The organism is Streptomyces sp. NPDC127129, assembly GCF_042671585.1.
In the GTDB taxonomy this organism is placed as follows: domain Bacteria; phylum Actinomycetota; class Actinomycetes; order Streptomycetales; family Streptomycetaceae; genus Streptomyces.
Genome location: NZ_JBHXTV010000008.1, coordinates 1 through 225908 on the forward strand (window position 1 = coordinate 1; position 225908 = coordinate 225908).

The 225908-nt window shown below is 72.0% G+C and carries 204 protein-coding genes, 4 tRNA genes and 3 pseudogenes (1 of these 211 running past the window's edge); 118 read left to right on the forward strand and 93 right to left on the reverse strand.

Annotation, left to right across the window (positions count from 1 at the left end; genetic code table 11):
• The 9 genes and pseudogenes from ACFVGW_RS16710 to ACFVGW_RS16750 form a co-directional block, all read left to right on the forward strand.
• Positions 1-256: pseudogene (locus ACFVGW_RS16710) on the forward strand (ABC transporter substrate-binding protein); the annotation flags it as partial.
• An 85-nt stretch (positions 257-341) separates the two neighbouring features.
• The gene (locus ACFVGW_RS16715) at positions 342-1421 is read left to right on the forward strand and encodes a nitronate monooxygenase (protein ID WP_385852491.1); all 1080 of its coding nucleotides are present in this window, start codon (positions 342-344) and stop codon (positions 1419-1421) included.
• Positions 1418-2161, forward strand: coding sequence for a 16S rRNA (uracil(1498)-N(3))-methyltransferase (locus tag ACFVGW_RS16720; RefSeq protein WP_385852492.1), 744 nt, complete (start codon positions 1418-1420; stop codon positions 2159-2161). Before ACFVGW_RS16715 ends, ACFVGW_RS16720 begins: the two co-directional genes overlap by 4 nt.
• A 113-nt stretch (positions 2162-2274) precedes the next feature.
• Positions 2275-3642 (forward strand): tetratricopeptide repeat protein, encoded by a 1368-nt coding sequence (locus ACFVGW_RS16725; RefSeq protein WP_385852493.1) that lies wholly within the window; start codon positions 2275-2277, stop codon positions 3640-3642.
• Entirely contained in the window at positions 3639-4724 is a 1086-nt protein-coding gene (locus tag ACFVGW_RS16730; protein WP_385852494.1) for a tetratricopeptide repeat protein, read from the forward strand. The genes ACFVGW_RS16725 and ACFVGW_RS16730 overlap by 4 nt, the downstream gene beginning before the upstream one ends.
• Positions 4724-5812 (forward strand): tetratricopeptide repeat protein, encoded by a 1089-nt coding sequence (locus tag ACFVGW_RS16735; RefSeq protein WP_385852495.1) that lies wholly within the window; start codon positions 4724-4726, stop codon positions 5810-5812. The genes ACFVGW_RS16730 and ACFVGW_RS16735 overlap by 1 nt, the downstream gene beginning before the upstream one ends.
• A gap of 55 nt (positions 5813-5867) precedes the next feature.
• Positions 5868-6227, forward strand: a complete 360-nt coding sequence (locus ACFVGW_RS16740; protein WP_352187950.1) for a histidine triad nucleotide-binding protein — start codon at positions 5868-5870, stop codon at positions 6225-6227.
• A 3-nt stretch (positions 6228-6230) separates the two neighbouring features.
• Positions 6231-7133, forward strand: a complete 903-nt coding sequence (locus tag ACFVGW_RS16745) for a ribonuclease Z (protein ID WP_385852496.1) — start codon at positions 6231-6233, stop codon at positions 7131-7133.
• Positions 7134-7137: 4 nt separating this feature from the next.
• Complete coding sequence (locus tag ACFVGW_RS16750) at positions 7138-8136, forward strand: adenosine deaminase (RefSeq protein WP_385852497.1); 999 nt, start codon at positions 7138-7140, stop codon at positions 8134-8136.
• 76 nt (positions 8137-8212) lie between these two features.
• Here the strand turns inward: ACFVGW_RS16750 and ACFVGW_RS16755 are convergent, their stop codons facing one another.
• Positions 8213-9553 carry an MFS transporter gene (locus tag ACFVGW_RS16755; RefSeq protein ID WP_385852498.1) on the reverse strand — a complete coding sequence of 447 codons (1341 nt, stop codon included), beginning with the start codon at positions 9551-9553 and terminating at the stop codon, positions 8213-8215.
• Positions 9554-9811: 258 nt separating this feature from the next.
• On the opposite strand from ACFVGW_RS16755, the gene ACFVGW_RS16760 reads away from it, so the two are divergent.
• From ACFVGW_RS16760 to era, 11 genes are all read left to right on the forward strand, one after another.
• Positions 9812-10927, forward strand: coding sequence for a PfkB family carbohydrate kinase (locus ACFVGW_RS16760; protein ID WP_352187908.1), 1116 nt, complete (start codon positions 9812-9814; stop codon positions 10925-10927).
• Between the two features lie 106 nt (positions 10928-11033).
• Positions 11034-12056 (forward strand): PhoH family protein, encoded by a 1023-nt coding sequence (locus ACFVGW_RS16765; RefSeq protein WP_352187909.1) that lies wholly within the window; start codon positions 11034-11036, stop codon positions 12054-12056.
• Between the two features lie 28 nt (positions 12057-12084).
• Positions 12085-12582, forward strand: a complete 498-nt coding sequence (gene ybeY, locus ACFVGW_RS16770) for an rRNA maturation RNase YbeY (protein WP_352187910.1) — start codon at positions 12085-12087, stop codon at positions 12580-12582.
• A gap of 7 nt (positions 12583-12589) precedes the next feature.
• A complete protein-coding gene (locus ACFVGW_RS16775; RefSeq protein WP_352187911.1) occupies positions 12590-13897 on the forward strand; it encodes a hemolysin family protein in 1308 nt (435 codons plus the stop codon).
• Positions 13887-14240: an MmcQ/YjbR family DNA-binding protein gene (locus ACFVGW_RS16780; RefSeq protein WP_383225624.1), complete on the forward strand. Its 354-nt coding sequence runs from the start codon at positions 13887-13889 to the stop codon at positions 14238-14240. The genes ACFVGW_RS16775 and ACFVGW_RS16780 overlap by 11 nt, the downstream gene beginning before the upstream one ends.
• 226 nt (positions 14241-14466) lie before the next feature.
• Positions 14467-15192: a hypothetical protein gene (locus ACFVGW_RS16785; RefSeq protein WP_385852499.1), complete on the forward strand. Its 726-nt coding sequence runs from the start codon at positions 14467-14469 to the stop codon at positions 15190-15192.
• Between the two features lie 27 nt (positions 15193-15219).
• Positions 15220-15582: a cytidine deaminase gene (locus ACFVGW_RS16790; protein WP_352187914.1), complete on the forward strand. Its 363-nt coding sequence runs from the start codon at positions 15220-15222 to the stop codon at positions 15580-15582.
• Between the two features lie 228 nt (positions 15583-15810).
• Positions 15811-16284 carry a hypothetical protein gene (locus tag ACFVGW_RS16795; RefSeq protein ID WP_385852500.1) on the forward strand — a complete coding sequence of 158 codons (474 nt, stop codon included), beginning with the start codon at positions 15811-15813 and terminating at the stop codon, positions 16282-16284.
• Between the two features lie 195 nt (positions 16285-16479).
• Positions 16480-17811 carry a beta-xylosidase gene (locus ACFVGW_RS16800; RefSeq protein WP_383225618.1) on the forward strand — a complete coding sequence of 444 codons (1332 nt, stop codon included), beginning with the start codon at positions 16480-16482 and terminating at the stop codon, positions 17809-17811.
• A 149-nt stretch (positions 17812-17960) separates the two neighbouring features.
• Entirely contained in the window at positions 17961-18908 is a 948-nt protein-coding gene (locus ACFVGW_RS16805) for a WxL protein peptidoglycan domain-containing protein (protein WP_385852501.1), read from the forward strand.
• Between the two features lie 29 nt (positions 18909-18937).
• Positions 18938-19888 (forward strand): GTPase Era, encoded by a 951-nt coding sequence (gene era, locus ACFVGW_RS16810; protein ID WP_385852502.1) that lies wholly within the window; start codon positions 18938-18940, stop codon positions 19886-19888.
• A gap of 69 nt (positions 19889-19957) precedes the next feature.
• On the opposite strand, the gene ACFVGW_RS16815 is transcribed toward era, so the two are convergent.
• On the reverse strand, positions 19958-20221 hold the full coding sequence (locus ACFVGW_RS16815) for a protealysin inhibitor emfourin (protein ID WP_383291185.1): 264 nt from the start codon (positions 20219-20221) through the stop codon (positions 19958-19960).
• 12 nt (positions 20222-20233) lie between these two features.
• Positions 20234-21310, reverse strand: a complete 1077-nt coding sequence (locus tag ACFVGW_RS16820; protein ID WP_385852503.1) for a M4 family metallopeptidase — start codon at positions 21308-21310, stop codon at positions 20234-20236.
• Positions 21311-21602: 292 nt separating this feature from the next.
• Between ACFVGW_RS16820 and leuA the strand changes: the two genes are divergently transcribed.
• Positions 21603-23360 (forward strand): 2-isopropylmalate synthase, encoded by a 1758-nt coding sequence (leuA, locus tag ACFVGW_RS16825; protein ID WP_385852504.1) that lies wholly within the window; start codon positions 21603-21605, stop codon positions 23358-23360.
• Between the two features lie 226 nt (positions 23361-23586).
• Entirely contained in the window at positions 23587-24339 is a 753-nt protein-coding gene (locus tag ACFVGW_RS16830) for a TerB family tellurite resistance protein (RefSeq protein ID WP_385852505.1), read from the forward strand.
• Between the two features lie 40 nt (positions 24340-24379).
• On the opposite strand, the gene ACFVGW_RS16835 is transcribed toward ACFVGW_RS16830, so the two are convergent.
• Together ACFVGW_RS16835 and ACFVGW_RS16840 are read right to left on the reverse strand one after the other, a co-directional pair.
• A complete protein-coding gene (locus ACFVGW_RS16835) occupies positions 24380-25849 on the reverse strand; it encodes an FAD-binding oxidoreductase (protein WP_385852506.1) in 1470 nt (489 codons plus the stop codon).
• A gap of 175 nt (positions 25850-26024) precedes the next feature.
• Positions 26025-27833: a LuxR C-terminal-related transcriptional regulator gene (locus ACFVGW_RS16840; RefSeq protein ID WP_385852507.1), complete on the reverse strand. Its 1809-nt coding sequence runs from the start codon at positions 27831-27833 to the stop codon at positions 26025-26027.
• Positions 27834-28046: 213 nt separating this feature from the next.
• On the opposite strand from ACFVGW_RS16840, the gene ACFVGW_RS16845 reads away from it, so the two are divergent.
• The 3 genes from ACFVGW_RS16845 to ACFVGW_RS16855 all read left to right on the forward strand — a co-directional run bounded on the left by ACFVGW_RS16845 (position 28047) and on the right by ACFVGW_RS16855 (position 32113).
• On the forward strand, positions 28047-30203 hold the full coding sequence (locus ACFVGW_RS16845; protein ID WP_385852508.1) for an MMPL family transporter: 2157 nt from the start codon (positions 28047-28049) through the stop codon (positions 30201-30203).
• A gap of 63 nt (positions 30204-30266) precedes the next feature.
• Entirely contained in the window at positions 30267-31460 is a 1194-nt protein-coding gene (locus tag ACFVGW_RS16850) for a sensor histidine kinase (RefSeq protein WP_385852509.1), read from the forward strand.
• Positions 31457-32113, forward strand: coding sequence for a response regulator (locus ACFVGW_RS16855; protein ID WP_383225598.1), 657 nt, complete (start codon positions 31457-31459; stop codon positions 32111-32113). The genes ACFVGW_RS16850 and ACFVGW_RS16855 overlap by 4 nt, the downstream gene beginning before the upstream one ends.
• A gap of 97 nt (positions 32114-32210) precedes the next feature.
• On the opposite strand, the gene ACFVGW_RS16860 is transcribed toward ACFVGW_RS16855, so the two are convergent.
• A complete protein-coding gene (locus ACFVGW_RS16860) occupies positions 32211-33584 on the reverse strand; it encodes an FAD-dependent oxidoreductase (protein WP_385852510.1) in 1374 nt (457 codons plus the stop codon).
• A gap of 367 nt (positions 33585-33951) precedes the next feature.
• Here ACFVGW_RS16860 and ACFVGW_RS16865 point away from each other — a divergent pair, with 367 nt between their 5' ends.
• The 5 genes from ACFVGW_RS16865 (at position 33952) to ACFVGW_RS16885 (ending at position 37544) form a co-directional block, all read left to right on the forward strand.
• The gene (locus ACFVGW_RS16865) at positions 33952-34617 is read left to right on the forward strand and encodes a DUF4097 family beta strand repeat-containing protein (protein ID WP_385852691.1); all 666 of its coding nucleotides are present in this window, start codon (positions 33952-33954) and stop codon (positions 34615-34617) included.
• A gap of 433 nt (positions 34618-35050) precedes the next feature.
• On the forward strand, positions 35051-35266 hold the full coding sequence (locus ACFVGW_RS16870; RefSeq protein WP_383225595.1) for a hypothetical protein: 216 nt from the start codon (positions 35051-35053) through the stop codon (positions 35264-35266).
• Positions 35267-35315: 49 nt separating this feature from the next.
• Positions 35316-36065 (forward strand): DNA repair protein RecO, encoded by a 750-nt coding sequence (recO, locus tag ACFVGW_RS16875; protein WP_352187931.1) that lies wholly within the window; start codon positions 35316-35318, stop codon positions 36063-36065.
• 19 nt (positions 36066-36084) lie between these two features.
• Complete coding sequence (locus ACFVGW_RS16880) at positions 36085-36909, forward strand: isoprenyl transferase (protein ID WP_383225714.1); 825 nt, start codon at positions 36085-36087, stop codon at positions 36907-36909.
• Positions 36910-36998: 89 nt separating this feature from the next.
• Entirely contained in the window at positions 36999-37544 is a 546-nt protein-coding gene (locus tag ACFVGW_RS16885) for a YcxB family protein (RefSeq protein ID WP_385852511.1), read from the forward strand.
• A gap of 184 nt (positions 37545-37728) precedes the next feature.
• Here ACFVGW_RS16885 and ACFVGW_RS16890 read toward each other — a convergent pair whose 3' ends face one another.
• The 4 genes from ACFVGW_RS16890 to ACFVGW_RS16905 are packed head-to-tail and all read right to left on the reverse strand — an operon-like array spanning position 37729 to position 40888.
• Positions 37729-38139 carry a Fur family transcriptional regulator gene (locus ACFVGW_RS16890; protein WP_383225591.1) on the reverse strand — a complete coding sequence of 137 codons (411 nt, stop codon included), beginning with the start codon at positions 38137-38139 and terminating at the stop codon, positions 37729-37731.
• Between the two features lie 46 nt (positions 38140-38185).
• On the reverse strand, positions 38186-39097 hold the full coding sequence (locus ACFVGW_RS16895) for a metal ABC transporter permease (RefSeq protein ID WP_352187934.1): 912 nt from the start codon (positions 39095-39097) through the stop codon (positions 38186-38188).
• 16 nt (positions 39098-39113) lie between these two features.
• A complete protein-coding gene (locus ACFVGW_RS16900; protein WP_385852512.1) occupies positions 39114-39884 on the reverse strand; it encodes a metal ABC transporter ATP-binding protein in 771 nt (256 codons plus the stop codon).
• A 23-nt stretch (positions 39885-39907) separates the two neighbouring features.
• A complete protein-coding gene (locus ACFVGW_RS16905) occupies positions 39908-40888 on the reverse strand; it encodes a metal ABC transporter substrate-binding protein (RefSeq protein ID WP_383573507.1) in 981 nt (326 codons plus the stop codon).
• A 175-nt stretch (positions 40889-41063) separates the two neighbouring features.
• Here ACFVGW_RS16905 and ACFVGW_RS16910 point away from each other — a divergent pair, with 175 nt between their 5' ends.
• Entirely contained in the window at positions 41064-42446 is a 1383-nt protein-coding gene (locus ACFVGW_RS16910; RefSeq protein ID WP_352187938.1) for a glycine--tRNA ligase, read from the forward strand.
• Positions 42447-42533: 87 nt separating this feature from the next.
• Here the strand turns inward: ACFVGW_RS16910 and ACFVGW_RS16915 are convergent, their stop codons facing one another.
• Both ACFVGW_RS16915 and ACFVGW_RS16920 read right to left on the reverse strand, forming a co-directional pair.
• Positions 42534-43118 (reverse strand): TetR family transcriptional regulator, encoded by a 585-nt coding sequence (locus ACFVGW_RS16915; RefSeq protein ID WP_385852513.1) that lies wholly within the window; start codon positions 43116-43118, stop codon positions 42534-42536.
• A 32-nt stretch (positions 43119-43150) separates the two neighbouring features.
• Positions 43151-44185 carry an aldo/keto reductase gene (locus ACFVGW_RS16920; RefSeq protein ID WP_385852514.1) on the reverse strand — a complete coding sequence of 345 codons (1035 nt, stop codon included), beginning with the start codon at positions 44183-44185 and terminating at the stop codon, positions 43151-43153.
• 253 nt (positions 44186-44438) lie between these two features.
• On the opposite strand from ACFVGW_RS16920, the gene ACFVGW_RS16925 reads away from it, so the two are divergent.
• On the forward strand, positions 44439-44651 hold the full coding sequence (locus ACFVGW_RS16925; protein WP_385852515.1) for a DUF6243 family protein: 213 nt from the start codon (positions 44439-44441) through the stop codon (positions 44649-44651).
• 108 nt (positions 44652-44759) lie between these two features.
• Here ACFVGW_RS16925 and ACFVGW_RS16930 read toward each other — a convergent pair whose 3' ends face one another.
• Positions 44760-46205 carry an MFS transporter gene (locus ACFVGW_RS16930; RefSeq protein WP_385852516.1) on the reverse strand — a complete coding sequence of 482 codons (1446 nt, stop codon included), beginning with the start codon at positions 46203-46205 and terminating at the stop codon, positions 44760-44762.
• 101 nt (positions 46206-46306) lie between these two features.
• On the opposite strand from ACFVGW_RS16930, the gene ACFVGW_RS16935 reads away from it, so the two are divergent.
• Positions 46307-47293, forward strand: a complete 987-nt coding sequence (locus ACFVGW_RS16935; RefSeq protein ID WP_385852517.1) for a helix-turn-helix transcriptional regulator — start codon at positions 46307-46309, stop codon at positions 47291-47293.
• On the opposite strand, the gene ACFVGW_RS16940 is transcribed toward ACFVGW_RS16935, so the two are convergent.
• Entirely contained in the window at positions 47257-48705 is a 1449-nt protein-coding gene (locus ACFVGW_RS16940) for an MFS transporter (protein WP_385852518.1), read from the reverse strand. The two genes, ACFVGW_RS16935 and ACFVGW_RS16940, sit on opposite strands and share 37 nt — an antisense overlap.
• Before the next feature lie 52 nt (positions 48706-48757).
• Between ACFVGW_RS16940 and dusB the strand changes: the two genes are divergently transcribed.
• From dusB to ACFVGW_RS16955, 3 genes are all read left to right on the forward strand, one after another.
• Positions 48758-49894, forward strand: a complete 1137-nt coding sequence (gene dusB / locus ACFVGW_RS16945) for a tRNA dihydrouridine synthase DusB (RefSeq protein ID WP_385852519.1) — start codon at positions 48758-48760, stop codon at positions 49892-49894.
• Between the two features lie 376 nt (positions 49895-50270).
• Positions 50271-52982 (forward strand): pyruvate, phosphate dikinase, encoded by a 2712-nt coding sequence (ppdK, locus tag ACFVGW_RS16950; RefSeq protein WP_385852520.1) that lies wholly within the window; start codon positions 50271-50273, stop codon positions 52980-52982.
• 574 nt (positions 52983-53556) lie between these two features.
• Positions 53557-54603 (forward strand): ArsR/SmtB family transcription factor, encoded by a 1047-nt coding sequence (locus ACFVGW_RS16955; protein WP_383291216.1) that lies wholly within the window; start codon positions 53557-53559, stop codon positions 54601-54603.
• Here the strand turns inward: ACFVGW_RS16955 and ACFVGW_RS16960 are convergent.
• Positions 54573-55733: an alkaline phosphatase PhoX gene (locus ACFVGW_RS16960; RefSeq protein ID WP_383225559.1), complete on the reverse strand. Its 1161-nt coding sequence runs from the start codon at positions 55731-55733 to the stop codon at positions 54573-54575. The genes ACFVGW_RS16955 and ACFVGW_RS16960 overlap by 31 nt on opposite strands.
• 309 nt (positions 55734-56042) lie before the next feature.
• On the opposite strand from ACFVGW_RS16960, the gene ACFVGW_RS16965 reads away from it, so the two are divergent.
• Complete coding sequence (locus ACFVGW_RS16965; protein ID WP_383225556.1) at positions 56043-56453, forward strand: VOC family protein; 411 nt, start codon at positions 56043-56045, stop codon at positions 56451-56453.
• Positions 56454-56477: 24 nt separating this feature from the next.
• Here the strand turns inward: ACFVGW_RS16965 and ACFVGW_RS16970 are convergent, their stop codons facing one another.
• The 4 genes from ACFVGW_RS16970 to ACFVGW_RS16985 form a co-directional block, all read right to left on the reverse strand.
• On the reverse strand, positions 56478-57446 hold the full coding sequence (locus tag ACFVGW_RS16970) for an oxidoreductase (RefSeq protein ID WP_385852521.1): 969 nt from the start codon (positions 57444-57446) through the stop codon (positions 56478-56480).
• 82 nt (positions 57447-57528) lie between these two features.
• On the reverse strand, positions 57529-57861 hold the full coding sequence (gene nirD / locus ACFVGW_RS16975) for a nitrite reductase small subunit NirD (protein WP_352190811.1): 333 nt from the start codon (positions 57859-57861) through the stop codon (positions 57529-57531).
• A 6-nt stretch (positions 57862-57867) separates the two neighbouring features.
• Positions 57868-60393 (reverse strand): nitrite reductase large subunit NirB, encoded by a 2526-nt coding sequence (gene nirB / locus ACFVGW_RS16980; RefSeq protein ID WP_385852522.1) that lies wholly within the window; start codon positions 60391-60393, stop codon positions 57868-57870.
• Position 60394: 1 nt separating this feature from the next.
• Positions 60395-61657, reverse strand: coding sequence for an NAD(P)/FAD-dependent oxidoreductase (locus ACFVGW_RS16985; RefSeq protein WP_385852523.1), 1263 nt, complete (start codon positions 61655-61657; stop codon positions 60395-60397).
• Positions 61658-61869: 212 nt separating this feature from the next.
• On the opposite strand from ACFVGW_RS16985, the gene ACFVGW_RS16990 reads away from it, so the two are divergent.
• The 3 genes from ACFVGW_RS16990 to ACFVGW_RS17000 are packed head-to-tail and all read left to right on the forward strand — an operon-like array spanning position 61870 to position 64394.
• The gene (locus tag ACFVGW_RS16990) at positions 61870-63369 is read left to right on the forward strand and encodes a ferric reductase-like transmembrane domain-containing protein (RefSeq protein ID WP_385852524.1); all 1500 of its coding nucleotides are present in this window, start codon (positions 61870-61872) and stop codon (positions 63367-63369) included.
• A complete protein-coding gene (locus ACFVGW_RS16995) occupies positions 63362-63577 on the forward strand; it encodes a hypothetical protein (protein WP_383225543.1) in 216 nt (71 codons plus the stop codon). The genes ACFVGW_RS16990 and ACFVGW_RS16995 overlap by 8 nt, the downstream gene beginning before the upstream one ends.
• Positions 63578-63614: 37 nt before the next feature.
• The gene (locus ACFVGW_RS17000; RefSeq protein ID WP_352190806.1) at positions 63615-64394 is read left to right on the forward strand and encodes a TSUP family transporter; all 780 of its coding nucleotides are present in this window, start codon (positions 63615-63617) and stop codon (positions 64392-64394) included.
• A gap of 12 nt (positions 64395-64406) precedes the next feature.
• Here ACFVGW_RS17000 and ACFVGW_RS17005 read toward each other — a convergent pair whose 3' ends face one another.
• The 5 genes from ACFVGW_RS17005 to ACFVGW_RS17025 all read right to left on the reverse strand — a co-directional run bounded on the left by ACFVGW_RS17005 (position 64407) and on the right by ACFVGW_RS17025 (position 68958).
• Positions 64407-65024, reverse strand: coding sequence for a class F sortase (locus tag ACFVGW_RS17005; RefSeq protein ID WP_383225540.1), 618 nt, complete (start codon positions 65022-65024; stop codon positions 64407-64409).
• A 121-nt stretch (positions 65025-65145) separates the two neighbouring features.
• The gene (locus ACFVGW_RS17010; RefSeq protein WP_383225538.1) at positions 65146-65649 is read right to left on the reverse strand and encodes a hypothetical protein; all 504 of its coding nucleotides are present in this window, start codon (positions 65647-65649) and stop codon (positions 65146-65148) included.
• Between the two features lie 335 nt (positions 65650-65984).
• Entirely contained in the window at positions 65985-66383 is a 399-nt protein-coding gene (locus ACFVGW_RS17015) for a hypothetical protein (protein ID WP_383225536.1), read from the reverse strand.
• Positions 66380-68086, reverse strand: a complete 1707-nt coding sequence (locus ACFVGW_RS17020) for a right-handed parallel beta-helix repeat-containing protein (RefSeq protein ID WP_385852525.1) — start codon at positions 68084-68086, stop codon at positions 66380-66382. The genes ACFVGW_RS17015 and ACFVGW_RS17020 overlap by 4 nt, the downstream gene beginning before the upstream one ends.
• A gap of 113 nt (positions 68087-68199) precedes the next feature.
• A complete protein-coding gene (locus tag ACFVGW_RS17025; protein ID WP_385852526.1) occupies positions 68200-68958 on the reverse strand; it encodes an aminotransferase class IV in 759 nt (252 codons plus the stop codon).
• 78 nt (positions 68959-69036) lie between these two features.
• On the opposite strand from ACFVGW_RS17025, the gene ACFVGW_RS17030 reads away from it, so the two are divergent.
• From ACFVGW_RS17030 to ACFVGW_RS17050, 5 genes are read left to right on the forward strand one after another with little or no spacing between them, the layout of a single operon-like run.
• Positions 69037-69633, forward strand: a complete 597-nt coding sequence (locus ACFVGW_RS17030; RefSeq protein WP_385852527.1) for an NADPH-dependent FMN reductase — start codon at positions 69037-69039, stop codon at positions 69631-69633.
• Between the two features lie 15 nt (positions 69634-69648).
• Positions 69649-71382 carry an ABC transporter ATP-binding protein gene (locus ACFVGW_RS17035; protein ID WP_385852528.1) on the forward strand — a complete coding sequence of 578 codons (1734 nt, stop codon included), beginning with the start codon at positions 69649-69651 and terminating at the stop codon, positions 71380-71382.
• Positions 71379-73226: an ABC transporter ATP-binding protein gene (locus tag ACFVGW_RS17040; RefSeq protein WP_385852529.1), complete on the forward strand. Its 1848-nt coding sequence runs from the start codon at positions 71379-71381 to the stop codon at positions 73224-73226. The genes ACFVGW_RS17035 and ACFVGW_RS17040 overlap by 4 nt, the downstream gene beginning before the upstream one ends.
• 13 nt (positions 73227-73239) lie before the next feature.
• Positions 73240-73572 carry a divalent-cation tolerance protein CutA gene (gene cutA / locus ACFVGW_RS17045; protein ID WP_383173426.1) on the forward strand — a complete coding sequence of 111 codons (333 nt, stop codon included), beginning with the start codon at positions 73240-73242 and terminating at the stop codon, positions 73570-73572.
• Complete coding sequence (locus ACFVGW_RS17050) at positions 73569-73964, forward strand: gamma-glutamylcyclotransferase family protein (protein ID WP_385852692.1); 396 nt, start codon at positions 73569-73571, stop codon at positions 73962-73964. Before cutA ends, ACFVGW_RS17050 begins: the two co-directional genes overlap by 4 nt.
• Here the strand turns inward: ACFVGW_RS17050 and ACFVGW_RS17055 are convergent.
• From ACFVGW_RS17055 to ACFVGW_RS17065, 3 genes are all read right to left on the reverse strand, one after another.
• Complete coding sequence (locus ACFVGW_RS17055) at positions 73918-76017, reverse strand: molybdopterin oxidoreductase family protein (protein ID WP_385852530.1); 2100 nt, start codon at positions 76015-76017, stop codon at positions 73918-73920. The genes ACFVGW_RS17050 and ACFVGW_RS17055 overlap by 47 nt on opposite strands.
• Positions 76018-76113: 96 nt before the next feature.
• Positions 76114-76857 (reverse strand): vancomycin high temperature exclusion protein, encoded by a 744-nt coding sequence (locus tag ACFVGW_RS17060; protein ID WP_385852531.1) that lies wholly within the window; start codon positions 76855-76857, stop codon positions 76114-76116.
• A 31-nt stretch (positions 76858-76888) separates the two neighbouring features.
• Complete coding sequence (locus ACFVGW_RS17065) at positions 76889-77617, reverse strand: aquaporin (protein ID WP_385852532.1); 729 nt, start codon at positions 77615-77617, stop codon at positions 76889-76891.
• A 66-nt stretch (positions 77618-77683) separates the two neighbouring features.
• Between ACFVGW_RS17065 and ACFVGW_RS17070 the strand changes: the two genes are divergently transcribed.
• From ACFVGW_RS17070 to ACFVGW_RS17100, 7 genes are all read left to right on the forward strand, one after another.
• Entirely contained in the window at positions 77684-78382 is a 699-nt protein-coding gene (locus ACFVGW_RS17070) for a hypothetical protein (RefSeq protein WP_385852533.1), read from the forward strand.
• Between the two features lie 89 nt (positions 78383-78471).
• Positions 78472-79377 carry a sirohydrochlorin chelatase gene (locus ACFVGW_RS17075; protein WP_385852534.1) on the forward strand — a complete coding sequence of 302 codons (906 nt, stop codon included), beginning with the start codon at positions 78472-78474 and terminating at the stop codon, positions 79375-79377.
• 123 nt (positions 79378-79500) lie between these two features.
• Positions 79501-79767: a WD40 repeat domain-containing protein gene (locus ACFVGW_RS17080; RefSeq protein ID WP_385852535.1), complete on the forward strand. Its 267-nt coding sequence runs from the start codon at positions 79501-79503 to the stop codon at positions 79765-79767.
• 59 nt (positions 79768-79826) lie between these two features.
• A complete protein-coding gene (locus ACFVGW_RS17085) occupies positions 79827-81140 on the forward strand; it encodes a deoxyguanosinetriphosphate triphosphohydrolase (RefSeq protein WP_385852536.1) in 1314 nt (437 codons plus the stop codon).
• A gap of 131 nt (positions 81141-81271) precedes the next feature.
• Positions 81272-82531 carry an NAD(P)/FAD-dependent oxidoreductase gene (locus tag ACFVGW_RS17090; protein ID WP_385852537.1) on the forward strand — a complete coding sequence of 420 codons (1260 nt, stop codon included), beginning with the start codon at positions 81272-81274 and terminating at the stop codon, positions 82529-82531.
• Between the two features lie 67 nt (positions 82532-82598).
• Positions 82599-84527 (forward strand): DNA primase, encoded by a 1929-nt coding sequence (gene dnaG / locus ACFVGW_RS17095; RefSeq protein ID WP_385852538.1) that lies wholly within the window; start codon positions 82599-82601, stop codon positions 84525-84527.
• Positions 84528-84636: 109 nt separating this feature from the next.
• Positions 84637-85752, forward strand: a complete 1116-nt coding sequence (locus tag ACFVGW_RS17100) for an RNA polymerase sigma factor (protein WP_352190816.1) — start codon at positions 84637-84639, stop codon at positions 85750-85752.
• Positions 85753-85761: 9 nt separating this feature from the next.
• Here ACFVGW_RS17100 and ACFVGW_RS17105 read toward each other — a convergent pair whose 3' ends face one another.
• From ACFVGW_RS17105 to ACFVGW_RS17120, 4 genes are all read right to left on the reverse strand, one after another.
• A complete protein-coding gene (locus ACFVGW_RS17105) occupies positions 85762-87690 on the reverse strand; it encodes an ABC transporter ATP-binding protein (RefSeq protein WP_385852539.1) in 1929 nt (642 codons plus the stop codon).
• Entirely contained in the window at positions 87690-89423 is a 1734-nt protein-coding gene (locus ACFVGW_RS17110; protein ID WP_385852540.1) for an ABC transporter ATP-binding protein, read from the reverse strand. Before ACFVGW_RS17110 ends, ACFVGW_RS17105 begins: the two co-directional genes overlap by 1 nt.
• 90 nt (positions 89424-89513) lie before the next feature.
• Positions 89514-90953 (reverse strand): FGGY family carbohydrate kinase, encoded by a 1440-nt coding sequence (locus ACFVGW_RS17115; RefSeq protein WP_383225503.1) that lies wholly within the window; start codon positions 90951-90953, stop codon positions 89514-89516.
• Positions 90954-91079: 126 nt separating this feature from the next.
• Entirely contained in the window at positions 91080-91382 is a 303-nt protein-coding gene (locus ACFVGW_RS17120; protein ID WP_352190786.1) for a YtxH domain-containing protein, read from the reverse strand.
• 169 nt (positions 91383-91551) lie between these two features.
• On the opposite strand from ACFVGW_RS17120, the gene ACFVGW_RS17125 reads away from it, so the two are divergent.
• From ACFVGW_RS17125 to ACFVGW_RS17145, 5 genes are all read left to right on the forward strand, one after another.
• Positions 91552-91624, forward strand: a tRNA-Asn gene (locus tag ACFVGW_RS17125).
• A gap of 5 nt (positions 91625-91629) precedes the next feature.
• A tRNA-Asn gene (locus ACFVGW_RS17130) sits at positions 91630-91702 on the forward strand.
• 176 nt (positions 91703-91878) lie between these two features.
• Positions 91879-91955, forward strand: a tRNA-Ile gene (locus ACFVGW_RS17135).
• A 297-nt stretch (positions 91956-92252) separates the two neighbouring features.
• Complete coding sequence (locus tag ACFVGW_RS17140) at positions 92253-93443, forward strand: NAD(P)/FAD-dependent oxidoreductase (protein WP_385852541.1); 1191 nt, start codon at positions 92253-92255, stop codon at positions 93441-93443.
• Between the two features lie 24 nt (positions 93444-93467).
• Positions 93468-94406: a sigma-70 family RNA polymerase sigma factor gene (locus tag ACFVGW_RS17145; protein WP_385852542.1), complete on the forward strand. Its 939-nt coding sequence runs from the start codon at positions 93468-93470 to the stop codon at positions 94404-94406.
• Between the two features lie 109 nt (positions 94407-94515).
• Here ACFVGW_RS17145 and ACFVGW_RS17150 read toward each other — a convergent pair whose 3' ends face one another.
• Positions 94516-95178, reverse strand: a complete 663-nt coding sequence (locus ACFVGW_RS17150) for a DNA-binding response regulator (protein WP_385852543.1) — start codon at positions 95176-95178, stop codon at positions 94516-94518.
• Between the two features lie 332 nt (positions 95179-95510).
• Between ACFVGW_RS17150 and ACFVGW_RS17155 the strand changes: the two genes are divergently transcribed.
• From ACFVGW_RS17155 to ACFVGW_RS17225, 15 genes are all read left to right on the forward strand, one after another.
• A complete protein-coding gene (locus tag ACFVGW_RS17155; RefSeq protein WP_352190777.1) occupies positions 95511-95834 on the forward strand; it encodes a hypothetical protein in 324 nt (107 codons plus the stop codon).
• Between the two features lie 84 nt (positions 95835-95918).
• Positions 95919-96191, forward strand: a complete 273-nt coding sequence (locus tag ACFVGW_RS17160) for a hypothetical protein (RefSeq protein ID WP_361434901.1) — start codon at positions 95919-95921, stop codon at positions 96189-96191.
• The gene (locus ACFVGW_RS17165) at positions 96178-97020 is read left to right on the forward strand and encodes an ABC transporter ATP-binding protein (protein ID WP_385852544.1); all 843 of its coding nucleotides are present in this window, start codon (positions 96178-96180) and stop codon (positions 97018-97020) included. Before ACFVGW_RS17160 ends, ACFVGW_RS17165 begins: the two co-directional genes overlap by 14 nt.
• Positions 97017-98582: a hypothetical protein gene (locus ACFVGW_RS17170; protein ID WP_385852545.1), complete on the forward strand. Its 1566-nt coding sequence runs from the start codon at positions 97017-97019 to the stop codon at positions 98580-98582. Before ACFVGW_RS17165 ends, ACFVGW_RS17170 begins: the two co-directional genes overlap by 4 nt.
• Positions 98579-99061, forward strand: a complete 483-nt coding sequence (locus tag ACFVGW_RS17175; RefSeq protein ID WP_383225483.1) for a hypothetical protein — start codon at positions 98579-98581, stop codon at positions 99059-99061. The genes ACFVGW_RS17170 and ACFVGW_RS17175 overlap by 4 nt, the downstream gene beginning before the upstream one ends.
• Before the next feature lie 441 nt (positions 99062-99502).
• Complete coding sequence (locus tag ACFVGW_RS17180) at positions 99503-99916, forward strand: hypothetical protein (protein ID WP_385852546.1); 414 nt, start codon at positions 99503-99505, stop codon at positions 99914-99916.
• Positions 99913-100923 carry a phosphate ABC transporter permease subunit PstC gene (gene pstC, locus ACFVGW_RS17185; protein ID WP_385852547.1) on the forward strand — a complete coding sequence of 337 codons (1011 nt, stop codon included), beginning with the start codon at positions 99913-99915 and terminating at the stop codon, positions 100921-100923. Before ACFVGW_RS17180 ends, pstC begins: the two co-directional genes overlap by 4 nt.
• Positions 100920-102245: a phosphate ABC transporter permease PstA gene (gene pstA / locus ACFVGW_RS17190; protein ID WP_385852548.1), complete on the forward strand. Its 1326-nt coding sequence runs from the start codon at positions 100920-100922 to the stop codon at positions 102243-102245. The genes pstC and pstA overlap by 4 nt, the downstream gene beginning before the upstream one ends.
• A gap of 135 nt (positions 102246-102380) precedes the next feature.
• Positions 102381-104111: a phosphate ABC transporter substrate-binding protein PstS gene (pstS, locus tag ACFVGW_RS17195; RefSeq protein WP_385852549.1), complete on the forward strand. Its 1731-nt coding sequence runs from the start codon at positions 102381-102383 to the stop codon at positions 104109-104111.
• Entirely contained in the window at positions 104108-106693 is a 2586-nt protein-coding gene (locus ACFVGW_RS17200; protein ID WP_385852550.1) for a hypothetical protein, read from the forward strand. The genes pstS and ACFVGW_RS17200 overlap by 4 nt, the downstream gene beginning before the upstream one ends.
• Before the next feature lie 95 nt (positions 106694-106788).
• On the forward strand, positions 106789-107784 hold the full coding sequence (locus ACFVGW_RS17205; protein ID WP_385852551.1) for a substrate-binding domain-containing protein: 996 nt from the start codon (positions 106789-106791) through the stop codon (positions 107782-107784).
• Positions 107785-107797: 13 nt separating this feature from the next.
• Positions 107798-109372 (forward strand): Ig-like domain repeat protein, encoded by a 1575-nt coding sequence (locus ACFVGW_RS17210; RefSeq protein ID WP_385852552.1) that lies wholly within the window; start codon positions 107798-107800, stop codon positions 109370-109372.
• A 76-nt stretch (positions 109373-109448) separates the two neighbouring features.
• Entirely contained in the window at positions 109449-111440 is a 1992-nt protein-coding gene (locus ACFVGW_RS17215) for a WxL protein peptidoglycan domain-containing protein (RefSeq protein ID WP_385852553.1), read from the forward strand.
• Between the two features lie 17 nt (positions 111441-111457).
• On the forward strand, positions 111458-112387 hold the full coding sequence (locus ACFVGW_RS17220; protein WP_385852554.1) for a sortase: 930 nt from the start codon (positions 111458-111460) through the stop codon (positions 112385-112387).
• Positions 112388-112395: 8 nt separating this feature from the next.
• Positions 112396-113172 (forward strand): phosphate ABC transporter ATP-binding protein, encoded by a 777-nt coding sequence (locus tag ACFVGW_RS17225; protein ID WP_383228674.1) that lies wholly within the window; start codon positions 112396-112398, stop codon positions 113170-113172.
• A gap of 95 nt (positions 113173-113267) precedes the next feature.
• On the opposite strand, the gene ACFVGW_RS17230 is transcribed toward ACFVGW_RS17225, so the two are convergent.
• Positions 113268-113684, reverse strand: coding sequence for an organic hydroperoxide resistance protein (locus tag ACFVGW_RS17230; protein WP_352190772.1), 417 nt, complete (start codon positions 113682-113684; stop codon positions 113268-113270).
• A gap of 106 nt (positions 113685-113790) precedes the next feature.
• Here ACFVGW_RS17230 and ACFVGW_RS17235 point away from each other — a divergent pair, with 106 nt between their 5' ends.
• The gene (locus ACFVGW_RS17235; RefSeq protein ID WP_385852555.1) at positions 113791-114273 is read left to right on the forward strand and encodes a MarR family winged helix-turn-helix transcriptional regulator; all 483 of its coding nucleotides are present in this window, start codon (positions 113791-113793) and stop codon (positions 114271-114273) included.
• Between the two features lie 45 nt (positions 114274-114318).
• Here ACFVGW_RS17235 and ACFVGW_RS17240 read toward each other — a convergent pair whose 3' ends face one another.
• The 3 genes from ACFVGW_RS17240 to ACFVGW_RS17250 all read right to left on the reverse strand — a co-directional run bounded on the left by ACFVGW_RS17240 (position 114319) and on the right by ACFVGW_RS17250 (position 117268).
• Positions 114319-115722, reverse strand: coding sequence for an MFS transporter (locus ACFVGW_RS17240; protein ID WP_385852693.1), 1404 nt, complete (start codon positions 115720-115722; stop codon positions 114319-114321).
• Between the two features lie 155 nt (positions 115723-115877).
• Positions 115878-116483, reverse strand: coding sequence for an NAD(P)H oxidoreductase (locus tag ACFVGW_RS17245; protein ID WP_385852556.1), 606 nt, complete (start codon positions 116481-116483; stop codon positions 115878-115880).
• A 29-nt stretch (positions 116484-116512) separates the two neighbouring features.
• The gene (locus ACFVGW_RS17250; protein ID WP_385852557.1) at positions 116513-117268 is read right to left on the reverse strand and encodes an SDR family oxidoreductase; all 756 of its coding nucleotides are present in this window, start codon (positions 117266-117268) and stop codon (positions 116513-116515) included.
• A 172-nt stretch (positions 117269-117440) separates the two neighbouring features.
• Here ACFVGW_RS17250 and ACFVGW_RS17255 point away from each other — a divergent pair, with 172 nt between their 5' ends.
• The 4 genes from ACFVGW_RS17255 to ACFVGW_RS17270 all read left to right on the forward strand — a co-directional run bounded on the left by ACFVGW_RS17255 (position 117441) and on the right by ACFVGW_RS17270 (position 126263).
• Positions 117441-120677 carry a BTAD domain-containing putative transcriptional regulator gene (locus tag ACFVGW_RS17255; RefSeq protein WP_385852558.1) on the forward strand — a complete coding sequence of 1079 codons (3237 nt, stop codon included), beginning with the start codon at positions 117441-117443 and terminating at the stop codon, positions 120675-120677.
• A 90-nt stretch (positions 120678-120767) separates the two neighbouring features.
• Positions 120768-121214 carry a GNAT family N-acetyltransferase gene (locus ACFVGW_RS17260; RefSeq protein WP_385852559.1) on the forward strand — a complete coding sequence of 149 codons (447 nt, stop codon included), beginning with the start codon at positions 120768-120770 and terminating at the stop codon, positions 121212-121214.
• Positions 121211-122470 carry an MFS transporter gene (locus ACFVGW_RS17265; RefSeq protein ID WP_385852560.1) on the forward strand — a complete coding sequence of 420 codons (1260 nt, stop codon included), beginning with the start codon at positions 121211-121213 and terminating at the stop codon, positions 122468-122470. Before ACFVGW_RS17260 ends, ACFVGW_RS17265 begins: the two co-directional genes overlap by 4 nt.
• Before the next feature lie 124 nt (positions 122471-122594).
• Entirely contained in the window at positions 122595-126263 is a 3669-nt protein-coding gene (locus ACFVGW_RS17270) for a S8 family serine peptidase (RefSeq protein WP_385852561.1), read from the forward strand.
• Positions 126264-126335: 72 nt separating this feature from the next.
• On the opposite strand, the gene ACFVGW_RS17275 is transcribed toward ACFVGW_RS17270, so the two are convergent.
• The 6 genes from ACFVGW_RS17275 to ACFVGW_RS17300 all read right to left on the reverse strand — a co-directional run bounded on the left by ACFVGW_RS17275 (position 126336) and on the right by ACFVGW_RS17300 (position 134024).
• Complete coding sequence (locus ACFVGW_RS17275; protein WP_385852562.1) at positions 126336-127694, reverse strand: carboxyl transferase domain-containing protein; 1359 nt, start codon at positions 127692-127694, stop codon at positions 126336-126338.
• Positions 127687-129165, reverse strand: coding sequence for an acyl-CoA synthetase (locus ACFVGW_RS17280; protein ID WP_385852563.1), 1479 nt, complete (start codon positions 129163-129165; stop codon positions 127687-127689). Before ACFVGW_RS17280 ends, ACFVGW_RS17275 begins: the two co-directional genes overlap by 8 nt.
• Positions 129166-129214: 49 nt before the next feature.
• Positions 129215-130402, reverse strand: a complete 1188-nt coding sequence (locus ACFVGW_RS17285; RefSeq protein WP_383228688.1) for a nitrate/nitrite transporter — start codon at positions 130400-130402, stop codon at positions 129215-129217.
• Positions 130403-130533: 131 nt separating this feature from the next.
• The gene (locus ACFVGW_RS17290) at positions 130534-132087 is read right to left on the reverse strand and encodes a GAF domain-containing protein (RefSeq protein WP_385852564.1); all 1554 of its coding nucleotides are present in this window, start codon (positions 132085-132087) and stop codon (positions 130534-130536) included.
• 36 nt (positions 132088-132123) lie between these two features.
• Positions 132124-133167 (reverse strand): rod shape-determining protein, encoded by a 1044-nt coding sequence (locus ACFVGW_RS17295; protein ID WP_385852565.1) that lies wholly within the window; start codon positions 133165-133167, stop codon positions 132124-132126.
• Between the two features lie 305 nt (positions 133168-133472).
• Positions 133473-134024 (reverse strand): hypothetical protein, encoded by a 552-nt coding sequence (locus ACFVGW_RS17300; RefSeq protein ID WP_385852566.1) that lies wholly within the window; start codon positions 134022-134024, stop codon positions 133473-133475.
• A 122-nt stretch (positions 134025-134146) separates the two neighbouring features.
• Between ACFVGW_RS17300 and ACFVGW_RS17305 the strand changes: the two genes are divergently transcribed.
• The gene (locus tag ACFVGW_RS17305; RefSeq protein ID WP_385852567.1) at positions 134147-135010 is read left to right on the forward strand and encodes a hypothetical protein; all 864 of its coding nucleotides are present in this window, start codon (positions 134147-134149) and stop codon (positions 135008-135010) included.
• Positions 135011-135025: 15 nt separating this feature from the next.
• Here the strand turns inward: ACFVGW_RS17305 and ACFVGW_RS17310 are convergent, their stop codons facing one another.
• Entirely contained in the window at positions 135026-135460 is a 435-nt protein-coding gene (locus ACFVGW_RS17310; protein ID WP_352189302.1) for a MarR family transcriptional regulator, read from the reverse strand.
• Between the two features lie 97 nt (positions 135461-135557).
• Here ACFVGW_RS17310 and ACFVGW_RS17315 point away from each other — a divergent pair, with 97 nt between their 5' ends.
• The 3 genes from ACFVGW_RS17315 (at position 135558) to ACFVGW_RS17325 (ending at position 137968) form a co-directional block, all read left to right on the forward strand.
• Positions 135558-136577, forward strand: a complete 1020-nt coding sequence (locus ACFVGW_RS17315; protein WP_385852568.1) for an NADP-dependent oxidoreductase — start codon at positions 135558-135560, stop codon at positions 136575-136577.
• A 63-nt stretch (positions 136578-136640) separates the two neighbouring features.
• Positions 136641-137063 carry an organic hydroperoxide resistance protein gene (locus tag ACFVGW_RS17320; RefSeq protein ID WP_352189301.1) on the forward strand — a complete coding sequence of 141 codons (423 nt, stop codon included), beginning with the start codon at positions 136641-136643 and terminating at the stop codon, positions 137061-137063.
• A 95-nt stretch (positions 137064-137158) separates the two neighbouring features.
• Complete coding sequence (locus tag ACFVGW_RS17325; RefSeq protein WP_385852569.1) at positions 137159-137968, forward strand: EI24 domain-containing protein; 810 nt, start codon at positions 137159-137161, stop codon at positions 137966-137968.
• Between the two features lie 161 nt (positions 137969-138129).
• Here the strand turns inward: ACFVGW_RS17325 and ACFVGW_RS17330 are convergent, their stop codons facing one another.
• From ACFVGW_RS17330 to ACFVGW_RS17340, 3 genes are all read right to left on the reverse strand, one after another.
• Complete coding sequence (locus ACFVGW_RS17330; protein ID WP_385852570.1) at positions 138130-138843, reverse strand: carbon-nitrogen hydrolase family protein; 714 nt, start codon at positions 138841-138843, stop codon at positions 138130-138132.
• Positions 138844-138895: 52 nt separating this feature from the next.
• Positions 138896-140170 carry a pyroglutamyl peptidase gene (locus ACFVGW_RS17335; RefSeq protein WP_385852694.1) on the reverse strand — a complete coding sequence of 425 codons (1275 nt, stop codon included), beginning with the start codon at positions 140168-140170 and terminating at the stop codon, positions 138896-138898.
• 104 nt (positions 140171-140274) lie between these two features.
• Positions 140275-140844 (reverse strand): TetR/AcrR family transcriptional regulator, encoded by a 570-nt coding sequence (locus tag ACFVGW_RS17340; protein ID WP_352189357.1) that lies wholly within the window; start codon positions 140842-140844, stop codon positions 140275-140277.
• A gap of 158 nt (positions 140845-141002) precedes the next feature.
• Here ACFVGW_RS17340 and ACFVGW_RS17345 point away from each other — a divergent pair, with 158 nt between their 5' ends.
• Complete coding sequence (locus ACFVGW_RS17345; RefSeq protein ID WP_385852571.1) at positions 141003-143447, forward strand: glycoside hydrolase family 3 protein; 2445 nt, start codon at positions 141003-141005, stop codon at positions 143445-143447.
• Positions 143448-143520: 73 nt separating this feature from the next.
• On the opposite strand, the gene ACFVGW_RS17350 is transcribed toward ACFVGW_RS17345, so the two are convergent.
• Positions 143521-144465, reverse strand: a complete 945-nt coding sequence (locus ACFVGW_RS17350; protein WP_385852572.1) for an aldose epimerase family protein — start codon at positions 144463-144465, stop codon at positions 143521-143523.
• An 11-nt stretch (positions 144466-144476) separates the two neighbouring features.
• On the reverse strand, positions 144477-145367 hold the full coding sequence (locus ACFVGW_RS17355; RefSeq protein ID WP_385852573.1) for an SGNH/GDSL hydrolase family protein: 891 nt from the start codon (positions 145365-145367) through the stop codon (positions 144477-144479).
• A 270-nt stretch (positions 145368-145637) separates the two neighbouring features.
• Between ACFVGW_RS17355 and ACFVGW_RS17360 the strand changes: the two genes are divergently transcribed.
• Positions 145638-146132, forward strand: a complete 495-nt coding sequence (locus tag ACFVGW_RS17360; protein WP_352189294.1) for a DUF3145 domain-containing protein — start codon at positions 145638-145640, stop codon at positions 146130-146132.
• 177 nt (positions 146133-146309) lie between these two features.
• Here the strand turns inward: ACFVGW_RS17360 and fabF are convergent, their stop codons facing one another.
• The 5 genes from fabF to fasR form a co-directional block, all read right to left on the reverse strand.
• On the reverse strand, positions 146310-147572 hold the full coding sequence (fabF, locus tag ACFVGW_RS17365) for a beta-ketoacyl-ACP synthase II (RefSeq protein WP_383292203.1): 1263 nt from the start codon (positions 147570-147572) through the stop codon (positions 146310-146312).
• Between the two features lie 79 nt (positions 147573-147651).
• Positions 147652-147900, reverse strand: coding sequence for an acyl carrier protein (locus ACFVGW_RS17370; protein ID WP_352189292.1), 249 nt, complete (start codon positions 147898-147900; stop codon positions 147652-147654).
• A 57-nt stretch (positions 147901-147957) separates the two neighbouring features.
• Positions 147958-149028 carry a ketoacyl-ACP synthase III gene (locus ACFVGW_RS17375; RefSeq protein ID WP_385852574.1) on the reverse strand — a complete coding sequence of 357 codons (1071 nt, stop codon included), beginning with the start codon at positions 149026-149028 and terminating at the stop codon, positions 147958-147960.
• A gap of 17 nt (positions 149029-149045) precedes the next feature.
• Entirely contained in the window at positions 149046-149963 is a 918-nt protein-coding gene (locus ACFVGW_RS17380) for an ACP S-malonyltransferase (protein ID WP_352189290.1), read from the reverse strand.
• 89 nt (positions 149964-150052) lie between these two features.
• Positions 150053-151222, reverse strand: a complete 1170-nt coding sequence (fasR, locus tag ACFVGW_RS17385; protein WP_383228686.1) for a fatty acid biosynthesis transcriptional regulator FasR — start codon at positions 151220-151222, stop codon at positions 150053-150055.
• Between the two features lie 120 nt (positions 151223-151342).
• On the opposite strand from fasR, the gene ACFVGW_RS17390 reads away from it, so the two are divergent.
• Positions 151343-152002, forward strand: coding sequence for a pirin family protein (locus tag ACFVGW_RS17390; protein WP_385852695.1), 660 nt, complete (start codon positions 151343-151345; stop codon positions 152000-152002).
• A gap of 21 nt (positions 152003-152023) precedes the next feature.
• Here ACFVGW_RS17390 and ACFVGW_RS17395 read toward each other — a convergent pair whose 3' ends face one another.
• The gene (locus ACFVGW_RS17395) at positions 152024-153211 is read right to left on the reverse strand and encodes an Ig-like domain-containing protein (RefSeq protein WP_385852575.1); all 1188 of its coding nucleotides are present in this window, start codon (positions 153209-153211) and stop codon (positions 152024-152026) included.
• 190 nt (positions 153212-153401) lie between these two features.
• Here ACFVGW_RS17395 and ACFVGW_RS17400 point away from each other — a divergent pair, with 190 nt between their 5' ends.
• From ACFVGW_RS17400 to ACFVGW_RS17420, 5 genes are all read left to right on the forward strand, one after another.
• On the forward strand, positions 153402-154574 hold the full coding sequence (locus tag ACFVGW_RS17400) for a lipid II:glycine glycyltransferase FemX (protein WP_383228650.1): 1173 nt from the start codon (positions 153402-153404) through the stop codon (positions 154572-154574).
• Positions 154571-156361 (forward strand): murein biosynthesis integral membrane protein MurJ, encoded by a 1791-nt coding sequence (gene murJ, locus ACFVGW_RS17405; protein ID WP_385852576.1) that lies wholly within the window; start codon positions 154571-154573, stop codon positions 156359-156361. Before ACFVGW_RS17400 ends, murJ begins: the two co-directional genes overlap by 4 nt.
• A gap of 64 nt (positions 156362-156425) precedes the next feature.
• Entirely contained in the window at positions 156426-157109 is a 684-nt protein-coding gene (locus ACFVGW_RS17410) for a response regulator transcription factor (RefSeq protein WP_352189285.1), read from the forward strand.
• Positions 157106-158554 (forward strand): ATP-binding protein, encoded by a 1449-nt coding sequence (locus ACFVGW_RS17415; RefSeq protein WP_385852577.1) that lies wholly within the window; start codon positions 157106-157108, stop codon positions 158552-158554. Before ACFVGW_RS17410 ends, ACFVGW_RS17415 begins: the two co-directional genes overlap by 4 nt.
• Positions 158551-159285: a hypothetical protein gene (locus ACFVGW_RS17420; RefSeq protein ID WP_385852578.1), complete on the forward strand. Its 735-nt coding sequence runs from the start codon at positions 158551-158553 to the stop codon at positions 159283-159285. The genes ACFVGW_RS17415 and ACFVGW_RS17420 overlap by 4 nt, the downstream gene beginning before the upstream one ends.
• Before the next feature lie 262 nt (positions 159286-159547).
• Here the strand turns inward: ACFVGW_RS17420 and ACFVGW_RS17425 are convergent, their stop codons facing one another.
• Positions 159548-160369, reverse strand: a complete 822-nt coding sequence (locus ACFVGW_RS17425; RefSeq protein WP_385852579.1) for a serine hydrolase domain-containing protein — start codon at positions 160367-160369, stop codon at positions 159548-159550.
• Between the two features lie 52 nt (positions 160370-160421).
• Between ACFVGW_RS17425 and ACFVGW_RS17430 the strand changes: the two genes are divergently transcribed.
• Together ACFVGW_RS17430 and ACFVGW_RS17435 are read left to right on the forward strand one after the other, a co-directional pair.
• Complete coding sequence (locus ACFVGW_RS17430) at positions 160422-160817, forward strand: MerR family transcriptional regulator (RefSeq protein WP_352189281.1); 396 nt, start codon at positions 160422-160424, stop codon at positions 160815-160817.
• Positions 160814-161830 carry an aldo/keto reductase gene (locus ACFVGW_RS17435; RefSeq protein WP_385852580.1) on the forward strand — a complete coding sequence of 339 codons (1017 nt, stop codon included), beginning with the start codon at positions 160814-160816 and terminating at the stop codon, positions 161828-161830. The genes ACFVGW_RS17430 and ACFVGW_RS17435 overlap by 4 nt, the downstream gene beginning before the upstream one ends.
• Positions 161831-161985: 155 nt before the next feature.
• On the opposite strand, the gene ACFVGW_RS17440 is transcribed toward ACFVGW_RS17435, so the two are convergent.
• The 7 genes from ACFVGW_RS17440 to ACFVGW_RS17470 form a co-directional block, all read right to left on the reverse strand.
• Positions 161986-163182 (reverse strand): acyltransferase, encoded by a 1197-nt coding sequence (locus tag ACFVGW_RS17440; RefSeq protein WP_385852581.1) that lies wholly within the window; start codon positions 163180-163182, stop codon positions 161986-161988.
• Complete coding sequence (locus tag ACFVGW_RS17445) at positions 163179-164189, reverse strand: alpha/beta hydrolase (RefSeq protein WP_385852582.1); 1011 nt, start codon at positions 164187-164189, stop codon at positions 163179-163181. Before ACFVGW_RS17445 ends, ACFVGW_RS17440 begins: the two co-directional genes overlap by 4 nt.
• 208 nt (positions 164190-164397) lie before the next feature.
• Positions 164398-165087 carry a response regulator gene (locus tag ACFVGW_RS17450; protein WP_385852583.1) on the reverse strand — a complete coding sequence of 230 codons (690 nt, stop codon included), beginning with the start codon at positions 165085-165087 and terminating at the stop codon, positions 164398-164400.
• Positions 165084-166379, reverse strand: coding sequence for a sensor histidine kinase (locus ACFVGW_RS17455; protein ID WP_385852584.1), 1296 nt, complete (start codon positions 166377-166379; stop codon positions 165084-165086). The genes ACFVGW_RS17450 and ACFVGW_RS17455 overlap by 4 nt, the downstream gene beginning before the upstream one ends.
• A 159-nt stretch (positions 166380-166538) precedes the next feature.
• Positions 166539-167543: a DUF4429 domain-containing protein gene (locus tag ACFVGW_RS17460; RefSeq protein WP_385852585.1), complete on the reverse strand. Its 1005-nt coding sequence runs from the start codon at positions 167541-167543 to the stop codon at positions 166539-166541.
• A gap of 74 nt (positions 167544-167617) precedes the next feature.
• Complete coding sequence (locus ACFVGW_RS17465; RefSeq protein WP_385852586.1) at positions 167618-168829, reverse strand: alpha/beta hydrolase; 1212 nt, start codon at positions 168827-168829, stop codon at positions 167618-167620.
• Between the two features lie 363 nt (positions 168830-169192).
• Entirely contained in the window at positions 169193-169822 is a 630-nt protein-coding gene (locus ACFVGW_RS17470) for a TetR/AcrR family transcriptional regulator (RefSeq protein ID WP_383228639.1), read from the reverse strand.
• Positions 169823-170077: 255 nt separating this feature from the next.
• Between ACFVGW_RS17470 and ACFVGW_RS17475 the strand changes: the two genes are divergently transcribed.
• Both ACFVGW_RS17475 and ACFVGW_RS17480 read left to right on the forward strand, forming a co-directional pair.
• A complete protein-coding gene (locus ACFVGW_RS17475) occupies positions 170078-171571 on the forward strand; it encodes an MFS transporter (protein WP_383228684.1) in 1494 nt (497 codons plus the stop codon).
• Positions 171572-171749: 178 nt separating this feature from the next.
• Complete coding sequence (locus ACFVGW_RS17480; protein ID WP_385852696.1) at positions 171750-172241, forward strand: peptidase inhibitor family I36 protein; 492 nt, start codon at positions 171750-171752, stop codon at positions 172239-172241.
• Here the strand turns inward: ACFVGW_RS17480 and ACFVGW_RS17485 are convergent.
• The gene (locus tag ACFVGW_RS17485) at positions 172238-173053 is read right to left on the reverse strand and encodes a potassium channel family protein (RefSeq protein WP_385852587.1); all 816 of its coding nucleotides are present in this window, start codon (positions 173051-173053) and stop codon (positions 172238-172240) included. The genes ACFVGW_RS17480 and ACFVGW_RS17485 overlap by 4 nt on opposite strands.
• 65 nt (positions 173054-173118) lie before the next feature.
• Entirely contained in the window at positions 173119-175851 is a 2733-nt protein-coding gene (gene aceE / locus ACFVGW_RS17490) for a pyruvate dehydrogenase (acetyl-transferring), homodimeric type (protein ID WP_385852588.1), read from the reverse strand.
• A gap of 408 nt (positions 175852-176259) precedes the next feature.
• Between aceE and ACFVGW_RS17495 the strand changes: the two genes are divergently transcribed.
• The 6 genes from ACFVGW_RS17495 to ACFVGW_RS17520 all read left to right on the forward strand — a co-directional run bounded on the left by ACFVGW_RS17495 (position 176260) and on the right by ACFVGW_RS17520 (position 180638).
• Positions 176260-176682, forward strand: a complete 423-nt coding sequence (locus ACFVGW_RS17495) for a DUF3052 domain-containing protein (protein WP_352192242.1) — start codon at positions 176260-176262, stop codon at positions 176680-176682.
• A 130-nt stretch (positions 176683-176812) separates the two neighbouring features.
• Positions 176813-177271: a peroxiredoxin gene (locus ACFVGW_RS17500; RefSeq protein ID WP_260226461.1), complete on the forward strand. Its 459-nt coding sequence runs from the start codon at positions 176813-176815 to the stop codon at positions 177269-177271.
• Positions 177272-177384: 113 nt separating this feature from the next.
• Positions 177385-177960, forward strand: a complete 576-nt coding sequence (locus ACFVGW_RS17505; RefSeq protein WP_015033386.1) for a TerD family protein — start codon at positions 177385-177387, stop codon at positions 177958-177960.
• A 95-nt stretch (positions 177961-178055) separates the two neighbouring features.
• Positions 178056-178631 carry a TerD family protein gene (locus ACFVGW_RS17510; RefSeq protein WP_352192240.1) on the forward strand — a complete coding sequence of 192 codons (576 nt, stop codon included), beginning with the start codon at positions 178056-178058 and terminating at the stop codon, positions 178629-178631.
• 29 nt (positions 178632-178660) lie between these two features.
• Positions 178661-179806, forward strand: a complete 1146-nt coding sequence (locus tag ACFVGW_RS17515) for a DUF475 domain-containing protein (RefSeq protein ID WP_383227241.1) — start codon at positions 178661-178663, stop codon at positions 179804-179806.
• 94 nt (positions 179807-179900) lie between these two features.
• Entirely contained in the window at positions 179901-180638 is a 738-nt protein-coding gene (locus ACFVGW_RS17520; RefSeq protein WP_352192238.1) for a Tellurium resistance, read from the forward strand.
• A 9-nt stretch (positions 180639-180647) separates the two neighbouring features.
• On the opposite strand, the gene ACFVGW_RS17525 is transcribed toward ACFVGW_RS17520, so the two are convergent.
• A complete protein-coding gene (locus tag ACFVGW_RS17525; RefSeq protein WP_385852589.1) occupies positions 180648-181532 on the reverse strand; it encodes a TerD family protein in 885 nt (294 codons plus the stop codon).
• Positions 181533-181733: 201 nt separating this feature from the next.
• Here ACFVGW_RS17525 and ACFVGW_RS17530 point away from each other — a divergent pair, with 201 nt between their 5' ends.
• From ACFVGW_RS17530 to ACFVGW_RS17550, 5 genes are all read left to right on the forward strand, one after another.
• The gene (locus tag ACFVGW_RS17530; protein ID WP_383227246.1) at positions 181734-182918 is read left to right on the forward strand and encodes an HpcH/HpaI aldolase/citrate lyase family protein; all 1185 of its coding nucleotides are present in this window, start codon (positions 181734-181736) and stop codon (positions 182916-182918) included.
• Positions 182919-182927: 9 nt separating this feature from the next.
• Positions 182928-185783: a phosphoribosyltransferase gene (locus ACFVGW_RS17535; RefSeq protein ID WP_385852590.1), complete on the forward strand. Its 2856-nt coding sequence runs from the start codon at positions 182928-182930 to the stop codon at positions 185781-185783.
• A 20-nt stretch (positions 185784-185803) separates the two neighbouring features.
• A complete protein-coding gene (locus tag ACFVGW_RS17540; protein WP_385852697.1) occupies positions 185804-186667 on the forward strand; it encodes an HAD family hydrolase in 864 nt (287 codons plus the stop codon).
• A gap of 488 nt (positions 186668-187155) precedes the next feature.
• Positions 187156-188292: a sensor histidine kinase gene (locus ACFVGW_RS17545; protein ID WP_385852698.1), complete on the forward strand. Its 1137-nt coding sequence runs from the start codon at positions 187156-187158 to the stop codon at positions 188290-188292.
• Positions 188283-188930, forward strand: coding sequence for a response regulator (locus ACFVGW_RS17550; RefSeq protein WP_385852591.1), 648 nt, complete (start codon positions 188283-188285; stop codon positions 188928-188930). The genes ACFVGW_RS17545 and ACFVGW_RS17550 overlap by 10 nt, the downstream gene beginning before the upstream one ends.
• A gap of 42 nt (positions 188931-188972) precedes the next feature.
• Here the strand turns inward: ACFVGW_RS17550 and ACFVGW_RS17555 are convergent, their stop codons facing one another.
• The 3 genes from ACFVGW_RS17555 to ACFVGW_RS17565 all read right to left on the reverse strand — a co-directional run bounded on the left by ACFVGW_RS17555 (position 188973) and on the right by ACFVGW_RS17565 (position 191374).
• Positions 188973-189194, reverse strand: coding sequence for a zinc ribbon domain-containing protein (locus ACFVGW_RS17555; protein ID WP_383292555.1), 222 nt, complete (start codon positions 189192-189194; stop codon positions 188973-188975).
• 9 nt (positions 189195-189203) lie between these two features.
• The gene (locus ACFVGW_RS17560; RefSeq protein ID WP_385852592.1) at positions 189204-190619 is read right to left on the reverse strand and encodes a hypothetical protein; all 1416 of its coding nucleotides are present in this window, start codon (positions 190617-190619) and stop codon (positions 189204-189206) included.
• A gap of 77 nt (positions 190620-190696) precedes the next feature.
• Entirely contained in the window at positions 190697-191374 is a 678-nt protein-coding gene (locus ACFVGW_RS17565; protein ID WP_383227254.1) for a DUF4097 family beta strand repeat-containing protein, read from the reverse strand.
• Between the two features lie 245 nt (positions 191375-191619).
• Between ACFVGW_RS17565 and ACFVGW_RS17570 the strand changes: the two genes are divergently transcribed.
• Positions 191620-191694 (forward strand) — tRNA-Val (locus ACFVGW_RS17570).
• A gap of 100 nt (positions 191695-191794) precedes the next feature.
• On the opposite strand, the gene ACFVGW_RS17575 is transcribed toward ACFVGW_RS17570, so the two are convergent.
• A complete protein-coding gene (locus ACFVGW_RS17575; RefSeq protein WP_385852593.1) occupies positions 191795-192613 on the reverse strand; it encodes a tyrosine-type recombinase/integrase in 819 nt (272 codons plus the stop codon).
• A gap of 19 nt (positions 192614-192632) precedes the next feature.
• Between ACFVGW_RS17575 and ACFVGW_RS17580 the strand changes: the two are divergent.
• The 3 genes and pseudogenes from ACFVGW_RS17580 to ACFVGW_RS17590 form a co-directional block, all read left to right on the forward strand.
• A pseudogene (locus tag ACFVGW_RS17580) lies at positions 192633-192983 on the forward strand (UTRA domain-containing protein); the annotation flags it as partial.
• 204 nt (positions 192984-193187) lie between these two features.
• Positions 193188-193652, forward strand: coding sequence for a hypothetical protein (locus ACFVGW_RS17585; protein WP_385852594.1), 465 nt, complete (start codon positions 193188-193190; stop codon positions 193650-193652).
• Positions 193653-193867: 215 nt separating this feature from the next.
• The gene (locus tag ACFVGW_RS17590) at positions 193868-194212 is read left to right on the forward strand and encodes a hypothetical protein (RefSeq protein ID WP_385852595.1); all 345 of its coding nucleotides are present in this window, start codon (positions 193868-193870) and stop codon (positions 194210-194212) included.
• Between the two features lie 246 nt (positions 194213-194458).
• Here ACFVGW_RS17590 and ACFVGW_RS17595 read toward each other — a convergent pair whose 3' ends face one another.
• The 6 genes from ACFVGW_RS17595 to ACFVGW_RS17620 form a co-directional block, all read right to left on the reverse strand.
• Positions 194459-195166 carry a tyrosine-type recombinase/integrase gene (locus ACFVGW_RS17595; protein WP_385852596.1) on the reverse strand — a complete coding sequence of 236 codons (708 nt, stop codon included), beginning with the start codon at positions 195164-195166 and terminating at the stop codon, positions 194459-194461.
• 236 nt (positions 195167-195402) lie between these two features.
• Complete coding sequence (locus tag ACFVGW_RS17600) at positions 195403-195591, reverse strand: hypothetical protein (protein ID WP_385852597.1); 189 nt, start codon at positions 195589-195591, stop codon at positions 195403-195405.
• Positions 195592-195609: 18 nt separating this feature from the next.
• Complete coding sequence (locus ACFVGW_RS17605) at positions 195610-196305, reverse strand: hypothetical protein (protein WP_385852598.1); 696 nt, start codon at positions 196303-196305, stop codon at positions 195610-195612.
• A 731-nt stretch (positions 196306-197036) separates the two neighbouring features.
• Positions 197037-197663 carry an XRE family transcriptional regulator gene (locus tag ACFVGW_RS17610; protein ID WP_385852599.1) on the reverse strand — a complete coding sequence of 209 codons (627 nt, stop codon included), beginning with the start codon at positions 197661-197663 and terminating at the stop codon, positions 197037-197039.
• Positions 197639-198193, reverse strand: a complete 555-nt coding sequence (locus ACFVGW_RS17615; protein ID WP_385852600.1) for a DUF6233 domain-containing protein — start codon at positions 198191-198193, stop codon at positions 197639-197641. The genes ACFVGW_RS17610 and ACFVGW_RS17615 overlap by 25 nt, the downstream gene beginning before the upstream one ends.
• A 530-nt stretch (positions 198194-198723) precedes the next feature.
• On the reverse strand, positions 198724-199341 hold the full coding sequence (locus tag ACFVGW_RS17620; protein ID WP_385852601.1) for a hypothetical protein: 618 nt from the start codon (positions 199339-199341) through the stop codon (positions 198724-198726).
• 225 nt (positions 199342-199566) lie between these two features.
• On the opposite strand from ACFVGW_RS17620, the pseudogene ACFVGW_RS17625 reads away from it, so the two are divergent.
• Positions 199567-199746: pseudogene (locus ACFVGW_RS17625) on the forward strand (winged helix-turn-helix transcriptional regulator); the annotation flags it as partial.
• Positions 199747-200181: 435 nt separating this feature from the next.
• On the opposite strand, the gene ACFVGW_RS17630 reads toward ACFVGW_RS17625, so the two are convergent.
• A complete protein-coding gene (locus ACFVGW_RS17630) occupies positions 200182-200586 on the reverse strand; it encodes a peptidase inhibitor family I36 protein (RefSeq protein WP_385852602.1) in 405 nt (134 codons plus the stop codon).
• 112 nt (positions 200587-200698) lie between these two features.
• Complete coding sequence (locus ACFVGW_RS17635; protein WP_385852603.1) at positions 200699-201133, reverse strand: peptidase inhibitor family I36 protein; 435 nt, start codon at positions 201131-201133, stop codon at positions 200699-200701.
• 168 nt (positions 201134-201301) lie between these two features.
• Between ACFVGW_RS17635 and ACFVGW_RS17640 the strand changes: the two genes are divergently transcribed.
• The gene (locus ACFVGW_RS17640; RefSeq protein ID WP_385852604.1) at positions 201302-202192 is read left to right on the forward strand and encodes a helix-turn-helix domain-containing protein; all 891 of its coding nucleotides are present in this window, start codon (positions 201302-201304) and stop codon (positions 202190-202192) included.
• A 417-nt stretch (positions 202193-202609) separates the two neighbouring features.
• On the opposite strand, the gene ACFVGW_RS17645 is transcribed toward ACFVGW_RS17640, so the two are convergent.
• The 3 genes from ACFVGW_RS17645 to ACFVGW_RS17655 form a co-directional block, all read right to left on the reverse strand.
• Entirely contained in the window at positions 202610-203056 is a 447-nt protein-coding gene (locus tag ACFVGW_RS17645; RefSeq protein ID WP_385852605.1) for an STAS domain-containing protein, read from the reverse strand.
• A 1660-nt stretch (positions 203057-204716) separates the two neighbouring features.
• Positions 204717-206201 carry an APC family permease gene (locus ACFVGW_RS17650; protein WP_385852606.1) on the reverse strand — a complete coding sequence of 495 codons (1485 nt, stop codon included), beginning with the start codon at positions 206199-206201 and terminating at the stop codon, positions 204717-204719.
• 479 nt (positions 206202-206680) lie between these two features.
• Positions 206681-207382, reverse strand: a complete 702-nt coding sequence (locus ACFVGW_RS17655; RefSeq protein WP_385852607.1) for a hypothetical protein — start codon at positions 207380-207382, stop codon at positions 206681-206683.
• 132 nt (positions 207383-207514) lie between these two features.
• Here ACFVGW_RS17655 and ACFVGW_RS17660 point away from each other — a divergent pair, with 132 nt between their 5' ends.
• Positions 207515-207775, forward strand: coding sequence for a hypothetical protein (locus tag ACFVGW_RS17660; protein WP_383227263.1), 261 nt, complete (start codon positions 207515-207517; stop codon positions 207773-207775).
• A gap of 188 nt (positions 207776-207963) precedes the next feature.
• Here ACFVGW_RS17660 and ACFVGW_RS17665 read toward each other — a convergent pair whose 3' ends face one another.
• Positions 207964-208239, reverse strand: coding sequence for a hypothetical protein (locus ACFVGW_RS17665; RefSeq protein ID WP_385852608.1), 276 nt, complete (start codon positions 208237-208239; stop codon positions 207964-207966).
• Positions 208240-208589: 350 nt separating this feature from the next.
• Here ACFVGW_RS17665 and ACFVGW_RS17670 point away from each other — a divergent pair, with 350 nt between their 5' ends.
• From ACFVGW_RS17670 to ACFVGW_RS17680, 3 genes are all read left to right on the forward strand, one after another.
• Entirely contained in the window at positions 208590-209678 is a 1089-nt protein-coding gene (locus ACFVGW_RS17670) for a serine hydrolase domain-containing protein (protein WP_385852609.1), read from the forward strand.
• Positions 209679-209835: 157 nt separating this feature from the next.
• Positions 209836-210663: a universal stress protein gene (locus ACFVGW_RS17675; RefSeq protein WP_385852610.1), complete on the forward strand. Its 828-nt coding sequence runs from the start codon at positions 209836-209838 to the stop codon at positions 210661-210663.
• 178 nt (positions 210664-210841) lie between these two features.
• On the forward strand, positions 210842-211375 hold the full coding sequence (locus ACFVGW_RS17680) for a DUF4231 domain-containing protein (RefSeq protein ID WP_385852611.1): 534 nt from the start codon (positions 210842-210844) through the stop codon (positions 211373-211375).
• 93 nt (positions 211376-211468) lie between these two features.
• Here the strand turns inward: ACFVGW_RS17680 and ACFVGW_RS17685 are convergent, their stop codons facing one another.
• Positions 211469-212227, reverse strand: coding sequence for a GntR family transcriptional regulator (locus tag ACFVGW_RS17685; protein ID WP_385852612.1), 759 nt, complete (start codon positions 212225-212227; stop codon positions 211469-211471).
• A gap of 191 nt (positions 212228-212418) precedes the next feature.
• Here ACFVGW_RS17685 and ACFVGW_RS17690 point away from each other — a divergent pair, with 191 nt between their 5' ends.
• Both ACFVGW_RS17690 and ACFVGW_RS17695 read left to right on the forward strand, forming a co-directional pair.
• A complete protein-coding gene (locus ACFVGW_RS17690) occupies positions 212419-212643 on the forward strand; it encodes a hypothetical protein (protein ID WP_383227273.1) in 225 nt (74 codons plus the stop codon).
• A gap of 43 nt (positions 212644-212686) precedes the next feature.
• Complete coding sequence (locus ACFVGW_RS17695) at positions 212687-212935, forward strand: DUF2277 domain-containing protein (protein WP_383227274.1); 249 nt, start codon at positions 212687-212689, stop codon at positions 212933-212935.
• Here ACFVGW_RS17695 and ACFVGW_RS17700 read toward each other — a convergent pair.
• The 4 genes from ACFVGW_RS17700 to ACFVGW_RS17715 all read right to left on the reverse strand — a co-directional run bounded on the left by ACFVGW_RS17700 (position 212895) and on the right by ACFVGW_RS17715 (position 216837).
• A complete protein-coding gene (locus ACFVGW_RS17700; protein ID WP_383227429.1) occupies positions 212895-213506 on the reverse strand; it encodes a DedA family protein in 612 nt (203 codons plus the stop codon). The two genes, ACFVGW_RS17695 and ACFVGW_RS17700, sit on opposite strands and share 41 nt — an antisense overlap.
• Before the next feature lie 180 nt (positions 213507-213686).
• Complete coding sequence (locus ACFVGW_RS17705) at positions 213687-214163, reverse strand: DoxX family protein (protein ID WP_385852699.1); 477 nt, start codon at positions 214161-214163, stop codon at positions 213687-213689.
• Between the two features lie 193 nt (positions 214164-214356).
• Entirely contained in the window at positions 214357-216087 is a 1731-nt protein-coding gene (locus ACFVGW_RS17710) for an alkaline phosphatase D family protein (protein ID WP_385852613.1), read from the reverse strand.
• An 87-nt stretch (positions 216088-216174) separates the two neighbouring features.
• On the reverse strand, positions 216175-216837 hold the full coding sequence (locus tag ACFVGW_RS17715; RefSeq protein ID WP_385852614.1) for an HNH endonuclease family protein: 663 nt from the start codon (positions 216835-216837) through the stop codon (positions 216175-216177).
• A gap of 255 nt (positions 216838-217092) precedes the next feature.
• On the opposite strand from ACFVGW_RS17715, the gene ACFVGW_RS17720 reads away from it, so the two are divergent.
• On the forward strand, positions 217093-217851 hold the full coding sequence (locus ACFVGW_RS17720; RefSeq protein WP_385852615.1) for an ABC transporter permease: 759 nt from the start codon (positions 217093-217095) through the stop codon (positions 217849-217851).
• Here the strand turns inward: ACFVGW_RS17720 and ACFVGW_RS17725 are convergent.
• Positions 217832-218482 (reverse strand): HAD-IA family hydrolase, encoded by a 651-nt coding sequence (locus tag ACFVGW_RS17725; protein WP_385852616.1) that lies wholly within the window; start codon positions 218480-218482, stop codon positions 217832-217834. The genes ACFVGW_RS17720 and ACFVGW_RS17725 overlap by 20 nt on opposite strands.
• A gap of 214 nt (positions 218483-218696) precedes the next feature.
• The gene (locus ACFVGW_RS17730; RefSeq protein WP_385852617.1) at positions 218697-219401 is read right to left on the reverse strand and encodes a peptidoglycan-binding protein; all 705 of its coding nucleotides are present in this window, start codon (positions 219399-219401) and stop codon (positions 218697-218699) included.
• A gap of 603 nt (positions 219402-220004) precedes the next feature.
• Between ACFVGW_RS17730 and ACFVGW_RS17735 the strand changes: the two genes are divergently transcribed.
• Positions 220005-222059: a DHA2 family efflux MFS transporter permease subunit gene (locus tag ACFVGW_RS17735; RefSeq protein WP_385852618.1), complete on the forward strand. Its 2055-nt coding sequence runs from the start codon at positions 220005-220007 to the stop codon at positions 222057-222059.
• Between the two features lie 3 nt (positions 222060-222062).
• On the opposite strand, the gene ACFVGW_RS17740 is transcribed toward ACFVGW_RS17735, so the two are convergent.
• The 5 genes from ACFVGW_RS17740 to ACFVGW_RS17760 all read right to left on the reverse strand — a co-directional run.
• Positions 222063-222560 (reverse strand): GNAT family N-acetyltransferase, encoded by a 498-nt coding sequence (locus ACFVGW_RS17740; protein WP_383292524.1) that lies wholly within the window; start codon positions 222558-222560, stop codon positions 222063-222065.
• Entirely contained in the window at positions 222557-222874 is a 318-nt protein-coding gene (locus tag ACFVGW_RS17745; RefSeq protein ID WP_352188220.1) for an antibiotic biosynthesis monooxygenase, read from the reverse strand. The genes ACFVGW_RS17740 and ACFVGW_RS17745 overlap by 4 nt, the downstream gene beginning before the upstream one ends.
• Positions 222875-222948: 74 nt before the next feature.
• Positions 222949-223617, reverse strand: coding sequence for an O-methyltransferase (locus ACFVGW_RS17750; protein ID WP_385852619.1), 669 nt, complete (start codon positions 223615-223617; stop codon positions 222949-222951).
• Entirely contained in the window at positions 223614-224675 is a 1062-nt protein-coding gene (locus ACFVGW_RS17755; RefSeq protein WP_385852620.1) for a DUF2330 domain-containing protein, read from the reverse strand. The genes ACFVGW_RS17750 and ACFVGW_RS17755 overlap by 4 nt, the downstream gene beginning before the upstream one ends.
• Positions 224676-224860: 185 nt before the next feature.
• Positions 224861-225908 carry the 3' portion of a cytochrome P450 gene (locus ACFVGW_RS17760; protein ID WP_385852621.1) on the reverse strand. The gene runs 200 nt beyond the window's last position, so only the last 1048 of its 1248 coding nucleotides appear in the window; the start codon falls outside the window, past its right edge; its stop codon occupies positions 224861-224863.

Here is a 225908-nt window from a genome sequence, read left to right on the forward strand (position 1 = left end):
CAACAAGGACGCCCCGCATCCGGCGGCCGCCCGGCTGTGGCAGGAGTACCTCTACAGCGCCGAGGGCCAGAACCTCTGGCTCAAGGGACACGCCCGCCCGGTGCTGCTGCCCGTCATGACCGAGGACGGCACCGCCGACAAGGACGCCGTCACCAAGCTCCCGCAGGTCCAGGGCACCCCCGCCTTCCCGGCCTCCGCCGAGCTCGACCGGGCCAAGGCCACCCTCGCCGAGAAGTGGGACAAGGCCCTCTCCTGATGTCCACCACCACCCCCCGCGCGGCCCCCGGGCCCCCCCCGCGGGGGGGCGCGGCCCCCCCCCTTCCGTATGACACGATGCCTGCATGTCCACCGCGCTGATCGATCTCTCCCGATACCCGATCGTGCAGGCCCCCATGGCGGGTGGCGCGTCCTGCCCGGAGCTCGTCGGAGCCGTGTGTGCCGCGGGCGGGCTCGGGTTCCTCGCCGGGGGGTACAAGACCGCCGGCGGGCTGTACCAGGAGATCAAGCAGGTGCGCGGGCTGACCGGCGGGCCCTTCGGCGTCAACCTCTTCATGCCGCCCGGCGGGCAGCCCGCCGACCCGGCCGCCGTCGAGGTGTACCGGCACCAGCTCGCCGGGGAGGCCACCTGGTACGAGACGGCCCTCGGCGACCCGGACAACGGGCGCGACGACGCCTACGACGCCAAGCTCGCGATCCTGCTCGAAGACCCGGTCCCCGTCGTCTCGTTCACCTTCGGCTGCCCCGAACGGGACACCTTCGACGCCTTCGCCCGCGCGGGTACGTACACGATCGTCACCGTCATCTCCGCCGACGAGGCCCAGGCGGCCCAGCGGGCCGGCGCCGACGCCGTCTGCGTGCAGGGCGTGGAGGCCGGCGGACACCAGGGCACGCACCGCGACGACCCGGACGCCGCGCTCGCCGGGACCGGGCTCCTCACGCTCGTCACCCAGGTCCGGGAGGCCGTGCAGCTGCCGATCGTCGCGGCCGGCGGGATCATGCGCGGCGCGCAGATCGCCGCGGTCCTCGCCGCCGGTGCCGACGCCGCCCAGCTCGGCACCGCGTTCCTCGTGTGCCCCGAGTCGGGCGCGCACACGCTGCACAAGCAGGCCCTGACCAACCCCCTCTTCGTCCGCACCGAGCTCACCCGGGCCTTCTCCGGCCGCCCGGCGCGCGGGCTCGTCAACCGCTTCATGCGCGAGCACGGGCCGTACGCCCCCGCCGCCTATCCCGAGGTCCACCACCTCACCGCCCCCCTCCGCAAGGCCGCCGCCACCGCGGGCGACGCGCAGGGCATGGCCCTGTGGGCCGGCCAGGGGCACCGGCTGGCCCGCGAACTCCCCGCCGGCCGGCTCGTCGAGGTGCTGGCCGCCGAACTCGACACCGCACTCACCGCGCAGGCCCACAGGAGCAACGCCTCATGACCGCACCCGTCTTCGTCGTCGAGGCCGTTCCCGGCAACGGCCCCTTCCTCCTGGACGGCCCCGAGGGCCGTCACGCCGTTTCGGTGAAGCGGCTGCGCGCGGGGGAGGACGTCGTCCTCACCGACGGGCGGGGCGCCTGGGCCGACTGTGTGGTGCTCGGCGCCGAGGGCAAGGACCAGCTGACCGTCCAGGTCTCCGCCAGATACGAGGAGGCCGCGCCCGCGCCCCGTATCGCCGTCGTCCAGGCGCTGCCCAAGGGCGACCGCGGCGAACTGGCCGTCGAGATCATGACGGAGACCGGGGTCGACGCGATCGTGCCGTGGGCCGCGTCCCGCTGCATCACGCAGTGGAAGGGCGACCGCGGGCTCAAGGCCCTCGCCAAGTGGCGGGCCACCGCGCGCGAGGCCGGCAAGCAGTCCCGCCGCACGCGCTTCCCCGAGGTCGCCGACGCGATGACCACCAAGCAGGTCGCCGCGCTTCTCGCCGGCGCCGGCCTCGCCGCCGTGCTGCACGAGGACCGTGACCACCCGAGCGGCGCGCTCGCCGACGCCGAACTTCCCGCCGAGGGCGAGATCGTGCTCGTCGTCGGACCCGAAGGGGGCGTGTCCCCGGAGGAGTTGGCGGTCTTCGAGGCGGCGGGCGCGAAGCCGTACCGGCTCGGCCACAGCGTCCTGCGTACCTCTACGGCCGGTACGGCGGCCACGGCACTGCTCCTCGGCCGCACGGGCCGCTGGAGCTAGGGCCGGCCGGTGGCCCGATGCGCCCACGGTATGCGCGGAACCCGGTGGTGCGGCGAAGGGGATTCCGGGAACCCGGTGGGCGCGCAAGGCGGGCCGGTTCATAGGGTGACCGCATGTCCGACGAGTCTCCTCTGATCCGTAGTCTGCGCGCCGCGGTCGCCGCCGCGCCCGAAGACGTGCCCCTGCGGCTGCACTTCGCCGAACTGCTCCTCGCCGAGGGGCGCGGCGACGAGGCCGTCACCGAGGCCGCCGTAGCGCTCCAGCGCGCGCCGGGTGACGAGGCGGCGCGTGCGCTGATGCTCCGCGCGATGGGACACCCCGCCGTACCCGACGCGGCCCCGGCGACCCCACCGGCCCCAGTGGCTCCGGCAGCCACCGAGGCCCCGGCAGCCACCGTCGACCCGGCGGCCCCCGCCGCCCCCGCGGCCGACGACGCGCCCGCCCGGTCCTCCTCCTTCGACTGGAACGCCGCCGAGCAGGAGGTCGGGGACCTCGTCGGGCCCCGGTTCGTCGAGAGCGGCAACGACGGCACCCCCGACGGCGACCTGGAGCAGCCGCTCACCTCCGACGGCGGCGGAGACCCCGGGGACGCCTCGGCCTGGGACATCGACGCCCCCGGCTCCGTACGCCTCGCCGACGTCGGCGGCATGCAGGAGGTCAAGGACCGCCTGGAGGCCGCCTTCCTCGCCCCCATGCGCAACCCCGAACTCCGCAAGCTGTACGGCAAGTCCCTGCGCGGCGGCCTGCTCCTGTACGGCCCGCCCGGCTGCGGCAAGACCTTCATCGCCCGCGCCGTCGCCGGCGAACTCGGCGCGAGCTTCATGTCGATCTCGCTCTCCGACATCCTCGACATGTACATCGGCACGTCCGAGAAGAACGTCCACGACATCTTCGAGACCGCCCGCGCCCAGGCCCCGTGCGTCGTCTTCCTCGACGAGCTGGACGCCCTCGGCGCCAAGCGCTCCCGTACGCACCACAGCGGACTGCGCAACGTCGTCAACCAGCTGCTCACCGAGCTCGACGGAGTCGACGGGGCCGAGAACGAGGGCGTGTTCGTCCTCGCCGCCACCAACGTCCCCTGGGACGTGGACCTCGCGCTGCGCCGCCCCGGCCGCCTCGACCGGACCCTGCTCGTGCTGCCGCCCGACGCTCCGGCCCGCGAGGCGATCCTCCGCTACCACCTGCGCGAGCGCCCCATCGAGTCGGTCGACCTCGGCAAGCTCGTCAAGATCACCGAGGATTTCTCGGGAGCCGACCTCGCCCATCTCTGCGAGACCGCCGCCGAGTCGGCCCTCCTCGACTCCGCCCGCACGGGCACCGTCCGCATGATCAACATGAAGGACCTGCTGGGCGCGGCGAAGCAGCTGAAGCCGTCGAGCGAGTCCTGGTTCGCCTCCGCCCGCAACGTGGCGATGTTCGCCAACGACGGCGGGATGTACGACGACCTCGTCACCTATCTGAAGAAGAAGCGGAAGCTGTGAGCGTGAAGCACCCGCAGTTCGAACAGGCCGAGCTGCTGTACGACATGGGCCGGTACGGCGAGAGCCGGGAACGGGTCGCCCGATGCATCGCCGAGGCACCCGACGACCACCACGCGCTGGTGCTGCTCGCCCGCTGCCTCATCGCCGAGGAGCGGTACGCCGAGGGCCAGGCCGCCGCCGACGCGGCGCTGACCCACGCCCCCGACTTCGCCTTCGGGCACTACATCCGCGGTGTCGCGCTGCGGCGGCAGGGGCGGTCCCACGACGCCGAGGAGGCGATGCGGGAGACCATCCGTCTCGACCCGGACTACTGGGCGCCGCGTGCCGTGCGTGCCGAACTCATGCCCTTCGTGCGCGACCGGTTCCCGGGCGGCGACGCGGCGGCGGTCGCCGAGGGGCTCGCGGAGGCCCAGGAGGCCGTCAGGCTGGGGCCGGACGAGACCCGCGCGTGGGAGGCGCTGTACAAGCTCGCCCTTTTCAACCGGCGCCCCGACCTCGCCGACGAGGCCGTCCGGCAGCTCCTGCGGATCGACCCCACCAACACCCTCGCCGTGACGATGGCCACCGAGGACGAGGCCGCCAAGCCCGGCACCTCCGCCGCCCAGGCTGCCGACCTGTACGCCGGCGGCCTCGCCGCCGCCCCCGACTCCAACTGGCTGCGCAGGGACCTCGACAAGGCCGTCTACCGGATGCTGCGGGGGACGCGCTGGCTCGCGCTGCTCTGCCTGGCCCTGGCGGGTGTCACCCTCGACATCTTCCCGACCGACGGCGAGGAGCCGAAGGAACTCCCCATCGACCTCGGCACCCGGCTCTGGGCGCTCGCGCTGATGGCGGCGGTGTGGGGCTTCGGCGCCCTGCGCCGCTACCGGCGGATGCGCACCGGCGCCCAGCTGACCGTACGCGCGCTCGTGCGGAGGCTGTTCTGGCCGCGGGTCGTCCTCGCGCAGGCCACCCTCGCGACCCTCTGCGCCCTGGTGATGCTCCTCGTGCCGTGGACCGACCGCACGATCCCGCAGATCCTGTTCTGGGTGGGACTCGTACCGAACCTGCTCAGCATCACCCATGACCGGGACAAGGTCTGATGGACCCCACCCTGGACAGGGCCGACGCCCTCTTCGACGTGGGGCGGTACGAGCAGGCCGCCGCCCTCGCCGCCCAGCATCTGGCCACCGACCCGCAGGACGCCGCCGCGCTGGTCCTGCTGGCCCGCTGCCGGCACCGGATGGGCCGCGAAGAGGAGGCCTTCGATGCGGTCGAGGCGGCCCTGCTCGCCGAACCGGACTCGCTGCCGGCCTGGCTGATGCGTACCCACGTCCTGCTCGCGCTGAAGGAGTACGAGGAGGCGGAGCTGTCCGCCCGGTACGCCGTCGAACTCGCGCCGCAGTACTGGGGCAGCCACTACGCCCTCGGCACCGTCCTCGACCGTTCCGTCCGCGTCGAGCGCCGGCGCGAGGCGTACGAAGCGGCCCGGACCGCCGTCTCGCTCGGCCCCGAGGAGAGCGACGCCCACTTCCTCGTCGGCCTCACCGCCCAGCGCACCGGCAACCACCGAGTCGCCCGGCAGGCCTACGAGACGGCGCTGCGCCTCGATCCGCAGAGCAGCGAGGCCCACAACAACCTCTCCCTGCTGCATCTGCGCCGCCGCTGGTTCCGGCCGGGGGCGTGGACCAAGGCCGCCGAGGGCTTCGTCGAGTCGGCGGCGCTGGACATGAACGACCGCCAGGCCCGCTACAACCTGGAGACCATGGCCTGGGGCACCGCCGCGGGAGCCCGCTGGGTCGCCCTGGCCGGCTTCCTCGCCGCCGGCCTCGGCTCCGCGCCGCTCCGCAGCGGCGGCTCGGGCGGCGACGCCCTGGTCCCGTACCTGATCGGCGCGGTCGTCCTCGTCGGCGGCTGGGCGGGCTGGGCGGTGTGGATCACCCGGCGCGTACCGCCGAGGCTGCGCCGCCCGCTGCTCCTCGTGGCACGCAACTGCCGGCCCGTGCTCGCCATGGTGACCGCCGTCGCACTGCTCGGGCTCCACTCGGCCGTGTCGCTGGCCATGGTGACGGTGGACGCGTCCGTCGTCGGGGCGCTCGGCTATCCGCTCTTCTGGATCGTGATCATCACCTACTGGGTCAGCCGCTCCGCCCTGCAGCGCCGCGCCCCCGGACCCGAGCGCGGTCGGTGACACGGCCGATACGATGCCGGAGTATCTGATCTTCCGAGGCGAGGAGGCCCGGGCCATGGCCGGAGAGCCGCAGAGCGACTGCCTGTTCTGCAAGATCGCGGACGGGGAGGTTCCGGCGACGATCGTGCGTGAGACGGAGACCACCCTCGCCTTCCGGGACATCAACCCCCAGGCGCCCACGCACGTGCTCGTCATCCCGCGCGTCCACTACCCCGACGCCGCCAGCCTCGCCGCCGCCGCGCCGACCATCGCCGCGGACGTGCTGCGCGAGGCCGGCGAGATCGCCGCGCAGGAGAAGGTCGACGGCACCGGCTTCCGCATCGTCTTCAACACCGGGGCCGGCGCGGGCCAGACCGTCTTCCACGCCCACGCGCACGTCCTCGGCGGCCGCGGTCTCAACTGGCCCCCCGGATAAGACGTGTCCGTACGTGAACTCGTCGTGCTCGGGACAGCCAGCCAGGTCCCGACCCGGCACCGCAACCACAACGGCTACCTGCTGCGCTGGGACGGCCAGGGCATCCTGTTCGATCCCGGCGAGGGCACCCAGCGCCAGATGCTGCGGGCCGGGGTCGCCGCGCACGACATCGACCGGATCTGCGTCACGCACTTCCACGGCGACCACTCGCTCGGCCTGGCCGGGGTGATCCAGCGGATCAACCTCGACCAGGTCCCGCACCCCGTCACCGCGCACTACCCGGCGAGCGGGCAGCGGTTCTTCGAGCGGCTGCGGTACGCGACGGCCTACCGCGAGACGGTGAAGCTGACGGAGGCCCCGGTGGACGCCGACGGGCCCCTCGCGGTGACCGACTCGTACACCCTCGAGGCGTACCTGCTCTCGCACCCGGTGGAGTCGTACGGCTACCGGATCACCGAGCCCGACGGGCGCCGCATCCTGCCCGAGCGGCTCGCCGCGCACGGCATCAAGGGCCCGGATGTCGGCCGGATCCAGCGCGAGGGCGTCCTGGACGGCGTGACGCTGGACGAGGTCAGCGAGGTCCGGCGCGGGCAGCGGTTCGCGTTCGTCATGGACACCCGGCTCTGCGACGGCGTGCACGCGCTCGCCGAGGGCGCCGACATGCTCGTCATCGAGTCGACCTTCCTCGACGAGGACGTCCGCCTCGCCACCGACCACGGCCATCTGACGGCCGGACAGGCCGCCGCCGTCGCCCGCGACGCGGGGGTGCGGCACCTCGTCCTGACCCACTTCTCGCAGCGGTACGGCGACCCCGCCGAGTTCGAACGGCAGGCGCGGGCGGCCGGGTTCGAAGGCGAGCTGAGCATTGCCCAGGACCTCATGAGGGTCCCCCTACCGAAAAGATAGATCCATGCCCCTCCCCAAGGCCGAACTCCACCTCCACATCGAAGGCACCCTCGAACCCGAGCTGGCGTTCGCGCTCGCCGCGCGCAACGGCGTCACCCTGCCGTACGCGGACACCGAGGAGCTGCGCAAGGCGTACCTCTTCAGCGATCTGCAGTCGTTCCTCGACCTGTACTACGGGCTGATGGCCGTGCTCCACAGGGCCGAGGACTTCACCGAGCTGGCCGACGCGTATCTGGCGCGGGCCGCGGCGCAGGGGGTGCGGCACGCCGAGATCTTCTTCGACCCGCAGGCGCACACGGCGCGCGGGATCCCGATCGGCACCGTGATCGAGGGCCTGGCCCGCGCGCTCGACGGGGCGGAGGAGCGGCACGGTGTCTCGACGCGGCTGATCATGTGCTTCCTGCGCGACGAGTCCGCCGAGTCGGCGCTGGCGACGCTGGAGGCCGCGCGGCCGTATCTGCACCGGATCACGGGAGTCGGCCTGGACTCGGCGGAGGTGGGGCACCCGCCGTCGAAGTTCCGCGAGGTGTTCGCCGCGGCGGAGGCGCTCGGTCTGCGCAAGGTCGCGCACGCGGGCGAGGAGGGCCCGCCGGCGTACATCCGCGAGGCGCTGGACGTCCTCGGCGTGGAGCGGATCGACCACGGGCTGCGCTGCATGGAGGACCCGGAGCTGGTGTCACGCCTCGTGCGGGAGCGGGTCCCGCTCACGCTCTGCCCGCTGTCGAACGTACGCCTGAGGGCGATCGACGTCCTGGAGGACCACCCGCTGGCCTCGATGCTGGACGCGGGTCTGATGGCGACGGTCAACTCGGACGACCCTGCGTACTTCGGCGGCTACGTGGGCGACACGTTCGACGCGGTGCGCGGTGCGCTGGGCCTCGACCGGGAGCAGCTGCGGACGCTGGCCCGCAACTCCTTCGAGGCGTCGTTCCTGGACGACGACGAGGACCGCAGGGCGCGGTACGTGGCCGAGGTCGAGGCGTACGACTTCGACGCGGAGTGAGGCGTACGGAGCCGAGGACAGGGACGGGCCGGCCGGGCGCCGGGCCCCCGCCCGGCCGTTGTCTTCAGGACGGTCCCTAGCCCCGGTCGCTCGGGCGGGCCAGGCGGAAGGACCGGCGGTCGGCGCGGCGGCGGGAAGGGACCGGGATCTCGGTGACCTCCTGCTCGGGGGCGCCCATCTGCGGCACCAGGCCCGTCGCGGCGGTCGTCGTGCCCGCGAGCACCGCCGCCGGGGCGCCGCCGCGACGGCGCACGGAGCCGGGGACCAGCGGCCGGCCGGAGGTGTGCAGCGCGACCGCCGTCATCGGGACCGCGACCAGCAGGAGCAGGACGCACAGGACCAGGCCCATGCCCGGGTATCCGGCCTGCTCGGACAGGACGCTGCCTGCGACCGGCCCACAGGCCACGCCCAGGGAGGACGCCGAGCCCACCAGCACGGCCCAGCGGCCGCGCGGGTCCAGGGACGCGGCGAGACCGAGCAGGTACGACAGGACGACCGGGTAGAAGACGTTCCAGAGGATCTCGCCGGTCGCGAAGGCGGCCAGGTTCTCCGCGCGTGAGCTGATCAGTACGCACCCGGCGATGATCGCCGTGCCCGCCCCGACCGGCGCGGCCCGGCCGATCCGCGAGCCGAGCGCCCCCGCGGCCGTCACGCCCGCGAGCCCGGCCCCCAGGGCCACCGCGAAGACGGCGCCGACGGTGACCTCGCTCAGCCCGGCCTGGGTGAGTCCGATCCGGCCGCTCACGCCCCAGAGTGCGTTCTGCGCCATGGACCAGCACAGGATCGCCCCGGCGAGGACGAGACCGGAGCGCCGGTGGGGGAGCGGGGAGCCCCCGCCCCGGACCGGCTCCGCGGCGGCCGGGCGTCCGCCCCCACCCGCCAGGCCGCCCGCCAAGCCGCGCGTCAGGGGCCAGACCAGCGCCGCCGCCACGGCGATGGACGCGAACGGCAGCGCGTGGCCGCCGCCGAGGTGGGGGAGCGACAGGTAGAGCGCGCCGGCCGTCGCCGAGACCGAGAGCAGGCCGAGCGTCGAGGCCCGGTGCGGGTCCCGCTGAGACGCGATGCCCGCCGCGGCCACCGCCAGCGTCGTACCGGAACCGAAGCCGCCGAGCACCGCGCCGCCGACCACCTGCGGAACGCTCGTGGTCAGCGCCGCCGAGCCGTAGCCGGCGACCATGGCGAGCAGGCCGATGCGGGCCGCCCGGCGCGGGCCGAGCCGCTCCACGCGCGCGGCCAGCGTGAACCCGGCCGAGGCGGAGGAGAGGAGCAGCACCGAGCCGACCAGGCCCGCCTGGGCCGGGGTGAGGCCGAGCCCGGCGGAGAGTCTGCCGACGACGGTCGGGAGCAGGTACGGAGCGAGATAACCGGCCGTGAACAGGGCGACAAGGGGCCCCAGGGCACGCGGGCGCGACGACATGGGTGTTCCAGGGAACGGGAGGTATGGGAGGGGCGCCCGGTGTTGCACGGGATCGCGGGACATATCTATCAAGCGGGCGGGGGCCCGCAGAAGCCCGAAAGGGAAGGAAACCCGGCATTCGGCATGTGATCTGAGTCACTATGGGTTTGGGCCCTGATTCCCCGGGTAACCGCAGCCGTTTTTCATCTCGCCGCACCCGCCACTCAGGCCCCATCGGGCACACTTGACCTGATCCGCACCACGTTCGGGGAGCCTGCCGTGACCACAGCAAGGGGAGACCAGCAACGCGACGCGGGAGTCGACCCGTTGGTGCGTCTGCGCGAGCCCACCGACCCCGCCTGCGACGTCTTCCTCACCGGCACGGTCTTCCTCGACATCATCTTCACCGGCCTCGACTGCGCCCCCGTGCGCGGCACCGAGTCCTGGGCCAGGGGCATGGGTTCCAGCCCCGGCGGCGTCGCCAACATGGCCACCGCGCTCGCCCGCCTCGGCCTGCGCACCTCGCTCGCCGCCGCGTTCGGGGACGACCACTACGGCGAGTACTGCTGGGACGCCCTGGAGCAGGGCGAGGGCATCGACCTCTCGCTCTCCCGCACCGTGCCCGGCTGGCACTCCCCGGTCACCGTCTCCATGGCGTACGAGGGCGAGCGCACGATGGTCTCCCACGGCCACGAGGCCCCGCCCCTGGACGGCGCCCTGCCCGCCTACCCGCCGCACGCCCGGGCCGCCGTCGCCTCGCTCGCGCCGGGCCGCGGGGAGGAGTGGGTCGCCCAGGCCGCGCGGGGCGGCGCACGGGTCTTCGCCGACGTCGGCTGGGACGACACCGGCCGCTGGGACCTGAACGGTCTGACCGACCTGGAGCACTGCGAGGCGTTCCTGCCCAACGCCCAGGAGGCCATGCGCTACACCCGCACCGACTGCCCGAGGGCCGCCGCCCGCGCGCTCGCCGACAAGGTCCGCTACGCCGTGGTCACCCTCGGCGCGGAGGGCGCGTACGCCGTCGACGGCGCCACCGGCGAGACCGCGGAGGTGCCGGCCATCGAGGTGGCAGCCCTGGACCCGACCGGCGCCGGCGATGTGTTCGTGGCCGGTTTCGTCACCGGCACCCTCGCGGACTGGCCCCTCGCCGACCGGCTGGCCTTCGCCGGACTGATCGCCGCGCTCTCGGTCCAGGAGTTCGGCGGCTCGCTCTCCGCGCCCGGCTGGGGCGAGGTCGCCACCTGGTGGGAGCACGTCCAGGAGCACGTCTGCCAGGACCCGGAGGCCCTGCGAGACCGGTACGCCTTCCTGGAGCGGCTCCTCCCGGCCGCGACCCGGCCCTGGCCCCTGCGCCGCGCGGTCCCGACGATCGGGTTCAGAGCGGCCCCGTCGTAAAAGCCTTCGGCCGTGTCAGTGACAAGTCGTAGGCTTGGTATCCCAGAGGTTGTCGAGCAGCGAGAACCCTGCAACGGGAGGTATGTGCAGGCCACAGTGCCGGCCCATGACTCAGACACCCACAGCCCCCAAGGGCGCGCCGGGCGAGGCCCGCGCCCACTTCACCGTCCCCGCCAAGCATCCGATGGTGACCGTTCTCGGCTCCGGTGACGCACTCCTGCGCGTGATCGAGAAGGCGTTCCCGAAGACCGACATCCATGTCCGGGGCAACCAGGTCAGCGCGGTGGGCGAGGCGACGGAAGTCGCTCTCATCCAGAGACTGTTCGACGAGATGATGCTGGTGCTCCGCACCGGACAGCCGATGACGGAGGACGCAGTGGAACGCTCGATCGCCATGCTCAGGGCGAGCGAGAACGGCAAGGCGGAGGACGGCCAGGAGACCCCGGCCGAGGTGCTCACGCAGAACATCCTCTCCAGCCGCGGTCGCACCATCCGCCCCAAGACCCTCAACCAGAAGCGGTACGTCGACGCGATCGACAAGCACACGATCGTCTTCGGCATCGGCCCCGCGGGCACCGGCAAGACGTACCTGGCCATGGCCAAGGCGGTCCAGGCCCTGCAGTCCAAGCAGGTCACCCGGATCATCCTGACCCGGCCGGCCGTCGAGGCGGGCGAGCGGCTCGGCTTCCTGCCCGGCACGCTCTACGAGAAGATCGACCCGTACCTGCGCCCGCTCTACGACGCCCTGCACGACATGCTCGACCCGGACTCGATCCCGAAGCTGATGGCCTCGGGCACGATCGAGGTCGCGCCGCTGGCGTACATGCGAGGACGGACGCTCAACGACGCGTTCATCATCCTCGACGAGGCGCAGAACACGAGCCCCGAGCAGATGAAGATGTTCCTCACCCGCCTCGGCTTCGATTCCAAGATCGTCATCACCGGTGACATCACCCAGGTCGACCTGCCCGGCAGCACGAAGAGCGGTCTGCGCCAGGTCCGCGACATCCTGGACGGTGTCCCCGACGTCCACTTCTCGGCGCTCACCTCCCAGGATGTCGTCCGGCACAAGCTCGTCGGCCGTATCGTCGACGCGTACGAGCAGTACGACAGCCGAAACGGCCTGTGACATCCCGAAGCTGGAGCAGACGAGCACCATGTCGATCGACGTCAACAACGAGTCCGGAACCGAGGTCGACGAGCAGGCGATCCTCGACATCGCCCGCTACGCCCTCGCGCGGATGCGCATCCACCCGCTCTCCGAACTCTCGGTGATCGTCGTGGACGCCGAGGCGATGGAGCAGCTCCACATCCAGTGGATGGACCTCCCTGGCCCGACGGACGTCATGTCCTTCCCGATGGACGAGCTGCGCCCGCCCACGAAGGACGACGAGGAGCCCCCGCAGGGCCTCCTCGGCGACATCGTGCTCTGCCCCGAGGTCGCCACCCAGCAGGGCAAGGACGCGCCGACGCAGCACTCCATGGACGAGGAGCTCCAGCTCCTCACCGTCCACGGAGTGCTGCACCTGCTGGGCTACGACCACGAGGAGCCGGACGAGAAGGCCGAGATGTTCGGCCTCCAGGCGGCGATCGTCGACGGCTGGCGCGCGGAGAAGGGCCTGACCGGCCCCTCCCCGGCGCCCACCGTCTCCTGAGCCCCCGATGGACGCATCGCTCATCCTCGGTGCCGTCGGCCTGGTCATCGTCGCCTGGCTGGCCGCCTGCGCCGAGGCCGGCATCGCCAGGGTCTCCAGTTTCCGCGCCGCCGAGGCCGTACGGTCGGGGCGGCGCGGCGCCGAGAAGCTGGCGCAGGTCGCCGCCGACCCGACCCGCTATCTCAACGTGGCGCTGCTCGTCCGCGTCGCCTGCGAGATGGCGGCCGGGGTCCTCGTCACGTACGCCTGCCTGGAGGAGTTCTCCGAGACCTGGCAGGCCCTGCTCGTCGCCATCGTGGTGATGGTGCTCGTCTCGTACGTCGCCGTCGGCGTCTCTCCGCGCACCATCGGCCGGCAGCACCCGCTGAACACGGCGACCGCCTCCGCGTACGTCCTGCTGCCGCTGGCCCGCGTCATGGGCCCGATCCCGCAGCTGCTCATCCTCGTCGGCAACGCGCTCACCCCCGGCAAGGGCTTCCGCAAGGGACCCTTCGCCTCCGAGGCCGAGCTGCGGGCGATGGTCGACCTGGCCGAGCAGGAGTCGCTGATCGAGGACGACGAACGCCGGATGGTGCACTCCGTCTTCGAGCTCGGCGACACGCTCGTACGGGAGGTCATGGTGCCGCGCACCGACCTCATCTGCATCGAGCGGTACAAGACGGTCCGTCAGGCGCTGACGCTCGCGCTGCGGTCCGGCTTCTCGCGGATCCCCGTCACGGGTGAGAACGAGGACGACATCGTCGGCATCGTGTATCTGAAGGACCTGGTCCGCAAGACGCACATCAACCGGGACGCCGAGGCGGACCTCGTGTCCACGGCGATGCGGGCGGCCGCCTTCGTGCCGGACACCAAGAACGCGGGCGACCTGCTCCGCGAGATGCAGCAGGAGCGCAACCACGTCGCCGTCGTCATCGACGAGTACGGCGGCACGGCCGGGATCGTGACGATCGAGGACATCCTGGAGGAGATCGTCGGGGAGATCACCGACGAGTACGACCGGGAGCTTCCGCCGGTCCAGGAGCTGGGCGACGACCGCTTCCGGGTCACCGCCCGTCTCGACATCGGCGACCTCGGCGAGCTGTACGGCTTCGGCCCGGACGAGTACGACGACGAGGACGTGGAGACGGTCGGCGGACTCCTGGCCAAGGCGCTCGGCCGGGTGCCGATCTCGGGCGCCAAGGCGGTCGTGGAGCTGCCCGACGGGCGCTCCCTGCGGCTGACCGCCGAGTCCCCGGCGGGCCGGCGGAACAAGATCGTGACGGTGCTCGTGGAGCCCGTGCCCGCCGCATCCGAAGGGACCGGGGATGACGCCTGACCAGCTGCGCGCGTTCTGCCTGGAGTTCAACGACGCGACGGAGGAGTTCCCCTTCGGGCCGGACACCTCCGTCTTCAAGGTCGCCGGGAAGATGTTCGCGCTGTCCTGGCTGGACGGCAGACCTCTGCGTGTCAACCTCAAGTGCGAGCCCGAGGAGGCCGTGCGGCTCCGCGAGGAGTACCCGGCGGTCGCCCCCGGCTACCACATGAACAAGCGCCACTGGAACACGGTGACCGTCGGCGAGCTCCCGGACCGCATGGTCCGGGAGCTCGTCGAGGACTCCTACGACCTGGTGGTCGCGGGCCTCCCGAAGGCGGTCCGGCTCCGCCTCGACCGGCCGTAGCGCAGGTCGCGCGGCGCCCTGCCCGCCCGGAGGGGCGCCGCGGGGCGCCGTACCCGATCGCGTTCCGGCCAGGCTCGTTCGGGGCCGGGGATGGATGCCCCGGGGATGGATGCCCCGGGCACAGGAATGTCACAGCGGCCGGATATTCTCCTGGCGATCCGGCCGTCCCCCTCCCTCCGGTGCCGGTTAGTCACATCACTCGCACCTGCAAGGGGTTCTCTCCATCATGCGTACTCGCATCCGCCACGGCTTCGCCGCCGCCCTCACCGTCTCCGCGCTCTCCCTCGTCGCCGCGTGCGGTGGCGGCGACACCAAGGACGACGCCAAGAAGGACGCCGACAAGCCGGCCGCCACCACGTCCGCGGCTCCCACCTCCGCGGCTCCCGCCACGCCGCTGACGGCCGCCCAGATGAAGGCCGGCATCCTCGAGGTGAAGGACCTGCCGTCCGGCTGGAAGACCACCAAGCACGAGTCGACCTCGTCGGTCTACAAGGTGGACAAGCCCGCCTGCCAGCCGCTCGCCCCCATGCTGGGCGGCGACATCGCCGGCGCCACCAAGGGCGCCACCGGCGACTTCGCCGTGGGCAACAACGACTCCGAGATCACCGAGGAGATCGTGACCTTCGACGGCACCGGCGCCGCGGACTACATCAAGAAGCTCGGCGGCGCGCTGGACGCCTGCCCCGACTTCACCACCGAGGCCGACGGCACGAAGATGAAGGTCGCGGTCAAGAAGATCACCGCCCCGCAGGGGGTGGAGGAGGCGCTCGCCTTCCAGCTGTCGCTGGAGGTCGCGCCCGGGATGAAGATCGAGCCGAACCTCATCGTCGTCCGCCAGGGCACCGGTGTGATGCGGTTCCTGCACCTCGCCGACGCCGCCACCGCCAAGAAGGACTTCGACGGCCTCGCCAAGCTCGCCACCGACAAGTTCGTGAAGGGCGCGCAGAGCTGATCCCGGGCCCCGACCTATCCTCGGGGCATGACGAATCAGCCTGACCACGGCGCCCTCGGCGCCGAGGACCTCAAGATCATCACGCTGGCGCGCAGCGCCCGCGCCCGCAACGGTGTGCCCGAGGGCGCGGCGGTACGGGACGAGACCGGTCGCACGTACGTGGCCGGGACCGTGGCCCTGGAGTCGCTCAAGCTGAGCGCGCTGCAGACCGCGGTCGCGATGGCCGTGGCCAGTGGCGCCCAGTCCCTGGAGGCCGCGGCCGTCGTCTCGACCGCCGACGCGGCGTCGGACGAGGACCGTGCGGCGGTACGCGACCTCGGTGGTCCGGACACCCCCGTCCTGCTCGCCGGGCCCGACGGGCAGCTGCGCGTCGCGGTCACGGCGGGCTGAGGTCCAGGCGGGCCGAGGTCCAGCGGGCTGAGGTCCAGGCGGACAGGAAAGGGGGCTCGGCAGCATGCCGGGCCCCCTTTGCGCGTTTGTGAAAAATCAACGAAACGTCTCTTGTCTTCCCCGGTCCGGTGCGCGTCAATGACAGCGGTCCGTCCGACGGACCGTCAGATCTACGCCTCACGCAGCGTCCGCACCCCTGCGTGCTTCATCGGGAAGGGGTGCGACCTCATGAGAGGCAGCAACTTAGGAATCGGTGCCGTCCTCGCGGGCGCGCTCGCCGTGACCGGACTCGCCTTCGCCCCGGCGGCCGCCGCCGTGACGCCGGGGAGCGCCACGGCGACGTACGACTGCGGGTTCTGGGGCGGAGGGCTCGCCACCCTCCAGGCCACCCAGAGCGGTACGGCCGCGACGATCACCCTCACCTCGGCCGTCAAGACGCCGGTCGCGGTCGGCGCCGACACCATCAAGGCCCAGCTGACGATGGCCAAGGGAGGTGGCGGCACCCGCGTGTTCAGCGGCACCAGGAACCCGGCCCTGGCGGCGAACCAGTCCGTCACCATCGGTCCGCTCAGCGGGACCGTGGCAGCCGGTGACAGTCTCAACTCGTACTTCGCCGGCACCGCGCTCACCATGACGATCTTCGGCGTGACCGTGAACTGTGACGCGGTCACCTCGCAGTCGCCCGGGCCGTTCGTCTTCTGACGGGCCCTGTCGCACCACTCGCCGGCGTCGCCTCGGGCGGCGCCGGTACCTGTGTTGCGCACGCGTCTGACCAGGCAAAACGTCGATCTTGACAGCATCTGATGGGCCATCAGTCGGTGCATTTCGATTCCATTGACTTCTCCTCACGCGCGGCCGTCAATGGCGCCCTCTCATCCCTCAGGAGGGGGCACACACATGGCTTTGAGAAACCCGCCCCGAAGACGGCGCTGGACCGCCGCCCTCGGGGCCACCGCCCTCGTGTTCGGCGTCGCCGGCGCACTGGCGTCACCGGCCGGAGCGCTGCCCGCGTCCCAGGCGGTGGACTTCACGACCCGCTGCGTCCCGCCGCCGATCGCCGGCATCCCGCCCATCGAAGGCACCACGACGGCGGAGATCACGGTCGACAAGCCCACGCCCAAGGTCGGCGACACCGTCACGGTCACCTACACCGTCACCAAGCCGGCCGCGTCGAACCCCGTCGACCTGGCCCTTCCGGCCGACATCATGACCCCGAGCGGCAAGGTCGTCCTCGGCGGCGCCCAGTCCGGCGCGGTCACCGTCACCGGGCCCAAGAAGAACCCGCCGGTCCCCGGCAAGGGCGCCTTCCCGGCGTTCTCGATGACCGGTACGTTCACGGTCACCGCGCCCGGCTCGATCAGCCTGTCGCCCGGCGACTACAACATCCACACCAGCTACATCATGGAGCTGGACACCCCCTGTACCGTCCTGAACCCGCCCGCCCCCGTCTCCGAGACGGTCGTCGCGAGCGCGCAGCCGGGAGCCAACGAGCGCAACATCGCGCTCGACGCGGCCTCCGGCGCACCGGGCGCCCGGACCACCGTGACCGGCGCCAAGTTCACGCCGCTCGCCGAGGTCACCGTCGTCGGCCGGTCCGGCGCGGCGGAGACCGCCGACAGGATGACCGTCACGACCGACAGCGCGGGCGGGTTCGTCGCCCGCCTGAAGGTCAACGACAAGGCGACCACCGGGATCGTGGCGTACGAGGGTGCGGCCTGGGACCCGGAGAAGGGTGCCGGACCCGCCGCGTACACCGTCATCGACGACACCCCGCAGCCGCCGAACAGCCAGAAGCTCACGGCGTCCGTCGCGGCGGGGCAGCTGTCGATGACCCAGGCCGGTGACGCCGTCCAGCTGTCGTCCGTCGACTTCGGTCAGGGCGGCGCGGCCACCGGCGATCTGAAGACGGTGACGGTCAAGGACTTCCGCGGCGGCCCCGCGGGCTGGTCCCTGACCGGCAAGGTCACCGACTTCACCGGACCCGGCGGCTCCATCGGCGCCGGAGCCCTCAGCTGGACCCCGGCCTGCACCACCAAGGCCGGCAGCCCGAGCACCTGCGTACCCGGCTCGGCGGGAACGGTCGGCAGCGGCGGGGCGACCCTCGCCTCGACCCCGAACGGCACGCTCACCGGCGGTGAGTTCACCGTCGACGCCAAGGTCTCCCTCGACGTCCCGGCGTTCACCGCGCCCGGCTCGTACGCGGGCGTCCTGACGCTCACGCTCAGCTGATCCTCGGCACACACACGGCGGGCCGGGCGCGCACCCGGTCGGCCCGCTCCGAACCCCCGCTCCGAACCCCCGCTCCGAACCTCGCCCCCAGAACCCTGCTCCGGAGCCTGCTCCGGAACCCCGCTCCGAACCCCGGGAGGGTCCGCACCGTGCGCACCAGGCTGTACGTCCTCCTCGTCGCGGCGGCGCTCGTGCTGCTAGGCGCCCCGTCCGCCCGAGCCGCCGACAACGGGGAGTGGGCCGTCTACCCGGCCGCCTCCCAGCTCGGCAGCCGGCCGTACTTCTACCTCTCCGCGGACCCCGGTACGACCGTCACCGACGAGGTCACCGTCACCAACAAGACCGGCACCCCCCTCACCTTCCGGCTCTACGGCGCCGACGCCTACAACACCGAACGCGACGGCGGCTTCGCCATCCGCACCAGCCGGGAGAAGCAGACCGGCGCCGGTGCCTGGATCGCACCCGCCCGCACCCGCGTCACCGTCCCGGCCCGCTCCTCCGTCACCGTGCCGTACACCCTGACCGTCCCCGAGGACGCGGAGCCCGGAGACCACCCCGGCGCCGTCGTCGCCCTCGACGAGCGCGTGGAGTCCGGCGGGAAGGGCTCGGTCGCGGTCGGCGTCCAGCGGGCCGTCGGAGCCAGGGTCTACCTCCGGGTCAACGGCCCCACGGTCCCCGCGCTCGCGGTCGAGGACGTCACCCTCGACCAGGACCGGCCGCTCGTCCCCGGCGCCGGAAAGAGCACCGCCCTCATCTCGTACACGCTCCACAACCGCGGCAACGTCACCCTCAACCCCCGGGTCGCCCTGCGCGCCGAGGGCGTCTTCGGCCGCACCCTGCTCGCCCGCGACCTGGCGAAGATCCCCTCGGAGCTGCTGCCCCGCCAGAAGATCCGGCTGACCGAGCGGTGGACGGGGTCGCCGCAGTTCGACTGGGGCGAGGTGACGCTCACGGCCACCGCGAAGGACGTACGGGAGACCGGGCGCGCCACCTTCCTCGCGCTGCCCTGGCTCGCCGCGGCCACCGTGCTCGCCGGGGGAGCGGCGGCGCTGATCGGGCTGCGGGTCCGGCGCCGCAGGGGCTCCGGCGGGCACTGAGTACGTGACGACGTCCCGCATCGGGGAGAATGGCCCCCATGAGCGCTCGTAACCAAGAATCCGAAGCCGTCCACCGGGCCGGCTTCGCCTGCTTCGTCGGCCGCCCCAACGCGGGCAAGTCCACCCTCACGAACGCTCTGGTCGGCCAGAAGGTGGCGATCACCTCCAACCGGCCGCAGACCACCCGGCACACCGTGCGCGGCATCGTGCACCGCCCGGACGCGCAGCTGATCCTCGTGGACACGCCCGGCCTCCACAAGCCGCGCACGCTCCTCGGCGAGCGCCTGAACGACGTCGTGCGCACGACGTGGGCCGAGGTCGACGTGATCGGCTTCTGCCTGCCCGCCGACCAGAAGCTCGGCCCCGGCGACCGTTTCATCGCCAAGGAACTCGCGGGGATCAAGAAGACCCCGAAGGTCGCGATCATCACCAAGACCGACCTGGTCGACTCCAAGACGCTCGCCGAGCAGCTCATCGCCGTCGACCAGCTCGCCAAGGAGCTGGGCTTCGAGTGGCAGGAGATCGTTCCGGTCTCGGCCGTCGGCGACAAGCAGGTCCAGCTCGTCGCGGACCTGCTGATCCCGCTCCTGCCGGAGTCCCCGCCGCTCTACCCCGAGGGCGACCTCACGGACGAACCGGAGATGGTGATGGTCGCGGAGCTGATCCGTGAGGCCGCGCTCGAAGGCGTCCGGGACGAGCTGCCGCACTCGATCGCGGTCGTGGTCGAGGAGATGATCCCGCGCGAGGACCGCCCGGCGGACAAGCCGCTGCTCGACATCCACGCGAACGTCTACATCGAGCGCCCCAGCCAGAAGGGGATCATCATCGGCCCGAAGGGCAGCCGCCTGAAGGAGGTCGGGATGAAGTCCCGCAAGCACATCGAGGCGCTGCTCGGGACCCCGGTCTTCCTCGACCTCCACGTGAAGGTCGCGAAGGACTGGCAGCGCGACCCCAAGCAGCTCCGCAAGCTCGGCTTCTGAAGCCTCCGCGCGCCTGTGGGACAGCCGTAGCCGCCGTCGCGGCCGCCCCGACCGCAGCGGCCGTCGCGGTCAGGCGCCTTCCTTCAGGACCTTCGTGATCAGGGCACGCTGCGACTCCGTCAGGCGCGGGTCGCAGCAGCGGACCGTCTCGTCGTCGACCGTGATCTCGTACGAGAAGCCGTCCGGCACGCCCCGGACGTCGCCGTTCCCCTCCCGGAGAACGGCGACGGCCAGCGTGTGCCACTCCCCGGCGTCCTGCCGGCCGGAGGTGTCCACCTCGGCCGACCGCTCGATGCCCGCGAAGCCGCCGGTGCGCCGCACTCGAATACGCATGCCCCTGGTCTATCAGTCCGTCGGCACGCCCACAGCTCCCCAGGCCTTCAGGACGGCCTGGATCTCCTCCCCGTCCCCGTACCGCGCCCGCGCCGCCGCCACCGTCGCCGCCGCGAACTCGGAGAACCGCGTCTCGGGGGTGAGCGTCCCGCCGGTCATCACGTCGTACCAGATCTGCCCCGCCCGCTCCCAGGCGTTGCCGCCCAGCTCGGTGGCGACGAGGTAGAAGGCGTGGTTCGGGATGCCCGAGTTGATGTGCACCCCGCCGTTGTCGCGGCTCGTGCGGACGTAGTCGTCCATGTGGCCCGGCTGGGGGTCCTTGCCGAGGACGTCGTCGTCGTACGCCGTGCCGGGGGCCTTCATCGAGCGCAGCGCCGCCCCCTCCACGTTCGGGTGGAACAGGCCCTCGCCGATGAGCCAGTCCGCGTCCTGTGCGCTCCGGCCGAGCGTGTACTGCTTCACGAGTGAGCCGAAGACGTCCGAGACGGACTCGTTGAGCGCGCCCGACTGGCTGAAGTACTCCAGGTTCGCCGTGTACTGGGTGAAGCCGTGCGCCAGCTCGTGACCGATCACGTCCACGGGCAGCGTGAAGTCGAGGAAGATCTCGTCGTCGCCGTCGCCGAACACCATCTGCTCGCCGTTCCAGAAGGCGTTGCCGTAGTTCCGGTCGTAGTGGACGGTCGCCAGGAGCGGCAGCCCCGCGCCGTCGACGGAGTCCCGGCCGAAGCCCTTCAGGAAGAGGTCGAAGGTGGCGCCGAGCCCGGCGTACGCGCGGTTGACCGTGGCGTCGCCGGTGGCCTCCTGGCCCTCCTCGCGCACCACGGCACCCGGCAGCTCCGTGCCGTTCCGCGCGTCGTACACCGTGCGGCGGGGGCGGGCGGACTCCGCCGGTTCCGCGGGCCCCGCGGACCGGGTCACGGCCGGCTGGGAGAGGACGCGGCTGGTCCGGTTCATCGCGTCGGCGACCAGCGTGCGCCGGGCGACCGCCGCGACGGCCGGGTTGTCGGAGGCTGCCAGGTGCTCCAGGAGGTGCGGCGGCACGATCGTGCAGAAGACCGGGTGGACGGGGACGTACGCGTGGGAGGTCATGCCAGCAATGTGGCACTGGGTCACGTCACTGTCACTAGAGGCGACCATGATCCGCGAAATGGAGTGATTCGTCACCCTTTCGTATTGTCGGCCCGGCCGTCCCGCATACTGAACAGGACGTCCGCGCTCCGCGGACCTGAGCTAGGCTGCGGCACATCATGCGTTTCGGGCTGCTTCTCCTTAGCTGCCGCGGCGAGGGCCTGTAGTCGTAGGCCGACCCCCTCCCCGCGGGACCTGGTGTTGCGTTCGACAGTCGGCCGTCCCCCCGGAAGGACCCGAGGAGCCCTACGCAATGTCTCAGCCCGTTGGCCGTCCGACGCCCATCACCAACGCCACCCGGACGCAGAAGCCGTCCGGCATGCCGATCCACAAGTACGGCCGGTACGAAGCCGTCCACATCCCCGATCGCACCTGGCCCGAGCAGCGCATCACCAAGGCTCCCCGCTGGCTGTCGACCGACCTGCGCGACGGCAACCAGGCGCTGATCGACCCGATGAGCCCCGCCCGCAAGCGCGAGATGTTCGACCTGCTGGTGCGCATGGGCTACAAGGAGATCGAGGTCGGCTTCCCGTCCTCCGGCGAGACCGACTTCAACTTCGTACGCTCCATCATCGAAGAGGGCGCGATCCCGGACGACGTCACCATCTCCGTCCTGACCCAGGCCCGTGAGGACCTGATCGAGCGGACCGTGGAGTCCCTGGTCGGCGCCAAGCGCGCCACCGTCCACCTGTACAACGCCACCGCGCCCACCTTCCGCCGGGTCGTCTTCCGCGGCTCGAAGGAGGACATCAAGCAGATCGCCGTCGACGGCACGCGGCTGGTCATGGAGTACGCCGACAAGCTGCTGGGCGACGACACGGTCTTCGGCTACCAGTACAGCCCGGAGATCTTCACCGACACCGAGCTGGACTTCGCCCTGGAGGTCTGCGAGGCGGTCTGTGACGTCTGGCAGCCCGAGGAGGGCCGCGAGATCATCCTGAACCTGCCCGCCACCGTGGAGCGTTCGACGCCCTCCACGCACGCGGACCGGTTCGAGTGGATGTCCCGGAACCTGACCCGCCGCGCGTACGTCTGCCTGTCCGTCCACCCGCACAACGACCGCGGTACGGCCGTGGCGGCGGCGGAGCTGGCCGTCATGGCCGGCGCCGACCGCATCGAGGGCTGCCTGTTCGGGCAGGGCGAGCGCACCGGCAACGTCGACCTGGTCACCCTGGGCATGAACCTGTTCAGCCAGGGCGTCGACCCGGAGATCGACTTCTCGCAGATCGACGAGATCCGCCGCACCAGCGAGTACTGCAACCAGATGGAGGTCCACCCGCGCCACCCCTACGCGGGCGACCTGGTCTACACCGCCTTCTCCGGCTCCCACCAGGACGCCATCAAGAAGGGCTTCGACGCCATGGAGGCCGACGCGGCCGCCCAGGGCAAGACCGTGGACGACATCGAGTGGGCGGTCCCGTACCTGCCCATCGACCCGAAGGACGTCGGCCGCTCCTACGAGGCCGTCATCCGGGTCAACTCGCAGTCCGGCAAGGGCGGTATCGCGTACGTCCTGAAGAACGACCACAAGCTGGACCTGCCGCGCCGGATGCAGATCGAGTTCTCGAAGATCATCCAGCAGATGACGGACTCCGAGGGCGGCGAGGTCACGCCGGCCGCCATCTGGTCGGTCTTCCAGGACGAGTACCTGCCGAACCCGGACAACGCCTGGGGCCGTATCCAGCTGCGCTCCGGCCAGACCACCTCGGACACGGACGGCACCGACACGCTGACCGTGGAGGCCGTCGTCGACGGCGTCGACACCGTCCTGACCGGCTCCGGCAACGGTCCGATCTCCGCCTTCTTCGCCGCGCTGCAGTCGATCGGCGTGGACGCCCGTCTGCTGGACTACCAGGAGCACACGATGAGCGAGGGCGCCTCCGCGCAGGCCGCCTCGTACATCGAGTGCGCCATCGACGGCAAGGTCCTGTGGGGCATCGGCATCGACGCCAACACCACCCGCGCCTCGCTGAAGGCCGTCATCTCGGCGGTCAACCGCTCCGCCCGCTGATCCGCCCGCCCGGGCCGGGGTGCCTCCCCGGGCCGGAACGCCTCCCCGGGCCGGGGTGGTCCGTCACCCTTTCCGGTTGACACGGCGAAGTACCCGAAAGGGGCCCGTCCACACGGACGGGCCCCTTTCGGGCTGGAGCGGCGGCTCCGAGCCCCTCTCGCGGCGGTGTCGTGTCTCGGCCAAGTCGATGGCGATCTGTCGACGAGGTGCTGACGCCACATCATGGATGTGGTTAACATCACTCCCCACGTCGGCAAAGTCGCCGGGTCGTCAAGGGAGGTGCGGCGTGCGGTCTGCCCGAGAGTCACGCGGACGAAAAGTGATCCTCTGCGGCGTTCGTACCTCCTGGAACACCGTCGGAGACGGCGAGTTCTTCTGCGAGGAATGCGGCGGCGACCGCAACTACCGCAGGCGGACGGGACGCCGCCGGTTCGCCGTCCTGGGCGTCCCCCTGCTGCCCCGCGGCCTCGCCGGGCCCGTCGTCGAATGCACCGCGTGCCACACCCACTTCGGCACCGAGGCGCTCGACCACCCGACGACGAGCCGGTTCGCCGCGATGCTGCGGGACGGCGTGCACACGGTCGCCCTCGCCGTCCTCGCCGCGGGCGGCACCTCGTCCCGTACGGCCGTGGACACCGCGGTCACGGCGGTCCGCGCGGCCGGCTTCGACGAGTGCACCGGAGTCCAGCTCACCGACCTCGTCGAGGCGCTCGCCGCCGACACCGGCCGGTTCCTGCCCGACGCGGGCGGCGGCGGCGCGGCCCTGGCCATCGAGCTGCACGAGGCCCTGGAGCCGCTCGCCCCGCATCTGGCGGCCTCCGGGCGCGAATCGATCCTGCTCCAGGGAGCCAGGATCGCGCTCGCGGACGGGGCGTACAGCCCCGCGGAGCGGGACGTGCTCCACACCGTCGGGAACGCGCTCGCGCTCTGCTCCGACGACACCGCCCGGCTGCTCGCCACGGCGAGGACGCTGCTGTAGGACGGCTCTTCTGGCGGCTCACGGCTCACGGCTCGCGGGCTCACGGCTCGATGTTGTGGTTGAGCCGGAAGAGGTTGCCGGGGTCGTAGCGGCGTTTGACCGCACGCAAGCGGTCGTAGTTCTGCCGGTAGTTGGCGCGCACCCGGCCCTGGTCGTCGGCGTCCATGAAGTTGATGTATCCGGCCTCCTCGGTGTGCGGCCGCAGGTCCCGGTCGTACGCCCGCGTCCAGGCGATGTTCGCCTCGTTGTCCGCCGGGTCCGTGTGCGTCGTGCCGATCGCGGCCGAGAACGAGGCGTCGCGGTGGGCGAACGCGGTGTCCTCGGGGCCGACGCGGTGGCACGCGCCGTCGATCGGGAAGATGGCCGTGTCGCTCTCCATCGACGGCAGCGTCCGGCCGTAACGCATGTGGACGTCGATGGCGCCGTCGCTGAGATCGCGGCTGAAGTTGCCCTTCCAGTAGTGGTAGAGCCCCGGCGGCAGATCCTCGTCGAAGAGCGTGTTGACCGCCGGGTACGGCATCCGCTCCACGAACCTGCCCACGACCGGGCCCAGCTCGTCGAGGAGGCCGAGGACCTTCTCGTCCTCCGTGGCGGGGCCGCTGTAGCAGGTCAGCAGACCGCAGAGCGGTCGGCCGTGCCAGCGCTCGGGCACGAACGGCAGGTCCGGACCGAGGATGACGACGAAGATCGCGTTGAGCTCCTCCGGTGCCTCGGTGATCATGTCCCGCCAGCGCCGGGCCACATCCCCGTCGAGCGGGTGGAGGTCGATTCCGCCGAGGACGTCCGAGACGGGGTGCAGGCGGTGGACGAGCGAGGTGACGACCCCGAAGTTGCCTCCGCCGCCGCGCAGCGCCCAGAAGAGTTCGGGGTGCCGTTCGGCGTCGCAGGTGACGAGGGTGCCCTCGGCCGTCACCACGTCGGCCTCGACGAGGTTGTCGCAGCTCAGCCCGTAGCGGCGGGCCAGGTTGCCCATCCCGCCGCCGAGGGTCAGACCGCCGACGCCGGTCGTGGAGACGACGCCGCCGGTGGTGGCCAGGCCGAAGGCGTGCGTGGCGTGGTCGAAGTCGCCCCAGGTGCAGCCGCCTTCGGCCCGGGCGGTACGGCCCACGGGGTCGACGCGGACCGAGCGCATCCGGGACAGGTCGACGACGAGCCCGTCGTCGACCGTGCCGTGACCGGCGACGGCGTGGCCGCCGCCGCGGACCGCGAGCGGCAGCGCGTGGTCCCGGGCGAAGTGGATGCCGGCGATCACGTCGCCCGCGTCCGCGGCGCGGACGACGACGGCCGGGTGGCGGTCGTGGAGGGCGTTGTAGACCCGGCGGGCCTCGTCGTAGGCGGGGTCGCCGGGGACGACGACGTCGCCGCGGACGGAGGCACGGAGGGTGCCGAGGGCCGAGGCGGGTGGTGGGTCGGGGGATGAGGCGGGCGGTGGGTCGGGGGATGAGGCGGGAGGCCTTTCCGGGGGCGGGTCGGGGGGCTCCGCGGTCAGGGTGGTGCCGGTGGTGTCCATGCCCCCGTTCTAGGCCGGGGGCGAGGGCGCGGGCATCGCTCGAACCACCCATGTCGGGCGTGGGCCGGTCGTGGGCGAAACGGCCCATGGGGGCGGGACGGGAGCCCTTGCCCCGGCCGTCCCGCCCTGGCCGTCCCGCCCTGGCCGTCCCGCCCTGGCCGTCCCGGGCGATCGGCTACGCGGGTGCGCCGGCCATGCCGTGGGCGTAGGCGTAGGCCGTGGCGGCGGTACGGGAGGTCACGTCCAGCTTGGCGAAGATGTTGTTCAGATGGCGGGCCACCGTGTGTTCGCTGATCACCAGCGCCCGGGCGACATCCCGGTTCGTGCCGCCCTCCGCGACCAGCCGGAGCACCTCCGCCTCGCGGGCGGTCAGGCCGCCCGGGAGCGGGCGGCGCCGCCTCGCCGTCAGCAGGGCCGCCGCGCGGCGGGCGTCGGGCAGTGCGCCGAGCCGCTCGAAGGCGGCCCGGGCTGCCATGAGCTCCAGCCGCGCCGCCTCCTCGTCACCCGCCGCCCGGTCGGCCGCGGCGAGCAGCATCCGTACCTGCGCGGCCTCGTACGGGACGCGCAGCTCCAGCCAGCAGGCCAGCGCACGGCGCAGCGGACGCACGGCGGCCGGCTCGTGGCGGGCAAGATCGAGTGCGCCCCGGGCGGTGTCGGCGACGGCGCCCAGGAGCGGCGCCTCGCCGGGCAGCGCCTCCAGTTCGGCGACCGCCTCCGCGGCGTCGTCCAGGTCCCCCACGGCCAGCGCCACCTCCGTCCGCGCCGCGAGGAGCCGTGCCCGGCCGAGGAGGTCGTGGGCCTGGTCGCCCCGGCAGGCCAGGGCCAGTTTCAGGCCCGTCACGGCGGCGTCGGCCTTGCCCTGCGCGAGCCGGAGCAGCGCGAGACCCGGCTGCGGGATGCGGCCGAGCTCGTGGGCGTGCGCGTACGCGGTGGCGGCGTCGTCCAGGCGGCCCTGGCGCCGCCGGATCTCGCCCGCCGCGTAGTACGCCTCCGCGGCGACGTCGAGGCTGTCCACCGGTACCTCGTGGCAGACCCGCGCCGCCTCGGCCTCGGCGAGCTCCCAGGCCCCGCGGAGATCGAGCACCTCGACATGGTGGATCCGGCACAGCCCGCGGAACGGGTTGTCCGTGACGGCGTCGGGGGTGGGGGCAGGGGCGGATACGGGGTAGGGGGAGTCGGCTGCGGCTTCGGGCGGGCCGCCCGGAGCCCCGGGCGCCGGCCCGGGCGGTGCGGGGCGGCTCTCCGTGTCCGGCACGCGGACGTGCTGTGACCAGGGGACCTCGCACCAGGCCATCGCCGCGTCCGTCCACTCCACCGCGCGGCCGAGGTCCGCCGCCTCCATGCACTGGGTCAGCGCCAGACAGAAGAGCCAGCCGGTGAACATCCCGCTCAGCTCGCCCGCCGTCACCGCGCACATCGCGTCGTCGAGGAGCGCGAGTCCCTCCGCCCGGTGGCCGTTCGCGAGGAGGACCGCCGCGTGCGCCTGACGGCCCAGGGCGATCAGGTCCGGACTGCCGGAGTCGAGGGCGAGGCGTTCCATGCGCCGCGCCGCGGCCAGCGCCGCCTCCGGATCGCGGTGCTCCTGGGCCTCCTCGGAGTCCGTCCAGGCGATGAGGCACTGCTCGGGGCAGTCCGGGTCGCCCTCCAGGTGGTGCCGGGACCGGTGCAGCCACCCGGCCGCCGCCGCGGGCCGGCCGAGGCAGCGGTACTCGAAGTGCAGCCACCAGGCCACCTGGCCCGCCCCGCGGTGGTCGCCCGCCGCCACGTACCCCGCGTGGGCGCGCAGCCGCGCGGTGACCGACTCGTCCACGTGCCCCGTCCACCAGGAGGCGTCGGCGAGGAGGTCCAGGTCGGCGGCGTCCAGGGCGGCGGTCGGATGCCGGTCGGCGTCGCGCAGCAGGACGTACGCCTCGGCCCACGCGTCCCGGGCCGCCGCGTCCCGCGCCCGCGCGACGGCGGAGGTCTCGTCGACGGGGACGGCCATCGCCGCTCACATCCCTTCCCGGCCGTGCCGGCCCTTCCAGAATATGAGCGCGCGGCGCGCACGGCCTCCCGTACTCCCCGCGGAGTAACCGGGCCTCCGTACCGCCCCCGGCAGTAGCCCTCAACTCGGCCTTCAGCGCGAGGAATCCGCGGCGGGACGACGGGAGTCTGGGATCGACCCAGACGACCGCACCGACCGGAGGGAGCCCCCGCCATGGAGGGCCGTAAGAGGACCGTCGGCTGGGGGGTGCTGGCCCTGTGGGTGATCCTGATCGCCCTCGCCGCACCCCTCGCCGGAAAGCTCGGCGACGTACAGCGCGACCGCGCCGTCGACTATCTGCCCGCGAGCGCCGACTCGACCCAGGTCGCGAAGATCACCGAGCAGCTGCCGGGCGGAGACTCCACCGACCTCGTGCTCGTCTACCACCGCGACGGCGGGCTGAGCGCCGCCGACAAGGCCACCGCCGCCCGGGAGGTGGAGCGGGTGGCGGCGGAGCACCCGCTCACGTCGCCCCCGGTGCCCGTCCCCTCCGAGGACGGCAGCACCCTCCTGTACGCCGTGTCCAGCACCGAGCCCGGTGCGGACGAAGCGGCCAGGGACGCCTTCGTGCTCGACGTCCGCGAGACGGTGAGCGGCGAGGTCGGCGGCCCCGGCGCGCTCGCCACCGACGCGAGCGAGGTCTACAACTCCCTCGACGGACCCCTCCTCTACACGACTGTCGCCGTCGTCGCGATCCTCCTGATCGTCATCTACCGCAGCCCCTTCCTCTGGCTCGTCCCCCTGGTCGTCGCGGGTGTCGCCGACTACCTCTCGATGGCCGTCACGTACGCACTCCACCAGGGCTTCGACATCAGCGTCTCCGGCCAGAGCACCGGGGTGATGACGATCCTCGTCTTCGGCGCGGGCACCGACTACGCCCTCCTTCTCGTCTCCCGCTACCGCGAGGAGCTGCGCCGTACCGAGCGGCCGTACGACGCCATGGTCACCGCCCTGCGCGGCTGCGGGCCCGCCGTCCTCGCCTCGTCCGGCACCGTCGCGCTGGGGATGCTCTGCCTGCTCGCCGCCGACATGAACAGCAGCCGGGGCATGGGCCCCACGGCCGCCGTCGGGGTGCTCTGCGCGCTCGTCGCGATGACGACGCTGCTTCCCGCGCTGCTCGTCGTTCTCGGCCGGCGGGTGTTCTGGCCCCTGATCCCGGCGTACGGGAGCGCGCCGAAGGCGGCCCGCCGTTCCCTCTTCGCGGCGATGGGCTCCTCGGCGGGCCGCCGTCCCCTGGCCGTCCTGGTCGCGGGCGCCGCCGCCCTGGCGGCGCTCGCGCTCGGTGTGCTGAACCTGCCGGGCGCCCTCAAGCAGGAGGACTCCTTCACCTCCACCCCGGAGGCGGTCGCCGCGATGAAGACGCTCGCCGCCGCGTACCCGGAGATGGGCACCCAGCCCATCACGGTCGTCGCCCCGACCGACGCCGTCCCCGGGGCGCTGCGGACCGTCCTCGCGACGGACGGCGTCGCGAAGGCGGAGCAGGGCCGTAGCGGCGGCGGCTGGACGGAGATCTCCGTCGTCGCCTCCGACCCGCCGCAGTCGGCGGCCGAGACCGCGACCATCAGGGAGCTGCGGACCGCGCTCGGTGACGGCGTGTACGTCGGCGGGCCCAGCGCCGAACAGCTCGACATGACCGACACCAACGCCGGCGACCGGAACATCGTCGTGCCGCTCGTCATCGTCGTCGTCCTGCTCGTCCTGATCGTGCTGCTGCGCAGCCTCGTCGCACCGCTGATCCTGGTCGCGGCAGTCGTCGCGGTCTGGGGCGCGGCCCTCGGCATCGGCGGACTCGTCTTCGAGTCCCTCTTCGGCTTCGGGGGGACCGACCCGGGCCTGGCGCTGCTCTCCTTCGTCTTCCTCGTCGCCCTCGGCGTCGACTACGGCATCTTCCTGATGCACCGGATGCGCGAGGAGTGCCTGAACGGTTCCGAGCCGGGTGCGGCGGCCCTGACGGCCCTGCGCACGACGGGCGGCGTGATCGCGTCGGCGGGACTCGTCCTCGCCGCCACCTTCGGGGTCCTCGTCAACATGCCCATGGTGCAACTGGCGGAGCTGGGCTTCGTGATCGCGGTCGGCGTCCTGCTCGACACCTTCCTGGTCCGCACGTACCTCGTCACGAGCGCGAGCGTGCTGCTCGGCCGGAGGGTCTGGTGGCCGGGGCCGCTGGCCAAGAGGCCCGCGCCGAACGGCGGTTCGCCGAAGGCCGGCACGTCGGCTAGCGGTTCGCCGGCCGACGGCTCGTCAGCCGACGGTTCTTCGAGCGGCGGTTCGTCGGCCGGCGGTTCGTCAACAGGTGATTCAGGGACCGAGCGGGCTCCCGTACGGGTGTGATCGGGGGCGGGTGGGGGGCTTCCCGGACTGTCAGGAGCCCCCGCCCGCAGGGAGGATGACGTCATGGACTTCGCAGCGGCCTTCACCCGTGACCCGCAGGCGGCGCCGTACCCGGTGAGGTGCGACGCGGCTGCCGCGGCGGTCTTCGCCGCCCTCGCGGCGGTGATCGCGCTCACCGTCGAGGACGGCCGTCGGCCGGACCTGCTCGGCTGGGCGCTGCTGCTCGCCGCGCACGTCCCGCTGGCGTGGCGGCGCAAGGCGCCCATGCCGGTGCTGCTCGCCGTGGTGGCCTGCGTCGCTCCCTACCACGCGCTGGACTACATGCATCTGGCGCCGATACCGACCTCGATGACCGCGCTGTACACGGTCGCGGCCACCGGGAGTCCGAGGCGGACCCTGTTCGTGGGTCTGTCGATCACCTCCATCACCCTCAGCATCCAGATCTTCGTCAACCCGCACGAGGTGGTGGAGCTGCTGCGGGTCTCCGGCTGGGCGATGGCGACGCTGGTCTTCGGGGCGAGCATCCGGCTCTACCGGCAGCTGGTGGCGGGCGTGGTCGACCGGGCCGAGCGCGAGGCGGAGCGGAAGGTCGCCGAGGAGCGGCTGCGCATAGCCAGGGACCTCCACGATCTCCTGGCGCACTCGATCACCCTGATCGGCGTGCAGACGTCGGTCGCCGCGCACGTCCTGGTCGCCGACCCGGACCGGCTCGACCGGGAGGCGCTCGCCCGGGCGCTCGACGGCATAGCCGAGACGTGCCGGGAGGCCCGCTCGGAGGTGCGGACGACGCTGGACGTGCTGCGGGCCGCGCCGGAGGGCCCGCTGCCCGATCTCGCGTCCCTGCCCGATCTCGTACGGTCCTCGGGTGCGGACCTGACGCTCCGGACGGGGGAGGCGAAGGTTCCGGCTGCGGTGGGGGCTGCGGCCTACCGGATCGTGCAGGAGTCGCTGACCAACGCCGTCCGGCACGGGGGTGCGGACGGAGGTGTCCGGGTCGATGTCGCCCTGGCGGACCAGGTGTTGACGGTACGGGTGACGGACGGCGGCTCGTCTCCGGGCGGCTCGGGCGGCTCGGGCGGCTCGGGTGGCTCTGGGGGCGTCGGCGGCTCCGGCGGCGGCTCCGGGTACGGGATCGTCGGGATGCGCGAGCGGGCGCGGAGTGTGGGAGGGACACTGAGCGCGGGCCCGCGGGCCGGCGGGGGCTTCGAGGTCACGGCGGCGCTGCCGCTCGTGGCGAGGGAGGGGGTGACGGCGTGATCCGGGTACTGCTCGCGGACGATCAGACGCTCGTCCGGGCGTCGTTCGCGATGCTCGTCGACTCGGCGCCCGACATGGAGGTCGTGGGCCAGGCGGCCAACGGCAAGGAGGCGGTGGAGCTGGCCCGTTCGGCGCGGGCGGACCTGGTGGTCATGGACGTCCGGATGCCCGAGCTCGACGGGATCGGGGCGACGCGGCTGATCGCCGCCGACGAGGACCTGGCAGGGGTGAAGGTCCTGGTCCTGACGACGTACGACACGGACGAGCACATCCTGGAGGCGTTGCGGGCGGGCGCCTCGGGCTTCGTGGTCAAGGACATCCGCCCGGCCGAGCTCCTCGCGGCCATCCGCACGGTGGCGGCGGGGGAGTCCCTGCTCTCCCCGGGACCGACGGCGCGGCTGATAGCCAGGGTCCTCGCCACCCCGGACACACCGGTGACGGGAGGACCGGAAGAGCTGTCGGACCGGGAACGCCAGGTGCTCGCGCTGGTGGCGAGAGGTCTCAACAACACGGAGATCGCGGAGGCGCTGGGGCTCTCGCCCCTCACCGCGAAGACCCATGTCAGCCGGATCATGGGCAAGCTCGGGGCGCGGGACCGGGCGCAACTGGTCATCGCCGCCTACGAGTCGGGCCTGGTGGCACCGAGTCGCTGACGCGGGCCGGGCCCCCACCGGTCAGGTACCGGTGGGGGCCCGGGAGGTCGGGGCGAGACATCGCGCGGTCGCAGGGCGGTGCCTGCGGGCGGTGGCGTCAGCCGAGTTCGACGCCGCTCGCGCGGAGCATGTCCTCGCGCTCGACGATCTTCACCCGCTCGCGGCCCTGCGGCTCGCCCAGCGCCTTCTCGGCGGCGTCGAGGGCGTACCAGCCCTCCCACGTCGTGTACGTGATGCCCTTGGTCTCCAGGAAGGCGACGACCGCGTCCTTCTCGGGGGTCTCGGGGGTGAGGAGACGGCCGTTGGCGAAGTCGTCGAGCAGGTTCGCGACGGTCTCGTTGGCGTCGCCCTTGGTGTGACCGATGAGGCCGACCGGGCCGCGGCGGATCCAGCCGGTCACGTACGTCGACGCCAGGTGGGCGCCGCCCTCCTCGATCACACGGCCGCCCTCGTCCGGAACGGTGCCGGAGGCGGTGTCCCAGGGGAGCTTGGGCAGTTCGTCGGAGAGGTAGCCGACGGCGCGGTAGACGGACTGGACGTCCCAGTCCGTGGTGTGGCCGGTGCCCTTGACGTTGCCCGTGCCGTCCAGCTCGGTGCGTTCGGTCCGGAGGCCGACGACCCTGCCGTCCTCGCCGAGGATCTCGACCGGCGACTCGAAGAAGTGGAGGAAGAGCTTGTGCGGGCGGTCGCCGATGTCGCGGATCGCCCAGTTCTCCAGGGTCTTGGCGACCATGTCGGTCTGCTTGTTCTTGCGCCGCTCGGCGATCGAGCCCTCGTCGTAGTCGATGTCCTCGGGGTTGACGATGACCTCGATGGTGGGGGAGTGGTCCAGCTCGCGCAGCTCCATCGGGCTGAACTTCGCCTGCGCCGGGCCACGGCGGCCGAAGACGTGGATCTCCACGGCCTTGTTGGCCTTCAGGCCGTCGTAGACGTTCGGCGGGATCTCGGTCGGCAGCAGCTCGTCCGCGGTCTTGGCGAGGATGCGGGCGATGTCGAGCGCCACGTTGCCCACGCCGAGGACGGCGACCTTCTCGGCCTCCAGCTCCCAGGTCCGCGGGACGTCCGGGTGGCCGTCGTACCAGGAGGCGAAGTCGGCGGCGCCGAAGGAGCCGTCCAGCTCCACGCCGGGGATCTTCAGCTCACGGTCGGCCATGGCGCCGGTCGAGAAGACGACGGCGTCGTAGAAGGCGCGCAGGTCGTCCAGGTGTACGTCGGTGCCGTAGTCGACGTTGCCGAAGAGGCGGACCTGCGGCTTGTCGAGGACCTGGTGCAGAGCCGTGATGATGCCCTTGATGCGCGGGTGGTCCGGCGCGACGCCGTACCGGATGAGGCCGAAGGGGGCCGGCATCCGCTCGAAGATGTCGATCGACACGCCCGGCTCGGCGGCGGCCTCGGACTTCAGCAGCGCATCGGCGGCGTAGATTCCGGCGGGGCCGGCGCCGACGATCGCGACCCGGAGAGGGCGGGGCATGTCAGGTTCCCTTCGCAAAACGACGTGACGACGATGGCTGTCGTCACTTAGGTCACCCTAAATAACGCCTGAAGCGCACCGGTACCCGCCCCCGGCCTATGAGCCCATAAGGTGAACTTATGACTCCTCAAAGGAGGGGCTGGACGTCGCCGCAGGGATGGGTGTCGTGGTGCACGCTGAGCGTTCACCGTCATTCATTGCAACGGCCTGATGGTCTGACGTTGCGTTACGTTACGAAGCGTTGCAACGAAAAAGCCTTAGTGGCCTGCAGTGATGGTGATTCTGCGCAGCAAGTGTGTTGCCTGTTCTTCGAACGCAACGTAGCTTTTCCTTCATCGGAAACAGCAACGGATCACAGGAGAGCATGATGCAGAAGTTCGACACCACCGCGCCGATCGCCGCCGTTGTGAACGTCCCCGCCGGACGCCTTCGGTTCGTCGCCGCCGACCGCGCCGACGCCACCGTCGAGGTCCGCCCCGCCGACCCCTCCAAGAGCCGTGATGTGAAGGCGGCGGAGCGGATGGTCGTCTCCTACGGCGACGGTGTCCTGCGGATCGAGGCCCCCGCGGCGGAGAGCCGGATCCTGGGTGACGCCGGATCCGTCGAGGTGACGGTCCAGCTGCCCGCCGGCTCCCGCGTCGAGGGCAAGGCCGGCGCCTGCGAACTCCACGGCGTCGGACGGCTCGGCGACGTCGCCTTCGAAGGGGCTTACCGCCGGATCAGGATCGACGAGGCCGCGAGCCTCCGCCTCGCCGCGGTCGACGGCGACGTCGAGGTCGGCCGGCTGGGCGGCTCCGCGGAGATCAGCACCGCACGGGGCGACATCCGGATCGCCGAGGCCGTGCGCGGCACGGTCGTGCTCCGTACCCAGTCCGGCGACATCTCGGTCGTCGCGGCCGCCGGCGTCTCGGCCGCCCTGGACGCCGGTACCGACCACGGCCGCGTCGACAACGCCCTCAAGAACGACGGAACCGTCGCACTCGACATCCGTGCCACCACCTCCCGCGGCGACATCACCGCCCGCAGCCTCTGACGCGCGGCGGCGGGTGGGGCAGGATCCTCCGCGGCGCACCCCGGCAGCACGTCGGGGTGCGCCGTTCCGTGCGTGGTGTGTCACCGCTGGGGCGTTTGCGATTCGCCCGTTCGAAAAGGGTGCCGGTTTGCAGGGCGTCCTCGAATGGGCGCGTCCCGTCCGGGTGAGGCTTGTGCATTCTCTGTTCGAGCCTCGCCTTGGCCATGGCTTAACTCCCCGGCTCCGCCGGGCAGTTCCAGGACCTGCGCATCTGCCGATTCTACGGATTTCGCACCACCTCGGGTGCGGTAAACGCGAAATGGATTCGGAAAGGGATGCGTTGGTGAAGGAACAGTTCACGCGGTCGACATCGGGGCCGTCGAAGAACGAGCGAGACGGTGGCGGATTTGCGCGAGGAACCCCGCCGTACTGCCGGGGGAAGAAAGGGGCCGTCATGAAACTGCCCATCGGGTCGTACGCCGTCGAGATCCGCACCGGTCGTGTGGGCACGGTCATGGGGCACGAGGGCCCGTACATCCAGCTGCGGCCGCTCGGCGGCGGGCGCGAGTGGGACGCGGAGCCGGAGGACGTCCGCGAGGCCACCTCCGCCGAGCGCCTCCGGGCCGCCACCGCGCACGCGAACGCCCGCAGCCGGGGCGAGGTGCCGTGAGGGCGGGAGCGGCCACGGGGCACTTCCCCCGTACGGGAGAATGGGCCGCATGAGTCTGTTCCGCGACGACGGCATCGTGCTGCGCACCCAGAAGCTGGGGGAAGCGGACCGCATCATCACGCTCCTCACGCGCGGTCACGGACGGGTACGCGCCGTGGCGCGCGGAGTGCGACGGACCAAGTCGAAGTTCGGCGCCAGGCTCGAACCCTTCTCCCACGTCGACGTGCAGTTCTTCGCCCGCGGGAGCGATCTCGTGGGGCGCGGGCTCCCGCTCTGCACCCAGAGCGAGACCATCGCCGCCTACGGCGGCGGGATCGTCACCGACTACGCCCGCTACACCGCGGGGACGGCGATGCTGGAGACGGCCGAGCGGTTCACGGACAACGAGGGCGAGCCGGCCGTGCAGCAGTACCTGCTGCTCGTCGGCGGGCTGCGCACCCTCGCCCGGGGTGAACACGCACCCCATCTGATCCTCGACGCCTTCCTGCTCCGCTCCCTCGCCGTCAACGGCTACGCGCCGAGCTTCGAGGACTGCGCGAAGTGCGGGCTGCACGGGCCCAACCGGTTCTTCTCGGTCGCGGCGGGCGGCGTCATATGCGGCGACTGCCGGGTGCCCGGCAGCGTCGTACCCTCTCCGGAGGCCATCGGCCTGCTCAGCGCGCTGCTCACCGGCGACTGGGCGACTGCGGACGCGTGCGAGCCGCGTCACGTCAGGGAGGGGAGCGGGCTGGTGTCCGCCTATCTGCACTGGCACCTGGAGCGCGGCCTGCGCTCCCTGCGGTATGTAGAGAAGAGCTAGGAGATCCATCGCCATGGCCATCGCACGACGCGGAATCCTCGGACGGCAGCGCCGGGAGTACAAGGTCCCCGAGCCGCACCCCTCCGGTGCCCGTCCGCCGAAGCTCCCCGCCGAGCTGGTGCCCAACCACGTGGCCTGTGTGATGGACGGCAACGGCCGCTGGGCCCAGGAGCGCGGCCTGCCGCGCACCGAGGGCCACAAGGTCGGCGAGGGCGTGGTCCTCGACGTGCTCAAGGGCTGCCTGGAGATGGGCGTCAAGAACCTCTCCCTCTACGCCTTCTCCACGGAGAACTGGAAGCGCTCCCCCGAGGAGGTCCGCTTCCTCATGAACTTCAACCGGGACGTCATCCGCCGCCGCCGTGACGAGATGGACGAGCTCGGCATCCGCATCCGCTGGGTCGGCCGGATGCCGAAGATGTGGAAGTCGGTCGTCCAGGAGCTCCAGGTGGCCCAGGAGCAGACCGTCGGCAACGACGCGATGACGCTCTACTTCTGTGTGAACTACGGCGGCCGCGCCGAGGTCGCCGACGCCGCGAAGAAGATCGCGGAGGATGTGGCGGCGGGCAGGCTGGACCCGGGGAAGGTCAACGAGAAGACCTTCCAGAAGTACCTGTACTACCCGGACATGCCGGACGTCGACCTGTTCCTGCGCCCCAGCGGCGAGCAGCGCACCTCGAACTACCTGATCTGGCAGAGCAGCTACGCGGAGATGGTCTTCCAGGACGTTTTGTGGCCGGACTTCGACCGCCGTGACCTGTGGCGCGCCTGCGTGGAGTACGCCTCCCGCGACCGCCGTTTCGGTGGCGTGGACCCGGCGGACATGGCCGTCCTCGACAAGGGCTGAGCCGGAGGCCTCGGCGCGAGCCCGGGCGGGGCGCGCCCTCCCCGCCCCGCTACGATCACGGCTCTTGTCGCCGGAGGCCGGGAGGGGCCGTGACCGAAGAGCAGTACGAGACGACGCCGGAGACCGTGGAGCTGGCCTACCTGCCCGTGGTGTCGGACGCGACGGAGGCTCTCCGCACCCGCATGCGTGCCACGCCGGCGGGACGGCTGCAGAACGCCATGCTGCTGAGCGCCGCGGGGCTGCTGGCCCTGGTCCTCGTCGGCAGCGTCATCGGCCCGAAGGGGCCGACCCTGAGCGGGACGGGGCTCTGGGCGTTCGGACTGGTGCTGATCGCCTTCCTCTATCTGATGGTTCCCGCCCTCCAGGGGCGGCAGGTGCACCGGATGATCGGCCCGCAGGGGGAGTTCCGGGCTTTCGTCGACGGCGCCGGGATACGCGTGGTGTCGCTGCACAGCGAGACGACGTACCGGTGGACGATGCTCACCCGGTATGCCGAGACACGCGACCTGTTCGTCGCGCTGACCCCCGACAGGTACGGCATCGGCATGGTCGTCCTGCCCAAGCGCGGGGCGGCCGACCCGGGTGAGGTCGACCGGCTGCGGGCTGCGCTCGACCGGTACAGCACGCGGGTCTGACCCGGCGGACGCCTCCCGGACGCAGGCGGAATCCCGGACGCAAGGGGAATCCCGGATGCAAGGGGAATCCCGCACGCAAGGGGAATCGCCAGCGGAATCGCCAGCGGAAAAGGGCCCGCACCGGATCGCTCCGGTGCGGGCCCTTCCGTACCGCCTGAAGGCCTGCGTGGCCCTGCCCGAAGGGCTACTTGGCCGCGCACTCCGCGCAGGTGCCGAAGATCTCGACGGTGTGCGCCACGTTCACGAATCCGTGCTCGGACGCGATCGTCTCCGCCCACTGCTCCACCGCCGGGCCCTCCACCTCGACCGCCTTGCCGCAGATGCGGCAGACGAGATGGTGGTGGTGGTCGCCGGTCGAACAGCGGCGGTAGACCGTCTCGCCCTCGCTGGTGCGCAGCGCGTCGACCTCGCCGGCGTCCGCGAGGGTCTGGAGCGTGCGGTACACCGTCGTGAGGCCCACGGAGTCGCCGCGGTGCTTGAGCATGTCGTGCAGTTCCTGAGCGCTGCGGAACTCGTCCACCTCGTCGAGCGCCGCCGCCACCGCGGCCCGCTGCTTGGTCGAGCGGCCGCGTACGGGGGGTCCTGCCGTCGCCACGGGGGCCTCCTAGTGATGTCGTCGCCCCCGCCATTCTGCCAGGCTGCTAGAGCGTGGCGTCCTCCGTCGGCCGCCGCGTTCCCGGAACAGCCATGTCGCATTCCGCCGAGGACGGCGACGAGGACGAGGCCGCGGCCTCGGCGGCCCGGGCGCGGCGTCTGGCCAGGGGCGCCGAGAGCGCCGTCAGGACGATGAAGACGCCGATCGCGAGCAGCACGATGAGCGAGCCCGGGGGCAGGTCCTGGTAGTACGTGGTCACGGTGCCCGTCAGCGTGACGCCGGTGCCGATGACGATCGCGAGGACGAAGGTCGCGCGGAACGAACGGGACAGCTGCTGCGCCGCCGCCACCGGAACCACCATAAGCGCGCTGACGAGCAGCAGGCCGACGACCCGCATCGCGACCGTGACGGTCACGGCCGCCGTGATCGCGACGAGCAGGTTCAGGGCGCGCACCGGCAGGCCGGTGACGCGGGCGAACTCCTCGTCCTGGCTGACCGCGAAGAGCTGGCGGCGCAGCCCGACGGTGACCAGGACGACGAAGGCGGCGAGGACGGCGATCGCGGTGACGTCCTCGGACGACACCGTGGACAGGGAGCCGAAGAGGTACGAGAGCAGGTTGGCGTTGGAGCCGCCGCCGACCTGGATCAGCATGACGCCGCCCGCCATACCGCCGTAGAAGAGCAGGGCGAGCGCGAGGTCGCCGCGGGTGCGCCCGTACGTCCGGATCAGCTCCATCAGCACGGCGCCGACGACGGCGACCAGGGTGGCCATCCACACCGGGCTGCTGTTCAGCAGGAAGCCGAGGCCGACACCGGTCATGGCGACATGGCCGATGCCGTCGCCCATCAGCGCCTGGCGGCGCTGCACGAGGAAGATGCCGACGGCGGGCGCGGTGATGCCGACGAGGACGGCCGCGAGGAGCGCCCGCTGCATGAAGGCGGGTTCGAGGAATTCCATGATCAGGTCAGCTTCCTCAGGTCAGCAGACCCGTACGGAGCGGCTCACCGGCCGCGTGCGGATGGACGTGGTCGTGGCCGGGCAGGGCGTGCTGGCCCACGGCCTGCGGCGGCGGGCCGTCGTGGACGACACAGCCGTCGCGGAGGACCACGGCCCGGTCGATCAGCGGCTCCAGGGGGCCGAGCTCGTGCAGCACGAGCAGCACGCTGGTGCCGCCCGCGACCTGTTCGCGCAGGGTGGCGGCGAGGATCTCCTGGCTGGCGAGGTCGACTCCGGCCATCGGCTCGTCCATGATCAGCAGCTCGGGCTGCGAGGCGAGCGCGCGGGCGATCAGGACGCGCTGGTGCTGGCCGCCGGAGAGGGCGCTCACCGAGTCCTTGGCGCGGTCGGCGAGGCCGACGAGTTCGATGGCCCGGTCGACGGCGGCCCGGTCGGCCTTGGTCAGTCGGCCGAACGTACGGCGGGAGAGCCGGCCGGAGGAGACGACCTCGCGGATCGTGGCGGGGACGCCGGAGGCGGCGGTGGTGCGCTGAGGGACGTAACCGACGCGGGCCCACGCGCGGAACCGCTTCTGCTCGGTGCCGAAGAGGGAGATCGCGCCGCCGGTCAGCGGCACCTGGCCGATGATCGCGCGGACGGCGGTGGACTTGCCGGAGCCGTTGGCGCCGAGCAGCGCGATGACCTCACCGGGGTGCACGGCGAGGTCGACGCCGCGCAGGACGGGGCGCGCGCCGAGGGTCGCCGTGGCTCCGCGGACGGATATGACGGGCGTGACGGGCGCGCTCACGGGTGCCTCCTGCTGTGCGTGGGTCACTTCGCGCCGAGGGCCTTCTTCAGCGCGGCGAGGTTGGACTGCATAACCTCGATGTAGTCATCGCCCTGGGACTTGTCCGTGATTCCCTCCAGCGGGTCCAGGACGGCGGTGGTGAGGCCGGTGTCCTTGGCGAGGGTCTTCGCGGTCTTGTCGCTGGCGAGCGTCTCGAAGAAGACGGTGGAGACCTTCTCCTTGCTCGCGATGGTCTGGAGCTCCTGCATCCGGGCGGGGCTCGGCTCGGACTCGGGGTCGATGCCGGTGATGCCCTCCTGGTCCAGGCCGTAGCGCTCGGCGAGGTAGCCGAACGCGGAGTGCGTGGTGATGAAGGTCTTGGTGGTTGTGTTCTTCAGGCCGGTCTCGAACGCCGTGTCCAGGTCACCGAGCTTCTTCACCAGGGCGTCGGTGTTCTTCCGGTAGTCGGCGGCGTGGTCCGGGTCGGCCTTCGCCAGGGAGGCGCCGACACCCTTGGCGACCTCGGCGTACTTCACCGGGTCGAGCCAGATGTGCGGGTCGGCACCGGCCTCCGACTCGTGGCCGTGGTCGTGCCCCTCCTCCTCGTGGCCGTGCTCCTCGGCGCCGTGGTCGTGGCCGCCCGTGCCGTGCGCTTCGAGCTTCGTGAGGCCGGCCGCGTCGACGGTGTGCTCCACACCCGCCTGCTTGATCGCCTCGTCGACGGCGGGCTGGACGCCCTTGAGGTAGAGGATGTAGTCGGCCTCGCCGAGCTCGCCGATCTGCCTCGGCTTGAGCTCCAGGTCGTGCGGCTCGACGCCCGGCGCGGTCAGCGTCTCGACGGAGACGTGCGCGCCGCCGATCTGCTCGGCCAGGTACTGCATGGGATAGAACGACGCCACCACGCTGAGCCTGCCGTTCGCCTTGTCGGCGGCGTCGGACGTCCCCGAGCAGGCGGAGAGGGTGACGAGACCGAGCGCGACGGCTCCGGCGACGGCGGTGGTGGGTATCAGACGGCGTACGTTCATGACACTCATTTTCAACAAAACTGGAAACGGTTGTCAATTGCCCTTCTTGTGTTCCCGGCCACGCCCTTGCCGACCGGTCCGCGTGCGCGGGGAAGCCGGACCGATTTGATACGGGGGGTGCGGGCGCCGGTAACCTGAAGCATTCGCACTTCGTCGTCGTAATGAAGAGAGCACCGTGGCCGCCGACAAGATCGACACCATCGTCAGCCTGAGCAAGCGCCGTGGCTTCGTCTACCCGTGCAGCGAGATCTACGGCGGCCAGCGTGCCGCCTGGGACTACGGACCGCTGGGTGTCGAACTCAAGGAGAACATCAAGCGCCAGTGGTGGCGTTACATGGTCACCGCGCGCGAGGACGTCGTCGGCATCGACTCGTCGGTGATCCTGGCCACCGAGGTCTGGGAGGCCTCCGGTCACGTCGCCACCTTCACCGACCCGCTGACCGAGTGCACCTCCTGCCACAAGCGCTACCGCGCCGACCACCTGGAGGAGGCGTACGAGGAGAAGCACGGCCGTCTCCCCGAGAACGGCCTCACCGACCTGAACTGCCCCAACTGCGGCAACAAGGGCACCTTCACCGAGCCCAAGCAGTTCTCGGGTCTGCTCTCCACGCACCTCGGCCCGACGCAGGACTCCGGCTCCGTCGCGTACCTCCGTCCCGAGACCGCGCAGGGCATCTTCACCAACTTCGGCCAGGTCCAGCAGACCTCGCGCAAGAAGCCCCCGTTCGGCATCGCGCAGATGGGCAAGTCCTTCCGGAACGAGATCACTCCGGGCAACTTCATCTTCCGCACCCGCGAGTTCGAGCAGATGGAGATGGAGTTCTTCGTCAAGCCGGGCGAGGACGAGCAGTGGCACGAGTACTGGATGGAGCAGCGCTGGAACTGGTACACGGGCCTGGGTCTCCGTGAGGAGAACATGCGCTGGTTCGAGCACCCGAAGGAGAAGCTCTCCCACTACTCGAAGCGCACCGCCGACATCGAGTACCGCTTCCAGTTCGGCGGCAGCGAGTGGGGCGAGCTCGAGGGTGTCGCCAACCGCACCGACTACGACCTGAAGGCGCACTCCAAGGCGTCCGGGAACGACCTGTTCTACTTCGACCAGGAGACCCAGGAGCGCTGGACCCCGTACGTCATCGAGCCCGCCGCGGGCGTCGGCCGCACCATGCTGGCCTTCCTGCTCGACGCGTACAACGAGGACGAGGCCCCGAACGCCAAGGGCGTCATGGAGAAGCGCACCGTGATGCGCCTCGACCCGCGCATCGCGCCGGTCAAGGTCGCCGTCCTGCCGCTCTCCCGCAACCCGCAGCTGTCGCCGAAGGCCAAGGGCCTCGCCGCCGACCTGCGGCAGAACTGGAACATCGAGTTCGACGACGCCGGCGCCATCGGCCGCCGCTACCGCCGCCAGGACGAGATCGGTACGCCGTTCTGCGTCACCGTCGACTTCGACACCCTGGACGACAACGCGGTGACCGTGCGCGAGCGCGACACCATGAAGCAGGAGCGCGTCTCCCTCGACCAGATCCAGGGCTACCTGGGCAGCCGCCTGATCGGCTGCTGACCAGCCTGATCGCCTGCGCCGAAGCCCCCGGTTCCATCGGAACCGGGGGCTTCGGCGTATCGAGCGGAATGCCTGCCGAGGGACGGCCTAGGGGCGCAGGCCGCGCAGCAGGAGGTCCACCACCGCGTCGAACTCCGCCTGGATCGTGGGGCGTTGCCACTCAGGGGCGTAGGCCGGATCGTGGAACCGGGCTGTGGCCGCGAAGAGGGCGCGCGCCGTGCTGTCCGCGTCGGGGGCGGTGAACTCGGCGCCCCGGACGCCCTCCTCGACGATCTCGCGCACCTGGCCGACCAGGACGCCCAGGTGGTCCTCGACCACTCCGCTGTTCTCGTCGAGCAGGACCTCGTACGTGGCGAACAGCTCCGGGTCGTCGCCCGCCTTGTGGCGCTTGGCGTCGAAGAGCTCGGCGAACCAGGCGCGGAGCTTCTCCGGGGCGGGCCGGCCCGCGGAGCCGGTCAGCTCGGCCAGCACGGCTTCCGTACGGGAGAGCCAGCGTGCCGTCACCGCCTCCCGCAGCGCCGCCTTCGTGCGGAAGTGGCGGTAGACGCTGCCGTGGCTGACGCCGAGGACCCGGGCCACGTCCACCACCGTCGCCTTGGCCGGGCCGTACCGCCGCAGCACCTCCTCGGTCGCTTCGAGGATGCGCTCTGCGGTCAGGGTCTCGGTGGGCATGGGATGACAGTACCTGTCAGCCGAACCGCAGGTCAGTGCTCGCTGTCCAGGTGGGCCATCTGGGCCGCCGGGTAGCGCTCGCCGGCCGCCGCGCCCGCGGGGACGGCCCGCTCGATCGCGTCCAGGTCGGCGGCGTCCAGGGTGACCTCCAGCGAGCCGAGGGCCTCCGTGAGCCGGTCCCGGCGACGGGCGCCGACCAGCGGGACGATGTCGGCGCCGTGCAGGGCGCCCTGCGCCAGGACCCAGGCGATGGCGGTCTGCGCGACCGTGACGCCCTTGGCCTCGGCGATGGCCCGCAGCTGCTCCACCAGGTCCAGGTTCCGGTGGAGGTTGTCGCCCTGGAACCGGGGGGACATCCCGCGGAAGTCGCCCGGGGTGAGCTCGCGGTCACGGGTGAAGTGGCCGCTGATCAGACCGCGCGACAGCACGCCGTACGCCGTGATGCCGATGCCCAGCTCGCGCGCGGTCGGCAGGATCTTCTCCTCGATGCCCCGGGAGATCAGGGAGTACTCGATCTGGAGGTCGGCGATCGGGGCGACGGCCGCCGCCCGGCGCAGGGTGTCCGCGCCGACCTCGGAGAGCCCGATGTGGCGGACGTGTCCGGCCTCGACCAGCTCGGCGATCGCACCGACGGTCTCCTCGATCGGCACGTCGGGGTCGACGCGGGCGATCCGGTAGATGTCGATGTGGTCGGTGCCCAGGCGTTGCAGGGAGTACGCCGCGAAGTTCTTCACCGCGGCGGGCCGGCCGTCATAGCCGGTGAAGCCGCCCTCGACGGTGCGCAGGGCGCCGAACTTCACGCTGGTCAGGGCCTTCTCGCGGGCGGCCGCCGGAGCCGTGCGCAGGGCCTCGTTGATCAGCAGTTCGTTGTGCCCCATTCCGTAGAAGTCGCCGGTGTCGAGGAGCGTGATCCCGGCGTCGAGCGCGGCGTGGATCGTCGCGATCGACTCGGCGCGGTCGCTCGCGCCGTACAGCGCGGACATGCCCATGCAGCCGAGGCCGAGGGCGGAGACCTCGGGGCCGGTGGCGCCGAGGCGGCGGGTCGGGAGGGTGCGGGTGGAGGTCATGGGGGTCTCCTCGGGAGGGACGCGGAACGCCGGAGGGTGACGCATGACAACTATGGCATGACGACTGACAGATTTCAATGTTTGTCATTCGTGCGGATGGTGCGGCGGAAAATCGGGTGCCTGGGGTGTGCGGGGCGGGTAGCGTCCCCACCATGTATGCGTTCTTCCAGATCTACGAGTGAGAGCGCGGCGGGTCTCGACGCCCGCCCCGCCGGACGATCCCCTCACCACTTCTCACCATTGGGAGAACCCCATGGCCAAGGGCCGCAACAACCTCCTCGGCGTCGGCGGACAGCGCAAGAAGCTGTCCCGAGGCGACCAGCAGGGCGCCGTGCAGAACAGCAGCGCCGACCGCAAGGCCGCCGTCGACCAGAAGCAGGAGCTGCTGAGGAAGATGCGCGAGCGTGCGCTGGGCGCTGAAGGCGCCGACACCGCCGCCGCGGACACCACGGGCGGCCAGGAGTAGCCGCAGTCGCCAGGAGGTCGTGGGCCCGGGTCACGGAAGGTGACCCGGGCCCACGTGCGTGCCGCCCGGTGTGCGGCTCGCCCATGTGCGTGCCCGCCGGTGGGCGGGCTAGCTCACGGTGCGCGGCAGGCGCAGGCTCATCAGGGCGGTGAGGAGCACCGCCGCCACCTGGATCAGGAGCGTCACCGTCAGCGCCGTCCCCATCGAGCCCGACGCCGACAGCGACAGGAACAGGGAACCGAGCGTCGCCACGCCCAGGGCCAGGGCGGACTGCTGGGTGGTGACCATGACGCCGCTGCCCACGCCCGCCCGGTCCGCCGGCACCTCGGAGAGGACGACCCGGAACAGGACCGGGAGCTGGAGGCCCTGGCCGAGCCCCGCGACGGCCATGCCCGGCAGGAGACTCCAGGCCGAGAGGCCGGGCCAGGAGCCCCAGGCCGCCAGGGCGAGCAGTCCGATGCCGAGGGCCTGGACGAGGGCACCCGCCGTGACGATCCGGGTGCCCCAGCGCCGTACCAGCCGGGGGCCAGCCAGCGAGGCGCCGAAGAAGGCCACCGCCATCGGGACCAGTGCGAGGCCCGAGACCACCGCGCTCATCCGCAGGCCCTGCTGGAGCGCCACCGCGATCACGAACATGAAGCCGCCGAAACCGATCGAGAACGGCAGCACCAGGGCGAGCCCCCGGCGCAGGGAGACCAGGCCGAGCAGGCTCGGCGGTACCAGCGGCGTACGGCCCCGCCGGTCGGCCCGCAGCTCCACCCACCAGAACGCCCCCGCGGCGAACGGGAAGATCGCGAGTGCGACCCAGGTCCACAGCGGCCACCCCGCCGCCCGCCCCTCCGTGAGAGGGGCGAGAAGCGTGAGCAGCGCCAGGCCGAGGAGGAGCGTGCCCGGGACGTCGACCGGTGCCGGGCGCTCCGAGCGGGTCTCCGGGACGGTCCGCACGGCGAGCAGCAGTCCGGCCACCGCCACCGGCACGTTGACCAGGAAGATCGCCCGCCAGCCGCTGCCCGCGACGTCGGCCGCGACCAGTACCCCGCCCAGGATCTGACCGGCCACCATCGCGAGCCCGGCGGTGGCTCCGTACAGGCTCAGCGCCTTCGCGCGCCGCGCCCCCGTCGTCGAGGAGTGAATGGTCGCGAGGACCTGCGGCAGCATCAGCGCGGCCGAGGCACCCTGTGCCACCCGCGCCCCGACGAGCGTCCAGGCGTCCGGGGCCAGGCCGCAGGCGAGCGAGGTCACGCCGAAGGCGGCCATTCCGGCGAGGAAGAGCCGACGGCGGCCGAAGAGGTCGCCGAGGCGCCCGCCGAGGACGAGCAGCACGGCGTAGCTGAGTCCGTAGCCGGCCACGACCAGCTCCAGCATCGCCGGACCGGCCGCCAGATCGTGGTCGATGGTGGGGAGGGCGACGTTGACGATGAAGAAGTCGATCAGCGGCAGCGCGGCGCCCAGGAGCACGGTGAAGAGTCCGAGCGGGCCGAGAACGGGGGCCCCGTGACCGACGTCGGCGCCGGTCCCGCGGGCGGGGGTGGTGGTGAAGGCTGGAGTACGCACGCTGTCGACGATCCGCCCCGACTCAGCCTGGTACCAGAGTGTCTTTATCCTGGTACTAGCACTACCTGGCAACGGGCTGAGCGCCCCGGCACCCTGGGAGCATGACGACCATGGCTGTGGAGACCACGCGCACGCGAGGCCCGGAGGACGGTGCCGTGCGAGGCCCCGAGGCCGACAGCACGCGAGGCACGGAGGCCGGCACCGTGCGAGGCGCGGAGGCCGGGACGCGGACCGACGTCCGGCGGCACGAACTCGCCGCCTTCCTGCGCAGCCGCCGCGAGCGGATCACCCCCGAACAGGTCGGCCTGCCCCGCGGCCGGCGCCGCCGCACACCCGGACTGCGCCGCGAGGAGGTCGCGCACCTCTCCGCCGTCGGCGTCACCTGGTACACGTGGTTGGAACAGGCCCGGGACATCCATGTCTCGCCTCAGGTCCTCGACGCCCTCGCCCGGGCACTCCAGCTCGACGCGACCGAGCGCACCCACCTCTTCGCCCTCGGCGGCGAGACCGACCCGCACCCCGAGTCGCCCTGCCCGACCGTCACGCCCGCCCTGCGCGCGATGCTCGACCAGCTGGAGCCGCTGCCCGCCTGCATCCAGAACAGCCGGTACGACATCCTCGCCTACAACCGCACGTACGGCAGGCTGCTCTGCGACCTCGACGAGCTGCCGCGCGAGGACCGCAACTGCATCTGGCTGGCCTTCACCAACGAGGAGTGGCGGGCCGCCGTCGCCGAACTGCCGGACGTCACGCGCGCGATGGCGGGCAAGTTCCGGGCCTCCATGGCCGAGCACCTCGCCGAGCCCGCCTGGAAGGCGCTGCTGCAACGGCTGGAGACCGCCTCGCCGGAGTTCCGGGAGATCTGGGCGCGCCACGAGGTGGTGGCCCAGGGCGGCCGCACCAAGATCATCCGTAACGCCCATGTCGGGACCCTGCACCTGGAGCACACCAACGTCTGGCTCGGTCCGACCTCCGGACCGCGCCTGGTGACGTACGTACCGGTCGACCAGGAGTCCCGCGCGGGGCTCGACCGGCTCCTCGCCCTCGCGGTTCAGGAGGCGCCGGTGGTCGCACCCGCGGGCGCCTGAGCCTCCTCCGCCTCCAGCCGCCGCGCGGTCCGCTCCGCCGTCCCCATCGCCCACTTCCCGCTGGTCAGCGCGCCGACCAGGAGCACGCAGAGACCGCATCCGGTCATGATCCAGTAGCCGCCCCTGCTCGCCGCGACGAAGTCGTCCGTACGGGAGAGCGTGCCGACCCCGGCGGCCAGAACCGCGCCCACGACGGCGACGCCGAGCGTCTGGCCGATCTGCCGGCTGGTGGAGGCGACGGCCGACGCCACTCCCGCCTGGGAGAGGGGCATGCCCGAGACGGCGGTGTTGGTGATCGGCGCGTTCACCATGCCGAAGCCGATTCCGAAGACCACGTACCCGGCGAAGAGCATCGGATCGTGCGTCTCGGCCTCGAAGGCGGCGAAGGGCAGGCAGCCCGCCGCCATCGCCGTCCCCGCGAGCAGCAGGGGCAGACGCGGTCCGCGCGCCCCGACGAGCCGCCCGGAGAGCGGGGCGAAGACCAGGGTCATGGACGCCATGGGCAGCATGTACAGGCCCGCGTCCAGGGCGGAGAGCCCGCGGACGTTCTGGAGGTAGAGCGTGTTCAGGAAGAGGAACCCGCCGAGGGCGGCGAAGGCGCAGACGGCGATGACCGTGGCGCCGCTGAACGGGGCGCTCCGGAAGAACCGCAGGTCGATCAGGGGCTCCCGGCGCCGGGGCTCGTAGAGCAGCAGTCCGGCGAGCGAGGCCAGCGCGACACCGGCGAAGGGGAGGCTGCTCTCGATGATCGCGTACGTCAGCGAGCCGAGGAAGGCGGCGACCAGCACCTGGCCGACCGGGTCGGGACGGCGGGGCCGGGGCGCCCTGGACTCGGGGACGTAGCGCAGGGTCAGCAGCAGCGCGGCGAGGCCGACCGGCAGGTTCACCCAGAACACGGCCCGCCAGCCCACCGAGTCGACGAGCAGCCCCCCGACCACCGGTCCCGCCGCCATGGAGACGCCGACCACCCCGCCCCACAGCCCGATGGCCCGGGCGCGCGCCGCCGGTTCGGTGAAGGTGTTGGTGATGATGGACATGGCGACCGGGTTGAGGATCGAGCCGCCGACCGCCTGGATCATCCGGAACACCACCAGGGTCTCCAGGCTGGGGGCGAGCGAGCAGAGGAGGGAGCCGAGGGTGAAGAAGACGAGTCCGGTCACGAAGACCTTGCGGCGGCCGATCCGGTCGGCGGTCGAGCCGGCGAACATCAGCAGCGAGGCCAGGACCAGCGTGTAGGCGTCGATGGTCCACTGCAGCCCCGCGACGGAGGCGTGCAGGTCACGCTGCATGGCGGGGAGCGCGACGTTCAGCACGGTGTTGTCCAGGCTGACGATCAGCAGGCTCATGCAGCAGATCGCCAGGATGACCCGTTTCCGGTCCCGGAGGGGCGGCGCGGATGTGAGCTCGGGCATGTGCGGATCGTACGGCTGCCTAAGGACTGCCGCAGTGCGCGACAATGGCTGAATGACCGCGTTCTCCCCCCTCTCCATCGGGCCGCACATCGTGCAGCCGCCGGTGGTGCTCGCGCCGATGGCCGGCATCACCAACGCCCCTTTCCGCACCCTCTGCCGCGAGTACAGCGGCGGCAAGGGCCTGTTCGTGAGCGAGATGATCACGACGCGGGCGCTGGTGGAGCGCAATGAGAAGACCATGCAGCTCATCCGGTTCGACGCGAGCGAGCAGCCGCGGTCGATCCAGCTCTACGGCGTCGACCCCGTGACGGTCGGCAAGGCCGTACGGATGATCGCGGACGAGGACCTGGCCGACCACATCGACCTGAACTTCGGCTGCCCGGTCCCCAAGGTGACCCGCAAGGGCGGCGGTTCGGCCCTCCCGTACAAGCGGCCGCTGCTGCGCGCGATCCTGAACGAGGCCGTCTCCAACGCGGGGGACCTGCCGGTCACGATGAAGATGCGCAAGGGCATCGACGACGACCACATCACCTATCTGGACGCGGGCCGGATCGCGGTCGAGGAGGGCGTGACGGCGATCGCCCTGCACGGGCGGACGGCGGCGCAGCACTACGGCGGTACGGCGGACTGGGACGCCATCGCGCGGCTCAAGGAGCACGTACCGGAGATCCCGGTGCTCGGCAACGGCGACATCTGGTCGGCGGACGACGCGCTGCGGATGATGCGTGAGACCGGCTGCGACGGCGTGGTCGTGGGGCGCGGCTGCCTGGGGCGGCCGTGGCTCTTCGCCGACCTGGTGGCGGGCTTCGAGGGCACCGGCGCCTACGCGCAGCCGGGGCTGCGCGAGGTCGCGGACGCGATGGTGCGGCACGCGCGGCTGCTCGGCGAGTGGCTCGGGGACGAGTCGCGCGGTGTCATCGACTTCCGCAAGCACGTGGCCTGGTACCTGAAGGGCTTCTCGGTCGGTTCCGAGATGCGCAAGAAGCTGGCGATCACCTCGTCCCTGGACGAGCTGAGCGCTCAGTTGAGCGAGCTGGATCTGGACCAGTCATGGCCGACGGGCGCGGACGGCCCGCGCGGCCGAACGTCGGGCAACAACCGCGTGGTGCTGCCTGACGGCTGGTTGAAGGACCCTTACGACTGCGTGGGTGTCAGCGAGGAGGCCGAGCTGGACACGTCCGGGGGGTGATCCCGGCGGTCCGGATCGTGGAAAATCGGGCCGAAGTTCGGCGTGATCCTCGCCACCCTTGATAGGGGTGCTGCTCAGATGAGCAGATTACGAGGCGTTGTACTTATGGAGGGGTGGCACTGGGTGCCACCCCTCTTGCGTTCAAGACTTGAACGCAGATGCTCAAGAAGCCGCTCATGTGAGCGGGTAACCTCGAGTTTGAGTCAAGGGGGCTTCGGAGCCTGAAAGCGGAAGCTACTCGTCAGTTACTTTCGATGCGCTGGCGGACGGGTGGTTAAGACCATGTGACCGGTAGGCATACCTCCACAGGAGCCTTCGATCTGGGTATGTTCCTCGCCGTCAGGGCAGCCACCGAGTCCTCGAGGAGTCGAGACACGTGTCGGAAAACAAAGATCAGAAGTTCGTGTACGACTTCACCGAGGGCAACAGGGACCTGAAGGACCTGCTCGGTGGCAAGGGTGCGAACCTCGCCGAGATGACCAACCTCGGCCTCCCGGTTCCCCCCGGCTTCACGATCACCACCGAGGCGTGCAAGGTCTACCTCGACAGCGGCTCCGAGCCGGTCGAGCTCCGTGACGAGGTCACCGCCCACCTGGACGCTCTCGAGCAGAAGATGGGCAAGAAGCTCGGCCAGGCCGACGACCCGCTGCTCGTCTCGGTACGCTCCGGCGCCAAGTTCTCCATGCCCGGCATGATGGACACGGTCCTGAACATCGGCCTCTCCGACGCGTCCGTCGAGGGCCTGACCGCGCAGTCCGGCGACGCGCGCTTCGCCTGGGACTCGTACCGCCGTCTCATCCAGATGTTCGGCAAGACCGTTCTCGGCGTCGACGGCGAGCTCTTCGAGGAGGCCCTCGACGAGGCCAAGGCCGCCAAGAAGATCACCGTCGACACCGACCTCGACGCGGCCGACCTCAAGAAGATCGTCAACCACTTCAAGAAGATCGTGAAGGCCGAGGCCGGCCGCGACTTCCCGCAGGACCCGCGCGAGCAGATGGACCTCGCCATCGAGGCCGTCTTCAACTCCTGGAACACCGACCGCGCCAAGCTCTACCGTCGCCAGGAGCGCATTCCCGGCGACCTCGGCACCGCGGTCAACATCTGCTCCATGGTCTTCGGCAACCTCGGCCCGGACTCCGGCACCGGCGTCGCCTTCACCCGCGACCCCGCCTCCGGTCACCAGGGCGTCTACGGCGACTACCTGCAGAACGCACAGGGCGAGGACGTCGTCGCCGGCATCCGCAACACCGTGCCGCTGGCCGAGCTGGAGTCGATCGACAAGGCGTCGTACGACCAGCTGATGCAGATCATGGAGACCCTGGAGACGCACTACAAGGATCTCTGCGACATCGAGTTCACGATCGAGCGCGGCCAGCTGTGGATGCTGCAGACCCGCGTCGGCAAGCGCACCGCCGGTGCCGCCTTCCGTATCGCGACCCAGCTCGTCGACCAGGGCCTGATCGACGAGGCCGAGGCGCTCCAGCGCGTCAACGGCGCCCAGCTCGCGCAGCTGATGTTCCCGAAGTTCGACGAGAACGCCAAGGTCGAGCAGATCGGCCGCGGTATCGCCGCCTCCCCGGGCGCGGCCGTCGGCAAGGCCGTCTTCGACTCGTACACGGCCGTCAAGTGGTCCCGCTCCGGCGAGAAGGTCATCCTCATCCGCCGTGAGACCAACCCGGACGACCTGGACGGCATGATCGCCGCCGAGGGCATCCTGACCTCGCGCGGCGGCAAGACCTCGCACGCGGCCGTCGTCGCCCGCGGCATGGGCAAGACCTGTGTCTGCGGCGCCGAGGAGCTCGAGGTCGACACCAAGCGCCGCCGGATGACCACCTCCTCCGGTGTGGTCGTCGAGGAGGGCGACGTCGTCTCCATCGACGGCTCCACCGGCAAGGTCTACCTCGGTGAGGTACCCGTCGTACCGTCCCCGGTCGTCGAGTACTTCGAGGGCCGGATGCACGCCGGCGCCGACGACGCCGACGAGCTGGTCGCCGCCGTCCACCGGATCATGGCCTACGCCGACCGCGTCCGCCGGCTGCGTGTCCGCGCCAACGCCGACAACGCCGAGGACGCCTCGCGCGCCCGCCGCTTCGGCGCCCAGGGCATCGGCCTCTGCCGCACGGAGCACATGTTCCTCGGCGAGCGCCGCGAGATGGTCGAGAAGCTGATCCTCGCCGACACCGACGAGGAGCGGACCGAGGCCCTGGAGGCCCTGCTCCCGCTGCAGAAGAAGGACTTCGTCGAGCTCTTCGAGGCCATGGACGGGCTGCCCGTCACGGTCCGGCTGCTCGACCCGCCGCTCCACGAGTTCCTGCCCGACATCACCGAGCTGTCGGTCCGCGTCGCCCTCGCCGAGGCCCGCAAGGAGCCGCACGAGAACGAGCTGCGCCTGCTCCAGGCCGTGCACCGGCTGCACGAGCAGAACCCGATGCTGGGTCTGCGCGGTGTCCGGCTCGGCCTGGTCATCCCCGGCCTGTTCACCATGCAGGTCCGGGCGATCGCCGAGGCCGCGGCCCAGCGCATCGAGGCCAAGGGCGACCCGCGTGCCGAGATCATGATCCCGCTCGTCGGCACCGTCCAGGAGCTGGAGATCGTCCGCGACGAGGCCGAGCAGGTCATCGCCGAGGTCCAGGCCAAGACCGGTGTGGAGCTGAAGCTCGCGCTCGGCACCATGATCGAGCTGCCGCGCGCCGCCGTGACCGCCGGTCAGATCGCCGAGGCCGCCGAGTTCTTCTCCTTCGGCACCAACGACCTCACCCAGACGGTCTGGGGCTTCTCCCGGGACGATGTGGAGGCCAGCTTCTTCACCGCGTACCTGGAGAAGGGCATCTTCGGTGTCTCGCCGTTCGAGACCATCGACAAGGACGGCGTGGGCGCCCTGGTTCGCAGCGCTGTCGAGTCCGGCCGCGCCACCCGCCCCGACATCAAGCTCGGCGTCTGCGGCGAGCACGGCGGCGACCCGGAGTCGGTGCACTTCTTCCACGAGGTCGGGCTCGACTACGTCTCCTGCTCGCCGTTCCGGATCCCGGTGGCGCGCCTGGAGGCCGGCCGCGCCGCGGCGGAGTCGAAGGGCTCCGACAGCCGCTGAGCCCCCGGGCTCGGCCCTGCTGGACTGCCGCTGACCGGACGTTCAGTAGCAAAGGTCACCGGAGTCGCCGCTCGTCCCCGACCCTCAACCGATGGGCGGCGGCTCCGGGTCGCAAGAGAGATGGGGCGGACACCTTGTGCGGAGGTGTCCGCCCCGTCGTATTTCGTCCACCCCGGAGCGGCCCCGGGATGTTCGCCGGATGTGAGTTTGTGTTCAATCGAGGCCGATTGAATTATTGGCCGTTGAACTTTCGGTATTGAACTTTCCACGATTGGTCCCGCAAAGAACGGGACGGGCGCGACCCCCGGATCCCCACCCGGTGGCCGCGCCCATTACCCATGCCGGGCAGGTGAGCCGCAACCCTCGCCGACCGCCGCCGGACGCGCAAAGCCCCCCACGGTCTTCGCCACGCCACCTCGGTCCTGAAGGTTTCCTGCCCGACCCCCACAGCTTTTCCGTTTGCCCCCGGTCGCCGCGATGCTTTTCAAGTGTGGCTGAAACACCCTGGTAACGTGCTGTGATGATGTGCATACTCATCGACGGGGGCGGTTGCGAGTGCACAGGTGGGGGTTCAATGCTGCGGATTCATTTCACCGCGAGCGATGTGGCGGGGGTGCGGATGGCGTCCCGTCCGGACGTTCTGTGGGAAACGATTCTCAGCTTTCATCGGCTTAGGGACCGGCGCGGGCCGGTCGTCTACGGAGAATGGCGTTCCGACACGCGTCCACGGCTCAACGGGGAGACGCGACTGCTCGCCGCCCTCGTTCCGAGTCGCGGTTACTTCCCCGACTTCCTGACGCCTCCCGAGGGCCTCCACGGCCTCGACGAGGGCCTTCAGGCGCTCCGCGAGACCCCCGTGGAGCGGCTCGGGTCCGAGCTGGCGCTCCTCGGCGCGGACCGGGCCGGCGGCCGTACGGTGCCGCACTCGCTGCGGGCCCTCGCCGAAGGAGGTGGAGAACCGTTCAGCCGGCTCATCGGGACCCTGCGCAGCTACCACCGCGCGGCGATCGAGCCGTACTGGCCGCACATCCGCGCCCGGGTCGAGGCCGACCGCGCGCTGCGCGGCCGGGCGCTGCTCGACGGGGGCGCGGAGGAGCTCCTCGCCTCGCTGCCGCCGATGTTCCGCTGGCGCTCGCCCGTCCTGGAGGCCGACTATCCCGTCGCGCGCGACCTCCACCTCGACGGCAGGGGCCTGCTGCTCCAGCCCTCGTACTTCTGCCGCGGCACCCCGGTCGTCCTGCGCGACCCGACGCTGCCGCCGGTGCTCGTCTACCCGACGACGCACTGCGAGGCGCCCACCGTCCACGAGCCGGGCGGCTCCTCGCTCGCCAAGCTGGTCGGCAACACGCGCTCGGCGGTCCTGCACGCGATCGGCGACGGGGGCACCACCAGTGAACTCGCCCGCAGGGCAGGGGTGTCGCTCGCCTCGGCCAGTCAGCACGCGGGCGTCCTGCGCGAGGCGGGCCTGGTCGCCACCCTGCGGCACGGCAACGCGGTCCTGCACACCCTGACGCCGCTGGGCGCCGCCCTGCTGGGCGGCGCCCGGAGAAGGGTGGCGGGGGCCGTGTCGGCGGCCCCCGCCGAGCGCCTCTACGCCCGGAACGGGCCGGTCACCTCGTAGGTGATGCCGCCGGAGGAGCTGCCGGAGGTACCGCGCTGGCTGGAGAAGTAGAACCGGCTGCCGTCGGGGGAGAAGGCGGGCCCGGTGATCTCGGAGGCGGACTGGCCGCTGATCCGCAGGAACGGCGCGACGACGTCGTCCGGCGTGATGATGCAGATCTCCATGTTGCCGCCGTCCTCGGCGATGAACAGGTCGCCGGAGGAGGAGCCGGTGACGTTGTCGACGCCCGTCAGAGGAGCGCCGCCACCGGACACCAGCGAGTCGTCGTAGGCGAGTTCGTAGGTGTTGGTGGTGAGGTTGAGCTGCCAGAGACGGTTGTCGCCCTTGGTGGTGAACCAGACGGTGTCGTTGGCGTAGTGGCAGCCCTCACCGCCGTTGAACTTCTTCGAGCCGGAGACCTGGCTGCGCGTCACGGTCGGAGAGCCGTCCGGGTCCGGGACGTTCTGCCAGGTGAAGGAGCCGGAGGTGGCGGTGCCGGCCACCAGCACCTGGAGCGTCCCGGAGGAGAGGTTGCCCCAGGTGGTGGGTATGAACCGGTAGAAGCAGCCGCTCGTCTCGTCCTCGGTCAGGTAGACGACCTTGCGGACGGGGTCGGCGGCGGCGGCCTCGTGCTTGAAGCGGCCCATCGCGGCGCGGCGGACCGCCGCGTTCACGCCGTACGGGTCGGTCTCGTAGACGTATCCGAGGCTCACCTCCTCGCAGGAGAGCCAGGTGTTCCACGGGGTCTTGCCGCCCGCGCAGTTGGTGCGGGTGTTGGAGAGGATGCGGTAGGCGCCCGTGACGGCGCCGTTGGAGCCGAACTTCACCGCGCTCGCGCCGCCGCCGGGGTTGATCTCCGAGTTGGAGACATAGATCCAGCCGCTTCCGTCGGCGAAGCAGGCGCCGCCGTCGGGGGCGTTGTGCCAGGTGTACGAGGTGCCGGGGACGGTCTGTCCCGACCGGGCGATGACCCGGCTGCTGAATCCGCTCGGCAGCAGGATGCCGTTGGCGTCGGCCGGGCCGAGGGCCCCGTAGGGGCCTGCGCCGGGCTGGGCGGGGGCCGCGTAGGCCGCCCCGCGCATCAGGGTGCCGCCGAAGGCGGCCGCCGACGTGCCGATGACCGCACCGCGCAGGAAACTGCGTCGCTCCACGTCTCACTCCAGAGGGGGTGGTGTGTGAACCCGCCGCACCGGTCGGCGGCGGGGTCGCGCGCTTTCGGAACCTAGGAGTACGGAGTTGGTACCGAGTTGACGGTGCAGCAACAACCGATGAAGGGGAAGCGTCGGTCGGAATGTCAGTGGGGTTCACCGGCGCACGCAGGCGCACGGCGACCCGACGCCGGCGCGATCCGAGGAAAACTTCCCGCGCGCCGATGAGTTTCCGCCGGGCCGGCCGTCTTAACTCTCGAAAGCGCACCTGAGGCACCCGAGACACCCGAGACAGATGAGAGAGCGGACACCATGAACCAGATGATCTTCGTCAACCTGCCGGTCAAGGACCTCGAGGCCTCGAAGGCCTTCTGGGGCAAGCTCGGCTACTCCTTCAACCCGCAGTTCAGCGACGACACCGCCGCCTGCATGATCATCAGCGACACGATCTTCGCGATGCTGCTGACCGAGCCCAAGTTCAAGGAGTTCACCGCGCCCGGCAAGGAGATCGCCGACGCGACCAGGACGAGCGAGGTGCTCCTCGCGCTGAGCGCAGAGAGCCGCGAGAAGGTCGACGAGCTGGCGGACGGTGCCCTCGCCGCCGGCGGATCCGCGGCGAAGGACCCCATGGACTACGGCACGATGTACGGCCGCTCCTTCACGGACCCCGACGGCCACCACTGGGAGGTCATGTGGATGGACCCGGCCGCCATCGAGGGCTGATCACCGGGCGGGCGTCCCCGCCGGTCACCCCTTCAGGCCGTCGTACGTCACGCCGGTGAGCTGCTCCGAGGCAACCCAGAGCCGCTCGCCGGCGATGTCGTCGAGGGTCCACCGCGCCCGCCACGAAGCGCCGGGCGCACCCCGCACCATCAGGAAGGAAGGGCCGGTGAACGAGTCGGCCGCCACCCCGTCCGCCGTCGCCGCGTAGAGCGTCGGCAGCGCCCCGGCCTCGGCCGGCTGGGCGAGGATCCGGTTGCCGAGCTCGATGATCCGCTCGGCGCCGGTACGGCCCTCCATCCGCGCCCCGGCCGTCTGGAGGTTGGTCGCCGCGTATCCGGGGTGGGCGGCCGCCGCCACGATCCCCGAGCCCGCCGCCCGCAGGCGCCGGGCCAGCTCGTGGACGAAGAGCAGATTGGCCGTCTTCGAGCGACCGTAGGCGATCCAGCGGCGGTACTTCCGCTCGCTGTTGAGATCGCCCATGTCCAGCCGGGATATCGCGTGCATGCCGCTGGAGACGGTGACGACACGGGCCGCGGGCGCGTCGAGCAGCCGGGGCAGCAGCAGGCCGGTGAGCGCGAAGTGCCCCAGGTGGTTGACGCCGAACTGCGTCTCGAAGCCGTCCGCGGTCCGGGCGTACGGCAGTGCCATCACCCCCGCGTTGTTGACGAGCAGATCGAGCCGCTCGTACGGGAGCGAGGCCGTGAACTCCCGTACGGACGAGAGGTCGGCGAGGTCCAGCGGACGGAACTCCACCTCCGCGCCCGGCACTTCGTTCCGCACCCGCTCGACGGCCGCCGTGCCCCGCTTCTCGCTGCGGCAGGCGAGCACCACCCGGGCGCCCCTGCGGGCCAGTTCGCGGGCGGTGACCAGACCGATGCCGCTGTTGGAGCCGGTGACCACGGCGGTGCGGCCCCGCTGGTCCGGGATGTCGCGGGCGCTCCAGGCGCGGGTGCCGGTGCGGGTGGTGCCGGTGCTGCGGCCGGGCGTGTCCATGCGGACCCCCTCGTTCTTACTCCGGAGTAGGGACCGCACAGCCTACGTCCGACCGCCTCAGGCAGAAACGCCGCCGTCCGACTCACACCGTACGGACCGGGAAGACCGCCACCGAAACCCCTTCGTCGTCCAGGCACCTGCCCGTCTCCAGGTCGAAGCGCTGCTTCAGGAGCGGCGAGGCCACGAAGGTCCGGCCGCCCGCCGAGCCGAGGAGCCCCCGGGACAGCACCTGCGCGCCCGTGAACGGGTCGCGGTTCTCGATCGCGTACGGCCGCCCCGTGCGGTCCAGGAAGAGCGCCGCCTGCCGGCCGTCGGGGAGGAGTGCGGCCACGCCCCGCCCGGGGATCAGCCGGGATGTCTCGCAGACCGTCGTCCAGGCGTCGGCCTCGACGTCGTGGGAGAGTTCGAGGTTCATCGGGCTTCAGACCCCTTCCAGAGTTCCGATGGTGAGGACGGTCAGGTCCGGCTTGATCTGGTCGCGCTCCGGGACGAACCGCACCGACGGGTCCGGCGCGTCCGGCGCGTTCACGAAGGAGACGAAGCGGCGCAGCCGCTCCGGGTCGTCCAGGGTCGCGGCCCACTCGTCCTGGTAGTCGTCGACATGGGCCGCCATCAGCGCCTCCAGTTCGTCGCAGAGCCCCAGCGAGTCGTGGACGACCACGTCCCGCAGATGGCCGAGCCCGCCCTCGAGCCGCTCCAGCCACACCGAGGTGCGCTCCAGCCGGTCGGCGGTACGGATGTAGAACATGAGGAACCGGTCGATCAGCCGCACCAGTTCGGCATCCGACAGGTCCTGCGCCAGGAGGTCCGCGTGGCGCGGGGTCGCGCCGCCGTTGCCGCCGACGTACAGGTTCCAGCCGTTCGCCGTCGCGATGACGCCGAAGTCCTTCGACTGCGCCTCCGCGCACTCCCGCGCGCAGCCGGACACCGCCGACTTGAGCTTGTGCGGCGAGCGCAGACCCCGGTAGCGCAGCTCCAGCTGGATCGCCATCTTCACCGAGTCCTGGACGCCGTAGCGGCACCAGGTCTGCCCCACACAGGACTTCACCGTGCGCAGCGACTTGCCGTACGCGTGCCCCGACTCGAAGCCCGCGTCGACCAGCCGGGTCCAGATCGCCGGCAGCTGGTCCACCCTGGCGCCGAACAGGTCGATCCGCTGGCCTCCCGTGATCTTGGTGTACAGCCCGAAGTCGCGGGCCACCTCCCCGATCACGATGAGCTTCTCCGGGGTGATCTCGCCACCCGGGATGCGCGGCACCACCGAGTACGAGCCGTTGCGCTGCAGGTTGGCGAGGAAGTGGTCGTTGGTGTCCTGGAGGGAGGCCTGCTCGCCGTCGAGGATGTAGCCGCCCGCCCCGATCGTCGGCGCGAGGCTCGCCAGGATGGAGCCGACCGTCGGCTTGCAGACCTCGCAGCCCTCGCCGCCCCGCGCCTCCGGCCGGCCGTGCGAGTCGAGCAGCTCGGCGAAGGAGGTCAGGCGCAGCGTGCGGGTGATCTCGTACAGCTCACTGCGGGTGTACGCGAAGCAGCCGCACAGCCCCTTGTCCGCGGGCTCCGGCAGCAGTTGGCCGATGAGCTTCACGCAACTGCCGCAGCCCGTCCCCGCCTTGGTGCACTTCTTCACCTCCGGCAGCGTCGCGCACTGGCTGATCGCGTGCTTGGTGACGTTGTGGCACGAGCAGATGACCGCGTCGTCGGGGAGCGCGGACGGCCCCAGCGCGACCGGAGCGCCCGCGCCCGCCGGGAGGACCAGCTGCTCGGGCGAGACGGGCGGCACCGAGCCGGTGAGCGGCCGCAGCATCCCGTACGAGTCGGCGTCGCCGACCAGGACACCGCCGAGCAGCACGCCCTCCCGGTCGATCACGAGCTTCTTGTAGACCCCGGAGCGGGAGTCGGAGTACACGACGTCGAGGCAGCCCTCGGCCGTGCCGTGCGCGTCACCGAAGGAGGCCACGTCCACACCGAGCAGCTTCAGCTTCGTCGACATGTCGGCGCCCGTGAAGGAGCGCTCCTCGGCCTCGTCGGCGATCGTCGCCGCCGCCGTCAGCGCCATCTCGTAGCCGGGCGCCACCAGGCCGTACACCCGGCCGTCCGAGGCGAGCGCGCACTCGCCGATCGCGTAGACGGACGGGTCGGACGTCCGGCACCGGTCGTCCACCGCGATGCCGCCGCGCTCTCCCACCGTCAGGCCGCAGTCGCGCGCCAGCTGGTCCCGGGGCCGTACACCCGCCGAGAAGACCACCATGTCCGTGGCCACCTCGGAGCCGTCCGAGAGGCGCATCCCGGTGACCGCGCCGTCCTCGGTCACGACCTCCTGCGTGCCCGTGCCGGTGTGGACCGTGAGACCCATCTGTTCGATCGTCCGCAGCAGCGCCGCGCCACCGCCGTCGTCGACCTGCACCGGCATCAGCCGGGGCGCGAACTCCACGACGTGCGTGTCGAGTCCGAGACCCTTGAGCGCTCCCGCCGCCTCCAGGCCGAGCAGACCGCCGCCGACGACCGCGCCGGTCGTCGCCGTCTTCGCGTACTCCTCGATCGCGAGCAGGTCCTCGATCGTCCGGTACACGAAACAGCCGCGCGCGTCCTTGCCCGGGACGGGCGGCACGAAGGGGTACGAGCCGGTGGCCAGCACGAGCGTGTCGTACGCGAAGACCTGTCCGGAGCGGGCCGTGACCGTACGGGCCGCGCGGTCGATCGTCTCGGCCGGGTCCCCGACGTACAGCTCGATGCCGTACTTCGCCATGAAGCCGTCCTCGACCATCGACAGATCGTCGGGGGTCCGGCCGCTGAAGTACGAGGTCAGCTGGACGCGGTCGTAGGCCGGGCGCGGCTCCTCGCAGAGGACGACGACCCGCGCGCGCTCGGTGACGCCCCGGTCCGCGAGCGCCTCCAGGAACCGCTGGCCGACCATGCCGTGGCCGACCAGGACGAGAGTGGGGGTGTGCATCTCAGGAGCCTCCGTCATGGGTGAGCAGATGAAGCAGGGGAGCGTCGGGCAGGGCCTCGTCGCCCTCCCACGCCCGGGCGAGCGTTCCGACCGCGGCGAGATCGCCGAGCAGCACGCCGCCGACGAGCCGGTCACCGCGGACGACGACCTTGCGGTAGGCGCGCCGGGTGGCGTCGGTCAGCTGGACGACGTCGTCCCCCGGCAGCGGTGTGGCCTCGCCGAAGGCGGCCAGGTCGAGGGCCTCGGGCCCGCCCAGCGTGAGCCGGGTCAGGGCGCGGGTGCCGGTGTAGGCGGGGCGGGGCGCGACGGGCCCGGCCGGGAGGGAGCCCGCGCCGGCCGCATCGGCCGGGACGTCCGCATCGGCCGGGACGGCCGTCTCCGACCCGAGGACGTCCGCGAGCGCGTCCGCCTGTTCCAGCGCCGGGCCCGCCAGGCCGTACACGCGGCCGGCGTGCTCGGCGCAGTCGCCGATGGCGTGGATGTACGGGTCGGAGGTCCGCAGCTCGTCGTCGACGACGACACCCGTACGCACGTCGAGCCCCGCCTCCCGGGCGAGGCCGGTCCGCGGCCGCACCCCGCACGCGAGGACCACGACCTGGGCGTCGAGCACGAAACCGTCGGCGAGTTCGACCGCCGTGACCGCTCCGTCCCGCTGTCGCAGCCCGCTGACCCGGCACTCGGTGTGCACCTCGACTCCGAGGGACTCCACGTGCGCCCGCAGCAACTCCGATGCCGACGCGTCGAGCTGACGTTCCATCAACCGCTCGCCCTGCTGGGTCAGCACGACCTCCGCGCCGAGCGCGGCCAGCGCGCGGGCCGCGGAGACCCCGAGCAACCCGCCGCCGATGACGACCGCGCGGACCCCGGGGCGGACGACGCCCCGCAGCTCCAGGCAGTCGTCGAGCGTACGGAAGGGGTGGACGCCGGACGGCAGCAGCGCGCCGCGCAGTCCGCGCAGCGGCGGAAGCACCGGGTTGGAGCCGGTGGCCAGGACCAGCCGGTCGTAGCCGACCTCCGTCCCGTCCTCGCACTCCACGGTCCGGGCGGCCCGGTCGATCCGCACCGCCCGCACCCCGCGCCGCACCGGCTCCAGAGGGGCGGGCAGCGCGATCACCTCCGGCGCGTACCGCCCGGCGAGGACGTCCGCGAGCAGCACCCGGTTGTAGGGCGCGTGCGGCTCTTCGCCGAGGAGGGTGACGGGCAGACGCTGGGCGAGCCTGGCGCCCGCCGTCCCGCCCCCGACCACCACGATCCGTGTACTCATGCACCGAAGCGTGCGGGGCGGGTGTTACCCGTCGGCATCCCGGCTGTTTCCCGCACGGAACGCTGATCTCAGCTCCCGGGGGATCGCACTGTGAGGCGCGCGGGTGTGAGGCTTAACCGGTGGTCAGGGCGTCCTCAAGAGGGCCTTAAGGATCGCGGGGGAGGGGCTGACCTGGGGTTCTCGTATACCGCCGGACCCTAGTGTGCGGTGCTGTGACCACCGAGGTTCAGGAACCGACCCATCCGGCGCTCGCCGCCTATCTGGAGCAGCGCGAGGGGCGCGTGCGGCCCGCGCCCACCTCCCGGCGCGTCCCGCCCGCGCCTCGTGACCCCGCGCCCCGGCGCGTCCCACCCGTGCGCCGTACCTCCGCACCCCGTACCCCCGCACCCCGACCCCCCGCGCCGCTGCGCGTCTCCCCCGACCGGCTGCGCGACGGCCTCGTCGGCGGGGCCGGGGGCGTGGCCCTCGTCTGGGGCGTCCAGGCGCAGCCCTCCGCGCGGCTCGACGCCTTCTTCGCCGGTGGCGCCCACCTCACCGGGCTGCTCGCCGGATACGGCGTGCTCGTCATGCTCTTCCTGATGGCCCGCGTCCCCGCCGTCGAGCACGGCGTCGGGGCCGACCGGCTCGCCCGGTGGCACGCCTTCGGCGGCCGGTACGTCCTCGGCCTCGTGGGCGCCCACGCGCTCCTCGCGCTCTGCGGGTACGCCGTGCACACCCGTACCGATCTCGTCACCGCCGCCGGAGGACTGCTCTCCTACCCCGCGCTCGCCGCCGCCACCGCCGGTACCGCGCTCTTCGCCGCCGTCGGGGTGACCTCCGCCCGGGCCGCCCGGCGACGCCTGCGACACGAGACCTGGCGGGCGGTCCATCTGCTCAGCCACCTCGCCGCCGCCCTCGGCTTCGTGCACCAGCTCGCCGGACCCGACCTCACCGGGAGCGTGCTCGCGCTCTGGGGCTGGTCGATGGCGCACGCGACGGTCGCCGTCGTCCTCGTCTGGTACCGGATCGTCGTCCCCGTCCGGCAGGCCCTGCGCCACACCCTCCGCGTGACCGAGGTCCGCGACGAGAGCCCGGACGTCGTCTCCGTGACCATCCGTGGCACCGGCCTGGAGCGGCTGTGCGCCGAGCCCGGCCAGTTCTTCCGCTGGCGGTTCCTGTCCCGGCGGCTCTGGCGCACCGCGCTCCCGTTCTCCCTCTCCGCGCCGGTCCGGGACGACACCCTGCGGATCACGGTCAAGGCCCTCGGCGACCACACCCGCCGGATCCGCCGTCTGCGCCCCGGCACCCGCGTGCTCGCCACCGGCCCGTTCGGCGCGCTCACCGCCCACCGCCGCACACGCCGGAAGGTGCTGCTGCTCGCCGGGGGCGTGGGCATCACCCCGATGCGGGCGCTCTTCGAGACCCTGCCCGGCGGGCCGGGCGACGTGACGCTGCTCTACCGGGCCTCCGACGCCGAGGGGCTCGTCCTGCGCGAGGAGCTGGAAGGCATCGCCCGCGGACGAGCGGCCGCCCTGCACTACCTCCTCGGCCCCTCCGACGGCTCCTTCGACCCCCTCGCCCCGCAGGCCCTGCGCAACCTCGTGCCCGACCTCGCCGCCCACGACGTCTACCTCTGCGGCCCGCCCGCGATGGCCCGGGCCGCCACCGCCTCCCTCGTCCGGGCCGGGGTACCCGCCCGCCGCATCCACTCCGAGGACTTCAGCCATGACTGAGCACCGCGCCAAGCACCGCATGCGTCACCGCGCCCGGCGCGTCCACGCCGCCGACCGGGCCAGACGGCAGGTCGCCGCCGGCCTCCTCGCCGCCGGTGCCCTCGCCGCCACCTTCCTCACGGTCGCCGTCGAACCGGCCGCGCCGCCCGCGCCCGACCGGTCGCCGGCGGGCACAACCTCAGACGTAGCTCAACTCTCCGGGGATTGATGGACTGCACACCCATCTCCTCCCTAGGCTCGCGGGCATGCCTGACATATCCCTGACCACCCTCGTCCTGCTCTGCCTCGCCGCGCTCGTGGCCGGCTGGATCGACGCCGTGGTCGGCGGGGGAGGGCTCCTGCTGCTGCCCGCCCTGCTGCTCGGGCTTCCGCACGCCTCGCCCGGGCAGGTCCTCGGCACCAACAAGGCCGTCGCCATCGTCGGCACGACCGGGGCCGCCGTCGCCTTCGTACGCAAAGCCCCGGTCCAGGTGAAGACGGCGGTACGGATCGGTCTGGCGGCCCTCGCGGGGTCGATGGCAGGAGCCTTCTTCGCGGCCGGGATCAGCAGCGACGTGCTGCGCCCCCTCGTCATGGTCGTGCTCGTGGGCGTGGCCGCGTTCGTGATGCTGCGGCCGTCCTTCGGGACGCAGACGGAGGCCAAGGGACCTGTCGGCCGGGCCCGGGTCGTGACCGCGATCGTGCTCGTCGGCGGCGGCATCGGTTTCTACGACGGACTGTTCGGGCCGGGGACCGGCACCTTCCTGGTCCTCGCGCTCACCGCCGTACTCCATCTCGACATGGTGACCGCCTCCGCCACCGCCAAGATCGTCAACGTCTGCACCAACGCGGGCGCGCTCGCGATGTTCGCCTACCAGGGCACCGTGCTCTGGCAGCTGGCGGCGGTCATGGCCGCCTTCAACCTGGCCGGCGGGATGATCGGAGCGCGGATGGCGCTGAGCAAGGGCGCCGCGTTCGTCCGCCGGGTGCTCCTCGTCGTCGTCTTCTCGCTGGTCGCGAAGCTCGCCTTCGACCAGTGGTCCTGAGCCCGACCGCGTTCAGCGCACGCCGATGAGGTGGCCGAAGGCGACCACGTTGCCCTGGTAGCCGTTCTTCTCGGTGAAGCCACCGCCGCAGGTGATCACGCGCAGCTCGGCCCGGTCGGCCCGGCCGTAGACCTTCGCGTCGGGGAACGCCTTGTTCGGGTACACCTCGACGGCGTCGATCGTGAAGACGGCGGTCCGCCCGTCCTGGCGGTCCACCTCGATCCGGTTGCCCTTCTTGAGCGCGCCGAGGGCGTAGAAGACGGCGGGGCCCCGCTTGTTGTCGACATGGCCGGCGACGATCGCGGTGCCCTCGGCGCCGGGGGTCGTACCGCCCTCGTACCAGCCGGCCAGGTTGCCGTTCTCCGCCGGCGGTACTTCGAGGGCGCCGTCGGGGCCCAGGCCGAGCCCCACCATGGGCGTGTCCACGTCGATCTCGGGGATGCGCAGCCGGACCGGGGCGGAGGGCGCCAGCGGGTCGGCGGCCGCCGTGGTGTGCGCGTTCGGACCGGCGGCGAAGGCCTGGGCGGCGGACGGGACCGGCGGCGTGACGTTCTCCGACCCGTTCTGCACGAGCCAGATGCCGACGCACGCGGCGACGGCTATGCCCCAGCCCTTGCTCCTGTTGCTCACGTTCTGCCCTCTCGGGGTGGTGCGGGGAAGGGGCCCGGGCGGGGAGCGGGGCCCCGGGTGTGGCCCTGCCCCCGCCGGGCCTCATGCGGGCGCGCGGCGGGGGCAGGACGTGCGGTACGTCTCAGCCGTCCTGCGCGCCGCTCGCCCGGCGGCGCAGGAGCCACGTACCGCCGACGGCAGCCGCGGCCAGCACCGCCGCGCCCGCCGCGATCTGGGTGGTGTCGGGGCCGACGCTGCCCCCGACACCGGTACTCACATGGCCGGTCGGGACCTTGTGCTCGACCCGGAGCTCACCGCGCGCGGTCCTGCCGTTGTCGCAGGCGACGCTGATCCAGTAGGTACCGGCCTTGGTGTGGTGCGGGACCTTGAACTGCCCGACCACGACCTCCTTGTGCGTGCTCGGGTTCAGCTGGAAGTCGCCGGCACCGAGGGACTGCGCGTCTCCCACACCGTGGCCGTGCTTGCCGCAGGCGAGCGTGTTGACGGTGACGGTGGTGCCCGGGGTCGCGGAGGACGGATAGACCTCGAGCGTCCCGGAGTCCCCGGCGTACGCGGGGGCGCCGAGGGCACCGACGGCGGCGACCGTCAACGCGGTACCGGTGAGCAGGCGGGCAGTGGTGCGCATGGGGTCCTCCGGGGCGCGCGAGCGGTCATGCCGGGGAGGCCTCCCGGGAGGGACTTCCCGGGACCTACCTCCTAGGACCGAGATAAGTGCCGCGACGCGCCGCGCGCCTGCTGAGGGAGGGTCAGAATTACGCCGTCCGGTGCGGCGCGGCGCCTTGCCCGGACGGTGTTTACGCAGGTCAGGAGGGGTTACGGAGAGTCAGCCGACGGCCCGTGTCGAACGGGTGACACGGCCGGGCCCGCCCCGGAGCCCGCGGACCGCCGGTGCCGCCGGGCCCCGCCCCCCGGTGCCCGCCCCCGAACCATCAGGCCCTCGACGGCCGCCCTGGCCGTCCCTCAGACGATCAGGCCCTCGATCGCCGCCCTGGCCCACTCCTGGGCCCCCACGGTCGTGCCGGCCGCGACCCCCGTCGCGACGGGGGCCAGGACTCCCCTGAGCGTGGCGAGCGCGCGGCGCACCCTGCCCTCCTCGGGGTCCGGCTGGGTGATCACCTCCAGGACCTCTCCGGCGGCGCCCTCCGCATCCTCGCGGTCCCGCTCGCCGAGGCCCGCCCCGGGCAGCTGCCGCAGCAGCTCGGTGACGCGCTCGGCGAGCTCCGCGTACCCCGGCGCGACCTGGCTGTTGACCTGCTGGTTCTGGGTGACCGTCTCGTTGTTCCAGGCGAGCTGGTTATGGGTGGACGTGCCATGGAACACGGGTCCGTCGTAGTTGTGCACGTTCCGCGGATCGCTCATGGGCTGGAATCGTCCCTTCCGGTCTGCTGCTGGCTGACGTTGTCGTTGTTCCACGAGAACTGGCTGTGGATGACCGGGCCGTAGATCACCGGACCGTTGTAGTTGTTGATGACCGTCGGCGTGGGCTCGACCGTGTGGACGGTCTTGTGGACGACCGGCAGCGACGTGCGCAGCGCGACCAGGTCGACGCGGCCGTTGTCCAGCACTGCGGCTCCCGGCGCTCCGCCGACGGAGCAGTTCACCACGCGGCCCCCGCACTCGTCGGTGAAGGCGGCGCCCATGGTCGCGCAATCGGTGAACTCGCTGTCCGCGAGGTCCAGGTAGGCGGAGCCGCTCCCGATCAGCCCGGTACCCGCCCCGCGCACGGTGAGGTTCTTCGCGGCGAGCTTCGCCCTGCCGTACGCGACGGCTCCTCCGACGCTCATCGCGCTGATGTCGCAGTCGTGGACGAGCAGTTGGGCCTCCTCGCCGACGCCGAAGCCGACCACCCCCCGCTCCGCCTTCACGTCCCTGAGCGTGACCCGCGACTGGCCGAGGGCGGTCACCGCGGTGACCTCGAAGTCACGGAACACCACGTCGGTGAGGTCGGCCGCGGTGCCGCCGTCGCCCTGGGTGGTGTCCAGGCCCTGGGGGCAGCGGTCCACCCTGACGTGCTCGAACACGCCTTTGGACCCGTTCCAGACCCGTAGCGCCGAGGCCGTCAGGTCCTCGATCCCGATCCCGGTGAACCGGCCTCGCCCGCCGTCCGTCAGGGCGATGCCGACGTTGCCTTCCGAGATGCGGCCGCCCCGCACCTCCGGCGCGCCGCCCTGGGTCGAGAAGACGGCCACGTTCCCCGCGCGCAGGACCTGACAGTCCTCGAACCTGCCACGCGCCGATGTCTGGACGTTGATCCCGGTGTCGTGGCAGTCCGTGAGCACACATCCGCGCACCACCGGATCGGCGCCGCTCGCCGCGCCGATCCCGTGCCGGGCGTCGGTGACGTGTGTGTTGTCCACGGAGCCCCGTGACTGCTCGATGAACATGATCCCCTCGGCGTGCACGGCGGTGATCGTGCAGTCCGCCACCGTCAGCTCGGCCCGGGAGTCCGCCATGAGGGCCGCGTGCCCCGTGCCGGTCAGCTCGCATCCCGTGACCTCGGCGCCGGCGTCGCTGACGCGCACCCCGTGGATCCGGCTGCCCTCGATCCGGCTGCCCCGGACGGCGACCCGCGCGCCCTCGATCACCGCGATCGCGTTGTCGGCGGCGTCGGTGAACCGGCACCGCTCGACGAGCCCGGCCGACCCGGCGAACAGCGTGCGGCCGTGCAGGACCACGCTGTCCCTCAGGGTCACGGAGGTGCGTGGCCGTGCGTTCAGGGCGACGCCGCCCGAAGCCCGGATCTCGGTGTGCTCGAGCGTGAGCGTTCCCGCCCGGCAGGCGACGGCGTCGGCATCGCGGCCGGTCAGCGCGAGGCCGTGCACATGGACCGACCCGGAGGTGTCCAGTACGGTCCCGCCGGTCCCGCTCACGACCACGGAGCCCGGTCCTTCGAGCGCGGTCAGCCGGACCTCACCCCGGACGAACAGCGTCTCGCCGTAGTGACCGGGCGCGATCTCGATCTGCGCGGCCCGGCCCCGGGCGGCCGCGGCGCGCAGGGCGGAGGTGATGTCGGGGTAGGCGCGACGACCGCCCCGCGGCGAGACGACGTACCTCGCGACCATCTCCGGACCCCCATGTCACCCACCCGTACCATCGATGCTACCGGGCGCACGGCCTCGAACAGCCGTGGAAGCAGGGCGTGTTGGGAGGGAGTGAAGAGAGCCCCGGGCGCTCCCTACAGCCGCTCCCACGGCACCGACCCGTACGCCTCGTGCACCCGCGTCATCAGCTCCTCGTCCACCGCGAACCCGAGCGCGTCGATCCCGCCCACCGGTGCGACGCCGCGGGAGTTCGTCACGAACGCCGCCCGCATCCGGGGGAGATCGGCCGTCGTCACCCGGCGCCGGACGGATCCCAGGCGCTCCTCCAGGAGGGCCATCGTGACGCCCGTGAGGCAGGGCGCGGAGGGCCAGATCACCGATGTGCCGTCCCAGAAGGCGATGTTGGTGACCGCGCCCTCCGCGATCTCGCCGTCCCGGGAGACCAGGAGGGCGTCGTCGTAGCCCTCGCGCCGGGCCGCCTCGCCGTAGTAGGACTGGCCGAAGCCGCCCAGGTGCTTGATGTGGGGAGCGGGGCGCCAGTAGTCGACGGACTTCAGGCGCTGCGGGGTTCGCGGGGCGGAGGCCGGGGCCCGGAGGACGGTCACGAGGCGGACGCCCTCGTAGACGTACACCCGCGCGGTCGCGTCGTCGAGGCCCGCCGTCCTCAGCGCGCCGGCCAGGAGGCCCCGGACGTGCTCGCCGTCGATGCCCTGCCCGAAGAGCTCACGGGTGGCGCGGTCCAGGCGGTCGACGTGCAGGCCGAGGCCGCGGACCCGGCCGTCCCGTACCTGCATCGCGGTGAAGTGGCCGAAGCCGCTCAACAGGGTGGCGAGGAGCGCCGGATCGGCCGCCGGGGCGCCGTCGATCTCGATGTGCGGGAGGGGTGTCGTCATGCCTCTCACCGTAGGCCTCCGCGCTCCCGAAGATCCGCGCTTGACCTCAACCAAGCTTGAGGTATCAGGATTCTCGGCATGGACATCACCCACGCGGACTCCACGCCGCTCAAGCTCGCCCTCGTCGTCGCCAGCAACCGCGAGGGGCGGTTCGCGCCCGTCGTCGCCGCATGGTTCCGCGCCCGCCTCGCCGAACGCGCCGACTACACCGTCGACGTCGTCGACCTCGCCGACGTCGACCTGCCCGTCCTCACCCACCACCCCGACGCCGCCGCCTCGGCCGAGCTCGCCAAGGTCTCCCCGGTCCTCGCCGCCGCCGACGCGTTCGTCGTCCTCACCCCGGAGTACAACCACTCCTTCCCCGCCCCCCTGAAGTCCCTCGTCGACTGGCACTACACCGAGTGGCGGGCCAAGCCCGTCGGCTTCGTCTCCTACGGCGGGATCTCCGGCGGTCTGCGCGCCGTCGAACAACTGCGGCAGGTCTTCGCAGAGCTGCACGCCGTCACCGTCCGCGACACCGTCTCCTTCCACAACGCGCATGGCGATTTCGACGAGGACGGGAGCCACCAGGACCCCACCGGACCCGACGCCGCGGCCAAGACGATGCTCGACCAGATCGCCTGGTGGGCGCACGCCCTGCGCAACGCCAAGTCCGTCCGCCCCTACGGCGCGTGAGGGGGAGCCGCACCGATGCTGCTCCGACTCGTGGCGGGCCGGCTCCGGCCCTACCGGCGCGCCCTGGCCCTCGTCGTCCTGCTCCAGCTCGTCCAGTCCGTCGCCTCCCTCACGCTTCCCACCCTCAACGCCGACGTCATCGACAACGGTGTGCTGCTTGGCGACACCGCCCATGTCCTCACCGGCGGCGCCCTGATGGCCGCCGTCACCCTCCTCCAGGCCGCCGCCGCGGCCGCCGCCGTCTACCACGGCGCCAGGATCGCCATGGGCGTCGCCCGTGATCTGCGCGCCGCCGCCTTCCGCCGCGTCCAGGACTTCTCCGCCCGGGAGATGAGCCGCTTCGGCACCGCCTCCCTCATCACCCGCACCACCAACGACGTCCAGCAGGTGCAGACGTTCGCCGTCCTCGTCCTGACGATGCTCGTGGCGGCTCCGCTGCTCTGCGCCGGAGGCGTCGTCATGGCCCTCGACCAGGACGTTCCGCTCGCTCTGCTGCTCCTGCTCTTCGTCCCGCTCATGGCGGGCGCCGTCGGCACCGTCGTCCTGCGCATGCGACCGCACTTCCGGGGGATGCAGGAACGCGTCGACGGGGTCAACCGGGTGATGCGCGAGCAGATCACCGGAATCAGGGTCGTCCGCGCCTTCGTCCGCGACCGTCACGAGCAGCGGCGGTTCGGCGCCGCCAACGACGACCTGCGGTCGGTCGGAGTGCGGGTCGGCCGGCTCCAGGCCCTGATGTTCCCGATCGTGCTGATCGTCTGGGAGCTCGCGACCGTCGCCGTCATCTGGGCGGGTGCCCACCGGATCGAGTCCGGGGCGCTGCAGGCCGGTTCGCTGATCGCGTTCCTCGGCTATCTGCTGCAGATCATGATGTCGGTGATGATGGTCCTCTTCCTGCTGATGCACATGCCCCGGGCCGAGGTCAGCGCCGAACGCATCCAGGAGATCCTCCACACCGAACCGTCCGTCACCCCGCCCGCCGCTCCCGTCCGCGAGCTGCGCGAGGCCGGCCGGCTCGACATCCACGACGCCGGCTTCAGCTACCCCGGCGCCGAGGAACCCGTCCTGCGCTCCGTGAGCCTCACCGCCCGCCCCGGCCGCACCACCGCCGTCATCGGCTCCACCGGCAGCGGCAAGACCACCCTCCTCGGCCTCGTCCCCCGGCTCTTCGACGCCACCGGCGGCCGGGTCACGGTCGGCGGCGTCGACGTCCGCGACATGGACCCGGCGCTCCTCGCCCGTACCGTCGGACTCGTCCCGCAGAAGCCGTACCTCTTCTCCGGCACGGTCGCGAGCAATCTGCGGTACGGCAGACCCGAGGCGACCGACGACGAACTGTGGCACGCCCTGGAGGTCGCCCAGGCTGCCGACTTCGTGCGGAAACTCCCCGAAGGCCTCGACGCGCCGGTCTCACAGGGCGGCACCAACCTCTCCGGCGGCCAGCGCCAGCGCCTGGCCATCGCCCGGGTCCTCGTCGCCCGACCGCGGGTGTACCTCTTCGACGACTCCTTCTCCGCCCTCGACAACCGCACCGACGCGCTGCTGAGGGAGGCCCTCGCGGCGGAGACCGCCGAGGCGACCGTGGTCATCGTCGCCCAGCGCGTCTCCACCATCCGCGACGCCGACCGGATCGTCGTCCTCGACCAGGGCCGGGCCGTCGGCAGCGGCACCCACGAGGAACTCATGCGGGACAACGCCACCTACCGGGAGATCGTCCTCTCCCAGCTCACCGAGGAGGAAGCAGCGTGAGTGCCCCCGAACGCCGGGGACCGGCCGTCCAGCAGCGCGGCCCCGGCATCAGCACCCCGTCCCTCGAACGCTCCCTCGACTTCCGCTCCTCCGGCCTGCGCCTGCTGCGCACCATGGCCCCCGACCGCCCCCGGCTCCTCGGGGTGCTCGCCGCCGCGGCCGCGAGCGTCGCCCTCGCCGTCCTCAGCCCGCTGATCCTCGGCCACGCCACCGACCTCGTCGTCTCCGGCGCCGCGAGCAGGGCCGGGGTGGACTTCCGCGCCGTCGGCCAGGCGCTCGCCGCCGCCTTCGCGGCCGTCGCCGGCGCCGCCGCGCTCACCTGGCTCCAGCAGCGGCTCGCCACGACCGTCGTCCAGCGGGCCGGGCACCGGCTGCGGGCCGAGGCCCAGCGCAAGCTGGCCCGGCTGCCGCTCTCGTACGTCGACCGGCAGCCGCGCGGCGAGGTGCTCAGCCGCACCACCAACGACATCGACAACATCGTCCAGACCCTCCAGCAGGCGTTCAGCCAGATGGTCCGGGCGCTGCTCACGATCGTCGGCGTGCTGGTGATGATGTGCTGGATCTCGCCGCTGCTCGCCCTCGTGGCCCTCGCGGCCGTCCCCCTGTCGCTGGTGGTCGCGGCCCGGATCGGCAAGCGCGCCCAGCCGCAGTTCGTGCGGCAGTGGGCCGTCACCGGCCGCCTCAACAGCCATGTCGAGGAGATGATCACCGGGCACGCGGAGGTCGTCGCCTTCGGGCGGCGCGACGCGGCCGTGGCGCGCTTCGACGAACTCGGCGAGGAGCTGTACGCGGCGAGCTTCCGCGCCCAGTTCATCTCCGGCTTCATCCAGCCGGCCCTCACCTTCGCCGGCAACCTCAACTACGTCCTGATCGCGGTCGTCGGCGGGCTGCGGGTGGCGAGCGGAACGCTGAGCATCGGGGACGTCCAGGCGTTCATCCAGTACTCGTACGAGTTCAACGGCCCCGTCAACCAGGTCGCGGCCATGGCCAGTCTGCTGCAGTCCGGGGTCGCCTCCGCCGAGCGGGTCTTCGACCTGCTGGACGCGGAGGAGGAGTCCCCGGAGCCGGAAACCGTGCCCGGGCACGCACCGCTCCCGGCGGCGGTCACCGGCCGGGTCACGTTCGAGGAGGTGGCGTTCCGCTACGAGCCGGACAAGCCGCTCGTCGAGGACCTGTCCCTGACCGTGGAGCCCGGCCGGACGGTCGCGATCGTCGGTCCGACCGGTGCCGGCAAGACCACGCTGGTCAATCTGCTGATGCGGTTCTACGAGGTGACGGGCGGGCGCATCACCCTCGACGGCGTGGACGTCTCGGCCATGACCCGCGAGGACCTCAGGTCCGGGATCGGCATGGTCCTCCAGGACACCTGGCTCTTCGGCGGGACGATCGCCGAGAACATCGCGTACGGCGCCGGTGGCGAGGTCTCGCGCGAACGGGTCGTCGAGGCCGCCATGGCCACCCATGCCGACCGCTTCATCCGGACCCTGCCCGACGGATACGACACGGTCCTCGACGAGGACGGAGCCGGGCTCAGCGCGGGCGAGAAGCAACTCATCACGATCGCACGGGCGTTCCTCTCGGAGCCGGCGATCCTCGTCCTCGACGAGGCGACCAGCTCCGTCGACACCCGCACCGAGGTCCTCATCCAGCGGGCCATGTCCTCGCTCCGGAAGGGCCGCACGTCCTTCGTGATCGCGCACCGGCTCTCCACCGTCAGGGACGCGGACGTCATCCTGGTGATGGAGAACGGCTCGATCGTCGAACAGGGCACGCACGAGGAACTGCTGGCGGCGGACGGCGCGTACGCACGGCTCTACGCGGCCCAGTTCGCCCAGGCTGCCTGAGTACGGTGAGGGGATGACCCTCGCATGGACCGTGCTCACCACCACCGACAGCGCCGCCAAGGCGCAGGAGCTCGCGCGCGGGGCGGTCGAGGCCCGCCTCGCCGCCTGCGCGCAGATCTCCGGACCGGTCACCTCCGTCTACCACTGGCGGAAGGCGATCGAGACCGAGGAGGAGTGGCAGGTGCTCTTCAAGACGACGGCGGCGCGCTACGAGGAGCTGGAGGCCCACCTCCTCGCCGCGCACGACTACGACACGCCCGAGGTCCTCGCCACCGCCGTGGTCGGGGCCTCGGCGGCCTACCTGGCGTGGCTGGAGGCCGAGACGACCGGGCCCGCCGCCGGATGACCGAGCTGCCCTTCTTCGTCTACGGCACGCTGCGGCCGGGCGAGTACAACCACGACCGTTTCCTGCTGGGCCGCACGGCCGCGGAGGAGCCGGCCCGGCTCACCGGAGCGCTCCTCCACGACGGCCCCGGCTACCCCTACGTGGTGCCGGGCGAGGGTCTGGTCGCGGGCGACCTGGTGACGGCCGCGCCCGGGGAGTACGGCGAACTCCTCGCCGTACTGGACCGGGTGGAGCTCCCCGCCGGGTACGAGCGGGCCGAGCGCGAGGTGGTCCGGGTCCGGGACGGGGCGGCCGTCCGGGCCTGGGTCTACTTCGCTGCGCAGGGCACGCCGTACGGACCGCTCATCAGGGGCGGGGACTGGCGGGCTCGACCCGGACCGCGCACGTCTTGAACTCGGGCATCCGGGAGACCGGGTCGAGCGCGGGGTTGGTGAGGGTGTTGGCGCGCCCCTCGCCGGGCCAGTGGAACGGCATGAACACCGTGTCCGGCCGGATGGCCGTGGTGATCCGCGCGGGCGCGACGGCCCGCCCGCGCCGCGACACGACGGCGACGCGCTCGCCCTCGGCCACGCCGATCCGCTCGGCGAGCCGCGGATGCAGCTCCACGAAGGCCCCGGGCGCGGCGGCGTTCAGCTCGTCGACCCGCCGGGTCTGTGCCCCGGACTGGTACTGCGCGACGACCCGGCCGGTGGTCAGCACGACGGGGTACGCGGCATCGGTCTCCTCGTCGGGACCGCGGTGCACCACCGGCACGAACCGCGCCCGTCCGTCGGGCGTGGCGAAGCGGTCGAGGAAGAGCCGAGGGCTCCCGGGGTGGGGCGGCGCCCCCTCGGCGGGCTCCGGGCAGGGCCAGAACACGCCGTCCTCCTCGGCGATACGGCGGTAGCTGATGCCGGAGTAGTCCGCCGGACCGCCCGCCGACGCGCGGCGGAGTTCGTCGAAGACCTCTTCCGGGTCGGTCGGGAAGCCCTTCTCCCAGCCGAGGAGCGCGGCGAGGCCGTGCAGGACCTCCAGGTCCGTGCGGACCCCGTCCGGCGGGGTGATCGCCCGCCGCCGCAGCAGCACCCGGCCCTCCAGGTTGGTCGTCGTCCCCGTCTCCTCCGCCCACTGGGTGACCGGCAGCACCACGTCCGCCAGCTCCGCCGTCTCCGACAGGACCACGTCCGCGACGGCCAGGAAGTCGAGCGAGCGCAGCCGCCCCTCGATGTGGCCGGCGCGCGGCGCCGAGACCACGGGGTTGGACCCCATCAGGAGCAGCGACCTGACCTCGCCCCCGAGCGCGTCCAGGAGTTCGTACGCGCTGCGGCCGGGCCCCGGCAGCGAGGCCGGGTCCACCCCCCACACCCCCGCCACGTGCGCCCGCGCCGCCGGGTCGTCCAGCTTGCGGTAGCCGGGGAGCTGGTCGGCCTTCTGGCCGTGCTCGCGGCCCCCCTGGCCGTTGCCCTGTCCCGTGAGGCACCCGTATCCGCTCATCGGCCGCCCGGCCCGCCCCGTCGCGAGGCAGAGGTTGATCCACGCGCCGACCGTGTCCGTGCCCTTCGACTGCTGCTCCGGGCCGCGCGCGGTGAGCACCATCCCGCTCTCCGCGTCGCAGAACATCCGCATGGCGTCCCGCAGGAGCGGCACCGGTACGCCGGTGATGCGCTCGACCAGTTCGGGCCAGTGCGCCATGGCCCCGGCACGGGCCGCCTCCCACCCCGCCGTACGCTCCCGGACGAACTCCTCGTCCACCCGTCCCTCGGCGACCACGAGATGGAGGAGTCCGAGGGCGAGCGCGAGATCGGTGCCGGGGCGCGGGGCGAGGTGGAGGTCGGCCTGCTCGGCGGTGCGGGTGCGGCGCGGGTCGACGACGATCAGCTTCCCGCCGTTCGCCTTGAGCTCGGTGAGGTAGCGCAGCGCCGGCGGCATCGTCTCGGCCAGGTTGGAGCCGACGAGGATCACGCAGCCGGTGCGCGGGACGTCCTCCAGCGGGAAGGGCAGCCCCCGGTCGAGCCCGAACGCCCGCTGGTGCGCGGCCGCGGCGGACGACATGCAGAAGCGCCCGTTGTAGTCGATCTGCGAGGTGCCGAGCACGATCCGGGCGAACTTGCCCAGCGTGTACGCCTTCTCGTTGGTGAGCCCGCCGCCGCCGAAGACCCCCACGGCATCGGGTCCGTGGTCGACGCGGGTCCGGCGCAGTCCGTCGGCGACGGCGGAGAGTGCCTCCTCCCAGGTGGCCGACTTCAGGGCCCCCGTGTCAGGGCATCGGACCAGGGGCCCGGTCAGCCTGACCCGGGAGGAGAGTACGGCCGGGGCGGTACGGCCCTTGCCGCACAGCGCGCCCCGGTTGACGGGGAAGCCGGGGCGTTCGACCACCTCCACGGAGCCGTCCGCGGGGCGCAGCCCCATGCCGCACTGGAGGGCGCAGTAGGGGCAGTGCGTGGGGGTGGTGGCAGCCTCGGACATGCGGAAAGCGTGCGACGGCCGTGTTACGGGAGGCGACGCCCCGCATTACGCCTCCGGTACGTCGGGCTCCGAGGTGGGCCGCCCCGGAGGTGAGGGTCAGCCCGCCGGGGCGAGCGCCTCCGTCACGCCCTCCTCGCGCTCCCCGAGGAAGTGCGGATCCGGCCGCAGCGTCGCGTCCAGGGCCGCCTTGCCCGCGGCGGCGAGCTCGCGGACTCCGCCGTAGTAGAAGACGGAGTCGTGCGGTTCGACGACCTTGACCCCGTACGCGTCGATGCCGGCCGCCCCGCAGAGGGCGACGGCCCGCCTGATGTGGAAGTCCTGCGTCACGAGGACGGCCCGGTCGACTCCGAAGATCTTCTTGGCCCGGACGCAGGAGTCCCAGGTGTCGAAGCCCGCGTAGTCGCTGACGATGTGACGGTCGGGCACCCCGCGCCCGGTGAGGTACGCGCGCATCGCGTCGGGCTCGTCGTACTCGACGCGGCTGTTGTCGCCGGTGACGAGGACGACCCTGACCTTCCCCGCGCGGTAGAGCTCGGCGGCCGTGTCGAGCCGGTGCGCGAGGTACGGCGTCGGCCGGCCGTTCCAGAGTCCGGCGCCGAAGACGACGGCGACGTCCTGTGCGGGGACGTCGGCGGTGGTCCGCAGGCGGCCGTCGGCGACGGCGTGCATCCAGGTGGCGGGTGCGAGGGCGAGGACGGTGCCCAGCATGACGGCCTGGACGGTACGGCGGCGGGCCCGCCGGGTGCGGGGCAGCAGGGCGACGAGGCGCCGCAGCAGGGCGCCCGGGCGCGGCGGCGGCACGACCCGTTTCAGCCGGGCGGGTACGCGTACGCGTCGCATGGACGAACCTCCGTGGATCTTGCCTGCCCCGTCACCCTGTTCGACGCGAATCGGCGCTGTTCGGTTCGCCGCCGCCGTAGAGAAGGGCGGCCAGGGCGATGCCGAGCAGCGTCCCGAGGAGCTGCGCCCCGACGAACCCCGGCAGCGAGCCGGGCGCGATGCCGGTGAAGGAGTCGGAGAGGGCGCGGCCGACGGTCGCCGCCGGGTTGGCGAAGGAGCCGGAGGAGGTGAACCAGATCGCCGCCGCGATGTAGGCGGCCACCGCGAGCGGTGCGAGCGCGAGGCGGCCGATGCGGCGCAGCCCGAGGACGAGCAGGACGAGTCCCGCGGTGGCGACGGTCTCGCCGAGGAGGAGGTGGTGGTCGGAGCGGACCTGGGTGGACCAGGTGCCGGGCGCCCGTCCGAACATCGTCTCGGCGAGCAGCGCGCCCGCGACCGCGCCGACGAGCTGGGCCGCGCAGTAGGCGGCGACCTCGCGGGCGCCCGGGGCGTTCTCCTCGCCCCGGCGGGCCCACCACTCGCAGAGGGTGACGGCGGGGTTGAGGTGGCCGCCGGAGAGGGGGCCGAGGAGCGCGATCAGGATGCCGAGGCCGATCGCGGAGGCGAGGGAGTTGGCCAGCAGGCTCACCCCCACGTCACGGCTGAGGGCCTCGGCGCGGATGCCGGAGCCGACGATGACGGTGACGAGGGCGGCGGTGCCCACGAGTTCGGCGGCGACACGTCTGGAGAGCCGGGGCGGGGCGGTGGGAGTCATTCGCATGGTGGAAAAGATATTCCGCTAGATAAAAGAATGAGGGAAGAAGGGGTGAAGCCGTACGATCCGCAGATGATCACCGAGGCGGCTCTCGACAACGCGGAGTGGTGCGACGCGATGTGCCGCGCCCACGGGCGCCCCGGGGTCTTCGGCCCACGCGCCTGGACGAACGGGCGCCGCACCCCGCCGTACTACCCGGACGCCGTGACGCTCACGGCCGACGCGTCCGTACGGGACGTCCTCGACGGCATCGACCGCCGGGCCCCCGGCGCCTCGGTCAAGGACTCCTTCGCCCGGCTCGACCTGACCGGCGAGGGCTTCCGGCCGCTCTTCGAGGCGAGTTGGATCCACCGGCCCGCCGGACGTCCGGCGCCGGCCGCGACGGACGGGACGCACTGGCGCGCCGTCCGTACCCCCGCGGAACTCGCCGCGTGGGCGACGGCCTGGAGCGGGGGCGACGCCGAGGAGGCCGCGCTCTTCCGCGCCGGACTCCTCGCCGACCCGGCGACCCGCGTCGTCGCGGGGTACGGCTCCGACGGCAGGATCGCCGGGGGAGCGGTGCTCAGCGGCAACGGCCGGGTGACCGGCGTCTCCAACCTCTTCGCCGCCGACGGCACCGACCCGGCCGAGGCCTGGGCCGGCTGTCTGAGCCTCGTCGGCGACGGCGGCCCGGTCGTCGGCTACGAGTCGGGCGACGACCTGCCGCCCGCGCTCGCCGCCGGCTTCGAGGAGATCGGCACCCTCCGGGTCTGGCTGGCCGTCGACGCCTGACAGCTCCGCGGGGCGCTCCGTGAGCCGGTGGAAAACACTCGTGACGCCCACGCAACGGGGAGGCAACGCGGCGCCGTCAGGATCGGTGCATGACGGAGCGGGACAGTACGTTCGACAGCACGGCCGAGCTGCTCGGCACGATCACCACGCGGCTCGGGGAGCGCCTGAGCCGGGTCCGCCCGTTCGACGTCCCGCGCCGCCGCCCCGCCCTGGTCGCCGTCGGCCACGGCAGCCGTGACCCACGCGCCGCCGTCACCCTCTCCCACCTCGTCGAGCGCATCCGCGAACTCCGCCCCGGCCTCGACGTCCGCCTGGCGCACATCGAGCTGAACACCCCGCTGCTGCCGGACGTCCTCTCCGACGTCACGGCGGGCATCGCGGCCGACGTCACCGGCGACGCCACGGCGGGAGTCCCGGGGCGGGAACCGGCCGGACCGGGGGCCGTCCTCGTCCCGCTCCTCTTCGGACCCGGCCACCACGTCAAGCACGACCTGCCCGCCGCGGCCGCCGCGCTGCCCGAGGGCCAGGTCCGGACCGCCGCGCCCCTCGGCGCGCATCCGCTGCTCGTCGAGGCCCTCGCCGACCGGCTCGCCGAGGCGGGCTGGACCTCCGCCGACAGCGCCTCGCGCGCCACCGGTGTCGTCCTCGCCGCGGCCGGGTCCCGCGACCCCGAGGGCCTCGCCGCCGTCCGCCGGATCGCCGCCGCCCTGTCCGAGCGGCTCGGCGGTGTGCCCGTCCTGCCCGCGTACGCCTCCGCCGCCACCCCGACCGTCCCCGACGCGGTGCGCGTCCTCGCCGCGCGGGGCCGCCACCGGGTCGCCGTCGCCTCCTGCTTCACCGCCCCCGGCCTCTTCGCCGGCCGCGCCGCCGCCCACGCCCCCTGGATCGCCGCGCCCCCGCTCGGCGACCACCCGGCCCTCGCCCGCCTGATCCTCCACCGCTACGACGAGGCGCTGACCCGCGCCCCACGCCGGGAACTCGCCGTCACCCGCTGACGCCGCCCGCGAGCCGTGGATGTTCCGCGGCCGGGGGGACGGCCTCCCGCACGACGGAGAGATCACCGGCCTCACCTCACCCCCGACGGCACCCGCCTCCTCACCTGCGCGGCGACCGGCACCGTGAGCTGCTGGGATCCCCGCACCGGCGCGCTCCTCTCCGGCTCCACCGACCCCGACGGCCGGGTGGACGGACTCGCCGTCTCCCCGGACGGCCGGTGGACCGCCACCGCGGGCAGGATGCTGCGCGTCCGGGACGCCGCCACCGGCCGAACGGTCGCCGCAGTCCGTTCCGAGACGGCCCTGAGCTCCTGCGCCTGGCCCCCCGACGGCCGCGGACTCGTCGCGGCCGGCGAACGCGGCCTGCACTCCTTCGAGTTCCCGCCCTGACGGCCCGTCTCCGGTCGGTCCTCGCCCCGGTTGTCCGTCCCGCCCGTTACCTTCGGTGCATGGAAGGCTTCACGGACACCCCTGGCATCACGGACACCCCCGGCTACGACGACGACGCCACCGAGCGCTGGGCCGCCGAGCCCGACAAACGGCCCGGGCGGACCGCCTTCCAGCGGGACCGGGCGCGGGTCCTGCACTCCAGCGCCCTGCGCAGACTCGCCGGCAAGACCCAGGTCGTCACCCCCGGCTCGGTCAGCCACGCCTGGGACGCCAGCCCCCGCACCCGGCTCACCCACTCCCTGGAGTGCGCCCAGGTCGGGCGCGAGCTCGGCGCCGCGCTCGGCTGCGACCCCGATCTCGTCGAGGCCGCCTGCCTCGCCCACGACATGGGCCACCCGCCCTTCGGGCACAACGGAGAGGTCGCGCTCAACGACTTCGCCAAGGACTGCGGCGGCTTCGAGGGCAACGCCCAGTCGCTGCGGCTGCTCACCCGGATCGAGCCGAAGCGGTTCATCGCCGACTCCGCCAGCGGCCGCCCCGTCAGCGTCGGCCTCAACCTCACCCGCGCCGCGCTCGACGCCGCCACCAAGTACCCCTGGACGCGCGGCGGGCACCCCGAGGACCCCGACTCGCCGAAGTTCGGCGTGTACGAGGACGACCTGCCCGTCTTCGACTGGGCCCGCGAGGGCGCCCCCGCGCACCGCAAGTGCTTCGAGGCGCAGGTCATGGACTGGTCCGACGACGTGGCCTACTCGGTCCACGACTTCGAGGACGGTCTGCACGCCGGCCACATCGACCCGAACATGCTCTTCGCCGAGCCCGAGCGCGCCGACATCTGGGCCGTCGCCATCGGCCGGTACGTACCGCACGACACCGATCCGCAGGAGCTCGCCGAGGCCCTCGACCGCCTCGTCGACCAGGACTGGTGGCCGCACGGCTACGACGGATCGGCGGTCGCCCAGGCCCGGCTCAAGGACGCCACCAGCCAGCTGATCGGCCGCTTCTGCCTCGCCGCCGAGGGCGCGACGCGTCAGGCCCACGGGAGCGGCCGGCTCACCCGGTACGCGGCGGAGCTCGTCGTCCCCCGCGCGACCCGCAACGAATGCGCCGTTCTCAAGGCCGTGGCCGACCGGTACGTGATGCAGCGAGCCGAGCAGGAGGCGCTCCGCGCCGACCAGCGCATCATCCTCGCCGAACTCGCCGAGGCGCTCACCGCCCGTGCCCCCGAGGGACTCGACCCGCAGTTCCGGGCCTTCTTCGACGCGGCGGACGACGACAGGTCACGCAAGCGGGTGATCATCGACCAGATCGCCTCCCTCACCGACGCCTCCGCCTCCACCCTCCACGCCCGCCTCAGGCCGCGCCGTGCCTAGGGGGTGTCCGGCGCCCGCCCTCTTTCGCCATCACGCTCCGTGCGGGACGCTCGGCGGAGCGCCCGAGGCGGTACGGCTCGCCGAACGCCCGGAGGCGTAGCGTAGAAGCGGACGCAACGAGGAGGCATCAAGTGGTCGACGCAGATCAGACCTTCGTCATCGTCGGCGGGGGACTGGCCGGGGCCAAGGCGGCGGAGACACTCCGCTCCGAGGGGTTCACCGGCCGCGTGATCCTCATCGGCGACGAGCGCGACCACCCCTACGAACGCCCACCGCTCTCCAAGGGCTATCTGGCCGGCAAGGAGGCGCGGGAGTCCGTCTTCGTGCACGAGCCCGCCTGGTACGCCCGCGCCGAGGTCGAGCTCCACCTCGGGCAGCCCGTCACGGTCGTCGACCGCGAGGCCCGCACCGTACGCCTCGGCGACGGCACCACCATCCGCTACGACCGGCTTCTGCTCGCCACCGGATCCGAGCCGCGCCGCCTCGACATCCCCGGCACGGGACTCGCCGGCGTCCACCATCTGCGCCGGCTCGCCCACGCCGACCGGCTGCGCCAGGTCCTGGCCGCCCTCGGCCGGGACAACGGCCATCTGGTGATCGCGGGCGGTGGCTGGATCGGTCTGGAGGTCGCCGCCGCGGCCCGCGGCTACGGCGCCGAGGTCACCGTCGTCGAGTCCGAACCCACCCCGCTCCACCAGGTCCTCGGCCCCGAGCTCGGCCAGCTCTTCGCCGATCTCCACACCGAGCACGGCGTCCGCTTCGTCTTCGGCGCGCGGCTCACCGAGATCGTCGGCCAGGACGGCATGGTCCTCGCCGTCCGTACCGACGACGGCGAGGAGCACCCCGCTCACGCCGTCCTCGCCGCGATCGGCGCCGCCCCGCGCACCGCCCTCGCCGAGGCGGCGGGGCTCGCCCTGGTCGACCGCGCCCACGGCGGAGGCGTCGCCGTCGACGAGTCGCTGCGCACCTCCGACCCCGACATCTTCGCGGCCGGGGACGTCGCCGCCGCCGCTCACCCGCTGCTGCACACCCGGCTCCGCGTGGAGCACTGGGCCAACGCCCTCAACGGCGGCCCGGCCGCCGCCCGCGCCATGCTCGGACAGCACGTCTCGTACGACCGCGTCCCGTACTTCTTCTCCGACCAGTACGACCTGGGCATGGAGTACTCGGGCTGGGCTCCGCCCGGCTCGTACGACCAGGTGGTGCTGCGCGGCGACGCCGGTAAGCGGCAGTTCATCGCGTTCTGGCTCAAGGACCGCAAGGTGCTCGCCGGGATGAACGTGAATGTGTGGGACGTCACAGAGCCGATCCAGCGGCTCATCCGTGCCCAGTCCCCGGTGGACACCGACGCCCTCGCGGACCCGTCCGTCCCCCTGGAGAGCCTGATCTGAGGAGACCGGCGCAGCCGGCGGTGTCCTCCTGGGGGAGGACCCGCCCGCCCGCCCGTAGAATTCATGCGTGGCAGGCAGGATCAACGATGACGACGTGAAGGCGGTACGGGACGCGGTCCCGATCGACGCCGTCGTGTCCGAGTACCTGCAGCTCCGCAACGCGGGCGGTGGCAACCTCAAGGGCCTCTGCCCCTTCCACGACGAGAAGTCGCCCTCCTTCCAGGTCAGCCCCGGCAAGGGGCTGTTCCACTGCTTCGGCTGCCAGGAGGGCGGCGACACCATCGCCTTCGTGATGAAGATCGACCACCTCTCCTTCTCGGAGACGGTCGAGCGCCTCGCCGCCAAGGCGGGCATCACCCTGCGCTACGAGGAAGGCGGCTACAACCCCGGCCACCAGCGGGGCGAGCGCATCCGCCTGGTCGAGGCGCACAAGGTCGCCGCCCAGTACTACATCGACCAACTCGACTCGCCCGAGGCCGAGATCGGCCGGAAGTTCCTCGCCGAGCGCGGCTTCGACCAGGCCGCCGCCGCGCACTTCGGCGTCGGCTACTCCCCGGCCGGCTGGGACCACCTCACCCGCTTCCTGCGCGGCAAGGGCTTCTCCGACAAGGAGCTGATCCTCTCCGGGCTCTCCCAGGACGGCCGCCGCGGCCCCATCGACCGCTTCCGCGGCCGGCTCATGTGGCCCATCCGGGACGTCGGCGGCGATGTCGTCGGCTTCGGCGCGCGCAAGCTGCGCGAGGACGACAACGGGCCCAAGTACCTGAACACGCCCGAGACGCCGATCTACAAGAAGTCCCAGGTGCTCTACGGCATCGACCTGGCGAAGAAGGACATCGCCAAGGTCAGCCGGGCCGTCGTCGTCGAGGGCTACACCGACGTCATGGCCTGCCACCTCGCCGGCGTCACCACCGCCATCGCGACCTGCGGCACCGCGTTCGGCGGCGACCACATCAAGATCCTCCGCCGGCTCCTGATGGACAACGGCTCGGCCCGGGTCATCTTCACCTTCGACGGCGACGCGGCCGGCCAGAAGGCCGCCCTGCGCGCCTTCGAGGACGACCAGAAGTTCGCCGCCGAGACGTACATCGCGATCGCACCCGACGGCATGGACCCCTGCGATCTGCGGCTCGCCAAGGGCGACCAGGCCGTCGCCGAGCTGGTGGAGCCGCGCACCCCGCTCTTCGAGTTCGCGCTGCGCCAGATCGTGCGGCGGTACGACCTGGAGACCCCGGCCGGCCGGGCCGCCGCCCTCGACGAGGCCGCGCCGATCGTCGCCCGGATCAAGAACATCGCCTCCCAGCACGAGGTCGCCGTCCAGCTCGCGGGCATGCTCGGCATCCTCGACACCCAGTTCGTGGTCAGGCGCGTCGGCCAGATCGCCCGCTGGCAGCGCGACCGTGGCGGCAGGGGCGCCGCCCCCGGGCCGGCGGCCCCGCAGCACGGGGGTGCCTCCCATGCCCGAAGGGCTGCGGGGGAGTACGGCGCACCGGTCCCTTCGGCCGCTCCCTCCGGGCCCGCGCTCAACCTGCGCAGCCCCGCGCACCGCACCGAGCGCGAGCTGCTCAAGCTGGCCCTCCAGCGCCCCGAGCTGGTCTCCCCGGCCTTCGACGCGTACGGCGCCGACGAGTTCACCGCCCCGCCCTACGCGGCCGTCCGCCAGTGCGTCCAGGACGCCGGCGGTGCCACCGGCGCCCCCGACGACTACCTGTCCGCCGTCCGCGAGGCCGCCCCCGACGACACGGTCCGCGCGCTCGTGACCGAACTCGCCGTCGAGACGATCTTCGCCAAGGTCGTCGACGAGGTCTACGCGGGCGCCCAGCTCGTCTCGGTCCGCCTGCGGGCCGTCGACCGCCGCATCCGCGACATCCAGGGCAGCCTGGCCCGCCTCGGCGCCCATGGCGACCCCGCACAACTGGCCGCGGTGCAGAACGAGTTGTGGGTCCTCACCCAGTACGCCCAGTCGTTGCGCACCAACGGCGCCGACGCGCTCTGACGTTCGGTCACCTCGCGAACTCAAAAAGTCACCGCACGCCCCTCGTGGCGGCGATGTGTCGTACCCCACACTGGGGAGCGGTGCCTGAGCCCCCGGAGCACCGGCAGCGATCACCCTGGAGGTCGCCCCCGTGCAGACCCAGACCCTGTCCCCGACGGATCTCGTGCCCGGGCAGCGCCCGGCCGTCCACCACCCGGAGGCACCGGCCTCCGCGGAGCCGGCCGAGCCGGCCGACCCGCCCGAGCCCGCCGAGTTCGTGGACGACACACCGGAACCGGAGCCGGTACCGCGCCGAGTCGACCTGGGCGGGAACGGGCCCTCCTCCGACCTGTTCCGCCAGTACCTGCGGGAGATCGGCCGCATCCCGCTGCTCACCGCCGCCGAGGAGGTCGAGCTCGCCCGCCGCGTCGAGGCCGGGCTCTTCGCCGAGGCGAAGCTGGCGTCCACCCCCGATCTGGACTCCCAGCTTGCGCTCGACCTCGACCGGCTCGTCGTCCTCGGCCGGATGGCCAAGCGCCGGCTCATCGAGGCCAACCTGCGGCTCGTCGTCTCCGTCGCCAAGCGGTACGTCGGACGCGGGCTGACCATGCTCGACCTGGTGCAGGAGGGGAACCTCGGACTGATCCGTGCCGTGGAGAAGTTCGACTACGCGCGGGGCTACAAGTTCTCGACGTACGCGACCTGGTGGATCCGCCAGGCGATGTCCCGGGCTCTCGCCGACCAGGCCCGGACCATTCGTGTGCCCGTCCACGTCGTCGAACTGATCAACCGGGTGATCCGGGTCCAGCGCCGCATGCTCCAGGAACGCGGCTACGAACCCACCCCGGAAGAGGTCGCCGCCCAGCTCGACCTGGCCCCCGAACGGGTCGGCGAAGTGCTGCGCCTCGCCCAGGAGCCGGTCTCCCTGCACGCCCCCGTCGGCGAGGAGGACGACGTCGCGCTCGGCGACCTCATCGAGGACGGAGACGCCACGAGCCCCGTGGAGTCGGCGGCCTTCCTCCTGCTGCGCGAGCACCTGGAGGCCGTACTCTCCACCCTCGGCGAGCGCGAACGCAAGGTCGTCCAGCTCCGCTACGGCCTGGACGACGGCAGGCCCCGCACCCTGGAGGAGATCGGCCGGCTCTTCGGCGTGACGCGCGAACGCATCCGCCAGATCGAGTCGAAGACCCTCAACAAGCTGCGGGACCACGCCTTCGCGGACCAGCTCAGGGGCTACCTGGACTGACCCTGGGGGTCAGTCGACCTCGGCGACCGCCTGGGCGAACTGGGCCGCGTAGAGCCGTGCGTACGCGCCGTCCGCCGCCAGCAGTTCCTCGTGCGTGCCCTGTTCGACGATCGAGCCGTTCTCCATCACCAGGATGACGTCCGCGTCCCTGATGGTGGAGAGCCGGTGCGCGATCACGAACGACGTACGCCCGTGGGACAGCCGGGCCATCGCCTTCTGGATGAGGACCTCGGTGCGGGTGTCGACGGAGCTGGTCGCCTCGTCGAGGACGAGGATCACGGGGTCGGACAGGAACGCCCGCGCGATCGTGATCAGCTGCTTCTCGCCCGCGCTGACGTTCCCGCCCTCGTCGTCGATGACCGTGTCGTAGCCGTCGGGCAGGGTCCGGACGAAGCGGTCGGCGTGCGCGGCGCGCGCCGCCTCCTCGATCCGCTCCCGGGTGACCTCGCCACTGGCGCCGTACGCGATGTTCTCGGCGATCGTCCCGCCGAAGAGCCAGGTGTCCTGGAGGACCATGCCGATCCCGGACCTGAGGTCCTCGCGGGTCATGGCCGACACGTCCACGCCGTCGAGGGTGATGCGCCCGCCCGTCACCTCGTAGAACCGCATCAGCAGATTGACCAGCGTGGTCTTGCCGGCACCGGTCGGACCGACGATCGCGACCGTCTGGCCGGGCTCCACGGTCAGGGACAGGTCCTCGATGAGCGGCTTGTCCGGCTCGTAGCGGAACGCCACCTCCTCCAGGGCGACCTTGCCGAGCGACTCGGACGGCCTCTCGCTCCTCGGCGCGTCCGGTTCCTGCTCCGCCGCGTCGAGCAGCTCGAAGACCCGCTCGGCCGAGGCGACGCCCGACTGCACGAGGTTCGCCATCGACGCGACCTGCGTCAGCGGCATCGAGAACTGGCGCGAGTACTGGATGAACGCCTGCACGTCACCGATCGACAGCGTGCCGCTCGCCACCCGCAGCCCGCCGACCACGGCGACGAGCACGTAGTTGAGGTTCGAGATGAAGAACATCACCGGCTGCATGACACCGCTGTTGAACTGCGCCTTGAAGCCCGCCTCGTACAGCGCCTCGTTCTGCTCGCGGAAGTCCGCCGCCGACTCGTCCTGCCGCCCGAAGACCTTCACCAGCGCGTGCCCGGTGTACATCTCCTCCACATGGGCGTTGAGCGTGCCCGTGGAGCGCCACTGCTGCACGAAGTGCGGCTGCGACCGCTTGCCCACCTTGGCCGCCACCACCACCGACACCGGCACGGTCACCAGCGCCACCAGCGCGAGGAGCGGCGAGATCCAGAACATCATCGCCAGCACACCGACGATGGTGAGCAGGGAGTTGATCAGCTGTCCCATCGACTGCTGGAGCGTCTGGGAGATGTTGTCGATGTCGTTGGTCGCCCGGCTCAGCACCTCACCGCGCTTGGCCTTGTCGAAGTACGACAGCGGCAGCCGAGCCAGCTTCGCCTGGACGTCCTCCCGCATCCGGTAGACCGTCCGGTTGATCACCTTGATCGACACCCGGGTCGCCACCAGCATGAGCAGACCGGCGGCCACGTAGATCGCCAGGACCCAGAGCAGCACCTCGCCGACGGCCGAGAAGTCGATGCCCTGCCCGGGGACGAAGTCCACCCCGGAGAGCATGTCCGCCATCCCGGTGTCGCCCTTGGCCCGCAGGCCCTCGATCGCCTGGGCCTTCGTCGTGCCGTCGGGCATCTGCCGCCCGACCACACCCGCGAAGACCAGGTCGGTCGCCTTGCCGAGGATCTTCGGACCGACCACCGAGGCCGCCACGCTGAGCACACAGGCGATCAGCATCAGCCAGAGCGCGCCCCGCTCGGGTGCCAGCTGCCGCAGCAGCCGCCTGCCCGAGCCCTTGAAGTCCATCGACCGCTGGTCGGGGCCGCCACCGGCCATCATCCGTCCGCCAGGACCGGCCATCAGGCTGCCTCCGCCTCGGTCAGCTGGGAGAGCACGATCTCCCGGTAGGTCTCATTGCCCGCCATCAGCTCGTGATGGCGCCCGGTGCCCACGACCCGGCCCTCGTCGAGGACCACGATCCGGTCGGCGTCCCGGATGGTCGACACCCGCTGGGCGACGATCACGACGGTCGAATCCGCCGTCTCCGCCTTCAACGCCTCCCGCAGGAGCGCGTCGGTCTGGTAGTCGAGCGCGGAGAACGAGTCGTCGAAGAGGTAGATCTCCGGCCGCTGCACCAGGGTCCGGGCGATCGCGAGCCGCTGCCGCTGCCCGCCGGAGACGTTCGTGCCGCCCTGCGCGATCGGGGCGTTCAGGCCGTGCTCCAGCTTCTTCACGAAGTCGGCCGCCTGCGCGACCGCCAGCGCGTGCCACAACTCGTCGTCGGTCGCGTCGGGATTGCCGTACCGCAGGTTCGTCGCGACCGTGCCCGAGAAGAGGTACGGCTTCTGCGGGACGAGCCCGACCGTGCGCGCCATCAGCGCGCGCTCCAGCTTCCGTACGTCCACGCCGTCCACGAGCACCTCGCCGCCGGTCACGTCGAAGAGCCGCGGCACCAGGCCGAGGAGCGTCGACTTGCCGCTGCCCGTCGAGCCGATGATCGCCGTCGTCTCGCCCGGCCGCGCCACCAGCTCCACGTCCCGCAGGACCGATTCCTCGGCGCCCGGGTAACGGAACTCCGCGCTCCGTACCTCCAGATGGCCGCGCCGCCCCAGCTCGCGCACCGGCTCGGCCGGGGGCACGACGCTGCTCTCCGTGGCGAGGACCTCCTCGATGCGCTCCGCGCAGACCTCGGCCCGGGGCACCATCATGAACATGAAGGTGGCCATCATCACGGCCATCACGATCTGCATCAGATAGGCGAGGAACGCGGTCAGCGCGCCGATCTCCATCCCGCCGCTGTCGATGCGGTGTGCTCCGAACCAGACCACCGCGACGCTGGAGACGTTCACGACCGTCATGACCGTCGGGAACATCAGCGCCATCAGCCGGCCGGTCGCCATCGAGACGTCGGTCAGCTCGGTGTTCGAGACCTTGAACCGGTCGCGCTCGTAGTCGTCCTTCACGAAGGCGCGGATCACGCGGTTGCCGGTGATCTGCTCGCGCAGCACCCGGTTCACCGTGTCGAGCCGCTCCTGCATGGTCCGGAACAGCGGGCGCATCCGCTTCACGATCAGGGCGACCGAGACGCCGAGGACCGGCACGACCGCGAGCAGCACCGCCGACAGCGGCACGTCCTGTCCGAGCGCCATGACGATGCCGCCGACGCACATGATCGGCGCGGAGACCATCAGCGTGAACGCCATCAGGACCAGCATCTGGACCTGCTGCACGTCGTTGGTGGTCCGGGTGATCAGCGACGGCGCGCCGAACTGTCCGAGCTCACGGGCGGAGAAGGACTGCACGCGCTCGAAGACCGCCGCGCGGACGTCCCGGCCGAGGGCCGAGGCGGTGCGCGCCCCGTAGTACACCGCGCCGATGTTGCAGACGACCTGCACCACCGAGACGGCGATCATCACGGCGCCGAACAGCAGGATGTAGCCGGTGTCACCGTTCACGACACCGTTGTCGATGATGTCCGCGTTCAGGCTCGGCAGGTAGAGGGACGCGCAGGTCTGCAGGAACTGCAGCAGGACCAGCAGTCCGATGGGCTTTTTGTACGGTCGAAGGTGGGTTCGGAGAAGTCGTAGGAGCACGGGTTCTACTATCGCCCGCGCTCCCGGGACGTTACGAGCCAGTTTTGTCGAGTCTTGAACGGACTCCGCTACCAGCCGAATCCGTTGCCGCTACGCGCCGAACGCGCCCGGGTGCGTCTGCTCCCGCGTGGCCACGTACTGCTGCCGCACCGCCTGGCCGACCGCCAGCTCCTCACCCGGCTCGAAGACCTGCGCGGCGGCGCCCTGCCAGGCCGGGGGCGCGGCCGGGGAGAGCGTTCCGCGCGCGACCCCGAGCGCCCAGGCGGCCTGCCGCGCGGCGCCACGCGCCGCGTAGTCCGCGGGCTGCGGGACGACGACCTGCGCGCCGAAGACCGAAGGGGCGATCGCCTGGACGGCGGGCAGCCCGGCCGCCGCGCCGAGCAGGAACACCCGGCGGACCTCGACGCCGCGCCCGCGCAGGACGTCCATGGCGTCGGCGAGCGAGCAGAGCATGCCCTCGAACGCGGCCCGCGCGAGGTGCTCGGGCTTCATCGACTCGCGGCGCAGCCCGCTGAGCGTGCCGGCGGTGTGCGGCAGCTGCGGGGTGCGCTCGCCCTCCAGGTACGGCAGGAGGACGAGTCCGGAGGAACCGGGTGTCGACTTCAGCGCCAGCGCCGACAGCTCCTCCAGGCTCTCCGCGCCGAGCATCTCGGCGGTGCCGCGGAGCGCCCGCACCGCGTTGGAGGTGTGGACGACCGGCAGGTGCATCCCGGTCGCGTCGGCGAAGGAGGTGATCAGGCCCTGCGGATCGGCGAGCGCCTCGTGGTGCACGGCCATCACGGAGCCGGAGGCGCCGAGGGAGACGACCGCGTCACCGGGGCCGAGCCCGAGCCCGAGCGCGGCGGCCATCGTCTCGCCCGTACCGGCGGAGATCAGCAGCCCCTCGGGGGTGGTCCCGGCGGCGTCGGCCGGGCCGAGGACCTCGGGGAGCACGGCCTGGTGGCCGAGGGCCAGCTCGACCAGGTCGGGGCGGTAGGCGCCCGCGCCCGCCGACCAGTAACCGGTGGCGGAGGCTGCGCCGCGGTCGGTGGTGCGGCGGACGGGGCGTCCGAGGAGCTGCCAGACCAGCCAGTCGTGCGGCTGGAGGAGCATCGCGACACGCTGGGCGTTCTCCGGCTCGGAGCGGGCCAGCCAGCGGAGCTTGGTGACGGGCTGCCCGGCCTGCGGCACGGAGCCGACGGCCTCGGCCCAGGCCTGCCGCCCGCCGAACGCCTCGACGAGATCCGCGGCGGCGACCTGCGCCCGCTTGTCGTTGCCGACCATCGCGGGCCGCACGAGGGCGCCCTGCGGGTCGAGCGGCACGAGGCCGTTCTGCTGGGCGGAGACGCCGATGGCCTGCACCCCTTCGAGCAGCCCGCCGCCGGCGGCCTCGCCGAGCGAGAGCAGCCAGGCCTGCGGGTCTACGTCGGTGGCCTTGGGTTCACCCGGGTGCGGGGCGTACCCCTGGCGCAGCACGGCACCCGTGTCCGCGTCGCAGACGACGATGCGTGTGAACTCGGCAGAGCTGTCCAAGCCGGCGACTATCCCCATGTAGGAGATTCTGCCGCACGCCGGGGAGTACGGGGAGCGCGTGCGGGGTAGGAGACGCGTTTTCGGGCATCCGCCCGCCCTCCGGCGGCCGGCTCGGCCGCCGCTGCCGTGCCGGACACCGCCCGGCTAGGTGTTGCTCACACCCCAGTCGTCCTCGGTCACCTGGCCGTTGTGGTGGCGCAGCGCGTGGATCCGGTCGGTGACCGAGACCGGCAGCTTGTCGCCGACCTTGTCGCTCACGGCGTGGAACGCCTTGCCGGCGACCTGCCGCCCGGTCTGCGCCGCGGACTCGGCGGCGTTGCGCACCGCCGGGTTCTGCGAGAAGTCCCGCGCGGACTTCTTCATCTGCTCGTATCGCTCGCGCCCGGAGCGCGTGCCGAGGACGTAACCGACGGCCAGTCCCACGACGAACGTCAGCTTGTACCGCACGGCGGCACCACCCTTCCCTTGAGCTTCCCTGATCCTTCACTGGTGCCCACGAGCGCCCACGGCATACCGATTGGCGGAGCACCCCCCTGCTTGCGCTAATGTATGTGTCGCAGCGAGCGAGCGCCGCCCGGGAACACCCGAGGTGGATCCGTTCGGTGCAACGCAGCAATCCCCTGTAGCTCAATTGGCAGAGCAGCCGGCTGTTAACCGGCAGGTTACTGGTTCGAGTCCAGTCGGGGGAGCGCGATCCCCTGTAGCTCAATTGGCAGAGCATTCGGCTGTTAACCGGAGGGTTGCTGGTTCGAGTCCAGCCGGGGGAGCAAGCGAAAGAGGACCCTTCGGGGTCCTTTTTCTTATGTCCGGGAACCATGCGCCACGCTGCGCGGTCCTCATGGTCGAGCAGTGCGCGGCAGAGCCCGACCATCCGGAGCAGGAGATCGTATGAGCGGCTATGCTGCGGCAGACGGCGCGCACACATGTACGCGCCACGCGCCAAGGGGCGGTAGCTCAGCCGGTTAGAGCAGCGGACTCATAATCCGTCGGCCGTGGGTTCGAGTCCCACCCGCCCCACCACCGCATGGTGAAGCAGAATCGTTCTGACCAGGCACTTTCCCTGGTCGGACGATTCTCGCCACACGATCGCGACGGGCCTCGCCCACGCGTCTCCCCCAGTGTGGGGACCGAGCGTCGAGGCGAGCGGTCCGACACGCCCGAGTCACTCGGATGCCGCACCACTCGGTCCCCGCGCCCCTGCCGTGGTCGCCCCGCGACACCCCTCCCCGCTGGGTGACCCACGTCACACGGAGCGCCTGTCAGCAATGGCGGCGCCGTCTCGTCAAGGGGGTACGGACACGAGACAGGAGCAACGCCATGAAGCACCGCATCGTCGTACTCGGCGCCGGATACGCCGGGGCCTTCGCCGCCGGGAACCTGGCTCGCCGGCTTTCGCCCGCCGACACCGAGATCACCGTCGTCAACGCCGGGCCCGACTTCGTCGAACGGATGCGGCTCCACCAGCTCGCCGGCGGCCAGGACCTCGCGGTCCGCAAGCTCGCCGACGTCTTCGCCGGTACCGGGGTGCGCCTGCACCTGGCCCGCGTCACCGCCCTCGACCCCGAGCGCAGGACGGTCGCCGTCACCGGCGAGGACGGTGACGGCGAGCTCGGGTACGACACGCTTCTCTACGCGCTCGGCAGCTCCGTCGCCCGCCACGGCGTCCCCGGCGTGGCCGAGCACGCCTTCGACGTGACCGGCCTGTCCTCGGCGCTGCGGCTGCGCGAGCGCCTGGACGGACTGGGCGCGGGCGGCACCGTGCTCGTGGTCGGTGAGGGGCTGACCGGCATCGAGACCGCCACCGAGCTCGCCGAGTCCCGGCCCGGCCTGAAGGTCGCGCTCGCCGCCCGCGGTGAGCTGGGCGCCTGGCTCTCCCCGAAGGCCCGCCGCCACCTGCGCCGTACCTTCGACCGGTTCGGCATCACCGTCCACGAGCACACGGGCATCGAAGCCGTCGAGCCGTCGTGGGCCATCGGGGCCGACGGCAGGTCGATCCCGGCCGACGTGACCGTGTGGTCGGCCGGATTCGCGGTCCACCCGATCGCGGCCGCGAGCGGCCTGGAGGTGGCCGAGACCGGCCAGATCGTCGTCGACCGCACCATGCGTTCGGTCTCGCACCCGGACGTCTACGCCGCCGGTGATGCCGTCCATGCGATCGGCGACAACGGCCGTCCGCTGCCGATGTCCTGCGCCTCGGCCGGGTTCACCAACATGCAGGCGACCGCCGCGATCATCGCCCGGCTGACCGGCGCCGAGGTCCCGACGACCGGGCTGAAATACCACGGCAACCACATCAGCCTCGGCCGGCGGGACGCGATCTTCCAGATGGTGGACGGGGACGCCCGGGCGAAGTCCTGGTACCTGGGCGGCCGGACCGCCGCACGGCTCAAGGCGGGCGTGCTCAGCGGGGCCGGGTTCGGCATCGCCCACCCGACCTTCGGTATGCCCAAGCGCAGGCGCCGCCTGGCCGCCGCGCCCGCCGCTCCCGGTGTGAGGGTCACCGCCTAGGTGACGCCGCCTAGGGTGTTCCGCATGGACAGCGCTGCCGTCGACCGTTTCGAGGCCAGCCGGGGGCGGCTGGCCTCGCTCGCGTACCGTCTGCTCGGCTCGGCCGCCGACGCCGAGGACGCCGTCCAGGAGACGTTCCTGCGCTGGCAGGCCGCGGACCGCGCGCGGGTCGGGGTGCCGGAGGCATGGCTGACCAAGGTCGCCACCAACCTCTGCCTCGACCAGCTCCGTTCGGCCCAGGCGCGCCACGAGCGCGCGGCCGGTGCCTGGCTGCCGGAACCGCTCCTGGAGGGCGACCCGATGCTCGGCCCGGCCGACACCTTCGAGCAGCGCGAATCGGTGTCCCTGGCCGTGCTGACCCTGATGGAGCGACTCTCGCCCTTCGAGCGGGCCGTCTACGTCCTGCGCGAGGCGTTCTCGTACGGCCACGCCGAGATCGCCGGGATCCTCGGCATCACCGAGTCCGCGAGCCAGCAGCACCTCCACCGCGCCCGGGCCCGGGTCGGCGCCGAGCGCCGCCGTGGCGCGGAGACCGACCCCGCGTCCGCCCGCCGGGTCGTCGAGGAGTTCCTCACCGCCGCCGTGTCGGGGCGGACCGAACGCCTGGTGGCGCTGCTCACCGACGACGTGACGGCGGTCTCGGACGGCGCCGGACTGGCCAGGCACCTGCTGCGGTTGCGGACGCCCGAGCGCGTCGCCTCGTTCGTACGGGCCGGCTTCAGGTCCACCCCGGCGAAACGGCGACTGGCCGGCGGCTCGCCCGCGTTCCACATCGCGCGGGTCAACGGCTCTCCGGCCGTGCTCGCCGTGATCGACGGCCGGGTCGTGGGCATGGTCGCGTTCGGTATCGGCGACGGCAGGGTCGCGTCCCTGCACGGCATCGCCGCGGCGGAGCGGCTCGGGCGGCTCAGCGATGCCTGGGGCCGGCACGAGCCCGACGCTCCGGTCATCGACGCGTGGTGACGCGCCGGACCATGGTGACGCGCCGGCGCAGGGTGACCTGAGCCGCCGGAATCCGCGAGGGCCGCCCCCGACGGTGCGGCGGGCGGCCCTCGCGCGGCCGGCCGGCTGTCTACATCAGCGGGGCGTACGCGGCCGGCGCCGTAGGCAGGTCGATTCCGTGGGCGAAGAGGGCGGCGCGGACCCGGTTGTCGACGCCGATCTTGCAGTAGATATTGCTGACGTACGCCTTCACCGTCGACGCCGTGAGCCCCAGCCGTCCGCTGATCTCCACGTTCGTCAACCCGCCCCCGATCAGGGCCAGAATCTCGCGCTCACGCAATGTCAGAAACGCGGGCAGCGGCTTCTCTTCACGCCCGCCCAGCTTCGGGCCCGGCAGAAACGAGCACCACAGCATCGCGAGCGGCAGCACGGCCGCGCCGGCGGCCATCGTGTGCACGGCGTGGGCCAGGGCCCGGGGGTCCACCCCCTCGGGAAAGTAGCCGGAGACGCCCGGCGGCAGGGGCTGGGGCCGGCTCGCCATGCTGTCCGGGTCGCCGATCAACGCGACCGGCACGCGCCGGAGTTCCCGCCCTCGCAGGGCCGTGAGGAACAGCTCGAGCTCGGGCAGCTGGTCGGCGGCGAGCACGCTCGTCCGCGGGCCCTCGCGCACCGCGGCGATTCCCGCCTCCGCGGACGAGCACACGGTGACGGCGAACTCCCCTGTTTCGGTCAATGCCTGTTCGAGGCCTCTGCGAATCCATGGATGGTGATGAATGAGGGTGACGTGGTCCATGGTGAATCCCCCTGAGTACTGCAATAAGCCGTGGTCGGGAGGAAACCTACCCCAGACAATCAGCCACGCCCCAGGGACAGTTAAGAGGGAATTCGATCAGAAACGGTTGCGGTCCGGTGCCCGACAACCCGGGATTGCGCGGACGGTGACGTATCGGCCGACTTGTCCCGCGGACCAACCAAAGGAGGCGCGCGATCGGCAGTGTGCAGGGCCGCGCCGAGCGCAGAGGATCAAGGCATCCCGGCGGCTCCGCCACCGGGGGAGTGCCCGCCCCGCTCCAATCGGGGCGGGCACCTGCTCGATCGTATCGATCCCATCGAAAGGAACGACAGGTGCTCACTGCCCTGCGCGAGACGCCGCTGCGTCTTGCCACCCAGGCCCAGATCCTCGCCACCACCGCCCCCGCGGCCCTGACCCAGCACGCCTCCATGGCGCTGGCCAAGGCCAAGGGCACCGAGGACGAGCCGCGCTTCCTCGCGCACCGCATCTGGCAGATCGTCCTGATCGTCGCCATCGCCGTCGTCCTGGTCGCCGGCATCGTGTCCTACGCCCTGGTCGCGTACCAGTGCGTGAGCCGTGGCTACGACCGCGTCAAGTGGAGCGGCCCGAACGGCTGGCGCGTCTGGGAGTTCAAGATCATCTGCGAGAAGTACTGAGTCTGAACGCCCGGCTCGCCCCCACGTCCCCCGACGTGGGGGCGGGCCACCCCTTCACCCGTACCACGACCTCTTGGACCCAGCGTGAAGAAGATCGTCAAGTCCGCCCTCCTGGCGCTCCTGGGCGGGGCCGGCCTGAGCCTGGCGGCACTGGTGCTGTCCATGATGTACGCGATGTCCCGGGACGGTTCGGTCAGTGTGCCGGGCCTCATCGACTACGTGCAGACCGACGCCCAACTGAGCATGCAGCCCTCCGGGTACTTCCCGCTCGTCATCGTCGCGCTGGGTGTCGCCTGCTTCCCGGTGGCGTACGGCGCGCTGTCCAGGAAGCGGGGTGACGGCCATGCCGCCCGGTGACCCCGCCGTCGTCGTGGAGGGCGTTGCCGCGCCCGCCCGCGCCGAGGACTCGCCGTACGAGATCCCGCTGGCGCTGGAGGGCCTGAGCAAGCGGTTCGGTGGCCGCCACGCCCTGCGCGACGTCACCGTGACCATGCCCGCCGGCGCCGTGTGCGGACTGGTGGGGGCCAACGGAGCGGGCAAGTCCACCCTGTTGCGCTGCGTCATCGGGCTGACCGAACCGAGCGGCGGAACCGGCCGGGTCTTCGGGGAGAAGCTCGGCACCGACTCCGCGAAGCGCCTGGTGTCGTACGCGCCCGACGAACTGCCCATGCCCGACATGCTCACCGGTCACGAGTACCTGGGTCTGATCGCGGGTCTGGAGGACCGCCCGCGGGACCTGATGCGCAACGCCGAGCGGCTGGCCGAGATCTTCGGCATCGACGGCGCCCTCACCAAGCTCGTCGGGTCGTACAGCCACGGCATGAAGCGGCGCCTGCAGTTCGCCGGAGCCTTCAGCAGCGACGCCCCGCTGCTCATCCTCGACGAGCCCTTCTCGGGTCTCGACGTCGAGGGCTCCGTGCTCCTGCGGCTCGCGCTGCGCACCTGGACGCGATCCGGACGCTCCGCGCTGGTGACCATCCACGACCTGCACACCGCCGAACGCGAATGCGACTTCATCGTGGTGCTGTCCGACGGCCGCCTCGTCGCGCAGGGCGCGCCCCGGTCCATCAGCGAGACGGCCGGGACGTCCACGCTCGAAGCCGCGGTGCTGCGCCTGAGCGGTCTGGAGAACGTCTCGGAGACGGCGGACGACATCTTCGCCGAACTCATGGGGCCGGGCTCATGACGGCCGCCCCCGTGTCCGCCGGCGCGCGCGGGCTCCACCTCGCGTCCCCGCGGCCCTCGAACCGGCGCTCGCTGCGGCCCTCCCTCGCCATCGCCGGGGCGACCGCGCGGTCCCAGCGCAACACCGTGCGCCAGATGCTGCGCCGTTCCCCGGTCGTCACGTCGGCCGTCCTGCTGGCCCTGGTCGTGTTCGGGCTCGCCATGGTCGCCTTCCAGGTCCAGGCCCTCGCCCCGCTGGTCCACGAGCAGACCCTCACCGCCCTCCAGGACCGCCAGCTCAAGGAGGTCAACCGGGCGGCGCTCGCCGGAATGGCGGCCGCGGCGTCGGGGGCCACGCTGATCCTGGACATCCTCGGTCTCCAGCCCGCGGGCGTCCGTGTCCTCGCCGTCTCCAAGGGGGTCGGCCGCTGGAACCGGGCCCTGGGCGAGCTGATCCCCCCGTACGTCACGGCGATGACCGTGGCCTCCTTCCTGGTCGGCCCCGTCACGGTGCTGTCCCTCACGCGCGTGCAGGCGACCGGCGGCACCGGCTTCTGGCTCGCGCTCGCCGTGGCCCTGCTGTTCACCGCGCTCACCGCGCTGGTCGCCACCGTCACCACGCTCGCCGTCCAGGCCCTGACAGCGCTGGTCATGCGGTCGTCGAACGACGCGCTCGGCGTGAAGTCCGTCAGCGCCTCGCTCTGCGGCGTCCTCCTCATCACCGGAATCGGTCTCGTCCTCGCCGGCCGCACCTGGGGCCTGTACGTCCTGTGCCCGCCGCTGGCCGTGACCGGAGGCGTCCCCGAGACCCTCACCGGCGTGCTCCTCGCGGTGGTCGCGGGGCTTGCCTGGGGCGTGCTGTGCGCGTACGTCCTCTCCTTCGCCGGCACGACCGCGCGGAACAACGAAAGCGGCGCCCCGTGGCGGCTGGGCTTCGTCCGGCTGCCGGGACGCGGCGCCCGGACGGAGGCGCGCCAACTGCTGCGCGACCCGCTCTACATCTCCGCCACGTCCGTCTCCCTCGCCGCCGCGGCGGCCATCGCGGTCCTGTATCACCTCGGCTATCTCCAGGACGCCACGGCCTCGTTGCTCCTGCTCGCCGTCTGCGGCATCTCCTCCCTGATCACCGGTCTCGCCCCGTTCCGGCTCGCGGGCAACGCCTGGATCTACGCCATCCACCCCCGGGGCTTCTCCCGCTGGGGCCGGCAGAACGCCTTCGGGGCGATCGCCGCGGGTCTTGCCACCGTCGTCGCCGTACGCGTGGTCAGCCTGGTGCCCTTCGAGGCGGGCCGGGACCTGGTCATCCTCAGCATGGCGCTCGCCGGGAGCGCGCTGAGCGTGCTGTACGGACTGGCCACGGTGACCGCCGACTTCTCGGAGAAGCGGGTGACCCTGCTGGTCAGCGGGTTGTCGAGCGGAGCGACCCTGGGCGCGCTGTTCTGGCTCGCCTCCTCCGTCGACGCGCTCTCCACGGCCGCGGCGACCGCGGCCCACTGGCTGCTCGTGACCGCGGCGGCCCTCTGTGCGGTCCAGCAGGTGATGCGGGTCAAGGACCGCGACTTCGCCCGGACGGCCGAGCGGTGATCCTGCTGCGCCTGGTTCTGGTCGCCCTCGTCCACGGCCGCAGGCCGATGGCCTGGCTGGCGCTCGCGACCGGACTGATGCTGGTGTGCGTCTGGCCGGCGGGCTGGACGTTCCGGCTCCTCGTGCTGGCGGGGTTCGTCGCCGTCCCGCTCAGCGTCGTCGTGCACGAGTACGGCCATGCCCGGACGGCGCTCCTCCTCGGGGCGCGCGAGCTGCGGGCCGAGTGGCGGGGCGGCTCGATGGCCGTGTCGCACGAGAGCCTCGGGGCGGCGCGGAACCTGGCGGTGGCGCTCGGCGGACCCGCGGGCTCGGGAGCGGTCGGCGGAGCCCTCGTGACCGCCGGCCTGCTCTGGGGATGGCAGCCCCTGGTCCTGCTCGGAGCGATCGTCGCCTTCCCCGCCAGCACCCTGATCCCGCCCGGTCACGACGGGCGGACGTGCCGCCACCAGGCCCGCGAGTGGCTGGCCGCCCGAGCCTGACCACGTATCGGGAGACCTAGGCCCCCGCCCTCACGGACGAGCCCTCACGGACGAGCCCTCACGGGGCTCGTCCGTCGGTCGTCGGGGGTGCCTCGCCCGCCCCGCCGCCGTAGGGTGAACCGCGTCGCGTGGCCGGAACGCACACCTCCGCGGGGTGCCGGGGGAGTGAGCCGTTCCGAATGCCGCATCTCCCTCAGCGGCGGCCATCCCCGGATCGAGCGGTGCCGGGCTCTCCCTCTTCTCGTCGACACCTCCCGAGGACCTCTACTCCTCGTTCATTTTTTCTCCGTCTCTGCTTCACCGATCCGTGGAGCGCGCACCGCCCAGTGCCGTGATTGTCATGCGCGCAGCCACGGCGGCGGGGTCGATTGTCGGCCACGCGTGAGGTCCGGGCGGAGGGGGCGATCCGTGTCTCGGCCACGGTTTCTGTTTGTCTCATGGGTGGACGTCGAAAGACGCCAGGCGCACGAGTGGACGCCGGGCGCGCTCGGCGCGGAAGCCGTGACCTGGCGGCTCGTCGGCGCCAACAACCACGAACTCGGCCGCGGCCCGGATGTCCACGGCGGCCACTCCTCCTGCTGCGCGGCCGTCGTGCGGCTGCGCGAAGGGCTCGACCGCGCGGTCCCCCTCTTCAGCATGGCCGCCACCACCGGGGCATGGACCTGGCAACTCGCCCTCGACGAGCACCGCGTCGCGGTCGCCGCACGCTCCTTCCGGCGCCAGCGCGAGTGCCGTCACAGCCTTCAGCTCTTCCTCGCGGCCGCGGCCGAGGGCGAGCCGGCCACGAGCGTGACGTACACCCGGCGCCTGCGTGGTCTGCGGCTGCCCGACGCCGTGCAGGGGAACGCCTCGTGAGCACCGTCACCACCGCCGACACCGACGTCGTCGACGTGCCGCGCCCCAGGTCCAGGGCGGGTGACCCGGCCGACCGGCTCTTCCGCGGCGGTGCCCGCGGCGCCGGCGGCATCGTCCTGATCACCATGACCCTGGTCGGCGTCTTCCTCGCGGTCCGGGCGGCCGATGCGCTCGGCGAGGCGGGCTGGTCGTTCGTCACCACCCCCGCCTGGGAGCCCGACTCCCAGAACTTCGGCATCGCCGCCGTGCTTCCCGGCACCCTGCTCATCGGCGCCACCGCGATCACCTTCGCCGTCCCGCTCGCCCTCGGCACCGCGCTCTACATCACCGAGTACGCGCCCCGCAGGCTGCGCCGGACGCTGGTGAGCCTCGTCGACCTGATGGCCGCCGTGCCCAGCGTGGTCTACGGCCTGTGGGGCTTCTTCTTCCTCCAGCCCCACATCACCGGCCTGGCCCGCTGGATCTCCACGTACTTCGGCTGGATCCCGGTCTTCACGGTGGACGGCGCCGATCCGCGCGACCCGCTCGCGCCCGCGACCGTCTACACCTCCTCCACCTTCATCGCCGGGATCGTCGTGGCGCTGATGGTCACCCCGATCGCCTGCTCGGTGATGCGCGAGGCGTTCGCCCAGGCCCCGCCCGGGGAGCGGGAGGGCGCCTTCGCGCTCGGGGCGAGCCAGTGGGGGGTCATCCGTACCGTCGTCCTGCCCTTCGGCAAGGGCGGCATCATCGGAGGGACGATGCTCGGGCTCGGCCGGGCGCTCGGCGAGACCATCGCCGTCGTCATGATCATCTCGCCGGTCTTCTTCTTCCAGCCGCACGTCCTGGAGAACGGCGCCAACTCCGTCTCCGCGCTGATCGCCCTGCGCTACGGAGCAGCCAGCCCGCTCGGCATGTCCGCGCTGATGGCGGCCGGCCTCTCGCTCTTCCTGATGACCCTCGTCGTCAACTTCATCGCCTCCTCCGTCGTCGCGCGGAGCCGGTCCGGAACGGGAGCCGAGGCATGACCACGGGCACCGCAGACACCACCGCGGCAGGCACCGCGGACACCCTCGAGTCCCCGGCGGTCACGGGCCCGACGGTCACGCCCGACGTCGTCCCCGACGGCCCCGGCGCGCCCGCCGAGGCCCGGCGGGCGACCTCCACGCTGCACGCCCGCGACGTCTTCGCCCTCGTCGGCTCGGGCGCCGCGGCCGTGGCCATGACCGCCGTCCTCTTCGGGCGCGTGCTGCCGTGGAACGCCCCGCTCGGCTTCACCGTCGTCGCCTACCTCGCCTTCACGGCGCTGTACGCCGTCCTGGTCTCCCTCGACGAGACCGGCGCCACGGTCCGCGCCCGGCTCGCCCAGACCCTGGTCCACGCCCTGGCGGGGCTGCTCCTCGCGGCGCTGCTGTTCATCGTGGGCTACGCCCTGTGGCGCGGTCACGAGGCGCTGCCGCACCTGAACTTCTTCACCGAGGACATGTCCGGCACCGGACCCCTCCAGCCGATCACCGACGGGGGCATGCTGCACGCCATCGTCGGCACCCTCCAGCAGATCGGCATCTCGCTGCTCATCACGGTGCCGCTGGGTCTCGCCTGCGCGGTCTTCCTCAACGAGGTGCCGGGCCGGTACGCCCGGTTCGTACGGACCATCGTGGAGGCGATGACCGCGCTGCCGTCCATCGTGGCCGGCCTCTTCGTCTACGCCACCGCGATCCTCGCCCTGGGCCTGGACAAGTCCGGCTTCGCGGCCGCCCTCGCGCTCTCCGTGATGATGCTGCCGATCATCATCCGGGCCGCGGACGTGGTCATCAGACTGGTGCCCGGTTCGCTCCGGGAGGCCTCGTACGCGCTGGGCGCCGGACAGTGGCGCACGGTGTGGACGGTCGTGCTGCCCACCGCCCGCTCGGGGCTGACCACCGCGGTGATCCTCGGGACGGCGCGCGGCATCGGCGAGACCTCCCCGGTCCTGCTGACCTCGGGCGCCGCGACCGGTCTCAACCTCAACCCGTTCGACGGGCCGCAGACCTCGCTGCCGCTGGCCACCTTCACCCTGGTCGCCTCGCCCGAGAAGACCATGATCGTCCGCGGGTTCGGCTGTGCCGCGCTGCTCATGGCGCTGGTCCTGCTGCTCTTCCTGCTGGCCCGGCTCATCGGCGGGCGCGGCCCCGGCCAGCTCAGCCGCGGCCAGCAGCGCCGCCGGGCGGCGGCGTCGCTGCGCGACCTGGAGCGGATGGGCGGCGCGCGGACGGCGACGCCGGCATGGCCGCTGGGCGCCGAGGGCGACACGGGAGGCCCGCGCCCGGGCCGGCCCGGTCCCGAAGGACCGACACCGCCGGCCGGCTGACGGCCCGTAGCCCCACACGCTCCCGTACGACACGCCTCGTACGACCGTACGACCGCTCGCCCGCTCGCCCGCTCGCCCGCTCGCCCGCTCGCCCGCTCGACCGCGCTCCACCCGCCACCGATCAGGAGACCCTCGATGTCCGGACGCCCACCGGCAGCACTCCCCATGCGCGTGCTGCGGCGCACCCTGGCCGTGCTCGTCACCGCCCTGGCGCTCGTGGTGCCCGTCGCGCCGCCCGCCGCCGCCGAGAGCTACGTACCGGTCTCCGGCGCGGGCTCCACCTGGAGCCAGAACGCCCTCGACCAGTGGCGGGCCAACGTCAAGCAGTACGGCATGACGGTCAACTACAACGGCACCGGCTCCTCCGACGGACGCAACCAGTTCCGCAACGGCACCGTCGACTTCGCCGTCTCGGAGATCCCGTACGGCATCAACGACTCGGGCGTCGCCGACCCGCCGCCCTCGCGGAAGTTCAGCTACATGCCGATCGTCGCGGGCGGCACGGCCTTCATGTACAACCTGCGGATCGGCAACCGCCGGGTGACCAATCTGCGGCTCTCCGGCGAGAACGTCGCCAAGATCTTCACCGGCGTCATCACGATGTGGAACGACCCGGCCCTCAAGGCCGACAACCCGGGGCTCGCGGCCAGCCTCCCGGCCCGCAGGATCGTTCCTGTGGTCCGCTCCGACGGCTCGGGCACGACGGCCCAGCTCACCACCTGGCTCAGCAAGAAGCACGGCGGCCTGTGGGACGCGTACTGCGGCAAGGCGGGCCGTCGCACACCCTGCGGGCCCACCTCCAACTTCCCCGTCATCGGCGGCAAGGGCTTCGTCGGCCAGTCCGGCTCCAACGGCGTCTCCGGCTACGTCGCCCAGGACGGCAACCAGGGCACGATCACCTACGTCGAGTACTCGTACGCCGTCTCCACCACCGGCTTCCCGGTGGCCAAGATCCTCAACGAGGCGGGCTACTACACCGAGCCCACCGCCCAGAACGTGGCCGTCTCGCTCACCAAGGCGGGCATCAACGCCGACCTCACGCAGCGCCTCGACGAGGTCTACAACAGCGCCGACCCGCGCACCTACCCGCTCTCCAGCTACAGCTACATGATCGTCCCGACCGCGCTGGAGTCGAACTTCAACCCCCAGAAGGGCAAGTCGCTCGGCGCGTTCGCCACGTACTTCCTCTGCCAGGGACAGCAGTCGGTGGACCGGCTCGGCTACTCGCCGCTGCCCATCAACCTGGTCCAGGCCGGCATGACGCAGATCCGCCGCATCCCCGGGGTGGTCGCCGAGAGCGTCGACATCAAGAAGTGCAAGAACCCGACGTTCTCCAGCGACGGCACCAACACCCTCGCCAGGACGGCACCCCAGCCGCCCGCCTGCGACCGCAAGGGCGCCACCCAGTGCGACATCGGCACCGGAGGCGACAAGACCCCCACCAGGACCGGCGGTTCCTCCGGCGGTTCCGGCGGCAGCGGCGGCGCGAACGGTGGCGGCACGGGCGGTTCGGGCGGTACGGGGACGGGCGACGCGACCGGCGGCGCAACGGGCGGCTCGGGCGGCGGCTCCACCGGTACGACGGCCACGGGCGGCACCGGTGCGACCGGCGGCTCGGGCGCCGCCACGGGCGGCGCACTCGACCCGGACACCGGCCAGCCCATCGCCGCGGGCGACGCCGGAGGCTCCGGCGGGGGCGGCGGCGACCTGTACGGCGTCCCGGTGACCACCGCCGCCGGCGTGGGCGGAGGGCTCCAGACCGCCCTGATGACCCTCGGCGCCCTGCTCTTCCTCGCCGTCACCGTGGGCCCGCCGCTGCTGCACCGGCGCCTGGCCGCCCGCCGCGCGGGGGAGGAGTCCCGATGACCCGTACGCGTCCCCGCCCGACCGCCCGTACCGCGGGCCGCTCCCGGCTGCGGCACCTCGTGGGCACGCTCTGCCTCGCCCTGGTCCCCGTCGTCGCCACCGTCGGCACGGGCCTGGACCCGGCCGCCGCGCCCGCGTACGCCGCGACCGGCGACGGCTCGCAGGCGACCGTCCCGGGCACGGGCCCCTTCGCCGACCTGAAGGTCACCGTCAGCCAGACCCGCAACCTCGTCAACCAGGTCGTCAAGGTCACCTGGACCGGGGGCGCGCCCACCGTCTCGGACACCGCGTACGCCGCCAACTACCTGCAGATCATGCAGTGCTGGGGCGACGAGCGCGGTCCCGGTACCGACCAGTGCCAGTTCGGCGGCTCCTCCGCCCTCGGCGCGGGCGCCGGCAACCAGGCCGCCGGGGCGTACACCAACAGCCGCCAGCTCAACTACGGCGCCCACCTGAAGGACTCCGAGAACCAGCCGCTGCCGCCGCCCAGCCCGAGCGGCATCTCGTACGCGCCGTTCCGCTCGGTCACCGGCGACGACGTCAGCCCCGGCAACTGGAACGAGTTCTTCGACGTCAACAGCACCAACGAGATCCCGTACGCCCGCACCAACGCACGCGGCGCCGGCGAGGTCTACTTCGAGGCGCAGACCGGCGTCGAGGCCCCCGGCCTCGGCTGCGGCGCGGCGATCGAGAAGCAGGGCGCGGTCACCGGCCGCGGCTGCTGGCTGGTGATCGTGCCGCGCGGCACCACCGAGGTCGACGGCTCCCCGTACACCGGCCAGTCGAGCGGCCAGCTCCAGTCCTCGCCCCTCAGCCCGGCCAACTGGAAGCACCGCATCACCGTCCCGCTCGGCTTCGAACCCATCGGCAGCCACTGCCCGATCGGCGCGGAGGAACGCGGCACCCTGGGCAGCGAGATGGCCGCCGAGATCGTCACCCGCTGGCAGCCCACGCTCTGCCGGACCGGCGCCAAGGCCATCTACGGATACGCCCAGGTGCCCGACGAGACCGCGCGCGTCAAACTGCTCTCGGGCAAGCCCGGCCTGGTCTTCGTCGGCCGCCCCGCCCAGATCACCACCCCGCGCGAACCCCACCGCGCGCCCGTCTACGCCCCGGTGGCGCTCTCCGGCATCACCATCGGCTACTTCATCGAGAGCCAGGCCTCGTTCGCGGCCCCCGACGAGGTCAGGCAGCGCAACGGCACCCGGATGACGAGCCTGCGGCTCACCCCGCGGCTGGTCGCCAAGCTCCTCACGGAGTCGTACCGCGACGGCGTCTCCCGCTTCGCCGAGAGCGTCGCGAAGAACCCCGTGAACCTCGGCCGCGATCCGGAGTTCATCCGGCTCAACCCCGCCTACGCCGACCTCGACTTCGGCGGGAAGCTCGGCGACGCCCTCGTCCCGCAGCCGCTCGCCGACACCACCCGGCAGCTGTGGGAGTGGGTGGCGCAGGACCCGGCCGCCGCCGAGTTCCTGAAGGGGACCCCCGACGACACCGGCACCCACGGCAACGCGGGGAACGCGGGGATGACCGTGAACCCGCACTACAAGAACATCGCCCTGCCGGTGGACTCCTTCCCCAAGAGCGATCCGTACTGCCAGCCCTTCGAGGACCGGCCCGACTTCCCGCTCTGCATCCAGGACAAGAAGCCGTACGCCACCGACATGCACGCCGCCGCGCGCGCGGCCGGCCGCGGCGACACCCTGGCCCGTACCTCCTGGGACGCCACCGCCACCCCGCCCGCCTACAAGAAGGACCCGCCGCAGCCCGCCGGCCAGCGGGCCGTGCTCGCCGTGACCGACACCGCCACCGCCGAGCGGTACGGACTGATGCGCGCCGAACTCCTCAACGCCTCCGGCCGGTTCACCGCCCCCGACACGGCGTCCCTCACCGCCGCCGCGAACGCCCGCAAGCCGGGCGCGAACGGGGTCAGCGTGCCCGACCCGGGCACGAGGAACCCGGCGGCCTATCCGCTCACCGTCCTCACCTACGCCGCCACCGTCCCGGCCGATCTCACCGCCGCCGAGGGCCGTGACTACGGCACCCTGCTGACCTACGCGGCCGGCGCGGGACAGACCCCGGGCGTCACCTCCGGCACCCTGCCGCACGGCTACGCGCCGCTGCCGCAGGCGCTGCGCGCGCAGACCCGTGAGGCCGCGCAGAAGGTGACGGCACTGGCGGGCAGGTCCCCGTCGACGTCTCCCTCCCCGTCCACGGGGACGGGCAGCGGAGGGACGTCCGGCGACACCGGTTCCGCCCCGACGGGCGGCGGTCCGGGCGGATCCGGTACGGGCTCCGGCACCGCGGGCGGCCCGGGCACGGGAGGCGCGGCGGACGCGGGCGGGACGCAGCCCACGACGAGCCCGAGCCAGGCCGCGCCGCCCGCCGCCGGCAAGCCCTCACCCGGCGCGCCCACCACCACGGCACTGGGCGCGCCGACACCCGGCTGGGCCGTCGGCCTCGTCCGGCACGCGCTGCTGGTCTGTCTGATCGTCGGCGCACTCGCGGCCTTCGCCGGCCCGCTGCTGCCGAGGTACCTGCCGCGTCTCGTGGCGGCCGCACGCCACCGCACAAGGAGGTGATGCCCAAGTACGTCTGACTCGTCCGCGCCAACGGAAGACCCGCACACGCGCCCCGGGCACCACCCGGAGCGCAGCCTAGCTGAGGAGAACCCCCAGTGAACAAGAAGAAGACCGGCCTCGCCTTCGCCGCGGCGGCGATCGCGGTCGTCACCGTCGGTGGCGGCCTCGCCTCCGCCGACCCGGCCGGCCCTCCGCAGTACCGCCAGCTCTCCGGTGTCGGTTCCGACACCACCCAGGACGTCATGAACGGCCTCGCCGACGCCGTCGTGGTGAACGGGCAGAAGGTCATCGGCTCGTACGACGCCACGGGTTCCGCGAACATCACCACCAAGAACCCGGCGACGAACCCCAACTGCACCATCCCCCGCCCCAACGGCTCGGGCGCCGGCCGCTCCGCGCTGCTGACCTCGCTCCAGGCCGGCAACGGGTGCCTGGACTTCGCCCGTTCCTCCTCCCTGAGCCTGGGCGCGGCCAACCCCGGCCTCACCTACGTGCCGTTCGCGATCGACGGCGTCTCCTACGCCATCACGCCCGGCTCGTCGATCCCGCGCAAGCTGACGCTGGCCGACCTGAAGGCCATCTACCACTGCGACCCGAACTACGTGGGCGCCGGACCGAACTACGACATGACCGTCTACCTGCCGCAGGCCGGTTCCGGCACGCGCTCCTTCTGGCAGTCGCAGATGGGCATCACCGAGGCCGACGTGGTCGCGGGCGTCTACCCCTGCATCAAGGACAAGAAGGGCACCGCCCCGGTCCAGGAGCACGACGGCCGCGTCCTCGACGACAAGTCGATCGTCCCGTTCTCCATCGCGCAGTACCAGTCGCAGTCCTCGCAGACCATCGCCGACCTGCGCGGCCGCGCGATCCTCGGCACGGTCGACGGCCTCTCGCCGACGGTCCTGAACAGCGGCTTCGGTGTGAAGCGCGACGTCTACAACGTCATCCCGACCAGCAAGGTCGGCACGGCGCCGTGGAGCGACGTCTTCGTGGGCCCGAACTCCGGCATCTGCAAGCAGACCGCCGTGATCAACACCTACGGCTTCGCGACCAACCCGAACTGCGGCGACACCACCAAGCAGACCCCCTGATCAGGAGCTTGACGTGCTGAAGAACAGAGTCTCCCGGGCCCTGGCCCTCGGTGTCGCGGCCGTCACCACCGCCTTCGCGGCGGGCCTGGCCACCGCCGGCGCCGCGTACGCCGCGCCGATCGGCACCCTCGACATCACCCCGGCCACCGGTGCCGACACCAGTGGCATCTCCTTCACCACCTCGGGCGCCTGCCCGGCGAACGCCACCAACGTGCTGGTGAAGGTGGAGGGTTCCGGCTTCCCGGCCGGCGGCCTCAACGTGGTCGGCAACTCGCCCATCACCACCTACCCCACGGCGGGCAACGGCGGCATGGTCATCCCGCTGACGTCCACCATGCGCGACTACGCGTCCCAGGCGGGCTTCACCACCCTCCAGGGCAAGTACGACTTCACCGTCATCTGCCGGACCGCGTTCAACGGGACGAGCCTCGGCGACTTCACGGGCGCCGTCTGGTTCACGTCCAACACGACGTACCAGGCCAACGACCCGGCCGTGAAGACGGACACCAGCACCTCGCTGGCGGTCACCCCGGCCGGTCCGGCCCAGGTCGGCACCGCCGTCACACTGACCGCCACGGTCACCCCGTCCGGCGCTCCGGGCTCCGTACAGTTCAAGGACGGCTCCGCCGACCTCGGCACCCCGGTCACCGTGACCGGCGGCACGGCGACGCTGACCACGAGCAACCTGACGGCCGGCACGCACGCGCTCACCGCCGTGTTCACCCCGTCCAACGCCTCGTACAACGGCTCCACCTCGACGGCCGTCTCCTACGAGGTCAAGCCGGCCGCGGCGACGCAGACCACCACGGCCCTCGCGGTCTCCCCGGCGGCGAGCACCCCGCAGTACAGCCCCGTCACCCTCACCGGCACGGTCTCCCCGGCCGGCGCTGCGGGCTCGATCAGGTTCACCGACACCGTCGCCGGCGCCACCACGCCGCTCGGCACCGTCCCGGTCGGCAACGGCACCGCCGTCCTGACCACCTCCAGCCTGCCGGCCGGTCCGCACTCCTTCACCGCCGTCTTCGTCCCGGCCGACCCGGCCCGGTACACCGGCTCGGACTCCGCCGCGATCCCGTACACGATCGGCGCGTTCACCGGAGTGACCGCCTCGGAGACCATCACCACCACGGTCAACGCCGGCGCGCTCGTCATCAGCGTCGACAACCCGCGGGTCACGCTCCCCTCGCCGGTGCTGAACAACGACGGCGACCTGCTCACCACGGCCGGCGCCCTCAGCCCGGTGACCCTGACCGACACCCGCGCCGGCAACCCGGGCTGGACCGTCAGCGGCCAGGTCGCCGACTTCTCCGACGGCGCCACGCACACCATCAACGGCCAGAACCTCGGCTGGTCCCCGAAGGTCGTCGACAAGGCGCCCGCCCAGACCGTCACGGCCGGTTCCACCGTCCCGGCGGCGTCCGGCGCGGCCCCCGGCGACACGGGTACCGCGGGCCTGAAGGCCGCGCGCACCCTCGCCAACGGCACCGGGCTCGGCACCGCCCACATCGGCGCCGACCTGGCCCTCAACGTGCCGACCTCCACGGCGGCCGGCACGTACACCGCCACGCTCACCCTCACCGCCATCTGATCCAGGCGTGAGTTCCGGGGCGGAGCCGCGCCGCGTACGGCGGTTCCGCCCCGCCCCTGACCTCTGGAGAACCGTCATGACCGTTTCCCGCCTCATCCGACGCGCCGGGCTCGCCGGCCTGTCGCTGCTCGTGGCCCTGGCCGTGCTGCCGGGTGCCCCGGCCCTCGCCGCCGACGGCCCCAAGGAAAGGAAGGCCGTCTTCGGCGTCCAGCCCGCCGGGCCGAAGAAACCCGACCAGCGGCCCCACTTCTCGTACGGGGTCACCGGCGGCGCCGCGGTCCGCGACCGGATCGCCCTGTGGAACTACGGCTCCGAGCCGCTGACCCTCGCCGTCTACGCGAGCGACGCCGTCAACACCGTCGACGGCGGCTTCGATCTGCTCGCCGCCGACAAGAAGCCGACCGACACGGGCAGTTGGATCAAGCTGGCGAAGAACAGGGTGACGGTCCCGCCCAAGGGCAACGTCATCGTCCCCTTCACCCTCACCGTGCCCGCCAAGGTGACCCCCGGCGACCACACCGGAGGCATCGTCGCCTCGCTCTCCGGCACCGGGAAGGACGCGAAGGGCAACCAGGTCCGCCTCGACCAGCGGGTCGGCGCGCGCGTCTACCTGCGGGTCGCGGGCGCGATCAAGCCCGAGCTCACCGTGGAGAACGTCCGCGCCGAGTACCACGGCACCCTCAACCCCTTCGGGTCCGGCTCGGCCACCGTCACGTACACCGTGCGCAACACCGGCAACGTCCGGCTCGGCGCCCGCCAGGCCGTGCGGGTCAACGGGATGTTCGGCTCCTCGGTCACCGCCGAGGGCGCCCACGACCTCGGCGAGCTGCTCCCCGGGAACGCCCTGACCGTCACCGCCGAGGCCGACGGCGTTCTGCCCCTCGTGCGTTCCTCGGCCGTCGTCTCCGTGCAGCCCGTCGCGACCCGGGACGGCGTCGACCCCAAGCTGCCCTCGCTGACCCACTCGGTGTCGCTGTGGGCCGTGCCCTGGACCCTGCTCGCCCTGCTGCTGCTCGGCGTCGCGGGCTTCCTGTGGCGACGGCGCCGCCGCCGCACGGACCGGGGCCAGCCGGACCGGCGGCCCTCGGGCCCGGCCCCGCGGAACACCTCCGGGACCCCCGAGTCCCCCGAGACCCCGGACTCCCCCGACAAGGAGCTCATCGTGCAGTTCACCCGCCTCTCCCGGCGGACCGCGGCCGGTGCGGCCGCGGCCGCCGCGGTGGTCCTCGCCGGCGTCGGCGTCGTCACGGTGCCGACGGCCTCGGCCGCCCCGCTGGGTACGGCGAAGGTCAACCCGGGCCAGGGCACCGACGAGACCAGCATCGACCTGACCACCTCGGCGGCCTGCCCGGCACCCGCCACCAACGTGCTCGTGAAGGTGACCGGCAAGGGCTTCCCCGCAGAGGGCAAGAACGTGGTCGGCAACTCGCCGCTCACCACCTACCCGCAGGACCCGAACGGCACGGGGTTCGTCGTGCCGCTGACCATGACCATGCGGGACTACGCCAACGAGGCCGGGTTCAGCACCCTGGAGGGGCGCTACGACCTGACGATCGTGTGCCGCAAGGCGTTCGGCTCCGAGACCTTCGGCGAGTTCACCGGGGCGATCTGGTTCACGTCCGACACCGTGTACCGGGACACGGACCCGGGCGGCCCGAACCCCACGGGCACCCCGACCGGCACCCCGTCCGGCACGCCCTCCGGTACGCCGTCGGGTACCCCCTCCGGCACCCCGTCGACCACGGCGACGCCCACCCCGACCGACTCGGTATCCCCTTCGCCGAGCACGACGGCCACCGGCGGTGACACCGTCGGCGTCTCCACCAGCATCCCGCCGAACGCCTCCCCCTCCACCACGGACCCGGCCTCCACGGGCGGTTCGTCCGCAGCCGGCGGCTCCGGTTCCGGCTCGGGCGGCGGCACCGGTGGCACCGGCGGTGGCGGCCTCGCCGACACCGGCTCCGACCCCCTCCTCGTCGGGCTGCTCAGCGCCGCCCTGGTCGCGGCCGGCGCCCTCGCCGTCCGCTGGGCCCGCCGGCGCGGACTGATCACCTTCGGCAACAACTGACCTACGGAGCACACGCGATGACAGCCACCTCCACCCCGGTGGACGTGCGTCCCGCCCCCGCCGGGCCGGGGAGGCCCAGTGCCTCCCCGGCCCCGGCACCGGCCGGGCCCGCACCCCGCACCAGCCCGCTGTGGGCCGTAGGCGGAGCCCTGGCCATCCTCGGCGCGCTGCTCCTGGGCTTCGTCGCCGAGGTCGGCCCGCTCGGCCACGTCCGCCACGAGCGGGACCGCCGCGTCGGCTACGCCGAGGTCCGCGGCTCGCTGGCCAACGGCACCACCCCGATCGGTGCCACCACCGAACCGGGCACGCCCATGGCGTTGCTGACGATCCCTCAGCTCGGTCTGAAGGAGGTCGTCCGGGAGGGCACCACCGCGGAGGTGCTGACGTCGGGCCCCGGACACCGGCGCGACACCGTGCTCCCGGGCCAGGCGGGCAACAGCATCCTGATGGGCCGGCGTGCAGGGTACGGGGGTCCCTTCGGGCACCTCGCGGACCTGCGGGCAGGTGAGACCTTCCAGGTCACCACCGGTCAGGGCGAGCACACCTACCGGGTGCTCGGCGTCCGGCGCGAGGGTGACCCGCAGCCGCCCGCGCTGCGGCCCGGCACGGGGCGGCTCACGCTGATGACCGCGACCGGCTCGCCGTACCGGCCGACGGGGGTCCTCCAGGTCGACGCGGAGCTGACCTCCGAACCGCAGCCGGGTGCCGTCCCCGCCTTCCGCTTCGGCCGGGTCCCGGCCGACGAGCTCCCGCTCGCCGGTCAGCCCTCGACCTGGCTCCCGCTCGTCCTGTGGTCGCAGGCGCTGCTGCTCGCCGCCGCCGGTCTCGTCTGGGCCCGGTCACGGGTGCCCCGGGCGCACGTCTGGCTCGTCGGCTTCCCGGTCCTGGTCGCGCTGGCCCTCGCGGCCGGCGACCAGGCGGCCCTCCTTCTCCCCAATCTCCTGTAAGGACAGTCGTGGCCTCCCACCTGGACGCACGTTCCATCTCCGCCTGGTTCGGGACCCGCAAGGTCCTCAACCGCGTCTCGCTGACCATGCCGGCCGGCATGGTCACCGCGCTGATCGGCCCCTCGGGCTGCGGCAAGTCGACGTTCCTGCGCATCCTGAACCGGATGCACGAGCTGATCCCGGGCGCCGAACTCGCCGGTGAGGTGCTCCTGGACGGCGACGACATCTATGCGCGCGGGCGCCGGCTGACCGAGGCCCGGCACCGCATCGGCATGGTCTTCCAGAAGCCGAACCCCTTCCCCGCGATGTCGGTGTACGACAACGTCACGGCCGGTCTGAAGCTCACCGGGACGCGCGTGGCCGCGAGCGACCGGGACGCGCTGGTGGAGGAGTGCCTGACGAAGGCGGGTCTCTGGAAGGAGGTCCGCGACCGGCTGCGCCAGCCCGGCGGCGCGCTCTCCGGCGGGCAGCAGCAGCGTCTGTGCATCGCCCGCTCGCTGGCGGTCCGGCCGCGCATCCTGCTGATGGACGAGCCGTGCTCGGCGCTCGACCCCACGTCGACGCGGCGCATCGAGGAGACCATCCGGGAGCTCGCGGACGAGGTCACCATCGTGATCGTGACCCACAACATGCAGCAGGCGGCCCGCGTCTCCGACCAGTGCGCCTTCTTCCTCGCCGAGCAGGCCACCCCCGGCATGATCGTCGAGCACGGTCCGACGGAGGCGATGTTCGGCAGCCCTCGCGACCGGCGCACGGCGGACTACGTGGAGGGCCGCTTCGGCTGACGTGCGCGGTCGTACGGCAGCACAGAGGGCCCGTACGTGTCGGACGACACGTGCGGGCCCTCTGCGGCGTCCCGGGCGCCGGGACGGCGGCAGGACTACTCGACGACGAGCTCGACCTGGATGTTGCCGCGCGTGGCCTTGGAGTACGGGCAGAACGCGTGGGTCTTCTCCAGCAGCTCGCGGCCCGGCTCGCCCTGGAGGTGGTCGGGGAACTCGGCGCGCATGACGACCGCGAGGCCGAAGCCGCCGTCCGTCTCGTCCTTGCCGATGGAGACCTCGGCCGTGATCGAGGCGTCCGCGATGTCGATCTTCTCCTGGCGCGCCACGAGGCCCATCGCGCTGGCGAAGCAGGCGGCGTAACCGGCGGCGAAGAGCTGCTCCGGGTTGGTGCCCTGGCCGTTGCCGCCGAGGGCCTGCGGGTGGGCGAGGGGGAGGTCGATGTGGCCGTCGGAGCTGACGGCGCGGCCCTCGCGGCCGTTGGCGGTGGCGACGGCGGTGTAGATCGCGTTCATGGGTCCTCGTTTCCCTGTGCGGTCGGGGTCTGAGAGAGACAGTAGCGTGCAATTCAGTTGTGCACAACTTAATCGTTCGCCATGAGGTGTCCCGTACCCTGGAGCCATGGAGACGCTCGACACGAACCGGGACGAGGACTTCCTCCGCCTCGACCAGCAGATCTGCTTCTCGCTGCACGCCGCGACCCGCGCCTTCAACGGCGTCTACCGCGCCGCGCTCAAGGACCTCGGGCTCACCTACCCCCAGTACCTGGTCATGCTCGTGCTCTGGGAGCACGGCGAGCTGCCGGTCAAGCGGATCGGCGAGCACGTGCGCCTCGACTCCGGGACGCTGTCCCCCCTGCTCAAGCGCCTGGAAGCGGCCGGATACGTCGAGCGGCGCCGCTCCGTGGAGGACGAGCGCTCCGTGACCGCCCGCCCCACCGAGGCCGGCACCGCCCTGCGGGAGAAGGCCCGTGCCGTGCCCAGGCGGATCGCCGCCGCGACCGGCATGGAGCTGGAGGAGATGCGCGCCATGCGGGCCCGGCTCGACGAGCTGGCCGTCCGGCTCGACAGCGTCGACCCGGACGACCTCGGCCCCTGCGGGTAGGGCACTGCGAGAGGGCCCCTGCCCGCAGGGGCCCCCTCCGCGCGGTCACCCCTGACCCTCCGACGTGATCCGGGGCACCTTCCGCAGGAGCGCGACCACCAGCACCGCCGTCAGCAGCGCGAACCCCGCGCTCAGCGCCGACGCCGACTGAAGAGCCGCGGTGAACGCCTCCCGGGCCGTCGCGAGCAGCCCCGCGTCGGCCACCGCGGCCGCGCCGCCCAGCGACTCGCGCGCCGCCGCCGGGGCGTCGCCCGGAACTCCGCCGCGGTAGACCACCGCCGCCACACTGCCGGTCACCGCGATCCCGAGCGCCAGACCCAGGTCGTACGCCGTCTGCCCGGTCGCCGCCGCCGCGCCCGCCCTCTCCGGCGGGGCCGCGCCCACCGCCAGGGCCGTGCCGAGGACACTGATCGGGGCCGCCCCGAACATGATCACCGTGAGGGCCAGGGAGGCCACGACCACCCCGGAGGCCAGGGCCAGCACCGCGTACCCGGTCAGCGAGACCAGCAACCCGCCGGCCAGGACGTACGCCGGACGGAGGCGGCGGGCGAGCGGCGGGGTCAGCTGCGAACCGGCGACCAGACCGGCCGCGCCCGGCAGCAGCCACAGACCGGCCTCCAGCGGGGACAGCCCGGCGACCGCCTGGAGGTACTGCGGGACCAGGTACTCCACCCCGTTGAGCGCGGTCATCCCGAGCAGCAGAGTGAGCAGCGCGCCCGTGAAGGCCCGGTTCCGGAAGAGCCGGAGGTCGAGCAGCGGGGTCGCCAGCCGGTTCTGCCGCCGTACGAAGAGGACCGTGAAGACCAGCCCGGCGGCGAACGCCGCGCCCGTCTCCGCCGTCGGGCCGTGGGCGGCCAGCGACTTCACGCCGTACACCAGCGGCAGGAGCGCCGGCAGGAAGAGCGCGACGCTCGCCAGGTCCAGCCGGCCGGGACGCGGATCGCGGTACTCCGGCAGCAGCACCGGAGCCGTGACCAGGGCGATCAGCATGACCGGCAGGCCGATCAGGAACACCGACCCCCACCACCAGGAGGCCAGCAGCACCCCGCCGACGACCGGCCCGAGCGCGAGGCCGACCGAGAGCGCCGTCACCCACATCGCGATCGCCGTGGCCCGCTGCCGGGCGTCGTGGAACATATGGCTGATCAGCGCGAGCGTGGAGGGCAGTACGGCGGCGCCCGCCACACCGAGCAGGGCGCGTGCCGCGATCAGCGTCCCGGCGTTCGGCGCGTACGCCGCGAGGAGCGAGGCCAGCAGGAAGCCCGCCGAGCCCGCCATCAGCAGCCGCCGCCGGCCGAGCCGGTCCCCGAGCGTGCCCATGATGACCAGGGTGGAGGCGGTGAGGAAGCCGTAGATGTCGGTGATCCACAGCAACTGGGCGCCGCTCGGCCGCAGATCGGCCGCCAGATAGGGGGTGGCGAGCCACAGCACGCCGAGGTCGGCCGTCATCAGGGTGACGGGGAGGAGGAGAACGGCGAGGCCGAGCCACTGACGGGCTCCGGCCCGCGCCGGCGCCGCCCCGGCGGGCGACGCGGGCGATCCGGGCGCCGCCGCCGGTCCGGGCGATCCGGGAGTACGGGGCGATCCGGGAGTACGGGTGGTGGTCATCGCGACAGTGCTCCGTCCAGGGCTGTGCCCGCCTCGGCGAGCAGCTCCCGCACCCGCTCCGGGCGCAGGTCCTTCGGTACGCCGGTCAGCTCGGTGCCGTACACGCTCCGCACCGACACGTCCCGGATCCCGCAGTACTCGGAGACGGCGACGCGCAGTTGGGCGTCCAGGACCGTGTCGAGGCCGAGCTTCTCGATCTCCTCCGGCGGGTTGCCCAGCAGGGCCATCCAGACCAGCCGCTTCGCCGCCAGCCGCGGCCTGCTGCGGCCGTAGGCGAAGCCGTAGTTCCACACCCGGTCGATCCAGCCCTTCAGGACGGCGGGCGGCGCCATCCACCAGACCGGGAAGACGATCACGATGTCGTCGGCGGCCAGGATGCGGTCCATGTGGGCGTGGACCTCAGGGGTGTAGGTCTTCTCCCGGTCCTCCCAGTCCGGTTCGTCGGCCGGTCGCAGGACGGGGTCGAACCCCTCGGCGTACAGATCGAGGACGTCGACGGTCCCGCCCGCCCCGGTCAGCCGTCCGTGGAGGAGGCCGGCGACCTGGGCCGTGAGCGAGTCGGAGCGGGGGTGGGCGTGGACGAGGAGGGTGTGGCGGGTCATGACGGCTTCCTTCCGGGGGAGTCGGGGGATCAGAGACCGAGGCCGGAGCCGCCGCTCGCGTCGATGTTCTGGCCGGTCACCCAGCGGGCGTCGTCGGAGGCGAGGAAGCCGACGACATCGGCCACGTCCCCCGGCTGCCCCACCCGGCCGAAGACGGAGAACCCCGCGGCGTGCGCCTTGGCGGCCGGGTCGGCCATCCACGGGTGGATGTCGGTCTCGATCGTTCCGGGGGAGACCGCATTGACGGTGATGCCCCGCGATCCCAGCGTCTGGGCGAGGGTCAGCGTCAGCACCTCGACCGCGCCCTTGGAGGCGGCGTACGAGGTCATGCCGGGGAAGGCGACCTTGGTGACACCGGAGGAGATGTTGACGATCCGGCCGCCGTCGCGCAGCCGGCCCAGACCGTGCTTGACGATGAAGAAGGGTGCCTTGGCGTTGACCGCGAACACCCGGTCGTAGTCGGCCTCACCGACCTCGTGGATCGTGCCCGGCCCGGCGATCCCGGCGTTGTTGACCAGGATGTCGACGCCGTCGGCGTGGGCGTCGAAGGCGGTCCAGAGGGCCTCGGCGTCCCCGGGGACGCCCAGTTCGGTCCGGATGGCGAACGCCGAGCCGCCGGCCGCCTCGATCGCGGCGACCGTCTCCTTCGCGGCCGCCTCGTTGCTCGCGTAGTGGACGCCGACCCGGGCGCCGTCGGCGGCCAGCCGGAGGGCGATCGCGCGGCCGATCCCGCGGCTGCCGCCGGTCACGAGGGCGGTCTTGCCGGTGAGGGAGGTGGTGGACATGGGGTTCTCCTCGGATGCGGGGCGTTCGGCCGGTGCCGGCCGTCCGCCGGTGTGCCGTTCTCTTGACGGGGACGACTCTGCGGGGCGGCTGTTCGGGTTCGGCCCGGGCCGTGTTCGGGTCCGGTTCGGACGGTGTTACGGCCCTGCTCAGACGGGGAGTTACGGTGGCTCCATGCGATTCGGGGTGCTGGGGGAGACGGCCGTACGGACCGAGGACGGCCGGCTCGTCCGGGTCCCGGAGCTCAAGGTGCGCGTCCTGCTCGCCTCCCTGCTCGTCGACCCGGGCCGGCCCGTCGCCACCCACCGGCTCGTCGACGACCTGTGGGGCGAGGAGCCGCCCGGCAACCCGGTGCGCGCCCTCCAGGCCAAGGTCTCCCAGCTCCGCCGCGTCCTGGAGGAGGCCGAGCCGGGCGGCCGGGACCTCGTCCTCTCCCGTGCGCCCGGCTACCAACTGGTGCTCCCGGACAGCGCCTTGGACGCCTCCCGGTTCACCGGGCTCGCGGCCGAGGCCCGTGCCGTCCCCGAACCGGCCCGGCGGGCCGCGCTCTTCGCCGAGGCCCTGGAACTGTGGCGCGGGCCCGCGTTCGCCGACGTCGCGGACGAACCCTTCGCCCGCGCCGCCGCGAACCGGCTGGAGGAGGAGCGGCTCGTCGTACGGGAGGAGGCGGCCGAGGCCCGGCTCGCCGCCGGGGAACACGCACTGCTCACAGGGGAGTTGGCCGAACTCGTCGAACGGCATCCGCTGCGCGAACGGCTGCGCGCCGTGCAGATGCGCGCCCTGTACCTCTCGGGACGCCAGAGCGAGGCGCTGGCGGGGTACGAGGAGCTGCGCACCCGCCTCGCCGACGACCTGGGCCTGGACCCGAGCCCCGGACTCGTCGCGCTGCAGCGCTCGATCCTCCGCCAGGACCCGGCGCTGGCCGTGACGGCCGAGCCCGAGGCCCCGGCCCCCGTGCCGGAGACGTCGCCGCCGCCCCGCCGGAGGGCCGGCGAGGTCCGGGGAAACGTTCCCGTGCCGCTCGCCGGGCTCGTCGGGCGGGAGGACGCCGTCGCCGAGGTGTGCGGTCTGCTCGCCACGCGCCGGCTCGTCACCCTCACCGGACCCGGCGGCGTCGGCAAGACCCGGCTCGCCGTGGAGGCCGCCAGGGAGGCGGGACCGAACTTCCCCGACGGTGCCTGGATCGTCGAACTCGCCGGAGCCCGCGGTGATCTGGTCGAGGTCGTGGCCGCCACCCTCGAACTCCGCGACGACGGCGTCTGGGGCGTCCTCCCCGACGGCCCGAAGGACGGCGCCCTGCGGCTCGCGGAGGTTCTGCGCGGCCGGCGGACCCTGCTCGTCCTCGACAACTGCGAGCATGTGATCGACGAGGCCGCCGCGCTGACGGAGCTGCTGCTGCGCAACGCACCCGGACTCGTCGTGCTGACGACGAGCCAGGAGCCCCTGGCACTCGCCGGGGAGACCCTCCGGGCCGTTCCGCCGCTGACCCCCGACAGCGCGGCCGAGCTCTTCGCCGCCCGGGCGACCGCGGCCGCCCCCGGACTCGTCCTCGACGAGGCGGGCCGGGCCGCGGTGGACGCCGTCTGCCGCCGCCTCGACGGCATCCCGCTCGCCCTCGAACTGGCCGCGACCCGCGTCCGCGCGCTCGGCGTCCACCGGCTCCTCGAACGGCTCGACGACCGGTTCCGCCTGCTCAGCGCCGGGCAGCGGGGCGCCCCCGCCCGGCAGCAGACGCTCCGGGCGGTCATCGACTGGAGCTGGGAGCTGCTGACCGACCCCGAGCGGACGGTCCTGCGCCGGCTCGCCGTGCACGCGGAGGGCTGCACGCTGGAGGCGGCCGAGGAGGTCTGCGGGGGCGAGGGGACCGAGCCCGGGGAGGTACTCGACCTGCTCGTACGGCTGGTGGACCGCTCGCTCGTCGTCGCCGTCGACGGCCGGGAAGGCCCGCGCTACCGGCTGCTCGAATCCGTGGCGGCGTACAGCCTGGAGCGGACGGCGGAGGCCGGCGAGACCGAGGCCGTACGCCGACGTCACCTCACGTACTACACGCGCCTCGCGCGCACCGCCGAACCGGAGCTGCGCGGACCCGGACAGCGCGGGTGGCTGGCGCGCCTGGACGCCGAGGGCGCGAACCTGCGGGCGGCCCTCGACCGGGCGGTCGACCAGGGCGCGGCGGACGAGGCGCTCGGCCTCGTGGACGCGCTGGCCTGGTACTGGATCCTGCGCGGCCGGCTCGGCGAGGCGATCCGCTCGACGACGGCCGCCCTGGGGACGGCCGGGGGTGACCCGGCGCTCCGCGCCCGCGTCGAGGTCTGGCGGACCGGGCTCACCGTCATGAGCGGCGACGGGACGGACCGGCGGCGGCGCATCACCGCCGCGCTGGAGGCGTGCGACGCGGCGGCGTCCGAGGGGACGTCCGTCCCGTGGGCGCGCTGGTTCCTCTCCCACGCGCTGTGCGGAACGGGCGGCCGGAGCGAGGGCGAGGCCCTCACCGGCGAGGCGCTCGAGGGCTTCCGGACCCACGGCGACCGGTGGGGAGAGGCCGCCGCCCGGGCGGACCGGTCGGTGCAGCGGCTCCTGAAGGGCGACCTGGCCGGCGCGGAGGAGGACGCGGCCTCGGCCGCCGAGCTGTTCGCCCGGCTCGGCGACGCGTGCGGAGGGCTCTGGTCCGTCTATCCGCTCGCCACGGTCGCCGAGGTGCGCGGCGCGTACGAGCGGGCCGCGCGGCTCAAGCGGGCCGGTCTGGAGACCGCCGAGAGCTTCGGCCTGACCACCGAGGTGCCCGACCTGCTGTCGGGGCTCGGCCGGACCGCGCTCCTGACCGGCGACCTGACGCAGGCCCGGGCGTACCACCGGGCGGGGCGGGAGAAGGCGATCGAGGTCGGGTTCCGGGCGGGCGAGATCAACGCGGTGCTCGGCCTGGCCCTCGGCGCCCGCAAGGAAGGCCTTCTCGACGAGGCCGAGGGGCACCTCCGCGAGGTTCTCGACTGGCACAGGCTGGTCGGGCTCGACGGCGCGAACGCCTTGATCCTCGCCGAGCTCGGCTTCGTGGCGGAGCTGCGCGGCGACGCGGGCGCTGCGCTCGCGCTGCACGAGGAGGGGTACGAGACGGCCTTGACGACCGGGGACCCGCGCGCGGTGGCGCTGGCGCTGGAGGGGCTGGCAGGAGCGGCGGCCCTGGCCGGGCGGGGCGAGGCGGCGGCGGTGCTGCTGGGAGCGGCGGGGGCCTCGCGGGCGTCCACGGGCGCGCCCCTGCCGGCGGCGGAGCGGGGGGACGTGGAGCGGGCGGAGTCCTCGGCCAGGGCCCTCCTGGGCGAGGCCGCCTACACGGCGGGCCGGGCCCGGGGGGCGGTCCTCGGCGCGGAGGAGGCGGTTCGGGAGATGAAGGCCCTGGGGGCGCAGGTCACATAAGGGCGCCGCGCCGGCGGGTGGCGGCGGAGGCGGCGAAGGGGCCGGGAAATGGTAAGGATCCGTATCCGGACTCACCCCTATACTCCGACCATGTCCTCCCTCACGCTGCGCCGCGCCACCGCCGACGACTCGCGTCGGCTCAGCCGGCTCGTCCGGAAGTCCGCCGCCTATCGCGGCGACTACGCCTCGATGGTCGACGGCTATGTCGTCGGAGGGAGCTACATCGAGCACCACCCCGTCTTCGTCGCCGTCGACGAGCACGACCGCGTCCTCGGGTTCTACGCCCTCCTCCTCGACGAGGCCGAGCTCGACCTCGCCTTCGTCGCCGACGAGGCACAGGGGCGGGGCATAGGGCGGCTCCTGATGGAGCACATGACCGCGCAGGCCCGTGCCGCCGGGCTCACCTCCGTACGGGTCGTGGCGCATCCGCCCGCCGAGGAGTTCTACCTGCGGACCGGAGCCCGCCGCACCGGCACCGTCGAGCCCGCGGGCCGGATCCACTGGGCCAGGCCCGAGCTCCGGTTCGACGTCGCGTGAGCACCACCGAGAAGGCCGAACAGGCCGACCGCCGCCGCGTCTTCGCCGACCTCACCCCGCTCCGTACCTCCGCGCACTACCGCCGTCTCTGGTTCGGCAACACCGTCTCCTGGGTCGGCCAGGGCATGACCGCGCTCGCGGTCTCGCTCCAGGTGTACGACATCACCCGCTCGCCGTTCTCCGTCGGGCTCGTCGGGCTCTTCTCCCTGGTCCCGCTGATCGTCTTCGGCCTCTACGGCGGCGCCATCGCCGACACCGTCGACCGCCGCAGGCTCGGACTCGCCAGCGCCACCGGCTCCGCCGTGCTGTCCGCGGCCCTCGCCACGGCCGCGTTCGCCGGCTTCCACCAGGTCTGGTTCCTGTACGCGATCGTGGCCCTGCAGTCCGTCTGCGCCGCGCTCAACTCGCCCGCCCGGACCTCGATGATCCCGCGCCTGCTGCCTGCCGAGCAGCTGCGCGCCGCCAACGCGCTCAACTCGATGACCATGACGTTCGGCACGCTCGTCGGCCCGAGCCTCGGCGGCCTCCTCGTCGGCGCCGGCGGCTTCCAGACCGCGTACCTCATCGACGCCGTCGCCTTCTCCGCAGCCTTGTACGCGATGTGGCGGCTGCCCGCCATGCTTCCCGAGCGGACCGGCAAGAAGCGCGCCTCCGTCCTCGACGGCCTGCGCTTCCTCGCCACCCGGCCCAATCTGCGCATGACGTTCTTCTCCGACTTCTGCGCGATGATCCTCGCCCACCCCCGCGCCCTGTTCCCCGTCGTCGCCGTCCTCTGGTACGACGGCGACGCCACCACCACCGGTCTGCTCGCCGCCGCCCCGGCCGCCGGAGCGCTCCTCGGCGGAGTCCTCAGCGGCTGGCAGGGGCGCATCCACCACCACGGACAGGCGATCCTGCTCGCCGTCGCCTGCTGGGGCACCGCGATCGCCGTCTTCGGCCTCACCCGCAACCTCTGGCTCGGGCTGCTCCTGCTCGCCCTCGCCGGCTACTCCGACACCGTCTCCATGATCTTCCGCAACACGATGATGCAGGTCGCCGCCCCCGACGAGATGCGCGGCCGGCTCCAGGGCGTCTTCATCGTGGTCGTCGCGGGCGGACCCCGGCTCGGAGACTTCCTCGCCGGCTCGGTCGCCGACCTCACGTCGCCCGCCGTCGCCGTCACCGGAGGCGGCATCGCCTGTGTGCTCGCCATCGGTCTCCTCGCCCTGTACGGGAGGGAATTCCGCCGGTACGACGCACGTCGTCCCACGGCCTGAGCTGGCGGTTGGCCGCCACGGCACATAGCCGCCAGGCCGTACCGTATTCAACGGCCTCCGTCCGGAACAGACTCCTCGCGGCGCCCGGAACCACCCCTTCCCCCGGGTGCCGAGGAGTGCGTCGATGATCAGACCTTCCGCAGGAGGAAGGGCCGGGCTGCTCGCCGCCGGCATCTCCCTGGTGCTGCTCTCGGCAGGGCAGACCGCCGCTGCCGGGGGAACCACCGCCCCCGCCGTACCCGACACCTTCAAGGGCGCGGCCGACGCGAGCGCGACCGTCACGCTCATCACGGGCGACCGGGTGACCGTCACCGAACTGGGCGGCGGCCGGAAGACCGTCACCGTCGACCGGGCCGAGGGCGCCACCGGCGCCGTGCGCAGCGAGATCTCCGACGGCCGGATCACCGTCGTCCCCGACGAGGCCCGCCCCTACCTCGCCTCGGGCGTCCTCGACCGCCGGCTCTTCGACGTCAGCGGCCTCATCGCGCAGGGCGTCACCGACGAGCTGCCGCTCATCGTCACCCACGGCCGCGGTGCTCGCGCCGCCGCGCCGCGCGGCACCGAGACCGTCCGCGCCCTGCCCAGCATCGGCGGCGCCGCGGTGGAGGCGACCGACCCGGCCGCGTTCTGGCGGTCGTTCACCTCGCCCGTCACCCGCTCCGCGGGCGGCAAGGTCTGGCTCGACGGCAGGGTCGAGGCCGCCATGGCCGAGTCCAACGCCCAGATAGGCACCCCGAAGGCGTGGGAGGCCGGGCTCACCGGCAAGGGCGTGAAGGTCGCCGTCCTCGACACCGGCGCCGACCTCGGCCACCCCGACCTGGCCGGCCGGGTCGCCGAGTCCAAGTCCTTCATCGAGGGCCAGGAGGTCGCCGACCGCGACGGCCACGGCACCCACGTCGCCTCCACCGTCGGCGGCAGCGGCGCCGGTTCGGAGGGCAAGGAGAAGGGTGTCGCGCCGGGCGCGACCCTCGCCGTCGGCAAGGTCCTCAGCGACGAGGGCTCCGGCACCGAGTCGCAGATCATCGCCGGCATGGAGTGGGCCGCCAAGGACATCGACGCGAAGATCGTCTCGATGAGCCTCGGTTCGCGCGAGGCGAGCGACGGCACCGACCCGATGGCCCAGGCCGTCAACACCCTGAGCGCAGAGACCGGCGCCCTCTTCGTCATCGCCGCCGGAAACAGCGGCGCCCCCGGTTCCATCGGCTCGCCCGGCGCCGCCGACTCCGCGCTCACCATCGGCGCCGTCGACTCCGCCGACCGGGCCGCCTACTTCACCAGCCAGGGACCGCGCTTCGGCGACCAGGCCCTCAAACCCGACCTCTCCGCGCCCGGCGTGGACATCCTCGCCGCCCGCTCCCAGCTGGCCTCCGGCACCGGCCTCTACACGACGATGAGCGGCACGTCGATGGCGACCCCGCACGTCGCCGGCGTCGCCGCGCTGCTCGCCGAGAAGCACCCCGACTGGACCGGCGCGCAGCTCAAGAACGCCCTGATGTCCTCGTCGAAGACGCTCGGCGACTCCGCCTACGCGCTCGGCGCCGGCCGGGTCGACGTGGCCGCCGCCATCGCCGCGAACGTCACCGCCACCGGCTCCGCCGACCTCGGCTTCTTCGCCTGGCCGTACGAGGAGAACAAGCCGGTCACGAAGACCGTCACCTACACCAACCACTCCGACTCCGCCGTGGAGTTGAACCTCGCCGTCGAGGGGATGCCCGCGGGCGTCGTGACCCTCGCCGACACCACCCTCACGGTCCCGGCCCACGGCACCGCGCAGACCACGGTCACCGGCGACGGCACCAAGGCCCCCGTCGGCAACGCCTCCGGCCGGATCGTCGCCTCGACCGCCGGCACGCAGGTCGCGCACACCGCGCTCGGCCTGGTGAAGGAAGAGGAGCGCTACAACCTCACGATCCACGTCAAGGACCGCGACGGCGCCCCCGCCCCCGCCACCGTGGTCGTCAAGCAGCTCGCCGAGGGAGATCACGACCCGTTCCCGGTGGCCGTCGGCGACTCGGGCACCGTGGAACTGCGGCTGAAGCCCGACACGTACACCGTCGACACCTTCCTCGACGTGCGCGGCTCCAAGGGCAAGGACTCCCTGGGTCTCGGCTTCCTCACCGACCCGGAGATCGTCCTCGACCGGGACCGCGAGATCACCCTCGACGGACGGCAGTTGAGGGAGATCCGGGCCGAGGTCGAGCAGCGGACGGAGACCCGGCAGCTGCTCATGGAGTTCGACCGCGACGCCCACGGCGCCTCCTACGGCGGCGCGGTGCAGGTGCCGCCGATGTACGACTCGGTCTTCGCCGCGCCCACCCGCAAGCCGGCCAACGGCACCTTCGAGTACCGGACCGTGTGGCGCCTGGGCAAGCCGGTCGTCGAGGGCAGCGTCGACGGCGACCGGCTGTCCGACGCCCGCCCGCAGGCCGGTACCACGGTGCTGGAAGGCCGCCACCGGCTCGACGTCGTCGACGCGGGCACCGGCACGGCCGCCGAGTACGCGGGCAGGAACGTCAAGGGCAAGGCCGTCCTCGTCCGGGCCGGCACGGTCCCGAACACGGAGCTGGCCCAGAACGCCCAGGACGCCGGCGCCACGGCGCTGTTCGTCACCGACGACCGGCCCGGCCGGCTGATGTCCTGGTTCGGCACCGCCGCGTACGAGGACCGTCCGCTCGCCGTCGCCACCGTCAACGCCGCCGACGCGGCACGGCTCGCGGACGCGGCGAAGCGCGGCAAGCGGATCGACCTGACCGGCACCCGCTTCACCCCGTACACCTACGACCTCTCCGAGGGCCACCCGGGCGCGATCGGCAAGGACCTCGTCTTCCGGCCCGGCCGGGACGAACTGGCCACCATCCGCTCCGCGTTCCACATGCCCACCGGCAAGAAGGAGCTGGGCGGGGAGTTCCGCTACTCGATCACCGACACCTTCCCCATCGGTTTCGGCTTCAAGGAGTACATCGCCTTCCCGGCCGAGCGCACCGAGTACGTCTCCACCGGCACCGGCCAGGGCTGGCACGAGTCGGTCGACCTCGCCGACTCCCTGGAGCAGCGCGCAGGCGTCAACTCCTACCGGGGCGGCAGCACCCGTACGCTCGACTGGTTCGAGCCGGTCTGGCACCCCTGGCTCGGCACCGGCCTCGGCTGGGGCCAGCAGCGGGCCGGCAACGACCTGAAGTTCAACACCCCCGGCTGGGGCGACTCCGGCCCCGACCACACCGGCTTCGGCAATGTGTGGGGTGACGACTCGATGACCCAGTTCACCGAGGTGTACGTCAACGGGACCCGGGTCGACCGCAAGATGAGCTCCGGTGCCTACGCCTGGGACTCCCCGGCGGAGGAGGCGACCTACAAGGTCGTCACCGACACCACGATGGACCCGGCGCGCTGGCGTCTTTCGACCAAGGGCCACGCCGAGTGGAGCTTCCGCTCCAAGGAGACCCCCTCCGACCGCTTCACCTACCTCCCCCTGATCAACCTCGGCTTCGACGTCGACACCGACCTCAAGGGCGATGTGCGCGGCGGAAGCCGGGTGCCCGTCGGGATCTTCGCCGAGTACGTGAAGGGGGCGGCCGACACCGGCAGGATCGGCGGCGGCACGCTGGAGGTCTCGTACGACGACGGTGCGACCTGGCAGAAGGTCACGCTGAAGAAGTCGTGGGGCGACGCGTCCTGGACGGGTGAGCTGCGGGTGCCGGACGGCGCGCGGTTCGTCTCCTTCCGGGCGGGCGCGTCCGACGACCGGGGCGGCTCGGTCAACCAGGAGATCATCCGGGCGGTCGGGGTGAAGTAGCCCCGGAACCATCGGACATGGGGGAGTCCCGGCACGGCGTGGAGCCGTGCCGGGACTCCCGTCGTCCGGCGCTCAGCCGCCGCGCCTCACGATCCCGCGCACGATGCCCAGCTCCACCAGGTCCTGGGGCCGCAGCCGGAGCTGGTCGGCGGTGGCCGGTGCCTGGTCCTCCGGCCTCTTGAGGATGGCCGAGGCGAGCTCGGGGGCGATGACGGAGAAGTAACTGTCGGGCGTGGCCCAGGTGTTGCCCGGTGCGGCCAGCGCCAGCGCCCCGCCCGAGCCGCCCTCGCCGACCAGGAGCGAGGTCACCGGGACCCGTGCCTCGGCGACCGCGGTGAACGCCTCCGCGATGGCCGGACCCGCTCCGGCCCGCTCGGCCCGGGCGTCGTTGGCGGCGCCCGGGGTGTCGATCAGGGTCAGCACGGGGATCCCGAGCCGGTCCGCGAGCCGGATCAGCCGTGCGACGGTCCGGAAGCCCGCGGGGCGCGTCGCCGAACCGTCCTGAGCGGCGTACGCGACCGGTCGCCCCTCGTGGAGGCCGAAGCCGCACTCCACCCCCGGGTCCACCCCGCCCGCCCGGTCCCCGCGCAGGGTGGCCCGCGCCGTGAAGTAGGCGTCCAGATAGGCCCCGGCGCGAGGCCGGCCGGCGTCCCGGGCCCGTACGACGGCCTCCCAGCCGCTCCCGGGCGGCGCGGCCTCGGTGAGTGCCCGGGGCGGAGGAGCGGGTGCCGACGCCGGTCCGTCGGGCAGGCCGTCGGCCGTCAGCAGACGCAGCCACAGCGCGAGCGTCGTCCGCAGCTCCTCCGGTGCGACGAGCGCGTCCACATGCCCGTGCTCCCACTGGCTGTCGGCCGTGTACGCCTCCGGGTCGGCGTCCCTCGGACGGACGCGGGAGCCGGCGAAGGCCACCTGCGCGGAGGGGAGGGCGAGGACCACGTCCGCGCCCGCGCCGACGGTCGCCCAGCCGCCGCCCGTGGACGGGTCCCGGAGCACCGTGACATGGGGGACCCCGGCCTCCCGCAGCCGTACCGTCGCCTCGGCCACACGCTGCAGCTGGGCGAGGGCGATCATGCCCTCCTGCATCCGGCTGCCGCCCGTCGCCACGAGCGACACCAGCGGGACCCGGTCCGCGCGCGCGGTCCGGTACGCGGCGACGAGCCGGTCCCCGGCCGCCTGCCCGAGCGAGCCGCCGAGGAAGCCGAACTCGAAGGCGACCAGGACCACAGGGCGACCGCCGATCGTCGCCCTGCCGTACAGGACGGACTCCTCCTCGCCGGTCCTCGCCGCCGCGCGTGCGCGTGATGCGGCGTACCCGGCCCAGCCGATCGGACCCTCGGGCAGCGGCGGCGCCGGGGAGGCCGGGGGAGGCAGCGCGGTGAAGTCGCCGGTGACCAGCGCGACGACCTCGCGGGCCGTGAGCCGTTCAGCCATGGAGGGCCTCCGGGAGCGCCTTCTTCAGCAGCTTGCCCATGTCGTTGCGGGGCAGCGCCCGCAGGAAGTGGACCGTACGCGGGCGCTTGTGCGGGGCGAGGAGCCCGGCGACATGGTCCGCCAGTTCCCCGGCCGTCGGCGGCTTCTCCGCGTCGACCGGCACCACCCAGGCCACGATCCGCTCCCCGAGATCGGGGTCCGGCGCACCGGTCACCGCGGCCTCCAGGACCGCCGGATGTTCCAGGAGCGCGTTCTCTATCTCGCCGGCGCCTATCTTGTATCCGCCGCTCTTGATCAGGTCCGTGGCCTTGCGGCCCACGATCCGTACGTACCCGTCGGGTTCACGGACCGCCATGTCGCCGGTGCGGAACCAGTCCCCGTCGAAGGCGGCGGCCGTCGCGTCCGGCCGGTTCAGGTACGCGGTGAACAGGTTCGGGCCCTTGACCTGGATCTCGCCGACGCTCTCCCCGTCGTACGCCCGCAGCTCCGTGCCGTCCTCCTCCACGAGCCGCAGCTCCACGTCCCTGAGGGGGAGCCCGACGGATCCGGGGCGCGGACGGGACCCCACGGGGACGCCGGTGTTCATCAGGGTCTCGGTCATGCCGTACCGCTCGATCACCGTCCGGCCCGTCGCCGCCGTGATCCGCTCGTGGTCGTGGACCGGCAGCGCCGCCGAGCCGGAGACCAGCAGCCGCGCCCCGGCCAGCGCCCTTACCAGCGCCGGATCACCGCCGAGCGCGTCCGCGATCCGGTGGTACATCGTCGGTACGCCGAACAGCATCGTGCCGCCGCCCGCGCCCAGCTCCCGCGCCACGCCCTCGACGGAGAACGCGCCGAGGTGCCGCACCGATCCGCCGCGCCGCAGCGGCCCGAGGATCCCCAGGATCAGCCCGTGGACGTGGAAGAGGGGCAGTGCATGGACGAGCACGTCGTCCTCGGTCCACGCCCAGGCCTCCTCCAGCGCGTCGAGCGAGGCGGCGATCGCCCGGCGGGAGAGGACGACGCCCTTGGGCGGTCCGGTGGTGCCGGAGGTGTAGACGATGAGGGCGGCGGACTCGGGATCGTCGGGCTCCGCGCCGGAGAAGGCGAAGGCCGCCGAGACCGGGGTGTCGTGGTCGACCGCCGCCCCGACGTCGATCCGGGGCACGTCGGCCAGTCCCGCCGGCAGCACGTCGTCCGCGCCGGCGAGCACGGCCCCCGGCAGGCTGTCGCCGAGTATGTGCGCCAACTCCCGCTCACCCGTACGCGGATTGATCGGGATCGCCGGAACGCCGGCCAGCAGCGCGGCCACCACGCCGACGGCCGTCGCGGCGGTGGGCGTGGCCCAGACGGCCACCCGTCCCGCGCCCAGGATCCGCGTCACCAGGGCGCCGGCCGCCTTGCCCAGGTCCTCGTACGTGAGCGTCTCGGCGCCGAAGCGCAGTGCGGGCAGGTCCGTACGGGTCCTCAGGGCCGGGAACAGCGCGTTCAAGGGTCGTCCTCCTCGCGTGGCGGGATGCGAGAGGCATTCTTCCCCCGCCTCAGGGCCGGTGCGCTGCGACCTTGCTCACCTCCGGGGCGCCGCCGTCGTCCCCGGCCGGCCGGAGGGTCCGCATCCGCCCGTACGCGTACACGCAGCCCGCGAGCGCCAGGTCGGACAGGAGCATGAAGCCGATGGAATAGGAGTCCTTGGCGCTGTAGATCGCCCCCATCACGAGCGGCGGCACGAACCCGCCGAGTCCGCCCATCGCGCCGACGATGCCGGTGACGCTGCCCACCTGCGGCTGCGGGGTGACCTGGGAGACCAGTGCGAAGACCGAGCCGCTCGCCGTGCCGAGCCCGGCGGCCATGCAGAGCAGGGCGATCGTGCCGCCGGGGTTCAGCGGCGGGTCGAAGGCCTGGACGATGGCGAAGACGGCGGCGAAGCCGAGCGCTGCGGCGGTCACGAGCGCCGGGTGGATCCGGTCCGAGAGCCAGCCGCCGATCGGGCGGAAGACGACGGTGACGAGGGCGAATCCGGCGGCCTTGGTGCCGGCGTCGGTCGGGTCGAGTTCGTACCAGGTCTTCAGATACGTCGGCAGGTACACCCCGAACGCGACGATGCCGCCGAAGCCGATCGCGTACAGCGCGGACAGCTCCCAGGTCACCCGCAGCCGGCCCGCCTTGGCCAGCCGGGAGCCGAGGGAGGCCGTGGGGACCGGCCGGTCGGGGCGGTCGGTGATCAGGAACACGGCGAGGACGGCGTACGCGGCGAGGCCGACGGCGACGACGAGGAACGGCAGGTTGTCACCGTGCTTCGCGATGCGAGGGGTGAAGTACCCGGAGAGCGCCACACCGCCCATGCCCATGCCGAAGACGCCGAGCGCCAGCCCCCTCTTCGCGGGCGGGAACCAGGAGTTGACCAGCGGGATGCCGATGGCGAAGGTCGTGCCGCCGAGGCCGAGGAGGAAACCGACGGCGAGCATCGCACCGTAGGAGTTCCTCGCCGGGATCAGCAGCAGCACGGGGACGATCGTCAGTGCCGCCACCAGGGGGAACATCACCTTGGCGCCGTAGCGGTCGGTCAGGGCGCCTGCCGGGATCCGGCCGAGGGATCCCACCAGGACCGGGACGGCGACGAGCAGCGACTGCTGGAACGAGCTGAGGTTCAGCCGGTCCCCGTAGTCACCGGCCAGCGGCGCGATCAGGTTCCACGCCCAGAAGGTGAGCGTGAATCCGATCGTGGCCATGACCAGGTTCCGGTAGGCGGCGCCGGAGGGCTTCTCGAGGGTGTCCACGTGATCAGTCAAGTTGGCGGGGCCGGGCCGGGCGCGCCGGACTGGGCCGTACGGGGGCGGGCCGGCGGCTCCTGACGGATCCGCTACGGCCAGGCGACCGTCGTCGGCGGACGGCCGTCGTCCACCACCACCAGGTGCGGGCCCTCCCGGGTCGCCGCCACCTCGACCGTGATCGCCGTGACGCCCGGCCGGCGGTGGGCGGCCGCGAGCGCGCCGCGCAGGGTGGAGAGGAGCCGGTCGGCGTCGACGGGCTCGACGAGGGTGTCGACCGCGCCGGAGAAGTGCACCGAGGGCTGGAACCCGAGCAGCACCGCCGCGCCGCCCGTCTCGCGCAGCACCCGCCCCCGGAACGTCGTCGGCGCGTCGGCGGGCGGCTGCTGGAGCGCGAAGATGGCCGTCCGTACCTCCTGGATGGTGGAGTCGAGCTCGTCCACGGCCCGCGCGATCAGGGCGCCCTCCTCGTCCGGGCCCGCCGGGGCGACCGCTTCACGGGGGCCGGTGTCCGCCGCGCGCCGCCGGGTCGACTCCAGCATCATCTCGGTCGCGAAGAGCCGCTGGACCACGAGATCGTGCAGGTCACGGGCGATCCGGTCGCGGTCCTCGTAGACCGCGAGCTGCTCCCGGTTGTGCTGCGCGTCCGCCAGGACCAGTGCGAGCGCCGCCTGGGAGGCGAACTGCGAGGCGAGCAGCCGCTCCACCGCCGTGTACGGGCGCCCGCCGCGCCGCCGGGGGAGGGCGAGGGTGCCGATGAGCCGGCCGCCGCTCTGCAGCGGCAGCATCATCGACGGCCCGAACCGCGACCGTACGTGCGTCGTCATCCGCGGATCGGTCGCCGAGTCGTCGACGAAGACCGGCTCCCCGCCGAGCAGTTGCTCCAGGACCGGCGAACCCGGCGCGATCGTCGTACCGACCAGGTCGCCCGGGTCGCCCACCGTCGACGCCGCCACGATCTCCATCCCGCCCTCCTCGGTGGGCTGGAGGACGACCCCCGCCGAGGCGTCGGCGAGCAGCCGCGCCCGCTCGGCGACCGTCATCAGCGCGTCCGCCGCGGGCTCCCCGGTGAGCAGCGCCGTCGTCACCGCCGCCGCGCCCTCGATCCACCGCTCGCGCTGGCGCACCGTCTCGTACAGCCGGGCGTTGCCGATGGCGATCCCGGCCTGCGAGGCGAGGACACGCAGCATGGCCAGGTCCTCGTCGGTGAACCGGCCGACGTGCTTCTCGGTGATGTAGAGGTTGCCGAAGACCTCGGTGTGGACGCGGATGGGGACACCGAGGAAGGTGTGCATCTCGGGATGCCCCTCCGGTACCCCTCCGGAGCGCGGATCGGCCGTCAGATCGTCGAGCCGCAGCGGCCGGGGGTCCTCGATGAGCGCGCCGATGAGTCCGCTGTGGCCGTCGGGCAGCCGCGGGATCCGCTGCCGCTCCGCCTCCGTCATCCCGGCGGTGAACAGCTCGGTGAGCCGGCCGCGCTCGGGGTCGACGACCCCGAGCGCTCCGTAGCGCGCTCCGATGAGTTCGATCGCGGAGTCCACGATGTGCTGGAGCGTGGCCCGCAGTTCGAGTTCGGTGCCGACACTCAGGACAGCCTGGAGGAGGAGGGGCAGACGGGGAGCCGGTTCCTTGTCCCTGAGTGACATGGGATCACTGTCCTGGAAACCGGCGGATTGCGGCCTTCAGTGGGCCTCGGCCAGCGGGTCGAGGACCATCGGCTGGATCTTGCCCTCCAGCATTGCGCCGAGCCCGAGGATCGCGCACACGTCGGGGCGTTCGGCGATGGCCACGGGCATGCCCGTCGCCTCGCGCAGCATCTGGTCGAGGCCGGGGAGCAGCGCGCTGCCGCCCACCATCATCACGCCGCGCTCGGCCAGGTCGGCGACGAGGTCGGGCGGGCAGTCGCGCAGGATCTTGCCGATGCCGTCGAGGACGGCGGTCAGCGGGGTGTGGATCGCCTGCCGCACGGCGGCGGTGTCGACGGTCACCGAGCGGGCGAGGCCGGTGGCCACGTCGCGGCCGTGGATCTCGGTGTAGCTCGGGCCCTGGAGCGTCAGGCCGTTCCCGCTGAGGGCGAGTTGCAGGGGGCGGACCGACTGGCTGGGCAGCATCAGCTCGTGCTGGTGGCGCAGGTGCTGGATGACGGCGTGGTCGATGGCGTCGCCGCCCACCGGGATGCGCTCGGCGGTCACGATGGAGCCGAGCGAGAGCACGGCGACCTGGGTGGTCGCCGCCCCGCAGACCATGATCATGGTCGCGGTGGGCTGCTCGACGGGGAGTCCGCAGCCCACGGCCGCCGCGATCAGAGTGTCGACCAGCTCGACCCGCCGGGCGCCGAGCCCGACGAGGGTCTCCACGGCGGCGCGCTGGGCGAGCGGGTCGCTGTCGTGAGGGGTGCTGGCGGCGGCGCGCAGCCGGGGCTTGCGGCGCAGCTGGCGGCGGAGCTTCTCGCCGAGGAGATGACGGAGCATCCGCTGGGCCATATCGATGTCGACGACGGTGCCGCCGGAGACGGGCCGTACGACGCGGATGTAGTCGGGGGTGCGGCCGGTCATCTTCTCGGCGAGGGCGCCGACGGCGATCAGGGCGCCGGTACGGGTGTTCACGGCGGCGACACTGGGTTCGTCGACGACGAGCCCGGCGCCCTTGACGAAGACCCGGGTCCGGGCGGCTCCCAGGTCGACGGCGACATGGCAACGGCGCAGCTGCTCAAGGCTGACGGTCACGGCAGATCCTCCGGAGTGCGGTGCTGGCACGGAGCGAGGCATGAGCGCTCAGGCGCTCTTGTTCGCATCGTGCGACCGCCGCACCCCCGGCGCGCGCTGGGCTGAGCCGCCCGGGGGTGCGCCTCCGCCTGACGGTGGCTCAGCGGGAGCGTGGTGCTCGTGTGGAGTGGGGTGCCCGTCGCGGCGGGTGCTCGCGGCGGCGACCTGCGTGCTCACGGCGGCGGCCTGAGCGCTCGTGGCGGCGGCCTGAGCGCTCGCGGCGGCGACGTGCGTGCTCGCGGCGGCGGGTCCTCGTGGCCTTCGGGTCAGAGGAGGCGTTGGAACAGTCCCCAGGTGAACTCCGCCGCACGGGGCGTGCCGTCCGGGAGGGTGAAGTCCAGGCGGAGGCGCGTGGGCGCGCTGCCGTCGCGGGCCCGGGCCGGCGGGAAGGCGTTGCCGACCTCGGCGAGGGTGCAGCTCCACGGCCGCAGGTCGGCCTCGTCGCGCAGCTCCGGTACCGGGGCGCCCGGCGCACGGACCAGGCCGCTGCCCCAGACCGCCGCCCGCGCCCCCACGATCACCTGCCACCGCAGCTCCGGCCAGAGCGGAAGCTCCCACTCCAGCAGCTCCGCGTCCAGCTCCGTGACCGGCCGCCGCGCCACGGGCTCGCCCAGGACGGACCGGTAGCGGGCCAGTTCACCCGGGCCCCGGCGGCCGTGCGCCCACGCCTGCCAGCGGCGGTTCGCCTCGCGCGACTCGGCCCTGGTCGCCCCCAGGTCCCGGAGCGCTTCCTCGGCCAGGTCCGGCTGGTGGTCGGCCATACGGCGCAGCAGGACGAGCTGGAACTCGCGTGGCCCGAAAGGCTCGGACGGTGTCATGAGCCCATCCTGCCCGAAGCGGGAGATTCACGACGACACGCCGCCGACCTGGGGTTTCCTCACAGGATCCTCACGTACTCGCCTACCTCTGGTGTCCCGTCGACACATACTCTGCGGCAGCCATGGACTACTGCCACCAGTGCCGACGGCACCTCAACGGCGCACTCGCCTGCGCCGGATGCGGGACCCCCGTCGAGGAGCTGCGGTACGAGACCCCGCAACCGGCCGCGCCCCGCGCGGTCGCGGCCGAGCGTGTCGAGTACGTCGAGCACGGTGCGCGTGCGGAGCGCGGGGAGCGGGCCGAGCACGTCTTCGAACTGGACCCGCTCGAACCGCCCCGCGCGACCTCGCACGGCGGCCGGGCCGCCGCCCGCCGTGGCGCCGCGCCGTCCGGGCGGGCCGGTGCCCGCCGCAGCCGCCGTGCGCGCAGCCGCAAGGGGCGCAACATCGTGGTGGGCACCCTCGGCATCGTCCTCGCGGCGGGCGCGCTGGGCATGGCCAAGATGGCGCTCGAACCTCCGGGCGAGGGCGGCGCGGCCACCGCCGTACAGGAGGAGGAGGTCGTCGAGACCTCGCTCCCGCCGCTGCCCTCGGAGACCGCCCCGCCGACGGGCGGTACGACTCCCGTCCACGTCACGAAGTCCGCCGAGCCCCGGGACACGGACACGCCCGCTCCCGGCCACACGGGCATACCCGGCGCCGGGTCCGGCGGATCCGGCTCCGGTGGGTCGGGCTCCGGCGGGAGCGGCAGCGGGTCCGGGTCCGGGAGCGGGTCCGGAGGCGCGGGCCCGCAGGGTTCGGACGGCGGCCAGGGCGGCCCGACGAGCGCCCCGCCGACCGGTTCGCCGTCGGCGTCGCCGACCGGCCCCTCGCCGACCGCCACGGGCAGCGGCGGCCCGACCGCGACGCCGCCGGGCGAGCCGCCGGCGCCGACCACCCCGGCACCCACGCCCAGCCCGAGCTGCTGGCTCTGGATCTTCTGCTGAGCGACCGGGGTCGCGCTACGGCGCGGTCTCGCCCAGCATCCGCTTCAGCAGATCCCGCAGCAGCGTCCGCTCGACGTCCGTGAGCTGTCCCAGTGGCTCGCGCGCGAAGTCCAGCGACTCCCCGAGCCGGCGGGCGGTGTCCACCCCCTCCGGAGTCGGAGCGGCGAGCTTGACGCGGCGGTCGGCCGGGTCGGGGCGCCGCTCCACCAGGCCGCGCGATTCGAGGCGGTCGACGATCCCCGTGACGTTCGACGGCTCGCACTGGAGTTTCTGGGCGATCTTCCGCATCGGGACCGGCTCCAGGGAGAGGAGCCCGAGGACACGGGCCTGGGCGCCGGTGAGCGAGTGCTCCGAGGCCGCCTGCTCGTACTCCTGGTGGTACCGCGCCACGACCGCGCCGATCAGCTCGACGACTTCGAGGGTCAGGGGGTCTGTGCGTGAGGTGGCCATGGGGTTCATCGTACCCAGATACTTGACAACATGAAATATCCAGGAGCATGGTTGTTTCAGTTGATGAAGTAATTTTCTGTTCCAGGAGGCAGTGCTGATGTCCGTTCTTCCCGCGTCCAGCCGTGAGTGGCACCTCGTCGCCCGGCCGCACGGCTGGCCCACCCCCGCGGACTTCGCGCTCCGTGAGGCCCCCGTCGCCGAGCCCGCCGAGGGCCGGATCCTGGTCAAGAACCTGCACTTCTCCGTCGACCCGTACATGCGGGGCCGGATGAACGACGTGAAGTCGTACATCCCCCCGTTCAAGCTGGACCACCCCATGGACGGCGGCGCGGTCGGCGAGGTCGTCGCGTCGAACGCCGAGGGCTTCGCCGTCGGCGACCACGTCCTGCACGGCCTGGGCTGGCGCGAGTACGCCGACGTCCCCGCCCAGCACGCCACGAAGGTCGACCCCGACCTCGCCCCCCTCTCCACGTACCTCGGCGTCCTCGGCATGACGGGCCTCACGGCCTACGCCGGACTCTTCGAGGTCGCCTCCTTCAAGGAGGGCGACGCGGTCTTCGTCTCCGGCGCGGCCGGCGCCGTCGGCAGCCAGGTCGGCCAGATGGCCAGGCTCAAGGGCGCCTCACGGGTCATCGGCTCCGCCGGCTCCGACGAGAAGGTCAAGCTCCTCGTCGAGGAGTACGGCTTCGACGCCGCCTTCAACTACAAGAACGGCCCGGTCAAGGACCAGCTGCGCGAGGCCGCCCCGGACGGCATCGACGTCTACTTCGACAACGTCGGCGGCGACCACCTCGAAGCCGCGATCTCCTCGCTCAACGTGCACGGCCGCGCCACCATCTGCGGCATGATCGCGCAGTACAACGACACCGAGCCGGTGCCCGGTCCGCGCAACATGGCCATGATCATCGGCAAGCGGCTGCGCCTCCAGGGCGTCCTCGTCGGCGACCACTACGGCATGCAGCAGCAGTTCGTCCAGGAGGTCGGCGGCTGGCTGCGCTCCGGCGAGCTGAAGTACGGCGAGACCTTCGTCGAGGGCATCGAGAACGGGGCGGACGCCTTCCTCGGACTGCTCCGCGGCGAGAACACCGGAAAGATGATCGTTTCGCCGACCCGTTAGTCTTCCCTCAGCCGTCGCGATCGTGGGCGCGAGTCGCGGCGAACCAGCAGAAGGAATACCCAGATGTCCATCCAGCAGTCTGACGTCCTGTACACCGCCGTCGCGACCGCCGAGAACGGGCGGGACGGCCGTGTGGCGACCGACGACGGTCAGCTCGATGTCGTCGTGAACCCGCCGAAGGCCATGGGCGGCTCCGGCGCGGGCACCAACCCGGAGCAGCTCTTCGCCGCCGGGTACAGCGCCTGCTTCCAGGGTGCGCTGGGCGTCGTCGCCCGCAACGAGAACGCCGACATCTCGGGCTCGACGGTCACCGCCGAGGTCGGCATAGGCAAGAACGACGACGGCTTCGGCATCATCGTCAAGATCTCGGCGACCATCCCGAACGTGGACGTCGAGACCGCGAAGAGCCTGATCGAGAAGGCCCACCAGGTCTGCCCGTACTCCAAGGCGACCCGCGGGAACATCACGGTCGAACTGGCCGTCTGATTTTGCGCGTAGGCTGAAGAGGACCGCACCCCGACCGACCGGGGTGCGGTCTTCGGCGTCCCGGTCCGCGCGGGGCGCCCGATAGGGTGATCGACATGCGTGATTTCGGGGCCGGGTTCGGTTATCTGGTACAGGGGCAGAAGTGGGTCGCCCGGCACGGCCGGTGGTTCGGTTTCGGGCTGCTGCCCGGGCTCGTGACCCTCCTGCTGTACATCGGCGCGATCATCGGTCTCGGCTACGGCGCCGACGACCTGACCGCCTGGGCGACGCCCTTCGCCGACGACTGGACCTCCCCCTGGCAGGGGATCTTCCGAGGCTTCCTCACCGGCCTCGTCTTCGTCCTCGGCTTCTTCCTCGCCGTCGTCACCTTCACCGCCGTGACGCTGCTGGTCGGCCAGCCCTTCTACGAGTCGCTCTCCGAGCAGGTCGACCGCACCGAGGGCGGCGACGTCCCCGAGTCCGGCCTGCCGCTCTGGCGCGAGCTGTGGATCTCGGCCCGCGACAGCCTGCGCGTCCTGCTGCGGGTCGTGCTGTACGGCATCCTGCTCTTCGCCTGCGGCTTCATCCCGGTCGTCGGCCAGACGGTCGTCCCGGTCGTGGGCTTCTGCGTCTCCGGCTTCTTCCTCACCCAGGAGCTGACGTCCGTCGCCCTCCAGCGCCGCGGCGTCGAGCTGAAGGAGCGCCTCGGCATGCTCCGCGGCCGCCGGATGCTCGCGCTGGGCTTCGGCGTCCCGCTGGCCCTGTCGTTCGTGGTCCCGTTCGTCGCCGTGTTCCTGATGCCGGGCGCGGTCGCGGGCGCCACGCTGATGGCCCGCGAACTGAACGGCGAGACGGCGGCCACCGAGGGCGGCAAGCCCACCCCCGTCCCCTCGGGCGCCCCGCACCCCTACCACCCGGGAGCCTGACCCGCCGCTCGCGCACCCGGCCCGCCGCTCGCGCACCCGGCCCGCCGCTCGCGCACCCGGCCCCGCCGCTCGCGCACCCGGCCCCGCCGCTCGCGCACCCGGCCCCGGCGCTCGCGCACCGGGCCGGGCGCTCGCGCACCGGGCCGGGCGCGCATGGCCGCTCAGCCCACCTCGGCGAGGGCGAACCCCTCGACGCCGGCGCCGGCGCCGGCGATCAGCTCACCGTCCGGGCCCCAGACGCCGCTGTGGCCCTCGCACATGCCCTCCTCGCTCTCGCCGAAGACGTTGGCCATCGCGACGTACAGCCCGAAGTCCCTGGCCCGGGCCGGATAGACCGTCTCGAACGAGTCGTTGCCGGCCGTGAGCACCGAACTCGCCAGATAGACCGTGCAGCCGTCGCCCGCCGCCCGCTCCGCGAACTCGGGGAAGCGGTTGTCGTAGCAGGTGGCGAGCGCGAACCGGGTGCCGTCGAGCGTGAAGCGGCCGTCGGCGGTGCCCGCCGTGAAGACCTCGTTCTCGAAGCCGTGCAGACGCGTCTTGTCGTAGCGGGCGAGGAGCCCGCCGTCGGGGCCGAGGACGAGCGAGGTGAGGCCCGGCCGGCCCCCGGCCGTGCGTACCGGTCCGTTGACGACGGCCGCCGTGCCGGCCGCCTGGCAGGCCTCCCGTACCGGATCGAGCCGTCCGTCGTCCTCGGCGAGATGCAGGGCGGGGTTCCGGTGGATGAGGGTCGGCTCGTAGCCGGTGAGGGCCAGCTCGGGGAGGACGACGACTCGCGCGCCCTCCGCGCCGGCCCGCCGGACGAGGCCGGCCGTCGTACGGACGTTGGCGTCGATGTCCCCGGCGACCGGGGCGAACTGCGCTGCTGCGACGATCATGGCCTCCATCCTCCCTCCGGCGCCCGGCACGGGAACCCCCTCCGGGTACCGGTCAGGACGCCGCCACCGCGATGATCGCCCGCACCTGGCCGATGATGTCCAGCCGGTTGCGTACGAACTCGGGGTCCGTGACCGCGCCCGTCGCCGGGTCCGTGTTCCCCGCCCCGAACTGCAGCACCGGGGTGTGGACGTGGCCGCCCGGCAGCTCCCGCAGGCCGAGCCGGTCGCGCAGCAGGGTCGCGCGGTAGGCGATCTCGTTGGAGAGGTAGTCCCCGCCGCCGCCGGCGCGGGCCGTCGAGCCCGCCGTCGGCCCCTCCGGGCTGACCACCGGGCCGGTCCCGCCCGCCGGGATCTCGGTGACCGCCGTGTTGTCGCGCACCGGGAAGCGCCCGGTGTCCGCCGCGACGATCGAGGCGTACGGCAGGGTCGTCGCCGTCCACTGGGGTTGCGTGGCCGGGTCGGCGACCGGGACGGTCTCCGTGCGCGAGAGGTTCTCGTTGTCGGGGAACCCGCCCCGCCAGGCCCCGTTGAACCGCTCGATGTCGAAGCGGCCGATCCTGCCCTGGCTGACCGTGGTGAAGAGGTCCGCCTTCGGCAGCTGCTCCCGCAGCGTCCGCTCGACCGTGCCGTCGGCGAAGTCCTGCCAGCGGACGGGGAAGACGGCCGTCTCGATCCGGGCGAGGCCGCCGTCGGCCGTCCGGATCCAGGTGCCGTCCAGGGCCAGCGCGGTGGCCCCCGAGGGGTTGGAGATCCGGGCGTCCCGGTCGAGCGTGAACGGATCGAAGCCGGTCATCAGGATCCGCTTCACGCCCTTGCCGAGGGGGAAGCGGATCGCGTCCTGACCACGCGAGGAGCGCTCCAGGCGGTCGAGCAGCCGGGCCCGGCCCTCCGGGGAGAGCCCGAACCGCGGCTGCCAGGAGCGCAGTTCGCGCGTCATGGAGAGCCGCGCCCAGTACAGCGGCCGGTCGTCGTCCCGGCTCAGATCGCCCCGTACGCGACGCCCCTGCGCCCGGTTCACGGCGTCCCGCCAGAGCCCCGCCCCGTGCCGTACGACCGCCCGCTCGGCCTCCCCGTACGACTCCGCGCCCGCGAGTTCCCGGGCGAACTCCGGTGCCACGGAGGCGAATCCACCGCGGCGCAGGATCTCCTGGGGTGCGGCCCGGTCGAGCCGCGCCTCCTCGGCGGTGCCCGGGACGGCGCCCGTCGCGGGGTCCGGGGCGCGGCCCGTCACGGCGACCGCGTCGTCGGCCGAGGCGGGTGGTGCGGCCGCGACCAGCGTCGCGGTGATCAGAGCGAGACCGAGCGAGGCACGGCGTATCCGGGACAGCACTGGCGAGCCCTCCGTCGGGTCGGGAACACGGGTCGATGGCACGGGTCGGCTACCGGCCCGCGCAGTATCCCGACTCACCCGCAACTCCCGCTACGGTGCCCTCACTTGTCGCTTCCGTGCAGGAGGCGCAGAAAGTCCCGGAACGCCTGCGGCATGTCCACCGCGGCCGGGTCGAGCAGCCACTGGTACTGCAGCCCGTCCATCACGGCCGTCAGGATCGGCGCCGCCCGCTCCGGGGTCAGCCCGCCCGGCAGCCGCTCGCCGAACTCCAGGCGCAGGACGTTCGCCATCTCGGCGCGGACCTGGGCGTAGCGCTCGGTGAAGAAGGTCCGGGCCGGATGGTCGTCGGTCACGCTCTCGCCGAGCAGGGCGGAGAAGGTCTGCACGATCCCCGGCCGCATCGCGTTGTACTCGACGAGCGAGTCGATCAGGTCGAGCCGCCAGCCCTCGCGCGAGCCCGCCCCGCTGGTGTCCCACTTGTCGCGCTCCGCGAGGACCGCCACGAGCAGGGCCTCCTTCGTGGGGAAGTAGTGCAGCAGCCCCTGCTGCGTCAGCCCCACGCGCTCGGCGACGGCGCCGAGCGACGCGCCCCGGTAGCCGCGCTCGGCGATCACTTCGAGAGCCGCGCGCACGATGTCCGAGCGCCGCTCCTCGCTCCTGGCCCGCACCATCGCCGTGGCCCCCCTCTCCCTGCCGCCGTCCGCCGGAACACTCCGACTCCGAGGACCGTACGACATCTCAAGATAACGAACCGATAACATAACCTACCGCTCTACAGGTATCCGGTCCACGATGGGCGCCACAACGACGTCAACAAGGAGGTACGGCCGTGTCGGAGATCAGCGCGGAGTCCGTCCGGGAGCAGGCCGTCGAGACGGCGCTCGCCACGCTCGACCTGGACACCAAGGCACGGCTCCTCGCCGGCCAGGACATGTGGTCGCTGCCGGCCGTGCCCGGGATCGGGCTGCGTTCGGTCGTGATGTCGGACGGCCCGATCGGCGTCCGCGGTGTCCGCTGGACCGCCGACGACCCCTCGGTCGCCCTGCCGTCCCCGACCGCGCTCGCCGCCGCCTGGGACCCCGCCCTCGCCCGCCGGGCCGGCCGGCTCCTCGCCCAGGAGGCCCGCCGCAAGGGCGTCCACGTCGTCCTCGCGCCCACCGTCAACCTGCACCGCTCACCGCTCGGCGGACGGCACTTCGAGGCCTACAGCGAGGACCCGTACCTCACCGGCGCCATCGGCACCGGCTACGTCCAGGGCGTCCAGGACGGCGGCGTCGGCACGACGGTCAAGCACTTCGTCGCCAACGACGCCGAGACCGACCGCTTCACCGTCGACAACAAGGTCGCCCCGCGCCCGCTGCGCGAGCTCTACCTCGCCCCCTTCGAGGCCATCGTCAAGAACGCCCACCCGTGGGGCATCATGACCGCCTACAACCAGGTCAACGGCGTGACCATGAGCGAGCACCACGAGCTCGTCAACGAGGTCCTGCGCGGCGAGTGGGGCTTCGACGGCGCCAACGTCTCCGACTGGATGGCCGCCCGCTCCACCAAGGGCGACATCGAGGGCGGCCTCGACATCGTCATGCCCGGCCCGCAGACCGTCTACGGCGAGGCGCTCGCCGACGCCGTCCGTGCCGGCGAGGTCGAGGAGTCCGCCGTCGACGCGGCCGTACGGAACGTGCTGCGGCTCGCCGCCCGCGTCGGCGCCCTCGAAGGCGCCCCGCCGGCCGTCACCGAAGTCCCGGAGACGATCGACGGCGACGCGCTCGCCCGCGAGATCGCCCACCGCGGCTTCGTGCTCGTACGCAACGAGAACGCCGCCCTTCCGCTGCCCGCGAGCGGCACCGTCGCCCTCTCCGGCGCCGCCGCCCGCGACGCCCGCATCCTCGGCGGCGGCTCCGCCCAGGTCTTCCCCGACCACACCGTCTCCCCGCTCGCCGGACTCACCGCCGCCCTGCCCGACGGCGCGCTCACCTTCTCCGTCGGCGCCGACCCCAGCGACGAACTCACCCCGGCCGATCAGGGCTTCACCCTCCGCGCGGTCTGCCGCGGCGCCGACGGCACCGTCCTCGGCGAGGGCACCCTGCCCAACGGCCAGGTCCAGTGGATCGGCGACGACCTCCCGGCCGGCGTCACCCACGAGACCCTGCACTCCATCGAGGTCACCGGCACGTTCACCCCGCGCGAGTCGGGCGAGCACTCCTTCGGCACCCGCGGCCTCGGCGCCTTCACGCTCCGCGTCGCGGGCGAGACCGTCTTCGACGGCGTCCAGGCCATGGGCGCGGAGAGTGACCCCTTCGAGGCCTTCTTCGGCGCGCCCGTCGAGCGCGCCAAGGTCTCCCTCACCGCGGGCGATACCGTCGAGGTGTCCCTGCTCCACCCGCTCGACAAGGAGTTCGCGGCCCCGCTCCCGGCGGTCATGTTCTCGTTCGTCCACCTCGGGCCGCGCCGCGACCCCGACGAACTGATCGCCGAAGCCGTCGAGGCCGCCCGTGCCGCCGACGCCGCCGTCGTGGTCGTCGCCACCACCGAGCGCGTCGAGTCCGAGGGCTTCGACCGCAAGGACCTCGCCCTGCCGGGCCGTCAGGACGACCTCGTACGGGCCGTGGCCGCCGCCAACCCGAACACCGTGGTCGTCGTCAACGCCGGCTCCCCGGTCGAGATGCCCTGGCGCGAGGAGGTCGCCGCCGTGCTGCTCGGCTGGTTCCCCGGCCAGGAGGGCGGCGCCGCGCTCGCCGACGTCCTCACCGGCGCCGCCGAGCCCGGCGGCCGGCTCCCCACCACCTGGCCCGTCGCCCTGGCCGACGTCCCCGTCACCGACGTCACCCCGAACGGCGGCGAACTCGTCTACACCGAGGGCGTGTTCATCGGCTACCGCGCCTGGGACAAGGCCGGCGCCACCCCCGCGTACCCCTTCGGCCACGGTCTCGGCTACACCACATGGGGGTACGACTCCCTCGAAGCCACCCCGACGGCGGCGAAGGTCCGCGTCACCAACACCGGCACCCGCACCGGCCGTGAGGTCGTCCAGATCTACCTGGCGCCGACGGCGGACGGCGCGGAGCGCCCGGCGCGCTGGCTGGCGGGCTTCGCCTCCGTCGAGGCGGGCGCCGGCGAGTCCGTCGACATCGAGATCCCGCTGCCGCGCCGGGCCTTCGAGATCTGGGACGAGGAGAAGGACGACTGGACCTTCGTCCCCGGCGCGTACGAGGTCAGGGCCGCGCACTCGCTCGGCGACACGCGCCTGACGGCCCTGCTGGAACTGGAGGTCTGACCTCCTCATGACCGGCCCCGGGGCGGAACCTGACAACCGCCCCGGGGCTCCACCCGGTCCGTCCCGGCGTCGCTCAGCGAGCTCCGAAGCGGAAGACGGTGGCCGAGGCGTACACATCGCCCGGCCGCAGCACCGTCGAGGGGAACTCCGGCCGGTTCGGCGAGTCCGGGAAGTGCTGGGTCTCCAGGGCGACCCCGCCGAGGCCCTCGTCGGCGTACACCTGGAGCCCCGGCTCGGTGGTCCCGACCGTCACCGTCCGGCCGGTCGCCGGCGCGTACAGCTCCGCGGCCGCAGCGAGGCCCCCGCCGTCGCCGTCCAGTACGAAGTTGTGGTCCAGCGGGATCGCGAGCGGCCTGCCGGTACGGAAGTCCAGCTCGGTCCCGGCGACATCGGCGAACTCCCCGGTCGGGACACCCGTCGCGTCGGTCGGCGTGTACCGCCCGGCGGCGATCCGCAGCTCGTGCGCCCCGCCGCCCAGATTCCAGTACGAGTGGTTCGTCAGCGCCACCACCGTCGGCGCGTCGGTCTCCGCCCGGTAGGCGATCCGCAGCGCGCCGCCGTCGTCGTCGAGCGTGTACGTCGCCGAGACCTCCAGGCGCCCCGGGAAGCCCTCCTCGCCGTCCGGGCTCACCCGGGAGAGCCGTACCCCGCCCGCGACCTCCTGCGCGTCCCACACCCGCTTGTCGAAGCCCCGCTCCCCGCCGTGCAGGGAGTTCGGACCGCCGTTGCGGGCGAGGCGGTACGCCGTGCCGTCCAGGGTGAAGGACCCGCCCGCGATCCGGTTCGCGTAACGGCCCACCAGAGCGCCGAAGTACGGCTCCGGGTGCTTCAGATACCCCTCCAGGCCGGGGAAGCCGAGGACCACGTCGTCGGGGACACCGTCCCGGTCGGGGGTCTCGACCGACTGCACGATGCCGCCGTACGTCAGCACCCGTACCCGCACCGCGCCGTGCTGGAGGGTCCAGCGCGTGACGTCCGTACCGTCGACCGAACCGAACGGTTCACCCGTGATCCTCATGATCCGGAACCCTACGCGGGCGGCTCCGGCGCCGTCACCTGCCGGTGGGCGATCTCCGCGAGCCGCGCCTGTCCGTTCCTGCTGGGGTGGAACCAGTCCCACGGGCTGAGCTGCCGGCCGTCGAAGCGGAAGCCGAACACGGCGCCGCCGTCGTACCGGCAGCGCCGGTCCTTCGCGCAGACCTCCTCCAGGACCGTGTTGTACGCCACCACCCGGTCCCGCACGAGGGACCTGCGCCGGTCTGCCGACGCGCTCAGGTCCTCGGCGTCGGCCAGCATCGAGGCGCAGATCCCCAGCTTCCAGACCTGGCGGCCCATCGGGTTGTCCTTGCCCTGCGACCAGAGCCGCTTCAGGTCCGGCACGCTCGACACGTACACCTGTGCCTTGGGCGCGGTCCTGCGCAGCGCGGCGAGCGCCGCCTCGAAGTCCGCACGGAACTCCTCGACCGGCGTCATCAGCTCCACCCGGTCGCGGCAGGCGTCGTTGGCGCCCATCATCACCGTCACCAGCTCCGGCTTCCGGGCGCCCGCGCGCGTCATCTGCCCGGGCAGCTCCGCCATGCGCGCCCCGGTCCGCGCCAGGTTCCAGCTGCGGTCGGCGACGCCCTCGGCGCCGAGGAGCCGCAGGGCCAGGCTGTTGACGGCGGTGTCCGTGCCGGTCGCCCAGGACACCTCGGGGCAGTCCGCCAGGACCGCGCAGGCGTCGAACGCGCGGGTGATGGAGTCGCCGACGGCGGCGACGGAGGCGGGCGTACGGTCCCAGACGGGTGTGGGCCGCGGGGTCGGCTTCGGCTTCGTCGTGGCCGGCCCGGCCGTCTCACACCCCGTCAGGGCGCCCGCGCAGAGCAGCAGGGCGGCACCCGCGGCGGCGACGTTGGTACGGAAACGGCGACTGCCGCGCATCTCTCGGCCCCTCCTCGGCGTCCGTTCGGCGTCCTGGCGAGTGAAAGCTTGGTGTCCACCCCACCCCGGACCGACCGTACGTCACCCCAAGGGCGGTGCGGCACGGTAGCTTTTCCCCCGTCGAACCAGAGGCACCTTTGCCAATCGGCTCCGGTAAATTACATCACGTCACATGCTGTCCCTTTTTCGGGGGTTTACGGAGTTTCACTCCCGATGCTGTTTACTGAGGCCGCTGGGAAAGGCGAACCTCGTCCCACACTGGAGGTCCCGGTGACGACACGTGGAGTCCTGTACGTACACTCCGCACCGCGCGCGCTGTGCCCGCACGTCGAATGGGCGGTGGCGGGTGTCCTCGGTGCGAGGGTCCAGCTCGACTGGATCCGCCAGCCGGCGTCCCCCGGCACCTGGAGAGCCGAGTTCTCCTGGCAGGGCCAGACCGGCACGGCCTCCAAGCTCGCCTCCGCGCTGCGCGGCTGGCAGATGCTCCGCTTCGAAGTCACCGCGGAACCCTGCCCCACGGCCGAGGGCGAGCGCTACAGCGCCACGCCCGAGCTGGGCATCTTCCACGCCGTCACCGGAATGCACGGCGACATCCTGATCCCGGAGGACCGCTTGCGGGCCGCGCTGGCCCGCTCGGCGCGCGGTGAGACGGAGCTGGAGTCGGAGATCGCCAAGCTCCTGGGCAAGCCCTGGGACGACGAGCTGGAACCCTTCCGCTACGCCGGCGAAGGCGCCCCGGTCCGCTGGCTCCACCAGGTCGTCTGACCCCCCGAACACACGACGGAGCCCCGCCCCCGAACACGTCGAAGGCCCACCCCGGCCCCTCCCGCGTGCGTCCCCCGCGGCGCTTCGCGGGCTTCGGGACGCTGTGCCGGACTCCGTCCTGCGGGTACGCGAAAGGCCCACCCCGGTCGTGGGGTGGGCCTTCGATGCGAGTGCGCGTCAGACCGTGCGGAAGGCCAGGACCACGTTGTGGCCGCCGAAGCCGAACGAGTTGTTGATCGCGGCGATCGTGCCCTGCGGGAGCTCGCGGGGCTCGTCGCGGACGATGTCCGCGTCGACCGCCGGGTCCAGCTCGTCGACGTTGATCGTCGGCGGCGCCACACGGTGGTGCAGCGCCAGGACCGTCGCGACGGTCTCGATGCCGCCCGCGCCGCCGAGCAGGTGACCCGTCATCGACTTCGTCGCCGAGATCGCGACATGGTCCAGGTCGTCGCCCAGCACCTTGCGCAGCGCCTTGATCTCCGCCACGTCACCCTGCGGCGTCGACGTCGCGTGCGCGTTGAGGTGGACGACCTCCGACGGCTTCAGGTCCGTCGAGTCCAGCAGGTTCTGCATCGCCGCGGCGATGCCCCGCCCGGTCGGCTCGGGCTGCGCGATGTGGTGGCTGTCGGCCGACAGGCCCTGCCCCAGCACCTCGCAGTAGATCCGCGCGCCACGGGCCTTCGCGTGCTCCTCGGACTCGAGGATCACCACGCCCGCGCCCTCGCCGAGCACGAAGCCGTCACGGCCCATGTCGTACGGACGCGAGGCCTTCGTCGGCTCGTCGTTGTTCTTGGACATCGCCATCATGTTGGCGAAGGCCGCGATCGGCAGCGGGTGGATCGCCGCCTCCGTGCCGCCGGCGACGACCACGTCGGCCCGGCCGGTACGGATCATCTCGACGGCGTAGCCGATCGCCTCCGCACCCGACGCACACGCCGAGACCGGGGTGTGCACGCCCGCCCGGGCGTTCACCTCCAGACCGACGTTGGCGGAGGGGCTGTTCGGCATCAGCATCGGCACGGTGTGCGGGGACACGCGGCGGACGCCCTTGTCCTTCAGCACGTCGTACTGGTCGAGCAGAGTCGTGACACCGCCGATACCGGAGGCGATGACGGAGCCGAGCCGCTCGGGCGCGATGCTCTCGTCCTCACCGGCCGGGGCGGTGTAGCCCGCGTCGGCCCACGCCTCACGGGCCGCGATCAGCGCGAACTGCGCCGAGCGGTCCAGCTTGCGGGCCAGCGGGCGGGGCAGAACGTCACCCGGGTCGACCGCGGCGAGCGCCGCGATCTGGACGGGCAGTTCGGCGAATCGTTCGCCCTCGAGGGGCTTGACGCCGGAGCGTCCCGCCATCAGACCTTCCCAGGTCGATGCGGAGTCGCCACCCAGCGGTGTGGTTGCGCCGAGACCGGTGACGACCACGGTGCGATTGGTCGAGCTCACAGGAATTCTTTCTCCACGTGTGTGTTGGTCGAAATACGGCGCCACCGCCGGGTGGCGGACCGAGTCAGCAGAGGCCGAATCAGGCCTGGTGCTTCAGGATGTAGTCGGCAGCGTCGCCAACCGTCTTGAGGTTCTTGACGTCCTCGTCCGGGATCTTGACGTCGAAGCGCTCTTCGGCGGCGACGACGACCTCGACCATGGACAGCGAGTCGACGTCCAGGTCGTCGGTGAAGGACTTGTCCAGCTGGACGTCCTCGACCGGGATGCCGGCGATCTCGTTGACGATGTCGGCGAGACCGGCGACGATCTCTTCCTGGGTGGCGGCCATGGTGGCGCTCCTTCTGTGATGTGCTGTGGAAAAGGGCTTCCGGAATATCCGGAGTGCCTAGGGGAGAGTAACGACCGTCGCGGCGAAGACGAGACCCGCCCCGAAGCCGATGATGAGCGCCGTGTCGCCGCTCTTCGCCTTTCCGGTCGCCAGGAGCCGCTCCATCGCGAGCGGGATCGAGGCGGCCGAAGTGTTGCCGGTGGTCTCGACGTCACGCGCGACCGTGACGTGCTCCGGCAGCTTCAGCGTCTTCACCATCGAGTCGATGATCCGCATGTTCGCCTGGTGCGGGATGAAGACGTCAAGGTCGTCCGCCGAGATTCCGGCGGCGTCCAGCGCCTGCTGGGCGACCTTCGCCATCTCGAAGACGGCCCAGCGGAAGACCGCCTGGCCCTCCTGCGTGATGGCGGGGAACTTGATCTCGCCCTGCTCGTTGAGGGGGAGCTTCGAGACGTCGCCGGTGGGGGTCCCCGCTGCTCGAGCGACGCCGAGAGCTTGGGGGAGGAATTCGTCCCACGGCACCGTCTGCTTGATCGTCTCGGACTTGTCGCCCTCGGAACCCCACACGGTGGGGCCGATGTGCGGCACGTCCGACGGGCCGACCACGACCGCGCCGGCGCCGTCGCCGAACAGGAAGGCCGTCGCGCGGTCCTCCAGGTCGGTCAGGTCGCTCAGCCGCTCCACGCCGATCACGAGCACGTACTCGGCCGAACCCTCGACGATCATGCCCTTGGCGAGCGTCAGGCCGTAGCCGAAGCCCGCGCAGCCGGCGGAGATGTCGAACGCGGCCGGCTTGCCGGAGCCGATCTTGTCGGCGATCTCGGTGGCGACGGCCGGGGTCTGCTTGAAGTGCGAGACCGTGGAGACGATCACGGCGCCGATCTGCTCCGGGGTGATCCCGGCGTCGGCGATGGCCTTCCCCGAGGCCTCGACCGACATCGCGGTCACGGTCTCCTCCGGGGAGGCCCAGTGGCGGGTGGCGATGCCGGAGCGCGAGCGGATCCACTCGTCGGACGAGTCGATCTTCTCGAGGATCACCTCGTTCGGCACGACCCGGGTGGGGCGGTAGCCGCCGACACCCAGGATCCGCGCGTACGGGGCGCCCTTGCTGGGCTTGATCTTCGACATGCTCTACGGCTCCTTACTCAGGCTGCAGTGTGCTCGGCGACGAGCGTGCGGGCCGCGTCGAGGTCGTCGGGGGTCTTCAGGGCGACGGTCGCCACGCCCGGAAGCGCGCGCTTGGCCAGACCGGTCAGCGTGCCGCCGGGGCACACCTCGATCAGGGCCGTGGCGCCCAGGGCCTTGAAGGTGTCCATGCACAGGTCCCAGCGGACCGGGTTGGCGACCTGGCCGACGAGGCGCGCGATGACGTCCGCGCCCTCGGTGACGACCTGGCCGTCCTTGTTCGAGACGTAGCGCACGCGCGGAGCGGCGACCGTCAGCTCCTTGGCGGCGGCCTCCAGCTGCGCCACCGCCGGTGCCATGTGGTGCGTGTGGAACGCGCCGGCCACCTTCAGCGGAACGACACGGCGCACACCCTCGGGCTTGTCCGCCTCCAGGGCGGCCAGCTGCTCCAGGGTGCCGGCGGCCACGATCTGGCCGGCGCCGTTGACGTTGGCCGGGGTCAGACCGAGCTTCTCCAGGTGCTGAACCGTCACATCGGGTTCGCCGCCCAGCAGCGCGGACATGCCGGTCTCGGTGATCGCGGCGGCCTCGGCCATCGCCAGACCACGCGTCCGTACGAGACGCAGGGCGGCGGTGTCGTCGAGGACGCCGGCGAAGGCGGCGGCGGTGATCTCACCGACGCTGTGGCCCGCGACGGCACCGGGGGAAACGTCGCCGAGCGCGGCCGCGGAGAGCAGGCCGGCGGCGACGAGCAGGGGCTGGGCGACGGCGGTGTCGCGGATCTCGTCCGCGTCCGCGTTCGTGCCGTAGTGGACGAGATCGAGCCCGATGGCCTCGGACCAGGCCGCCAAGCGGTCGGCGGCACCGGGGAGTTCGAGCCAGGGGGTCAGGAAGCCGGGCGTCTGGGCGCCTTGGCCGGGAGCGACGAGTACGAGCACCCTCACACTCTCTCTTGGGGACGGCTCCACGCGCCCGTGGGGACTAGGACGAAGAACCGTCGGGGGAATTGTTGGTATTCGACAAAAGTCTAGGGCTGGGAATCGCCGTCGGCCAAGCGCCCCAGAATGAGCGCGATCCGCAGCGTGAACGCGGAACGCACATCGGAGGGTGACCACCCGGTGACGTCTGTCACACGTCGAAGCCGGTAGCGCACGGTGTTGGGGTGGACGAAGAGCATGCGCGCCGCGCCTTCGAGGCTGCTCGCCTGCTCCAGATAGACACTCAGTGTTTCCAGCAGCGCCGAGCCTGCTTCCTCCAGCGGTCTGTAGATCTCCTCCACCAGCTGCTCGCGGGCCGAAGGGTCGGAGGCGATCGCACGCTCCGGCAGCAGATCGTCCGCCAGAACCGGCCGCGGTGCGTCCTGCCACGCCGAGCAGGCCTTGAGCCCGGCGGCGGCGGCCTGTGCGGACCGGGTCGCGGCGAGCAGGTCGGGGACGACGGGGCCCGCGACGACCGGCCCGGCGGCGTACGGCCCGATCAGGGCCTTCGCCACGGCGAGCGGGTTGTCGTTGCCGCCGGCGATCACGACGAGCCGGTTGCCGAGAACGCCGGTGAGGACCTGGAGCTTGGCGTGCCGGGCGGCGCGGCGGATGGCCTCCACGGTCAGCTCGCTGTCGCCGTCCGGGGCGGTGCCGAGGACGACGCAGACGTGCTCGGGGGAGTTCCAGCCCAGGGCGGCGGCCCGGGAGACGGCGCCCTCGTCGGCCTCCCCGGAGAGGACCGCGTTGACGACGAGCGATTCGAGGCGCGCGTCCCAGGCGCCGCGGGCCTCGGCGGCCTGGGCGTAGACCTGGGCGGTCGCGAAGGCGATCTCCCGGGCATAGACGAGGAGCGCCTCGCGGAGGATCGACTCGTCGCCGGGGGCGGCGACCTCCTCGATCGCCGCCTCCATGACCTCGATGGTCGTGCGCACCATCTCGACGGTCTGCCGCAGCGTGATGGCGCGGGTCAGCTCGCGGGGCGCGGTGCCGAAGACGTCGGTGGAGATGGCCTGCGGTGTCTCCGGATGACGGAACCACTCGGTGAACGCGGCGATACCGGCCTGGGCGACCAGACCGATCCACGACCGGTTCTCGGGCGGCATCGCCCGGTACCACGGCAGCGTCTCGTCCATGCGGGCGATGGCGTTGGCGGCCAGCCGCCCGGAGGCCTGTTCGAGGCGCTTCAGGGTCGCGGTGTGCGGATGGGAGGCGTTCATCGGTTCAGACACGGACTAAGGGTGCCTCATCGGGCCACGGATATGTGGCCGGGGTGCCGTGGGCGATCCCTCCGCGCGGACCCCGCGACCGGCGCGGGCCGGGGATACCGTGGCTCCGTGATTCGTATCCAGCGCGCCGGTGACCGCTACCCCGGGGGTGATCCGCAGGCCGGGATCGAGACCCGCCACGCCCTCTCCTTCGGCGCCCACTACGACCCCGACAACCTCCGCTTCGGCGCGATCCTCGCCTGCAACGAGGAACGGCTCGCACCCGGCGCCGGGTTCGACGAGCACCCGCACAGCCACACCGAGATCGTCACCTGGGTCGTCGAGGGCGAGCTGACCCACCACGACACCGCCGCCGGGCACCGCACGGTCGTCCGGCCCGGCGACGTCCAGCGGCTCAGCTCCGCGGGCGGCGTACGGCACGAGGAGCGCAACGACGCCGACGTGCCCCTGGTCTTCGTCCAGATGTGGCTCGCCCCGACGGAGCCGGGCGGCGACCCCGCGTACGAGATCGTCCGCGGCATCGCCGACTCGACGCCGTACGCCCTGCCCGAGGCGGCCGCGATGCTCCACGTCCGCCGTCTGGAGGCGGGCGAGCGCACGGCGGTCCCGGACGCGGACTTCGTCTACGCCCATGTGGTGCGGGGGACGGTCCGCCTGGACGGCGAGGAGCTGGCCCCCGGTGACGCGGCCCGCGTCACCGACGCGCGGGCCCTCGCGCTCCTCGCCACCTCGGACGCGGAGGTCCTCCTCTGGGAGATGCGCCGCGTCTGACCGGCCGCCCGGGCGACCGCGTCAGCGGCCCACCGCGCTCTTCGCCTGCCACTGCTCCCAGCTCAGGTTCCACGCCCCGTAGCCGTTGCCCTCCGCGACCGTGCCCTTCGTGTCCGCGCCGCGGATCTCGAAGGGGTCGCCCGCGTGGACCTGGCCGTAGAACCACGCCGCGTCGGCGTCGCTCATGCCGATGCAGCCCGAGCTCTTGTTGGCGCGCCCGAAGTACGCCGCGTTCCACGGCGCCGCGTGCGCGTACATCCCCGACCAGGTCAGACGCATCGAGTAGTCGACCATCTTGTCGTAGGCGTCGCCGAGCCCGACCGTCTCCGAGTTCATGTTGATCGTGCCCTCCTTCGCCATCAGCACCGCCGTCCCCCGCCACGACCGCTTGTCGCCGCCCGGCGTGCCGCCCGACACGGGGATCGTGCGCACCGCGCGCCCGTCCCGCTCCAGCACGAGCTTCTTGCGGTCCAGGTCGACCTTCACCACCTGCGCCGTGCCGCCGACCGTGAACCCCGTCCGGTAGTCCCGTACGAACCAGCCCCCGCCCGAGTCCGTACCGTTCAGCGTCGCGTCGAGCGTGATCTTCGTGCCCGGCTTCCAGTACTCCTTGGGCCGCCAGTCCACCCGGTCCTTGCCCGAGTAGTCCTTCAGCCAGCCCCACGACCCGACCGTGCCGTTCGAGGTGGTGACCTTGAGCTGCTTCTCCACCTCGGCCTTCTGGGTCACCGGCCGGTCGAAGACGATCGACAGCGGCTGCCCGACCCCGACCGTCGTGTTCTTCCCCGGCGCCAGCGTCAGCTTGTTGACCTGGGACGCCTTCGCCGTCGTGAAGGCGGAGCGGCTCGTCGCCTCCTTCCCGCCGGCCGTACGGGTCGTCGCCTCCACCCGGTACGAGGTGCCGGGCGCCGCCTTCCGGTCCGAGACCCAGGACGTCCCGCCCGCCCCGGTACGGCCCGTCAGCGCGGCGCCGTCCGCGTCGACGACCTTCACCTCCGTCAGCTTCCCGCCCGTCGCGGAGACCGTGACGGTCCGCCCCGCCGCCGGGCTCGCGACGGTCACCTTCGCCGGCGTCTCCATGGACTCCGCGCTTCCCTCGTCACGGGGCGCGCCCACCGCCCCCGACGAACAGGCGGTGAGGGAGCCGCAGAGGGCGAGGGCCGCCAGCGCCGGGCGTATTCGGGCGCGGGCTCGGGTGCGTACGGACATCACGGAAGCCTCCGGAAAAGATGTGGGATGCCCGGACTGTAGGCCGCGACAAGCACCTCCGACGCTGTGTGACAAGGGCTGGTGAGGAACGGTCATCGTCCGGTCACACACGACGCGCGGCACCGTCAAGGACGGCTGTGAGCATCCTGTGCGCCCCACGACCGAGGGGCGGAACCAGGAGGCTCCCGTTGTGTCAGCTCTGCTCGTGACGGCCGAACCCCGGCACGCCACCCGCGTGCAGCCCCTCACCTCCGAGGAGTACCGCGCCCACCTCGCCCGCAGTGGGGCCCCGGCCGGCTTCCTCCAGCTCCCCTCCTGGGCCGGGGTGAAGGACGGCTGGAGCCATCAGCTCCTCGGCTGGGGGCCCGGGGACGGCCGGCTCACCGGCGTCGCCCTCGTCCTGCTGCGGGCGTTCCCCGGCACCCGCAAGTACTTCGCCTACCTCCCCGAGGGGCCCGTCGCCGACTGGTCCGACCCCGACATCGACGGCTGGCTCACCCCGCTGCTCCGGCACCTGCGCTCCTCCGGCGCCTTCGCCGTGCGCATCGGACCCTCGCCCGCCTTCCGCCGCTGGAACGCCGCCACCCTCAAGGCCGGCACCGGCCCGGGCCGGCGCCTCGCCGACGTCCTCGCCGACGAGGTCGACCCGCTCGGCACCGCCGTCGCCGAAAGGCTCCGCTCCCGCGGCTGGCGCCGCTGCGGAGGCGACTCCACCAGCGCCTCCGACGGCGCCGACGCCCAGCCCCGCCACGTCTACCAGGTCCCCCTCGCCGGCCGCAGCGCCGACGACCTGTGGAAGGGCCTCAACCAGGAGTGGCGGCGCAACGTCCGCAAGGCCCGCACGTCGGGTGTCGAGATCGTCGTGGGCTCGGCGGCCGACCTGCCCGAATTCTTCCGGCTCCTGCGGATCACCGAGGAACGGGACGGCTTCCGGCTCGGCCGCTCCCTCGCGTACTACGAACGCCAGTACGCGGTCCTCAACGCCGAGGAACCGGGCCGGATGAAGCTCTACCTCGCCCGCCACGAGGGCGAGACGCTCGCAGCCCACACCATGATCACGGCGGGGAGGCGGGTCTGGTACCAGACCGGTGCCTCCGCCGACCACCGCCGCGAGGTCCGGCCCTCCAACGCCCTGCAGTGGCGGATGCTGACCGACGCCCACGCGCTCGGCGCGGACGTCTACGACATGCGCGGGATACCCTCCACCCTTGATCCGGACGACCGCGCCCACGGTCTGCTGCGCTGGAAGCTCGGCACGGGCGGGCAGGCCGTCGAGACGCTGGGGGAGTGGGAGAAACCGTTGGACGGCACGACCAACCACACGCTGTACCGGGCCTTCCAGGCCTACCTGGCCCGTCGATGACGGCGACCGTGGCGGAGGCGCCCGCGCGGCGCGCCCCCTCCGTGCTGCGCAGCGGCGCCGTGATGGCCGCCGGGTCGCTGGTCTCGCGCGCCAGCGGCTTCGTACGGTCCGCGATCGTCGCCGCGGCGCTGGGCGTCGGGGGGATCGCCGACGGCTACGCGGTCGCCAACTCCATCCCCACCATCGTCTACATGCTGCTCCTCGGCGGGGCGCTCAACGCGGTCTTCGTGCCCGAGCTGGTCAAGGCGGCCAAGGAGCACGAGGACGGCGGTGTCGCCTACACCGACCGCCTCCTCACGGTCTGCGTCGGCGCGCTCCTCGTGCTGACGGCCGGGGCGGTGCTCGCGGCGCCCGCGATCATCGACGCGTACACCGACTACGGCGGCGCGCGGGAGTCCATGACGGTCGCCTTCGCCCGCTACTGCCTGCCGCAGATCTTCTTCCTCGGGCTCTTCACCCTTCTCGGGCAGGTCCTGAACGCCCGCGGCCGGTTCGGCGCGATGATGTGGACGCCCGTCCTCAACAACCTCGTCGTCATCGGGGTGTTCGGGCTCTACCTGGCGACCGCGGCGGGCGGCGGACTGACGGCGGGGGAGACCGCGCTGCTCGGCTGGGGCACGACGGCGGGCATCGCGCTGCAGGCGCTGGCCCTCGTGCCGTCGCTGCGGTCCGCCGGATTCCGCTGGCGTCCGCGCTTCGACCTGCGGGGCAGCGGGCTGACGGCGCCCCTGCGGTCGGCGGGATGGCTGGTGCTGCTGGTCCTCACCAACCAGGCCGCGTACTGGGTGACGACGAAGCTGGCGACGGCGGCGGGCACGAAGGCGGAGGAGCTCGGCGCGGGCGGGGGCTTCGGCTTCGCCGCGTACAACAACGCGTATCTGCTGTGGGCGGTACCGCACGGCATCGTCACCGTCTCGCTCGTGACGGCGCTGCTGCCGCGGATGAGCGGGGCGGCGGCGGACGGCGACCTGGCGGGGGTGCGGCGGGACGTCTCGTACGGGCTCCGCACGAGCACCGCGGCCGTCGTCCCGGCGGCCTGTGCGCTCTTCGCGCTGGCGGTGCCGCTGATGGGCCTGGTCTTCCAGTACGGAAGGACCGGCGCGGACGACATCCGGGCGATGGCCTGGATCCTGATGGCGTTCGCCCCGGGACTGATCGCCTTCTCCGGCCAGTACGTCTGCACCCGCGCCTTCTACGCGCTGCGGGACACCAGGACCCCCTTCCTCCTCAACCTGGTCATCGCGGCGGTCAACGCGGGCCTGTCCCTCACCGCGTACGCGTTCCTTCCGCCGACCTGGGCGGTGGCGGGCATGGCGGCCGGGTACTCGCTCGCGCTGTGGTCGGGCTGGGCCGTGACGGCCTACGCGCTCCGACTCCGGCTCAACTGCCTGGGCCGCCCGGGCCGCGTGGGCGGAACGGACCGGCCGCAGTCCGACGCGCCCGCGTCCGGTGCGGCGGGCATGCCCGGGTCCGAATCCGGGTCCGGGACCGGGTCCGTGTCCGGGTCCGAGTCCGGCCCTGTGTCCGGGCCTGTGTCCGGCGTGGGTGCTTCCGGTGCCGCCTCCGCGCTCGCCCGGCTGCTCGTGGCCGCGGCCCCCGCGGCCGGGTTCGGGCTGCTCGTCGCCGACACGACCGCTCCGGCCGGCGCGCTCGCCTCCGGGGCGGCGGGGGTCCTCACCATCCTCGCCGTCTTCGCCCTGCTCGCCCGGCCGCTCCGGCTCACGGAGGTACAGGCTCTGCTGGCGGGAGCGGGACACCGTCTGAGCGGCCTGACCCGCCGTACCTGAGCCTCGTCATCAGCACCCCCGACCGGCCCATCTGCCCCTCTTCTCACTTTGGGATACTGCCGATATGCCTCGCGTTCTTCTGATAGAAGACGACCCCTCCGTCCGCGAAGGGGTCGAACTCGGGCTGCGCCGGCGCGGGCACGACGTCCGCGGCGCCGCGACCGGAGAGGCGGGGCTCGCGCTGCTCGCGGACTTCCGGCCCGATCTCGTCCTGCTCGACCTGATGCTCCCCGGCGTCAACGGCGTCCAGGTCTGCCGCCGGATCCGGGAGACCAGCCAGCTGCCGATCATCATGCTCACCGCGCGCGGCGACGACTTCGACATCGTCGTCGGTCTGGAGGCCGGCGCCGACGACTACATCGTCAAACCGGCCCGTACCGAAGTCATCGAGGCCCGCATACGCGCCGTCCTGCGCCGCATCGAGGAGCCCGGCACCGGTCGCCCCGCCATCGAGTTCCACGGCGAGATAGCCATCGACCGCGCCGGACTCACCGTCGCCAAGTCCGGTGAGCGCATCGCCCTCGCCCCGTCCGAACTCAAGCTCCTGCTGCATCTGACCGCCCACCCCGAGCAGGTCTTCAGCCGCCAGCAACTCCTCGAACACGTCTGGGAGCACAGCTACCACGGCGACGCCCGCCTGGTGGACGCCTGCGTCCGCCGGCTGCGCACCAAGATCGAGGACCCGGCCGGCGCTCCCCGCTACATCCAGACCCTCCGCGGTTTCGGCTACCGCTTCGGGCCGCTGTGAAGGGGCGCCGCGCTCCGCGACGCCGCCACCGCCCCTTCGGGCTCCGCACCCGGCTCGTCCTCGCCTTCCTCCTCGTCGCCGCCGTCGGCTGCGGCACCACCGCCGCCCTGACCTACCGCGCCGCCCGCAACGCCGTCCTCGAACAGGCCCAGGACACCGCCGTCTCCGCCTTCCGCGAGCGCGTGCAGGTCCTCGATGTGACCCTGCCCATCCAGAAGGACTCGCTGCGCTTCGACCTCCAGCAGATCGCCCGCCAGGGCAAGCCGCGACCCTGGCGCGTCTACGCCGAGTACGGCTCCCTCCGCGTCTCGTCCGCCGACCGCCCCACCTCCACCGTCATCACGCCCGAACTCCGCTCCCGCGCCAAGGCCTCCGCCCACGGCAGCTTCCAGCGGGTGATCAAGGACGGCCGGCCCTACCTCACCGTCGCCGTCCCCGCCGTCTTCCGGGCCCACACCCCGGCCAAGGCCGTCCACCGCACCGGCCTCGTGCTGTACGCGGTCATGGAGCTCGACGTCGAGGAGGCCAACGTCGAGGCCATGGTCCTCGCCGCGCGCGACGGCGCCCTGCCCGCGCTCGCCGTCGCCCTGATCCCGGCCCTGCTCGCAGCCCGCAGCGTGCTCCGTCCCGTACGGGAGCTGCGGCGCGCGGCCGACTCCATGGGGCGTGGCGAGCTCGACGCGCGGATCCAGGTCAAGGGCAGCGACGAACTCGCCGATCTCGCGCGGACGTTCAACGAGTCGGCCGCCGCGCTCGAACGCTCCGTCGTCGAGCTGCGGCACGCCGAGGCACGCGCCCGGCGCTTCGCCTCCGACGTCTCCCACGAGCTGCGCACCCCGCTCGCCGGCATGCTCGCCGTCACCGAGGTCCTCGACGAGGACGCGGACACGCTCGACAGCGACACGGCGCGGGCGGTCCGGCTCATCAGTGCCGAGACCGGCAAGCTCGCGGTGCTCGTGGAGGACCTCATGGAGATCTCCCGCTTCGACGCGCGGGCCGCCGAACTCCACCTGGACGAGGTGGACGTGGCCGACTGCGTCCGCAAGACCCTTCAGCACCGCCGCTGGACCGACCCGGAACTCGTCAGGACCGAGCTGCCCGACGGCGTGCGCGTCCCGCTCGACCCGCGCCGTTTCGACCTGGTCGTCGCCAACCTCGTCGGCAACGCCCTGCGGCACGGCGAGGCGCCGGTGAAGGTGAGCCTGCGCACCGAAGGCGACTGGCTGGTCACCGAGGTCGCCGACCGGGGGGCCGGCATCGCCGACGAGGTCCTGCCCCACGTCTTCGACCGCTTCTTCAAGGCGGACCAGGCCCGGACCCGCTCCGCGGGCAGCGGACTCGGACTCGCCATCACCCTGGAGAACGTCCGGCTGCACGGTGGCACCGTCACGGCCGCGAACCACCCCGACGGCGGCGCCGTCTTCACCGTGCGGATCCCGCTGTGAGGCGCGCGGCCGTGCTCGGCGCGGCCCTCCTGACGGGCGCCCTCGCGCTCACCGGCTGCGGCATCCAGCAGAGCGACGTCGTGGAGGCCGGCGGGCCGGCGACGATCGCCGTCGCCCCCGGCGAGGTCGGCCGGCTGCTGCTGTTCTACGTCGACGTGGACGGCAGGCTGACCCCGGCCGCCCGCCCGCTGGACCCGCGCCTGATGCTGCGTGAGCAGGCGCATCCACGGGGACTCGGGGTCGCGGCGCCCCCGGCGCTCGCCGCGCTGCTCCGCGGGCCGAACGCCGACGAGCGCGCAGCGGGTCTGTCGACCCGGCTGCCGGAACAGGCGTGGGCGACCGGTGACGGGGGTCCCCTGGTGAACGTGGAGATCGACGAGGACGGGGAGCGTCGGCTGCGGGTCAGTCTCGACTTCCCGCTCGGCGACCTGGACGGGGCCGCCGCCCGTCAGCTGGTGTGCACGGCCGCCTACGCGGAGGAGACCGACGGACGCATCGCGGTCGTCCTGTCGGGGCCGGGCGGAGTGCGCCCCGCCGAGACCTGCGACGAGTTCGAGGTCACCCCGGCCGCGGCGGAGACGGGCGCCCTGTCCGAGACGGACACCCCGACGGAGGGCGGTCCGTCCACCACCCCGAGCGACCTCTTCGGCACGGGCGACGACCGGCGCGCCCCGGGGCCGACGGGCGCCGTGGGCCCGAAGCCGTCCCCGACCCACACGAGCACCCCCTGACGAAGCCCGCCCACACCGGACACCGCGCGCACCCGCCCGTCGGGAGGACACCCGGCCGGCGAGCCACGAATGCCGCACGCCGCGCGCATCCCGCCGCCGAGGACGACACCCGTCCCTGGCCGGGCTTCAGCCGCGCACGCCGCGCAGCTCCGCGCATGCCGCGCAGCTCCGCGCACGCCGCGCAGCTCCGCGCACGCCGCGTAAGCCGTGCACTCCGCGCGCACCCGCCCGTCGGGGCGGCACCCCGCCCCTGACCGGGGTCTCAGCCGCGCAGCTCCGCGAGGACCGCGTCCGTGAACGGCGGCCACGCCTCCACCGCCCACGCTCCGAAGGGCCTGTCCGTCAGCGCCACGCACGCGGCGCGCGCGTCCGGGTCGATCCACAGGAACGTGCCCGACTGCCCGAAGTGCCCGAACGTCCGCGGCGAGGACGAGGCCCCCGTCCAGTGCGGCGCCTTGCCGTCCCGGATCTCGAAGCCGAGCCCCCAGTCGTTCGGCCGCTGGTGGCCGTAGCCGGGCAGGATGCCGGTCAGGCCGGGGTACGACACCGTCATCGCGTCGAGCACCGTGCGCGCGTCCAGCAGCCGGGGCGCCTGCACCTCGGCCGCGAACCGCACCAGGTCGTCGACCGTCGAGACGCCGTCCTTGGCGGGCGAGCCCTCCAGCGACGTCGAGGTCATGCCCAGCGGCTCCAGGACGGCCTGGTGGAGGTAGTCGGCGAACGGGATGTCCGTCGCCTTGGCGACGTGGTCGCCGAGCACCTCGAAACCGGTGTTGGAGTAGAGGCGGCGCGTGCCCGGCGCCGCCATGACCCGCGGTTCGTCGAAGGCGAGCCCCGACGTGTGCGCCAGCAGGTGCCGGACCGTCGCGCCCTCGGGCCCGGCCGGCTCGTCGAGGTCGATCGCCCCCTCCTCGTACGCGACGAGGACGGCGTACGCCGCGAGCGGCTTGGTGACGGAGGCGAGCGGGAACCGCTGTCCGGTGGGGCCGTGCGCCCCGGCCAGGGTGCCGTCCGCACGGACGACGGCGGCGGCCGCCATGGGGACGGGCCAGTTCTCGATCAACGCCAGGCTCTGCAAGGACATGGGGCCGAGCCTACTTGCTTGGAGTGCACTCCAAGGTTCTAGCGTGGAGACCATGAGCGTGATCGAGAGCAGCGCCGCACACTTCACCATCAGCGAGGTGGCCGCCCTGACCGGCCTGTCCGCGCACACCCTGCGCTGGTACGAGCGGATCGGGCTGATGCCCCACGTCGACCGTTCGCACACCGGCCAGCGCCGCTTCACCCAGCGTGATCTGGACTGGCTCGCGTTCGTCGGCAAGCTCCGGCTGACCGGGATGCCGGTCGCCGGGATGGTGCGGTACGCGGAACTGGTGCGGGAAGGCGATCACACCCGGGACGAACGGCGCGAGCTGCTGGAGAGCACCCGCCGTGACGTCCTCGCCCGCATCGGCGAACTCCAGGACGCGCTCGCCGTGCTCGACATCAAGATCGGGCACTACGGAACCATCTGCGGAGGCACGACCTCATGACCACCAGGATCGACACGGTACGGCTCGGCGGCCAGGACGGGCCGGAGATCGGCGTCCAGGGCTTCGGCGCCATGGGCATCAGCGAGTTCTACGGCGACACGGACGAGGCCGCCGCCCGCGACACCCTCGACGCCGCGCTGGAGGCGGGCGTCACTCTGATCGACACCGCGGACATCTACGGCAGCGGTGCCAACGAGGAGTTCCTGGCGCCGTTCCTCGCCCGGCACCGCGACGAGGTCACGCTGGCCACCAAGTTCGCCGTCGAGCGGCGCGCGGACGATCCGCACCACCGGGGCATCCGCAACGACCGGGCGTACATCCGCCAGGCCGTGGAGGCGAGCCTGCGCCGCCTCGGGATCGAGACGATCGACCTCTACTACATGCACCGGCGCGACCCGGAGGTCCCCTTCGAGGAGTCGGTCGGGGCGATGGCGGAACTCGTCCAGGAGGGCAAGGTCAGGTACCTCGGCCTGAGCGAGGTGACCGGCGCGGAACTGCGCGAGGCGCACGCGGTGCACCCGATCACGGCCCTGCAGTCGGAGTGGTCGCTCTTCTCGCGCGACGTGGAGCGCAGCGCGGTGGGTGCGGCGGCGGAGCTCGGGGTGACGTTCGTGCCGTACTCCCCGCTGGGCCGGGGCTTTCTGACCGGGGCGTTCGCGGACGCGTCGAAGGAGCTGTCGGGCGACGACTACCGCGCGCACCAGCCGCGCTTCTCGGGCGAGAACGCGGTACGGAACAGCGCGCTGCTCGCCCCCGTCCACAAGATCGCGGCCGACCACGGAGCGACGGCCGCGCAGGTGGCCCTGGCCTGGGTCCAGCAGCGTGCCTCGGTCCACGGCCTGACCGTGGTCCCGATCCCGGGCACCCGCAAGCGGTCCCGCCTGGAGGAGAACGCGGCGGCGACCCGTCTGAAGCTCACGGCATCGGAACTGGCGTCACTGGAACCGATCGCCTCCCAGGTCGCGGGCGACCGCTACCCGGACATGAGCTCGACGTCGGCGGCGAGGGAGTAGCGGGCGGACGGCGGGTCCGAGGCCTCCGCGCGTGTCGGGCCCGCCCAGGCCCTCCACCCGCCCAGGCCCTCACCCGCCCAGGCCCTGCACCACAGACCCCGGCCCTCCGCCACAGACCCCGGCCCTCCACCCGCCCCGGCCTCCACCCGCCCCGTTCACGCCAGGCCCAGGGCGAACGCGGCGAAGGCGGTCGCGAGAAGCCCTGCCGTGGTGCGGCGGGCGGGGCCGGTGCGCGTCCAGGGGGCCTCGAAGCGGCGGGTGAACCGCCCGATCAGGATCAGCAGCCCGGCGAAGAGCGGCATCCAGGCGAGCCGGGCCAGGATCCAGCCGGCCGAGTCCGGCGCGCCCACCAGGCCCGGTACCTCGCCCCCGTACGACGCCGGGATCGCGGCGGCGAGCATCGCCGTCTGGTGCCAGCACAGGATCGTCATCGCGGACAGGTTGACGACCACGACCGGCGCCCACAGCGCGGGCCGCCGCAGCAGCTTCCCGAACCGCTCGCGGAGCAGGATCGCCGCGCCGCTCTGCGCGGCCGCGAGGGCGAGGACGAGCAGCGACGGCGGGTGGGAGTTGGTGCGTGTCTCGCCGGGCACGCCGACCATCGAGGCGGGGTAGCCGAAGGCGAGGAGCAGCGCGGCGAACAGCGCCGCGCCGCCGAGCAGCAGGCCCCAGGCGTGCCGCCGGGTGACCCGGCCCTCGCCCCAGGAGACGCCGAGCTGGTAGGCGAAGAGCCAGCCGGGAAGGATGTTCAGGACGCTCAGCCAGGACGGCATGGCGTCGGCGTACGGGCCGTAGCGCAGGAAGTCGACGACGGCGACCGACACGAGCAGCGGCGCCGCCGCCCACACGCCCGCACGTCGGGCGGCGCGCACGCACAGCGGGGTGAGGGCGGTGACGACGGTGTACACCCCGACGAACCACAGCGGCTGGATCACCAGCGTGGACGCCGTCCGCAGCGTGTCACCGGGCACCCCGAACCCGTAGTGGAGCAGAGGCAGCAGGACCGCCCAGACCGCGGTCACGCCGAGGACGGGCCGGCCGAGGCGGGCCAGGCGGCCCTTGAGCCAGCTCGCGGCCGAACCCTCGTGGCGGCGGTAGGACAGGACGGAGGCGTAGCCGCCGACGAGGAAGAAGATCCCCAGCATCTGCAGGATCCAGCTGACAGGAGCGAGTCCGCCGAAGGTACCGAGCGGGCTGGCGTTGTGGATCGCGCCGTCGGAGGAGAGCGTGAACCCGCCGAGCAGCCAGTGACCGGTCGGCACGGCCAGGAGGGCGAGGGCGCGCAGGCCGTCGATCGCGCGGTCGCGACGGACGGGCGTACGGGCCTCGATGCGCGCGACGAGCGTCTTCATCGGACGTCTCCCCGGGCGATGGCGGCGAAGGTACGGAGGGACTGCGTGCCGGGCGCGAAGTAGCCGTTGTGGCCCCGGGCGTCGTCGGCGGGGACGCGGCGCGCGCCGAACGCGGGCTCGGTGGGGTCCTCGCCGTGCCCGAGGCCCGCGAACGAGACGTTCGGGACCCTGTCGATCCAGTCCGAGGGGTCCTTGGCGGCCCAGACGCGGGCCGAGGTGCCCAGCTCGCCGACGTTCGCGGCGCGCATGCCGGGGGAGCCGAAGACGACGAGGTCCTTGGCCTTGAGGTCGTGGGCGGCGAGGCCGCAGACGACGGAGCCGTAGCTGTGGCAGAAGAGGGAGGGCGCGGGCGCTCCGACGGCGGCCAGGCCGTCGGTCAGCCGGGTCAGCCGCTCCGCCCCGGCCTCGGCGAGATCGCCGGTGGCGGCGTCGACGCCCACGCCGACGGGGGTGGTGTAGCCGGCCCAGGCGATGACGGCGGTACGGCTGTCGGCGGTACGGCTGTCGGTGGCGCGGCTGTCGGTGGCGCGGCGCAGAGCGTCGGCCATGTCGGTGAGGGGCCGGAGGTTGCCGGCGTCGATGTCGGAGCCGGGAACGACGACGGCGACGTGCTCGGCGGTGGTGAGGTCGCCGGAGACGAGGGCGATCTGGCCCCGTCCGCGCGGGTCGACGGCGAGGACCTGCTGACCGGCGTACCGGCCGCCGAGGGTACGGGCGTTGGCCTCGTACCGCAGCTCGGGCGGAACGCCGTCGAGGTTGCCGACGACCGAGGGATGGGCGCGGAGCAGCTCCCGCTGCCGGGCCGGCCCCATGTCGCGGAAGAACGCGGCGACTTCGGAAGGACTGGTCCGCTCGGGGTCGGGCAGCCCGTCGGCGATCCACGCCTCCGCCCCGACGGGCGGCCCGGTCACGGCCCGCTGCGCGCTCCCGGACGCCCACCCGGCGGTCCCGGCGACGACGGTGACGGCGAGCGCGGAGGCGACCAGGGTCCTCGTGTATCGGCGCATGCGGCGCCCTCCCTCTCTTCATCTCTCGTTGCGATGGCGAGAGGAAGGTAGGAAGAGGACGCCTGACACGACGTCACACCGGAGAGCCAAGTCCGGTCTGATACCGGGGTAGGGGTCGGAGGAGGCGCCAACCCCCGCAGCAGGGTGGGGTTCTCCCCCCTCTGCGGGGGTCTCCGGCGGGCGTGGGACAGCTCCGGCGGGCAGGGGGCTAGCGGGTGGCGTCGCCCGGGGTGACCAGGCCCGACTCGTACGCGAAGATGACCGCCTGTGCCCTGTCCCGCAGGTCCAGCTTCGCCAGGACCCGGCCGATGTGCGTCTTCACCGTCTGCTCCGCGAGCACCAGACGGTCCGCGATCTCCTGGTTCGACAGGCCCCGCGCGATCAGCTCCAGGACCTCCGTCTCACGCGGCGTCAGACCGTTCAGCCGCAGCGCCGCCCGGTCCGCCCGCGGCGCCGGCCGGGACGCCGCGAAGTCGGCGATCAGCCGCCGCGTCACCGAGGGCGCCAGCAGCGCCTCGCCCGCCGCCACCACCCGTACCGCCGCGATGAGATCCGCCGGCGGCGCGTCCTTCAGCAGGAAGCCCGACGCGCCGGCCCGCAGCGCCTCGTACACGTAGTCGTCCACGTCGAACGTGGTCAGCATCAGCACCTTCGGACGGTGCACCACCCCGGCCGGCGGGTCCAGGATCTCCCGCGCCGCCGCCAGCCCGTCCATCTCCGGCATCCGGACGTCCATCAGCACCACGTCCGGGTGCGTGGCCCGCGCCACGTCCACGCCCTGCCGCCCGTCCGGCGCCTCGCCCACCACGTCGATGTCGGCCTGCGCCGACAGCAGCGCGGCGAACCCCGCCCGCACCATGGCCTGGTCGTCGACGATGATCACGCGGATGGGGGTCACGGGAGTCCGTCCTTCGTGCGCAGCGGAAGCCTGGCCGCGACCCGGAAGCCGCCGTCCGGCAGCGGCCCGGTGTCCAGCGTGCCGCCGGTCAACCGTACGCGTTCCCGCATGCCGACCAGCCCGTGACCCGTACCGTCCCCGCCCTCCAGGGGCGAAGTGGACCCGGGCGGCGGCCCGTTGACGACCACGACGACGATCCCGCCGTCCTCGGACCGTACCGACACGCGGGTCCGCGCGCCCGGCGCGTGCCGGACCACGTTCGCGAGCGCCTCCTGCACGATCCGGTACGCCGACAGGTCCACCGCCTGCGGTACGTCACTGCGGTCCTGGAGGTCCGCCGCCATGGACAGCTCCGCCGGCACCCCCGCCCGTACCGTCGCCTCGATCAGCTGCTGCACCCGGTCCAGGCCCGGCTGCGGGGCCCGTTCGCCCTCCGTGCCGTCGCTGCGCAGCACCACGAGCAGCCGCCGCATCTCGGCGAGCGACTCCCGCGCACTCGCCGCGATCGAGGTGAACTCCTCGCGCGCGGCCTCCGGCAGATCCGGGATCCGGTACGGCGCCGAGTCCGCCTGCACGGTGATCACGGACATGTGGTGGGCGACGACGTCGTGCAGCTCGCGCGCGATCCGGGCGCGCTCCTCCAGGAGCGTCGTACGCGCCCGCTCCTCCTGGGTGCGCCGCTCCGCGTCCCCGCGCTCCCGCAGCGTCGCCGTGATGAGCAGGACGACCCCGCTCAGGACGAAGAGGAGGATGTGGACGCCGTCGTCGTGCTTCGGCCGGACCGCCGTGAGCACGAACCCGGCCGCCCCGGTCACCAGCCACACGCCGAGCAGGGCCTTGCGGGACTCGCGGAGCCCGAGGGCGAGCATCAGGGCGAGGTAACCGACGACGACCATCGGCGTCCACGGCCAGGACCGTCCGTCCAGACCGTCCGCGCCGAGCAGGACGACCGCCCCGAGGACGTCGGCGACGCCGATGATCCACCAGGCCTGGAGGGGGCGGGTGACGGCGAGCAGCAACGGCGCGGTCTGCGCGGTGGCGAGAGCACCCGCGACGGCGCCGTTCACCTCGTAGTCCTGCATGAGGACGGTGATGGTGGCGGGGAGCAGCGAACAGACGAAGCTGAACGCGACGGCGTACGGGAGCATCCGCAGCCACCGGTTGCGCACATCGGCGAAGAGGGGCGCGCCCGGCCTGGTCGGAGTCGCGAGGGCGACCCCGAAGGACCGCAGCGCCAGGCGCGCGGGCGCGAGCCGCGAGGCGAGGCCGGGGGAGAGGAGTGTCTTCTTCATGGCCCGCCCAGGTTAGGCAGGCGCGCCCGCACCGGACGTCATACCGAGGGTCCGGTCCCGGGGTGATACCCGGGTATCACCCCGGGACCGTCCGGCTGGTGCCGCCGGGGCCCGCCCGGCCGGTATCCGCGAGCCCTGCCGGCCGCCGGTGCGGTCGCCTCACAGCTCCGCCAGCAGCTCCGCCTTCTTCACCGTGAACTCCTCGTCCGTCACCAGCCCCGCCCGGTGCAGTTCCCCCAGGTGCCGGATCCTCTCCGCGACGCCCGCCGGATCGCGGGACTCCGACGGGGGCAGCGCGTCCGCGGGCTCGGTCGCCGCCGCGCGGCCCGCGCCGCGGATCGCCGCCAGGACCGCCGCGGCGAACGGCAGGGACTCGTGGACCGGGCCGTAGCCGAGACCGAACACCACGGCCGCCGGGTCATGGTCCGCCTGCGCCGACCGGGGCTCCCCGGACCGGGGCAGCAGGCGCAGGTACCCGTCGAAGACGTCCGGCGAGCGCCACTCGACCCCGCTCAACTCCCGTACCGAGAACGTCTGGTCGCCGGCCTTCCACTTCTCGGAGGACGCGCCCGTCCAGAACCAGCGGAACGTGACCTTCGACGCGCCGTCGAAGCTCGCCTTCCCGTCGTACGCCTTGAAGGACTGCGGCCCCTGGGGAGCCGCCACCAGAAAGCCGTCGGTCGGCTCGTCCGAGACGGCCGGCATACCGTCCGGCAGGGCGGCGGACGAGCCGCGCATCGAGCCGTCCGCAGTGCCGTCGAGCGCGCCGTCGAGCGCGCCGCTCAGCGAGAGGTGCGCCCCGCCGCCGGCCTGACCCGCCTGACCCGCCGGCCCGAGCCGTTCCCGTAGTTCGTCCCGGTAGTACTCGGCCAGCGTCTCCCGTTCCGCCGGCAGCACCAGCCGGTACGGGTCGTATCCCTCCTTCAACTGCCCCCCGGCCGCCTCCATCAGCGGATCGGCGCCCCGTCTCGGCACCGCGTGCAGCACGACCGTGCCCCGCTTGCCCGGGACGAGCGTCACCGACGCCAACGCCTCGTGCGGGATACGTCGTTCGCCCAGCGCCTGGAAGAGTTTCGGTGTGCGGATCCCCCGTTCGAAGCGGATGACGAGGGCGTCGCTCTCGAACTCCCAGGTGGCATGATTTCCGGCCAGCACATCACCCATGTGCCTCATCGTAGGCGGCGTGCGCCCGTGCGTCGCCCCTGCGCGAAGGGCCGAAGTGCCTTGCTCTACGCGCGTCAGACCTCTTCCGCGCCGGAAATTCCCCTGCGGCAAGCGCTGTCGGCGCTCGCACACATCAAGTCCCCGTACGAACCGACGCCTATGGCCGCGAAGTTGTCCAGGCTGCCGGTGCCCGGCTCGAAATAGCCGGTGTGGCCCTTCGCGCCCTCTGCGGAGAGCAGCCGCGCACCGAACTCCGGCTCCACCGGGTCCGCCCCGTGCCCGACCCCGCCGACCGCGAGGTGCGGCACGTCCGCGATCCAGTCGTCCGCGTCGCGCATCGCCCAGACCCGGGCCCGGGTCGACAGCTCCGCCGCGCTCTGCACCCGCATGCCGGGACTCCCGGCCACGACGACGTCCGTCACCCGGGAGGGCAGGTCGTCCGCGGCGACCCCGCAGAGCACGGAGCCGTAACTGTGGCAGAACAGGCTGACGCGCGAGTCGCCGGGCAGGGCGTTCGTCATGCCGACGAGCCGTACCGCTCCGGCCGTGGCGAGGCGACCCGTCGCGGCGTCGATGCCGACCCCGACGGGCGCGGTGTAGTCGGCCCAGGCGATGACCGCGGTACGGCTCCGGGGCGCGGCCCGTCGCTCGGCGGCGTACAGCGACTGCGCCATCCCGACGGGGGCCGAGTACCTGCGGTTGGTCTTCTGGAAGGTGAGCAGATTGGTGTCGACACCCGGCACGATCACCGAGACACGGTCGGCCCGGTCCAGGTCGCCGAGCACCTCGGCCATCCGGCCCCCGCCGGCCGGGTCGAAGGCGAGGATCTGCCGGTCGGACTGCATCAGCGAGGTGAAGCGGTGCGCCCGGCGCACCGCTTCACGCCGGCCGTCGGCCGTGAGCTCGGCGTGTCCGATCCTGTGGCGCTCGGCATCGAGGGCGCGCTCGAGGGAGATCCGGTTGGCGCGGTAGCGGAGCGTGACCGGAGCGCCGTCGAGATTGCCGACGACGAGCGGGTGCGCGTCGGCGAGGAAGGCGCCCTGAGCCGGTCCGACCGACGCGAAGAACGCGGCGACCGTACGGGCGGGGGCGGACGGGTCGGGCAGCGCCCGGTGGCCGATCCTGCTGTGCGCCCAGGACGCGAGTGCGGCCTCGCGGGACTCGCCCGGCCCGCGCTGATGGCTGATCGTCGTCCAGCCGGTGGTCGCGAGGAGCACGAACACGACGGCCAGCGCGAGCAGCAGGCGCCAGAGGGAGAGCGTGGGGGAGGAGTCGAAGGAAGTCACTGCGCCACACCCTAGGAGACCGGCGAGGGGGGCTGGGGCGGCAGGTGACATGGATCACGAGGAGCGGTGGCTTCCGGTGACGTTCCGTACGCGCGGGCGTACGCCGCGAGTTGAGGCCGGCGCGACCGCCCGTACGACGGCCTCTGCGACCGGCCCGTAGGACTGGGCCCCTGTGGCGGTCACCCGTACGAGATTTCCCGTACGGTACGACCCCCGCACGCCGGTGCGACCTCCGCACGGCGGTTCGGCCCCGCACGGCCATGCTCAGCCCCCGCACGGCGATGCTCAGCCCCTACGCGGCGGTGCGGCCCCTGCGCGGCGCGGTGTGGCCCCTACGCGGCGGTGCGGTCCCTGCGCGCGCCGTCAGCTCCGCCAGTCCCGGGCCAGCGCGGGGGCCAGGTGGTCGAGGTGGTCCTCTGTCAGCGCGCGGATGCCCTCCAGGCTCAGGTCCGTGCCCCGGCCCCAGAGCTGACCTGTCACGCGCATCACGCCGCTGAACGCCGCGACCACGATCCGCGGGCGCGGGTCCTCGTCCACGTCGACGCCCTCGCGCTCGGCGACGACCCGGGCGATCGTGTCCTCCATCTCGGTCGTGCGGCGCAGATGCGCGGCGAGCAGCGCCGGCGTCGACTCGATCATCTGGAAGGTCCGCAGGTACATGTCGACGGGCACGACTTCCATGATCGCCTCGCCGATCGTGTCCCACGAGGCGAGCACGGCGTTGCGCATCGCGTCGAGCGGGCCCTCCTCCGCGGGGCGCTCCACCAGCGCCTGGACGAAGCGTTCCTCGACCATCTGCTGCACGGCGAAGGCCACTTCCTCCTTGGAGGCGAAGTAGCGGAAGAACGTGCGCTGGGAGACCTCGACCGCGTCGGCGATCTCGTCCACGGTGGTCTGCTCGTACCCCCGTGTCGTGAACAGCTCCAGGGCCACCCGGAGGAGCGCGTTCCGTGTGCGCTGCTTCTTGCGTTCCCGTAGGCCGGAAACCGTCACCGTATGGCCTTCTTTCCGCCACTCTCCGACGCTTCGTGCTGCTCAGCGTACCTGTGAGCCAAGTGACAGTTACCGGCGTGTGAATTGCTTTGTCAATTGTCAGTGACTGACATTAGCCTCCTTCGCATGACTAGTCAGACCACCGTGGAAAAGGCCCCGCAGGGCCAGGGGGGCGACCGGAGCCCCGTTCCGGCTCCGTCGAAAGGCCTGCGAGGCCACCCCTGGCTGACCCTGTTCGCAGTCGCCGCCGGCGTGATGATGGTCGCGCTCGACGGCACGATCGTCGCGATAGCCAACCCGGCCATCCAGGCCGACCTGGGCGCCTCCCTCGACCAGCTCCAGTGGATCACCAACGGCTACCTGCTCGCGCTGGCGATCGCGCTGATCACGGCCGGCAAGCTCGGTGACCGCTTCGGCCACCGCCAGACCTTCCTCATCGGCATCGCGGGCTTCGCCGCGGCCTCCGGAGCGATCGGCCTCTCGGACTCGATCGGGCTCGTGATCGCCTTCCGTGTCCTCCAGGGCCTCTTCGGCGCCCTGCTCATGCCGGCCGCGCTGGGCCTGCTGCGCGCCACCTTCCCCGCCGAGAAGCTGAACATGGCCATCGGCATCTGGGGCATGGTCATCGGTGCCTCGACGGCCGGCGGCCCGATCCTCGGCGGCTTCCTCGTCGAGCACGTCAGCTGGCAGTCCGTCTTCTTCATCAACGTGCCGGTCGGTGTCCTCGCCCTCGTGCTCGGCCTGGTGATCCTCAAGGACCACCGCGCCGAGAACGCCCCGCGCTCGTTCGACATCCTCGGCATCCTGCTGCTCTCCGGCGCCATGGGCTCTCTCGTCTGGGGCCTCATCAACGCCGGCGCCAAGTGGGGCTGGGCGAGCGGCAACACCGTGGGCTGCCTCGCCGCCGCGGTCCTGCTCTTCGTCGTCTTCGGCTTCTGGCAGACGAAGGTGAAGGAGCCGCTCATCCCGCTGGGCATGTTCCGCTCCGTCCCGCTCACGGCGGGCGTGGTGCTCATGGTCCTGATGGCCTTCGCCTTCATGGGCGGCCTGTTCTTCGTGACCTTCTACCTGCAGGGCGTCCAGGGCCTCAGCCCGATCGACAGCGGTCTGCACCTGCTCCCGCTGACGGCGATGATGATCGTCTCGTCGCCGCTGGCCGGCGCGCTGATCACCAAGTTCGGCCCGCGCATCCCGCTGGTGGGCGGCATGGTCTGCACCGCCGTCGCCATGTTCGGGATGATGTCCCTCTCCGCGGAGACCGGCACGTTCACGATGTCGCTCTGGTTCGCGCTGCTCGGTCTGGGCCTCGCCCCGGTCATGGTCGGTGCCACCGAGGTCATCGTCGGCAACGCCCCGCTGGAGCTCTCCGGTGTCGCGGGCGGTCTGCAGCAGGCCGCGATGCAGGTCGGCGGCGCGCTCGGTACGGCGGTGCTCGGTGCGGTCATGTCCTCGAAGGTCTCCAGCGCCTTCGGTGAGAACTGGACGGCCGCCGGGCTCCCGGGCGAGCCTGCTCCCGGGCTCGAGGAGGCCGCCGAGTTCGGCATGGTCCCGCCGCAGCTGGCCCAGGCGCCCAACATGACCCCGGACGTGCTCGACACGATCGGGGGCGTCATCCACGACACGTTCCTGGACGGCATGGGCCTGGCGTTCACCGTCGCCGGTGTCGTGGCGGTCGTCGCGGCCCTGGTCGCCATGCTGACCAAGCGCGGCGAGAACGCGGAGGCGGGTGCGGGCGCCGCCCACATCTGACCGACGCCGCGGGAAGCCCACGCCCCGCCGGACCGCTCGCGCGGTCCGGCGGGGCTTTCTGCTGTTCTGAGCCCTCCGTCACCTGTCCGGGTGAATCGAGCCTTGGCCTCTTCCCAACGGGCAGTGACCTCCGTCAGAGTTCTGATTACAGAGAGTGACGAATTGGGGGATGATCGACATGCACGTGAAGCACGTGAACCACGTGAAGCAGGTGAAGCACGCACGGCCGAGGCGCCTGCTCCTGGCCGCCCTGGCGGCCGCGGCGGCTCTGCTCACCGCCGCCCTGCCGGCGGCCCGGCCGGCCGCCGCCGTGCCGGCCGCCCCGCCCGCCGCCTTGCACGCTGCCGTGCCGGCCGCCTTGCTCGCTGCCGCACCACCGGGCACCAAGCTCGGAGCCTGTGGGCCCGGTCAGCTGTGCCTGTGGCCCAGGGCGGACTTCAAGGGCGCGGCGTGGAAGCACGAGCTGGCCGGCACGGACATCGAGAGCTGTGTCGCGCTGCCGCCGGGCGCGAGCGCCCAGGCCCTGGCGAACAGGACCGGGCGGCCGGTCACGACGTACCAGTCGGCGGAGTGCGCGGAGACGGGGGAGTTCGAGACCTATCCGGGGCGCGGGACCTGGGTGCCCCAGAGTCCGTACGAGGTCAGAGCCTTCAAGCTCTGGGAGTGCTAGGGACCGTCCCCTGCGGCGGCACGATCCGACGGCACGAGGGCGCCCGGAGGCGGGGTCGGAGTCGGGGCCGCAGTCGGGGCCGCGGCCGGGGCCTGTGCCGCGGTCGGGGCGGCGAGCCGGGACACCTCGGCGCGCAGCTCCTGGACCTCCCGGGTCAGGGCCTCCAGAAGCTCGGTCTGACGGCGCTCCGCGGCGTCGTCCCGTTCGAAGCGGGAGATGAACCAGGCGGCGATGTTGGCGGTCACCACACCGAGCAGGGCGATGCCCGAGAGCATCAGGCCCACCGCGAGGACGCGGCCGAGTCCCGTGGTCGGGGCGTGATCGCCGTACCCCACGGTCGTCATCGTCGTGAACGACCACCAGACCGCGTCGCCGAGCGACTTGATGTTGCCGTTCGGGGCGTTCCGCTCCACATGGAGCACGGCGAGCGAGCCGAACATCATCAGTCCGACCACCGCGCCCGCCACATAGGTGGTGAGCGTTATCTGCGGGGCCATCCGGGCCCGCCGACCCACGAGGAGGAGTGTCGAGACGAGACGCAGCAGCCGCAGCGGCTGCACGAGCGGGAGGAGGACGGCGAGCAGATCGAGCGGATGGCTGCGGACGAACTGCCACTTCGCCGGGGACAGCGCGAGGCGGACGGCGTAGTCGACCGCGAAGGCACCCCACACCACCCACTCCACGAACAGACACGACTCATGGATCCAGCGGTCGGCATCCGGCGCCACGATCGGTACGGCGTAGGCGACGCCGAACGCCACTGCCAGGATCAGCAGTGGCGTCTGGGTGCGCTTCTCCCAGCGTTCCATCATGCCGGGAATCGTATGGGGGTGGGGGGGCGCATCGGCCCCCGCACCCGCACCACAGCTGTGTGCCGTTACGCGTCTCCGCCGGCCGGGCCGGGGTCGGCGGCGGCGACGTCGAGCAGCTGGTAGCGGTCCACGGCCTGCTTCAGCGCCGACCGGTCGACCTTGCCCTCGCGGGCGAGCTCGGTGAGGACCGCGAGCACGATCGACTCGGCGTCGATGTTGAAGTAGCGGCGCGCGGCGCCCCGCGTGTCGGCGAACCCGAAGCCGTCCGCGCCGAGCGAGGTGTAGGTGCCCGGCACCCAGCGGGAGATCTGGTCCGGGACCGCGCGCATCCAGTCGGAGACGGCGACGAACGGGCCCTGGGCGGAGGACAGCTTGCGCGTCACGTACGGGACGCGCTGCTCCTCCTCCGGGTGGAGCAGGTTGTGCCGGTCGACGTCGACGGCCTCGCGGCGCAGCTTGTTCCAGGACGTCGCCGACCAGACGTCGGCCCGGACGTTCCACTCCTCGGCGAGGATCCGCTGCGCCTCCACCGCCCACGGCACGGCGACACCGGAGGCCATGATCTGCGCGGGGATCGCTCCGGCCTCGCCCGCCTTGTAGCGGTAGATGCCCTTGCGGATGCCCTCGGCGTCCACGTTCTCGGGCTCGGCCGGGTGCTGGATCGGCTCGTTGTAGACGGTCAGGTAGTAGAAGACGTCCTCGGCGTCGGGGCCGTACATCCTCTTCAGGCCGTCCTGGACGATGTGCGCGATCTCGAAACCGAAGGCCGGGTCGTACGCGACACAGCCCGGGTTCGTCGAGGCGAGCAGGTGCGAGTGGCCGTCCGCGTGCTGGAGACCCTCACCGGTCAGCGTCGTCCGGCCGGCGGTGGCGCCGAGCACGAAGCCGCGCGCCAGCTGGTCGGCCATCTGCCAGAACTGGTCGCCGGTCCGCTGGAAACCGAACATCGAGTAGAAGACGTAGACCGGGATGAGCGGTTCGCCGTGCGTGGCGTACGCCGAACCGGCCGCGATCAGCGAAGCGGTGCAGCCGGCCTCGGAGATGCCGTCGTGCAGCATCTGCCCGGTCGGGGACTCCTTGTAGGCGAGCAGGAGTTCGCGGTCCACGGCCTCGTACTGCTGGCCCAGCGGGTTGTAGATCTTGGCGCTCGGGAAGAACGAGTCCATGCCGAAGGTGCGGTACTCGTCGGGAGCGATCAGCACGAACCGCTTACCGATCTCCTTGTCCCGCATGAGGTCCTTGAGCAGCCGGACGAAGGCCATCGTGGTGGCGATCGACTGCTGGCCGGAGCCCTTCTTCACCGGGGCGTAGGTCTTCTCCTCGGGGAGGACCAGCGGCTTCGACCGCACGACACGCGTCGGGACGTACCCGCCGAGCCCCTTGCGGCGGTCGTGCATGTACTGGATCTCCTCGGAGTTCCGCCCCGGGTGGTAGTACGGCGGCAGGCCGCTCTCCAGCTGCCCGTCCGTGATCGGGATGTGTAGACGGTCGCGGAAGCGCTTGAGGTCGTCGACCGTCAGCTTCTTCATCTGGTGGGTCGCGTTGCGGCCCTCGAAGTTCGGACCGAGCGTCCAGCCCTTGACGGTCTGGGCGAGCACCACGGTCGGCTGGCCCTTGTGGGCCTTGGCCGCCGCGAAGGCCGCGAAGATCTTCTTGTGGTCGTGACCGCCACGGCCCAGGTGCAGGATCTGGTGGTCCGACATGCCCTCGACCATCGAGCGCAGCCGCTGGTCGTCGCCGAAGAAGTGGTCACGGATGTACGCGCCGGTCTCCGTGGCGTACGTCTGGAACTGGCCGTCGGGCGTGGTGTTCAGCTTGTTGACCAGGATGCCGTCGCGGTCCTGGGCGAGCAGCGGGTCCCAGGAGCGGTCCCAGATGAGCTTGATCACGTTCCAGCCGGCGCCGCGGAACTGCGACTCCAGCTCCTGGATGATCTTGCCGTTGCCGCGCACCGGGCCGTCGAGGCGCTGCAGGTTGCAGTTGACGACGAAGGTCAGGTTGTCCAGGCCCTCACGGGCGGCGATGGAGAGCTGGCCGAGCGACTCCGGCTCGTCCATCTCGCCGTCGCCGAGGAACGCCCAGACGTGCGACTTGGAGGTGTCGGCGATGCCGCGCGCCTCCATGTAGCGGTTCATCCGAGCCTGGTAGATCGCGCCGAGGGGGCCGAGGCCCATCGACACGGTCGGGAACTCCCAGAAGTCCGGCATCAGCCGCGGGTGCGGGTACGAGGAGAGCCCGTTCGGGAACTTGGACTTCTCCTGGCGGAACGCGTCGAGCTGGGTTTCGGACAGCCGGTCGAGCAGATAGGCGCGCGCGTAGATTCCGGGCGAGGCGTGGCCCTGGAAGAAGATCTGGTCGCCGCCGTCGCCCTCGTCCTTGCCCCGGAAGAAGTGGTTGAAGCCGACGTCGTACAGCGAGGCGGAGGAGGCGAAGGTGGCGATGTGGCCGCCGACCCCGATGCCCGGGCGCTGCGCGCGCGAGACCATCACGGCCGCGTTCCAGCGGGTCGCGTTGAGGACCTTGCGCTCGATCTCCTCGTTGCCGGGGAAGAACGGCTCGTCCCTGGTCGCGATCGTGTTCACGTAGTCCGTGCTGCGCATCTCGGGCACCGCGACGCGCTTCTCGCGGGCACGTTCGATCAGGCGGAGCATCAGGTAGCGGGCCCGCTCGCGCCCCCGCTCGTCGACCGCCGCGTCGAGGGAGTCGAGCCATTCCTGGGTCTCTTCGGGATCGAAATCCGGGACCTGGCTGGGAAGGCCGCCAATGATGATCGGGTTGCGATCGGATCCGGAAGCCACGCTGTTCCTTCGCTGTTCGGTGGAGCCCACGGAGGCCGGGACGCCGGCCGGGACGTCCATCGTGTACCCCGTCGGTGTCAAACGTCATCTCTACCGAGGGGTAACCCCCGCCGGGCGCCTGGTTGGGTCAAATCGCAACCTTACGCCCAACCCGCGCATGCGTTTCGTCAGCACGTTCGGCAGACTGAAGCCGCGGAACCCCGCAAAGCAGGACGAAGCGTGTGCCGATCGTCACGGAGTGGAGTGGATGCGGCCCGGGAGATGCGGCGAGACGGCCCCAAACGTCACCGTTTCGGCGGTCTCGGCGGCCGGGTACTTGCGCGATCCGCCCAGCCCGTGTGGACTACGGCCAGCGCCGCGCGTACGCGTGGCCGAAGCATTTTCCGATACATGATCAGGAGGCAAGCCGTGAGCGCGACCGCGGACCACGCGGAGGAGCGGACCAACCCGGCAGCGAGGCTGGGGTTCGAGCCCGGACAGGTGGTCCAGGAGATCGGTTACGACGACGACGTCGATTTCGATCTCCGCGAAGGCATCGAGTCCATCATCGGGTCGGACCTCGCTGACGAGGACTACGACGACGTCGCCGACGCCGTCGTGCTCTGGTTCCGCGACGAGGACGGAGATCTGACGGACTCCCTGGTCGATGCCATTGGCCTGCTGGAGGACGGCGGGGTCGTATGGCTGCTGACGCCCAAGACGGGCCGTGACGGCTACGTCGAGCCGAGCGACATCAGCGATGCCGCGCAGACCGCCGGCTTCTCCCAGACCAAGAGCATCAGCGTGGCGAAGGACTGGGCGGGCAGCCGCCTGGTCGCTCCCAAGCGCTGATCCCCCAAGCAGCAGGAGCCCCCGCCGGACGGTGTCCGGCGGGGGCTCTGTGCGTGGTGGGGCCGCGGGGCTCGCCGGGGTTCTAAGCTGGGCCTTCACCTGTTCGGTCCAGTGAAGGGACGCCTACGCCATGGCGATCGAGGTCGGCACGAAGGCGCCGGAGTTCGAGCTCAAGGACAACCACGGCCGCACCGTGAGGCTCTCCGACTACCGGGGCGAGAAGAACGTGGTCCTGCTCTTCTACCCCTTCGCCTTCACCGGCGTCTGCACCGGCGAGCTGTGCGAGCTGCGCGACAACCTGCCGAAGTTCGTCAACGACGACACCCAGCTCCTCGCCGTCTCCAACGACTCGATCCACACCCTGCGCGTCTTCGCCGACCAGGAGGGTCTGGAGTACCCGCTCCTCTCCGACTTCTGGAAGCACGGCGAGGCCTCCCGCGCCTACGGCGTCTTCGACGAGGACAAGGGCTGCGCGGTGCGCGGCACGTTCATCATCGACAAGGAGGGTGTCGTCCGCTGGACCGTCGTCAACGCCCTCCCGGACGCCCGCGACCTCAACGACTACCTCAAGGCGCTCGACACTCTCTGAGCATCGGGGCGAATCGTCTGTCCAGGCCGGGAACCCCTCACTAGGATCCAGACGTTGATCCGATGCCAACGCACGACGGGGGCGCTGCCCCTGGAAACCACATGGAGGGACTCGTGGGAGTCAGCCTCAGCAAGGGCGGCAACGTCTCGCTGACCAAGGAGGCCCCTGGCCTGACCGCCGTCACCGTCGGTCTGGGCTGGGACGTCCGCACCACCACCGGGACGGACTTCGACCTCGACGCCAGCGCCATTCTGGTCAGCGCGGAGGGCAAGGTCCGCAACGACCAGGACTTCGTGTTCTTCAACAACCTGAAGAGCGCGGACGGCTCGGTCGAGCACACCGGTGACAACCTCACCGGTGAGGGCGAGGGTGACGACGAGCAGGTCAAGGTCAGCCTGGCCACGGTGCCCGCCGATGTCGCCAAGATCGTCTTCCCGGTGTCGATCTACGACGCCGAGAACCGCCAGCAGTCCTTCGGCCAGGTGCGCAACGCGTTCATCCGCGTTGTGAACCAGGCCGGCGGTGCCGAGATCGCCCGGTACGACCTCTCCGAGGACGCCTCGACCGAGACGGCCATGGTCTTCGGCGAGCTGTACCGCAACGGCGACGAGTGGAAGTTCCGCGCCGTCGGCCAGGGCTACGCCTCGGGCCTGCGCGGTATCGCCCAGGACTTCGGCGTCAACGTCTGACCGACAGTCCGATCCGTCCGGCGCCGCACGTTCCGTGCGGCGCCGGACGTGCCTCATCAGTACGACCACCGCAGTATCACCGGGGAGGAACACACATGGGCGTCACGCTCGCCAAGGGAGGCAACGTCTCCCTCTCCAAGGCCGCACCCAACCTCACCCAGGTGCTGGTCGGCCTCGGATGGGACGCGCGCTCCACCACAGGAGCGCCCTTCGACCTCGACGCCAGCGCCCTGCTGTGCCAGTCGGGACGGGTGCTCGGTGACGAGTACTTCGTCTTCTACAACAACCTCAAGAGCCCCGAGGGCTCCGTCGAGCACACGGGCGACAACCTCACCGGCGAGGGTGACGGCGACGACGAGTCGCTGATCGTGGACCTGATCAAGGTCCCGGCCCACTGCGACAAGATCGTCTTCCCGGTCTCGATCCATGAGGCCGACAACCGCGGCCAGACCTTCGGCCAGGTCAGCAACGCCTTCATTCGTGTCGTGAACCAGGCCGACGGTCAGGAGCTGGCCCGTTACGACCTCTCCGAGGACGCCTCCACCGAGACCGCGATGATCTTCGGCGAGCTGTACCGGTACGGGGGCGAATGGAAGTTCCGGGCCGTGGGACAGGGGTACGCGTCCGGACTCCGGGGCATCGCTCTAGACTTCGGGGTCAACGTTTCGTAAAGCCGCGTACTTACACGATGGGGTAGACAGTGGTACTGAAAACCTTCGGCTGGTCGTTCGCCATCACGGCGCTCGGACTGGTCGCAGCGGTGCTCTACGGGGGGTGGGAAGCGTTCGGGATCGTCGCGATCCTGTGCATCCTCGAGATCTCGCTGTCCTTCGACAATGCGGTGGTCAACGCCGGAATCCTGAAGAAGATGAATGCCTTCTGGCAGAAGATCTTCCTCACCATCGGTGTGCTCATCGCCGTCTTCGGCATGCGGCTGGTCTTCCCCGTCGTGATCGTCGCGATCAGCGCCAAGATCGGCCCCATCGAGGCCGTCGACCTCGCTCTCAACGATGCCGAGCGCTACGAGCAGCTCGTGACCGACGCGCACCCGTCGATCGCGGCGTTCGGCGGCATGTTCCTTCTGATGATCTTCCTCGACTTCATCTTCGAGGACCGTGACATCAAGTGGCTCGGCTGGCTGGAGCGCCCGCTGGCCAAGCTCGGCAAGATCGACATGCTGTCGGTCTGCATCGCCCTGATCGTCCTGGCGATCAGCGCCATGACCTTCGCGACCCAGGCGCACCAGCACGGCGGTACGCACGTCGACAAGGCATCGACCGTCCTGCTCTCGGGCGTCTTCGGTCTCATCACGTACCTCGTCGTCGGCGGTCTCTCGGGCTACTTCGAGAACAAGCTGGAGGAGGAAGAGGAGCGCGAGCACGAGGCCGAGGAGGAGGCCAAGCGCAGCGGCAAGAAGGTCGGTGTCGTCCAGCTGGCCGGCAAGGCCGCCTTCTTCATGTTCCTCTACCTCGAAGTCCTCGACGCGTCGTTCTCGTTCGACGGTGTCATCGGCGCCTTCGCCATCACCAACGACATCGTCCTCATGGCGCTCGGCCTCGGCGTCGGCGCGATGTACGTCCGTTCGCTGACGGTCTACCTGGTCCGCCAGGGCACCCTCGACGACTACGTCTACCTGGAGCACGGCGCCCACTACGCCATCGGCGCGCTCGCCGTGATCCTCATGATCTCCATCCGCTACCAGATCCCCGAGGTCGTCACCGGCCTCATCGGTGTCGCCCTGATCGGCTGGTCCTTCTGGTCCTCCGTACGGCGCAACAGGGCGCTGGCGGCGGCCGAGGGAAAAGCTGACTCCTCGGGCAAGACCGAGGTGTCGTCCGGGGTGTGACACCCCGGGCAATGAGGAACGCTTCCTGCGGGGCGGCCGGTGCACCCGGCCGCCCCGCGGCGTCTGACCGGGTTTCGAGTGGGGGGTGGGGCACATGGGCTTCTTCGACGGCCTGTTTCCGGGGAGGGCCGCGCAGTTCGATTCCGGCAGCGCCTCCAGCAACACCATCGACCTCACCAAACGGCGCCCGACGGTCTCCCTGACCAAACAGGGCGCCGCCACCGGCAATCTGCGCGTCAACCTCTCCTGGCGGATGCGCACCTCCGACATCGAGGGCCGCTCACGCCAGAGCGGCCAGCTGCTCCGCAATCCCTCGAAGCTCTTCAAGCCCGAGGTCGTCCAGGCGCACACCCAGAGCATGGTCAACGTCGACCTGGACCTCGGGTGCATGTACGAGCTCGCGGACGGCAGCAAGGGCGTGGTGCAGCCGCTCGGCGGCTTCTTCGGGGCCCTGAACGCGGCGCCGTACGTGAACCTGAGCGGCGACGACCGGTTCGGCGGCTCGTCCGGCGAGACGATCTTCGTCAACCTCGACCACCGGGACGAGATCAAGCGGCTGCTCTTCTTCGTCTACATCTACGACCAGACCCCGGCCTTCGACCGGACGCACGCCAAGGTGACGCTCTACCCCAGCAACGGGCCGCGGATCGAGATCGAACTCGACGAGCGCGCCCCGCAGGCCCGCTCGTGCGCGGTGTTCACCGTCGAGAAGGTCAAGGACGAGCTGATCGTCCGCCGTCAGGTGAAGTTCGTGTACGGCTTCCAGGCCGAGCTGGACCGGCTGTACGGATGGGGCCTGCAGTGGGGGCGCGGCTACAAGACCAAGGCCTAGGGGATGTGCTTACGGGCGGACGAACTGCGGGCCCATCGGCGGCATCCGGAAGTTCGGGTCCGGGGCGGGCGCGGCGGCCGCCGCGGGCTGGGGATAGCCGTACGCCGGCCGGTCGGACCCGACCGGCTGCGGGTAGCCGTAACCGGGCACGGGTGCCGGGGGGCTGGTCGGCTGCGGCGGTACGGCCACGTGCGGATGGACGACGGTCGCGTCGGAGTCCGTGCCGGGCGCGGCGGGTGGAGCGGTCCGCGTGGCCGGATCCTGTCCCTCCCGAGCGCCGGAGCCGGGGCCACCAGAGCCGCCCGCACCGCCGGCGGTCACGGAGCCGTCGGCCTCCTCGGCGGCCTCGTCGACCGAGATCCCGAAGTCGGTGGCGAGCCCGACGAGCCCCGTCGGGTAGCCCTGCCCCACCGCCCGGAACTTCCAGCCGTCCCCACGCCGGTACAGCTCGCCGCAGATGATCGCCGTCTCCTCGCCCGTCTCCGCCTTCACATCGAAGAGGGCCAGCGGCTCCCGGTCCGGCGCACTCGCGTCGTACAGCAGAATCCGCAGGTCGGAGACCGACCGGAAGGTGTCACCGTCCGAGGAGGCCGCGATCACGACCTGGTCGACCGTACGGTCGAGCCCGCCGAGGTCGGCCTCGACCGTGTCGGTCAGCCCCTCCGTCACCCGCTTCTTGGGCAGGCGGCGCACCAGCCCGGAGGGGTGGCGCGGCTGGTTGTAGAAGACGAAGTCCTCGTCGGAACGCACACGCCCGTCGGCGCCCAGCAGCAGCGCGGAGGCGTCGACGTCGGGGACCCCGGGTCCCGGGGTCCAGCGGAGCACGGCCCGTACGGCCGCGGTGTCGAGAGGGACGTTGGAGCCCTTCAGCATCGCGTGCGTCATGACCGTCATCCTGCCTTCCCTGCCGTCCGCCGGACAACGCGGGGGCCGTACCGATCCTCGCGTCGTGCCAGCTCGCGAAGTGCGCGGCATGCGACGGATGCGGACGAGTTACCTGGATTTCATACTCGAAGGGAACTACGGACACCCGCACCTACGTACTATTACCGGCCACATGTCGTCACGGCCACAGAGGCAGTCGGGGGAGTTACATTGCGTCATTTCGGGCACATCCCGTCCGCCAAGCGGGCAGGGCTGTTCCACCAGGAGCCGGCCGAGTTCACGGCGGACTCCCCTGCGAGCACGCTCGCCGTGGCCCTGGGCGCCACCCTCTACAGCCCCGCCACCCGCCCGCGGCTCGCCGACGACGTGCGCAAACAGGCCGCACGCGGCGTCGTCTCCATGGTGCTGTGCCTGGAGGACTCCATCGCCGACGCCGACGTGGAGGCCGCCGAGACGAACCTGGTGAACCAGTTCGCCGACCTCGCGCACGGCCTCACGACGGACGATCGTGCCCTCCAGGATGTGCCCCTGCTCTTCATCCGGGTCCGCGAACCCCACCAGATCACCGATCTGGTCGCCCGCCTCGGCGACGACGTCCGCCTGCTCTCCGGATTCGTGCTGCCGAAGTTCACCGAGACCCGCGGACACGCCTTCCTGGAGGCCCTCACCGCCGCCGAGAAGGCCTGCGGGCGACGACTCTTCGCGATGCCCGTCCTGGAGTCCCCCGAGCTGCTGCACCTGGAGACCCGCGCCGAGACTCTCGCCGGGATCGCCACGACCGTCGACAAGTACCGCCAGCGGGTCCTCGCCCTGCGCCTGGGCGTCACCGACTTCTGCTCCGCCTACGGGCTGCGCCGCTCGCCCGACATGACGGCGTACGACGTCCAGCTCGTCGCCCATGTCATCGCCGACGTCGTCAACGTCCTCGGCCGCTCCGACGGCACCGGCTTCACGATCACCGGACCGGTCTGGGAGTACTTCCGGCTCGGCGAGCGCATGTTCAAGCCCCAGCTGCGCCGCAGCCCCTTCCTGGAGGGCAGCGCCGAGGACCTGCGCACCGCCCTCATCGAGCACGACCTCGACGGGCTGCTGCGCGAGATCGAGCTCGACCGGGCCAACGGACTGCTCGGCAAGACCTGCATCCACCCCACACACGTGGTGCCCGTGCACGCGCTCTCCGTGGTCAGCCACGAGGAGTACAGCGACGCGCAGGACATCCTGCGGCCCGAACGCGGCGGGGGCGGCGTGATGCGTTCGGCCTACACGAACAAGATGAACGAGGTGAAGCCGCATCGCGCGTGGGCCGAGCGGACCCTCCTGCGCGCCGAGGTCTTCGGCGTCGCCAAGGAGGACGTCGGCTTCGTGGATCTGCTCACCGCCGGACTGGCCGGCTGACGGAAGGTGATGGACGACGTGGTGTGGTCGGGAACGTGGGTCGCGGAGCGACTGGGCGTCGAACTGATCGGCGGCGAGGAGCTCCCGGGCCTGTTGGGCCTCGCACTGCGCCGCAACCCGAAGCGCGCGCATCTGCTGGTCTCCAACGTGCTCGGCAAGCACGTGCCGCAGCGGCCGGCCGTCGTCTACGACTCCGGGTTCTCGCTCGGCCTGCGCGTCCGTGACCTGCTCGGTCCCGACGAGGCCGCGCGCAGCGTCGTCGTCGGCTACGCGGAGACGGCCACCGGCCTCGGCCACTCGGTGGCCGACGGGCTCGGCTTCGCGCCCTATCTGCACTCCACCCGCCGGCCCGTCGCCGGGGTGACGAGCGCGGGCGGCTTCGAGGAGTCCCACTCGCACGCCACCTCGCACCTCCTGCTCCCCGAGGACCCGAAGCTGCTCGCCGGCGACGGACCGCTCGTCCTCGTCGACGACGAGTTCTCCACCGGCAACACCGTCCTCAACACCATCCGCGACCTGCACGAGCGTTTCCCGCGTGAGCGGTACGTGGTCGTGGCCCTGGTCGACATGCGCTCGGCCGAGGACCTCGGCCGGCTGGAGACCTTCGCCCGTGAGATCGGCGCCCGCGTCGACCTGGTGACCGGCGCGGCCGGCACCGTACGGCTGCCGGAGGGGGTCCTGGAGAAGGGCCAGGCGCTGGTCGCCGCACACGAGACGGCTCAGGACGCGCCGGAGGCGTCCGGGACGCCCGGGGCGCCCGAGGCGCCGGGGGCGCCCGTACCGGCGCCCAGAGGGCCCCTGACGGCCCCTGTACGGGTCGAGCTGGGCTGGCCGTCCTCGATACCGGACGGCGGCCGCCACGGCTTCGGCGCGCCCCACGCGGCCGCGCTGAACGACGCCCTCCCGGCCATGACCGAGCGCCTCGGCGCCGCTGTCGGCGGGGCGCGGCGGATCCTCGTCCTCGGTTTCGAGGAGCTGATGTACGCGCCGCTGCGGCTCGCCGTCGCCCTGGAGCGCACCGGCCGGGACGTCTCGTACTCCACGACCACCCGCTCGCCCGTCCTCGCGGTCGACGACCCCGGCTACGCCATACGGACCCGGCTCGTCTTCCCCGCCCACGACGAGCCCGCCGACGGGCCGGGGGAGCGGTACGCGTACAACGTCGCCGGCGCCGGCTTCGACGCGGTCGTGGCCGTCGTCGACTCCGTGGCCGACACGCCGCAGCTGCACGCCCCGGACGGCCTCCTGGCCCAGCTCGCGGCGCACATCCCGCACGTGGTGCTCGCGGTCGTCCCGTCGTACGTCCCGGCACTCGGAGCGGAGCCGGCGCCCCGGACGCCGCCGGCAGGGTCACGAGCCGCGGAGGCGGCCGCAGCTGCCGGGTCTGCCGATGCGACCGGGTGGTCCTCCGAGGCCGCCGACGTCACCTCGGCTCCCGATGCCGCAGATGCCGCCCACGCCCCGCAAGCCCTCCGAGCCCGAGCCGTACCCGCTCACGCAACCGGCCTCCGAGCCGTACCCGCTAGGGAAACCGGCCGCCGAGCCGTATCCGCCAGCGAAACCGGCCTCCGAGCCGTACCTGCTAGGGAAACCGGCCGCCGAGCCGTATCCGCCAGCGAAACCGGCCTCCGAGCCGTACCCGCTCACGCAACCGGCGGGGCCGTCCCCGCTCCCGACGACACCCAAGCTCCCGAAAGGAGCTCCATGCTGCCCGAGCCCCTCCGCGGCCCCGCCTTCTCCTCGTACGCCCCGGAGGAGGTCGGCTGGCTGCTCCAGGACCTCTCGGACGTCGAGCTGGAGGCGCCGACCGAGGAGCGCGAGGAGGCGATCCAGAGCGGCGGCGCCCACTACGCGGAGTCGCTGCCGGTCGAGTACCAGCCGAGCGACCGGTACCAGGAACTCTTCCACGCCGCCCTGGAGACCTCGGCCGCCCGGATCGCCCGCGCCGTCGGCACCGTCACCGAGACCGTCCTCGCCGAGCGGACCGGCACGCCCGTGCTCGTCTCCCTCGCCCGGGCCGGCACCCCGGTCGGCGTCCTCATGCGCCGCTGGGCCCAGGCCCGCCACGACCTCGAACTGCCCCACTACGCCGTCTCCATCGTCCGTGGCCGCGGTATCGACGCCAACGCGCTGCGCTGGCTCGCCGCCCACCACGACCCGGCCGACGTCGTCTTCGTCGACGGCTGGACCGGCAAGGGCGCCATCACCCGCGAACTCGCGGACGCGATCCAGGAGTTCGAGCGCGCCGAGGGCATCACCGGCTTCGACCCGGAGATCGCGGTCCTCGCCGACCCCGGCTCGTGCGTGCGCACGTACGGCACCCGCGAGGACTTCCTCATCCCCTCCGCCTGCCTCAACTCGACCGTCTCCGGCCTGATATCGCGTACGGTCCTGCGTGCCGACCTCGTCGGCGCGGACGACTTCCACGGCGCCAAGTTCTACCGCGAGCTGGCCGGCGCCGACGTCTCGAACGCCTTCCTCGACGCCGTCGCCGCCCGCTTCGACGAGGTGGCCGAGGACGTGGCGACGGGAGTGAAGGAGCTGCTCGCCGCCGACCGCACACCCACCTGGGAGGGCTGGGCGGCCGTCGAGCGGATCAGCGAGGAGTACGGCATCCACGACGTCAACCTGGTCAAGCCCGGTGTCGGCGAGACCACCCGGGTCCTGCTGCGCCGCGTCCCCTGGAAGATCCTCGCCCGGCGCGGCGCCGGCGCCGACCTCGCCCACGTACGCCTCCTCGCCGAGCAGCGCGGGGTCCCCGTCGAGGAGATCGACGGACTCCCGTACACCTGCGTGGGATTGATCCACCCTCAGTTCACGAGAGGCGCCACGGGCGCCGACGGAAAGGCGGTGGTCTCCCAGTGACCTCGGTGAGCAGCCCTGTGATGGTCGCCAGCGACCTCGACCGTACGCTGATCTACTCCTCCGCGGCCCTCGCGCTCGGCATGCCCGACGCGCAGGCGCCCCGGCTGCTCAGCGTGGAGGTGCACGAGTCCAAGCCGCTGTCGTACATGACCGAGGACGCGGCCGCGCTCCTCGAACAGCTGGGCTCCGAGGCGGTCTTCGTACCCACCACGACCCGTACGCGCAAGCAGTACCAGCGCATCCAGCTCCCCGGTACCGCACCGGCGTACGCGATCTGCGCCAACGGCGGGCACATCCTGGTCGACGGAGCCGCGGACCGCGACTGGCACGAGTCCGTGGTGCGCAGGCTCGCCGACGAGTGCGCGCCGCTCGGCGAGATCCGCGCGTACTTCACGGCCACCACCGACCTGTCCTGGGTGCGCAAGCACCGGGTCGCCGAGGACCTGTTCGCGTACCTCGTCGTGGAGCGGGAGCGGATGCCGGAGGAGTGGCTGAAGCGGTTCGGGGAGTGGGCGGACGACCGCGGCTGGGCGGTCTCGCTGCAGGGCCGCAAGGTGTACGCGGTGCCGAAGCCGCTCACGAAGAGCGCGGCGATGCGTGAGGTGGCCCGCCGCTGCGGCGCGGACCTCGTCCTGGCCGCGGGGGACTCGCTGCTCGACGCGGACCTCCTGACGGCCGCCGACCGCGCCTGGCGCCCCGGCCACGGCGAACTCGCGGACACCGCCTGGACGGCCCCGCACCTCGACGTCCTCGCGGAGCGGGGCGTGGCGGCGGGCGAGGAGATCCTCCGCCGCTTCCGGGCGGCCGTGGCCGACCACCGGGCGACCGTCATCCCGTCGCAGCCCCTCGACGCGACCCCGGCCGCGCTTCCCGACCCGGCCTGAGCGGTGGTGCGGTTTTCCGCAGTGTGAGCGGGGGCCCGGCCCCGCTAGCGTGACGGATCATGACGAACTCGCCCCGGGACGACGACAGCCGACAGGCCGGCGCGGAGCCGCCGACCTCGCCGTCGGGGCGACCGCTGCCGGAACCCGGGCCACTGCCGGATCCCGGGCCGGGGGCGGACCTCGGGGCGGGGGCGGGTTCGGGGCCCTCCCGGCTGCCTCGCCCGGCTCCCGTCGGCCGCCGGGCCGGACAGCGCCCCGAGCGGGCGACGGTCCGGACGGTGGCGGCCCCGGGGGCGGGACGGCCGGTCGTCCGGCCGTCCGAGGCGGAGCCGGGGAACATGCTCGTCCGGCCGTCCGAGGCGCGGCCAGGGCGTCCGCTCGCCCGGCCGTCCGACGCGCGGCCGGGACGCTCGCTCGTCAGGTCGTCCGACGCAGGACTGGGGGGCAAGCCAATCCGGCCGTCCGACGCAGGGCCGGGAGGCGTGGTCATTCGGTACCTCGCCCGCTGGATCCGGCTGTCCTTCGGCCTCGCACTGGGGGCCGGGACCGCTGTCCTGGAGCTCCTCGGCACCCTCCTCGGCGCCCTCGCCCTGCTGCCCGTACTGGCCTCGCCCCGCGGCCGCGCCGCCGTGCTGCGCCCGCTGACCGCGGCCGCGCACGCCCTCACCCGCCTGGAGCGCGCCCGCCTTGCCCGCCTCCTCGGCGTCCGGCTCCCCGGGGTCCACGACGAGGCCGCCGCTCGCTACCTCGCCGCCCGCTGGCCGCTCGGCGTGCTCGGGGCGGTCGTCCTCGGCTGCGGCGCGTACGGACTCGGTCTCGGCACCTTCGCCTTCTACGGCTGGCTGATCACCGACATCCAGTACCCCTGGCTCGTCGGGGCCAGCAGCATCGGCGGGTTCTTCCTGCTCTTCCTCGCCGCGCAGGGCGCCCTCGGCGTCGCCGCCCTGGAGGACGGACTAGCCCGCCGCTTCGGACCCAGCAACGCCGACGCCCTGGAGGCGCGGATCGCCGAACTGGCCACCAGCCGTGCCGAGGTCATGGACGTCGTCCACGACGAGCGGCGCCGGATCGAGCGCGACCTCCACGACGGCGTCCAGCAGCGGCTCGTCGCCCTCGGCATGCTGATCGGCCGGGCGCGCCGGATCCGCGCGCGGGACCCGGAGGGTGCCGACGCCCTGCTGCTCCAGGCCCACGAGGAGAGCCGGCGCGCGCTGGCCGAACTGCGCGAGGTGGCCTGGCGGGTCTACCCCGCCGTGCTCGACGAGGGCGGTCTCCGCGCGGCCCTGGAGACGGTCGCGGAACGGAGCACGCTCCCCGTGGGGCTCGCGTACACCGTGGAGCGGCCGCTTCCGAGGCCCGTGCAGACGGTGGCGTACTTCCTCGTCTCGGAAGCGGTCACCAATGTGGTCAAGCACGCGGGCGCGAGCCGTATTGACGTACAAGTAACCCTGGAGGGAGACGAGTTGAGCGTGCGGGTGACGGACGACGGGGCGGGTGGAGCGGATGCGTCCGGCAGCGGTCTGAGCGGGCTCGCGAGCCGGACGGCGGCGCTGGACGGACGGTTCGCGGTGGAGAGCCCGGCGGGCGGGCCGACGGTCGTAAGGGCGGTCCTGCCGTGCGCGTGATCCTGGCGGAGGACTCGACGCTGCTACGGGAAGGGCTCGTACGGCTCCTGGCCGAGGAGGGCCACGAGGTGACGGCGGCGGTCGGCAACGCGGTCGAACTCCTCGCGGCGGTACGGGCGGACCCGCCGGACGTGGTCGTGGCCGACGTACGGATGCCGCCGACACACACGGACGAGGGTCTGCGGGCGGCCCTGGAGATCCGCCGCGAGTGGCCGGACGTCGGGGTGCTGGTGCTCTCGCAGTATGTGGAGAGGCGGTACGCCACCGAGCTGCTGACCGGCGACTCGGGGGCGGTGGGCTACCTGCTCAAGGACCGGGTGGCGCAGGTCGACGAGTTCCTGGACGCGCTGGAACGGGTGGGGGACGGGCGGACGGCGTTCGACCCGGAGGTCGTCCGCCGGCTGCTCGTCCGTACGACCCACACCGATCCGCTGGCGCGGCTGACGCCCCGGGAGAGCGAGGTGCTCGCGGCGATGGCGCAGGGGCACACGAACGCGTCGATCGCCGGGCAGCTGCACGTGTCGCAGAGCGCGGTGGAGAAACACATCAACGCGCTCTTCGACAAGCTGGAACTGACGGGGCGCGGCGAGGGGTACAGCAGAAGGGTCCTCGCGGTGCTCCGCTACCTGGGCAGCTGAGGGGCGGCCGCCCGCGCCTGCGGGCCGGTCGGTGCGCGGCGGTCAGCCGCAGCAGCCCCCACCGCAGCACCCGCCGCCACCACCGCCCCCGCCGGCACCGGACGGGGCGGGCGCGGCGGAACCGCCCACGCCGCCGACCGAGAGCAGCTTGACGGTGTCGTCGTGGCCGTCGGGGCAGGCCGCAGGGGCGGAGGACTCGGCCATGGGGCGGCTGAGTTCGAAGGTGTCGCCGCAGGTGCGGCAGCGGTACTCGTATCGAGGCATACGGACAGGCTAGCCGGAGTGGTGCCCGGCGCCCCGCTCCTCGCGGATCTGCTCGACGACGCGGGCGGCGGTGGCGCGGACGGCCTCGAGCTCGGTCAGGAAGTGCCAGTAGTCGGGGTGGCGGCCCTCCAGCGTGCCGACGGCCCGGTCGAGGCGCCCCACGGCGTCGTCGAGGGGGCGGGCGTGCCGGGGGTCGGGGGTGTTGCGCCCGGCCATGGCGAGGCGCTGGGCGTCGCGGACGGTGAAGCGGGCACGGTCGATCTCGTGCTGCGGGTCCTTGGCGACGGCGTCGAGGCGGCGGAGCCGGTCGCCCGCGGCGGAGACGGCCTCGTCGGTCGCGTTGAGCAGGGCGCGTGCGGTGGCGAGGAGGCTCGTGGCGTCGGGCCAGCGCTGTTCGTCGCGGGCCTTGGCCGCCTCGGCGAGCTTCTCCTCGGCCTTGCGGACGTTGTCGGCGGCCTGGGAGGGGACGTACTGGAGGTCCTGCCAGCAGGCGGCGGAGAAGCGGCGGCGGAGTTCGGAGAGGACCGGCTCGACGGTCCCGGCCCGGGTGGTGAGCGCCTCGGCCCGGGTACGAAGGGAGACGAGGCGCTTGTTCGTCTCGGCGGCCCGCTCGGGGAGGCGCTCGGCCTCGGTGCGGACGGCCTCGGCGTCACGCAGGACCTTGTCGGCGCGCTGGAGGGTGTCGGTGACGCCGTGGCGGCCCGCCCCTTCGTTGAGCCGGGTGAGGTCGGGCCCGAGGGCGGCGAGCCGGGCGGCGAGGTCGTCGGCGCGGAGCCCGGCAGCCCTTGCCGTGTCGAGAGCGGTGCTCGCGTTCCGGAGCGCCTGTCGCGCCCGCTCGACGGCGGGCGCGAGCCGGGCGAGCTGGGTCTCGGCCGTGTCGAGGAGCGGCCCGAGCCCCTGCGCGAACCGGTCCAGCTCTCCCTTGACCCGTACGAGCTCGTCCTTGGCCCGGGTCAGCTCGGTGCGGGCCCGGTTGGCGGTGGCCGCGTCCAGCTCGTCCCGGTCGAGGTCGTGCGCGTCGACGGCGGTGATGTAGGCGTGGCTGACCTCGTCGATCCGCTGCCCGAGGGCCGCGAAGCCGTCGACGGCGCGGCGGGCGCCGGGGGAGTCGTCCACGGCGGTGATCGTCTCGATGGAGATCCGCAGATCGCGCTGGGCGGTGTCGAGCTCGTAGAACGCGGCGGCGGCGTCGTCCTTGGCGGCCTGCGCCTCGGCGCGCTGGCTCTCGCCGCGCCCGCCGAACCAGCGCCGGTTGCCGCCGCCGCCGCTGGCGAAGGCGGGGGGAAGGAGGGCGACGGCGAGCAGCGGAAGCAGCACGCCGAGCCGCAGCGACCCGCCGCGCGCCCCTTCGTCCCGGGTTCCCGTTCCTGTCCTCGCCCCCGTCACGGCGCTCGTAGAAGTACCCCTCGCGTGAGTCGCCGCCACGTCCCTCTCCCGTGCTGTGTCCGCCCTGCCCGGTCCGGTTCATTCTCCCACCAGGTAAGGACGAACACACGGGCCTGTCAGTTCGCGGTGCGGACGACGACTTCCCCGTTGTCGCTGCGGGCGGCCACGACGTGGGCGCTGCCCTTCTGCGTGGGCACGTCGATCCGGACGTCGCCGTTGTCGCTGCGCCCGTCGACGTCGTAGGTGGCGTCGGGCAGGGCGATGTCGACCTCCCCGTTGTTGCTGACGGCCTCCACATGCCGGGGGACGGCGCTCAGCGCGATGCGCACGGCCCCGTTGTCGGACCGGGCGACGACCCGCTCGGACCGGGTGCCGCCCTCGACGACGACCTCCCCGTTGTTGCTGGTCAGATCGAGGGCCCCGGAGGAGCCCCGGACGATGACGGCGCCGTTGTCGGACCGGATCCTGAGGTCGGTGTCGAACCCGTCGGCGGTCACCTGCCCGTTGTCGTCCTCCACGGTGACGGCGACACCGCGCGGCACCTGGACGCGGTGGAGGGAGCCGCAGTTGCTGGCGACGGCGTCGCACTCGACCCGCAGAGTGAGCCGCCCGTCCCGAAGCCCCCACACGGCCTCGGGCCCGCTCCCCATGAACACCCACCCGTCGACCTGCCGGCTGACGCGCACGTCCTCGATGTCGGCGGGAACGATCTCCAGCTCGGAGTTCTCGGCATCGACGACGAGCGAGTCCCCGGAGAAGGCGAAGGTCTTCTTCTCGACGGGAGCCCCCTCCACCTCGGCACTCCCACACCCGGCGACCCCGAGGAGGACCGCACCGGAAACGAGGAGAGCACGAACACGAAGACGACCGACCATGACGACCAAACCCCCAGGTGACACGCTGACTGACCCCACACGCTACGGACCCCGCCCCCACCCGCACGATCCGGCGACCCACCCACGGATGGTGGGGCTATCCCCCGCAACCACCGGTTTGCGGGACCCACCCATGGTCCATGTACGCTGTTGCCTCACTCCACGGGTGCGTAGCTCAGGGGTAGAGCGCTGCTCTTACAAAGCAGATGTCGGCGGTTCGAAACCGTCCGCGCCCACCAGTAGGTAGCACGACAAAGGCCCAGGTCACCGGTACTGAACCGGGAACCTGGGCCTTGTTCGTTGCTCAGCCGAGAGGGCGGGGGAGAGGCGTCGTGCCAGTTACGTGCCAGATGCCTCGCCGGATTCCGCCGGCCGGACCTTCCTGATCTGCTCGTCGACGTGGGCGGCGATCGCGTGGTCGCGACCGTTCACCAGGTGCTGATAGATCAGCGCGGCCCGCACCGACGAGTGCCCCATCCGCTGCATCAGCTCACGCGTCGTGGCGCCGCCGGTCGCGGCGAGGGTGTTCCCGGTGTGGCGCAGATCGTGGAAGTGGACGTCTCCGAGACCGGTCTTCCTGAGGGCCGGCAGCCACAGACGGTGGAAGTTGTTCCGGCGCAGCTGCCCGCCGCGGGCTCCGGTGAAGACCAGCCCGGTCCGACCAGTCTCGGCGTAGACGGCGAGATGAGTGGCAAGGCTCTCCGCCAGGGAGGCTGGGAAGGCGACGGTGCGTACACCGGCTGCGCTCTTGGGCGTCTTGACCAGGATGCCGTCCGTCCGAGTCTCGGCCAGAGAACGCCGTACGGCGACGGTTCGCCGTTCGAGGTCGATGTCATGGCGCTGAAGCGCGGCGAGCTCGCCGAAGCGGAGGCCGGTGAAGGCCGCCAGCAGGATGAACACCCGGAAGCGCGCGGGCACGGCTTCGGCGAGCTGGAAGACCTTGGTGACGTCGAGGAACGGCCGCTCGGCTGTCTTGGCCGCTCCGGCACCCTTGATGCGGCAGGGGTTGCGCTGCACCAGCTCGTCATCGACCGCGGTGTTCATGATGGCGCGGAGGATCTGGTAAGCCTTGGCGACCGTCGGCTCATCGACACCCGACTCCAAGAGGCCGGCACGCCAGCGGCGGATCTGGGGTGTGGTGATCTCACTCAGGACCACGTCCGCGAAGGTCGGCGTGTACGAGTTCCTCGCCGATGGACGGCCGGTGCAGTTGTCGACGAGCTGGGAGCCGTACGACCTTACCGGCGGGACCCTCGTCGTCCTCCCCGAGGGCGGACCGCACGCGGGGGCCGGCGTGGTGAACCGGATGGCCGCGATCGGCGTCACGGTCAGCCATGCCGTCGAGCAGCCCGAGCCGCGGCAAGCCACCGCTGAGGAGGCGTCACTGCTCGGGATCCAGAAAGCCGCGCTCGTCACACACATGCGGCGGACCTACTACAGCGACCAGGGACGGCCCGTAGAGACTGCTGACATCGTCGTCCCTGCCGCGCTGTGCGAGATCGTCTACGAGATCCCTATCAACCGCTGAACAGCACCCAGATCATTTGACGAGCGGGTGGCATTCCCTGCACCGCCACTCGCCAAGATGCAAGCCGCATGATCAGCCAAGACGTCTTGCCCGCAATCGGAAGGTGCTGCCCCCATGGATGGCGTGCCGACGCAGCATCTCTGAACTGGCAGAGGAGTTGAGATTGCGGCCCACCGGGGTCACCAAACGTGATCAGCTTGGGGCATGCAGACCATCATCGCGAGCGCCATAGCCGTTCTGGGAACCCTGCTTGGTTCGGGGATCACTCTGGCGTTTCAGCAGCGCACCACCAACAGGAGTCACCAGTTCACACGCCGCGAGAAGCTGCGGCAGGAAAGACTCGATGCCTATTCCGCCTACGCCGGTGCCCTGGTCAACTACCGCCGCTGCCTGGTTCACCTCTGGTTCTGCGAGCACGAATCGCCACCACCGGAGGACGCCGACACGGTGCGTATCCGTGCCTATGACCTGCGCTCCAATGCCCAAGAGGCCCTGTTCCGAGCGCAGATGCTCACGGTTGACGAGAGTGTGAGTCAGACCGCAGAGGACGTGCTTGCAGACATCACAGCGCTGCCTAAGGCGGACAGCAGAACAGCCCTCGACAATCTCAGGCAACGCACCCGTGACGACATCAGTCGACTCGTCAGCGTGGCCAAGCAACACCTCTGAGGCGCTTGAATGAACTGCGGCCTGACACCGCAGCTGACATCAACGACGGCTGACGTTGCCGGGGCTCAACAACCTTTAGTGGCATCGTCGCCCATCGCTCGGACAGGTCTGACGGTGCACCCGGCGAACTTACAAAGCGGTTGTCGATCGAGCGCCGAACGCTCGGGTGCCCCGGGCAGAGGCCGACTGTCAGTGCTCGGTGGCAGGGTGCTGCCATGCAGGACGCACTCTTCGACTTGCCGGAGCCACCTCCGGAGCACGCCGTGATCGCTCGCTTCCAGTTGGGCGGCGACGGCCTTGGCGAATCTGACCAGTGGTCACAGGTGCTTGAAGCAGAGCGGTCCATGGGTGCCGCGGTCGCCGCTGCTGGTGTTGGCGAGGTTGATGGCAACGAGTTCGGTGGGGGCGAGGTTGTGATCTTCGCGTACGGGCCTGATGCAGACGCCTTGTACCGGGTGATGGAGCCTGGCTTGCGTGCGCTTCCGTTTCGGCCGGCGCACGTTGTGCTGCGCTATGGGGAGCCTGCTGACGACGTTGTGAGCGAGCGGGTTGAGCTCTGAGCACGCGTGCCAGATACGTGCCAGATCGGGCGGTCAGCCACGGTCAATTGAGGAACGCCACAGTGTCTACAGCCTGTGGCAACCTGGCAGCGCCCGAGCGGGATGAGCTGCGGTGATGGCTCGGCTGCCGGTGCCAGGCTTACAAAGCAGATGTCGGCGGTTCGAAACCGTCCGCGCCCACCAGCACAAAGGCCCCCGCAGCGTCTCGCCGCGGGGGCCTTTGACGTGTAGAGGCTGACGGCAGTCTCACTCAGGACGGCGCCGGCGGAGCAGCCGGTCCATGTGCCCCATCGCCTCCCTTCGGCGCTCGTCGGAGACGTGGGTGTAGATGTTCATCGTGACGGCGATCTGCGAGTGCCTCAGGATCTCCATCACGACCCGCGCCGGCACGCCAGCGGCGAACAGGAGCGTTGTGCACCCGTGCCGGGCGTCGTGCAGCCGGATTCGGGGGAGCTCGGCCGCCTCCGTGATGCGCTGGAACGAGCGGCTGAGGTTCATCGGCTCGACCGTGCGACCGGTACGCGTTGTGAAGACGTAGTCAGTGTCCTGCCAGTCGTGCCCCGCCGCGTCCTGCTGTGCGGCTTGCCGGAGACCCTGCCAGCACAGCGGGGGCACGCACATGAGGGGGAGGGGGATGACGCGGCTCCGGCGGTTCTTCGTGGAGTCCGCGTACAGCTCGTTCTGCACCCGTTGGATCTGGTTCCGCACGGTGAGGGTGCGACGCTCCAGATCGATGTCCGACCAGCGCAGACCTAGCACCTCTCCTCGGCGAAGCCCGAGCGCCACGGCCAGAACGAACGCCGCGTACAGAGCGTCCCCCCGTGCTGCCTCCAGGAAGGTCGTCGTCTGCTCCAGGTCCCAGGGCTTCAGCTCCCTCTGCTGCATACGCCGGGCCGGTACGAGCTTGACCACGTTCCTGCTGATGAGCTCCTCCCGGCAGGGGGCGCTGGTCACGGTGCCTGACTCCTTATGTGCTGTTTTGACCTAAGGCGGAGACCTGGACACAGCCCGGACGGGCGCGCGTTGTCGCAGGTCGGAGAGTTGGGCGACTCGGACGGAACCGGGGCCGACCTGGAGGCGGTGCGTCCGGGACTCGGCTTTCGCGTCCGGGTCCGGGCTCGCCCGGCCCCCGGTCAAGTCGAGGCATATCCGGTCGGGTGTCCGGGTGTTGTCCGGGTTGGATCAGGCAGTCAGCGCTTGGACAGCTCGTGGGTGTGGCACAGGACGGGGCCGATGAAGAGGCCGATGCCGTGCCCGGTCCACCGGCCCTGGGTGAGGGGGCCGGGCGGGACCTGGTCGATGACGGTGCCGGTCTTGCCGACCGCGCGGGGGTCGTCCTCGCAGGAAGTGATGAGGACCTTGTCGCCTGCCTGGAACATCGCGTTCTCCTTTGTTGGTCAGGCGGTCAGGCCGAAGAGGTCGGTCGTGGTGGCCTCGACGCGGGCGAGCGGGTAGCCCGCAAGCCGGGACTTGTTCGGGCCCCAGGGGCGCTTGACCTTGTCGTCGTCGGTCCGTTGGATCAGGGCGCCGAGCTTCTCGGCGGTGACCGGGTGGCTGGCGGCCTTGAGTTCGTCGACCAGGAGCTGGCCGGGCAGCCACTGGGCGGGGCCGGTGTCGGTGGCGTGGGCGGTGAAGATGTCCAGGACGTTGGCGAGGCTCCTCGCGTCCTCGTCGTCCTGGGCGCGGAGTTGCTCGGCGAGCGTGAGCGGGCCCGCGGGCAGGGTCCCGGCCTTCCGGCGCCACTTGGTCGCGCGCTCCAGGAGCGTGTTGACCTGCTCGTCGGTGTAGTAGTCGGCGCGGACCATGACCGGGTTGGTGCCCTCGGCCCAGAGGTGGCCGGCGCCCCGGATCTCGGACTGGATGGTCTTCGCGGAGTAGCCGGAGGCGGCGGCGCCCTTGCCGAGGATCGTGTCTGACGCCTCGGGGGTGGTGCAGCGCAGTGCCCACCGGATGGAGAGCAGGTCGCGCAGCGAGGTGTCGACGACGTCGGAGCCGGGCTTCTGGGTCGCGCAGAAGGTCACGACGCCTGCCGCGCGGCCCCGGGAGACCAGGTTGCGACTCTCCCGGATGCCCTCGCCTCGACGATTGCGCACACTGCAGAACTACACCGGGACACCTGCGCCGTCGACGATCCGCTCTCGCCGTCGGCAACACTCGCGATGCTCCGAGTGCGCGGAGACGCCGTGGAATGGCTGGTGTTGGGCGACTGCACCCTCTTGCTCGATCGCGGACGCTCGGTTGAAGCGATCTCGGATCGTCGCCTTGCGGCGGTGGCCCGAGCGGAGCGGTCCGCCATGAAAGCAGCACCTTCGGGTTCTGCTGAGCGTCGCCAGCTCCACGCTCGCCTCGTCCAGGAGGAGCGAGCGCTCCGGAATCGCCCAGGTGGCTACTGGGTGGCAGCCGCGGATCCGCAGGCCGCCGACGCGGCTCTACATGGCTCTTGCCACAGAGGCGACGTGGTCAAGGCCGCCCTGCTGACAGACGGTGCGGCGCGGCTGACGTCCACCTTTGCAGCGGCCGACTGGGCGGAGTGCCTCGACTACCTGGAACACCGGGGACCGGAGTCGTTGATCAGCCGGGTACGTGAATTGGATCTGAGTGACACCCCCTTGACTCGTTGGCCACGCAGCAAGCCACACGACGATGCCACCGCAGTATTGGTGCGTCCATAGAGCAGTCGAGGTCTTCCCGTCCCGCCGGGAAGACCTTCCTGGCCATGCGAAATGACAAGCTGCCATCGCCCTCGACGGCGCACAGCACATTGCGGCCAAGTAGGGAAACGCTTACCGCGCTAGTGCCGCATCGTGATGGCGCAGCCTGTCAGCTACTGGGTACTGCCGTCTTCGAGTCCAGCGATGACTCTGACGTCCGCTTCGCACATGTCCAGAACCTTGGCGATCTCCTGGGTGAGAGACGGGTCCGGGTTGAGACTTCCGTTGCGAAGCATGTGGATGGTGGACATCGATCGTGCGGTTTCCCTTGCCATCGCCTTGACCGGAATCCCGCGCAGGTTCATCAACCTGGTGAGCACCGTTGCGAACGGATGTGGCTCCAGCCGCCCAGCAGGGGCAACGGCAGGACCGAGGACCACGTCGCCGATCTTTGCTTGAAATCGGATCAGCCGGTCACCCGCAAACCCGACCTTCGCGACGAAGGGCAGCCTTTCATCACCGCCGGAACCGACCGTGCCCGGCACTGACACCTCAATGAACTCTGAAGGGTGACCGTGATGATCACTACCGATCTCCACGGGAAGACCCGGCTCGATATGGATGACTTTCCAGTCGCGGTTCCACCAGGGAAGATCCTGCAGTACTTCGTTGAAGAAGGGGGGCAGAACAGTGACATCCACCGGGTCCGGAGGGTTCTTCTGACCTCCCCAGATGACGCCGGGCCAGTACCTCAGTGCCGCGATCACGTCCACCGTCAGCGTGCGGTTGGCAATCTCCATGGCCGCACTCTCTCACCAGTCGACAGAGCAATCTCCCGTGACCAGACAAACGTTGGTGACACGGCACTACGGCGCGCGTTGTATCGCCCGCCCGGGACCTTCGGGACGAAGATCTGAAAGAAGCACCCTAGGGCGGGTTCTACAGGGCATCCCCTTTGGCCGACGTCCGGTCCGTACGGCCGGCGGTCGGGCCGGTCAATGCCGAGGCTGCCCCATGGCTTGCAGATGTCGCACCACTCCAGCCCGGGGAACCGCTGCACCGCGACCTTGACCTCATCACGATCCAGAAGCCCGCCGCCGCGGTTGTACTGGCCGCAGTTTCCCCGGTGCAGCATGGGCCGGCCCTCGACGGCGCGGGCAGGCTGGAGCTTCCACCGCATCTCGCGGTGTGCGACCTCCCAGCGCCGCTCCTCCTCGACCTGCTCCTTCTCCAGGCGCCGGATCGTCTCCCGCGTCGTGTGCACCTGGTACTCCAACCACGACAGCACGATTCGCTGCTTCTCCAGCCGGTCGGCTATCGGCATGTTCATCGCACCCATGGTGGGTCACACGGCCTGGGAGGGGCCGGCGGCGTCCGGCTGCGCCTTCGGGTGGTGCTTGAGCTGCGTCCGTGCGTCCACCCGGCCGGGGCCCTTCTCCGGCGTGGCCCAGTACGGGTGGGTGGAGACCTCGATCGCCAGTTCGCGGACCAGCGCCCACAGGCGCTCCTCCTCGGCCGCTTCCTCTGCGGTGTAGCCGGGTGACGGCTCGCGGCCGCCGGTGATCTCGTCGGTGTGGGGGTGCTTGGTGCCGGCCCAGCCGGGGAGCGGCTCGACCGACCACGGCAGCGCCCGGCACAGCGCAGTTCCTCGCCCGCTGTGGTCAGGCCGACCGGGCCGACGAGGAGGCCGCCCAGTGAGCGACGTCGGCGTCGGGTCCTCCTTCTACGAGGACAGCCACCCCTGGCTGCACTTCCCCGACGCCGGGAGACCGCCTGACGGCTGCCGAACGGCGTCCGACCGCGGGCCGGTGAAGGCTGGTTTCACCCAGCCTTCACACGGCCCGTATTGGGTCCCCCGGTTCAGACCCGGGTGCAGGTGTGCGTGCTCATGCCGCCGCCCTCCATGTGCCGGATGCGCAGGGTGCCGCTCTTGGCCGAGTAGTCCACGCTGAGCATCTCGCCGCCGCCGGTGCCGGAGGCGCCGGGCGGCTGCCAGGGCAGGCTTAGGGAGAGGGAGTCGCCGATGGTGGCGGGCACGTTTAGGGCCGCGGCCTCCTCCGTGTCGCCGCCCTCGCCGCCGCTGCCCAGGTTCTCCGGCACCTGCACGGACAGGCGGCCGCCGGACATGTCCCAGGACCCCGTCGACGTCTGGCCCTCGCCGTACTCCAGGGTCCAGAAGCCGTCGGTGATGACCGCGGTGTAGGTGAAGGGGGACTCGTTGCCGATCTCCGAAGTGATCGACCACTTGCCGCGCACGAATGCGGCGAGAGCCCGATCGGCCACCGTCGCCGTCGGGGTCGGCTGCCCGCCGCCGGCTCCGCCGCTCCCGCCGTCGGGACCGCTCCCGCCCTTCGCCTCGCCGTTGCCATTGCCTGTGCAGGCGGCGAGCAGCGAGGCTCCGACGCCGATGGCCAGGTAACGCACAGCGGTTCGGCGACCCACGACTCGGGTCGCGGCCCGCACGTCACGCATGCTCATGTTTTCCCCGTTCATGCCAACTGAATGATCAACGGGCCGCCTACAGACCCGCTCTCTGGGCCCTCTCTGGGCCGTCAAACGGTTCCCGGGGCCCACCAACACTCACCAACAGCAACTGCTTGACCGCAGGTCAGAGCAATGCATGCGTGTAACTTCCCAGCTCAGCAACGCGGTTGGTGAGACCCAGGGCAAGAAGTAACCCTGACCCACCAAGAAGCCCCCTGCCTGCTGAAGCGCTACGGCCTGGTCGACCGGACCGTGCATCCCACAGTGCCGCCACGCGTCGAGTACGCCCTCACCGAGCCAGGCCGGGAGCTGCGCGCGACCGTCGACGGCATGTGCGACTGGACCCACCGCTACCTCACCGACATCGAGTCCGCCCGCCACCGCTTCGACAGCCCATGACGCGACCAGGCCTCGCCCAGCCGGGCCACGGATGCCGTGTCGGCCCAGGCTGGGCGAGTTGTCCAGTACCAGGCCGCCCGAAAATGATCTTCGAGGGACTCCGAGTCGTCGCTGTCCGTCAGCCGTCGGCGCGATCAACAGGGCTCCCCCGCACGGGGCACTACTTGGACGATTCGGTGTGTCCGGCTCTGAGCCGGGCTCGAAGATCGCCTACGGGACAGCCCATAGGCGTCGGGGTTCTTGCTCGTGGCAGAGGCGTTCGACTACGAGCTACTCGAGCCTGTGTGGCGCACTTCCGAGTGAGCGGTGCCCGGCACAGAACGATTCTGAATTGGGACCGCTCAGCGACGAGACCACGGCACAAAGTCGCTTCACCGCACAACGGAGGTCTCGTCACGCCGTAGTACCCGGTAACCGATTCATGGCAGACGGACCTTACGGAGTGGCCGAGCCCGTACAGATCTTCTCCGAGTACCGGTACCAGTGGCCGTCGCTCGTGAGCGCTCCGGTATTGCTGCTGAAGCCGCCGGACCTGATTGTCGACATCGCGAACCAGCCGGTCGGCTCGGAGTGGTAGAGCGTCGCCTTGACAGGGAGGTTGTTGACGTAGGAGTTGATGCCGTTGGAGGGGTATGTCAGGCCGTAGTCGTCGAGGTCGAAGCACGCGCTCGTGCTGGCGGCCTCAAAGGACATCGTGCGGTATTCGGTGCTGCGGTAGAGGCAGAGCTTGCCGGAGGGGCATCCGCCGACAGCGGCAGCGGGCGCCGCGTTGACGAGGGCGCCGCCTGCCACGAGGGCGAGTGCGGCAGTGATGGTCGCGCCTATGCGCTTGATCTGCATGAGCTTCTCTCGTGTATGTCAGGGCGCTCAAGGACGCCAGGAACAAGGGAGCGGAATCACGCGGCCGGGGCGCTCGCCGTTGTGAGGGCGGGCCCAGTCGGGCGCGCCTGCACTACGAGCTCTTATTCCAAGACTTGTCCCACGGCTTTGCGTAGCCCGTGCAGACCCAAAGTGCCGTCTCCTCGCCCGCACCGTAGGTATTGCTGGAGAAGCTCCCAGGGTTGATGGTGTATTGCACGACATAGTCGTCCGGGTTCCACCACGTGGCGGAGGTGCGCGTGTAGATCGTTGCCTTCACTGGAAGGTTGTTCCGATAGGAATTGACTCCGTTGGTGAGGCTGCCCATCCCGAAGGGATCCAGGTCGTAGCAGACAGCGGTGCTGCTTGTGGTAAACGTCAGTTCCCTGTACAGGGTGCTCTTGTAGAGACACAGCTTCCCCGAAGGGCAGGGAGTGTCCGCGGCCGCGGACGGCGCCGTCGCCGCCAGACCGGTCATCGCCAGACCGCCGGTGAGTGCCATCGATGCCAACTTGCCCTTCAGCTTCACTGCTTCCTCCCTGACTGGCCACCGACACCCCCAGCACCCCCGGCATGGGCAGCGGGTGGCTCCGGAGGTGAGTCTTGTGCTGTGTGATCACCCTTTCCAGGGTCTGTGAGTGCAGATAATTGGGCGCCCTGGCTGCTGCCCGGGCTCAGCCCGAGTGAAAGGTTCCGGATGAAGCTGTCGGCCAGTGACCGAGGCCGCCTCAAGGAGATCCTGCAGGCGCGGCGAGCCGCGATCGACCCGGTGGCCATGGGGTTCCCCAAGCGAGGACCTGGTCCCGGTCGACGCGCCGCCGGCCTGAGTCAGGAGCAGATGGACGTGCTGCTCACGCGTACCCCTGGCACGTACAACCGGTTCGAGAACGGCCAACTCGCCAACCCCGGTTCTGATCTCCTCGCCGCAGTCGCGAGGACGCTGCTGCTGGACGAGCAGGAGTGGGCGTTCCTGTGGCTGGTCACCCGCAAGGAGAACCCGCCCCATGCCCTGCACAGCAGCTCGGGGACGTCCATAGCCGAAGCGTGGCAGCGGATCATCGATCACATTCACGGTGCGTTGGCGTACGTCAACGACGCAGAATGGAACCTCATCGTTCACAACGAGGACTTCCGACGCCTCTTCCCTCGCGGACAGGCCCCCGCCAACGTCATGCGCTGGATGCTCCTTGACCCCGAGGCCCGCACCGCCGTCCTGATGCACTGGGAGACCCACTGGGTGCCGGCCATGATGCCCCACCTGAAACACAGCGTGGAGCTACGCCCGGAGAATCCGGCGCTCGGTCGTCTCGCGTACGACGTTCTCAACGACCCCGTGACCGGACCGCTCTACCGCCGGCATGCTGCAGCCCCCGTGCCCTTCTTCGACGGCTCCGAACTCCCCATCCGCCACGCCGTTCACGGACCCGGCCGACTCACGACCTGCCTCGCCGAACCCGTCACAGCCCCCGGCGCCAGCCTCAACCTCAGCTACTACACACCTGGGGACCCTGCGCCCGCGAAGCTGCCACGTGTGACCGCCGAACAGGCATCCGTTCCCGCCGTTGCCGACGGGCGGCTGTTCGAGTGAGTTCTGGACCCCGAGAACGCTGAGCATCCCAAGACCTTCCTAGGCTGACTTGACCCGTCAGGCGGACCTCCGACGGCGGGACGACGCGGTCTTCTTCGCCGTGGTCTTCTTGGCGGCCGTCGATCCGCGGACAGTCGCGCTGGGCGTCTGGGGCGAACTGACGGAACGCGCCTGGGGAGCCCCGCTGCCTAGCTGTGTGGGCCGCGGGAGGCGCAGGTGCCCAGGCCCGCCTCTGGACCGCCCGCTGCGACGTGGGGAAGAGACCACCACCGCCCCGGGGTGATGGTCTCTTCATCGATCTCCACCTGAGTCGCGATCTGAGACTCGCTGAGTCACGACAGGAATCTCGCAGCTCCCCCTTCTGGCCCGCACTGAGTCGCTTGAGTCGCGATAATTTAGAAACCAGATGGAACATGCTCAGCGCACCTGGATGAGCGACTTCACAAACAGATCACTCGGGGCCCATGGCTCGACGAATAGAAGGTGCTCCTCCCCTGCTCGATCGAGCAGGGGAGGAGCACGCACGGGAGCATTCCTAAGGTTCTCGGGGGCGAGCTGCCTCATTCCTGTGCTCGTGCATCCATATGAGACTGCGTGCGGCTCTATACGGAACATGAGCAGAGCACCCATGAGCTGGAACAGGCGCCGGAGCTCGGACGGCAAAGGGCCTGCGAGGATCAGGGTGCGCTTCTGGGAGTGGGTACGGATGAGTGCCTCAAGGAAGGATGAGTCGCCAAAGCCGACCTGGGAGACGTCGATAATCGTGCGGCCCGAGCGTTTCTGAGGTATCTCGCGCAGGGCGTCATAGAGGCAAGAGACGGTTTCAACGTCGAATTCGCCGACGGTGCGCAGGGTGTAGTTCACCGAGTTTCCGGCATGTTCAAGTGTGGCCCAAACCGTTCCTGTGGGGGGCGGCGAAGCTCTTGCGCTCGGTGATCGATGGTTCCGCAGCTCTCCGCCGTTGGCACTTAGCCGTGGCGGCGCTCTTCACTGGAACCGGCGGGAAGGTGGCGAGACGCTCGATGGACCCCGCCATCGAGTGCTGCGCCACTTGCCGGTGTGACCTGTGCTTTGCTGCGGGTGATGCCTGATGCCACCGGTCGCCCGTTCTCGGCCTGGGCGCTCTGTGCCGCAACCTGGCCGCGCGGATCCCGTGCGGTAGTGGCCAGGCCGCGGAGCTCGAGTCTGGAGCGATGCGGAAGTGCCGACGGTCCTGGTGAGGGCGAGCCGGCCCTCTGGTGAGAAGTCGCCCCAGGCGCACGTGAGCCCCCTGCCTGCGAATTCTGCGGCCAGGGGGCTCAGCCCTGCTGGTGAGTTTGGTCGGGTGTCAGTTGTGTCCGCGAGGGGCGTGGCCTGCGGGGTTCTGGTTCTCAGTGTCCTGCGTCAGACCGCCACCGGTGCAGCTGGGCTGCTGGCCGCCCGGCTGCTGGCCGCCGTTGTTGGTACAGGAAACGTCGGCAGGCGTGATCTTGGCTTGTGCCACGTTTGCTCCGCCGACCCCGAGTGCGAATGCTGCGGCCGCTGTGGCTATTGCTGCGCCGACCCTCTTCATTTTCATACTGGTCATTAGGACTCAGCCTCCGGAGTGTCTCGCTTTGCGGCAGAGCGAGCCGGACTGTCGCATCGATCAAGATCAAGCCTTCTCGCGTTAGCTGCGCAATGTCAAGCAAGTCGAATAATTGTGACGAAATCTGGGGCATTCCGTGCGGATCGCGGGTGAAAGGGTCCCCCTGTACGGGGATTCGGCACTCCTTTCAACTACACGCGCACATCCGTAACACCACGCGTACGTAATGAATCACCCAGTTCAGGGCGGCGGAGGAGTGGTCCATTTGGCTCGCACTCCAGCTGTAGATCATGGTCTTTCACTGTTGATGGGCGGACCTGCCGTAGGTAGTGGCAGGCCCGGGACCGGGCTTGATGGCGTCATCGCCAGACGGACCAGCCGAGGTGATGTGCAGCTGGGCGGGCGGTGGTGGTCAGGGGGCTCCCCGTTGTCGGGAGGTACTCGCTCAATCTTCGCCGCCGCAAGGCACAAGATCACGATCTACCGCTGGAGTGCTGGCGGTCGGCCGGTGGCGTCGGCGTAGGCCTCGCTGAGCTGTCCTGCAGTGGATGGAGCCAGGCCAACGCGCGTGCGCTGGGCGGCTAAGGCTGTCTGGCGCACACTCGGTGCGAAGCTCCTCCGTGTGAGCGGAGGGCTGGGGGAGGCGTTTGGTGCGCTGGGCGGTGGCGCCGCCGGCGAGCCGTGAGGCCACGGACGATCTGAGACGGCGGTTCGTGAGTCTATGAGTGATTCTGCCGTGGCCCGATGGTGTGGGTGCAGGCGGCTTCGGCTGGGTCCGCGAGAAGGCCCGCCGACGGGATCCTGATACTGCACCGGCGCCTGGCCCGCGACTACAAGCGCCGCCCGGCGGTCTGACAGCGAGAGCCGCCCCTCATGACGCCCAGAACAGTCGGAAACGCGGTGCTTCTGAGCCTTGGTGGCAGTCGGGCTGGTCGAACTTCGGCGGCCGCCTTCAGATCAATGCTCGAAGGCGCTCACGTCTCCGGGCTCGGTCTCCAGCGCCTCGCGGTCGAATTTCAGCATAAGGAGGAAGAACAGCCCGCCCGCGACGAGCAGGCCGACCACGATCACGACGGAAACGAGCGCCTCCCGGGGTGCCACCAGCACGAACAGCGCGACGAGCGTCCACACCAGCGCGCAGATCGCGACCGGCAGTTCGAAGCGCCCGAGGTCGAACGCCCCCGGCCTGCGATCCAGTCGTTTACGCACCGCCAAATAGAGGACGATCGTCGAGCCGTAGATGATCGCCGGGAGGATCGTTGACGCCGTGATCAGCTCCAGCAGTGCGGCGCCCGGCAGGGCGACCATCAGGATGACCCCCAGGGCGAAGATCAGAATCGTCGCCGGGATCGGCGTCTGCGTGCGCGGATCGACCCGCCGCATCAGCCGGTGGGCAGGGAAGCGTGAGTCGCGTGCCATCGCGAAAACGATCCGCGAGCATGCGACCATCACCACCATCCCGGCGCCGAAGAACGCGAACGTGATCGCGACCAGTAGTGCCCTCTCCATCACCGGCCCGAGCTGATCGCGCATGATCGCCGCGACAGGTGAGCCGTTGGCGGTGATCCGGGGGATGTCGTCGATCGCGATGGTGAGCGTGATCAGGAACAGCATTCCCAACAGTCCGGCCGCCACGACCGATCCCACGATCGCGCGCGGGACGCTGCGCTGGGGATCCTTGGCCTCCTCGGCCAGGTTCGCCGCGGAGTCGAAGCCGACGAGGGTGGCGAGCCCCATGATCATCGCGATCATCAATCCGCCGCCGACGGCGAAATAGTCGGGGGCGTTCTCGGCGACACCGCGCGAGACGAGGTTACCTGCGGCGCCGTTGTCCGTGATCGCCACAGCGATGGCGAGAGCGATCGCCACCACCACGACGAGCGCCAGTTCGAGCCCCACCGCAGCCGAGTTGATCAGGCTGACGAGGCGAGTCGAGGCCACTGCGAGCACGGCCTGGACGAACAGCACCACGACCGTGATCAGGCGCGCCGTGTTCTCGTCCGGCTCGAGGCCGACGAGCGGCATGAATGCCTGGCTCGCGAGCGCGTTGTCGACCGCCACCACGGCGATGGCCAGGTAACAGAAAGTCAGCCATCCAAAGCCCCAGCCGACCTTCGGGTTGGCCAGCCGCGAGGCCCACTGGTAGGAGGAGCCGCTGAGCGGGATGCGGGCCGCAAGCTGCGCGACGACCAGAGCCACCAGCACCTGCCCCACCGCCGCGATGATCCAGAGCCAGATCCCGACCGGCCCCGCGTTCAGCAGCACATCGTCGTACGTCGCGAAGATGCCGACGGCCACCGAGATGAACGCGAACGAGATCGCGAACACCTGAAAGGAGCCGAGCGTCCGTTTCAGCTCCTGCTGGTAGCCCCCGACCTCGACGGAATTGTCGCCACTCTCGCTGGCCTGCTCGCCCGTCGAAGCTTTCGCCACCTCAGCCACCACACCTTCCTATGGGGGCCGTCCGGCCACCCATATGTCTGCACATTTCACGGTCAATGCCACATCTTCACCATCTGTGCCACGTCTCTTTCATATGCGACACGAGCTCGAGAAAGGGCGGTTCGAGGATTGACGATCATTTCCGGGTGGAGGCTGGGGCAGGGCTGCTCGCCACGATCCTCTGTCGGCTACTGCTTCCTGGTGAAGCTGCCGGTGTCGATCTCGGTGAGGACATCGAGCTTGACCAGACGTTTCAGCCTGACGCGGGTGCCCTCGATGCTCTTCGGCCGCGGTTCGTGGTCGGGGGTTTCACAGACATCGCGTGCCCGGAGGGGGCCGGTGGCCTCGTTGAAGACGGCGAGGATGCGGGGGTGGTCCGGGTGCTCGGACAGGTCGGGCGAGACTCGGTGGGCGGGAAGCCGTTCACCCTCGGCCTTCGCGGCTTCTCTGACGGAAAGCCTGGTCGCTCATCTCTCCGTCTACGCCGGGTTGCCGTTCAACGCGTTGCTGATCTCCAGAAGGCGATCTTGTGGAAGGGCGAAGGTGTTGGAGGGGTTTCGGTAGGAGTGGGCTCCGTCGTTGATCCAGACGTCGTCCGTCTTCCTCCAGTGGGCAGGAGCCCATTGGCCCTGGTTCTCGAGGAGCGCGCTCGCCACTTCGGCGGGCTCATCGATCACAGTGAGAGCGGTGAGCGCGGCGGTGAGGGCTACGGCTGCGTCGTCGGGAATTCGCGCGTCGCCGAGTGTCGGGAACAGCAGCAGGAGACGGGCGTCGGCGTCGTCCATTCCCCCTGTTGCCGGCTGCCGGGCTGCGGACAGTAGTTCCGGCCAACTCAGGCCCGGCCCCATGAAATGACCGTCATCCACAGCGATGGTCTCCACGGCCGGCCACGTCGGGTGATGCAGCAGGAAGTCCACCCCGCGCTCTCCTTCGATGTTGCGGTAGATGACGTGGATCGTGTGTCCGGAGCTCAGGGGCACGTTGAACACCGGCCACTCGCGCTCGGCGGACAGCACGTGGCACAGGTTCATGGCCGCGTCCCAGTCGGCGCCGAACGCGGCTCGCTGCGCGTCCTCGCCCCGCAAGGAGGCGCCGAGGTGCACGGGCCAGAACAAGGGGTCATTCAGGTAGGCGGAGCCCTCGATCAGAGGTCCGTCTACGTATCCGGGGATCTTCAGCACCTGGGGATGATGGCATGGGACGCAGACACCGCCTCAGCGTTCGGGGCTCTGCGGTCCGTCTCGGTTTCCCTCTCGTGCAACGTCGTTCGCCGACGGAAAAGCGTGCGCGAGCCCGGCAGTAGGATCAGGCGAATGACCACAGAAGCACCGGTAGCGGTTTGGGTTTTGGAGGGGTTCAGCAAGGCGGACGAGTTCTTGCGGAGCGAGTTCCCCATCAGTCGCGAGCAGATCCTGCAACTGCGGGAGGTGATCGAGCCCGATGCGGACGACCCCTGGATGCTCCTCTGCTACGCCGTACCCGTCTCGCTGTGGCCGAAGGTGGACGCGATCCTGCAATGCGGGCCGCCTGACCCCGAGCTCGACTACCTCACCGGTGCCTACTCGGCCGAATGATCGCCGCGTGCCTGCCAGCCAGGGCGGTGTTCCGATGCTGGACGCCCCCTGGCTCTGTCAGCGTGCTGTGCATCTTCGAAGCCCATGCACCCGTGATCCGCCGGACAGAACCCAGCCCTCCCCGCGCCCGCAGCCGACCGTGCCAGCCTCGACCGGCCGGCGATCCCCGCACCCGCAACCGTTTCTGGCTATATCGCCCAGGCCTCGAAAATTCCCGAATCCCTTCCGAGGAAGAGCACGACCGAAGCGGGAACCAGCAAGCAGATGCCGATGAAGCCGAGCACAAAGGGTGCCGCTCGCAGCGCCTTGGGGGCGAGGCCGTCGGTTCGACGTTTGCGCGCGAAAGTCAGGCGCCAGGCAGACAGGGCCAAACTCGTAAAGATCAGGAACGCGCCGGCGAGCTGCAGCGCCATCAAGGCGCATGCGACGACGAAGATCAACAGGTATGAGAGCAGTACGCCCACGACCACCCTCACTTACCGAGACTTCGGAACTCAGCGACCACGCGCACGGCGGACAATAGGATCATGGCCCGGATCGCGTCAATCCGTGACGGCTGAACGTCCGTTCCAGGCCTGCCCTGGTCGTGGGGCGATCCTGATGGGTGATGTTCGTGCGGGTCGGCGGGCGGCGGGGCTTGGGGTAGGGGGTTGCGGCTGATACTCCCCGCATGAGACCAGTCCGCTCCTTCACACGGTCGCGCCTTGTCGCGGTCACCGCGCTTGCCGCGCTTCTCGCCTCCGGCGCGCCGGTCTCGGCCGTCGGTGGTGGTGGGGGAGACGGGGGGCATCGGCGGGGGTGTGAGAGTTCTCGGGTGCCCGAGCGGGGGCCGGCCCGGGACGTGGTGCGGATCGCTCAGCAGGCGCAGGCCGGCATGGGGCTCAAGTCCGTCATCCTGCGGGTCACCGAGGGCGGGCGTGAGGTCGTCACCGCCGCGCTCGGGGAGTCGATGACCGGGGTGCCGGCCGAGCCCGCCATGCACTTCCGGAACGGCAACATCGCGATCAGCTACATGGGGACGGCCCTCCTGCGGCTCGTCGACCAGGGCCGGGTCGATCTGGACGATCCTGTCGCGCGCTGGCTGCCCGAGCTGGAGGACGGTGAGCGGATCACCCTGCGCATGCTGGGCGCCTCCACCACCGGGATCGTCGACTACGTGCCGCTGCCGGAGTTCCAGCAGGCGGTCTCCGCGAACCTGTTCCGCCAGTGGACGGCCCAGGAGCTGGTGGCCCTCGCCACCGGCAAGCAGCGGTGGTACGAGCCCGGTACCAACTGGAGCTACTCGCACGCCAACTTCGTCCTCCTGGGCGAGGCCCTGGAGAGGATCACCGGGACCCGGCTCGACGTCCTGCTGCAGCGGGAGGTCATGCGTCCGCTCGGACTGCGCGAGACGCGCAACAGCTTCACGCCCGACATTCCCCGGCCCGTCCTGCACGCCTTCGCCTCAGACCGGGGGATCTACGAGGAGTCCACCTACTGGAACCCCTCGTGGACCACCGCCCCCGGCGCCGTGCAGACCACCGACATCTGCGACCTGGCCCGCTCGGCGGCCGGAGTCGGCTCGGGCGAGCTGCTCTCGCCCGCCGGCCGGCGCGAGCTGCTGAACCCGGGGACGGTGGGCCTGGGCACGCCCACCGAAAAGTGCCCGGCGACGGTCTGCCTCGCCCAGACCGAGGCCACCCACTACGGCATGGGCCTGCTCGTCCTCGGTGACTGGATCGCCCAACACCCGCTGTTCTTCGGCTACTCCGCCTCGCAGGCCTACCTCCCCTCCAGGCGTCTCGCCATCGCGGTCTCGACCACGGACGGCCCCACCGCCCAGGCCGGCCACAGCGCCCACGTGATCGCCCAGCGCATCGCCGCCGCTCTCGCTCCCGGCCACCCGATCCCCGATTTCGGCTGATCCGCCTGCCCGCCCGTACGTGCGGCCTCCGGTGATGCGCCGGACGGGTGCATCGGGGGCGTGCCCGGATGCCGCGGTGTCATGGTTTACAGGGAAATCGGTAGGTTTCTGAACCGGCGCGCTCGCCCGTGGGCGGCCCCGAGACGAGGAGAGCGGCGTGTCCCGACCTGTCACCGTGGGAGTGGACGGATCCGAAGGCAGTGTGGCGGCGCTGGACTGGGCCGCCGACGAGGCGGCGCTGCGCGGCGACGGGCTGCGGCTCGTGTACGCCACGCTGTGGCAGCAGCACCAGTTGGGGGCCATGAAGGTGTCCCACGAGGACCGCGCCGGCGAGGGGGAGGGTGTGATCGCCGTGACCGAGCAGCGCGCCCGCGCCCGGCGCCCCGACCTCGCCCTGAGCGCCGAGGAGATCGAGGACGCCCCCACCCAGATGCTGCTCGCCGCCGCCTCCGAGGCGCAGATGCTCGTCGTGGGGTCGCACGGGCTCGGCAGCGTCCGGGGCTTCGTCGTCGGATCCGTGGGGCAGGAGGTCGTCGCCGAGGCGAAGAGCCCGGTGGTGCTCGTGCGTCCGGGGTACGAGGACCGGGGCGGGCAGAAGGTGGTGCTCGGTCTCGACGTGGGCGAGGACCAGGGGGAACTCCTCGACTTCGCCTTCGACTTCGCCGGGCGCCACGACCTCCCCCTGGAGGTGGTGAGCACCTGGCACTCCGCCTTCCACCGGCACCGCTCGGCGGACGAGAAGAACGGGACGGCGTCCGCGCTCTCGAACGCGGTGGGCCCCTTCCGGGAGAAGTTCCCGGCGGTGCGTGTCTCCGAGGTGTCCACGTCCGGGCGGGCCGCCGAGCAGCTCGTCGACGCCTCGTCGGACGCCTCGCTCCTGATCGTCGGCCGGCGCCGGTCCGCCCGGGGCTCCCACATCGGTTCCGTCACCCACGCCGTGATGCACCACGCCTCCTGCCCGGTGGCCGTCGTACCGCACTCCTGACCACGCGTCATCTGCCGTCCGGCGCGACCACGTCGCGCCGGACGGCGGACCGTCGCCCCTGAGACCTGTGGCGCCTGAGGCCAGTTGCGCCTGAGGCCTGTGGCCCCGAGGCCTGTGGCCCTGAGACCAGTAGCCCTGAGAGTTGACCGCGTGTGCCCGTCGGGGATGTACTCGCGGTATGGACGAGGTGGGGGACGCGCCCGAGGCCGAGGTGCTGGGTGGCGAGCTGACGCCACAGCGGTACATCGAGGACCGGCTGGCGCAGTATCAGGAGTGGTACGACCGCAAGGCCACCAAGATGAAGGCCATGCACCTGCGCATGCGCACCGTCTCGGTCGTCGGCGGGGCGCTCGTGCCGGTGCTCGTCAACCTCGATCTGGGGTTCGCGAAGATGACCGCCACCGTCCTGAGCCTCGTCGTCGTGGCGTCGGTGTCGTTGGAGAGCGTCTTCCGGTACCGGGAGCAGTGGAAGAACTACCGGTCGACCGAGCAGCTGCTCGGGCACGAGCGGGTCTACTTCGCCGCCAGGGTGGGGCCGTACCAGCACCTCTCCGACCGTGACTGCTTCACGACGCTGGTCGCCCGCGTCGAGAAGGCCATCGCCAGTGAGAACTCGGCGACTCTCAACGTCATGACCCTCGGCGGGCAGGTCTCCACCGACGTCCAGCAGCAGGGCGTCCCCGCCGCCCGGCAGGCGGCGAAGGGCACGTAGGCCTGCGGGACCCGTCCGGTGTCCCGGGGCGTCCCGGGGCCGTCCCGGGGCGAGCGTCGCGGTCCACGGAGGCCTGCCCGCCTTCGCGCGGCGTCACGCGTCGAAGTCGTACTCCAGGACGTACGACGCCGAGTCCAGCGTCATCTCGTTGAGCTCCACCGCGACCCCTTTCGCTGTGAAGGCCGTACGGCCGATCAGGATCACCGGCGTCCCGAACTCCAGCGACAGGCGCATGGTCTCGTCGGCCGTGGGCATGCGGCAGCGGATCTCCTCGCGGAAGTGCACCGGCTGATGGCCCAGTTCGGTCAGGCGCGCGTACGTGCCGCCCGGGCCCGTGTCCGGGGTCGCGATGGGGGTGTCCTGGGCGAGATCGGCCGGGAGGTACGAGACCGAGAGCAGGACCGGCCTGTCGTCCAGGACGAAGCGGCGGCTGCGGACGCAGACCGCGGCGTCGGCCGGCAGGCCGAGCGCCGCGGCCACGCGCGCATCCGCCGTCGCCCGGCCGACCTCGATCTGGTCCACCACCAGCGCGCGGTCCTCGATGTCCGCCGACCAGACCGAGCGGCCCGTGCCCCAATGGTCCTGCGCCAGCCGGGGGATGCCCCGCCGGCGCAGCGGCCGGAACGTGCGGACGAAGACCCCGGCGCCCTTGCGGGCCTCGGCCAGGCCCTCGGTGCGCAGCACGGAGAGCGCCTGGCGGGCCGTCATCCTGGCCACGTCGTACGTGGTCATCAGATCGTTCTCGCCGGGGAGCCGGTCGCCGGGGGCGAAGGCGCCTGACTGGATGGCGGTTCTCAACTCGTCGGCGATGCGCTGGTACTTGGGCCGACGACCGCTGTCCTGGTCAGTCATGGGGTGGACCTCCCTTCGTCTGCGGGACACCCTACGGCGCGCTCCGACCAGGTGACGCACGCCTCTGCGCCGAGCTGTGCGAGTGATCCATCCTTCGGGGGACTTCTCTAGAGATACGTTGACAGAGGGGAGCGGTGACGTTTCTCTGGGTGTATCTCTAGAGAACTGGAATTCCGGGACGGAGGGGATTCGTGCAACCACTGCCCGAGGTCGGTGACCTCGTACGCGACACCGCCACCGGCCGGGTCGGCTTCTACGTCGACAGCGTCGCCGGCCGGCTCCTGATCCGGCCCGTCAGGGGCGGCCGCGAATGGGAGGCCGAACCCGGCGACGTGCAGCTCGCCACGCCCATGAGGGAGCTGCGGGCCCGCGCCGCCGAGATCAACGCACGGAGCAGACGCGGCATCGGGGGCTGATCCGGGGCGGCGCGTTGTCAGTGGGGCGCGCGACACTGGATGCATGTGCCGCAGCATCAAGACTCTCCGACCGCCGGTTCTGCCCGAAGAGGCGACCGAGGACGACATCCACGCCGCCGCCCTGCAGTACGTCCGCAAGGTGTCCGGGTTCCACAGACCCGCCGCGCACAACGTCGAGGTGTTCGAGCGTGCCGTGGACGAGATCGCCGAGGCGACCGCCAGGCTGCTCGACGGCCTGGAGGTACGCGGGCTCAGGAAGCCGGCGCGGGAGCCGCAGCCGGACGCCGTATGACATAGGCGGCCAGCCCGCCCGCCAGGAACAGCGCGAGGACGGAGACGCCCGCGCTGAACCAGGTCGCGCCCAGCCACAGCCCGCCGAACCAGCCGAGCGCCACGCTGTAGCCCGCCCAGGCCACCCCGGCCAGTGCCGACCAGGGCAGGAAGTCCGCGATCCGGCGCCGCGCCGCGCCCGCGCCCAGGGAGACGACCGAGCGCCCGGCCGGGGCGAAGCGCGCGATCACCACGAGCGGGCCGCCGCCGCGTGCGAGGGCCACGCCGAGACGTTCCTGCGCCCGGGTCAGCCGGCGCGAGCGGGCGATCGCCCGGTCCAGCCGGGCCCCGCCCCTCCAGGCCAGCCGGTACGCGACGAAGTCGCCGAGTACCGAGGCGGTGGCCGCGCAGAGGAGAAGGAGAAGGACGGAGGGCACGTCGGTGGAGGCCGCGGTGGCGGTCGCCGCCGCCGTCGCGGCCGTGATCACCAGGACCCCGCTCGGCAGCACCGGCAGGAAGACGTCGAGCAGTACCGACGTGGCCACCGCCGCGTAGATCCACGGGCCCGCGGTCAGCGACTGCAGTGACCCCATGCTGTCGAGCACGTTCACAGCGCTAGAGCGTACGCGTGGGCGGCCGACGAGAACGGGCAGGGGCCGGAATTCGCTCCCGCGACCTCCGACCCCTGCCCGTTCGGCCGCAATCCGGGCGGGACGGACATGCCCTGACGCTCACGCCCAGCCGGTCATGCCCAGGCGGTCACCCGCAGTCGGTCACGCCCCGACGGGTTCGCGCCTCTCCTCGCCCCGCGCCTCGGCCCTGTCCGCGGACCGGTCCGACGTGCGCTCCTCGCGGCTTCCGAAGAGCCGGTCGAGAGCGAGGGCTCCGGGACCGGTGAAGACGAGGAGCAGGAACGCCCAGCAGAAGAGCGCGGCGCTCTCGCCGCCGTTCTGGAGCGGGAAGAGCCCCTCGGGCTGGTGGACCTTGAAGTACGCGTAGGCCATCGAGCCGGAGGCGAGCAGAGCGGCGGTACGGGTGCCGAGGCCGAGCGCCACGAGGGCGCCGCCGACGAGCTGGATCACGGCCGCGTACCAGCCGGGCCAGGTGCCGGCCGGGATGGTGCCGCCGCCGACGGCACCGCCGAGCACGCCGAAGAGCGAGGCGGCGCCGTGGCAGGCGAAGAGCAGACCGATGACGAGGCGGAACAGCCCGAGCGCGTACGGCTGGGACTGCTGTACGCGGTTGGCCAGGGGATTCATGGGGGTGTGACTCCTTCGGTCGAGTCGGTCCCGGGGGGACGGAACGCGGGGGGACGGAACCGATGAGGACGTCAGGTTAGGCACCCCTCACTAGTACTTGCAACTTCAACATTCGTTCCCGTGGCGATCTGTGGCGAGTGTCACGCGAGGCGCGGGCGCTCCGGACGGCCTCCCCGTCGGGGCGTCAACTCCCGCTCAGGCGGCGCTCGTCGACGGTGACGAGCCGGCCGTTCGCGCGCGCCTGGGTGAGTGTCAGGCGGGCGGAGCGGGCGTGCAGCGTGAGCGTCATGAGCTGGTTGCCGAACCAGGGGCCGCCCGTTCTGCGCCAGCCGATCAAGGGCCGGCCCACGCGCGCGTGCCGGGCCAGGGCGCGGCCCAGGCGGCTGCCTGCGCGGCTCCATCCGAAGCGGAAGCCCAGGCGTACCGCGAGCGGGATCGCGTTGTGCAGCGGCGAGCACGTCAGCTGGACCACCCGGGCCTCGGGCCGCGCCCCCGGGCCCGTGGCGCCCTCGACGCCCGCGGCGCCCCCGGTCGGCTCGTCGGGCCAGCGCGGCTCCGCCACGTACGCGTGGTGGACGTCCCCGGACAGTACGCACACCGTCGCCGGCGCGTCCGGGCCGCCGCCCGCTTCCGCGATCAGGCGGGTCAGGGCCTCGAACGACGAGGGGAACGCCGCCCAGTGCTCCAGGTCCGCCCGCTGCCGCAGGTCCTCCGCGAATCGCGCCCAGCGCCCGTCCGGGCCGCCCCGTTCGCCGCGGCACAGGGCCGCGTTCCAGGCCTCCGCGTCATGGATCAGCGGCGGCAGCAGCCAGGGCAGCGAGGTCCCGACGAGGAGATGGTCGTACGCACCCCGGTCCGACAGCGCCTGTTCGCGTACCCAGGCCGCCTCGGCCGGGTCCAGCATCGCCCGCGCGTCCTCCTTCAGGAGGCGCGCGGCCCGGGTGTCGATCATCAGCAGCCGGGTCCGGCCGAAGTCCCGCCGGTAACTCCAGCGCACACACGCCGGATCGGCGTCCGCCTCCGCCGCGAACCGCCGCAGCCGCTCCGTGCCGTCCGGTACGGAACGGATCTCGGCGTACAGCGGGTCGGCGTCCAGCTCGGCGGGGGAGAGGTTGCCGAGGTGCTGGTACACCCAGTACGACATCAGCCCGCTGAGCACGCGCTCGCTCCACCAGTGCGTGGCCCGCATCCGGGCCAGCCAGGCGGCGCTGGTGTTCCAGTCGTCGATGAGGTCGTGGTCGTCGAAGATCATGCAGCTGGGGACGGTGGAGAGCAGCCAGCGGACCTCGGGGTCGCCCCACGACTCGTCGTAGAGCCGGGTGTACTCCTCGTACTCCCCGACCTCCGAGCCCGGCGGGTCGCCCGGGTCCCGGCGGGCGGCGAGCCAGCGGCGGGTGTCGGCCGAGGTCTCGTCCGCGTACACCTGGTCACCCAGGAGGACGAGGACGTCCGGGCGTTCGGGTGCCGAGGCGTCCGGTTCCGCCGTGGCGCCGGACGCGAGGCGCGCCGCCAGGTGCTGGGCGAGCGTGTCCAGGGCGTCCGGGCCGACCGGGTCCCTGCCCTTGGCCGGTTTCGCCGCCCAGCGGCAGGAGCCGAACGCCACCTTGACCTCGCCGTCGGGGGAGGGGGTGCGGATCGTGCTCGGGGGGAAGCGGGAGTCGGCCGGCGGCCAGACGGTCCGGCCGTCGAGCCGTATCTCGTACGCCGTCGTCGTGCCGGGGGTCAGGCCCGTCACCGGGATCAGCGCGTAGTGGTGGCCCGCGATCTGGAAGGTGCGGGTGGAGCCGCCGGCGCCGGCGGCTCCACGGACCTCCGCCGTGCACGGGCGGTCGGTCTCGACCCATATCGTCGCCGAGTCGCCCGCCACTCCGTCGACGTACCGAAGTACCGGTCCGAGCCTCAGTCCGGCCGCCATCGATCTCCCCCGCTCCTCCGTCGTCCCACCCGTTCGGCAGGGAACGCCCGTACGGTACGGAACGAGGGAGGCGCGACGGAAGCGTTCTCAGCAGCCGTTCAGGACGGACTGCAGGGCGCTCTTCTCCGCGGAGTCCACGCTCAGGCCCCAGTAGTACTTCGTGTGCACCCAGGCGCGGACGTACGTGCAGAGGTACGCGGTGCGCGACGGCAGCCACTCGGCGGGGTCCTGGTCGCCCTTGGACTGGTTGACGTTGTCCGTGACGGCGATGAGCTGCGGCCGGGTCAGGTCGTTGGCGAACTGCTGGCGCTTGGCGGTGGTCCAGGAGTTCGCGCCCGAGCGCCAGGCCTCGGCGAGCGGCACCATGTGGTCGATGTCAAGGTCGGCGGCGGCGGTCCAGGTCGCGCCGTCGTACGCGGAGTACCAACTGCCGCTGACGGCGGCACAGCTGGAGTCCTGGACGACGTTCACGCCGTCGCGCTTGAGGACGACCTCGCGGGTGTTGCAGGCGCCGGACTGGGTGATCCAGTGGGGGAACAGATCACGGCTGTAGCCGGAGGAGGAACCTTCCGCCTTCACCGTGAGGGAGGCGAGGTAGGTACGGGCGGTGGCCGCGCTGACGGGCGTGGGCATGGCCGCCTGCGCGGTCGGCGCGGTGGCGAGGAGGCCGGTGACGGAGAGGGTGGCGGTGGCGGCGAGAACGGTCGCGCGACGGGCTATTCGACGCGCGTAGACGTTGGCGGCGAGCATGCGAACTCCCTTGAGGTGGGGGGACATCGGCCGTGCCGTTCCGGGCGCTCGCCCCGCGCGCCCCGGGTGGGTTTCCGGTGCGTGTGGGACGAAATGCCCGGGTGGGCGCCCGGGTGGGCGCCCGGCGGCCCGGTCATCGTGGCGGCACCAGGTTGCGTTGGGGGGTGCGCCAGGTAACAGGGTGACGACATGGCCACGTCACATCAAGGGGTGTGACGGAACGACACTTCCGTTTCTCGGCCCTAGGGTTGGCGTGTGCTTCTGGAAGTGAACGTCACCTTTGGGGTGGTTCTCGCCGTTCTGCTCGCCGTGGCCGCGGGCGTCGTCGCGTTCGCCCGGCTCGGACGCCCGCGCGACTCGCTGATCGCGGGCGGGCGCGCCGCGGTCCAACTGGTCGCGGTGTCGCTCGTGATCGGCTGGGTGATGCGGTATCTGCCGCTGCTGCTGGTCTTCCTGCTGGTGATGTACGGGGTGGCGGCCTGGACCGCCGGGCGGCGCGTCGTCCCGGGGGCGGGCCGCGGGCGCTGGTGGGCCGGGGTGCCGATCGCGGCGGGCGTCGGACCCGTCGTCGGCACGCTGCTGCTCACCGGACTCGTTCCGGTGCGTGGCGTGGCGCTCATCCCGGTCACCGGCATCCTCATCGGCGGCGCCCTGACCGCGACGGTCCTGGGTGGGAGGCGGGCGCTGGACGAGCTGGAGACGCGCCGGGGCGAGGTGGAGGCGGGGCTCGCGATCGGGCTTCCGGAGCGCGAGGCGCGGCTGGAGGTGGCGCGCGGGGCGGCGTCGGACGCGCTGCTGCCGGGGCTCGACCAGACGAGGACGGTGGGGCTCGTGACGCTGCCGGGGGCGTTCGTGGGGATGCTGCTGGGCGGCGCGTCGCCGTGGGAGGCGGGGGCGGTGCAGCTCTTCGTGCTGGTGGCGCTGATGGTGGTGCAGGCGGTGGCGGTGGCGGTCGTGCTGGAGCTGGTGGCGTGGGGTGTGGTGGCGCGGGGCGTTACGCGAACGTCAGGCTGAGGGAGCCGTCCTGGAGGGGCGTCAGCCGTACGGTCGTGAGGTCCTGGACGTGGACGTCCGGGGCGAAGGCGGCCGCCCTCGGGCCCACGCCCACCACCCGCATGCCCGCGGCGCGGCCCGCCTGGATGCCGGCCTCGGAGTCCTCGAAGACCACGCAGTCGGCCGGGTCGAAGCCCAGCTCCGCCGCGCCCTTGAGGAAGCCCTCCGGGTCCGGCTTGCTCGCGCCGACCAGCTCCGCCGTCACCCGGGTCGCCGGCATCCGCAGCCCTGCGGCGCCCATCCGGGCCTGGGCGAGCTTCTCGTCCGCCGAGGTCACGAGGGCGTGCGGGAGGCCGACGAGGGCGGCCATGAAGGCCGGGGCGCCCGGGACCGGGACGACGCCGTCGAGGTCCGCGGTCTCCTCCGCGAGCATGACCCGGTTGTCGGCGTGGTTCTGCTCCATGGGCCGGTCCGGAAGGAGGGCGGCCATCGTCGCGTACCCCTGGCGGCCGTGGACGACCTTGAGCGCCTCGTCCGGGTCGAGGCCGTGACGCTCGGCCCAGCGGCGCCAGCAGCGCTCGACGACGGCGTCCGAGTTGACGAGCGTGCCGTCCATGTCGAGGAGCAGGGCGCGGGTGGTGAGCGCGGGCATGAAGGGTCTCCAGAGGGGTGGGAGGAGAACAGAGCGGACCCGCCCGCCGGTCAGGGAGTGCGGGCGGGGCCACTTTGTTCCTCGACGATACAAAACGAGGACGCTCAGCGCCAATCCGTCCCGCATCACGGACCTCGCGGCCGAGGGCGCCGCCCGCTTCCGGCCGCCACCGACCGCCGCCGGCCCGTGGTGCCGGCGGGCCACCCCACCGGCTTCAGCCCGTGGTCTCGGCCTCCAGTGCGCGGCGCGTCTCCGGCCCGTACACGCCCTCCCCGTCCTCCTCGATGTCCTGGTACGACTGGTACCGCTCGACCGCGCGCCGCACCTGTCTGGAGTACTCGCCGTCGATCGGGCCGTCGTAGATCCACACCTCCCGGAGCCGCCGCTGAAGCTCCGCGACCTCGGGGCCGGAGTCCCCGTAGCGCAGGGTCGGGGCCGGTGCGACCGGCGCGACCGTGGGCGTGCGGGTCGGCGCGGAGGTGGTCCGCGTGGCCGAGGGCGACGGCGGTCCGGCCGGAACGGTGGACGTGGCCGTCGCGGTCGCCTCCGGCGTACGGGAGGAGGGCGACGGCGACGACGAGGGCGACGCGGAGCGTGAGGCCGTGGCGGAGGCCGAGGCGGACGGCGGAGGCGTGGAGGCCGAGGAGGACGGCGCCTCCGACACGGCGACGTTCTCCGAGGCGCTCGCGGTGGGCGTGGGCGCGGCGGCCCGGTCGTCGGGCTCGTCCCCGCCGCCGAGCAGGCCGCCCGCGACCGCCGCCGTGGCGACCACCGCGACCGCGACCGCCGCCGCGAGAGCCACCAGCGCGCCGCGTCGCCGGGTGGCGGGGCGCTCGGGCTCGCGCGGCCCCCATTCGGGGTCGTACGCGAGGTCGTACGCCTCGGCCTCCGGCGCGATCCCGCTCAGGAACAGGGGCATCGTCTCGTCCGGGCCAGGCCCCCCGCCCGGCTCCGTCACCGGTACGGAGACGGCACCCGCGCCCGGCCAGGGGGCCGCACCCGACCCGGAGTCCGTACCGGGTCCAGGGGCCGCGCCCGGCCCGGAGGCCGTACCGGGCCCGGAAACCCCACCCGCCCCAAAGACCCCACCCGACCCGGAGCCCGTACCCGCGCCGGGCCCCGTGCCCGCGCCGGACCCCGGGACCGGCCCCGTGCCCGCGCCGGACCCCGGGACCGGCCCCGTGCCCGTACCCGTACCCGGGACCGGTTCCGGTGGGGTCATCGGCGCCTTCCCCGCCTCCGCGACGGCATCCAGCGTCACGTACGGACGGATCCGCAGCGGATCGAAGTCCTCCGCCGCGGCTATCTCCGCCTCGACGCACGCGCAGCGCGGTCTGTGTACACCGCATTCAGGACAGACGTGTCCGACCACAGTCAGGCCCCTCCCCAGTTCGCCTGGCAGAGATTATGCAGCCCGCACGTGGCCCGGCCTCCGCGACCGGGGTAACGGCCAGGGCCTCCGCAGGCCATAACCGGACATTCCAATCAGGATGGGGTGGGGAACGGACCCGAGGAGATGCCCATGGCCCAGGAAGTACGCGCGGCGGACCCCAGCGGTGGCCCGGTGCCCGGGGACGGGCGGAACCGGCGCGGTGTGATGGTCGCGATCGGGGCGCTGCTCCTCGGCATGCTGCTCGCGGCACTCGACCAGACCATCGTCTCCACGGCCCTGCCGACCATCGTCAGTGAGCTCGGCGGCATGGAGCACCTGTCGTGGGTCGTCACCGCGTACATCCTGGCGTCGACCGCGGGCACGCCCCTGTGGGGCAAGCTCGGCGACCAGTACGGCCGCAAGAAGCTCTTCCAGGGCGCCATCGTCATCTTCCTCGTCGGCTCCGCCCTCTGCGGCGTCGCGCAGAACATGCCCCAGCTCATCGGCTTCCGCGCCCTGCAGGGCCTCGGCGGCGGCGGTCTCATGGTCCTCTCGATGGCCATCGTCGGCGACCTCGTGTCGCCCCGGGAACGCGGCAGGTACCAGGGGCTCTTCGGTGTCGTCTTCGGGGCGAGCAGCGTCCTCGGCCCGCTGCTCGGCGGGCTGTTCACCCAGCACCTCTCCTGGCGCTGGGTCTTCTACATCAACCTGCCCATCGGCATCGTCGCCCTCTTCGTGATCGCCGCCGTGCTGCACATCCCGGTCCGCGGCACCCGCCACACCATCGACTACCTCGGTACGCTCCTCATCGCCTCGGTCGCCACCTGCCTGGTCCTCGTCGCCTCCCTCGGCGGCAGCACCTGGGCCTGGGGCTCCCCTCAGATCATCGGTCTCGCCGCCCTCGGAGCCGTACTCCTGGTGTGGTTCGTGTACGTCGAGAGGCGCGCCGCCGAGCCCGTGCTGCCGCTGAAGCTCTTCCGGATCCGGACCTTCACCCTCGTCTCGGTCATCAGCTTCGTCGTGGGCTTCGCGATGTTCGGCGCGCTGACCTATCTGCCGACCTTCCTCCAGGTCGTCCAGGGCGTCACCCCGACCGTGTCCGGCATCCACATGCTGCCCATGGTCCTCGGCATTTTCATCACCTCGACCGTCTCCGGCCAGATCGTCTCGCGCACGGGCCGCTGGAAGGTCTTCCCCATCGCGGGCACCGGCGTCACGGCGCTCGGGCTGCTGCTGCTCCACGAGCTGACGGAGGCCAGCTCCACCTGGGAGACGAGCGCGTGCTTCTTCGTCTTCGGCGTCGGCCTCGGCCTCGTCATGCAGGTCCTCGTCCTGGTCGTGCAGAACGCCGTCTCGTACCAGGACCTCGGGGTCGCCACCTCCGGCGCCACCTTCTTCCGCTCCATCGGCGCGTCGTTCGGCGTCGCGATCTTCGGCACGATCTTCACCAACGGGCTCAACAGCAAACTCGACGAGGCGCTCGCCGGGCAGCCGCTCCCGCCGGGCACCGGACCGGACCAGATCGCCGCCGACTCGCGCGCCATCTCGGAACTCCCCTCCGAGCTGCAGCCGTCGGTCGTGCACGCCTACGCGAGCTCGATCACCGACGTCTTCCTCTATGCCGTGCCGGTCGTCCTGATCGCCTTCGTCGTCGCCTGGTTCCTCAAGGAGGACAAGCTGCGCGGCTCGGTCACCGCCCCCGACACCAGCCAGACCCTCGCCTCCAACCCGGTGGAGCGCTCCTCGTACGAGGAGTGTGCGCGGGCCCTGTCCGTACTCGGCTCGCGGGAGGGGCGCAAGGCGGTCTACGAGAAGATCACCGCCAAGGCCGGGCTCGATCTGCTGCCGGCCGCGAGCTGGCTCCTGCTGCGGATCCGCCGCCACGGGACCGTGGAACCGGCCCGGCTCGCCGAGACCACCCCCGTACCCCTGCGGGTCATCACCGCGGCGTCCCGGCAGATCGAGGAGCGCGCGCTGGCCCGCCGGGAGGGGCTGCAACTCGTCCTCACGGAAGAGGGGCTCGCCGCCGCGACGCGGCTGGCGAAGGCGCGGGAGGAGTCGCTCGCCGAGTTGCTCGGCGACTGGTGGGGGCCGGAGCGGCCCACGGATCTGGTCCAGCTGGTCGAGGAGCTGACGGCCGAGCTGAGCGGCTCGGACGCGGAGCGGCCCCACTCGCCCGAGCCGCCCCGCGACCATCACGCCTGACGATCAGGACGGGAGGTCCTTGCCGTACCAGACGTCCATGTAGGGCCCCTCGCAGTACGCCGGTATCTCCAGGTAGCCGTGGCGCGCGTACAGGCTGCGGGCCTCGATCAGGTCCGTGCGCGTGTTGAGGACCATCCGCCGCGCGCCCAGGTCACGCGCCGCGTCCTCCAGCCTGCCCAGCATGGCCCCGGCGCCGCCCGTGCCCCGGAAGGCGTGGCGCAGGAACACGCGGGTCAGCTCGGCGCGTTCCTCGTCGAGGAGCAGCACGCCGCCGCACGCGGCCGGCTTCCCCTCGTACCGGCCCACGAGGAACTGACCGGTGGGCGGGGCCAGCAGCTCCACGCCGTCGTTCGTCAGCCCTTCGTCGATCTCCGCCACGGTGGCGGGCCGCTTCCAGTAGCGGCTCGCCACGTCGTCGTAGTAGTCGCGGCGCAGGGCGGTGGCGTCGGCGGTGTGGACGTCCTCGGGGACGAAGGACCAGCCGGTGGTGGAGTCGCTCACTTCGGGGACGCCTGCTGGACGACCTCGAAGGACCAGAGCGTCGACCCGGTGGCCGCGGGCCTGGGCCGCTCGCCGGCTCCGCCGCCCTCGTGCGCGGTCTTCATGGAACCGGACATCCAGTTCTGGAAGTCCTCCTCGCTCCGCCAGCGGGTGTACACCAGGTACTGGTCGGTGCCCTCCAGGGGGCGCAGCAGCTCGAACCACTCGAACCCGTCGGACCCCTCCACGGCCCCGGCCCGCGAGGCGAACCGCTGCTCCAGCACCTCACGCTGCTCGGCCGGGACGGTCAGTACGTTGATCTTCACGATGCTCATGAAGGGCAGGATATGACCGGCCCCGTCCCCGCCACGGCCCCGACCCGGCCGCGTACGCGGGACGGGCGCGTCCGTCAGGCCACGACCCGGGCGAGCAGCAGGCCGTCGTACGCCTTCACGCCGACCGTCTGGAACGCCGTCGCGTCCAACCGGGGCTCGCGTGCGACCAGTTCGAACATCGCGCGTGTGCCGGTGATCGCCGGGTCGTCCGTCTCCGCGTCCAGGATCGCGCCCCCGCGGACGACGTTGTCGACGACGACGACCGTGCCCGGGCGGGAGAGCTTCAGCGCCCACGCCACGTAGTTCGGGTTGTTCACCTTGTCGGCGTCGATGAAGACGAAGTCGAACGGGCCCGCTCCCTCCGTCTCCAGCTGGGGCAGGGTGTCCAGGGCCGCGCCCGTCCGGACCTCGACGACCTTCTCCAGGCCGGCGCGGGCGATGTTGGCGCGCGCCACGTCCGCGTGGGCCGGGTTGTACTCCAGCGAGATCATCCGGCCGTCGGCGGGCAGCGCCCGGGCCATCCAGATCGTGCTGTAGCCGCCGAGCGTGCCGATCTCCAGGACCGAGCGCGCCCCGCACATCGAGACGAGCAGGTTCAGGAGCTTGCCCTGGTTGGGCGCGACGGCGATCTCGGGGAGTCCGGCTGCCGAGGAGTCGGCGAGCGTGGCGGCGAGCGCCTCGTCGGCGGGGGCGAGCAGTTCGGTGAAGTAGCGGTCGACTGCGGTCCATTGATCCTGGGTCATGCCGCCGAACGTACCGTAGGGCGCCGGCGCCGTACGCGGATCGCCACGACCGTCCCGCCCGCCGCGAGCAGCACGCCGGCGACCGTCAGGAGCCAGACCGGAACCCCGTCGCCGACCGTGAGCAGCCGGTCGGTGTAGATCACCTCGCGGTACGGCGTGTCCGCGACCGTCCGCAGCTCGTGGTCGCCGTCGATCAGCGACGGTACGGGGAACGACTGGTCCAGGGCGGTCAGGAAGACCGGGCCGCCGCCGGTGAGCGAGGCGAGCGAGTCGCGGCTCGTCCCCTCGATCCGCCCGGCGAACGTCACCTCCGGCCCGTCGCCGCCGATGTCGTCGCGCGGCTCCATCCGGTGGTCGGCGAGGATGTACAGGCCGAGGGACTGCGGGGTCTTCGCCAGCCGGGAGAGCCGCATCGGGTAGACGAGCCGGTCGCTGGCGAAGCTGATCCGCAGCGGGGTCAGCTCGCCCTGGAGTGCCGTACCGGTGGCGTCGGGGGCGAGCCGTACCGCGACGTACTCCCACTTCTGCTCGACGTACGGCGTCAGTTCGGCCGCCAGCCGCTCGGGGAGTTCAAAGCCGTTCGTCTTCAGCCAGCCGCTCAGCGCCTCGGGGTCGGTGGCGGTCAGCCGCGCCACGTCGAAGGGGCCGAGTCGCTCGCGCCCGACGACCCCGACGTCCGGGCCGGCGCCGGGAAGGGCGGCCGAGGCGCCGTCCGACGAGCCGAGGTCGAAGGGCCAGTCGTCGCCGCGCGGCCAGAAGTAGTACCGGTCCTCGCGTGCGGGACGGGTGAGGTCCTCCAGCGCGTCGAAGAGCGCCGGGTCGCCGAGCGTCACGTCCGCCCGCCCGGGTACGGGCATGATCCAGGCCGCCCGCTCGGCGTCCCCGCGCACCGTGAAGCGCATGACGATCTGTTCCGTACGGCCGTCCCAGCGCACCGCCGAGGTCTCCCGGTCGACGCCGATCCGCTGGTCGCGGTCCGGGATCATCGCGCCGCAGCCGCAGGCGTACGCCGGTGCTATCAGCGAGCCGAGCTGGAGCGCGAGCAGCGCGACGATCATGGCCAGAATTCTGTGTGTCCCCCGCATGGTCGGTCAGACGCGGCGGGGGAGATTCCGGTTCCGGGCGTGAAGGAAGCCGGACACCGGCCGGGAGCGAGGGCGGGAGTGACGCGGGAGAGGGCGGGAGGCGGGGGCCTGGGCGTAGGGGATGGAGCCCCCGCCTGCCGGTCTGTCAGGAGCGTCCGTCAGGAGCCGGCCCGCACCCGCAACTCCTTGATCCCGTTCAGCCAGGCCGCGCGCAGGCGACGCGGTTCGCTCGCGAGGGTCAGATCGGGCAGGACGTCCGCGAGCGCGTTGAAGATCAGGTCGATCTCGTTGATGGCGAGCGACTTTCCGAGACAGAAGTGCGGCCCGCCGCCGCCGAATCCGAGATGCGGGTTCGGGTCGCGCGTGATGTCGAAGGTCTCGGGGTTCTCGAAGACCTCGGGGTCGTTGTTGGCGGAGGAGTAGAAGAGTCCGACCCGGTCGCCACGGCGGATCTTCTGGCCGCCGATCTCGGTGTCCTGGGTGGCGGTCCGCTGGAACGAGACCACCGGCGTCGCCCAGCGCACGATCTCCTCGGCGGCGGTCGCCGGCCGCTCCCGTTTGTACAGCTCCCACTCCTCGGGGTGGGTGAGGAAGGCGTGCATGCCGTGGCTGATGGCGTTACGTGTGGTCTCGTTGCCGGCCACCGCAAGCAGCAGCACGAAGAAGCCGAACTCGTCGGAGGAGAGGTTCCCCTGGCCCTCGGCGGCGACGAGCTGGGTCACGATGTCCTTGGCCGGGCACTCCTTGCGCTCGGCGGCCAGGTTCATCGAGTAGCCGATGAGCTCCATGGCGGCCTCGGCGCCGATCTCCTCGGTGATGGCGTACTCGGGATCGTCGTACGCGACCATCTTGTTGGACCAGTCGAAGATCCGGGCACGGTCCTCCTGCGGTACGCCGATGAGTTCGGCGATCGCCTGGAGCGGCAGCTCGACGGCGACCTGGGTGACGAAGTCGAAGGAGCCGTCGGAGCCGGCGTTCCGCTTCGCCTCCTCGACGATCTTCCGGGCACGCTCGCGCAGGGCGTTCTCCAGACCCCGGATCGCGCGGGGCGTGAAGCCGCGCTGGACGATCTGGCGGACGCGGGTGTGCTCGGGCGGGTCCATGTTGAGCATGATCAGCTTCTGGACCTCGATCTGGTCCCTGGTGATGTGCTCGTTGAAGCGGATGACGGCCGTGTTCTCGGTGGAGGAGAACAACTCCGGGTGC

Coding starts and splice junctions, on each gene's coding strand:
- ACFVGW_RS16715 (WP_385852491.1), top strand. CDS start 342: ATGTCCACCGCGCTGATCGATCTCTCCCGATACCCGATCGTGCAGGCC.
- ACFVGW_RS16720 (WP_385852492.1), top strand. CDS start 1,418: ATGACCGCACCCGTCTTCGTCGTCGAGGCCGTTCCCGGCAACGGCCCC.
- ACFVGW_RS16725 (WP_385852493.1), top strand. CDS start 2,275: ATGTCCGACGAGTCTCCTCTGATCCGTAGTCTGCGCGCCGCGGTCGCC.
- ACFVGW_RS16735 (WP_385852495.1), top strand. CDS start 4,724: ATGGACCCCACCCTGGACAGGGCCGACGCCCTCTTCGACGTGGGGCGG.
- ACFVGW_RS16740 (WP_352187950.1), top strand. CDS start 5,868: ATGGCCGGAGAGCCGCAGAGCGACTGCCTGTTCTGCAAGATCGCGGAC.
- ACFVGW_RS16750 (WP_385852497.1), top strand. CDS start 7,138: ATGCCCCTCCCCAAGGCCGAACTCCACCTCCACATCGAAGGCACCCTC.
- ACFVGW_RS16755 (WP_385852498.1), bottom strand. CDS start 9,553: ATGTCGTCGCGCCCGCGTGCCCTGGGGCCCCTTGTCGCCCTGTTCACG.
- ACFVGW_RS16765 (WP_352187909.1), top strand. CDS start 11,034: ATGACTCAGACACCCACAGCCCCCAAGGGCGCGCCGGGCGAGGCCCGC.
- ybeY (WP_352187910.1), top strand. CDS start 12,085: ATGTCGATCGACGTCAACAACGAGTCCGGAACCGAGGTCGACGAGCAG.
- ACFVGW_RS16775 (WP_352187911.1), top strand. CDS start 12,590: ATGGACGCATCGCTCATCCTCGGTGCCGTCGGCCTGGTCATCGTCGCC.
- ACFVGW_RS16780 (WP_383225624.1), top strand. CDS start 13,887: ATGACGCCTGACCAGCTGCGCGCGTTCTGCCTGGAGTTCAACGACGCG.
- ACFVGW_RS16785 (WP_385852499.1), top strand. CDS start 14,467: ATGCGTACTCGCATCCGCCACGGCTTCGCCGCCGCCCTCACCGTCTCC.
- ACFVGW_RS16790 (WP_352187914.1), top strand. CDS start 15,220: ATGACGAATCAGCCTGACCACGGCGCCCTCGGCGCCGAGGACCTCAAG.
- ACFVGW_RS16795 (WP_385852500.1), top strand. CDS start 15,811: ATGAGAGGCAGCAACTTAGGAATCGGTGCCGTCCTCGCGGGCGCGCTC.
- ACFVGW_RS16800 (WP_383225618.1), top strand. CDS start 16,480: ATGGCTTTGAGAAACCCGCCCCGAAGACGGCGCTGGACCGCCGCCCTC.
- era (WP_385852502.1), top strand. CDS start 18,938: ATGGCCCCCATGAGCGCTCGTAACCAAGAATCCGAAGCCGTCCACCGG.
- ACFVGW_RS16815 (WP_383291185.1), bottom strand. CDS start 20,221: ATGCGTATTCGAGTGCGGCGCACCGGCGGCTTCGCGGGCATCGAGCGG.
- ACFVGW_RS16820 (WP_385852503.1), bottom strand. CDS start 21,310: ATGACCTCCCACGCGTACGTCCCCGTCCACCCGGTCTTCTGCACGATC.
- leuA (WP_385852504.1), top strand. CDS start 21,603: ATGTCTCAGCCCGTTGGCCGTCCGACGCCCATCACCAACGCCACCCGG.
- ACFVGW_RS16830 (WP_385852505.1), top strand. CDS start 23,587: ATGTGGTTAACATCACTCCCCACGTCGGCAAAGTCGCCGGGTCGTCAA.
- ACFVGW_RS16835 (WP_385852506.1), bottom strand. CDS start 25,849: ATGGACACCACCGGCACCACCCTGACCGCGGAGCCCCCCGACCCGCCC.
- ACFVGW_RS16840 (WP_385852507.1), bottom strand. CDS start 27,833: ATGGCCGTCCCCGTCGACGAGACCTCCGCCGTCGCGCGGGCGCGGGAC.
- ACFVGW_RS16845 (WP_385852508.1), top strand. CDS start 28,047: ATGGAGGGCCGTAAGAGGACCGTCGGCTGGGGGGTGCTGGCCCTGTGG.
- ACFVGW_RS16850 (WP_385852509.1), top strand. CDS start 30,267: ATGGACTTCGCAGCGGCCTTCACCCGTGACCCGCAGGCGGCGCCGTAC.
- ACFVGW_RS16860 (WP_385852510.1), bottom strand. CDS start 33,584: ATGCCCCGCCCTCTCCGGGTCGCGATCGTCGGCGCCGGCCCCGCCGGA.
- ACFVGW_RS16865 (WP_385852691.1), top strand. CDS start 33,952: ATGCAGAAGTTCGACACCACCGCGCCGATCGCCGCCGTTGTGAACGTC.
- ACFVGW_RS16870 (WP_383225595.1), top strand. CDS start 35,051: ATGAAACTGCCCATCGGGTCGTACGCCGTCGAGATCCGCACCGGTCGT.
- recO (WP_352187931.1), top strand. CDS start 35,316: ATGAGTCTGTTCCGCGACGACGGCATCGTGCTGCGCACCCAGAAGCTG.
- ACFVGW_RS16895 (WP_352187934.1), bottom strand. CDS start 39,097: ATGGAATTCCTCGAACCCGCCTTCATGCAGCGGGCGCTCCTCGCGGCC.
- ACFVGW_RS16905 (WP_383573507.1), bottom strand. CDS start 40,888: ATGAACGTACGCCGTCTGATACCCACCACCGCCGTCGCCGGAGCCGTC.
- ACFVGW_RS16915 (WP_385852513.1), bottom strand. CDS start 43,118: ATGCCCACCGAGACCCTGACCGCAGAGCGCATCCTCGAAGCGACCGAG.
- ACFVGW_RS16920 (WP_385852514.1), bottom strand. CDS start 44,185: ATGACCTCCACCCGCACCCTCCCGACCCGCCGCCTCGGCGCCACCGGC.
- ACFVGW_RS16925 (WP_385852515.1), top strand. CDS start 44,439: ATGGCCAAGGGCCGCAACAACCTCCTCGGCGTCGGCGGACAGCGCAAG.
- ACFVGW_RS16935 (WP_385852517.1), top strand. CDS start 46,307: ATGACGACCATGGCTGTGGAGACCACGCGCACGCGAGGCCCGGAGGAC.
- ACFVGW_RS16940 (WP_385852518.1), bottom strand. CDS start 48,705: ATGCCCGAGCTCACATCCGCGCCGCCCCTCCGGGACCGGAAACGGGTC.
- dusB (WP_385852519.1), top strand. CDS start 48,758: ATGACCGCGTTCTCCCCCCTCTCCATCGGGCCGCACATCGTGCAGCCG.
- ACFVGW_RS16955 (WP_383291216.1), top strand. CDS start 53,557: ATGCTGCGGATTCATTTCACCGCGAGCGATGTGGCGGGGGTGCGGATG.
- ACFVGW_RS16965 (WP_383225556.1), top strand. CDS start 56,043: ATGAACCAGATGATCTTCGTCAACCTGCCGGTCAAGGACCTCGAGGCC.
- ACFVGW_RS16970 (WP_385852521.1), bottom strand. CDS start 57,446: ATGGACACGCCCGGCCGCAGCACCGGCACCACCCGCACCGGCACCCGC.
- nirD (WP_352190811.1), bottom strand. CDS start 57,861: ATGAACCTCGAACTCTCCCACGACGTCGAGGCCGACGCCTGGACGACG.
- nirB (WP_385852522.1), bottom strand. CDS start 60,393: ATGCACACCCCCACTCTCGTCCTGGTCGGCCACGGCATGGTCGGCCAG.
- ACFVGW_RS16985 (WP_385852523.1), bottom strand. CDS start 61,657: ATGAGTACACGGATCGTGGTGGTCGGGGGCGGGACGGCGGGCGCCAGG.
- ACFVGW_RS16995 (WP_383225543.1), top strand. CDS start 63,362: ATGACTGAGCACCGCGCCAAGCACCGCATGCGTCACCGCGCCCGGCGC.
- ACFVGW_RS17000 (WP_352190806.1), top strand. CDS start 63,615: ATGCCTGACATATCCCTGACCACCCTCGTCCTGCTCTGCCTCGCCGCG.
- ACFVGW_RS17010 (WP_383225538.1), bottom strand. CDS start 65,649: ATGCGCACCACTGCCCGCCTGCTCACCGGTACCGCGTTGACGGTCGCC.
- ACFVGW_RS17015 (WP_383225536.1), bottom strand. CDS start 66,383: ATGAGCGATCCGCGGAACGTGCACAACTACGACGGACCCGTGTTCCAT.
- ACFVGW_RS17020 (WP_385852525.1), bottom strand. CDS start 68,086: ATGGTCGCGAGGTACGTCGTCTCGCCGCGGGGCGGTCGTCGCGCCTAC.
- ACFVGW_RS17025 (WP_385852526.1), bottom strand. CDS start 68,958: ATGACGACACCCCTCCCGCACATCGAGATCGACGGCGCCCCGGCGGCC.
- ACFVGW_RS17030 (WP_385852527.1), top strand. CDS start 69,037: ATGGACATCACCCACGCGGACTCCACGCCGCTCAAGCTCGCCCTCGTC.
- ACFVGW_RS17035 (WP_385852528.1), top strand. CDS start 69,649: ATGCTGCTCCGACTCGTGGCGGGCCGGCTCCGGCCCTACCGGCGCGCC.
- cutA (WP_383173426.1), top strand. CDS start 73,240: ATGACCCTCGCATGGACCGTGCTCACCACCACCGACAGCGCCGCCAAG.
- ACFVGW_RS17050 (WP_385852692.1), top strand. CDS start 73,569: ATGACCGAGCTGCCCTTCTTCGTCTACGGCACGCTGCGGCCGGGCGAG.
- ACFVGW_RS17055 (WP_385852530.1), bottom strand. CDS start 76,017: ATGTCCGAGGCTGCCACCACCCCCACGCACTGCCCCTACTGCGCCCTC.
- ACFVGW_RS17060 (WP_385852531.1), bottom strand. CDS start 76,857: ATGCGACGCGTACGCGTACCCGCCCGGCTGAAACGGGTCGTGCCGCCG.
- ACFVGW_RS17065 (WP_385852532.1), bottom strand. CDS start 77,617: ATGCGAATGACTCCCACCGCCCCGCCCCGGCTCTCCAGACGTGTCGCC.
- ACFVGW_RS17070 (WP_385852533.1), top strand. CDS start 77,684: ATGATCACCGAGGCGGCTCTCGACAACGCGGAGTGGTGCGACGCGATG.
- ACFVGW_RS17075 (WP_385852534.1), top strand. CDS start 78,472: ATGACGGAGCGGGACAGTACGTTCGACAGCACGGCCGAGCTGCTCGGC.
- ACFVGW_RS17085 (WP_385852536.1), top strand. CDS start 79,827: ATGGAAGGCTTCACGGACACCCCTGGCATCACGGACACCCCCGGCTAC.
- ACFVGW_RS17105 (WP_385852539.1), bottom strand. CDS start 87,690: ATGGCCGGTCCTGGCGGACGGATGATGGCCGGTGGCGGCCCCGACCAG.
- ACFVGW_RS17115 (WP_383225503.1), bottom strand. CDS start 90,953: ATGGGGATAGTCGCCGGCTTGGACAGCTCTGCCGAGTTCACACGCATC.
- ACFVGW_RS17140 (WP_385852541.1), top strand. CDS start 92,253: ATGAAGCACCGCATCGTCGTACTCGGCGCCGGATACGCCGGGGCCTTC.
- ACFVGW_RS17145 (WP_385852542.1), top strand. CDS start 93,468: ATGGACAGCGCTGCCGTCGACCGTTTCGAGGCCAGCCGGGGGCGGCTG.
- ACFVGW_RS17150 (WP_385852543.1), bottom strand. CDS start 95,178: ATGGACCACGTCACCCTCATTCATCACCATCCATGGATTCGCAGAGGC.
- ACFVGW_RS17165 (WP_385852544.1), top strand. CDS start 96,178: ATGCCGCCCGGTGACCCCGCCGTCGTCGTGGAGGGCGTTGCCGCGCCC.
- ACFVGW_RS17170 (WP_385852545.1), top strand. CDS start 97,017: ATGACGGCCGCCCCCGTGTCCGCCGGCGCGCGCGGGCTCCACCTCGCG.
- pstA (WP_385852548.1), top strand. CDS start 100,920: ATGACCACGGGCACCGCAGACACCACCGCGGCAGGCACCGCGGACACC.
- pstS (WP_385852549.1), top strand. CDS start 102,381: ATGTCCGGACGCCCACCGGCAGCACTCCCCATGCGCGTGCTGCGGCGC.
- ACFVGW_RS17200 (WP_385852550.1), top strand. CDS start 104,108: ATGACCCGTACGCGTCCCCGCCCGACCGCCCGTACCGCGGGCCGCTCC.
- ACFVGW_RS17215 (WP_385852553.1), top strand. CDS start 109,449: ATGACCGTTTCCCGCCTCATCCGACGCGCCGGGCTCGCCGGCCTGTCG.
- ACFVGW_RS17220 (WP_385852554.1), top strand. CDS start 111,458: ATGACAGCCACCTCCACCCCGGTGGACGTGCGTCCCGCCCCCGCCGGG.
- ACFVGW_RS17230 (WP_352190772.1), bottom strand. CDS start 113,684: ATGAACGCGATCTACACCGCCGTCGCCACCGCCAACGGCCGCGAGGGC.
- ACFVGW_RS17235 (WP_385852555.1), top strand. CDS start 113,791: ATGGAGACGCTCGACACGAACCGGGACGAGGACTTCCTCCGCCTCGAC.
- ACFVGW_RS17240 (WP_385852693.1), bottom strand. CDS start 115,722: ATGACGGCCGACCTCGGCGTGCTGTGGCTCGCCACCCCCTATCTGGCG.
- ACFVGW_RS17245 (WP_385852556.1), bottom strand. CDS start 116,483: ATGACCCGCCACACCCTCCTCGTCCACGCCCACCCCCGCTCCGACTCG.
- ACFVGW_RS17250 (WP_385852557.1), bottom strand. CDS start 117,268: ATGTCCACCACCTCCCTCACCGGCAAGACCGCCCTCGTGACCGGCGGC.
- ACFVGW_RS17255 (WP_385852558.1), top strand. CDS start 117,441: ATGCGATTCGGGGTGCTGGGGGAGACGGCCGTACGGACCGAGGACGGC.
- ACFVGW_RS17260 (WP_385852559.1), top strand. CDS start 120,768: ATGTCCTCCCTCACGCTGCGCCGCGCCACCGCCGACGACTCGCGTCGG.
- ACFVGW_RS17270 (WP_385852561.1), top strand. CDS start 122,595: ATGATCAGACCTTCCGCAGGAGGAAGGGCCGGGCTGCTCGCCGCCGGC.
- ACFVGW_RS17275 (WP_385852562.1), bottom strand. CDS start 127,694: ATGGCTGAACGGCTCACGGCCCGCGAGGTCGTCGCGCTGGTCACCGGC.
- ACFVGW_RS17285 (WP_383228688.1), bottom strand. CDS start 130,402: ATGGCCACGATCGGATTCACGCTCACCTTCTGGGCGTGGAACCTGATC.
- ACFVGW_RS17290 (WP_385852564.1), bottom strand. CDS start 132,087: ATGTCACTCAGGGACAAGGAACCGGCTCCCCGTCTGCCCCTCCTCCTC.
- ACFVGW_RS17300 (WP_385852566.1), bottom strand. CDS start 134,024: ATGACACCGTCCGAGCCTTTCGGGCCACGCGAGTTCCAGCTCGTCCTG.
- ACFVGW_RS17305 (WP_385852567.1), top strand. CDS start 134,147: ATGGACTACTGCCACCAGTGCCGACGGCACCTCAACGGCGCACTCGCC.
- ACFVGW_RS17310 (WP_352189302.1), bottom strand. CDS start 135,460: ATGGCCACCTCACGCACAGACCCCCTGACCCTCGAAGTCGTCGAGCTG.
- ACFVGW_RS17315 (WP_385852568.1), top strand. CDS start 135,558: ATGTCCGTTCTTCCCGCGTCCAGCCGTGAGTGGCACCTCGTCGCCCGG.
- ACFVGW_RS17320 (WP_352189301.1), top strand. CDS start 136,641: ATGTCCATCCAGCAGTCTGACGTCCTGTACACCGCCGTCGCGACCGCC.
- ACFVGW_RS17325 (WP_385852569.1), top strand. CDS start 137,159: ATGCGTGATTTCGGGGCCGGGTTCGGTTATCTGGTACAGGGGCAGAAG.
- ACFVGW_RS17330 (WP_385852570.1), bottom strand. CDS start 138,843: ATGATCGTCGCAGCAGCGCAGTTCGCCCCGGTCGCCGGGGACATCGAC.
- ACFVGW_RS17340 (WP_352189357.1), bottom strand. CDS start 140,844: ATGGTGCGGGCCAGGAGCGAGGAGCGGCGCTCGGACATCGTGCGCGCG.
- ACFVGW_RS17350 (WP_385852572.1), bottom strand. CDS start 144,465: ATGAGGATCACGGGTGAACCGTTCGGTTCGGTCGACGGTACGGACGTC.
- ACFVGW_RS17355 (WP_385852573.1), bottom strand. CDS start 145,367: ATGCGCGGCAGTCGCCGTTTCCGTACCAACGTCGCCGCCGCGGGTGCC.
- ACFVGW_RS17370 (WP_352189292.1), bottom strand. CDS start 147,900: ATGGCCGCCACCCAGGAAGAGATCGTCGCCGGTCTCGCCGACATCGTC.
- ACFVGW_RS17375 (WP_385852574.1), bottom strand. CDS start 149,028: ATGTCGAAGATCAAGCCCAGCAAGGGCGCCCCGTACGCGCGGATCCTG.
- fasR (WP_383228686.1), bottom strand. CDS start 151,222: ATGAACGCCTCCCATCCGCACACCGCGACCCTGAAGCGCCTCGAACAG.
- ACFVGW_RS17395 (WP_385852575.1), bottom strand. CDS start 153,211: ATGTCCGTACGCACCCGAGCCCGCGCCCGAATACGCCCGGCGCTGGCG.
- murJ (WP_385852576.1), top strand. CDS start 154,571: ATGACGGCGACCGTGGCGGAGGCGCCCGCGCGGCGCGCCCCCTCCGTG.
- ACFVGW_RS17410 (WP_352189285.1), top strand. CDS start 156,426: ATGCCTCGCGTTCTTCTGATAGAAGACGACCCCTCCGTCCGCGAAGGG.
- ACFVGW_RS17425 (WP_385852579.1), bottom strand. CDS start 160,369: ATGTCCTTGCAGAGCCTGGCGTTGATCGAGAACTGGCCCGTCCCCATG.
- ACFVGW_RS17430 (WP_352189281.1), top strand. CDS start 160,422: ATGAGCGTGATCGAGAGCAGCGCCGCACACTTCACCATCAGCGAGGTG.
- ACFVGW_RS17435 (WP_385852580.1), top strand. CDS start 160,814: ATGACCACCAGGATCGACACGGTACGGCTCGGCGGCCAGGACGGGCCG.
- ACFVGW_RS17440 (WP_385852581.1), bottom strand. CDS start 163,182: ATGAAGACGCTCGTCGCGCGCATCGAGGCCCGTACGCCCGTCCGTCGC.
- ACFVGW_RS17445 (WP_385852582.1), bottom strand. CDS start 164,189: ATGCGCCGATACACGAGGACCCTGGTCGCCTCCGCGCTCGCCGTCACC.
- ACFVGW_RS17455 (WP_385852584.1), bottom strand. CDS start 166,379: ATGAAGAAGACACTCCTCTCCCCCGGCCTCGCCTCGCGGCTCGCGCCC.
- ACFVGW_RS17460 (WP_385852585.1), bottom strand. CDS start 167,543: ATGGGTGATGTGCTGGCCGGAAATCATGCCACCTGGGAGTTCGAGAGC.
- ACFVGW_RS17475 (WP_383228684.1), top strand. CDS start 170,078: ATGATGGTCGCGCTCGACGGCACGATCGTCGCGATAGCCAACCCGGCC.
- ACFVGW_RS17480 (WP_385852696.1), top strand. CDS start 171,750: ATGCACGTGAAGCACGTGAACCACGTGAAGCAGGTGAAGCACGCACGG.
- ACFVGW_RS17485 (WP_385852587.1), bottom strand. CDS start 173,053: ATGATGGAACGCTGGGAGAAGCGCACCCAGACGCCACTGCTGATCCTG.
- ACFVGW_RS17500 (WP_260226461.1), top strand. CDS start 176,813: ATGGCGATCGAGGTCGGCACGAAGGCGCCGGAGTTCGAGCTCAAGGAC.
- ACFVGW_RS17510 (WP_352192240.1), top strand. CDS start 178,056: ATGGGCGTCACGCTCGCCAAGGGAGGCAACGTCTCCCTCTCCAAGGCC.
- ACFVGW_RS17520 (WP_352192238.1), top strand. CDS start 179,901: ATGGGCTTCTTCGACGGCCTGTTTCCGGGGAGGGCCGCGCAGTTCGAT.
- ACFVGW_RS17525 (WP_385852589.1), bottom strand. CDS start 181,532: ATGACGGTCATGACGCACGCGATGCTGAAGGGCTCCAACGTCCCTCTC.
- ACFVGW_RS17535 (WP_385852590.1), top strand. CDS start 182,928: ATGGACGACGTGGTGTGGTCGGGAACGTGGGTCGCGGAGCGACTGGGC.
- ACFVGW_RS17540 (WP_385852697.1), top strand. CDS start 185,804: ATGGTCGCCAGCGACCTCGACCGTACGCTGATCTACTCCTCCGCGGCC.
- ACFVGW_RS17555 (WP_383292555.1), bottom strand. CDS start 189,194: ATGCCTCGATACGAGTACCGCTGCCGCACCTGCGGCGACACCTTCGAA.
- ACFVGW_RS17585 (WP_385852594.1), top strand. CDS start 193,188: ATGCAGACCATCATCGCGAGCGCCATAGCCGTTCTGGGAACCCTGCTT.
- ACFVGW_RS17590 (WP_385852595.1), top strand. CDS start 193,868: ATGCAGGACGCACTCTTCGACTTGCCGGAGCCACCTCCGGAGCACGCC.
- ACFVGW_RS17600 (WP_385852597.1), bottom strand. CDS start 195,591: ATGTTCCAGGCAGGCGACAAGGTCCTCATCACTTCCTGCGAGGACGAC.
- ACFVGW_RS17610 (WP_385852599.1), bottom strand. CDS start 197,663: ATGGAGATTGCCAACCGCACGCTGACGGTGGACGTGATCGCGGCACTG.
- ACFVGW_RS17615 (WP_385852600.1), bottom strand. CDS start 198,193: ATGAACATGCCGATAGCCGACCGGCTGGAGAAGCAGCGAATCGTGCTG.
- ACFVGW_RS17620 (WP_385852601.1), bottom strand. CDS start 199,341: ATGAGCATGCGTGACGTGCGGGCCGCGACCCGAGTCGTGGGTCGCCGA.
- ACFVGW_RS17630 (WP_385852602.1), bottom strand. CDS start 200,586: ATGCAGATCAAGCGCATAGGCGCGACCATCACTGCCGCACTCGCCCTC.
- ACFVGW_RS17640 (WP_385852604.1), top strand. CDS start 201,302: ATGAAGCTGTCGGCCAGTGACCGAGGCCGCCTCAAGGAGATCCTGCAG.
- ACFVGW_RS17660 (WP_383227263.1), top strand. CDS start 207,515: ATGACCACAGAAGCACCGGTAGCGGTTTGGGTTTTGGAGGGGTTCAGC.
- ACFVGW_RS17680 (WP_385852611.1), top strand. CDS start 210,842: ATGGACGAGGTGGGGGACGCGCCCGAGGCCGAGGTGCTGGGTGGCGAG.
- ACFVGW_RS17685 (WP_385852612.1), bottom strand. CDS start 212,227: ATGACTGACCAGGACAGCGGTCGTCGGCCCAAGTACCAGCGCATCGCC.
- ACFVGW_RS17695 (WP_383227274.1), top strand. CDS start 212,687: ATGTGCCGCAGCATCAAGACTCTCCGACCGCCGGTTCTGCCCGAAGAG.
- ACFVGW_RS17700 (WP_383227429.1), bottom strand. CDS start 213,506: ATGGGGTCACTGCAGTCGCTGACCGCGGGCCCGTGGATCTACGCGGCG.
- ACFVGW_RS17710 (WP_385852613.1), bottom strand. CDS start 216,087: ATGGCGGCCGGACTGAGGCTCGGACCGGTACTTCGGTACGTCGACGGA.
- ACFVGW_RS17715 (WP_385852614.1), bottom strand. CDS start 216,837: ATGCTCGCCGCCAACGTCTACGCGCGTCGAATAGCCCGTCGCGCGACC.
- ACFVGW_RS17725 (WP_385852616.1), bottom strand. CDS start 218,482: ATGCCCGCGCTCACCACCCGCGCCCTGCTCCTCGACATGGACGGCACG.
- ACFVGW_RS17730 (WP_385852617.1), bottom strand. CDS start 219,401: ATGCCCCTGTTCCTGAGCGGGATCGCGCCGGAGGCCGAGGCGTACGAC.
- ACFVGW_RS17735 (WP_385852618.1), top strand. CDS start 220,005: ATGGCCCAGGAAGTACGCGCGGCGGACCCCAGCGGTGGCCCGGTGCCC.
- ACFVGW_RS17745 (WP_352188220.1), bottom strand. CDS start 222,874: ATGAGCATCGTGAAGATCAACGTACTGACCGTCCCGGCCGAGCAGCGT.
- ACFVGW_RS17750 (WP_385852619.1), bottom strand. CDS start 223,617: ATGACCCAGGATCAATGGACCGCAGTCGACCGCTACTTCACCGAACTG.
- ACFVGW_RS17755 (WP_385852620.1), bottom strand. CDS start 224,675: ATGATCGTCGCGCTGCTCGCGCTCCAGCTCGGCTCGCTGATAGCACCG.